This is a genomic window from Streptomyces seoulensis (assembly GCF_004328625.1).
In the GTDB taxonomy this organism is placed as follows: Bacteria; Actinomycetota; Actinomycetes; order Streptomycetales; family Streptomycetaceae; genus Streptomyces; species Streptomyces seoulensis.
Window position 1 is genome coordinate 224,359 of sequence record NZ_CP032229.1, and the last position, 226,161, is coordinate 450,519.

Sequence of the window (226,161 nt, forward strand, 5' to 3'; positions counted from 1 at the left end):
TCGACCAGGTCTACCCGGCCGAACTCTTCCCCACCGACCTCCGCAGCTCCGGCGTCGGCCTCCTGAACGGCATGAGCCGCATCGGCTCCGCGATCGGCACCTTCCTCCTCCCCCTCAGCCTCGACCACATCGGCTTCTCCCCCACCATGCTGGCACTGACCCTGGTCCTGGCGGTCGGCCTGGCAGCCTCGGTGGCCTGGGCCCCGGAAACGAAGAACGCGGCACTCGACTGACGGCCGTCCCGGTCAGGCGGGCTGCCACAGCTCGACGCGGTTGCCCTCCGGGTCCGTGACCCAGCCGAAGCGCCCGACGCCCTCCATGTCCTGGGTCTCGCCGGACACGTCCGCACCCTTGGCACGCAGCTGCGCCAGCATCGCGTCCAGGTCGGCCACGCGGAAGTTGAGCATGGTCTGCTGGGCAGGCGACCCGAAGTACCCGGTGCCGGCCTCGAAGGTCGCGAACACCGTGGGCCCGGTCGCCTGCCGCCACAGCCCGTGCTCATCGGCGTCGAGCCCCAGACAGTCGCGGTACCAAGCACTCAGTGCCTCCGGGTCACCGGCCCGCAGAAAGTAACCACCGATTCCGAGTACGCGTTCCATGCGGTCATCCTGTCAGGACGACCGGGGTTCGGGGTGTTGTCAGTCGCGGGGCAGGCGGGTCGCCGTTTCCAGGTAGAAGGCGTCGATGCTCTGGACGGCCTGTTCGAAGGCGGCGAGGTTGACGGGCTTGGTGACGTAGGCGTTGGCGTGGCCCTGGTAGGCGCTGGCGACGTCGTCGGGGGCGGAGGACGTGGTGAGGACGACGACGGGGATGGTCTGGAGCTCCTCGTCGGCCTTGAGGATCTGCAGCAGCTCGCGGCCGTTCATGCGGGGCATGTTGAGGTCGAGCACGATGAGGTCGGGGCGCACGCTGTCCGGGGAGCGCAGGTGTTCGAGCGCGGCGACCCCGTCGGTGACCTGGACCAGGTTCCGGGCGCCGCGCTCGGAGAGGGCCTCCTCGATGAGGAGCGCGTCGGCGACGTCGTCCTCGACGAGCAGGACGTCGAAGGGGCGGGTGGGGGTGGTCATCATCGGATGCTCCGTGGGTGCTTCGTGGGAGTGGGTGAAGAGTCCCGGCCAGCGGCGGCGCGCGCCCTGGCGCGTCATGTCGCTGGCCTCTCCGAGCTGGGGGTAACCGGCACCCGCGCGTGCGGCGTCCACGGCCGCCGCACGCTGGAGGCGCTCGGCGGCCCGCTGGAGATGCGTCAGTACGTGCAGCCGGGTCAGCGCGTGCGAAGGGTCGTCCGGCGACGGAACACGGGAACTCCCCTCCGCCATCTCGTGGACGATGCGCCGCGCGGCCTCGTCGACCGCCGCGTCCGCGAGCGCGGCCATCTCCTGGGGGGCGGTCGGCACGACGAAGTTCTTGCCAGGCATGACCAGCAGAGTAAGCCCTCGGCATCACCCGCGACAACAACAGTTGTCATCGTCGCTTAAGGTATGCCTGCGCCGCCGCGATCGCGGCCGTCACCGGAGGGGAACAGAGGATGACCGTCGTTGAGAGGCCGCCGCGCACGCGGGAGCTGTCCGCGTGGACGACTCGCCGCTGGCTTCGCTTCGGAGTCACCGTGGCGATGTCCGTCCTGGTGCTCCTGGGCGCGACCGGCGGCTGGGCCCTGGCGCGGACGGCGACCATCAGCGACAACCTCGTGGACGTGAAGTCCCCCGCGCTGACGAACTCGATCCGGCTGGAGTCGGCCCTGCTCAACCAGGAGACGGGCATCCGGGGCTACGGCCTCACCGGCACCGCCGACTTCCTGGACCCTTACCGGGAGGGGCTCGGCCAGCAGAAGACGTACACGAAGACCCTGGCGACCCTGCTCCGGGGCAACCCCGCGCGCCTGCGTGACCTGAAGGACGTCGAGGACCGTATCGAGACGTGGCAGGCGCAGATCGCCCGGCCGGTCGCGAACTCACCGGCCGGCAAGCCCTCTCCGCTCGCCACCGACAGTGCGACCAGGGGCAAGTCGACCTTCGACGCCGTGCGCACGGCGATGGCCACCCAGCAGGACCGGCTGCGCGCCGACCGCGCGGCGGCCAGGGCGGACCTGATCGCCACGATGCGCCTGCGCAACTGGATCTTCATCGCCATCGCGGCCGTCATCGTGGCCCTCGCGGTGATCGTCTCCGAGGCGCTGCGCCGGGGCATCACCGGGCCGCTGGAGCGGATCGGGGCGGACGCCCGGACCATCGCGGACGGCGACTTCGGGCACCCGATCACCCCGACCGGCCCCGCCGACCTCAGGCAGCTGAGCGGCGAGATCGAGTCCATGCGCCGGCGGCTGGTCCGCGCCCTGGACTTCAGCGAGGAGGCCCGGCAGCGCCTGGACGAGCAGTCCGCCGACCTCAAGCGGTCCAACGCGGAGCTGGAGCAGTTCGCGTACGTCGCCTCGCACGACCTCCAGGAACCGCTGCGGAAGGTGTCCAGCTTCACGCAGTTGCTCCAGCGGCGCTACGGCGGTCAGCTCGACGAACGGGCTGACCAATACATCGACTTCGCCGTCGACGGCGCCAACCGCATGCAGACGCTCATCAACGACCTGCTCGACTTCTCCCGCGTGGGCCGGGTCCACAACACCCACCAGAGCGTCGACCTCAATGTCGTGATGAAGCGGACCCTCACCGCGATCAGCGTCAGCATCGAGGAGTCGGGAGCGGTGATCACCCGGGACGAACTGCCCACCGTCATCGCCGACTCCACGCAGATGGGCATGCTCTGGCAGAACCTGATCGGCAACGCCATCAAGTTCCGCCGCCCCGGCGAGACTCCTGCCGTCCACATCTCCGCCGAACAGGACGGTGATCACTGGCGGTTCGCCGTCACCGACAACGGCATCGGCATCGCCTCCGAGTACGCCGAGAAGGTCTTCGTCATCTTCCAGCGCCTCCACACCAAGGACCGCTACCAGGGCAGCGGCATCGGCCTCGCGATGTGCAAGAAGATCGTCGAGTTCCACGGCGGCACCATCGCGGTGGACCTCACCCACACCGAGGGCACCCGCATCGTCTTCACCCTGGCGAGCAGGCCGGTGGAGCCGGGCGAGCAGGGGGACCTGGTCGCGGCGGGCCGTTCGTAGAAGTCCCGTACCCCTCCCGCCCGTTGCCCGTGTCCGTCATGTGCCGTCCGGGGCTCCCGCCGGCCGGTCGCGCGGCGGGGGGCCCGTCAGGAGGCGGTGTTCGGTGGATTCGTAGCGGGCGCGTTCGCGGTCGGCGGTGGACTTGCCGGCCAGGACGGAGGTGAGCCAGCCGGCCAGGAAGCCCGCCGGGATCGAGGCGAGGGCCGGGGTGTTGTAGGGGAACCAGTCGAAGTCGGCCTCGGGGAAGGCGGACACGGGGTTGCCGGAGACGAGGGTGGTGCCCGGGGTGAGGGCCAGCACGGTGAGGGAGCCGACGACGAGGGTGGCGAGCAGGCCGGCCCGGGTGTAGCGGCGCCAGAAGAGGGTGTAGAGCAGCGCGGGCGCGATGGCCGAGGCGCCCAGGGTGAAGGAGAGGGTCGCCAGGGGCTGGAGGCTGCGGTGCTGGGCGAGGGCGGCCACCAGGATGACGGGGATGCCGACCAGCAGGGCGCACGAGCGGGCGAGGGTGAGTTCCCGCGCCGGTGCGAGGGGGCGCGCGGCCGTCAGATCGTGGGCGAGAGCGTTGGCGCAGGCCAGCGTCATGCTCGCCACGGACGCGAGCAGGGTCAGGAACACGGCCGTGGTGACCGTGGCGAAGAGCAGGCTCTCGGAGCGCGAGAGACCGCTGCCGAACGCGGCGCGGGCGCCCAGCAGATAGGCGGTCGTGCCGTGCGGGTCGGCCCCGGTGATGCGGGCGCGCCCGAGGAGCGCGGTGGCCCCGGTGCAGATCAGTACGAGCATCAGGATGAACAGGGTGACCGAGGACACCGCCCAGGACATGGCCCGCCGCACCTGGCGCGGTGTCCCGGCGGTGTACATGCGCATGGTGACGTGTGGCAGGCACCCGGCGCCCAGCACGATCGCGCACTGGGTGCTCGCCAGGTCGAGCGCGGGGTGCGGGCTGCTGGAGTACTGGAGCCCCCAGCGCAGGTAGGCGGGCCCGGCACCGCTCTCGCGCGCGGCGGTGCGGAACAGCGCCTCGGTGCTCCAGCCGAAGGTGTGCAGGATGAGACCGCTGACGACGAGTCCGGAGGCGAGCAGCATCACCGTCTTGAAGATCTGCACGAGCGCCGTACCCCGCATCCCGCCCAGCGCCGCGTAGCTGATCATGAGGATGCCGGCTCCGGCCACGCAGCCGTTCTTGGCGGCGGGGGCGGTGAACCCCATGACGTAGGCGAGGAGTTCACCCACGCCGGCGAGCTGGACGATCATCATCGGGACGAGTGCGAGCAGGGTGACCGCACAGGCCGCGACGCGTACGGAGCGGGCGGGATGGCGGTGGCCGAGCACGTCGCCCATGGTGTAGCGGCCGGTGTTGTGCAGCGGCTCGGCCAGCAGGAACATCAGCAGGAGCAGGGACAGTACGGCGCTGAGCGCGAGGACCACCCCGTCGTAGCCGCACAGCGCGATGATGCCGCCGATGGTGAGGACGGTGGCGGCGGAGATGTAGTCCCCGGCGATGGCGAGCCCGTTGCGCAGGGGCGAGAGGGATTTGTAGCCGGTGTAGAACTCGGCGAGGTCGTCCGCGTCCGGACCGGTGAGGACACAGAGCAGCAGGGTCAGTGCGACGACGGAGCAGAAGGCGGCCAGGGACCAGGACTGTGCGGGACCGCTGAACTCCGTCACCGGCCTCCCTTCCGGTGCACGGGCGCCGGGTAGGACTGGCGGGCGCGGCGGGCCAGCGGGTCGACGAGCCGGTAGGCGGTGGCCTCGTAGAGCAGGACGGCCAGCCAGGTGACGGGGATCTGGACGAGGGCCAGCACGAGTCCGGTGGGCAGGCCGCCCGGTCCCGGACGGGTCATCAGCCAGGGGGCCTTGACGGTCAGCGTGAGGAAGACGGCGAAGTAGCCGAGCGCGGTCAGGGACGCGACGCGGCGCTGCCAGCGGTAGGCGCGGCGCAGCATGCGCAGGGTGCGGTGCGGACCGGAGCGCGGACCCGGCGGCTCCGCCTGGCCGTGTCCCTCGGCCCAACTGGGTTCGCGGCGGTCGGACGGTAACTCGGAGCTGTCGTAGGACACTTGGTGATCTCCTGGCGGGGACCGGGCCCATGAAGAGACGGACCGTGCGGGATGACCATGACGCTATGTCGACATGTTCCCTGCCGGGGACCGTTCTAGGCCAGAGGGCACCACCCGACCAGGCGGTGCCCTCCGCGTCCCGTACTCCCCGCGCCTACCGCACGGCCACGTAGTCCCCGCCCGACGACTTCGCCCCGGCCGTGGAGTTGCCGTAGTACGTCCACCGCCACGTCCCCGGCACGGTCGCCTTCACCGTGGTCCGGAGCCCGCCCGTACCGTTCGACGTCGCCTTCTTGACCGTCTTGTACGAGGAGGCGCCCGCCGCCTTGAACTGGAGGCTCACCGTGCGGTTCGCGTACCCCTGGTACGTGTGGGTGTCCCAGTTCGCCCGCGTGACCCGCCCGGTCACGGTGATCGTCCTCCCGGCCGCGACCGGCTCCGGCGAGGCGTCGACGGTGACCCGGGTGGCCCGCTTGACCTGCAACGGGATGTGCTGGTCGTCGGTGTCCCACGCGTCACCGACGAAGAAGACCTGAGCGGCGGTTCCCCAGGTGCCCGCGTCCTCGTTCCCGAAGTCGAGATGGCGCGGGTCGATGTACAGCCATTCCTTGAAGTCGCAGATGCCCTTCTTCTTGTCCACGACCTTGCAGTCGGTGGTCTCGACGGCGTCGTACAGCATGTCCCCGCCATCGGCCTTTCCCCGGAAGGGATAGATCATCGGCCCGTAGTCGTACTTGAGCCTGGTCGTCATCCGGAACGACACGGGCACCTCGATCTGGTCCTTGACCCCGACCACGATCGGCTTCCCGCCGTTCACCGTGACCCGGCTGAAGGAGGCACCGCCCTCCACCGCTCCGGCCGGCACCGCCGCCACCCCGGTGAGCGCGACCGCCGCCCCGGCGGCCAGCGCCGCCGTCCACACTGCTTTGCCCATTCTCGAGCCTGTCCTCTCCCCTGCCACGGGTGCGTCCTCGCGGCCGACTGGGAGACCCGGGAGGCCGGTGCGGGGTTGCAGGGAGCGCGGCAACGATTCGATCACCGGCCGACGGTCGCGGGGCGCTGCTACGGTCGACCGGGATTCGTGTCTCGGGTGGGTGAGCTGAAGGGGGTGGCCACACGTGGGCGGGGAGTACACCGAGGAGACCTACGGCGGGGTCACGGTGCTGGTCGGCGCACGGCGCGGCGCGTATCCGTACGCCAACTCGCTTCTCGTACGGGGTGCGGACGCCACACTGGTGGTGGACCCCTCGCTGTCGCTCGTGGACGGCGCGCCGCCCGCCGATCTGGTCCTGGTGAGCCACGCGCACGAGGACCACATGGCGGGGCTCACCGCGTACGACGTGCCGGTGCGCATCCACGACGCGGACCTCGGCCCGCTGCGGTCCCGTGAGGTCATGGTGGCCGGGTTCGGCTACCCGCCCGAGGAGGCCGAGGCCGCCGACCGGATGCTGCGCGACGACTTCCATGTGACAGGACGCCCGGACGCGCTCGGCTTCACCGACGGCACCGTCTTCGACCTCGGCGGCCGCACGGTCACCGTGGTGCACCTCCCCGGCCACACACCGGGCCACAGCGGCTTCCTGATCGAGCCGGACGGCTTCCTGTTCGTCGCGGACATCGACCTCACCGCCTTCGGCCCGTTCTACGGCGACTCCCGCAGCGATCTGAGGGACTTCGAGGCGTCGATGCGCCGGTGCGCCGACATCGACGCCCGCTGGTACGGCACCGCCCACCAGAAGGGCGTCATCGAGGGCGCCCGCCGATTCCGCCGTGGCCTCGCCGAGTTCGCGGAGGTGGTCGAGCGAAGGGAGGCGGCCCTGCTGGCCTTCCTCACCGAGCCGAGGACGGTCGCGGAGATCGCCGCGCACCGCCTTGTGTACCGACCACATGTGTCGGGACCACATGTGGACCCGGTGGAACGCCGTACGGCGACACACCACTTGGCCCGTCTGACAGCCGGCGGCCTGGTGACGGAGGCCGAGCCGGGGTTGTTCCGGAGGACGGGGGTAGCGTCCTCGGCATGGATCTGAACACCACCGTTGAACGCGCCCAGCGGCTCAAGAAGCTGCACGCCGAGTACAAGCCGCTCGTGTTGCCGACCGTCTGGGACGTCTGGTCCGCGCGGACGGCGGCCGGAGCAGGCTTTCCCGCGCTGACGATCGGCAGTCATCCGCTCGCCGACTCCCGGGGGGCCGAGGACCACGAGGGGCAGACCTTCGAGGAGGTGCTCGCCGCCGTCGGGCCGATCATCGCGGCGGTCGACGTACCCGTCTCGGTGGACCTGGAGGCCGGGTACGGCCAGGAGCCCGCGGACCTCATCGCCGGGCTCGTCGAGGTGGGCGGCGCCGGTCTCAACCTGGAGGACACCGTTCACTCGGACGGCGGTCGCGTCCGCGACACGGCGGAGCACGCCGACTACATCGCCGGGCTCCGCGCGGCGGCGGACAAGGCGGGGGTCCCGGTCTGGATCAACGGCCGCACCGACCTCTTCCTGCACGCGGACGACCCCGCCGCCGTCCTCGACGAGGCGATCGAGCGCCTGCGGGCCATGGAGCGGGCCGGCGCCGACAGCGTCTACCCGGTCCGCATCCAGGACGACGACGATCTGCTCACGGCGGTGACCGGCGCCGTCTCCATCCCGGTGAACTCCACCGCCCACCCCGTCAAGCACGACCTCGATCGCTTCCGCCGCCTCGGCGTCGGCCGCGTCACCTACGGCCCGCTGCTGCAACTCGCCCTGACGGCCTCGATGAAGGACATGCTGGGGCCCTGGGCGCCGTAGCGGACGCGGCGGACCGGCGCCGGACAAGCCCCGAAGGCCCCGCATCCGAGGTGCTGTGGATGCGGGGCCGGGGGTTCTCAGCGCAGGCCGGTCACTGTCGGCCGGTCCTGCGCCGCTTGGCCCAGAGCAGGCCGAGTCCGGCCGCCAGGAGCGCGGCGGCGAGCCCGGCGACGGTGAGCACCTGGGTTCCGGTGGCGGCGAGGCCACCGGAACCGCTGCCGTCGGAGGGCGGGGTGGCCGGGGGCGTGACACCGGCGGCCGGGGTGGAGGGAACCGGCGACGGGGTGTGCTGCGCCGGAGGCGTGCTGCCGTGGTCCGTCGGAGGTGTGGTGGGCCGGTGGGTCGGCTCGGACGAGTGCGTCGGCGGCGGGGTCGTCCCGCCTCCGTCGCCGGCGGATGCGCCACCGCCGCCGAGGAGGGCCAGCGCCGGGTTGTCGGCGCTCTCCGTCTGGCCCTCGGCGGCGATCTTCGTCGTCTTCTCCAGGTTGGGGTGCTGGGCCTTGAACTCCACGCGGGTGATGTTCTGCTTCGGCGCCTTGCCGAAGTCGACGCCGCCCATGACGCACATCTTCTGCTGGCCGCCCACCTCGCAGGGCAGCGAGTAGTCGCCCTTGGTGAAGGACTTCATGTAGTCGTCCCAGGTCTGCTTGGGCGTCCACGACCGGTTGGGCGACCGTACCGGCCAGCGCGCGATGTCACCGCTGTCGATGACCGCGTGGTAGTCCCCGGCCTGCTCGGCGTCGCTCTGCCGGACGTACTCGGCGGCCACGCGGGCGCTGTAGACGCGGCGCAGGTCGGCGTAGTCGGCGGAGGTGTTCACCTTCTTCTCGACGCCCGGGATGATGTACTGCTTGAGCAGGCCGTTCGCGGTGTCGCGCTGGGCCTCGGTCAGCTTGCAGTCGTTGCCGTTGGGGTCGGGGGTCTCACGGTCGATGTGGTCGACGTTGACCTTCAGCGGGGTGTCGAGGATGTACAGGCCGCCGTCGTCGGCGCGGACCTTGGCCGTCTTCGGGGTGATCCACAGCCGGATGGTGTCGCCGCAGGGGATGTTGGCGGCGCGCATGGCCTCGGCGTACTGCTTGCCGGGGTCCTTGCGGTAGTCGACGTCCTTGGCGTAGTCGTGCTTCATCTGGAGGTCGGCCTGGAGCAGGACCCGCCCGGCGTCGGTCTTGCCGAAGGTCTTGTCCATGATCTTGTCGGGCTGGTCGGGGTTCAGGTTGACCCAGAACTTGTCCGGCGTGAGCGCGAGCCAGGTGAAGAAGGAGTCGGAGATGAGCTGGGCCTTGGCCTTGCCGCCCCAGCCCTTGTCCCCCGTCTCGTCCTGCACCTTGTCCGCGGAGAAGGCGTACGGCAGTCCCTTGCCCTTGACCGGCTTGCCGACGTAGGCGAGGTCGAGGGTGGAGAAGTCCACGCCGCCGGGGCCCCGGACACCGAAGCGCGCCGGGCCGCTGCCGCCGAGGCGGCGGATGCGGTCGGCCATGTCCTTCGGGGTCGCCGGGGACTGGCCGATGGTGCGTGAGGCCGACCCGCCGAGCCGGTTGTCGCCGTTGGCGGCGAAGTTGGGGTCCGGCCTGGTGGCGCCGGTGACGTTCTTGTAGCTGATGGACTTGTACTTCGGGACGTCCGTGGAGAGGTGCTCGTAGGCGCGTACCCGGGGCTGTCCGTCGGTCCCCTTGTACTGCTCGGCCATCCTGCCCAGGTACTTGGTGGTCGCCGAGTCCTTGGACTGGCCGTTGACGTAGGAGATGCGGCCGTTCTTCGCCAACTCGCCGTTCTGGAAGCGCGGGTCCTCCAGGAACCGCCTGTTCGCCAGGTCCTGGCCGGTGTCGCGGCCGGGGCCCGCCTTGAACTCCAGGAACTGGCCGGTCTTGTAGTTCACGGCGTCGAACTTGCGCACCAGCGGCTTCTGGCCGCCCCTGCCATCACTGACCATGATGGGCTTGCCGTTCTTGTCCTTGATGGCGATCTCTTCCTGGCAGAGCCAGTCCTCGCCGACCAGGCCGAGATCGTTGATCACCTTCGTCTCGAAGGCCGCGCCGCGCTTGTTGTTGTTGTGCGGCATGATGTAGCCGCCGTCGAGCCAGTCCGCGAACGTCTTGTACTTCGGGTTCCCGTTGTTCAGGTAGCTCTTGTACCGGGCGAAGACGCGCTCCTCGCTGTTCTCCGGGTAGGAGCTGTAGGGCTTGTCGAACTTCGCGAGGAACTTGGCGCGCTGGGCGGCCTGTTCGTCAGTGGGGTTCTCGGCGTCACCGGGCAGGGTCAGTCCGTCGAAGCTCTGCCGGGGCGCGTCGTAGGTGTAGGAGTCCCGGTCACTCGGGGCGCGGACCTTCAGTCCGCGGTCCCACGGCAGGTTGTTGGTGCCCGGCCGGGTACTGGTGACGCCCGGGAGGCTGTCGCAGCGCTTCCCCTTCGCCGCGTACGCGAGGTCACCGTGCAGACCAGGCAGGCCGGTCAGTGTCAGAACGCCCGCCGCGGTTAACGCGAGCGCGGCACGCGGCCACACTCTGCGGCGCGGCACCGTCATCACTTGAGTCACGAGGGTTCTCCAACGGGAGCCCTGCGAATACGGGTTCACGGTCGGCGCCAGGGCCCCCGTGACTGTGGCGCCGAGTTCCTCACTCTAGCCATCGCCTCGCGTTGCATGTCTGCGTCAAGAGTGACCGGGCACAGGATCGTTACATCCGGTCGTACCGGTCGTACCGGTCGTTCGGGGCCGCCGTAGAGTCATGGTCATGCGCACCATCGACGACCCCGCCTGGCTCCAGAACCCGCGCCTGACCGCGTGGCTGGAAGCAGCACGCACCTCATTCGACTTCCTGGCCGCCGAGACGGGGGGCGACTGGGACCACTCCCCCGCGTCGCTCGACCGCCTCGAACAGGTCCTGCGCTCCCGCTACGGGACCTGGGAGGAGATCTACCAGCACCCGGACGACCCGGTGCTGATGGCGGCCGCCTGGTACCTGGGCGAGATCGCCGTCCGCGATCACGGTGCCGTCTGGGCCTGGTCCCCCGACGGTCCGCAGCCCGGCGAGGACTGGCCCGGCACCCCCCGCCTCACCTACCCCCGCGCCCACCTGACGCACCTGGAGGCCGACGCCCTGGCCGCCGAGGAGGAGGCGGGCGAGGACCCGTTGCCCACGGTCGTCCCCCTCTCCCACGTCGGCTCCCTCTACGCGGAGGGCGAGCACCATCTCGCCACGATGCTGGACCACTTCACGGCGTTCGAGCGGTGGCGGGCGGGAGTGTCGGACTGAACCGGTCAGCGGGCGAGGCGGGGGAAGAGTGACTCGGCGTTGCCGCGGTCGATGGCCTCGGCCCGGCCCGGGGTGAAGTCCGGGTAGGTCTCCAGGAACTGGTTGTAGCAGGTGCCGGCCTCCTGCGGGGCGAAGGGCCAGTCGCCGCCGTGGAGGACGTGGCCGGGCTCGGCGAAGGCGAGCAGGGCCGGCAGGGCGGAGGGGCCCGCGGACAGGGCGGTGTCGAAGACGTAGTCCGCGAGCGGGGCGGGGGTGCCGGGCAGCAGGGGCATCGGCGGCCGGGACGGGTGGACGAAGGCGTTGGCCGCGCGGCGGTCCAGCTCGGCCCAGAGCGGCTCGAAGTCCGGGTCGCCGAGGTACTTGCCGTGGGCGTTGGACATCAGGACCACACCGTCGGCGCCCAGGACGTCGAGCGCGTACACGGCCTCCGCCACGGCGGCGTCCATGTCGGGCAGCGGGATGCTCGCGAAGTGGCCGAAACGGTCCGGGTGGTCCCCGACGACCTCGGCGCCGTACTCGTTGACGGCGCGGGCCAGGTCGCGGGCGTCGTCGCCGGGGTGGATGCCGGGCGAGGTGACGGACATGACGCCGGTGGCGATGCCCTGCTGGTCCATCATCGCGATCGCGCCCTCGGCGCTCCAGGCGGTGACGGCCTAGCCGCCGGAGGTCAGGCCGCGCCGTGGGCCGCTCGGGGGCCGGCCTTTCCATGGCCCAGCTCACCCTGCTGGAGCCTCTCGCCACGTCCGGGGAGGGCCTTGCCGTGGGCAGGCTGGCCGCCACCGCCGAGGTGAGCGTCCCGACCGCCACCCGCATGCTCAAGCAGCTCGAAGCGGCGGGCGCGGTCACCCGGCAGCGCTCCCCGCACGACGAGCGTCAGGTCCTCGTCCGCCTCACCGACGACGGCGCGAACCGGCTCGCCGCGACGCGGACGGAACTGAGGACCCGCCAGACCGAGGCGCTGTCCCACTTCGGCGCGCGGGAACGCCACGAACCGGCGGCGCAGCTCCAGCGCCTGGCCGCCGTCATCGGCGACACCGTCCCCACCCGACCGGGGAGACACCACGCAGCGGTGACCCCTCCCGGAACGCGCCGGATCGCGCCGGAAATTGCCTCTCCGGTCAACCGGGTCTGCCCCGAAGGTCCTTGTACGGGGCGGCCGTGATCGTCTACCAAGGAGACATCACTTCCGGTCAACAGGAGAGTTCATGCACGCGCACGGCAAAAACCGGAAGGACGACCTCCACGACGAGCGGCTCCCGGCACGCAGGCCGACGGCTCCGGGCGCCGGACCGGCGTCGGGCCTCATGGGCCTGCAGGGAAGCATCGGCAACGCGGCGGTGGTCCAGCGGATACGGCGCGCGGGCGTGACCGAGGAGGAGCAGGAGCATCAGCACGAGGCCGGCTGTGGCCACGGCGGGAGCGCGCAGGCGCCGGTGCAGCGGTCCTCGGTGCACGACGTCCTGCGCGGCGCGGGCCGTCCGCTGGACCGTTCCACCCGCGCGGACATGGAGTCCCGGCTGGAGGCCGACTTCTCCGACGTCCGAATCCACGACGACCGTTCGGCCAAGAACTCCGCGTCGGAGATCGGCGCCCGCGCGTACACGTCGGGCAGTCATGTCGTCCTCGGGGAGGGCGGCAGGGACAAGGAGACGCTGGCGCACGAGCTGACCCATGTGATCCAGCAGCGGCAGGGACCGGTCTCCGGTACCGACAACGGCTCGGGGCTGCGGGTGTCCGACCCGTCGGACCGCTTCGAGCGGGAGGCGGAGGCGAACGCGCGGCGCGTCATGAGCGCGCCCCGGCCGTCCGCGCGGGCAGGTGCCGACGGGGCGGTCCAGCGGGCCTCGGCGCGGCAGGCGACGGCCCGTACGACGGCGGTCCAGCGGATGCCGAAGGCGACGAAGGCGAAGACCGGCGCGAAGAAGAAGGCGCCCAACGCGAAGGACGAGCTGATCAAGGAGCTCCGGCTCCTGGGCTGGAAGCCGCACGGCGGCGCGCAGAACCGCACCCTGCACCTCGCGGAGGGTCCGGAGGAGAACCAGACCGCGGACCTGAACGCCACGGAGAAGATCTACAAGGACTCGGGGAACACCCGTCCGCCGAAGGACTTCGCCGCCGCCCGGACCACCCAGAGCATGCGCTGGATCTCGACCCTCGCCAAGGAGTACCTCGGGAGCGTCACCTCCTCGGCCGCCGAGGAGGTGCAGGTCAGCGCGATCGGCACCGACCTGTACATCTCCGCCAACCGCAACACGCACAACGCGAAGCTGCGTGAACTCGCCGGGAAGCACGGCACGGGCAAGGCGTTCGCCAAGGCCCTGGTCGAGCACTTCGGGGAGCCGGACGCCGCGGCCCAGGACCGCTTCGCCCGCCACACCGGCAAGCTGTCGGACCGGGTGGCCGAGGGCGAGACCGAGAGCGGGGACTACGCCGAGATCGCGACCATGGCGGTCAAGGTGCCCGAGGACGTCTCCGCCGACGACGACGGCCTCCACGCCGAACGGCGCCTGCAGAAACTCGAGGGCTTCGACCCGGCGAAGACGGTCGGCGTCAAGCGCCCCTGCGTCGTCTGCTACACCCAGATCTACGCCACCCCCGTGCAGGACGGCGACGTCGAGGTCTACCCGGGCCCGCTCTGGCCGAGCAAGGCGGCCAACAAGGGCATGGAGGACTACGAGGAGGAGAACGTCAAGGACTACGCCAAGTACCTGCACGACCTCGTCGAGGCGGCCGGCGGCACCTACATCACCTTCACCCAGCAGGGCGACCTCACCTGGGACCAGAACAGCGACTCCGACACGGACCGCGAGGGCACGAAGGTGGGCGCGGACGGCGACGCCATGGAGGTCGACTCGGACTCCTGAGGGGCCGGACCGAGAAGGACGTGCAGGCGGGCGGCCCGCAGCGGATCTCCGTCGAGGACGGCGATTCGATGGTCCACCTCTCCCAGGGCAACCGGCAGCCGGCCTCACCGCATCTGCTCTCCGAACCCGCGATCATCGCGGGTCTCGCCCGGGCGGCACTGCCCGGCTCCGGCACCCCGTGGGAGTGGTACGTCGAGGACCACGACCGTATCCGCGACACCATGGCGAAGGTTCTGCTCGGCTTCGAGGACTTCAACCGGCGGGTCCGGCAGCCGATGGGCTTCCGGATCGAACAGCCCGCCCGTGAGCGGGTGTTCCTCACCCCCTCCGGGCGCGCCGAGTTCTCGCACGCTCCGCTGCCGGACGTGGTGCCCCGCGAGGGAAGGCTCGTCCTGGGCACGATGCGCTCCCACGACCAGTGGAACACCACGATCTACACCGACGACGACCGCTACCGGGGCATCCACAACCTGCGCACGCTGGTCTTCATGAACGGCGACGACATGAGCGAGCGGGGGCTCGCGGAGTTCCAGCCGATCGTGATCACGGCACACGCGAAGGACGGCACCGAGCGGACGCTGAAGGGGTTCCTGGCGGTCAGGCACGACCTTCCGCGCGGTGTCGCCGCCGGCTACATGCCGGAGCTGAACCAGCTCATCTCGATCAGCGACTACAGCGAGCAGAGCGACCAGCCGCTGATGAAGCAGCTCGATGTGACGATCGCGCCGGGCACCTGACGACGGGTCATCCGGCCCCGGGAGCGCCGGGGCCTGAGGCGTGCAGGACTTCTCGGGCCTGTTCGGCGGCGCGGGTGATGCTCTCGCTGATGAAGTCCAGGAAGCGGGCGGCGTTCTCCAGCCGGTTCGCGGCCGGGGTGTCGGGACCGAGGACGGCGACACCCCGGCGCGCCGTCTCCACCAGCCGGTCGTTGGCCCGCGCGCTGGCGATGGTCGACTGGTAGAAGAGGTCGTTGTCGACGACGTAGTGGTCGCGGCGGCGTTCGTCGCGTTCCCGGCGGACGAGGCTCTGGCTCTCCAGGAAGGCGATCGCCTTGGAGATCGTCGCCGGACTGACCTCCAGGCGCCGGGCGAGCCGGGCCGCGGTGAGGCTGCCCGCGTCGGTGACGAACAGACAGGTCAGCACCTTCGCCGGCATTCGGGGCAGGCCCGAGGCCATGAGGACGGCGATGAACGTCTCCTCGTACTCGGCCACCGCCCCGCCGTCCCGCCCGTCCGTCCGGGAGGCCGGCTCCGGGTCCCGGGCGGTGGGCGTGCCGCGACGGTGGGCGCGGCGTTCGGTGGCGCGGTGGGCCAGGTCGGCGCGGTAGGCGGTGGGGCCGCCGTTGCGCATCACCTCGCGCGTGACCGTCGAGGTCGGGCGGCCGAGGCCCCGGGCGATCTCGGCGTAGGGGAGGCTTTCGGCCAGCCCCAGCGCGATCCGCCGGCGCTCCTCCTGGGTGAGCCTGCCTCCCGGCATCGCCGCCTCCTTCATGATCCTTCGCGGTGGTCCCGGTCCTCACCGTAGCGTTCACTCCCGGTCCATTGCAATGCGAGCACCATACCCATTGCCTTGCCCCGCAATCCATTGCAACGCTTTTACGTCTACTACCTGCGTAAACAACACGCCCACGCAACAAGGGTGTTGCCGCATCCCGGAACGCAACGTAGCGTTTCCAGTATCGGAAACAACGACTGCTCGGGAGAACACCATGCAGAAGTTCGACACCCCCGCCCCGATCTCCGCCGTCGTGGAGATCCCCGCCGGACGCGTGCAGTTCATCGCGGCGGACCGCACCGACACCACCGTCGAGGTGCTGCCCGCCGACCCCTCCCTCAACCGTGACGTCAAGGCCGCCGAGCAGACCTCGGTCAGCTGCGCCGACGGGGTCCTGCGGATCACGGCTGCGGCCTCCGGCAACCGGCTCCTCGGCCCCTCCGGGTCCCTGGAGGTCACCGTCCGGCTGCCCGCCGGCTCCCGCGTCGAGGGCAAGGGCTCCGGCGTCGAACTCCGTGGAGTGGGGCGCCTGGGCGACATCGACTTCGAGGGCGCGTACCGGCAGGTCAAGATCGACGAGGCCGACGGTGTCCGCATCAGCGCGCTCGACGGCACCGTCGGGATCGGCAGGCTCAACGGCCCGGCGGAGATCAGCACCGCGCGGGGCGACATCAGGATCACCGAGGCGCGGCGCGGCACGGTCGTGCTCAGCACCGGGTCCGGCGACATCACGATCGGCGCCGCCACGGGCGTCTCGGCCGCCCTGGACGCCACCGCCGGCCACGGCCGCGTGAGCCAGGCCCTCAAGAACGACGGCACCACCGGACTCGACATCCGCGCCATCACCACGATGGGCGACATCACCGCCCGCAGCCTCTGAAAGACCGGACCGGAACGCCACGACGACCAGACCCGGGGGAACCCATGACGCACAACGACAATCCGTCCGCCACCACTTCGGCATGGACCGGCATGGTGCCGGTCGACGACACCGCCCTGGCCGTCACCGACACCGGCGGCCCCGGCATCCCGGTGCTCTATCTCAACGGCCAGTTCGCCACGCAGGGTTACTGGCGACGGGTCATCGCCGAACTCGGCCCGCAGTGGCGGCACATCACCTACGACGAGCGGGCCCGCGGCAGATCGAGGCGTTCGGCCGACTACTCCTTCGAGGCGGCCGTCCGGGACGTCGACGCCGTGCTCGCGGCCAGGGGGGTGGACCGGGCGCTGGTGGTGGGCTGGTCCTACGGGGCGGTCGTCGGGGCCCACTGGGCCGGCCGCAACCCGGACCGCGCCCTGGGCGCGGTCCTGGTCGACGGCGCCTTCCCCTACGACTGGCTCGACGAGGCCATGGAGCAGCGCATCCGCAAGCTGTTCCGCCGGCTGGGCTGGTTCCTGCCGCTGCTGCGCCCGACCGGCCTGGCCCCGCGCATGACGGCCGCTCAGCAGGCGGAGAGCAACATCGAGCTGGGCAGACTGTCCCGCGAGCGCGAGCTGGGCCCGGTGCTGGACGGCATCACCGTCCCGGTGCGGTACGTGGTCGCTTCGGGGACCTCGTTCGGCAGCCGCGGTGACGAGCAGGAACGCATCCGCGCCGGTCTCGACGCGGTGACCGCGCGCAACCCGCGCATCCGGATCGGCGCGAAGGTCGACAGCAACCACGGCGCGCTCCTCAAGAAGGACTTCCGGGCCATCGCCGAGGCCGTACGGGAGGTCGCCGCCACCTCGGCCGAAGGGCGCTGACCGCCCGCTCCCCCGCGCCCCTCGCCGGGGCGGCCGGGAACATGCCCGGTCCGGGGCGGTGCCGCTCGGGGGTGGACCCTCCGTGTCAGGGTGGCAGGGGCGCGGTCTTTCGGGGCCGGGCACGCCGGATGGCCCCACGGACCGTAAGGGAGAGACCGTGCACTGGAGTGCGTCGCTGCTGTGGAACCCGGGCACCGGCCAGGGCCTGCGTCAGCTGGCCGAACTCGGCCTGGCCCTGGTGCTGTCGACGGTGATCGGTCTGGAGCGGGCGTTCCAGCAGAAGAGCGCCGGTCTGCGCACCCACGCGCTGGTGGGGCTGGGGGCGGCGCTCTTCATGGAGGTCTCCCAGCACGGCTTCGACAACGTGCTCGGTCTGTCCCACGTCGACCTGGACCCCTCCCGGGTGGCGGCGCAGGTCGTCTCGGGCATCGGCTTCATCGGCGGCGGGCTGATCTTCGTACGGCGGGACATCGTGCGCGGACTGACCACGGCCGCGACGGTCTGGCTGACGGCGGCCGTCGGCATGGCGTGCGGGGGCGGGCTCTGGCTGCTGGCCGCGGCCGTCACCGCGGCCTACCTCCTCATCGTGCGCGGCTACCCCCTGCTCACCCGCGGCATTCCGGCGATCTCCACCGTCGAGGAGACCGATCTGCGCCTGTCCTACCTGCCCCGGCGCGGTGTTCTCCCGCGCGTCCTCGAACGCTGCACCGCCGCGGGCTTCCTCGTGGTGAACGTCCGGATCGACCGCACGGAGCGGGACGCCGGCGGCGAGGCCGGCCCCGCGACCGGCAACACCATGGTGGACCTGTCCATCGAAGGCACCGGCGACGTGTACCGGCTCATGGCGGAGCTGGCCGAACTCGACGGCGTCGTCAGTCTGTCGGGCCCCGAGACCGAGGGCACCGACTGACTGTCACACCGATCAGATTTCATCTCGCGTTTTGCAGAACGTTGACTTCGCCGGCAGCGCATGACGGTTTCCCGCATACGTCCGCACTCTTACGCATGAAGGACGGGAACGAGCCAGGGAGAATAGAAATCGGCCATTCCCCGGAACGGAACACTTCGTTCTTTCGGTGCGGTGAAACCTGGGCTCCGGCGGACCCTTACATCCGGACATACCCGAATTGCCTTCGCCAAATGCACGCGAGATCGGTGTGGTCTCGTGGTTGACACGTGTGGCATCGGGTCGTGAACATGCAGTGCGGATCACGGCGCATGATCCCGACCGGTCCCGACGCAAAGGGCGTAAGGGCGACTGACTTCTTCGCCGGCCCCGTCATCCAGATCTGTCCCGCCGGGAGGGAATTCCAGGCTCGAGGAAGGAATCCGACGCGCCCCGCGTCCAGCTGCGGCTTTCGGGCGACCCGGCTGGAGAATTCATTTCGCCGTCATATCCCTCACCCAATCATGACACCCGCTGTTCCGTGTGCCCGGACGCGGGTGACGAAGGAGTGTGCACATGACGTTCAACGCCCTGATGGGCACGTCCCCGAACGGCGACGAACTGCCACGTGTCGGTGCGACCGCGCGACTTCACACCGTGATCAGCGGCCACTGGTCCTCGGACGTCCTGCTCCGCCTGGGCCTGCGGCGATGGCCGGACCCGGCGGAACCGCGTCCGGAGAACCACGAGGTCGTCGCACTGGACGATGGCGGCTACGCGCACACCGTGGACACCGGCACCGGCTTCGTCACGGTGCAGTTCACGCCCGAGCCCGACTCCGCGCCGCACGCGCTGGAGCACAGCGACCCGCCCACCCCGCGCTGGCGCGCCGCCGTGCTGACGGAAAGCGTCCGGGCGGACGATCCGAGAGCCGCCGCGGTCGCCGGGGCGCTGGCCGACGCCCTGCTCGCCGAAGGCACCGCCTTCAGCGAGACCGAGGTGGCGCGGCTGTGGGGGGCGATGCCACTGCTGAGCCGGTACGCCACCGAGGACGACGCCCTGGCCGACTGGGCGCTGATCTTCCGCGACCACTACGTGGAGAACAGCGTCGGCTTCCTGATGGCCGCCGAACGCTCCGGGTTCGCACCGCAGTGGATCTACGCCCTGGACAAGGGCGACAAGACGCTGCGCCGGGACCGCGTGCACGGGTGGTTCCTCTCCCGGGGCTACCGCAGCGCCACCCTGGACAACTCCGTCGTGAACGGCACCGCCACCGACGAGGAGGTGCGCCGGGCGCGCGAGGTGGGCGCCGACGTGGACGCCTTCATCCGGGCGGCCCACGCCGAAGGCCGGCGCGTGCTCATGATCGACGACGGCGGCATCATCGCCCTCGGCTCCGCACACGACCGCCTGGTCACCGAACAGCCGGACGCGGCACTGGAGTTGACCGTCAGCGGCCTCAAACGCATATCCGCGGCCACCGACATGCGCCTGCCCGTCCTCAACATGGCCCGCTCCGAGGTCAAGACACACCTGGCCTACAACGAGATCGCCGACTCCTGCGTACGGCGGCTGCGCGCCATCGTGCCCGGCGAGAAGTTCGTGGGCCGGCGGGTGCTGTCCCTGGGCTTCGGCACCCTCGGCGCCCGGGTCGCCAGGTCGCTGCGCGCGACCGGATGCCGCGTCACCGTCGTGGACACCGACATGCTCGCCCTGGTCCGCGCCGCCGAGGAGGGCTTCGACACCAGCCGCTCGGCCCACGAGGCCCTGCTGCACATCCGCCCCTTCCTGATCATCGGGACCACCGGCGAGGACGCGCTCACCGAGGCCGACCTGCCGCTGCTGCCCGACGGCGTGCTCCTGGCCGGGTTCGCCACCCGGGACTTCAGCCTGTTCAGCGAGCGCCGGGTCGCCGCGACGGCGTCGGACGTCCCCGGTGTGGGTGTGCGCTACACCCTGCCCGACCGCCGCTCCGCCGTCCTCCTAGGCGACGGCCGGTCCCTGAACCTGTACACCTACGAGGGCATCCCCAACCGGGGCTACGACGCCTACCGCGCCGCGACCCTGGTCACCGCCAAGCACCTGTGCCGGTCCGCCGCCGACCTGGCGCCCGGCATCCACCTCGGGGTGGTGGACCAAGTGGTGCGCGGCGCGGGGCTGTTCGACGCGTACTACGACACGTATCTCGCCGACACGGTCCAGCCGGCCGGGGCGGGCGCCGAGAACGGCGGGGACGCGCATGAGTGACCTGCCCCGCGTCTGCGTCGTCGGCTACGGAGTGGCCGGCAAACTCCACCACCGCCTGCTGGAAGCCGCCGGTCTGCGCGTGTGCGCCGTCGACCCGGCCGTGACCGGCGTACCCGCCGGCGTCCACCGCCACCGGCCCGTCGACCACAGCCCCACCGTCAGGGACATGACGGGCCCGGTGCACCTGTGGTCGCTCTGCACACCCACCCAGGTGCACGTCGATGTCCTGGCGGAGGTCCTGGAGCGCGACCCGCTGGCCCGCGTCATCATGGAGAAGCCGGCCTGCCGGGCACAGGACGTGCCCCGGCTCCTGGAGCTGCTGGAGCGGTACCCCGGAGCGCGTGTGGTGGTCATGAACCAGTACCGGCACGCCCACGCGCTGCGCCTGCTGGACGACCTCCGGCGCCGTCATCTGCCGGACCAGCCGGTGACGGCGGTGCGCGTCGCCTTCAGCAAGGACCGGCGGGCCGACATGGAGGCCGGGCGGTTCGTCGACCGCGACCACGGCGTCTTCGGCTACGAGTGGCCGCACATGCTCGCGGTGGCGAGCCGGCTGCTGCCGTCGGAGGCGTACCGCGCCTATGTCGAGACCCCGGTCGAGGACGTGCGCGGGGTCGTCCACGAGGACTACTTCGTCACGGCCGCCCGGGAGCGCGCCGTGGTGGCGGACGGCGTGGAGCTGGACCTGTACTCGTCGGTCGTCGGCGACCCGCCGGGCGACACCGGCACACCCGACTGGGCCCGTCCCTTCGGCCACTCCGTCGGCGGGCGCCGACGGCTCGCCCAACTCCAGGTCGGGCCGGCGTTGTTCACGGCCGAGATGGACCCCGTGGCCCTTCCGGACGGCAGCCGGCTGCCCGCCAACACCCACCGGCTGACGGCCCAGCTTCCCGGCGGCGTCCAGGAGACGCTGGTGAACGACTCCCCCATGGACAACGCCCTGCGCACCGCGGTCGCCCGGCTGCTCGGCGATCTGCCCCTGCCTCCGGTCGACCTGCGCCCCGTGCACCGCATCAGCGCGCTGGCGGGCCACTTCGGGCACGCCCGCGCGGCCGCCGCCACGGCCGGACAGCTGAGCGGAGGGGCCGTATGAGCAGGCTCCGTTTCGGTGTCGTCGGCTGCGGTGTGATCGGCGGTCTGCACGCCCGGGTGCTCAGTTCCTACGCACCACTCGCCGAACGGGCGCGGCTCGTCGCCGTCGCGTCGCCCTCACCCGGGCGCGCGCACCGGCTGGCCGAGGAGACCGGCTGCGAGGCGACGGATGTCGACGCCCTGATCGCGCACCCTGATATCGATGTCATCAGCGTGTGCACCCCCAGCGGTCTCCATGCCGAGCTGGGGCTGCGGGCACTGGCCGCGGGCAAGCACGTGGTCGTGGAGAAGCCCATCGACGTGAGTGCCCGCGCGGCGGACCAGCTGATCGACGGCGCACGACGGGCCGGGCGCGCCCTGGCCGTCATCAGCCAGCGCCGCTTCGATCCGGCCTCCCGGACCCTGCGATCCACCCTGGACGCCGGGGAGTTCGGGACGCTGACGTCGGGGCTGGTGGAAGTGCCCCTGTGGCGCGGCCAGTCCTACTACGACTCGGGCGGCTGGCGTGGCAGCCGGGCCCTGGACGGGGGCGGCGCGCTCCTCAACCAGGGGGTGCACGCCGTCGACCTCGCCCAGTGGCTGCTGGGCCCGGTCGTCGAGGTCGCCGCGCACACCGCCCTGAAGGGCCACAGCGGCATCGAGGTCGAGGACGTCGTCACCGCGAGCCTCAGGCATGCCAGTGGTGCCCTGACGTCCCTGCTGGCGACGACCGCCGCCTACCCGGGCCGCACCACGCGCCTGACGGTGCACGGCGACCGGGGCAGCGCGGTGATCGACAACGACGAACTCACCTGGTTCCACGCCGCCGGCCCCGGCGACGACACTTCCGCCTACGGCGCCTACGGGGCCGGCAACCAGGCCGCCGAGCGCCGTCCGCCCACTCCCGCCGAGCAGCGGGACGCCAGCGGTCTGCTGCCCTCGCCCCACGGCGACCAGCTCGTCGACTTCTGCGACGCGGTCGCCGAGGGCCGGGCGCCCGCCGTCGACGGCGAGGAGGGCCGCAGTGCCCTGCTGACCGTGCTCGCGGTGTACGAGGCGGCGCGCACCGGCGCCGTCACCCAGGTGCCGCACACCCTCGGTGCGAAACCCGCCCCTTCCGCCCCCATGACCATCCCGGAGCCGGCATGACCAGTGTGAGTTTCGTCGTCGCCGACGACGAGTTCGAGCGTGACTTCCTGCAACTCCCCCTGGACGTGGCCAACGCGGCCGCCCTGCTCGGGCAGGACGGGGTGGACGTCGTCGTCTGGGACCGCCGTCTGACCGACGAGCCGCCCCGCGTCGGCACGGTCGATGTCGCGGTCGTCGTCACGGCAATCGCGGACCGCGCCCAGTGCTACCCCCTTGATCTGGGCCCGGTGCGCACCGCCGTGGAGCAGGTGCGCCGCACCTGGCCGGAGGCCACCGTGCTGGCCGTCGGCCCGCACGCCACCCAACTGCCCACGGCCACGCTGCGCGAGCTGGGCGTGGACCACGTGGCGCGCGGCGAGGCGGACGCGGCGGCGGTGCACGGCGTACGCGACCTGCTGAGCGGCAGGCCGGTGCTGGGCGAGCTGCCGCTGAGCGGGACGTACCCGCCGCTGGACTTCGACGGGGCGCCGCTGCCCGCGTACGACCTGCTGGACCTGAGCGCCTACACGGCCGAGACGTTCACCGGCGGGCGGGTCAAGCGCGGATCGTGCGGCATGGTGCTGGGCGTACGCGGCTGCACCTACGGATGCACCTTCTGCCACCTGCCGTTCGGCACCCGGATGCGCCCGGAGCCAGTCGAGCGCACCCTCGCGGAGATCGCGGCGATGCGCGAGCGCGGCGTGGACTCGCTGTTCTTCCTCGACTACGTCTTCGGTCTGCACCCCACCTTCTACAAGGAGTTGTGCGCCGGGCTCGTCGGAGGCGGTCTGGAGTGGAGCGGGCAGAGCCGGGCGGAGGTGGTCCTGCGCCAGGACGTGGACCTGTGGGCCGCCGCCGGGTGCAACGGCATGTGGCTGGGCGCCGAGTCGCCGGCCGTCGCGGAGACCGGCGTCGGCAAGCGTGTCCCGGCGGAGAAGATCGACGCGGCGATCCGCCGGCTGTCGTCGGCCGGGATCACCCCGTTCGCCTTCATCCTGCTGGGCCTGCCCGGCGACCCGGCCTGCCTGAGCGGCGAAGTGGTCGACTGGGCCGCCTCGCTGCCGGGGTACTTCGGGCTCAACCAGCTCTTCCTGCGCCCCGGCACCCCGCTCTACGACGAGCTGGCGGCCGACTACAACGGCGGTACGAAGCCCGCGACTTGGGCCGAGGTGGAGGCGGTGACACGGCGCTACCGGGAGCGTTACCCGGTCAGCCTCGACGACCTGTGGCAGCGGCTCGTCAAGCTGCCGAACTACATCGGCAACGCGATGGCCGCCGTATGACCACCCGCCGCACCCGGCCCGGGGCCGAACGGCAGGAGTCCGTCGTAACGTGACCGCGAACGCCCCAAGTGCGGCGCGCGAGGCGAGTGCCGCCGGGCCGGTGCTGCCGCGAGCGTTCTGGTGGCTGTGGACCGCCACGCTCGTCAACCGGCTCGGCGGCTTCGTCGTCGTGTTCCTGTCCCTGTACGTGACCCTCGACCGGGGCTACTCGGCCTCCTTCGCGGGACTCGTCACCACCCTGTACGGCGTCGGCGGCGCCGTCGGCTCGGTCGTCGGCGGCCTGCTCGCCGACCGGCTCGGGCGGCGGACGACCCTGCTGGGCGCCCAGTCGCTGAGCGCCGTCGGCACGGGGGCGCTGGCGTTCACCCAGGGGCCGGGCGCGCTCGCGGTCACCGCGTGCCTGGTCGGGCTGGCGGGCAACGCCTCCCGGCCGGTCGTCCAGGCCGTGGTGGCCGACATGGTCACCGCGAAGGCACGTGTCAGAGCCTTCTCCCTGGTCTACTGGGCCGTCAACATCGGGGTGGCGGTGTCCGCCGCGCTCGCGGGCGTGCTCGCGCAGCGCGGGTACACCCCGCTGTTCCTCGGCGAGGCGGCGGTGACCGCGGTGTGCGCTCTGACCGTGTTCCTCGCGGTGCCCGAGACGCGACCGGACCCGGCTCAGCACGCGGACGACGCCGCCCAAGACGCGGAAGCGGCGGCGGTGAAGCTGTCCCGACAGCGGCGCTTCATGGCCTTCGTGGCCGTGACGTTCCTGGTCGGACTGCTGATGCAGGAGGTCAGCACCGCGCTGCCGCTCACCATGACCCGGGAGGGCCTCAGCGCCCGCGACTACGGCCTGGTCATCAGCCTCAACGGCCTTCTCGTGGTGGCGCTGCAACTCCCCGCGAGCCGGGTCCTCGGGCGCTTCGGCCCGGCGGGCCCACTGGCGCTCGGGACGCTGCTGCTGGGCGGGGGGCTGGGGATGACGGCCGTGGCGGGCTCCCTGGGGACGTACGCCCTGACCGTCGTGGTGTGGACGGCCGGCGAGATCCTGCTGGCGCCGACCGCGATGGCCGCCGTGGCCGATCTGGTGCCGGGCCACGCGCACGGCCGCTACCAGGGGATGTACAGCTTCGCCTGGTCGTCCGCTGCCTGCGTCGCGCCGGTGGCCTCGGGATACGCGCTGGACACCGTGGGCCCGGCGAGCCTGTGGGGCGTCAGCGCGGCCCTGGGCGCGCTGGCGGCCGCCGGGTACTTCCTCATCCTGCGCGGACGGCGCGACGACCGGCGGCCGACGGTCGGCACCACCGACGAGCACGACGAGCACGACGAGCACGACGAGCACGACGACAGATGAACAGGACGAGCAGGAGGATGCACAGGGATGGCCGATGAGATCACGTTCTGGGACTACTCCAGGTCGCAGGCGCTCAGCCGCTACAACGGTTCGAGCATCGGCGTGCGGGAGATCCGGGAACTGTGCGCTGTCCGCGCGGAGATCGAAGGCGTCGATCCGCAACTCCCCTCCGCCGACGATATGGTGGGCATCCATCCCCTGGCGCTGAAGCGGCCGCGCCGGTGGGAGGCGGCGATCGCCGCGATGATCTACGCGTCCAGCGGGCAGATCGCCCTGCGGGAGGAGATCATCAAGGGGCGGGAGCTGCTGGACCGGCTCTCCCGGCACGACCGCGGCGCTCTCACGGTGCCGCGCGTGCTGGCACTGGTCCCCGCCGTGATCGCCGGCTTCCGCTTCAGCCGACAGGGCGAGATGTTCAACCCGGAGGCGAACCGGTATCAGGAAGGCGCTCGTTTCCTGTCGGTGCTGCTGGAGGAACGGCCGGCCCTGGACGTGGAGATCGGACTGTGCGCGCACCGGGCCGGTGTCACCGACCCGGTCCTTCCGGAGCACGTCAGCCCGACGGGCGCGCAGCGCATGGTGGCGTTCGTGGCCGCGCTGCTGGACAACTCCCGGGCCGAACGGCGCACGGTCGCCGTCTCCCAGCAGACGGCGACCGACCGGGCTGCCGGCACGGTCAACTCCCTCGTCTTCCTGCACTACGCGCACGCCGGGCGGCTGGAGCGGTTTCTCCGCATCCTGGACCAGCACGCGGACGACCTGCGCGCGGTGCTGGCCCGGCACAACGCCGTCTCGGCGACACGCTTCCGGTTCACCCCGCTCGAACCGTTCAGCGAGGTGGTGGAGCGGGACATGGACGAGGCGTTCGGGCCGGACTGGACCGGTGCGCCCACCGATCCGCGATGGCGGCGCGGGGGCACGCTGGACGCGGCCATCGAGGAGGCGAAGGGGAAGATGGCGCGCTTCATGCGGGACGCGCCCCTCGACGTCGACCTGCTGCTCCGGCTGCACAAGGACTCCGAGACTCCCAGCGAGCGCGGCGTGTCGGCGCTCCGTTGGTTCGACCGGCACCAGCGGCAGCCGCTCGGCGTCCGGGCCCGGTACGACGTCGCCTTCCACCACCGCCTGGCCCTGACCACCCTGGAGAAGGGCGGTGTGGGGATCGGCATGGAGCGGGGCTGGGACGCCTACCAGTGGCTGGCCTGGAGCGCCGCGTACGGCTCCGCCGGAACCGCGATGCCGCTGCTGTACGCGAGGAGTTCGACCGAGCCCCCGCACCACATCTCGCTGCGGAGCTTCAACCTCCGGCAGTTCTGGTGAGGTTGGCGGCCGGGGGGCCATTTCGGCGTCGACTCTTGACGGGCCAGGTCTGGACCTTTAAGTTCCCGTTCGCCACAGCTTCATGAATGCACACGCTGTTCATCTACCTGAACATCGTGCCCCCACCTACGGCCTCCCATGAAAGGCTGTGAACCCCATGTCCAGATCCGCCCTGCGCGGCGTGCTCGCCGCCGCCCTGCTCACGGTGTCGGCCGGAGCGCTGACCGCGACTCCGGCCGCCGCGGCCACCGGCACCATCACCGGACTCGGCGGCAAGTGCCTCGACGTGGCGGGAGCAAGCTCCGCCAACGGCACGGCCGTCCAGCTCTACGACTGCAACGGCACCGCCGCCCAGCAGTGGACGATGGACACCGACGGCACGGTCCGCGCCCTCGGCAAATGCCTTGATGTGACCGGCAGTTCGACCGCGAACGGCGCCAGGCTCCAGCTGTGGGACTGCACCGGCGGCGCCAACCAGAAGTGGACCGTCTCCGCCGCCCGTGACCTCGTCGGCCGGCAGTCCGGCAAGTGCGCCGACGTCACCGGCAACACCTCGGCGAACGGCACGCCCCTCCAGATCTGGAGCTGCACCGGCGCCGCCAACCAGAAGTGGACCGCGCCCACCGACGGCGGCACGCCCCCCGCCACGGCCCCGATGGCCGTCGCCCCGTACCTCTACAACGGCTGGGGCAGCCCGCCCAGTCCGACCACCATCATGAACGCCACCGGCGTCAAGTGGTTCACCCTCGCCTTCGTACTGAGCAACGGCACCTGCAACCCGCAGTGGGACGGCGGCCGTCCGCTGACCGGGGGTGTCGACCAGCAGACCATCAACACCGTGCGGGGCGCGGGCGGCGACGTCATCCCTTCGTTCGGCGGCTACAGCGGCAACAAGCTGGAGAGTTCCTGCACCAGCGCCTCGGCACTGGCCGGCGCGTACCAGAAGGTCATCGACGCCTACCGGCTCAAGGCCATCGACATCGACCTCGAGGCCGACGCGTACAGCAACGCCACCGTGCAGCAGCGCACCGTGGACGCGCTCAGGACGGTCAAGGCCAACAACTCCGGCATCAAGGTGTACGTCACCATCGGTACGGGGCAGTCCGGGCCCGACACGGGCCTGATCAAGCGGGCCGCCGACTCCGGGCTCCAGGTGGACAGCTGGACCATCATGCCGTTCGACTTCGGCGGCGCGGGACAGAACATGGGGACGCTCACCACCAGGGCGGCCGAGGGGCTGAAGAACGCCCTCAAGAGCGCCTACGGCTACAGCGACGACCAGGCGTACCGGGGCATGGGCATCTCGTCCATGAACGGGATCACCGACGACAACGAGACCGTCACCCCGGCCGACTTCCAGACCATCCTCGGCTACGCGCAGCAGCACCACCTCGCGCGCCTCACCTTCTGGTCGGCCAACCGCGACCGGCCCTGCTCCGGTGGTTACCCGAACGACGACACCTGCTCGGGTGTGAGCCAGAGCGCCTGGCAGTTCACCGGCATCTTCGCCAAGTACACCGGCTGACGGCCCGCTCCCCCAGGAGACTTCCGTGTTCAGAGCTCTCAGCGTGGCCGCCCTCGTGGCCACGACCGCGGCCGGACTCCCGTCGGCCACGCCCCCACCGATGCCGACGACGGCGGGCGCGCGGACCGTGGCGGCCGCGGCGATCCCGACCGGTCCCACCACCGTGATCAACAAGGGCAGCGGCAAGTGCGTCGACGCCCGCGCGGCCGCGAGCGGCGACGGCACCGCCGTCCAGCAGTACGCCTGCAACGCCAGCACGGCCCAGACCTGGCAGCTCGTCGCCACCAGCGACGGCTACTACCGCGTCGGCAGCGGCCTCGACGCCACCAAGGTCTGGGACGTCACCGACGTGTCCACCGCCGACTCGGCCCCCGTCCAGCTGTGGACGTACTCCGACGGCGCCAACCAGCAGTGGCGGCCCGTCGCCGAGGCCGACGGCGCGTACCACTTCGTCAACCGCAACAGCGGCAAGTGCCTGGACGTCCCCGGCGCCTCCGCCGCCGACAGCGTGCAGCTCGCCCAGTACACCTGCAACGGCACGGCCGCGCAGTCCTTCACGCTGGGCGGTGGCACGACGAACCCGCCGGGCACCCCGGACTTCGGCCCGAACGTGACGGTGTTCGACCCCTCGATGCCGGCCGCCACCGTCCAGTCCAAGCTGAACTCGGTCTTCGCCCAGCAGCAGACCAACCAGTTCGGCGCGGCCCGCCAGGCCCTGCTGTTCAAGCCCGGCACCTACAGCGCCGACGCCAACGTCGGCTTCTACACCCAGGTCGCCGGGCTCGGCCTCTCCCCCGACGACGTGACCATCAACGGCGCCGTGCACGCGGAGGCCGACTGGTTCCAGGGCAACGCCACGCAGAACTTCTGGCGCTCGGCCGAGAACCTCTCGGTCAACCCGACCGGCGGCACGGACCGCTGGGCCGTCTCGCAGGCCGCCCCGTACCGGCGCATGCACGTACGCGGCAACCTCGCGCTCGACGACGGCGGCTGGTCCAGCGGCGGCTTCATCTCCGACACCAAGGTCGACGGGCAGATCCGTTCCGGCTCCCAGCAGCAGTTCCTCACCCGCAACTCCCAGATGGGCAGCTGGTCGGGGTCCAACTGGAACATGGTCTTCGTCGGCGACCAGGGCGCGCCCGCCCAGTCCTTCCCGACGTACACCAACGTCGCGAACAGCCCCACGATCCGCGAGAAGCCCTTCCTGTACGTCGACGCGGCCGGCGCCTACAAGGTGTTCGTGCCCGCGCTGCGCGCGAACGCGGTCGGCACGACCTGGAGCGGCAGGACGCCCGCGGGCACGTCGCTCCCGCTCGACCAGTTCTTCATCGTCAAGCCCGGCGCCACCGCGGCCGACCTGAACGCGGCCCTCGCGGCCGGCAAGAACCTGCTGGTCACCCCCGGTGTCTACCACCTCGACCAGACGCTGAACATCACGCGTCCCGACACGGTCGTCCTCGGCATGGGTCTGGCCACGTTCGTGCCGGACGGCGGGATCACCGCGATCAGCACCGCCGACGTGGACGGAATCCAGCTGGCCGGCCTGCTGATCGACGCGGGCACCACCACCTCCCGGACGCTCGTGCGGATCGGCCCGGACGGCGCGACCACCCGGCATGCCGCCGACCCCGTCCAGCTGTCCGACTTCTTCGTCCGCATCGGCGGCGCCACCGTCGGGAAGGCGACCACCTCGCTCGTCGTCAACAGCCCGGACACGGTCATCGACCACACCTGGATCTGGCGGGCCGACCACGGCAACGGCGGCACGGTCGGCTGGACCACCAACACCGCCGACACCGGGCTCGTCGTCAACGGCGCCGACGTCACCGCGTACGGCCTGTTCGTCGAGCACTTCCAGAAGACCCAGGTGCTCTGGAACGGCAACGGCGGCAGAACGTACTTCTTCCAGAACGAGATGCCCTACGACCCGCCGAACCAGGCCGCCTGGACGAACGGCTCGGGCAAGGGCTACCCCGCCTACAAGGTCGCCGACTCCGTCACCGCTCATGAGGCGTGGGGGCTGGGCAGCTACTGCTACTTCAGTACCGACCCCGGCGTCGTCGCGGACCGGGCCTTCGAGGTGCCGAACACCTCCGGGGTCAGGTTCCACGACATGGTGACCGTCTCGCTGGGCGGCACCGGGACCATCAGCCACGTCATCAACAACACAGGAGGACCGTCCAATTCCGCCAACAATGTCACCTATTCGACCGCGTACCCGTAGGGACGGTGTTTCCACCTTCCGTACGGGCCTCAAGGGCCCATGTACCCAGCAGCCACTGGGCAGTTGACCTCGGGTTTTCGTGGTAGCGTCCTTGCTTCAAGGGACAGAGGGACCTGAAAGGGAAATCGTGAACACGGAGAAGATCGCAGCTCGCCGCCTCTCGCTGGACGAGGTGACGAAGCTCGGCATGAAGGACAAGCTCTTCGTTTCCGCCGACACGGCAGAACTCAGGCTTCCCGGCTGTTATGTCCCTGCTTTTCTGACCAAGTCCGGTGAGGATTTCGAGGGTGGCTCGATAACGGCGAGGACCGTATTCCAGGAAGAGGTCTCCTGCCTTCCGGACGACGAGAACGAGGCCGGGATCTACGTGGCCGACGAGACCGGCCCGGAGACCATCGAGGTCCTCCAGTCCGCCGGTGTCGTGCTGGACCTGGCACTGTTCGTCCCCAACGGGGACAAGGGCGCCCTCTCGGCCCTCTACGCCGCGGCCCGGCAGGCGTTCGGCGCCGACGTCGTGCAGATCTGGCGCCAGGGCCTCAAGGAGGTCCCCGACGTCAAGGTCGACATCTTCGAGGAGCAGGTCCCCCGGGGACGCAAGGGCGGCGACAGCCCCAAGCGCGACCGCCGCGCGATCGACACCTACCCCACGCGTGCGGACTTCATCGAGTTCACCCCGGGCTGGAAGCCGGTCGTCGAGATCCACAAGCCGGTCGTCGACGACACCCCGACGATCTGAGCCGGACCCCCTCCGGCCAGGGGCACTTGTGAGGGGCGGCACCCGGGACCTCGGTCCCGGGTGCCGCCCCTCACCCGCGCGTGAGCGGGTCGGCTCAGTGCACGTCGACCCCGGTCCAGGCGGCCTCGACCGCCTTGTACTCGGCGCTGTCGGCGCCGTAGAGGTCCGTCGCAGCCGACAGGGTGCCCTTGCGGGCGTCGGCGTAGTCGGTGGTGGAGGTGAAGTAGCTGGTCAGCGCCTTGTACCAGATCTGGAGGGCCTTTGCCCTGCCGATGCCGGTCACCGTGGAGCCGTCCTTGGTCGGCGAGTCGTAGTCGACGCCGCCGATGGTCTTCGCACCGCTGCCCTCGGCGAGGAGGTAGAAGAAGTGGTTGGCGACACCGGACGAGTAGTGCACGTCCTCGCCGCCGACGGACGAGGTCCAGTAGTCGGCGGAACCACCGTCCTTGCTGGGCTTGTCCATGTAGCGCAGCGGCTTGCCGTCGCCGTTGATGTCGATCTTCTCGCCGATGAGGTAGTCGCCGGGGTCCGCGCTGTTGTTCGCGGCGAACTCGACCCCGGTGCCCATGATGTCGCTGGTGGCCTCGTTGAGGCCGCCCGACTCTCCTGAGTACTCCAGCCCGGCGGTGTTGGAGGTGACGCCGTGGCTCATCTCGTGGCCGGCGACGTCGAGCGAGGTCAGCGGGTCGCTGTCGTTGGTGCCGTCGCCGTAGGTCATGCAGAAGCAGCTGTCGTCCCAGAACGCGTTCACATACGCGTTCCCGTAGTGCACGCGGGAGTAGGCGGCCTTGCCGTCGTTCTTGATGCCGCTGCGGCCGAAGGTGTCCTTGTAGAAGTCCCACGTCGCCTGCGCGCCGTAGGCGGCGTCCGCGCCCGCGGTCGCGGCGTTCGTGGTCTTCCCGTCGCCCCAGGTGTCGTTGTCCTGGGAGAACAGGGTGCCGGTGCCGTCCTGCTTGTGGTCGAGGTCGTACGTCTTGTGGCCGCCCCGGGTGTCGTCGGTGAGGGTGTACGACGAGCCCGAGTGCGCCGTGGCCAGGTCGACCTTGCCGCTGTACAGGGTGTTCCCGACGCCGGTCTCGATGCTCTGGTACTGGAAGAGCTTCTTCCCCGTGGCCGCGTCGGTGACGACGTGCAGCCGGCTCGGTGTGCCGTCGTCCTGGAAGCCGCCGATCACGGTCTCGTAGGCGAGGACCGGCTTGCCGCCCGCCGCCCAGACGACCTTGCGCGGGGCGCGGTCGGTGGTGGCCTTCGCCGAGCCCTTGTCCTTCGCGAGGCCCAGCGCCTGCTTCTGCGCCGTGGTCGCGGCGATGCGGGGTGTGAGGGTCGCGAGCTTCAGCGTCGCCTTCGACGCTCTGGTCACGCCCTCGGTCCGGCCGGACTCCGAGGTGTGTACGACCAGGTCGCCACCGAGCACCGGGAGACCTTCGTAGGTGCGCTCGTAGCGGGTGTGGACGGTGCCGTCGGCGTCCTTGACGACGTCCTTGACGACCAGCTTCTCCTTCGCGCCGAGACCTATGTCCTCGGCGGTCCGGGCGAGCCCGGCCCGCGCGGTCCGGAGGAGGCCGGTGCGGGCGGCGGCCGACAGTGCGACGGGCGCCGCGGCCGGCCGTCCGGAGCCGGCGGTGGGCCGGGGGGCGGCCGAGGCCGTGAGCGCGGTGCCCATCAGGGCGGCCGCGGTGGCGGTGGCGATGGCCGCCGCGAGGACGGTGTGGTGACGTGTGTTGCGGGAGGTCATGCGAGCTCCGCTTCCGTGGGGGGATTTGACCGGCCGTACGGAGACGGTCCGGTGCGAGCTACATGGAGGTCACGCCCGTAAGGCAGGGGCATGACAACGCACGGTCGGGGGTCCACGGTTCATCAGTTCTCCTGATCAGCCGTTCAGTTGGTGGCGCTGCCCAGAGACAACCCCAGATGACCTTGCTCGCGCCATACGCCCGGGTAACTAATGACAACAGCCCCACGCGGCCTCCATGCGGGCCTCACGGCTCGTCACATCTGTGGACGTCACGTAAAGTTGTTGAAAAGAGATCGATTACAACGAGGAGGAAGCGGCTCCCGCGCCTCTGGTTTCCGCCCCGTCCGCAGTGCGGTGGGCCCGCCGCGTCCGGTGCGCGCGGCGCAGCGCCACATGCAGGACCAGGACCAGCGCGCACGTGACGGCGGCCGACTGCCACAGCAGCGGGTCGAGCCGGTCCGCCGCCAGATAGGCGCCCGCGGCCACCGCGGCCAGGGCACACACCCCTCGGTCCACGATGCTCTCCACCGACAGCAGGGTGGCGCGCGGCGCGTGTGCGGGGATCGCGTCGTTGATGAGTTTGCGCTGCACCGGGTAGCAGAAGCCGGTGATCCCGGCGAACACGCACAGCAGCCCGGCCACGGCCCACGGACCGCCGACGGTGGTGCCCGCCAGGGTGGCCGCGAGCGCCACGCTCAGCAGCGAGACCCAGGCCGTGGGGGAGAGCCGGGATGTCAGCCACTGGGGACGCGCCGAGGCGATCGCCTCGGCGACCGTCATCGCCGCGAGCACCGTGCCGTGGCCGCTCTCGGCGATGCCGTGGTGCAGCAGCACCGGCTGGAAGAGGTTGACCTGGCAGATGCGCGACAGCGTGAAAACACCGACGCCCTGGACCATGAGCAGGGCCAGCCAGGGCGACGACCTGAGCGTCCGCAGCGCGGCGCCGGTGTCACGCAGCAGCGCCGGGCCGCGCCGCCCGGAACCGTCCGTCGCCTTCCCCGTTTCGCGCCGGGCGGTCCGTGGCAGCGCGAGGGCGCACCCGAGCGAGCCCGCCGCGCTCACGGCGCTCAGCACGTACGGGGACTGAGGCGCCAGCGCCATCAGCGGTCCGACGAACGGCCAGCACACCACCTTGGCGGCCAGCCCCAGAGCGCGCGCGGTGCCCTCCGCGCGGAGGTAGTGGGAGCCCGCCCCTTCGGCTCGCAGCCCGTCGTACAGGCAGGCACTGGCGGCCCCGGACGTCAGGGAGCGGCCGGCGGCGATGGCCAGGAAGTGGAGCAGGAAGCCGGTGTAGGAGGGCGATAACACCGGCATCAGGTTCGCCGCGGTCATGACCGTGGCGCCCGCCCAGAGGCAGTTGCGGGCGCCGATGCGGTCCGCGACGAGCCCGGTGGGGATCTCGAAGAGGCAGAAGGCGATGTAGTAGATGCTCTGGATGCCGAAGATCTGGCCGTCGGAAAGTCCCGCGTCCCGCTGGTACGCGTAGAAGACGGGCATCCACCACAGCAGGTTGAACAGCAGCTGGAACCCGTTGTTGAGGCGGATGATCCGCCGGGCCGCCGGGGTCAGATCCTCCCGGCTCGCGCGGCGCCTCGGGGTGGACGCCCGGCGCCTCATCGGGCGTACGGGCGTACCTGGACCAGCTGGAACGCCCCCTCGTCGGTCATGAGCCATTCGATGTCCAGGGGGTCGTCCGGGGCGCCCTCGCTGAAGTGGGACTGCAACAGCCGCCCCGCCAGGGCCAGTCGGGCCAACTGCGCCCTCGTGTCCGCCGCCAGGTCCGTGCCCGACGATCCGACGGCGACCGTACGGCCGCCGCCTTCGACCGTGTTGTACAGGTACTGGTGCGGCAGCACCGTGCCGTCCACCACCCGCTCGGGGGAACCGGCGGTGCAGTTGAGGTAGACGTTGCGGAAGTCCTCCCGGCGGGTGGGGTTGCAGGTGACCAGGACGCCGCCGAGGCCGGCCGGCGCGTACTCCTGGACGATCACCCCCATGTAGGTGTCGTCGAGCGGAATGCCGACCTGGTGGCGCATCCGCACGCTGCGCGGCGAGAGCAGCGAGGCCCAGACGTGGACGACGGCGGACAGGAGCTGCTGTTCGCCGCGCACGGTCGTCACCGAGTCGTAGATGCCGGCTGCCGAGAACCCCGGAAGATCCTCGGCGTTGGAGGAGGAGCGCACCACGAGACGGCGATCTTCGGCCAGCAGGCCAGGGACCGATCCGGTGATGGCGCGCGCCACCTCGTCGGGTATCGGGGTGCTCCGCATCAGGTGCTGGAGGTCCAGCGCGAGCGGGTCGATCATCTCGTCGGCGTCGAGTTCGAGCGCCAACTTCAGTTTGCCGATGCCCTGTTGGAGAGCGGGCGACGAGGTCAGGTAGAGGTGGTGCAGATGGAACGGCAGCGCGACACCCCGAGGGGCTCGCACCGTCCCGGCCACGCGTTCGAGGGCGGCGGAACGGAGCTGCTCCAGGGGCGCGCCCGGCTCGCCGAGCCGTGCCCCGAGGTGGGCGAGCAGGTCCGGCCGTGGCGGGCGCGGGCGAGCGTAGAAGGCGGTCAGGTCGGCCGACCGGCTGTCCAGGACGTGGTGCAGTTCGCCGAGGTTGGCGGCCTTGGTGCCGTAGCTGTCGCGGTCGTCGGCGCGCAGCCGGTGCAGTTCCATGATGGGCGCGTCCCCGATGAGCGGGGGCTCGATGTGGATGCGCTGGGCGTCCCAGACCGGCCGCTCCAACTCCGGTGCGCGGTCGAGCCGTTCCAGGGTGACGGTGTCATCCCGCACGCGGTAGTCCACCCACGCGCCGTCCAGGCCGTGCCGCTCCACGAGGGCGTCCAGGTCGCGGACGATCGCGTTCGGGATGCCCCAGCCCGAGGCCAGCACATTGGTGTGCGAGAGCGGTGTCGTGGCGGCGGTGTTGATGAAGCCCGCCACCCGGGGCACGTCGTCGGGCAGGCCCGCCATGGCGACGATGTCCGACCAGCCGAGGTCGGCGGCGTCCGCGCGGTACTCCCGCAGGCTGCGGAAGTACCGGAGCCGTCCCCGCGCCGCCCCCGGGTTGAGGCAGGTCCGGGTGCGGTTGCCGAAGAGTTCCTGGCTCAGGATGCGTGGGAGGCGGGCGTCGCTCACACCGGCGAGCTCGTGCTCCTGGCCGTGGTTCGCGGGCTTGAGGAGCAGCGGGAGGCGTCCGTCCACGCGCTGCCGCACGTAGTCGTAGAAGTCCTGGAGCAGGGCCCCGTGCATGGTGTCCGCCTCGGTCGTCTCCAGGACGAGGAAGGGGCGTTCGGGACCGTCGGCGTCCTCGTCGCTGTGCAGGGAGAGAACTCCCAGCAGGAAGCGGCGGTCCGGCGCCATGTACACCGAGGCGTTGAAGGCGTCCAGCTCCGCGTCGAGCTGCCCGGGCGTCATGCCGAGGATGCGCGCGGCGATGTAGTCGACGTGGAAGGGGTGCACCCGGGTGTCCAGCACGTGCCAGGTGTCCTCGGCCCGGTCCACCACGACCTTGAGGTACGGGTGTCCGGCGAGCACGCCGGACAGCGTGCGAAAGAGCGGCAGCGACAGGTTGGCCCCGACGACGGTACCGTCGGCCGCCGCCTCGGGGACGGGCGCCGCGTCCTGTGCGAGCGTCATGCGCGGACCTCCTCGGCCGCTTCCGCCGACAGGATGTCCGGCAGCGCGTCCACCAGGGCGGTGAAGTCTCGTACGACGTCCTGCGGGCGTTCGGCCGACAGCAGACACAGTCCGGCCATGGTGTTGGCGCCGGCCGCCGGATCGTAGACCGGGACCGGTGAGCCGTCCGGCAGGGAACTCTCCCGGACGACGGACAGCGTGCTGCCGGCGGCGAGCGGCGCCTCGCGGACCACCGTCAAGGAGTCCCACAGACCCCGCCGGGCCCACGGGGTGCCGTCACCGTTGACCGCGAGCACCACCAGCGACCCCGCCGCGCGCCCGGCGTCGGCGGGGGTCAGCGCCCGGGTGGGCCAGGCGGCCGGCCGGCCGAGCATCTGGTCGGTGAAGATCCCGACGAGATCGAGGCCGAAGACGTCCTCGATCTGCGGCACGGTCAGCGCGCCACCGAACCGGGCCGCGGTCTCGATGACCCACATCCGGCCGTCCGAGCCGAGTTTGATCTCCGTGTGCGTGCCGCAGTTCTCCAGCCCCAGCGCGTCCACGGCCTGCCGCGCCAACTGCACGATCCTGTCCTGCGCCGCGCCGTCGACGGCGGCCGGCGTGATGCCGGCGCGTTCGGTGAACGGTGGCACCGTCGGCATGCGCCCGGTGAGGCAGACCGGCCTGAACTCCCCGTCGACGACGGCGCCTTCGACGCTCACGTAGTCACCCCAGCCGGGGCCGTCGAACCACTCCTCGGCCCGTCCGGTGACGATCTCCTCGACGATGAAGTCCTCGGAAGCCCCTCGCACATGCAGTTCGGCGAACCCGAGTCGCGCGGACTCCGCCATCACCTGCCCCGAGCGGTTCCACGCCTGCCGTGCCTGCTCGGGCCTGTCGATGATCTGGTGCGCGGTCGACCCGGCGCTCCACGCCGACTTCAGCAGCAAGGGGCATGACAACTCACGAGTCGCGGCCTCCAGCTCGGCTAGGCTCGTGACGGCGCGGAACCTGGGCTGCGGCACGCCGCACCGGTCCCAGGCGGCGCGCATCAGCCGCTTGTCGCGGGCGAGACCGGCGGCGGCCCCGGCGCCCCGCAGACCGAGCCGTCGGCACGCCTCGGCGACCGCGACCACCGCGTACTCGGAGAAGGTGAGGACCGCGTCCGCCCCCACTTCGCGGGCCCTGGCGGTGATCAGCTCGACCAGATCCCGCTGCTCCGCCCCGGACGGCTCGACCACGGAGGCGCACAGCCGCGCCGCCTCCTCCTCCAGCGCCTCGGGCAGCGCGCTCAACAGCAGGAGGTGCACCGTGGACCTCGCGGCCACCCGGTCCAGCGCGTGGCCCACCGGGGGGCCGCCCTTGGCATGCACGTACAGCACCTGGCTCATGCGGTTCCGTCTCCTTCGAATTCGCGGCCCTTGGCACCCACAGCACTCACGCCTGCCGTCCGCCTCCTTTCAAGCGAATCACTCCGAACCCGCCGCGTACCCGGGTCCTCGGGTCGGCCGCTCAGGCAAATGCCCTATTCAGAAGTGAGGTTCGCGTCTCGTGAAGGTTCGGTGATGCGCTAGCGGACAGGCGGTGCGGGCAGTGCGGACGACCGGCGCTCCCCCATCCCCCGGGTGCTACGGCTTACACACGAGGCATCACCGAACGTCATCCAGTTCAGCGTTGAAGGGAGTTGGGCCGTGACCGAGACGGAGTCCAGCACGTGGCCGGTTCACCCAGCGGGCCCGCCCGACCACAACCCGTTCGGCGCCCTCGCCGAACTCGCCCCGGCAGCCGCGTTCATGCGCGACGGCACGGGCCGTTACCTATGGGCCAACCACGCCTACGCCCATCTGTACGGGACGACCCGGGACGCGGTCATAGGCCGCCATCTGTCCGACGTGGACGAACCAGTTGACGTGGACCGCTTCCTCGCCATGGACCAACAGGTGCTGGCCGACGGCAGATCCGTACGGCACACCCTCACCTACCGGCGCCCCGACGGTTCCCTCGCCCATGCGGCGGGCTACCGCTTCCCGGCCACCTGGGACACCGGACGCTGCGTCGCGGGCATCTACGTCGACGTGACCGACTACGTCCGGGCGACGGACCAACGGCACCACACCGAGGCGGACTTACGCGCACTGCGGGACCACAGCGGACTGGCCTGCGTCAGGCTGACACGGGACGGGCGGGTGAGTGAGGCCGGCGTGACGGCGGCGGAGGTCCTCGGCGTCCGGCTCTCCGATCTGGCCGGCATGCGCGCCGACTCGCTCCTCGCCGGCACCTGCGGACACGCCGACCTGTTCCGGGCCTGGAAAGACCTGATCAGCGGACGGCGCAGGAGCGCACACGCCCTGGCGGTACTGGTCGACGGTGAGGGCGCCCAGCGCCGGGCCCGTATCCAGCTGACCGCCGTCGGCACACCGGCCTCGGGCGTGACCGGCGTGTGGGCCGTCGCCACCCGCCTGAGCCGACGCCAGCGGACCCAGCCCACGCTGACGCCCGCCCAGCTCCGCATCATCACCCTGCTCGCCGCCGGCCGCACCAACACCGGCATCGCCGCGGAACTACGCCTCTCACGTCAGACCCTGGACTACCACCTGAGCCGCCTGCGCGAGCTACTCGAAGCACCGACGCGACCGGCGCTTGTCGCCCGTGCCTACGTCTTGGGCCTCCTCTCCCTCTAGAGGCGGCCTCGCCGGGGCGGGGGGGGCGGCCTGGCATGACAGGGAGACCTGGCTGGAGCGGGCCGCCTTGGGCGGTGACCGTGCCGTCACACAGAGCCAGATGTCCTCGACGGGCACGGTCGCCGCCGCCCTGGCCGGGTCGTTCATGCTCGGGGGGTCGGCTCATGCTCGGGGGCGGTCGCGAACTCCCCCGGTTGCGGCACTCCCGCCGCCGCAACCATGCTGGTGGGTGAGGCGCAAGCTCGCCGTCGGACGGCCGGCAAGGACGTGATCACTATGGCGGTCGTATCGCGCGGCTTCCACGGGCGCAGGTCGGGCCGCACTGATCGACTGCCGCCCGGACAGTACGAGACCGTCGACTTTCCCGTGCTGTCGACCGGCCCCACACCGCATGTGCCTCTCGAAAGGTGGGAGCTGGAGGTCGTCACGGAGGACGGCCGCCGGCGGATCTGGGACTGGGCGAGCCTCATGGCCCTGCCGTCCCAGGAATTCACCGTCGACATCCATTGCGTGACCAAGTGGTCCAAGTTCGAACCCGTTGGCGCGGAGTCTCGCTGGACGTGCTGTTGGAGGACGTGGAGACGGCCGCCGGTCATGCCCGCGTGTACTGCTGGGGCGGCTACACCACCAACCTTCCCCTGGCGGACCTGCTGGACGGCCAGGCGTGGATCGCCCACACCTACGACGGCGAACCGCTGGCGGCGGAGCACGGTGGTCCGGCCCGGCTGCTGGTGCCCCACCTCTATCTGTGGAAGTCGGCCAAGTGGATTCGCCGGATCACGCTCACACCGGCTGACGAGCCGGGTTTCTGGGAGAGCGTCGGCTATCACAACTACGGAGACCCATGGAGAGAACAGCGGTACCGCGGAGACTAGGACGCCTGCGCTGGTCCGCCGCGGAGGTGCTCGACCGGCGCGCCGAGTCCGCGACCGCCGTGTCCTTCACTCTGGACGTCTCCGACTGGCCCGGACACGAGGCGGGCAGCCACCTGGACCTCCGGCTCACCGCCGAGGACGGCTACAGCACGCAACGCAGCTACTCCATCGCGTCCGCCCCAAACGGCTCCCTGGTGGACCTGACCGTTCAGCGGGTGGAGGACGGCGAGGTCTCGTCGTACCTGGTCGACGAGGTGAGGCCGGGGGACCTGGTGGAGGTACGGGGGCCGGTGGGCGGATGGTTCGTCTGGCGACCCGAGCAGCGCGAGCCCGTACTCCTCGTAGCCGGGGGCTCCGGACTGGTGCCGCTGATGAGCATGATCCGGGCCCGCTCGGCCGCTGACAGCCGTGCTCCGTTCCGCCTCGTCTACTCGCTGCGCACACCGGCCGACGAACTGTTCGGCACCGAGCTGCGCGGGCCGCCGCCCGGAGTGGACGTCTGGCGCGTCTTCACCCGCTCCGCCCCGACACCGACGCGCCGGCCTGCCGGTCGCCTCACTCCCGAGCATCTCGTCGCGCACGGCTGGCCGGTGGACTTCGAACCGACGGTCTACGTCTGCGGCCCCACCGCTTTCACCGAGACGGCCGGCGCGTACCTGGTCGGACTGGGTCACCCGCCCGAGCGGATACGCACCGAACGCTTCGGCTGACAGGAGGTCGCCATGCTGCCGCGAGAGGAAGAGCCCACGTCGCCGAAACGGCACCGTCTGGACGGCAACGCCCTGGCCGGTCCGCTGTCGGAGCTGTTCGCCGTCGACCTCACCGTCGCTACGCGCCGCTGCGCCCACTGCGGCGCCGAGGGAAGCCCCGCCCGCTCCGCCTGCGGTCCCGCCGGTGCCGAATCCGCCGGCTCCCGGTCATTCCCGCTCCCGCGCCTAGTAGTGCTTCGATAGGTTCTGCTTCTGCGTCTGCGGCTGGGTGTGGGAACGCCGCCTCCAGAGCCTCCTCGACCTCGTCACGATCGGTCGGCAGCCCCACGAAGACGATCTCGACGAACACCCCGGCCCTCCCTCTCAACCCGGTGAACCATAGCGGTCACAGCACTGGCGCCGACTGAGATCGAGCGCCGAGGCCGCCGTCGGCTCAGCTGCCCGTCAGCAGCCGTCGTACGACGTGTCCCGCGGAGTCAACCCCGGAACTGCCGCCCTCGACGAGCGCGGCGACGGCGATGTGGGAGTTGTAGGCGGTCAGCCAGCCGTTGGTGTGGTCGCCCTCCTCCGCGGTGCCCGTCTTGGCGCCGACGCCGGCGAGGCCACTGAGACGCGGGGCGGCCGTGCCACTGGTGGCCGTAGTGCGCATCATCGACTGAAGGTAGCCGGCCGTGCGGGCGGAGATGGGCCGAGGCGCGGCGACCTGGCGCTGGTCAGCCAGGATGACCGGCTGCCGGAAGCCGGCGCCACGGACGGTCGCGGCCACGGACGCCATGAACAGAGGGGTGGCCGTGACCTTGCCTTGGCCGATGAACTGGGCCGCCTGGTCGCCTCCCTGCACGTCTGCCGGGATGCTGGGGTCGGTGGTGGCGACCCCGCCGCCGATCGACCAGTTGCCCATGCCGAAGACGTTCACCGCCTCGTCGTGCAGGGCGGAGGCGTCTCCGTCGTGCACGAGGTAGTTGAAGCCGTCCTTGATGAAAGAGGTGTTGCAGGAGACGGCGAACGCCTGAAGGAGGGAGGCATCGAGATTGGGCCGCACTCCTGGGTCGTTGTGGAACGTCTGGCTGTTGGCCGTCACTGCGTCTGCACAGGGTGCCGAACTGCTCGCGTTGAGTCCCGCCTGGTCGAACAGGGCGGCCGAGGTGACGATCTTCATGGTGGAGCCCGGTGACTTTATGCCGTTGATCGCGATGTTGCCGTCATCACCCGTGTAGGCGATCCCCAGGATGTGCCCGTTGCGCCAGTCGAGCGCCACGGTGCCCGCGGGCTTGCTCTGGAGGCTGGCGTCCTTGACCGCCTTCTCGGCAACGCTCTGAATTCCGGCATCGATGGTCGTCCTCACGACGGCGGAGCGGCCCTTGGAGAACACCTTGACCGTTTCGGAGACCGAGCCGTCGCTGTCGCGCACCGTGATGCCTGTTCCGGCGCTGTCTCCGGTGGGCTTCGCGTTCTTGCTAATTGTCGTGGCTATGTCCCGCAGTGACGGAAAGGTGGACAGGTCCGTCTTTCCGTCGCTCGCGACCACCTTCGCCGGGACGTCGCTCGCGGGTACCGCACCCGCCGACAGGGTCTGGTCCTCGCCGAGACCCGGGTAGAGCACCGACTTGTTCCAGTGGATGGCGAGTGCGCCGTTCGTGTTCTTCAGTACGGCCACCGCGCTCGAGTAATGCCACGTCCATCCCTTGACCTGGGCCGTGACGTCGAAGGTGACCTTGGTGGCACCCGGTGTCACCGCCGAAGGGCCGGCCGGAGCGATGTTCCCGAATGACACCTTCTCCAGGTCCAGACCCTTCGCGTAGTCCCGCAGTGCTCGCGCGGCCGCATCGGGCACGTCGGTGCCCCCCGCCGCGGCGTCGACATGCCGGGCGGACCAGTCGGCGAGGAACGCACGGGTCCTGCTGGCCGCATCAGCGTCTGAAGGCGGAGTGTTCGACACACCGGCAGCAAGGGGTCTCGATCCATCGGAGTCCGAGGAACCGGCCGACAGCCCGTGCACGATGTTGTAGACGCCGATGCCGCCAAATACGAGAAGCGCGGCGCACATGCCGGAAAGGGTGACCTTCATGGGCTTGTTCATGGCTCACATCCTTTGAATCAATGGCTGGTACGCGTTTGTTTTACAAACAGCTGTTATCGAAGAACGAGTGCATGAGGTGTCAGCGGGCTCATCGGAAAAGCGGCCCGTAGACCACGGTCAAGGCGATCAGTTCAGGCAGCGGCAGATAGCAGCCGTCTCCGATGTCGGCCGCCAGGTCTCCGCGGTCGCGCTGGCGGCGTCCTCTGGTGGCGTCGAAGGCAGGCGACGCTGCGGGAAGATTCACGCTCCCAGAATCCTCATGTAGGCGGGTGGGGCGCATGAGTACGCCTACTCATCTGTACGGTGGCAGGGATGCGCCCGTCGACGTCGGCGACGTGATGAGTCATGAGAGCCAGCCCAGGATGCAAACGCCTGCGAAAGAGCACCGGACCGTGCGTGAAGGGCAGGCCGTGACCGTCCGTCTTCCGTAATGCCGACGTCAACCGCACATCGCCTGTGGCTGCTTCGACGGCCCGCACGTCCTGGTTTACGAGCTCCTGACCCGACGCCACTCACACCGGGCGATCGCCCGGCACCGGGGCAGGGGCCTCAACACTGTCCTCCGGTACGCGGAACGCCGCAACACTGGCAGGACACCATCCGCGAGACACCGCCCCCGGCCCAGCAGGCTGGAGTGTGCGTCGCTGAACTGCGGCAGATCGGCCGAGCGGCACACGGACTCGTCCAGACCCAGCAGGCCGTCATCGAAAGCCAGTCCGGCCACCAGGGACAGGACGCTCCTGGTAGCACTGAAGGCTTGTCCATCAGCCCCGCCCTCAACGCCTTTAAGGATCGTCCAAATATTCCTTACCCCATGGGCTCCCCGGCGGTCACCGACGCACTGCCCCGGGGGTCTGTGAAATCGTCCACAACGGTCGCCAGCGAGAGGACCGGCTTGACCCACCGTGGGACGACTTCGATCCGGTCGACTGCCGCGAGCGTCAAGCGGTTGAGTGCGGGATCAGCTGATGCCGCAGGTCGCGAGCATCGGAACGGCACTTTCCCGGGGCGCGCCCGTGTCCGCTACCGCGGTGGCTCGCTCAGCTCGATGGAGCGCAGAGCTGCGGCCAGGGCCGCCTCGTCGCCGGTGTCGATCGCTGTGTCCGTCAGCTTGATGACGTGTTCGTCGCCGTGCGCCAAGGCCAGTTCGAAGACCTCTTCAGGGGTGAAGGTGCCCGATGGGGTGTACGCGACCGGGCCGTCGGGTGCGTACATCGCGGTCACCGCAGCGGAGGCCGTCCAGGCGGCCCCGAGGCTCGGTACCCACAGGCTTCGCGGGAGGGCGGGCAACGTGCGCAGGACGGCGTTGGGGGCTGTGGCCGCGTGGACCAGCATGGTCTCCTCGCCGTGACCATGGGTAGCGTACCGGTGGGTGGCGGCCCGTACGAGTTCGGCGAGGCGACGGTGTGCCTCGTCCGGGTCCGTGACCGTGTCCGCCCAGACGGGCAAGCCCGTGACACGGGCGAGCCGGTCGGGGAATCCGCCGTCGCGTAAGGCGATGGGTGTCACCGCGTCCAGAGCAGAGGCCGCGCTGTCGGCGCCGGGCAGTCCCGCGACGCCGGAGACGGGGCGGTGGCGGGCGGCCCAGTAGCCGAGGCCGTGGGCGAGTTCGGCCAGCCGGGGTTCGGTACTGTCGCCGGCCAGCAGGGTACGTACGGCGTGGCCCACCCGGATCACGGGGTGCGTCGAGCCGCCGTAGAGGCCGGGCAGGAGCCGGGGCCACCACAGGGCGAGCACCTCGCGCCAGGGCCGTTCGGCGAGCGCGTGGTCGAACCAGCCGATCCAGTCGGCGGCGCGGCGAGGGTCCCCGAGCGCGGAGCGCCAGTCGGCTGAGGTGATCGGGGCGACGCCGGGTGGGAACTCCTCGAGCTTGCGTGCGTACCGATCAAGCCAGCGGTGCACGGAGCGGGCCTGCCCGTGCACGACAAGGGCTTCAACGGCCATCGGCGCGTGGTTGGTGAGCCGCCCGAGCCGTTCGGGCCCCGAGGTGTGCAGTCGCTGAAGTGCCTCGTCGAGAATCCCTGTCGTATCCATGGCGGGGACACTAGGCGGGGCGACGTGACGGCGTAACGGGCGGAAGACCTAGGCCGCGACCTAGCCGCGACCTAGGCCGTTCCCTTCGGATCATCGGATCATTGGTTGATATGTGTCGGCGATTGACGCCCAAATGGGCACGGATCGGGCCGTTGCTGCCGGACCGGACTCCGAAGCGGGGTGGGCGGTGGCGTGATCACAGGCGGGTGATCTATGCGATCACGTTCAAGTACCGCGCCGGGACCACGGATGGATCTACCCGAATACTTCGGGTCGTGGACAGGAATCCGAAACCGGCTGCGGAAGTGGGTCGCCGACGGCACCTGCGAAAAGATCCTCACCGCCCTGCTCGCAGGTGGAGTCACGGTCGCCGGTATCGCCGGTATCGGCGTCGTCCCGGACCGCCTGCGGGATCCGGTCTCCGGTGCCGTCCGCTGACCAGTGGCTCATCTCCTTCCCGGGCGGCCAAAGCAACTGTCGTGCGCCACGCCCCGACTGATCCCGGGGCCTGAGTATTCCTACTCAGGCCCCGGGCCATCGATCCGGGAAGGCTGCGGGCATGAACACTTCCCGCACAGAACCACGTTCTGTCTTCACGCGAGTGTCCGGAGCGGCTGTCACCGGTGCGGTTCTGGCCTGCGGTGCCGTGTACTTCTTCTCCTGGGTCAGGCGTGACAGCGACCAGGCATGCGAGAAAACGGACGGCCTCTGCTGGACCTTGTGGGACTGGGCAGTCGTACCGCTCACCATGACGACTGCCCTGACCGTCCTGATCATCGTCTACAAGCAACTGGGTGTCAGGCCGCGGCTCGCAGTCATCCCGCCGACGATCCTGCTGGCGCCGATCCCTCTCGCGGCTGCACACATGACCGTCGGCTGGTGGACTGCCACCATCGCGGGTGGGGCGTGGTCATGCTCTCTCGCACTGACCGCATGGAGTCGCTACCGGATCCTGGGGATCACAGCTTCAGCCACACTCCTGCTCGCCTCCCTAGTCGCTCTCTACCGCTGAAACGGCTCGTGAGGGCATTGAGAGGGATGGCACGCGAAGAGGCTTGCGTCTTGCGTAGGGGGCGACACAAAGGTGGGGGCATAGACGGCGACACGCTCCACTCGATCGGCGAGCTCGCTCGGCAGACCGGTCTCACGGTCAAGACCGTTCGGTTCTAATCCGATCGCGGAATCGTGGTGCGCCGACAGACCGCAGCCCGGCCGGCCACCGCCTGTACAAGATCGACGCCGGCGCACGCCCGGATCTCGTGCGGACCCTGCGCGAGCTGGGCGGAGTCGCCGCAGCACACGCCGAAGCACTGGCAGTGCAGATCCGGGTCCCGCGCCTGCGGCGCTGGTCATTGGTCCCGCCGCCGGTGAACCACAGGGTGCGGACCATGTCCGCCGCCCCCCGACGCCGAGCGGGCTTCTTCCCGTACACCGCGGTGTGACGGTGCGGGGGTTGCGGGAAGCCACGCCACGCCGGATTGCCCGTGCCGAACCGACGTACGGCCGTGACGCTCCGGGCGCCCGCCGGCCCTCATTCGGCGCCCGAAAGCTCGTCTGAGCTGCCGTTTTGCCGCCCGCGTCCAGGGGCACGCGTTCGGCGAGGCGACGGTGTGCCTCGTCCGGGTCCGTGACCGTGTCCGCCCAGACGGGCAAGCCCGTGACACGGGCGAGCCGGTCGGGGAATCCGCCGTCGCGTAAGGCGATGGGTGTCACCGCGTCCAGAGCACAGGCCGCGCTGTCGGCGTCGGGCAGTCCCGCGACGCCGGAGACGGGGCGGTGGCGGGCGGCCCAGTAGCCGAGGCCGTGGTGTCAGGCGGTGACGCCGCCGTCGACGACAAGGTTGTGTCCCACGCAGGCTGCGGCCTCGTCCGAGGCGGGACACAGGACCGCGGCGACGATCTCGCCGGTCGAGGCGACCCGCCCCAGCAGTACGGTCGCCGCGAGACGGGCGGCCCGGTCGGTCTCGCTCTCACACCGTTCGTCGGCCGGTCCGCGACCGACTGCCTGTCATGTCAGCCCCAGAAAAAGGCACTTACACACCAGACAACTCGCGCGGGTGCCTCTGTGACCCCGCACTCACCGACCAAGATCAATCACTGGTCGACCTATTAGAGTCGTGGGCATGACGCCATCCCTTGTCGGCAGTGCCTTCGACTCACTCCGCCTCGACGCCGTGTCCGACCAGGAGGCGCTGCGGCATGCCTACGAACTTCCCGGCGACGCGGCCGTGCGCAAGCAGATGACCGAACTTACCGAAAAAACAAGGCAGTTGATTGAGTGCTCATCGCTGGTGCTGGTCGCCAGCGCGGACGCCGAGGGTAACTGTGACGTTTCCCCGCGCGGCGGTCCCGCCGGATTCGTAGCCGTCCTGGACGCACGGACGGTGGCGATACCTGACGCGACCGGAAACAAGCGGCTGGACACCCTGAAGAACGTCATCGCCACCGGCCGGGCCGGACTGCTGTTCGTCATCCCGGGGCGCACCACGACGCTCCGCGTGAACGGCCGGGCCTGCGTCTCCACACGCCCGGAGCTGCTGTCGCAGCTGACCGCCGTGGGCAAGCCGCCGGCCAGTGCGCTGGTGCTGGGGATCGAGGAGGTCTACCCGCACTGCCCCAAGTCGCTCCTTCGCAGTGGAGCCTGGAAGCCGGAGCAGTGGCTGCCGACGGACGCCCAGCCGAGCTCGGCCGAGGTGACGCTGGCCCAGCTGCGGATGCCGGAGCTGACGATCGCCGACATCGAGCAGGCGGAGGCGGATTCGCTGCGGTATCGGTACGAGTAACGCGCCGACCGGTGATTGCTGAACCACACCAGCCTGCCGACCCCCGCCCAGGACGCCCCCAAGATCAAGCGCAGGGCAGCCCCGACTCTCTGTCGCCTCCTTGTACGCTCCTTCTGCCCAGCAGCGTCCGACGATTCGGGCACTCAGGCAGCTCCTGAAACGCCCTGCTCAGGCATGAGTACCAGGACTCATGGCCGAACGCGCTGTCCTGACGATGATGAAGATCATCGCCAGGGACGGCGTGAAGACCAGCCGATAGCGTGCCGCTACCGCTCGCGTCGTCTGCTGGCTTGCCCGGATGAGGAGCTGGAAAACCCCGCGCGGCATGGCATCGCTCGCCTGCACAACGTCGCCCTCACCGGATAACCCCACAACGCAGGAGGCGCGAGGGGCCGGCTTTCCCCGAATGGCGCCGCACAAAAAATTCCACGACGGGTGCACAACGATCCTGACATCTGCGTAAACATATCCACAAGAAGACCGGGCCCGCGATGACCGTCGCCGAGAACGGGACGGACCGGCGAGGCGCCAAGTGCCATCTGGACTCCGTGCGCCTCGAAAAATCGGATACGCCGGCAGATCAGGAGCCTTCCGCAACCCGGTTGAAGAGGCGGCCGGCGAGGTCGACGCCTGTGATCACGCCGTCTGCGTCACGGGAGAAGTAGCCGCGCTGCCCCTTGAGACCGCCTTCGGTGACGATGTACTCGTCCTGGTCGCCGGGAACGAAGCCGATCTCCGCGGCAGGGTAGTTCGGGGGCATTTCCTCGTCCGATGCCCTGCGGATCTCCGGCTTGATCCCGACCGCCAGGGTAAGCCGGGCGCCGTCGGTGGCGATGTCGAGGTTCATGGCGCCGATCTCGTAGCGGCCGACGACCGGTTCGGCCCGCGCCTCGTCGTACGGGGCTGCCACCGCAGTCTTCTCCACGACGCCGAGGTAGTGCTCCAGCGTCCACCGAACAACTGACTGGTTGAAGGGGTAGCCGCCGGGACCGGCGTTGGCCAGAGAGACCACCGCGAAGTTGCGCTCGGGCACGATGAGCAGCTCGGCGAACTGACCGTTGCTCGAGCCGCCGTGGCCAATCCCGCTCAGGCCGTCCAGGTCGCGCAGGAACCAGCAAATACCGACGCCGTTGCCGAGCGTGCTGGCGCGCAGCTCGACCGTCTGCTCCCGCATGCGGCGCAACTCCGAGCCGGGCAGCACACCTCCGCCGTCGCCGAGTTGGAATCGCGCCCAGCGCAGCAGATCGCTCACCGAGGAGGCGAGGCCGCCGCCGGGATTGTCGCCGCGTGCGCCCTCCCTGAAAGCCGCCCAGGGCCTGGCGGGACGCAGTTCGCCGTCGTCGCCGCGGTTGTAGCCAACAGCGAACTTACGGACCATCACCTCGGACAAGCCGTACACGGTGTCAACGAGGCCCACCGGCTCCAGGACGAGCACGGCCATGGCCTGCTCGAAGGGCAGGCCGGTGACCTTCTCGACGATCCGTCCGGCAAGGTTGTAGCCGGCCTGACTGTAGGAGGCGCGGGCACCGGGCGGTGCGATCAGCGGCAGCCGAGGCAGCTTCGCGACGAGCCCGGCCAGGGAGCGGTCGCCCTCGCCGTCGTCAATCAGGTTCCAGTCCAGACCGGAGGTGTGGTTGAGCAGGTTCAGGACAGTAATACTGGCCGCGGCCCGCTCGTCGGCGAGCTCCAGCTCGGGGACGTAGGTTCGCACGGGGGCGTCCAAACCCACCTTGCCCTCGGCGACCAGGCGCATCAGCGCGGTCGCCGTAAAGGTCTTGGACACCGAAGCCAGATGGAACAGCGTCCTCTCATCGACCGGCAGCGGGTTGCTGAGGCTCGTCACACCGTGCGAGGCATAGGTCTCATGGCCCTCCAGGAGCACTCCGACTGCGGCACCGGGAACGCGAAGCTCCGTGGCTTGCGCCTTGACGAATTCCGACAACTCTTCCTGCGGCATCGCTCCCCCTCCGGCGCTTGCACAAAGTACGAGGCGCAGCGTAGGAGTGGCTTCAAGACCGCGCAAGGCTTCTGGTGAACTAAGTACAAGTACGGTGGGGGTCATGCCGCGAACCACTCTGACCGCAGACCGGATCATCCGTGCGGCCATCGAGCTGCTCGACGACGACGGACTGAACGGCCTCAACATGCGCAGCCTGGCGAATCGCCTCGGCTCGGCCGCCACCGCCGTCTACTGGCACGTCAAAACCAAGGACGACCTGGTCCGACTCGCCAGCGACGCGATCTGGCACGAGGTCGAACCGCCCCACCTCGGCACCACCGACTGGCGCACAGCCGCAACCGCCCACGCCACCAGCATGCACGCCATGCTCACCCGACACCCCTGGCTCGTCCAGGCATTCGGCTGCCACCTCCTGCACGGACCCGCCCAAGCCCGGTACAACGATCTCAGTCTCGCCATCTACGAGAAGGCAGGATTCACCGCCGACGACGCGGACCGGGCGGCTGCTGCCGTGTTCACCTTCGTACTCGGCACCGCGCTCGGAGCCGCCGCACAGGTTTCGGTGAATCGCCGGCTGAGCAAGGGCGGCGCGGACGCCGAGAAGCTGATGGTCGAATCCACGACACGCGCCGCCGAGAGCGCCATGCCGTCCCCGCGTCTGCGTGAACGCCTGGACACCAGGGCAGCCACGGAATACGCCGCGGCACCTGACGGAACCTTCGAGTTCGGCCTCCAGTCCATTCTCAACGGCTTTGAGACCCGCGTTACCATCGGCGACGCCGGTCGGCGAGGGTGAGTAGCGGCCAGCACGAGACAAGGGACTCATCGCGCTTACCTCGCAGCAGCCAGTCCTTCAGAGTCTTCGACAGCCTCCACGACAGATCGGCGGTCCGCCCCGACAACCGGTCGAGGCGCGGCCCCGAGCCCAGCTAGGCGCGGAAAACCAGCCACGGCCAGATGTCCCTTCCATCGAACGGCTGCGTGACCCGCCGTTGCGGGCAGTCCAATCTGCAGGTCGCGGTGGATTCGGTAGCCGACCTGGCCGGCGATGGCGCCGCATTCAGCGACGACGCGGTTGCGGACGGGGGCTGCTGACACACGGTGGGGCCGTTTCCCCCTGCGGGGAGGGGGGAAACCGGTCCGCTCGGTGATCAGGTGGATCTTCGAGCCGTACTTGCCCGGTCGACATAATGACAACCCGGAGATGCTCTCCGGTGCGGTCCTGGTCGACGCCAACCTCCCCCAGTTCTTTATGGGATTCCCCATCTCATAGCCGCGACCAGGCCGCAGGTCGACCCAGCGAGGAAGCATCCCGAGAAACCGGAGAACCGCCAGCTCATCTCCACCGCAGACGGCTTCGCAGCAGCTCACCAGGATTCCACAGGGTGACGTGGATGGATGCGGTACCTGCGACGGTCATGGTTTCGGAGAAACCCCTTACAACGGGTCTCCCAAGGACGTCCAGCGATGGCGTGACGCCGCCGTCGCGTTCGCCCGGGAGGCACCCAACCGAACGCTCGTCACCGTCAAGGGCGCCTCCCCTGAGGTGCCGACAGAATGTCTCAACGCGACAGAAGATATGTGCGACATGCAGCACTAGTAGGAACACGACGTCGAATCGCCTGCACGCCGGCCGACGGCTCCGGGGTCAGCCGCATCAAGGCCCAGTCTCCCGCCATGCGTTGTTCCGCGCGGGACGGCCCCACCACTCCAGTCACCTCAGCAGGGCAGCACGCTCCGCCGCCACGGGCGGCGCCCCCCCCGGTCGCCCGACGCAAAGCCACCCCCTTGCAGATCTGGTGTCAGGCTGTGGCGCCGCCGTCGACGACAAGATCGTGGCCCACGACGAAGCTGGAGTCGTCGGAGGCGAGCCACAGGACGGCGGCGGCGACCTCGGCGGGGTCGCTGACGCGCCCGGCGGGTACGACGGCGGCGACTCGGGTGTCACGGTCGGCCTTGGTCTCGCCGGCTCGATAGGACATGGGGGTGTCGCTGGCGCCGGGGCTGACGGCGTTGATGCGAATGCCGTCAGCGATGTATTCGCGGGCGGCGGTCCGGGTCAGGACACTGACGGCGGCCTTGGACGCGGCGTAGGCGGACAGACCTGGGCGGCGGCCGTGGGCACCGATGTTGGACGCCATGTTGATGATGGTTCCACCGCCGTGCGCCTTCATATGGGCGATCTCCTGCCGCATGGCCAGGAAAACGCCCGTGAGGTTCACGTCCATGACCTCTGACCAGGCGGCCGGACTCAGATCGGCGACGGGCGCGGCCGTCCCGAAGATCCCGGCACAGTTGAAGGCGATGTGCAGGCCACCGTGGCGCGCGACGGTCTCGGTGACCATCCGGGCCGTGTCATCGGGACGAGTCACGTCCGCGGTGATCCAGTCGGCTTTGCCGCCCGCCACGGTGATCTGCCGGCAGGCGTCAGCGAGTTTCGTCCGGTCGCGTCCGGCGAGGACGACGGTGGCATGCCCGTCGGCGAAGGCGTGGGCAGTGGCTCGGGCGATGGCACCGGATCCGCCGGTGATCAGGACGATCTTGTCGTGGAAACGAGCGCTCATGGGAAGTCTCCTTGCGTGCGGGAATTGCCGGGATCCGGGGGTGGACCGCGTCGGGTCGGCGGGGAGGCACTAGGGTGCGGCCACAGCCGCCAGGGGGAGGGTGAGCACGAAGACGACGGCCGCGGCGGCGAATGCCGCGGAGCTGCCGTGAGACAGGGCCACCGAGGTGAGCAGGGGCAGGACGAGCGGGGGGCCGATCTCCATGACGGTGTTGACCAGCGCTCCCGCCAGGCTGGCGTCGTCGTCCGTCCCTGTCATGGCGGACGCGGTCGCTGCGCTGAGGACCAGACCGGCGCCGAGCGGGAACAGCAGCAGTCCGGGTATGAGAAGCCACCGGCAAACGCTCAGACCGCTGATGAGCAGCAGCCCGGTGGCTGCTGTGGCGGATCCGGTGAGCATGCCGGTTCGGGCACTCGATCCGGCGATCAGACGTCCCGCCATGGGGCCTGCGCCCAGAACAGCCAGTGTGGGCAGCAGGAAGGTGGACGAGGTACGCAGCGGGCTGTAGCCGAGCGGCCCGGTGAAGTGCAGCGTCAGAAGGAAGTAGAAGGAGGCCAGTGCCCCCGCCGTGACCGTGATCAGGATCAGGGATGCCAGGCGAGGCGGGGACGACGCGAAGCGCAACGGGAGCAGAGGTTCGCTCGCCCGGTGCTGAAGGAACCCGAACAGGCCCAGCAGCGCCGCGCCGGCCGCGACGGGGAGCGGAGCCCAGTCGCTCAGCCCCCAGGTCAGCGTCACCATCGCGGTGGTGACGAGCAGCCCCGCGAGCAGGCCGCCCCGGGGGCGGGCATGGCGAGGAGGACGGGGCAGGAGCAGCGGAACCAGGGCCAAGGCGATGAGCGAAATCAGCAGAGGCGGCAGGAACAGCCAGCGCCACGACGTCCAGGTGAGCACCACACCGGACAGGACCGTTCCCGAGGCGGCGCCGACAGCGGCCAGGGCACCCCACCGCGCGGTCGCCCGTGCCCTGCGGCTGGTGTCGGAATGCACCGCACCGATCAGTGCCATGGCCGCCGGTGCGGCCAGTGCGGCGCCGGCCCCCTGCGTGAACCGGGCCCCCGTCAGCGTCCAGGGGCCGAAGGCGAGGCTGCCCGCGGCCGAGGCCGCGGCGAACAGGGCCAGCCCTCCGACCAGTACGCACCGCGGTCCCAGCCGGTCCGCGAGCGCCCCGCCCATCAGCAGCAGTCCGCCGAACGACAGGCTGTAGCCGGTGCCGACGAGCACCAGGCCGGACTGCCCCAGGCCCAGATCCGCACGGATGGCCGGCAGCGCGACGGTGAGGATGGTGATGGACCCGATCAGGGTGACCTGAACCGTGGCCAGCAGGGCGAAGGCCCGCTCCGGGCGCGGCACGCCGGACGGCGCGCTCTCGGTAGATCGCTCAGGGGTAAGCCCTGTCATACCCACCCTCCGAATAAGAATGATCGGTCTTGAATGAGGTCGCAAGAACGCGACGTCCGAGGCCGTGCGGTCCGGCGTCGATTCAGCGCAGCAGTGCCAGCACCTGCCGCGCGGCGTCACGGGCGCGGGCCGGGTCCGTGGGGGCCCGCCCCAGCACCCGCAAGCCCTGGAAGAAGACCAGCAGGAACCGGGCCAGCGCCCGCGGATCGGCTTCTTCGCCGAGCTCCTTCTGGGCCTGCGCCCGGACGAGCGCCGAGGTCAGGGCGTCCTCCAGATGGGACCAACTCGCCTCCACGAACCGGGCCGCGGCGGTGTCGTGGGCCGAGAGCTCCACTGCGGCGTTCACCACCATGCAGCCCAGCCGCCGCTCATCGGCAACCGTCTCCTCGGCATACCGCTCCACCAGCGAACGCACCGCCGGCAACACCGGGCCGGCTGAGACAACTCCCGCATGATCTGCGGATCCTTGATCTCCAGATACCGTTCCAACGCTCTCAGGTACAGCGCGTGCTTGCTGCCGAACGTGGCATAGACACCGGCCCGCGCCACACCCAGGTGCGCCACCAGGTCCGCCATGGACGTCGCTTCGTAGCCGCGTTGCCAGAACAGCTCCAGGGCACGTTGCAGAGCCGTGTCCGGGTCGAACTCCTTGGTCCTGGGCATGACTTGAGGCTACCTTTACGAGAACGATCGGTCCAACATGGCTTTCAAGGAGCCGGAGTCGCGCGTGTCGCGGGCGATCCGGGGCTCCGTCCCTTGTGCCGGGACAGCCGACGGGGCCGCATCGAGCAGGGAACGTGTTCGCGCTTCTCCCCAAAAGCCACAGACACACCTGAAGCTCACCGGCGCTCCACCACAAAGGCGCCGGCATCGTGCCGGCTGCCGCCGCGCTCGCAGGAGATCAGGCGCCGGCATCTCCTGGGAGCGCGGTCGGAGGGCCTCACCCGGAGGCGGCGTCGAGGACAGCTCGCGCGACATCCCCCGCGTTGTCCGGGCGGTGGGTCTTCTCCGGCGCCGTGACCGCGAGTGCCAGGTCACCGCGGGAGGCGGTGAACCAACCGACGATGGGCTCCGGGGAGTCCTGGAACTGATCGGCCACGCCACCGAAAGCGGCTCCGTCGGTGTCGGCTTCCTGAGCGTAGCCGCGCATCAGAGCCCGCAGTTCGTCCGCCACGCGGCCGGGGAGCACACGACGTGTGTGGGCGCGGGTCTGTCCACTGGTCTTCGGGTCCACGAACATCGGCTGCCTGAAGGAACCGTTCTGAACGGTCGCCGTGACGGATGCGAGATCGAGGGTGTTGAGGCGCACCTCGCCCCGGCCGATGGCGGCGGCCGCCTTGTCCGCTCCCTTCAGGACGGGGACGGCACCGTCGGCTGTCGTGACGCCGGTATGCCAGTCCAGGCCCAGGCCGAATACGTCGCGCGCTTCGGCGGCGAGCTCGTCACCGGTGAGTGCGTCGGCGAGCTGTACGTACGCGGTGTCGCAGGCGTGGGCGAACACGTCGGTGAACGGGGTGCCCTGAGCATGCCAGCCACCCGGGGTGGTGAAGGTGCGGCCCGTGACAGTGGCGCTGGCGGGGCAGTCGACCCGGCCATGGGAGGTGACCGCTTTGTGTTCCAGGAGGGCTGCGGTGGTGACGAGTTCAAAAGCCTGGCCGGGCGCCTGCACGCCTTCCACCGCCGGACTGAGGTCTGTTCCGGCAGGGGTGGCAGCGGCTAGTACGTCACCGGTGCTGGGCCGGACGACGACAACGGAGGCACCCGGCTGTCCGGCCACCGCGGCATCCACGGCCTTCTGCACAGCGGCGTCCACGCCGGTGCGGATGCCTGCCGCCCTCCCGGACTTCAGGGTGGCGACGATCCGGCCTGCGCCGCTGTCACCGTCGGAGGACAGTCGGATCCCGAGGATCTGGTGTTCCCGGTCGGGGTAGCGGTCCTGGAGCTGGTGGAGAATCTGACGCAGGCCCGGATGATCCGTCGCCTTCAAAGGGGCGCCCTGGTTGTCGGTGACGGTGGGCGCGACCGCCTCGGTGAAGGGTCGCAGGGTGTAGCCGCCCCCGTCCGGCAGGGAGGGATGTATGACGTTGCTGTGCCAGGAGACACGGTCTCGTCCGGTGGGGGAATCTCGGACGACGGCGAGCCGCGAGTGGTAGGTCCAGGTCGCACTGGTTCCGCCGTGGTCGATGTGGGCGACGACCTTGAAGGGCATGGTGGCGCCGACCGTGTGGCCGGGGGACAGAGTCACGGAGGTGACCCCGGTGTGCCGGCGGAACGCCCCCAGCTCGATACGCGCCTGCCGGGGGTTGGTGGTGAGTTGCGCGGCCCTGTAGGTGTCGCTCGCCTGCCACGAGGACAGGAACGCGGTCGCAGTGGAGACGACGTTGTCGTCAGCGGGGGCGCCGTCGGCGACTACGTGCATTCCGTAGGCGGTTCCGCCGAGTATCAGGACGGTGGTGACGGCCAGAGCTGAACGGCGTCGGATACGCATCGCATTCCCATGATCGGTCGGTGAAGTGAGTGGTGGATTCTTCAGACGCGCCAGGGGCGAGCGCCGTGCGCGCGGAACGGCCGCGGTACCGGACTCACGCGCCGGCAGGCGACCGTGCTGCTCACCTCTGCTTCGCCGGATCGATCCCGTAGAGGCCGGCTGCGGCCACGGCCTGCCGAACGCCGCACACGCTCTGGCTGTCGGCAGGAGCGGCCCACAGCGGGATCAGGCGTGACGCCGTGGGCGAGGAGTCCATACGCAGGTAATGGCAAGCGTCGTTGATACTCAGTGCGAGGACGTAGACCCCATCACCGTCAGCCGTGCCGACGACCGAGTTCACCACGTCCCTGGCGGTGACCAGATGCTGCTCCTTCAGGAATTCCACCGCACCCTGCGGAGTGTGCGCGTAACCCTTGGACGCCACCTGCCGGTACGCGAAGATACCCGTGGGCCGCCGCGTGAGCAGGGCACCCATCTGCGCCGTGAGGCTGCCGGGCCTGCCGTCGGTCCGTGAAGACGGGCAGGTGATGCCGGACCGTTTCACGCTGTACATGCCGACGCCGAAGGTGTACCGGTAGCAGTTGACCGGATAAGCATCTGCGACGACCGGCTCGGTCCCCGGGGGTACCAGCCCCAACATCACGTCTGCCGTGTGGACGATGCCCGAAGCCTGATTACGCTTGGTGCTGGCACTCAGCAGAACTCCGCCGTGTGCCTCGACCTGGGCGACAAGGGTGCCCTCGGTGAACTGCCCTCCGTAGGAACTGCCTCCCGAATACAAGCCCGCGTTCAAGTCCCCGCGCAGGTCCCCGGCCAGCTCCGCGGCCTGGGCGTCGACTGAGGACGTGTCCGGGACGGTGCACTTCTGGTACACCAGTGTCCCGGCCACTCCTGCGGCTGCGGCGACCAGTGTGGTCACCGCGAGGAGAGCGGTCCGCGCCACGGCGCCGTTTACCCGGTCCTGCCCGGAGTGCAACCGCCGGTGCAGTCTGGATCCGAGACCTTGCGTCGTCATGTCCTTCCTTCTCCCCGCAGAATGTCGCCGACGGCGTCAGACGGACAGCCGTGGGTTCTCAGGCCTCGTGTGGGTACCAGCGCAGTTCCACGATGTTGCCGTCCGGGTCCTGTACGTAGACGGAGTCGGCGATGCCCCGGGCGCCAAAGCGTTTGCCAGGACCGTCCAGCACCGTGAAAGTGCCTGATTCAATGGACTGCTGCCAATCGAGCGGCTCGACCACGAGACAGATGTGGTCGACGTTGGAGCCCTCCAGCCCTCGCCCGTGGGACACCTCGACCAAGTCGATGAGAGTGGTGGGACTCACCCGTACGGACGGGAACGGTGCTTCACCGGCTCGCCACTCCTCCACACGCACCGGCACCAACCCCAGCGGACCGGTGTAGAAGGACAGGGAGCGCTCGATGTCGGCGACGTTCAGGACGAGATGATCGAAGGCGATCACGCGCATGATTGTCTCCACGGAGTCAGGACGGGGGCGGCAAGCCGCGAGGGCTACGGCCGGTCCACTGACGACCGGCGCGCATGAGTCAGCATCGTGGGCCGATCATCCATGGGTCCAACACATGCTTGTCATCCGATCCATCGCCTTTCACGATGGATCGATGGATCTCCAGCAGATGCGCTACGTCCTCGCGGTGGCGGAGACGGCGAACTTCACCCGCGCCGCCGAGCGATGCCACGTCGTCCAGTCGGCGTTGAGCCACCAAGTGGCCAGGCTGGAAAAGGAGCTGGGCGCCCGGCTGTTCGAACGGACCAGCCGCCGGGTCTGGCTGACTCCTGCCGGAGAGGCGTTCCTGCCTGCGGCTCGCCAGGCGTTGGAAGCCGCCGAGCGCGCCCGGGCAGAGGTGGCGGCGACCACCGGCGCGATACGGGGCAGACTGACCATCGGATCGATCCCGACCGTGGCGGCTGTCGACCTCCCGGCGGTGCTCCAGGACTACCACGTGCGCTACCCCCAGGTGAGGATCAGCCTTCGTACGGGCTCCAGCGAACGATTCATCGACCAGGTGCGCGCCGGCGAACTGGACGCGGCGTTCCTCGGGGTCCCACCCGGATTCCGGTCCCAGGGCGTGCACGACCGGGAATTGGCACAGGGACGGCACGTGGCCGTTGTCGCTCCGAGTCATCGGCTGGCCATGGACCGGGAGGTGGAACTCCGCCTTCTGGCGGACGAGCTGTTCGTCGACTTCGCCGAAGGCAGCGCCGCCCGGGCTCAGTCGGACCAGGCATTCACCGCCGCCGGGCTGCACCGCGACGTGGCCTTCGAGGTCTCCGGCATTGAACTCATGGTCCGGATGGTCCGCAACGGATTGGGGATCGCCCTGCTGCCCGCGGCCTTCGATGCCGAACGGCACGGACTACGAGTGGTACCCATCACTGACGGACCGGTCCGCGTGGAGCGCCTGGTCTGGAGTCGGTCCACCCCGAGCCCCGCCGCTGCCGCCTTCCTCGGCCTGCTGGACAGCGATGCGACCGCCTCGACTGCCTGATGCTCTCCTCGGGCTTGCGCTCAGCCCGTACCTGGTGCTCCCTGCCGTCAAAGACCCAGCAGTTCCGCCAGGGTGCCTCCCAGGACCCGATCTCGCAGCGCACCCGGCTTGGTCACGCGTTCGACAATGGCACGGGCGAGAAGAGGGTCGCCGTAGGGGGCGTCGGAACCGAACAGAGTACGGTCGGGTACCTCCTCGATGGCCAGTCGGACCGCGAAGACGATGTTCGCCGTCGACAGCTCCAAGTACATGTTCGAGGTCTCCCGGGCCAGCTCGACGGCCTTCAGCCAGTTCAGTCCGCCGAGCTGACTGATCACCAGGGGAACGGACGGATAGCGGCGCGCGAGAGCGGACAGGGTCGCGAGGTCACCCACCGTGGTCGGCGCGAACCCGTGGACGACAACGGGCAGACCGCTGTGGTCGGAGGCTGCGCGCAGGACGGGCTCGAGCCGGCCAGCACCGTCAGGGGGCGGGCTCAGCTCGCCGATGCCGCGAAAGCCACGACCGACGACCTCGCGCTCGACGTCTTCCGCGATCCGCCGGGACGGCCGATCCAGCCGGACCTTGCCGAAACCGATGAAACGATCGGGGTGCTCCGCGCATGCAGCCTCAAGTTCCCGCCGCGCGGCCTCAAAGTCGTCCAGGCTGGTGGACCGCCCGCTGATCGTCTCGTCCAGCACACTCATCTCACGCCGGAACGCGGCCAGATTAGTGGCCCGTTCCGGATGCGGACGGGTGCTGAAGAGCACCGCGCGGTCGACTCCCGCCTCGTCCAACAAGGCGATGTGACGATGCACGGGATCGTGGACATGGCTGTGCGCGTCGATGATCAACGAGGTCTCCTGTTCGTGCGCTGGAGCGGTGAGGCGGGGTGCTCACCGGTCCGAGTGTCGGAGGTTGACACCATGTCAAGGTCAAGGCACGTGGCACGGAGTATCACCGGCCGTCGAGGCTGCGAGCATCCAGCCGGCCCCGCGGAGCGAACGTGACACACCGAGGATCCGACTCAAAGGGCGCCGACACCGTAGACACGGCCCTGGACACGGACGAGCTCAGGGCCGACCGGCGCCGCACACGACGGCGGTCGCCCTCCTCGTCCGGGTTTCAGGTGACCCGGCTCAGCCGTCCGCCGCCGGTGGTTCCGACCTCGGTAGTCGGAGAGTCGAGTGTCGGTCGAGTTTTGGGTGATCAGGACGGAACCCGGCATCAGTTGGCTGGGCCACCCGCGTCGGGACCCGGCCCTTGAGGTGATCTCGTCGCAGATGCGGGGTGCATGGCGTTCTCGGTGGCGGCTATGGTCCGGCGCAGAAGATGGCGTGCGGTTTCCAAGTCGGCAGCACGCTGGTCAAGGACGCTCAGCTGATCGCGGAGACTGCTGAGCACGCCAGGGCACGGGCGCAGCGCGGCCTCGTCCGTGGTGCAGGGAAGGATCTGGCGGATGATGCGGGTGGGCAGGCCAGCGGCCAGCAGAACGCGGACGCGCCGTACGGTCTCGACGGTCGGGTCGTCGTACTCGCGGTAGCCGTTGGCGCGGCGTTCGGAGTGAATCAGCTCCACGCGCTCGTAGTGACGCAGCAGGCGTTCGCTGACTCCGGACCGCCTCGCCAGCTCACCGATCAGCACTGTCCGACTCCCTCCGGGTTGATTCGGCAGGCGTGTCAAAGGGCAACGGTGCGCTGGGGCTGCGCTATTCCGGGCCGTTCCGCCACGGCTCGCCCCGCATTCTGCTCGATCTCTCGGCGGCGATGCGGGCCAGAGGCGTCCTTCGCTCTGCGCGGCCGAACGGGCAGGTCGCTGGGATGTCCGTCGCCACCAGCAAGGTCAAGGTGGCACCCGGATCAGCACGGTCCAGCACGGCGCCTGACCGCCCGCTCCAACCCCCGGTGGCGTTCCGTGGCGGGCATACCACGGGACGCCACCCGCGCTTGCGCCGTCGGCAAGCAGGGTCACCGGAGGACAAGACACCCTCTAGAGCAGCTGCTTACGGGTCAGCCAGACGAATGGGGCCCAGCCGGGAAGTATCGGCAGCCAGAAGGTGAGCAGGCGGTGGAGCAGCACCGCGGGGAAAGCGACGTTCTCGGGCAACCCGGCAAGGGTCAGCGCCGTGACGAGCGACGTCTCGATCGCGCCTATCCCGCCCGGCGTGGGAACGGCCGAGCCGGCCGCAGAACCCACAAGGTAGACGAGCGCGATGGTCGAGTAGCTCAGCGAATGGCCGAACGCCCGCACCGAGGCGTCCAGACAGGCGCAGAAGCAGAGATTGAACATCAGGATGCCGCCGACACCGGTCAACAGCTTCCTGGGATGCTGCAGCAGGTCGAGCATGCGCGGCACGACACCCGCGAGCAGGGTCCGCATCCGGGTCATGACGAACCTTCGCAGGTACGGGACCGTGACCATCACCAGAACGAGCACGGCCGCGGTGAGCAACCCGCCGATGACCACCCTGGAGCTGGACGGCGAGAGGATCTCGGTGTGCCGCGTCCCTGCCATGTAGCCGAAAACGAGCACGAGGAGAGCGTGGATGACTCCGGCGGCCAGCTGTGACGCGCCGACACTTGCCACCGCGTGCCCCGACCGCACCCGGTTGCGCTGCAGGAACCGGGTGTTGAGCGCGACGCCGCCGACCGCGGCCGGCATCACGACCAAGGACGCCGCGAACTGTGCCAGGACAGTTTTTCCGAACAAGACCTTCTCGGGCACGAAGCCCAGCAGGCTCATCGCAGCCGCCACGTAGGTCAGGGCGGAGAAGGTGAGCGCCACGACGACCCACGTCCAGTCAGCCTCCTGGAAGACGGCACCGAAGTCGAAGCTGACCAGCTGGGAGAACAGGTAGTGGACGGCGAAGGCGCTGGTGATGAGGGCGATCAAGGTTCGTGGCTTGATCCGCTCCAACCGGACCGGGGCGACCGGCGCCTGCGGGCGGACACGCAGCACCTGCCGGCGGATCTGGGCGAGGATGTCATCCTCCTGGACCCGCGCCAGCGACTCCTCCCTCGCCCGCTCATCGATGTCCCTTCCGGCCCGCGTGGCCTTGAGTCCGTCGGCCCCCTCGGAGAGGGCAAGCCCCACCGGCTCGACGGCTGCCGGCACCGCCTCGCGTTCCCTTTCGGCGCGCTCCTTCGCGTGGCGGCGCAGCGTGTCGCGGGTGGAGCGGCTGAACACCAGCGGCTGGAGCAGCGGAAGGCTGCCCGCGACGGCATCCGGGCCGAGCACCCTCGTGGCGCAGGAGACCGAGCGCTCGGGGCCGACTCGCAGGGCGAATGTGGTGAGCAACTGGGCGACGTCCATGCGCAACAGAAGGTCCCCGGCGGCGACCTCGCCGTCCTGCAGGCCGGTGAGGTGGATCCTGCCCGACTCGTCCACCAGGAGCGCGTCCCCCGTGAGCCGCCGGTGAGCGATGCGCCGCGTGTGCAGGGCCCGCACCTGCTCCCAGGCACTGTCCACCACCTGCTCAGAGACATCGTCGTCGTCAAGCGTGTCCAACGAGCGGCCTCGGACGTGCTCGTGGACCAACATGACCGCGTCCGGGCCAAGCTCGGAGGCTGCGAGCAGCTTCGGTGTGCGTGCCCCTGCAGCTATCGCGGCGTGGGTGAGCAGCGTTTCCCTCTCCAACGCGTGGCGCAGCGATTTCAGGCCCCGCCGCTCGCAGATCGGACGCATCAGCAGGCTGTGGCGAGCGCGGTGGAAGAAGGCGCGCGCCTGCTGCTCGCGGTCAACCAGGGTGACGTCCAGTGATGCACCGTCCTCCAGGATCACCACGTAGCGGCGGCAGCGATCGGAGCCGATACCTAGGGTGGTGTCTCGGCCCGCGGTCCCCCTCCTCTCGGTAGTCTGGTCCAGACGCTGCGCGGTGACCGGTGCGAAGCCGAGCTCACGCAGGGCAGCCAGCAAGTTGCGCAGCGTGGGCCGGAGACCACCGAGCTGGCTGACCACGAGCGGAACGGATGGGTACCGGACCGCGAGCGCCGCCAGGTGCGCATCGATGATCAATGATTCGTTCCCTCCTTGACGATCGGCCCGGAATGCGGCCGACCAGCGCACTGTTGCTCCCTGACACCGTGGGAAGGTCAAACCGGAGGGAGCCGGTCGGTGCTGATCGGGGAGCTGTCACGTCGTACCGGGGCCAGTGAACGCCTGCTGCGCTACTACGAACGGATGGAGCTGATCCACCCGGAGCGCCGCGCCAACGGCTATCGCGACTACGACGACCGGACGGTGCAGACCGTGCGGCGCATACGCGCACTGCTGGCCGTCGGTCTGCCCACTCGCCTAATCCGCCAGATCCTGCCATGCTCCGTCGGCGAGGCGACGCTGAGCGGGAGCCTTCCCAACATGATCGCAGCCAGAGGTAGCGACCCTCCAGCTCGACCGGATCGCTGTCCGGCGACGTCTCGCAACCTTGACGTTGTTCCGTCCGGTGGGGGCGAGTGCGTAGGAGCCTCCGATCGTGAGGCCGCAGTTGACACGGCCGGGACCGGTGCTCATCGGATAGTACCGGTCCTGAGCGAGCCAGATGGCGCCGGTGAGTACGCGACAGCCCCGTTTTGGGTCCGGTCCCGTCCTGGGCACCCGAGAAAACGGCCAGCGGGGCGGCGTAGCGTTTCCGCCGCAGAGCCCAGATACCTCGGCGTTCCTGAAAAGCCTGTCGAGCAAGGCGAGTGCGGCGTTACAGCCACAACCACCTGCGGCTGTGGTTGCGCGGGTTTCCGACCGTTCGCTGTCGGAGGAGTCGGTTCGCAGCTGTCTTCTGCAGCAATCCGTAGGCGATGACAGGCAGCAGGAGTTGGGGCTTGTGGGGCAGGGCCGTTGTGATCAGGACCGCCCCGGCGCTGCTGTTGTTCATGCCACAGGCGAGAGTCAGCGACGCGGCGGAGGAAGGGGGAAGTCGCAGCAGTCGGGCTAGTGCGCGTCCGATAGCGAAGGACAGAAGGCAGACCACCCCCGCCGTCAACACTGCGGCCACAAGTAGCAACGGGCGCGGGTGGGCCAAGAAGGAGCCCAACGCGCCGCTGGCATTGAGATAGGTCAGCACCAGCGAGCCGGTCGCCGCTGTGGGCAGGGCGACGGTCACAACGCGACGAAGCCACGAAGTGGGCAGGACAAGTCGAGACAGGACGCCGGCTGCGCACGGCATGACAACGGTCGCGAGAGTTGAACCGCCGGCATGGATGCTTCCAGCGAGCACGTTCACGTGACCTGTGCCGAGAAGCGGACTGAGGCCGTTGATGACAACAGGCACGGTGAGAGGGCTCAGGAGAGTCGAAACGAGCACCAGGCCCACCATGGTCGGCTGATCTCCCCCGCTCTTCCCGGCCCACACCGTGGCACCCGCGGCGACTGGCATAGCCACGATGACGCCCATCGCGAGGACCAGGCCACCGCCCCCGTCCGTGTCCGGTGTCCGACGCAGCAGGAACGCGATGACGGGGATGGTCAGCGCGGGGACGGCCAGACGCAGGCCGAGCCCGGCGAGCAGCGCGTGCGGGCGCCGCATCAAACCGCCCAGAGCCTCAACGGGTACCTGCAGCCCGGCGGCGAAGAGGACCAGGCCGAGGAGGATCTCGGTGCTGGAGAGAGTGAAAGCAACGGTGAACGGCAACCGGTGGGGGTGACGCAGCCACAACCCAGGGGCGGGCAGCAGCCCGGCCGCCGCGTAGGACACGCAGACCGCCCGGCCCAGACGCTGGTGCAGCCACGTCGTCGCCCGCGAGGGGCTGAGCACGAAGTCGAGCTTCCGTGTATTCAGGGGTTCCTCTTCCGTCTCACGATGCGGAGTTGGGCCGGAGACGAAAGCGTGGCCGCGATGCCGCGCCGAGGCGGGCCGACGCGACGGCGGTGACCCGCGCTGGTCAGGATGCGTTCAGGTGCCCGCTGGCACGGTAGGGCGTCATGACGTACGAGAATCCCCATCCCTCCCTGCCCGATGCCGCTGGAGCCGAGGCCCACCCGTCTGGTTTCCGGCCGCGCTGGAACAAGGTCCCCGAGGTCACGGCATACTTCTGGATCATCAAAGTGCTGTGCACGACAGTCGGCGAGACGGCGGCCGACCTGTTGAACGAAAAGGCGGGACTCGGCCTGACCGGGGTGTCGGTCCTGATGAGTGCTCTACTGGCCGTCGCACTCGTGGTCCAGTTCCGCACCCGGTCGTACCGGGCGGGCGTGTACTGGCTCGCGGTCGCTCTCATCAGCGTGGTGGGCACACTGATCAGCGACAACCTCACGGACAACATGGGCGTGCCGCTGGAGACCAGCACCACGGTGTTCGCCATTGTTCTGGCGATCGTCTTCGCGGTCTGGTACTGGCGTGAGCGGACCTTGTCGATCCACCACATCGACACCGTCGGCCGCGAGTCGTTCTACTGGCTCGCCGTGTTGTTCACCTTCGCGCTCGGTACGGCGGCCGGGGACCTGGTCTCCGAGCGAATGAACCTCGGCTACTGGGTGTCCGCAGTGCTCTTCGCCCTGGCCATCGCAGCGGTCGCTATAGCCCACTTCGCGCTCGGCGCGAACGCGGTGTGGAGCTTCTGGATCGCCTACATCTTGACTCGCCCCCTTGGCGCGTCCATCGGCGACTACCTCTCCCAGCCCACCGGCGACGGCGGTCTGGGGCTTGGCACGGTGGTTACCAGCGTCCTGTTCCTCGCCGTCATCCTCGGGCTCGTGGTTTTCCTGACCGTGACGCAGAGGGACGTCACCGGCAAAGAGCCGGTCCGTTTCCAGTCGGGCTGACCCAACTAAGCCATTCAGGATGATTTCAGGCTTCGTCTGCCATGTTCGTCATTGTGGCCGCTCTTTAGCCAGGCGGCACAGCTCAACAGAGCGCTCGTCCTCTTCGGGACGGGCGCTCCGCCGTTCGTAGGGACTGGAGGGCACAGATGACCGAACCGAGAATCATCACCGATTTCGACGCGCCGCGAGCATCGAGCACCGCCCAGGTCGTGATGAAGAAACTGCCCGAGGTCACACTCGCCTTCTGGATCATGAAGATCGCGGCGACGACACTCGGAGAGACGGCCGGGGACCTGTTCGCACAGACGCTCAAACTGGGCTACTTCCTCACCACGATCGCACTGTTCGGGATCTTCGTGGTGACGCTGGTCGTCCAGCTGCGGTCCAAGCGGTACAACCCGTTCTTCTACTGGACGGTGATCCTTTCGACCAGCATGGCCGGGACCACCATGTCCGACTTCATGAACCGTGACGCCAGCGCCAAGTACCTCTCCGGCGGGGCGACTTCCCTGGGCTGGGGACCGCAGGGGCTGGGCCTTGGCTATCCGGTGGGGGCGGCCATCCTCATCTCGATCCTGTTGGCGATCTTCGTCGCGTGGAAGCTGAGCGGGATGACCTTCCAGATCAGGGACATCGTCACGTTCCGGGGCGAAGCCCTGTTCTGGTCCGCGATCCTGGTGTCCAACACGCTCGGGACCTCGATGGGCGACTTCCTCTCCGACAGCTCCGGGCTCGGCTACGCCGGCGCGGCCCTGCTCGTGGTCGGGCTGCTCATGGTCCTGGTCGCGCTGATGAAGGTGCCCTCGGTGCCGAATGTGGCGCTGTTCTGGATCGCCTTCGTGCTCACGCGTCCGCTCGGTGCGACCGCAGGCGACTTCCTCACCAAGCCCGTCGCCAAGGGCGGTCTCGACCTCGGCACTCTGGGTTCCTCCGCCGTCCTGCTCGTGGTCCTCTTCGGCATGATGGCCTACGCCCACTTCCGAGAGCGCAAGACTGAGGCCACGCAGGCACAGCCCGAGGAAGTCAGCCGACGGGCAGGCTGACCGTGAAGCGGGCTCCGGACCGGTGGCCCCGATCGAAGGACACGTCGCCCCCGACGGAGCGGGCCAAACGCCTGGCGAGCGGCAGCCCCAGGCCCGCTCCGTCGTGCCCGTCGTCGTGATCGGCCCGCCGCCCCGGGACGAAGAGTTCCTCGACGAACGCCGCCGGCACCCCCGGGCCGTCGTCGGTGACATCGAGGCATACGGCGTCGGCCGTGCGCCGCACGACCACTGTCACGGCAGTGTGCGCATAGCGGACGGCATTCGCCAGCAGGGGGCTCACGATCCGTTCGAGCACAGCGGGTGCGGTGGCCGCCTGGACGACCGGGGCGCTCGTCTCCAGGCTCGTCCTGATCCGGTCCGGCGGGCAGGACTGTCGCAGCAGGCGCTGAAGGATCGGCACGACGTCGGTGGTGCCGGGCACGGCCGTGTGGTCCAGTGCTCTGTCGCGGGCGTCGTCGAGGAGTGTGTCGCAGATAGTGCGCATCGACTGGGCCGCTTCGGTCAGCACCCGGTGAGTGGCCCGCGTCTCCTGGGCCGAACGCGGGTGCACCTGCCACCAGTCGAGCTCGACGACCATACGGGTGAGCGGCGTACGGAGCTCGTGGGACAGCTCACCGGTCAGTTGCTGTTCGTGTCTCAGTACGGTCCGTATCCGGTCCAGCAGCACGTCCAGTGAGCCTCCCAGCCTGGCGAGCTCGACCGGCTGGTGCTCGGCTCCGAAGCGGGTCTCGGAGCCGACCGCGCTCCACTGGGCGGCCTTGTCGGTCATGGACTGCATCGGACGCAGCGCACGACCGACCGACAGGCGGGTGAGGACGTACATGCATGCGAGCATCGCCGCGTCCAAGATCAGTGATGCCACGAGCAAGGTGTCGGCAGAGCTGCGGTACGGGCCCAGGCTCATGGCCGTCACGATGGTGGCGGAATGACGACCCGGCAGCGGCAACGCGCACTGCCGTACCTGCGGTTGCCCGGCGTTCGTCGTGCACGCCTGTTCTCTCCGACGGGCCAGGAAGTCAGCGGTGGTGGACAGCGGGCCGTGCAGCGGCGCCGAGCTGGGCCGTTCCAGCAGGCGGCCGTCGGCGTAGATCCACACGTTGGTGTCGAGCAGACGGTCGTTGACGGTCTCGAGCACGCGTGCTTCGGGGCCGCTGGTGTCCACGGTGGTGGCGACCGCCTCGGCCCGGTTGCGCAGCTCCGTATCCACCTGATGCTGCAGGTGACGGGTGATGGCGAGGTTGAAGACGACGGTCAGGAGCGTCATGATCAGCGCTGCCGTGGTCAGCGCCACCAGCGACAGACGGCCTCGCAATGTGCGCGGAACGAGGCACTGGGCAACGCGTCTCATGAGAGGCGATGCCCGACCCCGCGCGCGGTGGTAATCGTCAGGCTGCTGCCCGCGTCCCGCAGCTTGCGCCGCAATCGGGTGAGGTATTGGTCAAGGGTGTTGTCGCTGACCTGTGCGCCCTCGGGCCAGCCGGCCCGGATGAGGTCGAGACGGCGCACGATGCTCCCGCCCGCGGCGACGAGCAACGCCAGCAGCCGGAACTCCGTGGGCGACAGAGCTACGGGAGCCCGGCCCTCGACGGCCATGCTGTGATTGACGGCGTCGAGGGCGAGATCGGCGTGGGAGGCGGCCGGGCGGAACGAGGAGCGTTTGAGCATGGCCTTGAGCCGCGCGGTGAGTTCCATAAGGTGGAATGGTTTGGGCAGGTAGTCGTCCCCGCCGGCCGAGAATCCGGACAGGCGGTCCGTGATGTGGTGCCGGGCGGTCAGGAAGATCACTGGAGCGCGGAACCCGTTGGCTCTCATGGCCTGGCACACATCGCGTCCGTCCGCGTCGGGAAGGCCGATGTCGAGGACAGCGGCCTCGACGCCGTCCAAGGCCAGCCGCAGAGCCGTGGCGCCGTCGGCGGCCAGGACGGGTTCGAAGTCCTCGGACAGTCCACGTCGCAGCGTGTCCCGCAGAGCGTGGTCGTCCTCGACGATCAGGATCTTGGGGCGCATGATCCTTCCTCGGTGTTCGATGAGGTGTCCGGAGCCGTGAAAGAGAGGCTTGGCAGCCATCGGGCAGCAGCCCACAGGCACGCGCTCAGCCATGCTGTCGCGAACAGCCAGCCCCCGGCGACGTCGGTGAACCAGTGCACCCCGAGATAGGCGCGGCTCAACCCCACCATCGCACCCCAGCAGCCGATGAGCAGCCGCAGCGCCGTCGCTCCGCGCGGGGCCCGCAGGGAGACCGCGACGATCAGCAGGCCGGCGGTGAGCGCGCTCGTCGTGCTGTGCCCGGACGGGAAGGCCCAGCCGGATGCGTGGGTCGCCCAGTCGGCGAGCGGAGGACGAGGCCGATGGGCGAGTTCCATCACCGCGTAGCGGACGGCCTGGCCTCCGCCCAGACAGGCCAGCCCGAACGCGGCCGCGGCCAGCCGTTGCTGCGGTGTTCGCCCCGCCACCATGGCTGCCACCGCCGCCAACGCATAGGGAAGCGCACCCGTGCCCGTGGCCGTCACACCACGTGCTAGCGCAAGCGCCGCGGACGGTCGATGGCCGACGGCCCATACGAGAACATCCTGATCCAGCTCCAATGGAGCGCCGCGCCCGCCCACGGCGACGGCGGCCAGCACCGCGAACGCCGCCCAGACGCCGAGGCTGACGCTGCCGGAAAGCTCCGCCACTTCCCGGCGCCTCATGCCGTGACCATCTGGCGCCATGGTGCAAAACAGGCCTCGCATGCGACCGTCACCGTGCCTCACCCTTCGCCCTGGCCTTCCGACGGCCGCGCAGCACCTCTGCCAGCAGGGGGATGAGAGAGACCACCACGATCAGGGCAACGAGTGGCAGCAGGTAGCGGTCGACGTTCGGGATGGAGGAGCCCAGCGCGTACCCCGCGAGGGTCACGCCCACGGACCACACCAGACCGCCGACGACCTGCCAGAGCGTGAAGGTCCGCACGGGCACCTCCAGAACCCCGGCCAGCGGGTTGAGTACCGTCCGCACCACCGGAATGAACCGGGCCAGCACGATCGCCTTCGCGAACCCGTACCGCTCCAGCAGTTCTTCCGCCCGCTTCGCGCCGTCATGCAGCCGATGTGATCGGCTGCGAGCGAGCAAGGATCCGCCCGCTCGGCGGCCGATCAGGTAGCCGCACTGCGCTCCGGCCAGCGCGCCGACCGCGGCGGAGATCAATAGCGGGGCCAGCGAGAGGTGCACCGCCCCCTCTGTCGATCCGGTGGCCAGCAGACCGGCCGTGAAAAGCAGCGAATCGCCTGGAAGGAAGAAGCCGATGAGCAGACCTGTCTCGGCGAACAGGACCACGCCCACACCCACCACTCCGAACGCGGTCAGGAGCGATCTGGCGTCCAGCACGTTCACAGCGAGCTGCGAGGCCAGATGCATCGATGTCGTCATGAATTCGGAGCCTCTTCCCTTGCGGGTATTGGAATGAGTGCGCGCACCGCCGCCGTCGACTACATCAAAGTAGACGGTCTACAACACAGTAGACGATCGTCGGCCTCAAGGCGTTCCCGAGCGTCACGCAGGCCGCACCGGAATCAGCAGGGTGAAAGTGGTGGGGTCACTTGAGGTCAGCGACAGGCGTCCGCCCAGGGAGGCGGCCAGATCGCGGGCGAAGGCCAGGCCGATGCCGGCACCGCCGCTGGAATCACCGGTGTGACCGCGGGCGAACAGCCGGTCCGGCTCAATGCGCAGCACACCCTCGTCACAGACATCGAAGGCGAGGGCTCCCCCGAGATCGCGCACCGCGACGTGGACGCTGCCGCGGCCGTGGACGCGCGCGTTGTCGAGAAGGACGCCGATAATTTCGGTCAATGGCCTCCCGGAGACACGCGTATCGTCAGGTGCGTCGCCGCACTCGCACATCAGTCGTCTGCCCTGCTCGGCGAACAGCCCGCGCCAGAGGGCGTCGGTCTCCGCCAGCAGATCGGCCACCGATCGGTCCGCGGCCGCTTGGTTCCCGACGCGGGGCGAGCCGGCCAGTCGGAGCACTTCCTCCACCGTGTCGTGCACCCTTCGGGTGCCCTCGAGTGCCTCTCGGAGGAACGGGCGCAGCATGCGGTCGTCGGGCTGCGCGAGACCGGCTTCCAGGGTGAGCTGGAGTCCCGTCAGCGGTGTGCGCAGCTGGTGCGAGGCGTTCGAGGTGAAGTCGCGCTCGTGTCGCAGGAGTTCGGTGAGACTGTGGAGCATGTCGTTGTGCGTGCGGGCGACCTGGTCGATCTCGGCGATAGTGCTGGCCTCGGCGCGCACGGACAGGTCACCGCGAGCCACGGCCCGGCAGTGCCGCGACAGCTCCTCCAGAGGCCGGGCGAGGGCTCGCGCCTGCCGTCGGGCGACCAGCACGCCGACGGTGAGCGCCATAGCCGCCAGAGCGGTAAGCGCGGCCCAGGCGAGAAAGACCTCGGACCGGATGGAGGCGGCGGACGAGGAGGCTCTGACCACGCCGATGACGTTCTCGTCGCGGGAGACCGGCACGGCCACGACGAGTTGCCGACCCGTCTCGGCATGCGCGATCACTCCGCGCAACGACCGGCGCACCGCGTCATCGCCGACGGAGGGGCCGTGGCCGACACGCAGGTCGAGGCCGGGGCTGTACAGACCCAGAGATGATCCGGCCGGCGGCGCCGGCAGCTCGGCGGGGTCTCCTGCGGCGTAGTCGGGATTCACCCGTACCGCTGCCGCGAGGGCCGCCCGTTCGAGGCTGTCGCGCCGGTCGGCATACAAGGACGAGCGAACCGCGACGGCCAGAGGAATAGCGAGCAGCACCAGCGCGACCAGCACCGCCGCCACAGCCACCCGCACGACACGCTGTCTCATGCCCTTCATCATGCGGCTCACTGGCTGCACGACCGGGCGCACGCCACCGGCTTTTGCCGTCGTCTAACCGTCGCTGAGCGCGCCACTAACCACGTGGTCCATAACGTCGCAGGCAGGAAGACGTCCACCGGTCCGGTGTCGGCGTGAAGCCTGGCGTGAGAGGCGGTTGCACCATGGCACGCGTTCGGATCTACGGGGTCATCGGCCTCGTGCTCGTCGCCGCGGTGACGAGCGGCTGTTCCGGAACCGCCGGCCCCGGGTCCGGAACGGCGTCCCGGAGCACATCGGGCCAGGCGGCACCGCCCACCGAGTCCAACCCCCCGGGGGACATTCCCGATAACCAGGCGTACGTCGGCTTCCGGCCGGCCGGCCGTGGATTCCTCGTCAAGGTCCCCGAGGGGTGGTCGCGCGCCGTGAAGGGCAACACGACCATCTTCACCGACAAACTCAACCAGGTTCGCGTCGACGAGGTCCGGGCGCCGGCCGCCCCCACCACCGCTTCGGTCACCCGTGACGTCGTTCCCAAGCTGCGCCGCGAGGTTTCCCGCTTCGGCGAGGCGAACGTGACGCAGGTGTCCCGGCACGCGGGGAAGGTCGTCCGGCTCGAGTACCGCGGTGACTCCGCCACCGATCCGGTCACCGGAAAGGTTATCCGCGACGCGTTCGAGCGCTACGCGTTCTACCGGCGGGGGCACGAGGTGGACATCACCCTGTCGGGGCCGGTCAACGCCGACAACATCGACCCATGGCGTGTCATCAGCGACTCCTTCACCTGGCAGTGAGGGTCGAACCCGTGTCCGTACCAGCGCAGGATCGCTCGGCAAGCGCGCAGCCGCGCCTCGTCGCCGACCCGTCCGACAACACTCTGATCGCGCGCGAGCTCTACCGCTTCTTCCGGGCCGGCGACGAGGAGACCCTCGCCCTGCGCGGCGTCTCCCTCGCCGTACGGCGCGGCGAGACCGTGGCCGTCATCGGCCCATCGGGATCGGGCAAGTCCACACTGCTGTCCTGTCTCGCTGGCCTTGACGAGCCGTCCGGTGGCGAGGTGCGCGTCAACGGCGAACGCATCAGCCACCGGCCCGAGACCGAACGGGCCCGGCTCCGTGCTCGGCACATCGGCGTGCTGACGCAGAGCTGGAATCTCGTGCCCCACCTGAGCGTGTACGACAACCTGCGGCTCGCCCGCAGCGCCGGGCCTGGCGGCCGGTCCTCATTGGAGGAAGTGCTCGAACAAGTAGCCCTCGAACGGCGTGCGCACGCGCTCCCCCGACACCTGTCCGGCGGCGAACTGGCGCGGGCCGGGCTGGCCGTCGCCCTGGCCAATGCGCCCGCCGTGCTCCTGGCGGACGAGCCCACCGGCGAACTGGACGCCAGCACCGAGCGACGCGTTCTGGATCTGCTGCGCGCCCAGGCCGGCAGAGGCTGCGCCGTGCTGATCGTCACGCACAGTGCCGAAGCCGTGCGCGTGGCCGACCGGGTGATCACCCTGAACGACGGAAGGGTTCGCGATGACGCCACGTGATCCCAGCTCGCCACCGGCTTCCGCGCAGGAGTCGGGGAATGCCCGGAGCGCACTGGTAGCTTGCCGGGACGCCGCCCTCACCTTCGGGCTGGGAACGCGCGCGGTCGTGGCCGTGCACGGCGCGAGCCTGTCCGTGCAGCCCAGCGACCGCTTGGCAGTCGTCGGCCCCTCTGGGTCGGGCAAGTCCTCCCTGCTTCATCTTCTCGCCGGCCTGGAGCGGCCCACCAGCGGCACGGTGACATGGCCCGCACTCGCGGAGGACGCTCGGAACGAAATCGGCCTCGTCTTCCAGGGCGACAGCCTCATTCCAGCACTGGATGTCGCGGAGAACACCGCGCTGCCTCTCGTGCTGGCCGGCCGGCACCAGCGGCAGGCACGCGAAGCGGCGCTCGACGCTCTGGCGCGGGTCGACGCGGCTGCTCTGGCCGACCGGCTGCCGGAGGAGCTGTCGGGCGGGCAGGCCCAAGGAGTCGCCGTCGCCCGCGTTCTGGCCCAAGCCCCCCGGCTGATCCTCGCCGACGAACCGACCGGCCGCCTGGACCACGCCACCGGCGCCCATGTGCTCACCGCCCTGCTGACCGCGGCCGACACCACCGGTGCTGCTCTGGTCATCACGACTCACGATCCCTCCGTCGCGGCCCGGCTGAGCACCCGGTTCACGATGCGTGACGGACGGGTCCTGACCGTTGGCCATCGCTCACCCGACAGGGAGACGGACTCATGAACTTCGCGTGGGCTCTCGGCCTGGCCCGCCACCGCACCGGCCGTCTGCTCGCAGCAGCGGCGGGAATCGCCATGGCCGTTGCCCTGGTGGCCGCGCTCGGATCCTTCCTCACCGCGTCCAAGTCCACCATGACCGAGCGAGCCGTGCGTTCCGTCGCCGTCGACTGGCAGGTGGAGCTGCAGCCGGGGGCGGATGCCCATCGCATCACCACGGAGATCCGGCGCACCCCAGGAATCCGCACGGCCGTCCCGGTCGGGTTCGCCCACAGCAGCCACTTCACCGCGCGGGCCCAGGGCACCACGCAGACGACCGGCCCCGGCGTGGTGCTCGGTCTCCCCGACCACTACTCCCGTACGTTCCCCGGCGAGATCCGCACCCTGGCCGGTGCAAGCGAGGGAATCCTGCTCGCCCAGCAGACAGCCTCCAACCTGCACGCCGCCCCCGGCGACACCATCGGTGTCGGTCTGCCGGGCTCCCCGACCCGTCAACTGCGCGTCGCGGGCGTCGTCGACCTCCCGCAGGCCGATTCCCTGTTCCAGAAAGTGGGCGCTCCCGCGCAATCACAGCCCAGTGCGCCACCGGACAACATCCTTCTCCTGCCGCCCGCTGTCTTCCGAGACCTGACCGCCCACGCAAGCGGGGCGGCCGAGAGCACCCAGATCCACATCTCCCGCGACGCCCGACTGCCCGCGGACCCGACCTCCGCCTTCGGGACGGTGACCACTGCCGCCCGCAACCTCGAAGCCCGTACCTCCGGCGCGGCGCTGGTCGGCGACAACCTGGGCGCGGCGCTCGACTCGGCTCGGCAGGACGCTCTCTACGCGCAACTCCTCTTCCTGTTCCTTGGCGTACCCGGAGCAGTCCTGGCCGCCGCGCTGACCGCCTGCGTCGCGGCCGCGGGTGGTGAACGGCGCCGTCAGGAGCAGGGCCTGCTGCGACTGCGCGGACTTCCGCCGCGGCGCATCGCGGCCCTCTCCGCGCTGGAAGCCGCCCTGGTCGGCGTGGGGGGCGGCCTCATCGGGCTCGGCGTCGCCGCGCTGACGGGACGCCTGGCCTTCGGCTCGGCCTCGTTCCAGACGCGGGCCGGGGTCTGGGCCCCCTGGTACGCGGCGGCCTTCCTGATGGGCCTCGCAGTCGCCGGGGCGGCGGTGCTCGTGCCCGCGCTTCGCGACCTGCGCACGGTCACCGTCGCCGACACACGCCGAACCCGGCGCCGGACGGGCGCCGGGTGGTGGATGCGCTGCGGCCTCGACATAGTGCTGTTGGTCGGCTCCTGGCTGGTCTTCCGCGCCTCCGCCGGGAACAGGTACGCCCTCGTCCTCGCCCCCGAAGGGGTGCCAAGCATCTCCGTGTCCTACTGGGCGTTCCTGGGACCAGCGCTGCTGTGGCTCGGCTCCTCCCTCTTGCTGTGGCGGCTGTCTCTCCTGGCTCTGACCCATGGCCGCAGTGCACTGACCCGCCTTGCCCGACCCCTTGCCTCGAACCTGGCGGGAACGACCGCGGCCATCCTGTCCAGGCGGCGCCGCGTGCTGGCCCGGTCCGTGGTCCTGCTGGCGCTCGCGGTGTCGTTCGCGGTGTCCGTCGGTACGTTCAACGCCACCTACCGCCAGCAGGCAGAGGTAGACGCACGACTGACGAACGGCGCCGACGTCACCGTCTCCGAACCCCCAGGAGCCCGTACCGCACCCTCCGCGGGAGCCTCCCTCCGGATCGACGGCGTGCGCCACGTGGAACCGCTCCAGCACCGGTTCGCCTACGTCGGCTCCGACCTTCAGGATCTCTACGGCGTGCGTCCCGGCACCATCACGTCGGCGACCTCGCTGCAGGACGCGTATTTCGCCGGCGGCAGCGCCCGCACCCTCATGGACCGCCTCGCCCGGCGGCCGGACGCACTCCTGGTCAGCGAGGAGACGGTGCACGACTTCCAGCTCGCTCCGGGTGACACGCTGAATCTGCGCATCCAGGACGGCCGGACCAAGGCGCTCCGCACGGTGCCCTTCCACTATGCCGGCATCGCCAAGGAGTTCCCGACCGCGCCGAAGGACAGCTTCTTCGTAGCCAACTACTCGTACGTGGCCCGGATGACCGGCAGCGACGCGGTCGGCGCCTTCCTGATCGACACCGGTGGCACACATCAGCGCCAGGTCGCGGCTCAGCTCCGGCAGCGTCTCGGAACCCGCGGCACCGTCACCGACATCACCCAGACCCGCGGAACGGTGGGGACCAGCCTCACCGCCGTGGACCTGTCCGGCCTGACCCGGATCGAACTGGTCTACGCCGTACTGCTCGCGGCCGGCGCGGGCGGCCTCGTCCTCGCACTCGGTCTCGCCGAGCGGCGGCGTACCTTCGCCATCGCGTCCGTACTGGGCGCCCGTCCGCGACAGCTACGTGGCATGGTTCTCACCGAGGCACTCCTGACGGCGGCAGCCGGTCTGTGCGGTGGCTCACTCATCGGATGGGCTCTGTCACACATGCTGGTCACGGTCCTCAACGGGGTCTTCGACCCCCCTCCGGCCTCGCTCGCCGTACCTGGCACGTATCTGGCGCTGACCGGGCTCGCCGCGCTGACCGCCATCCTGGGAGCAGCCCTGAACGGGGCGCGCCGGGCCGCCCGGCCCGCCGTGGAGGAACTTCGCGACCTATGACCCAGCGCCCCCTACCCTGCCGGTATGCGCATGATCCAGGCACCCTCCACCGCCGGAGCCCGCCCGCTGCGAATCCTGATCGTCGAAGACGACGAAACCATCGGCAGGCATCTCGAGACGGGTCTGCGCGGCAGCGGCTACGCGCCCACGTGGAGCCGAACCGGCGCGGGAGCCCTCGCCGAAGCGGACCGCTCCCTCTACGACGTACTGCTTCTGGACCTCGGGCTGCCCGACATGGACGGTGTCGACATCGCCCGTACGCTGCGAGCCCGCTTCACCGGATTGCTGATCGTGATTCTCACCGCCCGGACCGACGACATCGACGTCATCGCGGGACTGGACGCCGGCGCCGACGACCATCTGGTCAAACCGTTCAGCCTGAGTGTGCTGCTGGCCCGGCTGCGGGCTCACCTGCGGCGCCGGCCGGCCACATCGTCGCCACGGAAGCCGACACGACTTGGTGACCTGGTCGTCGACACCGCAGCCCGGCGCTGCACGCTCCACGGGGACGAGGTCGTGCTGCGTCCCAAGGGATTCAAGCTGCTGGCCGTTCTCGCCCGGCACGCAGACGAAGCCGTGTCCCGCGAGACCTTGATGGCCGAGGTGTGGGACGAGAACTGGTTCGGCTCCACCAAGACGCTCGATGTAACGATGGCCGGGCTGCGACGCAGACTCCTCGCCGGCGCGACGTCGGCCGACCGGGTGCCCCGCATCACGACGCTGCGAGGCCATGGCTACCGGCTCGAGACCGGCTGACTGCCCCCACCCCTGCCTGAGCCTCCGGCCAGCGAGTCCGCAAGGCTCAGCAGAGGTGCGGCTCAGGACGCGATCAACGGGCGCAGGCGCCCCCTACCGAGGACCTCGGCCGCAGTCACGGCGTTCCGTGCCAGCAGCGTCGCCAGCGAGGCGGCGACCAGGGCCCCAACGATCAGGCCAGCGATGATGTCGTGCGGATAGTGAGCGCCGACCCACACGCGCGAAGCCGCCATCGCCAGAGCACCGAAGGCGGCGATCACCCCGAGGCGTGCCGAGACGAACCACAGGGCGACCGCCGCCGCTGCGGCCAGCGCGGAGTGGTTGCTGGGGAACGACCAGTCACCGGGCGCCGGACAGGCCTCCAATGTCATCACGTGCAAGGACTGGCACGGCCGGTTCTCGTGCACCACCTGCTTGAGTGCGGTGCTGACCACGAACGCCACCACGGTCAGTACCGGGGCGGCCAAGGCCTTCACCGCCCGGACCGTGTCCTGGTGGCGGGCTTGCCACCAGCCGAGGAGCATCAGGACGGCGAACAAAGCGAGCCCGTACGTGGAGTAGCCGGAGATGAGGCTGTCCACCCAGGACGGTGTGTGGTGCGCGGCGTCGACCACGTCGAGGTAGGCGCCCCCGTCGATGCTCGAGCCGTCAAAAGGCTGCGCGCTGGTCACGGTGTACATCACGCTGCTCCGTTCGCAGCGTACGACCGCCGGGAGCGTACGAGCTCCAGCCCGACCGGAATGAGCGAGACGACAACGATGACAGCAATGATGGGCAGGAAGTAGCGGTCGACGTTGGGCACCGACGCCCCCAGGCCGTATCCGGCCATTACCAGGCCGACAGTCGCCGTAGCGACGAGGACCCACCCGAGCGAAAGGCGTCCTGACGCGCCGGTCGAACCCGAGGCGCGCAGGAGCCCGGCGATGAAGAGCGGCGAATCGCCCGGCAGGAAGAACCCGATCAGCAGGCCGGCCTCGGCGAACATGGCGACAGCGATGCCGAGTGTGCCGAAGGCGGCGAGCAGCGACTGCGCGTCGACGAGGTTCACGGCTAGTTGAAGCGAGGGTACTGCCTGGTGCACGAGCGTCATCGGCGCTGGCCCCTTCGATAATGGCTGTCGGGTATACCGGATACGGACGAAACTGGAGCGCGGCGAGGACGCGGCAACGTTCCACGACTTGCGTCTACAAGGTAGTAGTCGGTCTACTTCACTGTAGACGATCAGTTGGAGGGGACGGTTCCATGACTGACGCAGCGAGCGAGCGCAGGCCCGCCGGCGAGCTCGAGGCAAGCGTGCTGACAGCACTATGCGCCGCGACCGAGCCGCGCACGGCGGCCGAAGTGAGAGCCGCCATACCCCAAGAGCTGGCCCGCACCACGGTGGCGACTCTCCTCGCGCGGCTGCACGACAAGGGAGCGGTGGGGCGCACCCCGGGCCGGCGCGGCTTCCTGTACTTCGCGGTCGAGGACTCTCATAGCCTGACCGCGCAGCGCATGCACCGCGAGTTGAACCAGGATGACGACCGCAGCACGGTGCTCGCGCGATTCGTCAAAGGCCTCAGCCCGAGCGACGAGGCGGAGCTCAAGCGCCTATTGGAGGGAGGCAGCCGGTGATCACGCTGCTGCTGGTTCCCCTTTTTCTCCCCTGGGCACTGCCGCCGCTGGCCCGGCGCACCGTGGAACGGGTCCGGCCGGAGATCGCCCTGTGGACGGTCACCTGCGCCACAGTCACCCTGGCCATCGGCGTGGTGGCGAGCCTCGGCCTCCTGCTGCTGCCACTGAGCCTCAAGCTTCCCCCCGCGGCCGCACTGGCGGAACTGGTCCGACCGCTCGCAGCGGGACCGCGACTACTGGTCCTCGGCGTCTCGGCGCTGGCAGGGGGGAGTCTCGCACTGGCCGGTTACCAGGCGCTGCGGCAAGCCGCACTGGAGATGGCGCATCTGCGTGCCGCACGGAGGCGCGTCGCCGGAGTCCCGGACGCCGGAGGACTGTGCGTCCTGAGTGACCCCCGTCCGGACGCGTTCGCGCTGCCGGGCGGTCTGCGCCGGGCGGACCGAATCGTGGTGACCACCGGCATGCTGCGGGCACTGGATCCGGTGCAGCGTGAGGCACTGCTCGCGCATGAGCGGGCCCACCTCGCCGCGAAGCACCACCTCTTCCTGTCCGCCGCTCAGATCGCCGGCTGGTGCCACCCTGCCCTGGCCGCTGTCACCGCTCACATCTCTTTCGCCGCCGAGCGGGCGGCAGACGAAGCCGCCGCCAGTCGCTGCGGCGATCGCAACGTCACGGCGCACGCCGTGGGGCGCGCCGCCCTGGCCGCGAGTCGTTCCCGCAGCGCCACGGGAGCGCCGGCACTGGCCCCAGGCGCCACCACCGGCCCTGTGCCGGCCCGCGTCAAGGCCCTCCTCGCTCCGGCACCCGTTCGACGCATGGTTCCGGCCCTGCTGGCGATGGCTCTCGTCTGCTCGGCAGCCGGAGCATCGTCGACGGCCGGAGCAGTCTGGCTGCACCACGGCGTCGAGATCGCCCAAGGCGAGCGATCCTCCGACTGACACGCCCTCAGCCCTCCCCTGCCCAAGTAAGGACAGCCTTTCCTCACCGTCTACATTTATGTAGACTCCGCTGCGGCCGGCAACCGTGCCCGTAACGTCGACTTTTGGCGAATTGAGGCACCCATGTCCGCCAGATCCCGTGCGCTTCTCCTCAGCGCCGGCACTGCGGCAACCGTCGTTGTCTCCCAGTCGGGCTGCACGCAGAAGGCAACGAGCGACGACGGCGCGGTCAAGGTGACCGCTTCGGACTCGAAGTGCGGGTCGGTGACGGCGCGTACGGAGGCATTCCGGAGGCGCCGCCCGACGACACCGGCTAGGCACTCGGCCTCCCGCCGTCCCGTCTCACGCTGACCATCGGCTTCGGCCCCTCCCTGTTCGACCACCGGTTGACCGGCCGGCGGCCGGACGCGCCGGCCGAGCTGCCGCGGTTCCCCGGGGACAACCTCGATCCGGCTCGCAGCGGCGGTGATCTGTGCGTACAGGCGTGCGCTGACGACCCGCAGGTGGCCGTGCACGCCATCCGCAACCTGGCCCGGATCGGGTTCGGCACCGTCGCCGTGCGCTGGTCCCAGCTCGGCTTCGGGAAGACCTCCTCCACCACCCCCGACGCGCAGACCCCGCGCAACCTGTTCGGTTTCAAGGACGGCACCCGCAATATCTCTGGCACCGACACCACCGCCCTCGACCAGCACGTCTGGGTCGCGGAGCGAGACGGCACCGCCTGGATGGCGGCAGACTCCTACCTGGTGGCTCGCCGGATCCGGATGAACATCGAGACCTGGGACCGCACTTCGCCCCAGGAGCAGGAGGACGTCTTCGGCCGCGACAAACGCGATGGTGCCCCGGTCGGCAAGGCCAAGGAACATGACGAGCCGTTCCTGAAGGCCATGAAGCCAGACTCACACGTCAAGCTCGCGCATCCCGATTCCAACCGCGGTGCGACCATCCTGCGGCGCGGCTACTCCTTCACCGACGGAACCGACGGCCTCGGCCGCCTGGAAGCCGGCCTCTTCTTCCTCGCCTACCAGCGTGATCCGCGCACCGGCTTCCTTCCCGTCCAGGCCAGCCTGGCTCGCTCCGACGCGCTCAACGAGTACATCCAACACGTGGGTTCGGCCCTGTTCGCCGTCCCGCCGGGCGTCCGGGACACGGACGACTGGTGGGGCCGGGGGCTGTTCACCTGACATTCCACGGCACCCACCGCTTCAACCGGAGAAAGGAACCGGCGTGTTCGGCAATTACCTGATCGGACTGCGCGAGGGCCTGTAGGCGAGCCTCGTCGTCTGCATCCTCATCGCCTACCTCGTCAAGACCGGCAACCGGAGCCGGCTCGCGCCGGTGTGGACCGGCGTGGCCATCGCGGTCACCTGGATGGTGTTCTGGATGCGCCGCACCGCACGCCACCTCAAGAGCGAACTGCAGGACAGGCTCGACGCCGCGCTCGCACTCGGCACCGGCGCCCTGGTCATCACCTCGTTCTTCGCCGTCGGCCGCGAGGGACTCGAAACGTCCCTGTTCATCTGGACCGCCGTGCAGGCCAGCGGCGACGGGGTCCGCCCGCTTGTCGGGGCCCTGCTCGGTCTGGCCACGTCGGTGGTGCTGGGCTGGCTGTTCTACAAGGGCACCCTGCGCATCAACCTGGCCAAGTTCTTCCGCTGGACCGGCGCCATGCTCGTCCTCGTCGCCGCGGGCGTTCTTGCCTACGGCATCCATGACCTGCAGGAAGGAGACCTGCTTCCCGGTCTCCGTAGCCTCGCCTTCGACATCAGCGGCACGATCCCGCCCGAATCCTGGTACGGCACCCTGCTGAAGGGCGTCTTCAACTTCCAGCCCGACCCGACCGTTCTCCAGGTCATCGTGTGGCTGCTGTACCTCGTCCCGGTGATGATCCTCTTCCTCGTCCCCGAGCGCACGCGCACCGCTACCCAACGCCGGCAACCGGTGGGCCGGCCGAGCACGGAGTAGATGGAGCGTCGGCCCGAGAGGGGCATCATGTCCGAGTGCCGAAGGGGTAACGCCGAGTCGGTACAGGGCCGCCGTGGCGGTCAGCCAGTCGGCGGCTTCGGCATCGGTCATCAGCGGCACCTGAGCCGGGTGGGCGGCGCCGTCCTGGACGACATGGACGCAGCCCGGGAGCGGGCTGCTCTTCGGGGCAGGGTCGACTATTGGGGCGAACCGCTGCCACATGCCGGCGCTGACCCGGGCGAGGATGACGGTGGAGAACTGCTCGCGGGCGCCGGAGAACCGCGCGGGCATGCCCGGTGAGCTGCGGGGCGATCTGCCCGTAGTCACGGGGGCGAGGTCCGGGTCCTTCCACGCGAGGACGGCGGTGACGAGTGCCTCGTACGAGGTGCGGTCCGGGAGGAGTTCGACCTCGGCCAGGCCGTCGGGGTCGTGGAGCACGACGTAGGTGTCGCTCATCGGGTGCCTGCCGCGTCGTGGTCCTGGCCGAGTTGAGCGCCCTGCGTGCCCCGGCGGCGAGCCGGGGCACGCAGGGCGCGTGGTGATACGGAGGGCGGCGAGGAACTACGTGTGAGGGTGTGCGGTGGGCACCGAGCTGGGGGAGGTGGTCGGGGCGTTGCGTAGCCGGGCGAGATCCTGGCCGACGTCCGGAGCGGAGGCGTCGCCCGTTCGGGCAGCCTTACGGAAGGCGTCGCTCGTGCCCGTGCCGGGGGCGCCGGTACTGCCGCCCCCGGTGCCCGGCGGCTCCGGCACGAAGACCGTGTCGGAGCGCGGCGATTCCATCTGCCCGTTGACCGCCGTCACCGCGAACTCAAAGTTCCAGTTGCCGGGGAAGAGGAAGGCTATGCCCCGCCCGGGGGTGTCCGAGATGGTCTCGTCGGACAGCCAGGGATTGCTCGTCGTGCGCTTGTGGTACCAGACGCGGTATCCGGCGGCCTGCGGGGAACCGCTCCAGTCGAGCTGGACCGTCGTGGCGTCCACGGACTTGATGCGCAGGTCCGTCGGAACCGGCGGTGTCCGGGCGCCGATGGTGACGGGCCGGGCGATGGCGGGCATGCCACCGCCCACCGTGTTCCAGGTGGCCACCGCGACCACATAGTGGTGCCCCGTGGTCAGCCCGCCGATGTGCGCCGAGGTGCCGCGTACCGCCGTGCTCTGCAGGACGGCGCCCGGCGTGTCCTTGTCCAGGGTGATGATCTCGTAGCGGTCCACGCTGTCGCTGTACGGCCCCGCCGCCGGTTCCCAGGTGACGTCCACACCGTCCATGGTGGGGTGGGTGAGGATCTCCGTGGGTGGCGCCGCGGTGTGCGGGTGGGCGGTGGCCCGGACGAGGGGGGACCACGCCGAGGTGCCGTCGCCCGCGTCGTCGACGCGGACGGAGTACTCCCATTCCCAGCCGTCCTGGGTCCAGGTCGTGTCGTAGCGGTTCGCCTGAACCGGTGTCTCGGTCCACGCGGTGGCGCCCACCAGCCGGGAGCGGACCGTGTAGCCGCGCGCGCCGTACACCCGGTCCCAGGTGACCGTGACACCCAGGTCACTGGAGACGGCCCGGACGTTCGCCGCGATGCCCGACGGGCGATCCGGTACCGAGGGGGGCACGTCGGGGACGATCTGGCCGATGCCGTACCGGTCGTGGAGGGTGGTCTCGAAGGCGTGCGCGATCTGGAACTCGCCGAGCGCGTTGGGGTGCAGCCCGTCGTAGCCGGCGGGGCAGGCGTCACGGGCGCAGGTGTAGTTCCCCGACCAGTCCACGAGCTGGACCGGGGAGACGGGGGTGCTCCACAACGGGATGGCGTCGCGCAGCATCAGGTCGTATTGGGTGGTGCTGAGCGGCAGGTCGTCCCGGCCGCCGATGTACGTGCGCTGGGGGACGTCCGCGACTGCGAACTTCACGTCGGGACGGGCGACCCGGGCCTCGTCCACGAACGTCTTCATGCTGTCGAGCGTGCCCTGCGCACCGCTCACGAACCAGCCCATGTCGTTGAAGCCGAGGCCGACGAGGATCATGTCGGGCTTGTACTGCGCCACGATGCCCCGGATCAGTTTCTTGTCCTGCATCGCCTGACGGCCCCAGACCCCGAAGTGGTCGCTGTCGAAGGCCGGGTCGACGCCCGCCGCGTAGCCGCCGGAGGTGTCCGGGTTGTCCAGGGAGGCGCCGGGGACCTCGTCCTGCAGAGCGGGCCGCGCCGGAGGCTGCGGCTGGGCCTGCGCCTTGGTCCCCTTGTACGGCCCGACGAAGTCGACGTCGATGCGCTGGTCGTGGAACCACTTCCACAGGCGGTAGCGCCAGGTCCAGTCACCCTCGTACCCCTGCGTCATCGAGTCGCCGACGACCATGACCCGCAAGGGCGCGTCGGTTCCTCCGACGCCCCGCTGGAGGTCGTTCAGGCGGCGTAGCAGGGCCGGCACCATGTCGTTCAGGCGGTCACTTATGTACGTCAAGGGGTTGCCGAGGTTGCCGATCTTGGCGGCGAAGCCGCGCAGGCTGAGCTGGAGCCCGGTGACGAAGGTGCCGGCGGCGTCGCTCGCCCACTTGACCAGGTAGCCCGAAGCGGCACCCGACACCGCGCCCCAGAAGGCGGCGCCGAGCAGGGCGCCCCAGGTGTCCGGGTCCCCGAAGGACGCGTGGTCGAAAGCCGCGTTCATCGCTTCGGTGACGAACGCGCCGGTCGCGCCTCCCACGCCCAGGCAGACGGGGGCGGCGAGCGGAGCCCCGGGAGCCGTCAGGGCGAGGCAGATGGCGCTCGCCCCGATACTCACGGCCCAGCCGACCCCGTTCGCGATGAACTTCTGCCACCACGTGGCGCTCGTGCCGACCTCTGCGGTCGGCAGGACGAGAACGATGCTGTCGCCCGTGGCCGTGATCCGGCCGTCGTAGTCACCGGCGTCGGTCGCCGGGTAGAGCCCTACCGCGTTGTCCCGCGCGTGGTCGTAGAGCGCTTGGGCGAGGGTGTGTCCGGAAGTCTGGTCGGTCTGGACGGCTGCGACCGCGTCCTGGGCCAGGGCGCGGGTCTCGTCGCGGCGCTCGGGCACGTTGTAGTCGAAGGCGACGACGAGGTCGCTGTCGCTGTGGGCGAGCGTGCGCAGTGAACCCGCGTCTCCGGCGCAGCCCATGCGGATACTCATGGCCGGGGCGCCGGCCGTGACCTCGAACGAGGTGGCGTGCGCCGCGCACGCCGCGCCAGAGTCCTGTTCCCGCGCGGTGGCCGCCGCCGCAGGACCCGCGCTGAGCGCGGAACCGGTCACCACCATGGCCAGAGTAAGCAGCAGTACCACCAGGCGATCGGCGAGAGCACGGCGCGGGCCGACCCCGCGCCGGGCTCTCGCCACCGATCTGTGTAACGCACGCATCGTGAACCGTGTTTCCTTCCGGATCGTCAAGAGCTGGCGCCGCCGGGGCAAACGCATGGCGGAGGCGCGCAACGGGACACACCTTGCGCGCACCACCGGCCCCTCAGGGGAGAGACTCCGGGCTCCTTCATGGCCACCGGTCTCCGCACGCACCCGCCCTGCGCCGCAGTACAGAGAACGCATCGCCCGGCGTCGTGATCATCATCGCTCCTCGGAGCGCACACCGGAACACTCACGTGAAGAAAACACGAACTCTGTCAGCGGAGCAGGCGCTTGCCGAACGCGTTCTTTCCTGCCGGGGTGACGGCGGTCACGTGGTGTTCGCCCTTGCCGGCGTCCAGGCCGAGGAAGACGTCGATGTCGCCGGTGTCGATCACGTGCAGGCCCCTCCATCACGCTTTCGTTCGGCCTTGCCTCAGCATCGAGCTGACACATCCACGTTACGGAGAGCTCCTTCGGCCTCGGGTGAACCCGGTGCTCAAGCCCTTCATCAGCGGTCCGTCGATGCCTCCGGGTCCGGTGACACCCCCCGGATCATGAATAACAGGAGACGGAAGCCATGCCGGCCCTGGAGGCCGGAGGCCCCATTGCGGAGCCACGAAAGATGTGGCGGGGGGCAGCAGGTGGCTGCCGTTCGGGAGCGGCGGGCGGCGGCCGGGATGCGGGGTCGGCCAGTGACCAGCGGGGGGGTAGAAGCGGTGGCAGGCATGAGGCCGCGCAGCGTGTTCGCTCGCTGATGTCCACCCAGTATGTGGCGAGCACGGTGTCCACGGTCTGCTGATCCAGGACCGGCTCGCGGTGGCGGCCACCTTGCGGTAGACCCACGCGAATCGGCGGCTACGTAAACGCCCCGCCGGCCTTGCTGTAGCAGCCGGTGTGCCGACCGGACACGCCCCGTCCGGCGCCGTGGTCGGGGGTCGCGACCGGCGTGGTCGGCCTCATGGTCGGCCCCGACCACGGTGGTCCGGCCCTGTCTGGAGCGGCACCCGGGCGGGTGATTTTCCTTCGCGTACGCGGGCGCAGTCCTAGCGGTGTGCGTCCAACTTGCCTAGTTCCAGGAAATATTGACAGCTTTTCATGTGTTCTGTCATGTTCTGTCCGCCGCTTCCGGCGAACGAGCGAGAGGTGATCTCATGCGACGAACCGAGTACGACGCGAGCCAGGCCGCCAAGCGCCTGAAGGTGCCCGCAGCGGCCTTACGGTGGGCCCGGCACACCGGCCTCATCCCCGACCCGGACGCGTCGTCCTACCAGTGGTCCCGGGCCGCTGGGGAGGCGCTGGACGCCGACGCCATCCGGGCCGCGATGCCGTCCGCGCCGATCGGCGGCGGCGCAGCGGCGGACCGGATTGCCGACGCGCTCGGCACCCCGAACGTGATCGGCGAGAAGGCGAACGTCACGGCCTTCGTGGTGCGGCGGTTCGTCGACCGCGGCCTGCTGGTCGACCTGAGCGCGAACCCGGACGGGACGCTGCACCACCCCAGCCAGGTCGCGGAGGTCTGCCGCCGCGAGGACCTGGCGGACCTGGTCGCCGCCGACACCCCGCTGGGGCCCGAGCAAGCCGCCGCCCGGCTCCAGGTGCGCCGTGCCGACTTCGACCACATGGTCCGGCTCGGCTGGCTCCAATCCCCGCAGTCGATCGAGGTCCGCTTCGGCACGAGCCGGGCGGGGGCCGTCGACGTCGCGCTCTACACCACGGCGTCCGTCGACGCAGTCATTCCCGCCCACCCCGAGGTCGACTGGGGGCAGCTGCGCGCGGTCGTGAAAGGCCGGCGCTCCCCACTCGCTGCGCTGGCGAAGTAGGCCGCCCCAGCCTGACCGGCGCGGCGTGGTCAACGAGGGCGCTCCCCCCACGGCTGTTGCGTGGGGGAACGTCGTTGTCTCCGGCAGGTCTGCCTCGGTTCGGGACACGCTGGCGGCCGGCCTGGGTCTGCAATCGCCCCGCCCATGGCGTCAGGCAGTGGTGCTCTCCGCTCGCGACACTGCGCCATCAAGGTGAAGGTGGCATCTCCTACGGCTAAGCCTGATGAGCTCCGCTGTCCGTCGGGATAGCGGTATGGGCATGGACCTCAACGACGTCATCGATCGCGCAGAGTTGCATCAGGAAGTGGCTCGCCGGTTCGGCAATCAGCCTGCCCCCAGCCTGCGCCCACAAGTGGATGCCTACCTGGCAGGCGCGTGGTCTCTATTCGAGACCGCGATGAAGACATATGACCCGGCCAACGCCCAAGGCCTGGTCCTGGCGGCGGCAGAAGCCCACCGGCGATACACCGCACCAGGCGCTCTGAGGACCGCCGGCTTCCTGGCGTTCACCTTCCGGGAGCTCGCCACGAACAAGCGGTGGGACGCTGACCTGGACCTCACCCCGCAGGCGGCATGGGCCGCTCGTGTCGTGGAATGCGTAAGGGCGGGACTGGGCGACGAGAGATTCTCCCATCTGATCGAAGGCATCGGCGACATCCTGGCGGAGCTGGCCACCGAGGCCGAACCGGTCAGCGTGAGGTGACTCCGGCGCTCTTCGCTCACGACCCTGCTCCCTGGCAGCCGACAGCAGCCTGATCTTGAGGGCGCGCGTTCGACCGGGCCCGCCCCACGACGACCGGCAACCGGATCCGGTCCCGCGTCATACCGAGCCCCTCGCCGCCCGATCAAAGTTATCCACAGGTGGGAACGTGATCGGCGGTTCCTTCGTACGCTGCTGCCCGAGTCGATCAGACGGGGGTGTGCGGAATGGGGTACGGCGTGGTGGTGGAGGAACTCGCGGTGGAGGTCATGGCACAACTCCCTGACGACCGGGCCCGGCGGGAGGTGATGGCACTCGTGGAGGTCGCACGGATGGATCCGCACGCGTGGCCCGATGTCCGTGACCCGGGCTCGGTGGAGGAGATCCGGGAGACGTTCGGCCGACGGTGCTGAATCCAGTACATGCCGCACGCCGGAGCGATCGAGGTCCGTGACATCGGATGGGCGAGCTGAGCTCAGGGCTGTCGGCGGCGGAGGTTCTCGGACCAGTCCCGGAGTCGGTCCTCGAGGACGAGGTTGTCGCTGCGGCTGACGGCTTGGAACATCTCGGCGCACACAGTTGCTTCAGCAGCGAAGCCGGCCGACCAGTCAGGATGTCTCCTTCGGACGTCCGGACATGAGGCTGATGCGCTTTCATGAACCGTCAGTCCATTGGAGACAGACGTACAGTGCACTCAGTTCCAGCGCGGGTCGACGTATTTCATGGCACCCCGGGCAGTAGTGCAGGGCCAGGTAGCACCCTCGCATCCGATGCACATTGGGTCAGCACGGTCGCTTGGAGCGTGTTCGGCGAGTTGCTTTCCGGCGACAGCTCGGACAGTGCGCTCGTCGGAGCTCATACCCCGGTAGGTCTCGTTGGCCAGCGCCACGGCTCGGTCGTACTCGGCGAATTGGGCTCGGAGATCACCTGTCATGAGACGGGAGCTCATCGCTGGTCATGAGATCTGCTCCCTTGGCCGACGACAACAACGCGGCGGTCATCACGTACCCGCAGGTGCCGAGCCGGGACTTCGTGGCGAGCAGTACGCACACGTCCTACGGGCCCTGAAACTGGGCTGGCGCCGCTACCAGGGCCCTGTTGTCAGTGGTGCCCGGGTCACTTCTTCGGGAAGGACCGCGCCGAAGCCACCGGAACGAATCCGCCCCACCCGTGTGAGAGCACGGGTGGGGCGGCTCAGGAGCGGGTCGTCAAAGGCGGTGAGGCCCGTGTCCTGTTACTGCTGGCCGAAGTTTTCACCAGGCTCGACGTTGCTGAGCAGGTGGGCGGTCGCGCTAGGCGACTGCCGCGGCGAATTTCACCGACGGGACGCCGGAGCCTTCGGGAAGCTCAGCGAGGGGCCGGCGGGGGAGGCCCGCCGTGCCGCAGGCCGAGCGAGTCTTGGCCTGGCTGGCGGCGAGTGAGGACGTCGAACGAACCCTCCGCATCCCAGTGGACGGGCTGCCCAGCGAACGGGACGAACGTGTCGTGCGCATGGCCGAGGTTCTCCAGGCGACCGCGCAAGGGGTGGGGCCGGCGGCAGCAGCCCTGTGGGCAGGTGTACCCGAGCACCTGTTGCGCAGGTGGCTGGAGAGCGACCAGGACTTCGCCAGTGCCGTCCGAGCGGCCTCATCTCTGGCTTTAGCACATGGACTTGGACCAGGAGCGAGAAGTCCCGCGTCGATTCGGGTCGTAGTACTCGCCTTGAAGAACGGCGTGCCCTGGGAACAGGCCGCCGCCATGGCAGGTCTCAGCGCTACAAGCTCCGTCGGATCTGGAGAGCATCTCCCATGCTGGTCGCTCTGGTGAATGTGGCGCGGAGTGCCAGGCCACCGAAGCCAAGATCCTACGTTCCCGTCAACCACCGCCCGCGTACACCGGGTCGGAAACCGTCAGGCAACGGGAACGGGTACCGCCTCGTGCGACGCGACGACGCATGAAAACCGGCCGCTCCTGAAAACTGTGCGATCAGGCCGACTACCTGAATGCAAACTGAATACGTCGATGAAACTCCGCTCACCTCGAGTCGATGCACCGATGAGTGGCGATTCTTGAGGCAACTCCATGCGGCGAGGGATGCGTCTCGCGCCACCAAAGGAAATGCCTCCATGACCGGCACCCTGCTCAAGGCCAGATCGGTGCATCCGGGACCGCACTGGCGCCGGCCGGCGCCGTGTACCGGCTGATGCGCAGTGACGCCTGACTTCCTCGGGATGAGTGGATGACCTTGGTTACGCGTACCGCCCATCCGGTCACCGTCGCCGGCGGAGAGAGCGGCGGTACAGGATCCCTGACTGCCCTGTCCTCCCGGCTGGGTGAACGTCTACGCCGGGCAGATCGGGCACATCCGTGGGTACTGAATGCCGCGGTGGTGGCGCTGGTCGTCTCGGTCTTCTGCGTGCCCGACCTACTGCACGGCATCGACGACGGCGACGAAGCCGGGCGGTTCCGGCTCACCCCCGCACGTCTGCCGGTAATCGAGATACTTGCGCTGCAGGCCGGGCTCGTTCTGCCGCTGCTGTGGCGAAGGCGCCGACCGGCACTCGCCTTCGGCGTGATCGCCGCCGTGTTCTTCCTCCAGTGGTTCCTGGGTACCGCGTTGCGTGCCGACATCGCCCTGTTCGTCGCCCTGTACGGCGTCGCCCTGAGAGCACGGACACCACAACTGCTCTGGAGCTGTGGCATCACGGCGAGTGCGCTGGTGCCGGCCGCAGTGCGGGTGTCGGGCGTCCTGTCGGTCTGGGTCTCGCTGTTCTTCCTGCTGAGCACGGCGACCGCCGCTGTCGCCCTAGGTCTGACGGTGCGTATCCGGCGGGCCCAGCTCGCCGGTCTGCGGGACCGGGCGACCCGTCTGGAGACCGAACGCGATCAGCGCAGCCGGCTCGCGGCCGCGGCGGAACGTGCGCGCGTCGCCCGCGGCATGCACGACGTCGTCGGCCACAACCTGGCTGTCGTCGTCACGCTGGCCGACGCCGGACTCCGGGTGAACGCGTCGGGGCAGCGGCCGGGCCCGGAGGTTCTCCGAAGCATTTCCGACGCCGGGCGCCAGGCTCTGGGTGAACTGAGGCGTGTTCTGGGCGTCCTGGGCGAACATGCCCAGGATGAGGGTCCGGGACTGATGCCCCAGCCACGCCTGGCGGACATCGGTGCGCTGTGTGAGGGGGTGCGCGCCGTCGGCCTGAATGTGGTGCACCGAACGGTGGGCAACGTCGACGACTTGGACGGGAAGGTGCAGCTCACTGCCTACCGGATCGCCCAGGAGGCCCTGATCAACTCCTTGAAGCACGCTGGACCCGGAGCCCGCGTGAAGCTGGTCGTCGTTGTCTCGGGGCCCCGTCTTGTCATCACGGTTCGGGACGGTGGACCGGCCGATGGCGACTCCGAATCACGTGGCCGCGCACGCCAGGAGGGATATGGCCTGGCGGGCATGCGAGAACACGCGGCCCGGTGCGGGGGAAGGTTGCATGCCGGTCCCGCCGGGAGAGGCTGGGCAGTCGAGGCCGTCCTTCAGACCCCGTGACGGGCTCCCTAATACAGAACTGAAGCCTCCTATATCAGCGCTGCCTCCGCGCCGACCAGTACTTCTTTCACATCTTTCAGGTTGTGATCAGGTTGGCGCGAGCGCATGGCAACTCCTGCACCTGAAGCTCCAAAACGATGGCAAAAGAGGCTGTATGAATAGCAGTTGATTATGCGAAAGTGCGGATCATGAGTACAGAGCAAGTTCTCGGTCAGCGGCCTCCTGCCACAGCCCGCGTCCGCATCGCTGAGGGCGCCAACAAGGTGCCCGAAGTGACCGTCTACTTCTGGATCATCAAGGTCCTCACCACCGGTATGGGCGAGACCGCTTCCGATTTCTTGGCCCGCCTCCTGGGCCCGATCCCGGCAGTGGCCCTCGGCGGCATCGCCTTCGTGGCGTCGCTCGTCCTGCAGTTCGCCGTGCGTCGTTACGTGGCCTGGGTCTACTGGACAGCGATCGTCATGGTCAGCGTGTTCGGCACGATGACCGCCGACGTCCTGCACGTCGCCCTCGGTGTCTCCTACACCCTGTCCACGCCTCTCTTCGTGATCGCCCTGGCGGCGGTGTTCGCCATCTGGTACGCCAGCGAGCGAACCCTGTCGATACACAGCATCCGCACCCGACGTCGCGAGGTCTTCTACTGGGCGGCCGTCCTCGCCACCTTCGCCCTCGGCACCGCGGCCGGTGACCTCACCGCATCAACTGGCCTGGCATATCTGGGTTCGATCGCGCTGTTCGCCGTAACCATTGGGATTCCCGCTCTGGCATTTCGAATGGGCGCGCTGGGAGCGGTCGCCGCGTTCTGGACCGCCTATGTGCTGACCCGTCCCCTCGGTGCCTCGCTCGCCGACTGGATGGCCTTGGCTCAGATTCGCGGCGGACTCGGGTGGGGTCTGGGTCCGGTCACGCTGTCCTGGACAGCCGCGATCCTCGGCTTTGTGGCCTTCCTGACCGTGACGCGCAAAGACGTCGCCGAAACGAACCGGCACGCCCGGCACGCGTCCTGAACCTCCGCCCGACGCACAACGACTCGGCCGCCCCCGCTGGGACTACCCGAGCAGCGATCCGGATGCTGGACCGCTGCCGGTGAGGTGCCCCTCGTCCAGGAGGTGGACGGTATCGGCGTAGCGCTCCACCACGTGGGGCTCGTGGGACACTAGAACAAGGGTCATTCCGTGTTCCGCGCGCAGGCGGGTCAGCAGGTCCATGATGCCGGTGGCGGTGTCCGCGTCGAGAGCGGACGTCACCTCGTCGCAGAGCAGGACGTCGGGCCCGGCGGCCAGCGCGCGAGCGATGGAAACGCGCTGGCGCTGTCCACCGGACAGTTCGCCCGGATACCGATCGACGTGGTCGCGGAGAGGTCGACCTGGGCGAGGAGTTCGGCGACACGCCCAGGGTGCGAGCTCCTCGGCAGGCTGGTGTGCAGACGCAGCGGCCGGGTCAGTTGCCGGCCCACGGTGCGTCGGGGGTTGAGCGCCGCGAGCGGGTTCTGCGGGACGAGCTGGATCCGACGCTGCTGCTGACGTGTACGCCGCTGCGTGCGTGCGGCCAACGGCAGCCCGTCCAGGGGGAGAGGAACGCTCACTCATCATGCCTCGGGCTGCCGGAGTAGAGGATGCCAGAGTCGGTTGCGTCACCGAGGGCCTGTTCGACGAACTCGGCGTGTTCGACGCAGCAGTAGCGCAGGGGGCGCCAGCGGGGAAGGTAGTCGGGGTGGCCGGCGTAGCGCTGGGCGGTCTGCACAAGCCGGTCCCAGCCGGTCGCAAGGTTCTGGCGTAGCCGCTGCACGTGACCCGGTCGGTTGATGTCGCCCTCGGTGAGCTCAATTTCCCAGGAGACCAGGGCATCAGCGAGGTCGCGGCAGGCCGCGTCGATGGTCCGGGCGAGGTGCTCGGCCGCCCATCGGGCGTCGGTGCCCTCTTCCTGGTCACGGGCGAGTTCGCTGAGGCGCGCGGCGAGAAAGTTGCGAAGCGGGCGGACATCGGCCACGCGGAGGTCGTCAGAGAACTCCAGGATGGCAGCCGGGGCCAGGAGGTGCTCGTGACTGGGAATGTCGCGGTGCATCATGCTGGCTGCCTCCTGCTCTGGCACCGGGACCAACGTCATGTCCCGTCGCTGGTGTCGGTGGGCCGGACGTGAGAAGGCTATCCGCGCGAGCAGCAGAACCACTTCCCTTCAGCAAGACGACCGGACGGCGGCCCCGCTTGTCCCTCTATGCAGGGCTCGTAGCGGGCTTGGTTGACTTGAATCGCACTTCGCTGCGGTGCTGGTCGCGTGGACGGGGAGCAGGTTCGGTGATGCTCCTTCAGTTTTGTCCCTGCCGGGGCCCCGTGCGCGGGGAGCAGTGGCGGGCCGAGCTCTGGGCGCGAGCCCCGTCGGGAAGAGCTCCCCGCGCGCGGGGAGCAGCGCGAGAGCCAGCACGCCGCGCCAGCTGGTCGGGCGTCCCTGCGTGCGCGGGGAGCAGTACACCCGGCTGCTGGAGGCGTACGGACGGCTGGGACCATCCCCGCGTGCGCGGGGAGCAGACTCCGTGAGCTGCACCTTTACTCGGGATACGGACCTGTTTTTAGGACTTTCACTGAACCCGGCATTTCATAGGAAGGTCGGCCTCACCGGCTATTCTTCGCATAGTGCTCACGCGCCCATTCCTCACCGTCAAGATCACCCCAATGGCCGATACCGAGTTTCCTGGAGCGCAGAGCGATTCTGTCGGATCGAAGCCCTCACGGCACGGCCCGCGCTTCTCGAATTCCCTGCAGGTCGAGCACAGCAGGAGACACCTCGCGACGCTTGAGCTGACCCTGCCCCACGCACGACGGAGACAAGCGGAGCGAGCACAAGCACCTGTCCCCCTCCACGTGACCTTCGCAGCCGCAAGGTCGATACTGCCGACAGTAGTACTGCGATCCCGACGACACAGACCACCCATCGACAGCTGGCGACCCATCACGAGAGTCAGCACGAAGTCAGCATCAGGCCGCCAAGGACCGCCAAGATCAAAAAGTGAGCTCACCCAATCTGACCAGCGAAGAAGCTGCTCAGAGGCCCGTCTGCTAGCCTCACCAGGAGACATCGATGAAGATGCTGATAAACGTCCCCGAGACCGTGGTGGCCGATGCGCTGCGGGGGATGGCGGCCGCGTATCCGGATCTGAACGTGGATGTGGAGAACCGCGTGATCGTCCGGCGGGACGCGCCCGTGGCCGGGCAGGTGGGGCTCGTGTCGGGCGGCGGGTCGGGGCACGAGCCGCTGCACGGGGGGTTCGTCGGGCCCGGGATGCTGGCGGCGGCCTGTCCCGGTGAGGTGTTCACCTCGCCGGTGCCGGACCAGATGGCGCGGGCCGCGGCAGCCGTGGACAGCGGGGCCGGGGTGCTGTTCATCGTGAAGAACTACACCGGCGACGTGCTCAACTTCGACATGGCCGCCGAGCTGGCCGAGGACGAGGGCATCCAGGTCGGCAAGGTCCTGGTCAACGACGACGTGGCCGTGACCGACAGCCTCTTCACGGCCGGCCGGCGCGGCACCGGGGCGACCCTGTTCGTGGAGAAGATCGCGGGCGCGGCGGCCGCCGAGGGGCAGCCGCTGGAGCGGGTGGAGGCCATCGGCCGCCAGGTCAACGACAGCTCGCGCAGCTTCGGTGTGGCCCTGAGCGCCGTCACCACCCCGGCCAAGGGCTCCCCCACCTTCGATCTGCCGCCCGGCGAGCTGGAGTTGGGCATCGGCATCCACGGTGAGCCGGGCCGCGAGCGGCGCCCGATGATGACCTCCGGGGAGATCGCCGACTTCGCGGTGAACGCCATCCTGGACGACATGACCCCGCGCGGCCCGGTGCTGGTCCTGGTCAACGGCATGGGCGCCACCCCGCTGCTGGAGCTGTTCGGCTTCAACGCCGAGGTGCAGCGGGTGCTGGCGGAGCGGGGCGTGGCCGTCGCCCGCACGCTCGTCGGCAACTACGTCACCTCGCTCGACATGGCGGGCGCCTCCGTCACCCTGTGCCAGGTCGACGAGGAACTGCTGCGGCTGTGGGACGCGCCGGTGCGGACCCCGGCACTGCGCTGGGGTATGTGATACGGCGGAGTCAGTGGCCAACATCCCTACCAGCCAAGGAGATCCAGTGCTCGACGCCGACTTCTTCCGCCGTTGGATAACGGCGACCGCCGCGTCCGTCGACCGGGAGGCGCAGCGCCTCACCGCGCTCGACTCGGCCATCGGCGACGCGGACCACGGCAGCAATCTCCAGCGTGGTTTCGCGGCCGTGCTGGCCACCCTGGAGAAGGAGGCGCCGCAGTCGCCGGGTGCCGTGCTCTCCCTCGCCGGGCGCCAGCTCATCTCCACGGTCGGCGGCGCCTCCGGCCCGCTGTACGGCACGCTGCTGCGCCGGGCCGGGAAGGTGCTCGGGGACGCGCCCGAGGTCAGCGAGGCTCAGCTGGCGGAGGCGCTGCGGGCCGGGGTGGACGGGGTCATGGCGCTCGGCGGGGCGGCGCCGGGTGACAAGACGATGCTGGACGCGCTGATCCCGGCCGTGGACGCGCTCGGCGAGGGGTTCGACGCGGCGCGCCGGGCCGCCGAGTCCGGTGCGGTGGAGACGACCCCGATGCAGGCCCGCAAGGGCCGGGCGAGCTATCTCGGGGAGCGCAGCATCGGCCATCAGGACCCCGGCGCCACCTCCTCGTCCCTGCTGATCGCCGCGCTCGTGACCGCGGCGGAAGGAGGCTCCGATGAGTGACGAGCGGTATGTCGGGATCGTGCTGGTGTCGCACAGCGCCGAGGTCGCCGAGTCGGTGGCCGGGCTGGCGAAGGCCCTCGCGGGCGGTGCCACGACAGTGCCGGTCGCGGCGGCGGGCGGTACGGAGGGCGGCGACTTCGGCACCAGCGCGGAGCTGATATCCGCGGCGGCCGCCGCCGTGGACCAGGGGGCGGGGGTCGCGGTCCTCACCGACCTGGGGAGCGCGGTGCTCACGGTGAAGGCGCTGCTCGCCGAGGGCGACGAACTCCCGGCGGACACCCGCCTGGTGGACGCCCCCTTCGTGGAGGGCGCGGTGGCCGCCGTGGTGACGGCCGCGACGGGCGCCGACCTCGACGCGGTGGTGGCCGCCGCGGGCGAGGCGTACGCCTACCGCAAGGCGTGAGCACCGGGCCGGTCCCCGCCGCCGGGGGCCGGCCCGCCCTCCGTCAGCCGGTGCGTCCGACGAACTGCCGTGCCAGTTGCTCCCCTTGGGCCACCGTCTCGTCGTGGTCCTCGATCGGCCGGGTCCGCGTGTCACGGAAGACGATGTACGTGACCCCGGACGGGACTCCCCCGGCGCGCGGGTCGGGGTCGATGCCCAGGGCGCGGGCGGTGGCGTAGGACGCCTCGCCGATGATGTCACGGGGGCCGGTGTCGCCGACGACGGCGTACCGTACCCGGTCGCGGTAGAGCACGGCGGCCACGGAGCCGCCCCGGACGCCGTGGGCGCGGTGGTCCCAGAGCGCGCTCGCGGGCGGGATCACGATGTACGGCAGCCGTTCGGCGTCGAGGGGGCGGCCGTCCGACTGGGGGAAGGCGGTGGCCGGGGAGAAGTACGGGTCGGTGCGGCGGTTGCAGCGGGTGCCGGGCCGGCCGTCGCAGTCGATGTCCAGGTCCGCCTTCCAGAACACCGCGTCCCGGGTGCCGCACACCCGGACCTTGGCCGGGCCGTTCGCGTCCTCGCGGTAGCGGCCGTGCGAGACCTGTGCGCAGTCCCGTGTCCTGGCCCGGAGTTCGGCGGCGGCCACCGGCGCCCCGGGTGGGACGCCGTGCGTCGTGGCAGCGGCGGGTGGCGACGTCGGGGCGAGCAGGGCGGCACCGGCCAGGACCGGCACCAACGACGGAAAACGCACGCTGAGGAACCTCCCGTAGGGGACATTCCGGACACCATCACGCATCCGGGCGCCGGGAGACGCGTACGGCTGGCATCGTGCGGCCGGATAGGGCCATTTCTGCGGCCGGATGGAGCAGCTCACGGGGGTCCGGAGGGCCGGACCGGTGAGGGTCCGGCCCTCCGGCCGCCCGCGTCGGCGCGGTTCCGGCGACGACAGCGTGTCCGCGCCGCGGGCATGAACTGCACATCACGTAGGGGCAGTTCACGCCTCGGAGAGACCACAGCATACGTAATGCCCGGACGCCCCCACCCGCGCGGCCCCCTTGCCGGGACGGCCCCGCAGGCGCCATATTGGTCCGGACCTTTGCCGTGACGCGGGTCCCCGGGAGGCAGCGCCGTGCGACGAGTTCCCCTCCGCCCCGGCCACTGGATGCCCCTCTGCGCGGCTCTCCTGCTGGCCTCCTGCGGTACGGCCGGCGGCGCGTCCGACGAGGGTCCGGCCCCCGGCGCCCCGGCCCGCGTCACCGCCGAGGCGGGGAGCGCAACCAGCGTCCATGTGATGTGGAACGCGGCCGGTTCCGGCGTCCATGCCTACGAGGTATATCGCGGCCCCACAAAAGTCACCGAAGTACCGGCCGCGCAGCACATGGTGGATGTCCCCAGGCTCAGGCCGTCCACCATGTACGCCTTCACCGTGCGGGCCCGGAGTGCGGGCGGCCGCCTCGGGCCGCCGAGCCGGGAGGTACGGGCCCGGACGCCCGCCTATGTGGCCGCGGACCATGTGGCGCCGAGCCGTCCCGGGCGCGTCACCGGCAAGGTGGTCGACGGGCGCGCGGTCCAGCTGTCCTGGGCGGCCGCGCACGACGACCGGGGCGTGCGGTCGTACGCGATCCAGCAGGGCGGGGTGGGAATCCACGTCGTGGGCGGGGCCCAGACCGCGACCGTGGTCACCGGACTGCGCCCCGGCACCCGCTACGCCTTCACCGTCCGGGCCCAGGACGCGGCGGGCAACCTCTCCCCCGCGAGCACCCCGGTCCGGCTGACCACACCGGGCGCCGGCGACCACCGGGGCACCATGCCGACCGGGTTCGATGTGGTCTCGCGCCGCACAGCGGGGTCGTACTACCTGGATCTGTCCTGGGACCCGCCGGACGTGGACGGGGTGATCACCGAGTACCAGATCCGGCTGGACGGGGACACGGACAGTTCCCTGGTGTGGGGCGGCACCCCGCCGACCGGACGGGCACGCCACAGCCTCTATGCCGGGCAGAAGGCCGGCGAGACGCACCGGGTGCGGCTGCGGGCCCGGCTGCCGGACGGCACCTGGGGCGGCTTCTCGGCGGAACGGACCGTCACCACGGGCCGCTGACCGCCCGGACGGCGGAGCGCGTCACCTGGGCGGCCGCCCTGCGCATGCGACCTCCCGCCGGGCCGCGTTGGCTGCTTCTGGGGTGGCACGGAAGTTCCCGACCCCGGCGGCGCACGGGACGTACCGCCACCGTGCCGCCGGAGGCACATCCATGCGCCGCATACGAATTCTCCCCCGTTACGCCGCTCCCCTGGCCGCCGTCCTGCTGCCGCCGGCGCTCGCCGGGCCGTCCGCCGCGGTGTCCGGGATCTCGGTCAGCACGTCGGGCACCGATGTGTCGGTGGTGACCAGTGCCTGCGCCCTGAACAGCGGCAGTTGGGGCACGGCCTCGCTGCTGGGCGCCCAGCAGACGAGTTTCGCCCAGGGGCGCCAGGTGGCGCTCTCCGGTACGACGGTCAGTCAGTCGGCCGCCTGGTCGGGGGTGACACCGGGGACGTACACGGTCACGGTCCGGTGCTCGAACGGCGTCTCGGCGGGCAGCCAGGTCGTCATCGTGCCGGCGGCCGCCACGCCGACACCGGCGCCGACCCGCGCGGCCACGGCCACGGCCGCCCCGACACGGGGTGTGGCCGGGGGCCTCGGCGGCGCCACCCGGGACTACGGCACGCTCACCCTCGGGGTGGGCGCGGCGCTGGTGGGGTCGGCGGTCATCGCGGGCGCCTGGTTCCTGCGCCGCCGGCCCAGGTCGTACCGCCGCTACTGACGCCTCACCCCTCGGGGCCGTCCGGCTCGAAGTCCGGGAGTTCCTTCAGCGCCTCGGCGAGCCACTGGGCCCAGAAGGTCTCCAGGTCGATCCCGGCCCGCAGGACCAGATGCCGGAGCCGGTCCTGCGGGGTGTCACGGCCGGGCGGGAAGTCGCGCTTCTCGATCTCCCGGTAGACGGCCAACTGGTTTTCATGCAGCTCCAGATGGCGTCGCATGTCGGCCGCCAGGCCCGCCGTGCCGACCACCGCCGCCGCCCGCATCCGGAGCAGCATCGCGTCCCGCAGCGGCTTGGGGTCCTGGGACGCGGCGGTCCAGCGGGCCAGCTCCGCGCGGCCCGCGGGCAGCACCTCGTAACTCTTCTTCTGCCCACGGGCCGGCTGCGCGGACGGCAGCGCGCGGATGAACCCCTCCGCCTCCAGTTTCCCCAGCTCGCGGTAGATCTGCTGGTGGGTCGACGGCCAGAAGTAGGCGATCGACTTGTCGAACCGCCGGGTCAGCTCCAGACCCGAGGACGGCTTCTCCAGCAGGGCGGTGAGGATGGCGTGCGGGAGTGACATGGGCTCATCCTAGGGACGCGGTCCACATGTGGTGTCCCCCTACAGCGCCGCCGCCAGTTCGGTGCCCTGCTTGATGGCCCGCTTGGCGTCGAGTTCGGCCGCCACGTCGGCGCCGCCGATCAGATGGGCGCTGACTCCGGCCGCGATCAGCTGCTCGTACAGGTCGCGGCGCGGCTCCTGGCCGGTGCACAGGACGACGGTGTCGACCTCCAGGACGTGGCTCTCCTCGCCGACCGTGATGTGCAGTCCGGCGTCGTCGATGCGGTCGTAGCGGACGCCGGGGACCATGGTGACGCCCCGGTGCTTCAGCTCGGTGCGGTGGATCCAGCCCGTGGTCTTGCCGAGTCCGGCGCCCACCTTGGTGGCCTTGCGCTGGAGGAGGTGGACGGTGCGCGGGGACGCGGGGCGGCTCGGCGCGGTGAGGCCGCCGGGGGCCGCGTAGTCCATGTCGACGCCCCAGGCGCGGAAGTACGTCTCGGGGTCCTCGTGCGCCTTGTCGCCGGCGTCGGTGAGGAACTCGGCCACGTCGAAGCCGATGCCGCCCGCGCCGAGCACCGCGACCCGGTCGCCGACGGGGGCGTTGTCGCGCAGCACGTCGAGGTAGCCGACGACGCGCGGGTGGTCGATGCCCGGGATGTCGGGGGTGCGCGGGGTGACCCCGGTGGCGACCACGACCTCGTCGTACGCGTCGAGGTCGCCGGGGGTGATCCAGGTGCCGAGGCGTACGTCGACGCCGTGGGTGTCGAGCTGGTGGCGGAAGTAGCGCAGGGTCTCGTCGAACTCCTGCTTGCCGGGGACCTTGCGGGCCACGTTGAGCTGGCCGCCGATCTCGCTCGCGGCGTCGAACAGGGTGACGTGGTGGCCGCGTTCGGCGGCGGAGACCGCGCAGGCGAGGCCCGCGGGTCCGGCGCCGACGACGGCGACGCGCTTCTTCAGCCGGGTCGGGGTGAGCACCAGCTCGGTCTCGTGGCAGGCGCGGGGGTTGACCAGGCAGGAGGTGATCTTGCCGCTGAACGTGTGGTCCAGGCACGCCTGGTTGCAGCCGATGCAGGTGTTGATGGCCTCGGGACGGCCCTCGGCGGCCTTGGCGACGAAGTCCGGGTCGGCGAGCATCGGCCGGGCCACGGACACCATGTCGGCGCGGCCGTCCGCGAGCAACTCCTCGGCGATTTCCGGGGTGTTGATGCGGTTGGTGGTGACCAGGGGTACGGACACCTCGCCCATGAGCTTCTTGGTGACCCAGGTGTAGGCGCCGCGCGGCACGGAGGTGGCGATGGTGGGGATGCGCGCCTCGTGCCAGCCGATACCGGTGTTGATGAGGGTGGCGCCGGCTGCCTCGACCGCCTTGGCGAGGGTGACGACCTCGGGCAGGGTGGAGCCGCCGGGGACGAGGTCCAGCATCGACAGGCGGTAGATGATGATGAAGTCCTCGCCGACGGCCTCGCGGACCCGGCGCACGATCTCGACCGGGAACCGCATCCGGTTCTCGTACGAGCCGCCCCAGCGGTCGGTGCGGTGGTTGGTGCCCGCGGCGATGAACTCGTTGACGAGGTAGCCCTCGGAGCCCATGATCTCCACGCCGTCGTACCCGGCCTGCTGCGCCAGGCGGGCGGTACGGGCGTAGTCCTCGATGGTCCGCTCGACGTCGGCGTCGGTCAGCTCACGGGGGACGTGGGGGCTGATCGGGGCCTGGAGCGGGCTCGGGGCGACGAGGTCGGCGTGGTAGGCGTAGCGGCCGAAGTGCAGGATCTGCAGGGCGATGCGACCGCCCTCCTGGTGGACGGCGTCGGTGACGACGCGGTGCTCCTCCGCCTCCGCCTCGGTCGTGAGCTTGGCGCCGCCCGACCAGGGGCGCCCCTCCTCGTTGGGGGCTATGCCGCCGGTGACGATGAGGCCGACTCCGCCGCGTGCGCGGGCCGCGTAGAAGGCCGCCATCCGCTCGAAGCCGTGCTCGGCCTCCTCCAGGCCCACGTGCATGGAGCCCATGAGGACGCGGTTGGGCAGGGTGGTGAATCCCAGGTCGAGCGGGGACAACAGGTGCGGGTATCGGCTCATCGGGCCCTCCGTGGGGATGCGGTCGCTTCTTGTTGTAGAGCAACCGCTCACCCTTTTGCAACTAGTTGCATAAGGGTGCGACGGAGGGCACATGGGCGTGGGGCACACATGGGGAGGCCACATGGGTGCGGCCCACATGGGTGCGACCCACACAGGGGCAGGCCACACAGCGAGGTGCCCCGGCCGACGGGGGTCGGCCGGGGCACCTCGCACGAGGGGATCGGTCAGCGGCTGCCCAGCAGCAGGTGGAGTTCCCGCTCCTGGTCGCCGGAGGCCGTGGCGGTCTCCTCGACCGTGAACATCTCGTCCAGCGCCTCCCGGAACCGGTTCACCGCCCAGTACCCGCCCTGCACATCCGCCTGGACGGACGCGCTGAGCTTGGCCGGCGGGCAGTTCCCGGTGCGGGAGTCCGCGATGTCGTACGTGCTGAGCCACACCATGGGGCGTGCCTCGTCCTGCTGCTGCGGGGTCTCGCCCGCGTCACGGTCCGACGCGAAGCAGGCGCTCAGCACATCGAAGACCACGCGCGCGTCGTCCGGCGAACACCCGCTGATCTCCACCGAGACGGTTTCCTGGTGCGATGCCTCCGTGTTCGTCATGTCCGCTCCTTTCCTGGCCGTGCGCACGGCTCGGGTACCCCGGCCGACGCGGGTCATCCCCCGGAAAGGGGCGGTTCGCCCGGATCAGCCCCGGGTGAACTTGTAGGTCTTGCTGTCCGTGATCACGCAGAACCCCGGCGAGACCACGATCACGCGCAGGATGCCGGTGCGCCGGTCGTAGTCGATGCCCTCGGCCTCGAAGCTGCCCGAGCACGAGCTGCGCAGCGGCAGCTGGCGCAGGGCGGTGACATGGCCGGACACGTCGGAGGTGCCGTTGGGCGCCGCCGAGAGGTCGATCTGGAGGAGCGGCTTGGTCATGCCGAACAGCGTGCCCTCCGGGTCGTCGGAGGAGCAGAGCAGCGTGGTGGGCCCGGAGAAGTCGCAGCCCTGCACGTCGCGCACCGGGTGGTCCAGGGTGACGTTGGAGGCCAGCTTCAGGTCGGCCGAGGGCGAGGTGGCCGGATTGATGCCGGGGGTGGGGAAGACCAGCAGGCGGTTCATGGTGCCCCACTCGCCGGAGAGCATCCACTGCCCGTCGGGCGAGATGGCGGACCAGGAGTTGTTCATCGCCTCGCCGGGGGCGAGCGTGTGCGTGTACTCCGACCAGGCACCGCCGGGCGCCTGCACCCGGTACATCTTGGAGTTGCCCGAGTCCCGCTGGTAGGGCTCGATGTAGTAGCCGTTGTACGGGGCGTCGGGGTCGCCGACGTGGTTCCAGCCCCGGCTGGAGACGCCGACCGGGATGGTGCCGATACCGGTGTAGCGGTTGGGGCTGTTCGCCGGGACCTCCACGGAGGTCAGCCCCTGGCTCTCGGTCAGCGGGTCGGCGCGGTCGGAGCCGGTCTCGGTCCAGGTGTCCGCCGCCGAGGCGGGGGCGGCGGCGCCCAGGGAGACGGCGGCGGCTGTGGCCAGGGTGACGAGTCCGGCGGATAAGGCGTGACGGCGCTTTCGGGCGGGCGCGGGCATGGGCCGACTCCTCGGTGAGGGGGGTGGGGACACTCGGTCGGCGGACAGTCTGGCCCGGCCGCGTAGGCATGTACAGACCAACAAAGGAAGAGGACGGTGAACTCTGCCGCCTCAGCGGGTGACGGCAGCCGCACGCGTCACGGGGCCGCCGGGGCCCGGAAGTACGCACGGGGCGGAAGTGAGGGATGGTGGATGCGGGGGTGTGCGGGGCCCCAGCCCTCGGCACGCCGGGTGCGGGCGCGGTACAACAAGGGGAGTCGGCACGGGGGAACGGCGTGCCGTGCGGACGGGCGAAGGCGGTGCGTGGCATGAGTGCAGCCGAGACTCAGGCGGCCGGGAACGGCGAGCCCGAGCGCGGCCCGGTGCGGCCCGGCGGCCTGCTCGACATGCTGAACGTGGCCTCCGTGGTGCTGGACGGCCGGGGCCGCATCGTGCTGTGGAGCCCGCAGGCCGAGGAACTGTTCGGCTACACCGCCGACGAGGCGCTCGGCCGGTACGCGGCCCGGCTGATGGTGCACGAACGGCACATCGGGCTGGTCGGTGAGCTGTTCGAGGACGTGATGCGCACCGGGCAGAGCTGGGCGGGCGGCTTCCCCATCCGCCGCAAGGACGGCACCACCCGGCTGGTGGAGTTCCGCAACATGCGTCTGCTCGACGAGCGGGGCGACGTCTACGCGCTGGGCCTGGCCGCCGACCAGTCGACGGTACGGCGGCTGGAGCACGACGTGGCGCTGTCCGAGCGGATGGTGCACCAGTCCCCCATGGGGCTCGCGGTCCTGGACACCGGGCTGCGGTTCGTCTCGGTGAACCCCTCGATGGAGCGGCTCAGCGGGGTCCCGGCCGAGCGGCACGAGGGGCGTACGCCGCGTGAGGTGCTGCCGCTGCTGGACGCCGACGTGGTGGAGGCGGCGCTGCGGGACGTGCTGACCACCGGGGACCCGGTGATCGACCGGACCGTGGTGGGCCGTACCCCGGCCGACCCGGACACCGAGCACACGTGGTCGCTGTCGCTGTACCGCCTGGACGACTCGCTGGGCAATGTGCTCGGCGTCGCGCTGGCACTGACCGACATCACCGAGCAGCACCGGGCGGCGGTGGAGGCGGAGAACGCGCGGCGCCGGCTCGCCCTGATCGCCGACGCCTCCGCCCGGATCGGTACGACGCTGGAGCTGGAGCGCACCGCGTGCGAGCTGGCCGAGGTCGCCGTACCGGCGCTGGCCGACGTGGCCGCCGTCGACCTGCTGGACGCGGTGGTCGAGGGCAGGCGCAGCACGCTGGGGCCGGCCGAGCCCGCCGTGATCCGCGCGCTGGCGGTCCGCCCGGACGACGGCGGCGACGCCACCCGGGCGGCCGACCGGCCCGGCGGGATCGCCTGGTACGGCCCGGACCGGCTGGTCACCGAGTGCGTGCGCACCGGCGAGGCGGTGCTGGTGCCGCGGGTGAAGGACGACGACCTGCCGCGCATCGCCCGCTCCCCCGAGGCCGCCGTCATGCTGAGCAGGGCGGGGCTGCACTCCTACCTGGCGGTGCCGCTGATCGCGCGCGGCGAGGTGCTGGGCGCGCTGGACCTGAAGCGGACCCGCAACCCGGAGCCGTTCGACGAGGACGACGTGCTGCTGGCGCGGGAGCTGGCGGCGCGGGCGGCGGTGCAGATCGACAACGCCCGCTGGTACCAGAACGCCCGCAGCACCGCGCTGACCCTCCAGCGCAGCCTTCTGCCGAGTCATCCGCCGGTGACGGCGGGCCTGGAGGTGGCGTCCCACTACCAGCCGGCCGGCTCCACCAGCGAGGTCGGCGGCGACTGGTTCGACGTCATACCGCTGGACGGCGACAAGACGGCGCTGGTGGTCGGCGATGTGATGGGCAGCGGCATCAGCGCGGCCGCCACCATGGGGCTGCTGCGCACCGCCACCACCACGCTCGCCTCCCTCGACCTCGATCCGTCACGGCTGCTGGAGCAGCTCGACAAGGCCACGGCGGCCACCGAGCACTCCATCGCCACCTGTGTGTACGCCGTGCACGACCCCCGGCAGCGGCGGTGCCTGATCGCCAACGCCGGGCATCTGCCGCCGGTGCGGATACGGCCGGGCCGGGCGCCGGAGCTGCTCGACCTGCCCACGGGGGTGCCGCTGGGGGTGGGCGGGGTGGGGTTCGCCACCGTGACCGTCGACTTCGAGCCCGGTGACGAGCTGGTGCTGTACACCGACGGTCTGGTGGAGACCCGCAGTCACTCACTGGACGAACGGTTGGAGCGGCTGCTGTCCCTGCTGGACGGCGCCCCGGAACGCCCGCTGGAGGAGGTCTGCGAGGAGCTCCTGGAGACCCTGTACGAGCCCGACAACCACGACGACGTCGCGGTGCTCATCGCGCGGGCCCGCGACCTGGCGTAGGCGCACATGGGCGCGGACACATAGGCCGTGGGCCTATATGGCGTGGACACATATGGCGTGGACACATAGGCGCGTGTCACCGCACGCCGATGACCACATGTGCCTCCCACTCATGTGAGACCGCCCTATGTGCGGTCAGTCCGGCCGCGGTGAAGGCCGCCAGTGCGGCGTCCGCCTGGCGGGCGCTGGTCTCGGACAGCAGGCACCCGCCCGGGGCCAGCCACTCGGCCGCTCCGGCGGCGACCCGGCGCAGGACGTCGAGTCCGTCGGGGCCGCCGTCGAGCGCGACCGCGGGTTCGTGGTCGCGGGCCTCGGCGGGGAGCAGGGGGACCTCGGCGGTGGGCACATAGGGCACGTTGGCGGTCAGGATGCCGATCCGGCCGCGCAGACCGGCGGGGAGCGCCGCGTAGAGGTCGCCGGTGTGTGCGCGGCCCCCATGGGGGGCGAGGTTGCGGCGGGCGCAGCGTACGGCGGCCGGGTCGATGTCGGCGGCGTGCACCTCGGCGCCGTCCAGCGCGACCGCGAGGGCCGTGCCGAGCGCGCCGGAGCCGCAGCACAGGTCCACGACCACGCGGGCGTCGGGCGCCTGGGCGAGGGCCTGGTCGACGAGGAACTCGGTGCGGCGGCGGGGTACGAAGACGCCGGGCGCGACGGTGATGCGCAGGCCGTGGAACTCGGCCCAGCCGAGGACGTGTTCGAGCGGGAGCCCGGAGGCGCGGGCCTCGGTCATCGCGGCGGCCTGGCCGGCGGTGCGGGCGGTGGCGAGGATCAGCCGGGCCTCGTCCTCGGCGAAGACACAGCCGGCGGCGCGCAGCGCGGCGACGAGGGAGGAGGGGTCGGTGAGTGGAGCGGGCGATGCGGGCACGGCGGCCATAAGAGCCTGGAGCCTTTCGGGACCTGGGGCCTCAGGGCGCTCCCGCGGTCACCGTCGCATGGTTCCGTGCCGTCACACGGCACGGGAGCGAGGGGAGAGCGCCCCGGCTGACACAGCGTTGATGGGTCTCACCTCCTCGGTCGCACCGGCCGCGCACTCCGCGCGACCGGACGGCCACCATACCGTGCCGGGGTGTCCGGGCGGGGCCGGGTCCCTGGCGCGGCCGGTGGCCGTACCTGTTGTCGTGGCTCAGACTGCCACGCTCTCCTCGGTCTCCTCCTCGGCCTCGCGCTCGACCTCCCGTTCGGCCTCGGCGGCGGGGGTTTCCCGAGCGGCCGGTGCCTCTTCGACGGCGCGGCGGCCGGGGCGCTCCCAGAGGGCGGCGATCCCGGTGACGGCGATGCCGACGACCAGCCAGACGGCCAGCGTCCAGACGTTGCGGGCGATGCCGTCGTCGCCGAAGTAGAGCAGCGAGCGGATGCCCTCGACGAACCCGGCGCCGTTCCAGAAGGCGTGCAGGGTGCCGAAGAAGCCGTTCTGCAGCTCGGGCCGGAACAACCCGCCGGAGCTGGTGAAGTTCAGCATCACGAACAGCACCATCATGGCCAGCGTGGTCCAGCGCTTGAGGAAGGTGTGCAGGCCGACGCCGATGAGCAGGATGCCCGCCGAGTAGAGCCACGCCATCGCCCACAGGGTGCCCAGGTCGTGGTGGGCGAGGTGGAACACCGGCCCGGCGAGGAGGGCGCCGATGCCGCCGACCACGGCGGCCGTGCCGACCGCGATCAGTGCCCGTACCCGCACGGCGAGCGCGGCACCGGCCGCGCCGATGGCGGCGACGGATGCGTAGGAGCCGATGCTGACGGCGATCAGCAGGAAGAACAGTCCCTGTCCGGTGGGGTCGTCGGACACCGGCTCGGCGATGTCGGTGACCTTCAGCGGGGTGCCCTGCTGGGCGGCGACCGGCGTGAAGACCTTCTCCACGGCGGTGGCACCCATGTCGGACGCGGCGCTCGCCACGATCAACTCGGGCTTATGTGCGCTGGGCACATAGGCGCCGGTGACATCCCGGTGCTCGACCAGCGCGACAGCGTCGGCCCGGGTGGAGACGGTACGGACGTCGAGCTTGTCCCCCGCGGTGTCCTTCACCGTCTGCGCGAAGACCTTGGCCTCGGGTCCGGCGCCGACCACGGCCACCGGCATGTGGTGGGGCTCCGGGGTGACGAAGGCACCCATATAGGCGAGCCCCATACCTATGCACATCAGCAGGGGGGTGATCAGGTGCGTGAGCACATGACGCAGTGCCGGTGACTTCATCGACCGGAACCTCCAATGGTTGTCTTATACAACTCACGTTCAAGTTGTACTATACAACCAGAATCGTTCGAACGGGTCGGGGAACGGACCGGAGAACAGGACGGCGGAGTTCCGTGAAGGGGTTCTCATGGCGAAGGTGATCTCATGACGGCGGCGGAGACGGCCGTCGAGACGATCCAGCGGGAGATGACGTCGTTCGCGCGCCGGGCCCGCGCCTCGGCGGGGCGCATGCATCCCGAGCTGTCGCTGGTGTCGTACACGCTGCTGGGGCATCTGGAGGAGCGCGGCGGCTGCCGGGCGACCGACCTGGCCTCGCACTACGCGCTGGACAAGTCGACGGTGAGCCGCCAGGTCGGCGCGCTGGAGCGGGCCGGGCTGATCGAGCGGCGGCTCGACCCGGAGGACGCCCGCGTGCAGGTGCTCCATCTCACCGGGGCGGGCGAGGAGATCCTGGCCCAGGTCACCCGGAGCCGCCGGGCCGCCTTCCGGGAACGGCTCGCCGACTGGCCGGAGGACGACCTGGTCCGCTTCGCGGCCTACCTGGAGCGGTACAACGCGGGGTCAGCCGAACAAGCCGGATAAGCCGGGTAAGCGGCCGGGCTACGCCCCGGAGGGTACGCGTACCCCGAAGAACCGGGTGTCCAGCCGGTGCCGGAAGCCGAGGGACTCGTAGAGGCGGATGGCGCCGGTGTTGCCCGCGCCGGTGTGCAGGAACGGGCGTTCACCGCGCTCGCGGACGCCGTGCGCCACGGCGAGGATCAGCCGGGTGGCCAGGCCCTCACCCCGGAAGGCGGGGTCGGTGCAGACCGCGCTGATCTCGGTCCAGCCCGGCGGGTGCAGCCGCTCCCCCGCCATGGCGATCAGCGCGCCGTCGCGCCGGATGCCGAGGTAGGTGCCCATCTCGACGGTGCGTTGCATGAACGGGCCCGGCTGGGTGCGCGCGACGAGGTCCAGCATCTCGGGCACGTCGGCCGGGCCGAGCGGCACCGCCTCCGGGTCCGGGGCGCCGGCCACGCCGTCGTCCGCCATCTGCACCCCGGCCACGTCGAAGGTGATCTCCCAGCCCTCGGGGGCCGCGCCCCGGTGGCCGAGCAGCGGCACCTCGCCGCCGGGTCCCGCGAGCGCGGCGATCTCGGCCCAGTCGGCCGCTCCGGGTTCCTCGGGCAGCGCCAGCCAGGGCGAGACCTCGACCGGGTACCGGAGCACCCGCCCGTACCGCTCGGCGAAGTGGGCGTGCGGGCCGGTGAGGGAGGCGCGGGCGGCGTGGTCGAGCGGGTGCGGGGCCGTCGTACCGGCGGGGCCGGGGTCCGCGCCGGCCGGGGTGCCGGCCTCCCGGCCGTCGTACCGCGTGGAGACGTACGCCTCGGGCATCCTCAGGTCCTCGCTTCGCTCGTGCTTCGCCGGGCGCGGCGGCGCGTCGGCACTTGTCCCCAAGTTCGGCGGCAAGGCGGCTATTCCCGGCGGTGTCCGTAGTGTGGCCGAGGTCGCGCGCGGAGGCACTGACCAGGGGCGGGGCACCCGTGGCGGGAGCGTACGGTTGAGCCATGAACGTCACCCGAGGCTTCACGGGCCGTCGCCGCGTCTCCCGTCCCGGACTGCCTCCCGGGCAGTACGACGCGGGGGACGACTGGCCCGTCCTGTCCGCCGAGGTCACCCCCGACCTGGCACCCGCCGACTGGTCCTTCCGTGTCGACGGCCTGGTGGAGCGGCCGCACACCTGGAGCTGGGACGAGGCACACGCCCTGCCCGGCTCGGCGTACGAGGGTGACATCCACTGTGTGACCGGGTGGTCCAAGTTCGGTGTGCGGTTCGGCGGCGTCTCGCTGGACGCGTTCCTGTCCGTGGTGGGACCACATGTGTCCGCCACACATGTGCTGGCCCGCTCGCACACCGGGTACACCGCGAACCTGCCGCTGGCCGACCTCACCGGGGGCCGGGCCTGGATCGCCTGGAGCTACGACGGCGGGCCGCTGGCCCAGGAGCACGGCGGCCCGGCCCGGCTGATCGTGCCGCATCTGTACTTCTGGAAGAGCGTGAAGTGGGTCGCCGGCCTCACCCTGCTCGACCACGACGAGCCGGGCTTCTGGGAGGGCAACGGCTACCACGAGCGGGGCAACCCCTGGCAGGAACAGCGGTACCGAGGTGACTGAGCAGCTGTACGGGACTCCTGGGACGGCCGGCGCTCCCCCGGCCCGCTTCGCGGTGCCCGGCCGTATCGCGGTCAGCGAGCAGGTGGCGGCCACATGGCAGACGGCCACACTGACCGAGGTCCGGCGGGAGACGCCGTACGCGTCGACGTTCCGGCTCGCGGTGCCCCGGTGGGCGGGTCATCTGCCGGGCCAGCACCTGATGCTGCGGCTGACGGCCGAGGACGGTTACGTGGCGCAGCGCCACTACTCCATCGCCTCCGCTCCGGACGACTCCGGGCACATCGAGCTGACCCTGGACCGGGTGCCGGACGGCGAGGTCTCGGGCTGGTTCCACACGGTGGCGCGGCCCGGCGACACGATCGACGTACGCGGCCCGCTGAGCGGCTTCTTCGCCTGGCCGGGCGACCGTCCGGCGCTGCTGCTGGGGGCCGGTTCCGGGATCGTCCCGCTGATGTCGATGGTCCGGCACCATCGCGCCCGGGGCCTGTCGGTGCCGCTGCGGATGCTGGTGTCGGCGCGTAGTCCCGAGGAGCTGATCTACTCCGGGGAACTGGGCGCGGAGACGACGGCCGTGTTCACCCGCAGCGCGCCGGCGGGTGTGCCGGTGGGACGTATGTCGGCCACACATGTGGCGCCACTCCTGGCCGAGCGGCCGCCGGGTGGGTGGGAAGCCTATGTGTGCGGCTCCAACGGCTTCGCCGAGCACGCGTCCCGCCTGCTCGTCGCGGCCGGTCAGCCGGTGGACCGCATCCGCATCGAGCGCTTCGGCTGAGCCACCGGGAGCTTCTGGCACGTGGAATGCGCGAGCGGGTGCCGGGCTGGGTACCTGACGGGTGTGGACATGCGTACTCGGTCGCACCGCCCGCGCCGGCGAGGGAATGCGCTGCGGCGGCGGTCGGACGTGGTGGAGGCGTGGGTGGTGGCCGTCGTCGCCGTCCTGCTCTGCGTGGCCGCTCCGCTGGCGGGGACGGCGGCCGGGCTGTTCACCTACGACCGGGCGCGGACGCACGCCGAGGAGCAGCGGGCCGAGCGGCAGTCGGTACGGGCCGTGGTGGCCGGCCGTCCCGCGTCGCGGCCCACGGTGCACGGCGACCGGGGGCACGGCTACCGGGCCGAGGTCCGCTGGACGGAGCCGGGCCGGCAGACGCGTACCGCCGTCGCCGACGTACCGGCCGGGACGCGGGCCGGGGACACGGTCACCGTGTGGTTCGACAGCCGGGGGCGGACGGTGGCGCCGCCGCCGAACGATGTCGCGGTCTGGCAGCACACGGTCGCGGTGGGCCTGGGCGCGGCGGGCGGCACGGCCGCGATCGTGCTCCTGGGCCGGGCGGTGGAGCGGCGGGTCGCGCTGCGGCACCTACTGGCCGAGTGGGAACGGGACTGGGCGCGCACCGGCCCGGCGTGGACGCGACGGCGCGCCTGATCAGCGCCGTACCGGCTGTCCGCGTCGTGCCGTCACCAGCCGGGCGCGGGGGCTGCCGTCGGCGCGCGGGCCGAACTCGGGGAGCGGCCGCAGCTCCACGGTGAACCCGGCCCGCTCCAGTGCCCGGCGCACGTCGCCGAGGCGGAACGCGCGGTAGTACATGACGAACGGCGGCCGCCACACGGCGTTGCGCACCCGCATCACGGCGTCGAAGCCGAGCAGCATCCAGTACGCGGGGCTGGACGGCCGGGGCGGCGCCAGCACCGGGAACGCGAACCGGCCGCCGGGCCGCAGCGCCGAGTGGACCTGGGTGAAGAGGCCGGGCAGTTCGCGGGGCAGGAAGTGCCCGAACGCGCCGAAGCTGACGACGAGGTCGAAGGCGGCCGTGAAGGGCAGCGCGCGGGCGTCGGCGCGTACGAGGGCGACGCCGGGGCCCTGTCCGCGCCGGGCCACGTCGAGCATGCCCGCGCTGAAGTCGACCCCGGTGACACTCCGCCGGCACAGCCCGCCCAGCACGGCGAGACCGGCGCCGGTGCCGCAGCACAGGTCGAGCCCGTCCTCGAAGGGGCCCAGCGGTCCGAGCGCCTTCGCCACCGCGTCCAGCACCGGCGCGGGCGTCCGGAACGGCGTGTCGTCGAACTTGGGCGCCAGCAGGTCGTAGCCCCGCTCGACGGACGACAGCGCCTGCACGGCCAGTTCACGCACGGTGGGACCCTCGGGGCTGAACATGGCCCCAGCGTAGGGCGTACGAGCCCTGGGTCAGGGCCGGGCGAGGAAGTCGGCGGCGACCGCCGTGAACCGCTCCGGGTCGTCGAGCCAGGGGTAGTGCCCGGCTGCGGGCTGAACGGTGAGCTGTGCGTCGGGGAAGAGGCCCGCGAAGGCGGCGACGGTCTCGGGCGGGCTGTTCAGGTCGAACTCGCCGGTGAGCAGCAGCACGGGCACGGTCAGTCCGGCGAGCGCCGCGCGCGTGGCGGGCGGGTCGAAGGCGCCTTCCTCGCCGAAGCGGGAGACGGCCTCCAGGTTGGCGGGCCGGCTGTCCGCGTGGTGTTGCCGGGCCGTGGCGTCCCAACGGCCGTAGAAAAAGGGGCTGATGGCGTCCCATTCCGTGCCGGTGCCCTCGGTGACGGCCTCCAGCGCGGCGAAGGCGGTGGGGAACCAGGGTTCGTCCTTGCGGAGCCGGGCGACCTGGCGCCGGGTCTCGCCCGTGATGTCCAGGCCGACCGCGCGGGTGCCCGGCCCGATCAGGGCGAGGCGGCGCAGCCGGTGCGGGTGGCGGGCCGCGTACTGGGTGGCGATATTGGCGCCCGCCGAGTGGCCGAGCAGGTCGATCCGGTCCAGGCCGAGGTGGACGCGGAGGGCCTCGATGTCGTCGACGAGCCGGTCGCAGCGGTAGGAGGCGGGGTCGTCGGGGGTGGCGGACCGGCCGGTGCCGCGCAGGTCGGGGACGGCCAGCCGCCGGTGCCCGGACAGGCCGCCGAGGTCGCCCAGGTAGCGGGAGTCGGCGGGGCCGCCGGGCACGCAGACCACCGGGTCGCCGTCCCCCTCGCCGAGGTCGCGGTAGGCCAGCCGGGTGCCGTCGGGCGCGGAGCAGATGGGCATGACGGGAAGTCTGCCCCGGCGCCCGGTAGCGCGCACGCCCTTTCAGTCCTTGAGGCGGTCCAGGGTGTTGCGGGTGTCCGTCTTCAGCCAGTCGGAGATCTCGTCGATCTTCGGGGGGTCCTTGTCGGAGTCGTACGAGGAGAGGTAGGCGCTGTAGCTCATGGTGTAGGTGACCCAGCCTTCGCGGACGGCGAGGGTGGCGTAGCGGGAGCCGGAGGAGGTGCCGCTGGTGGTGTCCTGGGTGACGAGGTACGCCTCGTCGCCGATGTCCTCGACGGCGCCGACGTCGTAACCGGTGTGGGTGCGCTCGTAGTTCTTCCAGGTGGCGGTGAACTCGGTTGCCGGGTCGGTCTTCTTGTGGAGGTCGATCTGGAGGGAGAGGTAGGCGCCGGCGTAGGAGGAGCCGGACTTCTTCAGGCTCGCGCTGCAGTAACTCTCGTCCAGCGCCGAGTCCTTGAGGGAGCTGTGGGTCGGGGTGGTGTCGCTCGCGGTGTACTCGTCCTTGAAGGACCCGTAGTCCGCGCGGGAGCAGAGGTCGGCGGGGGCCGCGTAGCCGCGCAGGTCGGCGGCGGTCGCCGTGGCGCCGATCAGGAAGATCCCGGCGGCCCAGGCGGCGGAGGCCACGACCGCTCCGACCACGGCCCAGAGCACCGCCCGGCCGGCGGCCCCGCCTCCGCCGGCCGGGGGCGGGAACGGCGGGGGTCCGTACTGCGGGGGCTGGGCGTAGGGGTTCCCCGGCTGGGGTCCGGCGGGCATGGCCGGCTGCTGGAAGGGGCCCGGCGGCGACGCCTGCGGGACCGGCGGCGCGGACTGCGGGCTCGAGTTGGGGTACGCGGTCGGCTGGGGCGGGACCGAGGGCGGCTGCGCGGGCGGTCCGGGCTGCGGCGGCCGGTCGGCCGGCTGCGCGGGCTGCTGCGGTGGCGTGGACATGTCGTGACGATAGGGCACAGTTGGCGCGCAGGTACCCCGCTCGACCGGGATCGTTACGGCATCCGGACACGGGTCATAGAGGCGGGACACATGTGGCGCCACGCCATGTGCCGCCAGACCACGTGGCACCGCACCATGTGCCGCCACACCATGTGGCACCGCACCACGGATGCCCGCCGGGCGCCAGGGCCGCCGGGATGTGCTCACAGCACACTCACAGCGGCCACCCGGAGAGCACCGCCACATGGCCCCCGAGTGTGGCATCCGGGTTGCTCGGGTCAGCCGTCCGGCGCGGGCAGCTCGCCGCACCTCGCCCACCTTCCTACGTTGATCATATGAGCACCGGAATCTCACGTCGGGCGACCGTTTCCGTCTGTTCCCTGTGCATGGTGGGAGCGTTGGCCTTCGCGCCCTCGGCCGCCGCCACCGGCAGCGGCGGGGAACCCGCGCCGCCCGCCCCACGCGCGGCCGTCCCGCAACCGTCCCTGCTCTACGGCTCCGGCGTCCAGGTGCGCCCGCGCGCCGGTGCCCCCGAGACCCCGCAGGTCTCGGCGCTCTCCTGGCTGGTGGCCGACGCCGACAGCGGGGACGTGCTCGCCGCCGAGGGGGCGCACCGCAAGCTGCCGCCCGCGAGCACCCTGAAGACCCTGTTCGCCCTGACCGTCATGCCGACGCTGCCCGCGACCCAGCAGCACAAGGTGAGTTACCAGGAGCTCGCGGACGTCGGCGAGGGCAGCAGCCTGGTCGGTGTGGAGGAGGGCCACACCTATCAGGTGGCGGACCTGTGGCGCGGGGTGTTCCTCAGCTCCGGCAACGACGCCGTACACGTACTGGCGGCCCTGGACGGCGGTGTGGACACCACCGTCGTCAAGATGCAGAACAAGGCCCGCACACTGGGCGCGATGGACACCCATGTGATCTCCCCGGACGGCTACGACTCCCCCGGCCAGGTGTCCTCGGCGTTCGACCTGGCGGTGTTCGGCCGGGCCGGGCTGCGCAACCCCGACTTCGCCCGGTACTGCTCCACCGCGCACGCCGAGTTCCCCGGTGACGGCTGGCCGTTCGCCATCGAGAACACCAACCGGCTGCTGAGCGGCGAGGACGGCGTCGCCCCGTATCCCGGCATCATCGGGATCAAGAACGGCTACACCAGCAACGCGGGCAACACCCTGGTCGCCGCCGCCCGCCGGGGCGGCCGCACCCTGGTCGTCACGGTGATGAACCCTCAGGAGGGCGGCGGGCTCGCGGTGTACGAGGAGGCGCGCCAGCTGCTGGACTGGGGCTTCGCCGCCGCCGGACGGGTGGACCCGGTGGGCTCGCTGGACGGCCTGCGCGCCACCCCGGAACCCAAGCAGTCCGCGATCCCGGTCGCGGCCGCCACCTCCCCCGGCCCGGACGACGACACCGACTGGACGCGCACCGCGACCATCGCCGGCATCGTCGTCCTCGGCGCGGCCGGCGTCACCCTGGCCCTGCGCGGCAAGGGCGGCAAGGGCGGCAAGGACGGCGGGACCGGCACGAAAGCCTGACCGGCGCCGACCGGCAGGTCAGGAAGCCTGGTCAAGCGCCGGAACCGTACGCACCGCTCCCACCGGCCGGCCGCCGCCCAGCAGGGGCGCGCCCGCGAAGTCGGCGAGGAGGGCGGGGTCGATCCCGGCGTGGACGAGGGCGGCCGCGGCGACGGGGACGCGGGCCCGGTCGGCGCCGTCCGCGATCTTCACGGCGACGGCGCGGCCGTCGGGCAGCGCGGCGACCTGGACGCCCTCGAAGCCGTCCTTGGTGAGCAGGCCGGGCACGGCCCGCATCAGCGCGGCCACGTCGCGGCGGACCCCGGAGGCCATCTCGGCGTGCTCGCGCATCGCGTCCGCGACGCGGGCCTCCGGCGTGCCGGGGGCGGCGGTGGTGATGCGGGCGAGGGCGCGGGCGAGTCCGTGCAGGGAGACGGCGAACAGGGGCGCGCCGCAGCCGTCGACGGTGACGTGCGCGATCCGCTGGCCGGTGAGGTCCTCGACGGTGTCGGCGACGGCCCGCTGGAGGGGGTGGGCCGGGTCGAGGTAGTCCTCAAGGGACCAGCCGTTGAGCTTCGCGGTCCACAGCATGGCGGCGTGCTTGCCAGAGCAGTTCTGCGCGAGCCGGGACGGACCCCGGCCCTCGCGGACCCAGAGGTCGCGGACGACGGGGTCGAACGGCATGTCGGGGGTGTTGCGCAGCTCGGCCTCGGTCAGTCCGGCGAGGTCCAGGATGCGCCGGGTGCCGTCGAGGTGGCGTTCCTCGCCGGAGTGGCTGGCGGCGGCCAGGGAGAGCAGGTCGCCGTCGAGCGGCAGCCCGGCGCGCAGCATGGCGACGGCCTGGAGGGGCTTGAGGGCGGAGCGCGGGTAGAAGGCGGCCTCGGTGTCGCCGAGCCGGAACCGCACCTCGCCGTCGGCGTCTAGGACGACGACCGAGCCGTGGTGGACGCCCTCGATCACGCCGCCGCGCACCAGGTGGACGACCGGGGTGTGGCCGGGTTCGCGCAGCTCGGGGGCGTCGAGAAGCGGGCGGGCCGGCGTCACTGCCTGCGTCGCGGGGTCGGAAATGGCACGGGTCACGCGTCGGCTCCTGTGGTCTCGGGACCGCCCGGGACGGGCTGCGCCGGGGGTGTGGCGGTGCCCTGGGGGCGGACGATTCGGGTGAGGGTCGTGGCGACCCGGTCGAGATGGTGGGTCATCGCGGCGGTGGCGTCGTCCTCGGAGCCCGCGGCGAGCGCGTCGAGGAGGGCGCGGTGCTCGCGGTCGGACTGCTCGCGGCGGCCGCCCAGTTCGGTGAGGAAGGCCGACTGGCGGGCGAGGGCGTCGCGGATCTCCTCGATCACCTTGCGGAAGACCGGGTTGCGGGCGGCCTCCGCGACGGCGAGGTGGAAGAGGGTGTCCATGGCGACCCAGGCGGCGGTGTCCGTCTCCCGCTCCATGCGGTCCAGGAGCCGGGTCAGCCGGTCCAGGTCCTCCGGGGTGCGGCGCCGGGCGGCGTACCCGGCGACCGGGACCTCGACGTGCCGGCGTACCTCCAGGAGGTCGCTCGCCGCGTAGTCGCCGAAGGTCGGGTCCTGCACGGCGTCGGCGACGACGAACGTGCCCTTGCCGGTACGGGAGACCGTGAGCCCCATCGTGTGCAGGGCGCGCAGGGCCTCGCGGACGACGGGCCGGGACACCTCCAGGGTGCGGCACAGCTCGGCCTCGGAGGGCAGCTTGTCGCCGATCGCGTACTCGCCGCGTTCGATGGTGTCGCGGAGGTGGCCCAGGACCGCCTCCAGCGCGCTGACGCGTCGGGGGACGGGACCACCTGTCCGGCTGTCTGACAGGTTCACCGGCCGATCGTGCGGTCTGAGGGCAGAACCTGTCAAGGCGTGACGATCCGGCACACGAAAGGGGGTGCGGACGCCCGGCGTGTCCGGACATCCGCACCCCCTTCGGCGCGCGCTCGTCTCAGGTGCTGAGCGTGCCGGTGGCCAGCAGGCCGATCAGCGCCACGCCGACGACGATCCGGTAGATCACGAAGGCGTTGAACGAGTGCTTGGCGACGAACTTCAGCAGCCAGGCGATGGAGGCGTAGGCGACGACGAAGGAGACGATGGTGCCGACCGCCAGCGGGGCGGCGCTCACACCGGCGCCGAGGGCGTCCTTCAGCTCGTAGACACCGGCGCCGGTGAGGGCCGGGATGCCGAGGAAGAAGGAGAGGCGGGTGGCGGCGACCCGGTCGAGGTCGAGGATGAGCGCCGTGGACATGGTGGCGCCGGAGCGGGAGAAGCCGGGGAAGAGCAGCGCGAGGATCTGCGAGGAGCCGACCAGCATGGCGTCCTTGAACGAGGTGTCGTCCTCGCCGCGCTTGTGCCGGCCCATCTGGTCGGCGGCCCACATGACGCCGGAGCCCACGATCAGCGAGCCGGCCACCACCCAGAGGGAGGCGAGCGGGCCGTCGATCAGCGGCTTGGCGGCAAGTCCGACGACGACGATCGGGACCGTGGCCGCGATCACCCACCAGGCGAACTTGTAGTCGTGGCGGTAGCGCTCCTCGGGGTGGAACAGACCACGGAACCAGGCGCTGACGATCCGCTTGATGTCCTTGAAGAAGTACACGAGCACGGCCGCGATGGCGCCGACCTGGATCACCGCGGAGAACCCGACCACGGACTTGTCGTCCACCGGGATGTTCATGAGCCCCTCGGCGATCTTCAGGTGGCCGGTGGAGGACACCGGGAGGAACTCGGTCACCCCCTCCACTACTCCGAGGACGACGGCCTGACCGACAGAGATGGCACTCATGGATTCCAGTTCTGGGGAGAGGGGGGTCGACGGCGGTGCGGGCACGTCCGAGCGCGCCCGTACGGCACCGGCGCGGACCGCTCCGGAGCGGTGCACGCGCGTACGGCAGCGTAGAGGCACCGGGGGTGTGGGACGGAACGCGGCCACGCGCGCTCCGGGCGGAACCCGGCTCCCTCACAACGACTTCTTACCGTCGGCGCCCGTATTGTCCCGGGAAGTGAGGGTCACCAGTTCTTCTCGAACAGCTGGGCCACCTCGGCGATACGGGCCTCGTCCCGGCGGTAGTAGGTACGCAGCAGCCGGCGCCGGGTGCGCAGCAGGCCGAGACGGGTGAGGAAGTCGAGGTGGGCGACGGCCGTACGGCGGGGCACCCCGAGCTTGGCGGCGACGGCGCGCGGGGTGACGCCGGTGCCGAGGGGGTCGAGGCTCCCCGGGGGGAAATGGGCGGGTGGGTCCTTCAGCCAGTCCAGCAGGGTCTGCCGTATGCGGCCCGAGGGAGTGTTCCGCATCGTCGTGCCCCCTCCCCCGCCCTGGGCTGTCCGTGTCCCGTGGTCCCACTGTGACTCAGGCGGCGAGGGCGCGTCCGGCTCTCGGGGCGGGTTGTCCGGTACCGGGCGGCGGGCCCGGCGGGGTCACGGGCGGGCGGGGTGAGGCAGCGGGGCCGGGGTCGCCCGTACGGCGGCTTGCGTCCGCACTAGTTGCACAGTCAACGATTGGCTGGAACGGTGCTACCGTGCGGGTATGGCAGTGAAGACGGGCGAGGGTGCCCGGCTCGAAGAACGTTGGCGGGACATCCTCGCGGTGCACGCGCGCACCATGTGCGAGATAGACCGTGCCCTGCACCCGCACGGGCTGGGCGCCAGCGACTTCGAGGTGCTGGACATCCTGTCCGCGGAGACGCCCGCCGAGGGCGACCACTGCCGGGTGCAGAACCTGGTCGGCCGGGTCCACCTCAGCCAGTCCGCGCTCTCGCGGCTGATCGGACGGCTGGAGAAGGAGGGGCTGGTCGAGCGCACGGTGTGCGCGGAGGACCGGCGCGGGGTGTGGGTCGGCCTCACCCGCCGGGGCCGCGAGCTGCACGCGGAGGTGCTGCCGCTGCAGCGCGGGGTGCTGGAGCGGATGCTGACGGAGTCCTCGGACTGACGTCCGGCTCACATATGGGCGCTGAGCACACATGCGCGGCCCACATGTGCGCTGCCCACCTGTACGCGGCCCATATGTGCGTCGCCCACATTGGTGCACCACACACAGCCTCGCGACACACACCCGGACACACCCGTATGGCGAAGCCGCACACGTGCGACTCCGCCATACGTCAGCCGGTTCAGCGCGCCAGCAGTGAGCGCACGCCCTGCGAGGTCAGTGTCAGTCCGTGCTCGGAGCTGCCGTCGATGGTGAGCGACAGTTCCTCCTCGGGCCACTGGGAGGCGAGGGCGCCGAGCTGGATGAGGCGGTAGCGGGAGACGGAGGGCAGCAGCCCGGCCATCTCCAGTTCCGAGGTGAAGACGGGTACCACCTGTTCACCGCCGGGCTGCTCGAGCACCGGCAGGGCGACCATGGTGGAGTCGGCGCCCTCCGCGTCCACGGCCTCGTCGGGCATCGGGACGAGCACATCACTGTGCGCGAGGGTTTCGAGGGCGGCCTGGTCGTCGGTGTTGACGGCCAGCACGTCCAGCGCCTGCTGGGCGGGCGTCGGCGTCGGAAGGTCGTCGTGTGCGGGTGTCTCCATGGCACATCCCCAGGTAGTGCGGTCGTACGGGCTCACGCTGGGCCGGGGCCCGAGCGCGCTCCCGGCCGCGTACCCATCCGGACCCGGACCATGCGCACGGGTTCCGGCAGGCCGGAGCCCTTCACCGGCGCTTCACCCGATCGGGCGACGGACGGTCGCGCCCCCTCAAGGACCGGTCCCCTCAAGGCGCCGCCCCCTCAAGGACCGGCCCCCTCAGCACCCGCTCCCTCAGGCGCCGCCCTCGCCCAGCAGCTCGCCCACCGTGGTGACACGGACCAGGGGCCGGTACAGGTCCAGCACATGCAGCGCCTCGGCCTGCGCCTCGTCGTCCACGCCCGCGCACGCGTCCGCGACGACCACCACCTCGGTGCCCGCGTCGGCGGCGGCCAGCGCGGTGGCGAGGACGCAGCACTCGGTGCTGACCCCGGCGAGGACCAGCCGCGAACCGGGAGCGAGCCGGGCGGCCAGCTCCGGGCTCCACTTGCCGAAGGTCTCCGCGTCCAAGACCGGAGCGCCGAGGCCGGCGAACTCCGGCGTCAGCCGCCACAGTTCCGCGTCCGGCGGCTGAAGGGCGAACGGCCACCGCGCGTAGTAGGCGCGCCAAACCCCGGCGGGCCGGGCGGGGGCGACGAACCGGGTGAACACCACCCGCCCCCCGAACGCGGGCAGCAGCCGCGCGACCCCAGCAGCGGCCTCGGCGTAGCGCGGGGTGGCCCATGGACTGCCCGGGTCGGCGAAGACGCGCTGCATGTCGATGACGGCGAGCAGTCCCGGCACCGGCCTCACGCCCCGTACATCCCCGGAGCCGGGGCCGGGCTCGGCGGGAGTGCCTCCTGCTGCCGGACCCGGTTCCGGCCCAGCGGCAGGGTGCCGAGGAAGGCGAGGGCGAGGGCCACGAGGACACCGAGGTTGGCGGAGGCCCACTGGCCGGACCGGCCGCCGAGGCCGAGCGGGCCGAGGAGGTAGCCCTGCCAGTCCAGCCAGCCCGCTGCGGTGTTGGTGACCAGCCCCCAGCCGATCAGGGTGGCGCCGACGGTGAGGACGATCGGCAGGACGCGGGCGTCGCCGTAGCGGCCGTCCGGGCGGAACAGGTCGCCCTCGTCGTAGTCGCGGCGGCGCAGGGCGAGGTCGGCGAGCATCACCCCGCACCAGGCGGCGATGGGGACGCCGAGGGTGGTGAGGAAGCCCATGAACTCACCCAGGAAGGCCCCGCCGAAGAACACGATGTACAGGGAGCCGGCGATCATCAGGACGCCGTCGACGAGGGCGGCCAGATAGCGGGGCACGTGCAGTCCGGCGGAGAGCAGGGCGAGGCCGGAGGAGTAGATGTCCAGCACCGCGCCGCCGACCAGCCCGAGCACCGCGACCAGGGCGAAGGGGACGAGGAACCACGTCGGCAGGATGATGGTCAGCGCGCCGATGGGGTCGGCGGCGATGGCGTGGCTCAGCTCGTCGGAGGACCCGGCGAGCAGCAGCCCGAAGACCAGCAGGAGCAGCGGGGCGGCGGAGGCGCCGAGGGTGGTCCAGCCGATGACGCCCCGGCTGGAGGAGGAGTGCGGGAGGTAGCGGGAGTAGTCGGCGGCGGCGTTGACCCAGCCGAGCCCGAAGCCGGTCATCATGAACACCAGCGCGCCGATGAACTGCTGGGGCGAGCCGGCCGGGATGGCGCTGACGGTCGGCCAGTGGACGTGGTCGGCGACGAGGCCGACGTAGACCAGGGTGAGCACGCCGGTGATGACGGTGATCACGGTCTGGAGGCGCATGATCAGGTCGAAGCCCATGACGCCGCCGACCACGGTGAGCGCGGCGACGACGAGGAGGGCGACGGCCTTGGTCTCGGTGCCGCCGCCCCAGCCGAGGCGGCTGAAGACGGTGGCGGTGGCGAGGGTGGCGAGCGAGGCGAGTACGGTTTCCCAGCCGACCGTGAGTATCCAGGAGACGACGGACGGCAGGCGGTTGCCGCGTACTCCGTAGGCGGCGCGGCTGAGCACCATGGTGGGGGCGGAGCCGCGCTTGCCGGCGACGGCGATGAGGCCGCACAGCAGGAACGAGGCGACGATGCCGAGGACTCCGGCTGCGAGGGCCTGCCAGAAGGAGATGCCGAAGCCGAGGGCGAAGGCGCCGTAGCTGAGGCCGAGGACGCTGACGTTGGCGCCGAACCAGGGCCAGAAGAGGGTGCGCGGGGTGCCCTTGCGGTCCGCGTCCCCGATGACGTCGAGGCCGTGGGTCTCCAGTTGGATCTGGCGGCCGTCGGCTCCGCTGTCGTGGGGGTGCTGCGGCTGCGTCATCGGCGACCTACCTGTCCTGACGTGTCGCGTCCAAGCTAGGCGGGCAGGTGGAGGGGCGCAAGGAACGACCCGGCGTCAGCCGGTGGGCCCGGCCGGGACGTTCGGACGGGACGTTCGGACGGGAGGGCCTTGGCACCCTCCCGAATGACATCAGGTTAGGCTACCCTAAACATGTTGCCGACACCCCGTCGGCAACGCGGCGGCCGCCGGTCGTACCCGTGACCGCGGACCCCGCCAGGGAGGCAGCGTTGTCGACACCCCTCTTCTCCTCGGTCATCCGCACCGCCAGCCAGGACCGGCACACCGAGGCCGAGCAGGCGCCGTTCATGAACGATCTGCTGGGCGGCCGGTTCGGCGTGGAGGCGTTCGCCAGGTACACCGAGCAACTCCTCTTCGTCTACCGGGCGTTGGAGGACTCCGACGCCCTGCTGGCGGGCGACCCGGTCGCGGCCCCCTTCCTGAGCCCGGAACTGCGGCGGGCGGCCGAGCTGGAGCGCGACCTGCGGCACCTCCTGGGCGAGGACTGGCGCGACCGGGTGGCCCCGCTGCCCGCGACGGAGCGGTACGCGGCCCGCATACGGGAGGTCGCCGCGAGCTGGCCGGCCGGTTATGTGGCCCACCACTACACCCGCTACCTCGGCGATCTGTCGGGCGGTCAGGTGATCCGGCGAATCGCGGAGCGGACCTGGGGGCTGGAGAGCAAGGGCGACGGCGTCCGCTTCTATGTCTTCGAGGCCATCGGCAACCCGGCCGCCTTCAAGCGCGCGTACCGCGAACGGCTCGACGCGCTGCCGGTGGACGAGCTGGAGAAGCGGCGCGTGGTGGAGGAGTGCCGGTCGGCGTTCGCGCTGAACAACGCCGTCTTCGCCGACCTCGGCACCCTCTTCCCGGCCAGCGCCTGATCGCCCCCGGCCCGGTGCGGTCCCGTTCGACGGGCTCGCACCGGGCTTCTTCGTCGCCGAAAACTTGATTCACCGTACACGCATCTGCATAATGGGCTTATGCATAAGCGGGTTATGGACGGTGGTCCCGCCGACGACACGCACGCGACCTCGACCGAGGACCTGATGATCGCCGTGGAGGAGCTCGTGCGTCATGTGCGGCGCAGCGCCACGGCCGGCGGGCTCAGCACCGCCGCGTCGTCCGCGCTCGGCCGGCTGGGCCGCGAGGGGCCGCAGCGGCTGACCGAGCTGGCGCGGGCGGAGAACGCCACCCAGCCGAACATGACCCAGCTCGTCACCCGCATGGAGCGTGCGGGGCTGGTGCGGCGCGTCGCCGACCGCACCGACGGGCGGGGCAGGCTGGTGGAGGTCACCGAGCTGGGCGAGGAGGTGTTCCGGGAGCGCCGTGCCGAGCGAGCCGAGGCGCTGGGACAGCTCGTCGGTGAACTGTCCGAGCCGGAGCGGCAGGCCGTACGGGTCGCGCTGCCGGCCCTGGCCCGCGCGATACAGGAGCGTTCCTGAGCCATCCGTCGGATCTTCCCCGGCGCCGCCACGGCCGGGCCGGGGAGAGCGACTCGAGTGGGAGAGAAGCGGTCATGAGTACACCGCGTGGAAGGGCCGCGAGCCCGTTCCGGCAGCCGAAGGCGGTCTGGGCCGTGGCGTTCGCCTGCGTGATCTCGTTCATGGGCATCGGGCTCGTCGACCCGATCCTGCCCGCCCTGGCCGACAGTCTGCACGCCACCCCGAGCCAGGTGTCCCTGCTGTTCAGCAGCTATCTGATCGTGACGGCCGTCGCCATGCTGTTCGTCGGCTGGTTCTCCAGCCGGTTCGGCGCCAAGCGCACCCTGATCGTCGGCCTGGCGGTGATCGTGGTCTTCGCGGCACTGGCCGGGACCACCGGCTCGATCAACGGCATCGTCGGCTTCCGGGCCGGCTGGGGTCTGGGCAACGCCCTGTTCATCGCCACCTCGCTCGCCGTGATCGTCGCCTCGGCCAGCGGCGGCTTCGGCGGCGCGATCATCCTGTACGAGACCGCGCTCGGCCTCGGCATCGCCGTCGGGCCGCTGCTGGGCGGGGAGTTGGGGGCGATCAGCTGGCGCGGGCCGTTCTTCGGGGTGGCCGTGCTGATGGCCGTGGCGCTGCTCGCCACGCTCGCCTTCGTCCCCTCGATGCCGAAACCCGCCCGGCCCACGTCACCCATCGCCCCGCTGAAGGCGCTGCGGCACCGGGGTCTGCTCACCATGGGCGTCATGGCGCTGCTCTACAACTGGGGCTTCTTCACCATGCTGGGCTACGCGCCCTACCCGATGAAGCTGAGCGCCCATGAGCTGGGCCTGGTCTTCACCGGCTGGGGTCTGCTGGTGGCCGCGTTCAGCGTCTTCTTCGCCCCGCGCCTCCAGGCCCGCTTCGGCACGGCGCCGGTGCTGTACGCCAATCTTCTGGGCCTCGGCGTCGTGATGGCGGTGATCGCGGCCGGGGTGGACAGTCCGACCGTAGTCATTGTGGCTGTGGTTACTTCAGGTTGCTTTATCGGCATTAACAACACTTTGACCACGCAGGCCGTCATGCTCATCTCCCCCGTCGAGCGTCCGGTGGCGTCCTCCGCGTACGGCTTCCTGCGGTTCATCGGCGGTGGGCTCGCGCCGTTCGTCGCGGGCAAGCTGGCCGACGCCACGGATCTGAGTGTGCCGTTCTATCTGGGCGCGGCGACCTTCGTGCTGGCCGTCCCGGTGCTGGCCAGCGGGCACGGGCTGCTGCGGAAGGCGGAGGAGCGGCCGGAGGAGGAGCCGGTCGTGACGACCTCGCTCACCGCGGTCGGGGACCCCGTGGAGGCGGGCGTGCCGCGGGTCATCGTGGCGGTCGGCGCGCACGGCGGGGCGCCGGCCATCGTGGACGCGGCGGCTCGGCTGGCGCGGGGGACCGGCAGCCCGCTGGAGGTCGTGCACGTCCGGGAGACGGTCGTGGTGGAGGAGCAGGCCGTGGAGCCGGAGGGTGCCGAGGAGGCGCGGGCGGCCGTCTCGGCGCATCTCGCCCGGCTGGCCGCGCACGGGGTGACCGCGTCGGGGCAGGTGCTCACCAGCGTCGGCGACCATGCCGCCGCCGGGCGGGCGCTGGCCGAGCACGCGGCCCGGGTGGGTGCGCGGGCGGTCGCGGTGGGCCGTTCGCCGCGCGGGCCGCTGGCCCAGTTCGCGGACGGCAGCATCACCTCCGCCCTCACGCACGGCGCGGCCTGTGACGTGCTGTTGGTGGACGCGGAGTCGGCACCCCGGCGGTTGACCCGGGGTTCGCTGGCGGAGCTGCGCGACAGCTCGGTCTGAGCGGCGTACGAAGAAGGGGGGCCACGGCGTGCAGCCGTGGCCCCCCTTCTCTTGTAGAACCTCAGCGGGGCAGCAGCCCGTTGATCTGGTCGTGGACCGCCGTGCGCGCGGCCGGGATGTCGCTGAGGAGGGTCGGTCCGAGTGCCGCCAGCGGTTCCTCGGGGTCGGTGCCGCACTCGGTGCTCTCGCTGACGACCTCGTAGCCGTCCCGTACCGCGATGTTGAGCCGATACCGGCCCTCGCCCAGGGCGTGCAGGGCGGAGGCGACGACCAGGGGCGGGGGTCCGCCCGGGTCGCCCTCGTGCTTGCGGTAGGCGCTGGCCACGGGGGTGCGCCAGCGCAGGCTGAGCAGGACGGGGCTCTTGGCGACGACTTCGGCGAGGTCGGTGTCGTACACCCCGGTGGAGGTCAGGACCGTGGCGCGGGTGTCCAGGACGAGGGCCGCCGGGAGGAGGCAGCGCAGGGTGCTGCCCGCTATGTTGCCGCCGACGGTGGCCGCGCGGCGTACGGCGCCGGTGCCGACCGAGCCCGCCGCGCGGCGCAGCACCTCGGGGACGCGATCGTCGACGCGGTGGAGGACGACGGCGCCGCCCAGTTCCTCGGGGCCGAGGACGTTGGCCTCGGGCAGTTCGCGCAACGACACGGCCTGGGCCGGGAATCCGTCGCGCTGCCAGGTGGCCCAGACCAGGGTGGCTCCCCCGACGGGCACGGCTCCCTCGGCCAGGTATGCGCGCGCTTCGGACACGGACGTGGGCAGACGCAGCAGCACTGTGGCCAACCTGCCTTTCCTCGGGGGTCCGGCGAACGGCCGCCTCCGCCGCCTGAGTTATTCTCGCTGCCTCATAAGGGGCGCGTCCAGGGCTCATGGGCGCGCGCCCCGTGCGCCCCTTGGCGCCCCTCGACAACCCCGCCGCAAACGGGCTTCGGGCCGTCACATCGGGAGGTGACGGCTCGAAGGTTCGAGGAGGCGCTGTCGGTTCAGCGCCGGGTGCGGACCAGCAGGTACAGGAAGTACGGCGTGCCGATGACGGCGGTCATCAGACCGGCGCCGAGCTGCGCGGGGGCGATCACCGTGCGGCCGATCAGGTCGGCGACGCAGACCAGGACGGCGCCCAGCGGCACGGCCACCGGGATCACCCGGGTGTGGCGGCGGCCGACCAGGGCACGGGCCGCGTGCGGGGCGACCAGGCCGACGAAGCCGATCGTGCCCGCGGCGGCAACGGCGGTGGCGCTCAGTACGACACTGACCGCCAGCAGCCCGAAGCGGGCCGGTGCCGTGCGCAGTCCGAGCAGCCTCGGCGTGTCCTCGTCCAGCGAGACGAGGTCGAGTTCGGTGCGCCGGAGGACGGCGATCACCAGCCCCACGGCGAGCGCGCCCGCGACCGGCAGGGTGTCCGTCAGGGTGCGCCCGTAGGTGGAACCCGACAGCCAGGTCAGGCCCTTGGTCGCGTTGAACGGGTCGGTGATCACGATGAGCAGCCCGATCAGCGCCGTGGTCGCGGCCTGGACGCCGATGCCCACCAGGACCAGCCGGTTCTGCCCGAACCCGCCCCGCGCGGCGAGCCCGAAGACGACCACGGCGGCCACCCCGGCCCCCGCGAAGGCGGCCCCGGCGATGCCCCAGGACCCGGCCATCGGCGCCGTCGTCACGAGCAGGACCGCGCCGAGCGCACCGCCGCCGGAGACGCCGAGGATGCCGGGTTCGGCGAGCGGGTTGCGGGTGACGGCCTGCACGAGGGTGCCGGAGAGCGCGAGCGCTCCGCGCTCCTGGGAGGTCAGCTCTCGGGCCGACTGGACGGCGGATCAGACAGAGCACTCCGGCGTGCGGGCTGTCCAGGATGTCGTGGAAGCTGTCGGCCCGCCGGTTGCCGGGGCGGTCCGGGACGGCCGGCATGGACGAGCCCAGGGCATGGGTGAATCCGGGGCCGTCGCCGCGCGGCGAGACGTCACAGCTGCCCCGGCGGTCGGAGCCCGCGAGCCCAGTTCCACGAAGCCGGCGGTGTCGACGCCGTGCGGTCGGCGCGTCGCCGCGTCGATGATCTGGGACCAGCCGACCCCCGTGGTAATCGCGCACCGGAGAGCCGGGCCCGCGGCCGTGTCACACGGACCCGTACTGCGGGCCCGGCCGATTGCCCGGCACACGTTATCGGAAGTTAGGTTTGGCTTATCTAGGTGGAGTTGTTACGGAAGGCGCGCCACCCCGGCGTAGATACCGCTCTCCTCGGGCGCCGGTGCCTCGCCGTCCTTGAACCACTCGGTGGCCGTGACGAGGCCGGGCTCGACCAGTTCCAGCCCCTCGAAGAAGCGCTCCACACCCGCGCGGTCGCGGAAGCCTAGCCGGATGCCGCCCTTGGCGTACTCGGCCGTGACCTGCGCCGACAGCTCCGGGAAGATGTCGGAGGAGGCGTGCGAGAGGACGAGGTAGCTACCGGAGGGGAGGGTGGCGAGGAGGTTGGAGACGAGGCCGTACGGGTCCTGGTCGTCGTTGATGAAGTGCATCAGGGCGATCAGGGACAGGGCGATGGGCCGGTCGAAGTCGAGCGTCTGGCGGGCGTTCTTGATGATGGCGGCCGGGTCGCGGACGTCGGCCTCCACGTACTGGGTGGCGCCCTCGGGACGGCCGACGAGCAGCGCCTCCGCGTGCCGCAGCACGATCGGGTCGTTGTCGGTGTAGACGATCCGGGCGGTCGGCACGATCCGCTGGACGATCTGGTGCAGGTTCGGCTCGGTGGGGATGCCGGTGCCGATGTCGAGGAACTGGTCGACGCCCTGCGCGGCGAGCCAGGCGACCGCGCGGTTCATGAAGGCGCGGTTCTGCCGGGCGCCGGCGGCCGCCTCGGCGGGCAGCCGCTGCCCCACCGCCTCGTCCACGGGGTAGTTGTCCTTGCCGCCGAGCAGCCAGTCGTATACCCGCGCGGGGTGAGCCGTGCTGGTGTCGATCTGCCGGGGGCCGGGGGTGCCGGTGGTCATGGGCGGGCTCCGTCATGATTCTGGCCGGTGCGAACACAGACGATCATCGAGTGATGCTCGTCATTCTGCATGCGGGGCACGGGAGTTGACCAGGAGGGTGACCGGCGGCGACCACCTGCCCGGCCGGGTGTGACCCATGACCGACCCTGGTCTCCAGGTTTCGAAAGTATTAGCTGATAATTTGTGAAGCTCGCGCGCAGACACGGGGCCAGGGGGTAACGAATTGGCCATCGGTGCCACCGTGATGGCCACCGATTCCGGCCGGCCCGTCTGCCCGCGCGAGCAAGGCCGAGTGGGGAGGGAGACCTGTCGTGACCGAGGCAGGGCGGGGGACGGACGGCAACGACGGCACCGGTGCCGATGACGGCGCCCGGCGTGGGCGCGGCCGGCGCGCGGCACCGAAGCGGGCGTGGGGACGCCGGCCCCAGGAGACGGACCGGCAGGAGCCCGGAAGCACCCCGGACCCGGCCCCGTTCGAGCCCGAGGCCACCATGCAGCTCCGGGTCGGCACCATCCGCCCCGACGAGACGATGCAGCTCAAGATCGTCGCCCTGGACGGCACCCGCCCCGCGCCGAAGCCCGAACCGGAGGCTCCCGAGGAGCCTGACGCCCCCTCCCGCGTCCTGGCCCCGCTGCTGACCGTCCTCGCCGTACTGCGCCGCATCCTCGCCCCGGTCACCGCCAGGCTCGCCCCCTGCATGGCGCTCGCCGCGCCCCACGTCCGCAAGCTGCGCCCGGAGTACCCGCGTCCGGGCCGGGAGGACTGGCGGCGCTGGATACCGTCCTGGCGGCAGTGGCTCGCGGGCTGGCTCGCCCTGATGGGCCTGAGCGGCCTGTGCCTGACCGTGGCCTACGCGGCGACCGATGTCCCCACCAACCTCAACTCCTACGCCACCCAGCAGGACAACGTCTACTTCTGGTCCGACGGCACCCCGATGGCCCGGACCGGCTGGGTGCGCCGGCAGGCGATGCCGCTCAAGGACATCCCGGAGGGCGTGCGCTGGGCGGTGCTCGCGGCGGAGAACGAGAGCTTCTACTCCGACCCCGGCATCTCCGCCAAGGGCATCACCCGCGCCCTGTGGCGCACGGTCGGCCAGGGTGACACCGAGGGCGGCTCCACCATCACCCAGCAGTACGTCAAGAACGTCTACCTGAACCAGGACCAGAACCTCGGCCGCAAGCTCACCGAGGCGATGATCTCCCTCAAGCTCGACAACCGGATGAGCAAGGACAAGATCCTCGAGGGCTACCTCAACACCAGCTGGTTCGGGCGCGGCACCTACGGCATCCAGCGCGCCTCCCAGGCGTACTACGGCAAGGACGTCAGCAAGCTGAACCCCAGCGAGGCCGCCATGCTCGCCTCGCTGCTCAAGGGCGCCGGCCTGTACGACCCCACGCTCAGCGCGGCCAACCACCGCCGGGCGGTGGAGCGGTGGTCGTGGATCCTCGACCGCATGGTCAAGATCGGCAAGCTCTCCCCGGCCGAGCGCGCCAAGTACACCAAGTTCCCGGAGCCGACCAAGTCGCTCCAGATCTACGACACCGGCAAGCAGAGCGACTATCTGGTGGAGCTGGCGTCGAGTTACGCCAAGAAGAGCGCCCATCTGTCGGACAAGGAGTTCGACCTCGGCGGCTACCAGATCTACACCACCTTCGACCGCAAGCGGGAGAGCGAGCTGACCGACGCGGTCACCAAGGCGCGCCAGGCCGCGATGAAGAAGGACCCCAAGGCAGCGCGAACCGCCCACTACGGTGCCGCCTCGGTCGCCACGGACGGCCGGATCGTCGCCGTCTACGGCGGCCCCGACCACCGCAAGCAGGGCTACAACGAGTCCAACGCCACTACCGTGCCCGCCGGTTCGGCCTTCACACCCTTCGTCTACGCGGCGGGTCTGGAGAACGGGGTGCACAAGACCCGTGAGGGCCCGGCCACCCCCGTCACCCCGGAGTCGGTCTACAACGGCGACGACGCGGTGCCCGTCACCACCCCCGAGGGCCCCTACTGGGACCGCAGCGGCAAGAAGGTCGCCGCGCACAACGACGGCAAGCGCTCCTACGGGCCGATCTCCCTGCGCCAGGCGCTCGCCCGCTCGGTGAACACGCCCTTCATGCAGCTCGGCATGGACACCGGCCTGGAGAAGGTGAAGGCCACCGCGCAGGCGGCCGGACTCCTGCCGTCCAGCTTCGGCCCGGCGACGCCCGACCTGTCGCTCGGCACCTCCACGCCCAGCACGATCCGCATGGCCAGCGGTTACGCCACCTTCGCGGCGGACGGCCGGCACACCGAGCCGTACTCGGTGCGCCGGGTCACCCGCAACGGCGCCGGTGTCCGCCTGGACGCGCCCGACCGGCGCCGGGCGGTACGCCCCGAGGTCGCCCAGCAGGTGGGCGAGGCCCTCGCGGACAACTTCCGTGCCTTCCACCCCACCCCCGCGGCGACCACCCCGGCCGCCGGCAAGGACGGGACCACCGACAAGGACACCGCGCTCTGGTACACGGGCACCCTCAAGTCGGTGTCGACCGCGATCGTCGTCTACCGCATCGACCTGGGCAAGAGCCTGGAGCCGCTGCCGCTGGACGGTCTGGCCGGCACCCGTGAGAACAGCGTGCCGTTCGGAATCTGGTCGCAGGCCGTGGGCATCGGCTGACCCCGCCGCCGCCCCGGCGCACCCCTTCCCGGCTCCTCAACCCGCAACCCGCCCCGGAGATCGATCCGTATGAAGTCGTCGAGCACAGGCCGCCGTCGCAAGGCACGCCCCACCGAGGGCGGCCGCGTCACGCGCCCCGTCGTCCTCGCGCTGGCCGTGCTGCTCGTGGTCGTCTCCACGGTCACCGGGTATCTGCTGCTCAGCCACGAGAACGACCTGGCGGCCGCGGTCTCCCCCGCCAAGGACCCCGGCCCGTCCGCGGAGCCCGAGTGGGACGGGAGGACCAAGGTGCTCGGGGACGGCTCGACGTCCTACACCGGGCCGCAGGAAGGCACGTTGAAGCCCGTACGGCTCAAGCCCGGTGAGAAACCGCCCCAGTTCGTCGTCTTCTCCTGGGACGGCGGCCTGGAGGGCAGCGACCATCTCTTCTCGCACTACCGCGAACTGGCCAAGCAGTACGACGCCCACATGACGTTCTTCCTCACCGGCATCTACCTGCTGCCGAAGGCCAAGAAGGACCTCTACCACCCGCCGCAGCACTCCCCCGGCGCCGCCGCCATCGACTACGCCACCGACGAGCACATCCGCGAGACGCTGGAGCAGCTGCGCGCCGCGTACGAGGACGGCAACGAGATCGGCACCCACTTCAACGGCCACTTCTGCGGCGCCAAGGGCGGCGGCGACTGGAGCGTGCAGGAGTGGAAGAGCGAGATCGACCAGTTCTACTCGTTCGTGGAGCACTGGAAGACCAACACCGGCTACAAGGACATCGATCCGCTGCCCTTCGACTTCAAGAAGGAGGTCACCGGCGGCCGGGCGCCCTGTCTGGAGGGCCAGAAGAACCTGCTGAAGGCCATCAAGGGCTACGGCTGGCGCTACGACGCGTCCTCCGCGGGCGACTTCCAGATCTGGCCGGCCAAGAAGGACGGTGTCTGGGACTTCCCGCTCCAGATGCTGCCCTACGAGTCCGGCAAGTACCAGGGCCTGTCCATGGACTTCAACTTCCTGTACAACCAGTCGGACGGCGAGACGCAGGGCAACCCGGCCGAGTTCCCCAAGTGGGAGCAGCAGACGGTCGATTCGTACATGGCCGGTTTCAACCGGGTGTACTACGGGAGCCGGGCGCCGCTGTTCATCGGCAACCACTTCGAGGACTGGAACGGCGGCATCTACATGCGGTCCATCGATCAGGTGGTCAAGAACGTGTGCACCAAGAAGGGCGTGAAGTGCGTGTCCTTCAAGGAGCTGGCCGACTGGATGGACGTCCAGACACCGCAGACGCTGGCCCGGCTGCGCACCCTGGACCCGGCTCAGTCGCCCGACTGGTCATCGGTCGTCAAGTGACGTGTGAAACAGTCTGGTTCCACTTGTGCATCCCGTCTTCACACCTGCCGCACACGGCATGCGAAGATGCGTTCGCCCGGTCTCTGTCACCGGAGTCCCGGTCTCTGTACCGGCGTAGAGGGGAACATCATTGAAGTCAAGAAAATTGAGCCGTAAGCGGAGCCGCGCCACCATAATCTCGGCGGCGGCCGCCTCCGTGGTGGCGGGCGTCGCCCTGCTGCCCAACTGGAGCGCGGGCGCGGCGGTCACCGACGACCCCACCGTCGACACGGCGACCAAGGCGACCTTCCAGAAGCTCGCGGACGCGGTCTTCACCGACCGTACGCAGGCCCTGGTGGCCGGTGCCACTGAGGGCCGCAAGCAGCGGACCTCCGGTTTCTCCGGCGATGTGCGCCTGTCCGGCACGCAGTCGCGCCAGGAGGACTCGGCGCTCAGCCAGCTGCGCGGCCGCAAGAGCCGTCTGGCCGCGCTGGGTGAGCAGTACAGCGCGGGCAGCACCAGCGTGAAGCTGGACGCCACGCAGGTCAAGGGACGGCGGGCCACGGTGGCCGTCACCGAGACCACGTCGCTGACGTACAAGAAGGTCACGGGCAACGAGCCTCCCACCACGGGGTTCCAGGCGCACCACGAGCTGACCTTCCAGGCGGACCGCGGTGGCAACTGGCAGCTCACGCGCATCAAGGACACCGACGAGGGCTACCTCGCGGTGAACCAGGTGGCGAAGCCCGAGGTCGCCAAGGTCCAGGTGAAGGCGGACGACAGCCCGCCGGACGCGCCCCGCGCGGCCACCACCCGGCCGGCCCCGGCGAAGCCGAAGACCCTCACGGGCACCGGCTACGACTACAAGGCCATGGTCGCGTACGCGACGAAGTACTGGAGCAAGTACAACACCGAGTACCCGGACTTCAACGGGGCCGGCGCGGGTGGTGACTGCACCAACTTCGTCAGCCAGTCGCTGAAGGCGGGTGGCTGGAAGCACGTTCCCGGTTACACGAACGACTTCCACAAGTGGTTCGGTACCGCCGACATCCAGTCGGACTCCTTCGTGGGTGTGAACGAGTTCTCCTGGTTCGCGCTGTCCTCGAAGCGGGTCACGAGCCTTGCGAACGTCTATCAGGCCGACATCGGCGATGTCATCCAGATGGACTTCAACAAGGACGGGTCCAAGGACCACACGATGATCGTCACCAAGCGCGACGCCCAGGGCGTGCCCTACGTGACGTACCACTCCACCAACACCTACAACCGGTCGGTGGCGAGCCTCGTCGCGTCCTACCCGACGGCGGCGTTCTACGCCTACCGCACCTGATCAGGTGACCGAGGACCCCCGCCCGGCAGCCCGCCGGCCGGGGGTCCTCGCGCGTTGGGGGTGCGGTCGCGCCGCTTCCGCGATGGAATCGACCGACGCCTCACCCCCGGAGCCCGTATGCCCGCCCGACCGCCCCTGCCCCCGTTCACCCGCGACAGTGCCACCGAGAAGGTCCGGCTGGCGGAGGACGGCTGGAACTCCCGCGACCCGCACAAGGTGTCCCTCGCCTACTCGCCCGACAGCCGCTGGCGCAATCGCGCCGAATTCCTCTCCGGCCGCGAGGCGATCGTCGCCTTCCTCACCCGCAAGTGGGACCGGGAACTCGACTACCGGCTGGTCAAGGAGCTGTGGGCCTTCGGTGACGACCGGATCGCGGTCCGCTTCGCCTACGAGTGGCACGACGACTCGGGCAACTGGTTCCGGTCCTACGGCAACGAGAACTGGGAGTTCGACGGCGAGGGGCTGATGCGGGTGCGGATCGCCTCCATCAACGATCTGCCCATCGAGGAGTCGGAGCGGAAGTACCGCTGGCCGCTCGGGCCTCGGCCGGACGGGCATCCGAGGCTGTCGGAGCTGGGGCTCTGAGTGGTGGTCCTTTGCCGGGTGGCGGGGCGTGGATAAAGTCGGCCGTCGACCGGGTTTCTGTTGGTGTGGGCTTCAGGGGGCGTGGATGAGCCGGTACGCGCGGTTGGCGTTCACCAAGAATGTGCGGGGCGTCCAGGAGGAGCGGGGCAGTGCGCAGGCGATGGCGCGGCTGCTGGCGCGGGACACCGAGGAGCCGGACCGGATGGGGCCGGACGAGGCGGACTTCATCCAGGCCCGCGACGGGTTCTACCTGGCCAGCACCGGTGAGGACGGCTGGCCGTACGTGCAGTTCCGGGGCGGTCCGCCGGGGTTCGTGCATGTGCTGGACAGCGGCACGCTGGCCTGGGTGGAGGTGCGCGGCAACCGGCAGTACATCACCGCGGGCAACCTCCGCTCCGACGACCGGGTCTCGCTGTTCTTCATGGACTACGCCAACCCCACCCGGCTGAAGATCTTCGGCCGCGCGGAGACCCGCGATCCGGCCGAATTCCCCGAGCTGCACGAGCGGTTGTCCGACCTGCGCACCGACGGCCCGCTGGAGCTGCTGATGCTGATCCGGGTCGAGGGGCTGTTCTGGAACTGCCCCAAGCACATCACCCCGCGCTACTCGGAGCCGGAGCTGGCCGAGGCGCTGGAGCCGGTGCGGGAACGGATGCGGATGCTGGCCGAGGAGAACCTGGAGCTGCGGGAGCGGCTCCAGGCGCGGGACTGAGCGGCGCCGGAACCCCTCTGCGGGGTTCCGGCCGCCGCGCGCTCAGCTACCCGGCGTCACTGTGCGGCGAGCCGGGCTCGGATCAGCCACAGCCGGTTGGCGAACCGGCGTCCGCGCGGCTGGACGTCGTAGGGCCAGCGTCCCTCCCCCGCGCCGGGCTGGCCCGGCTCCTTCAGCGACTCGACCTCCCAGCCGTTGGCCTGAAGGAACGGCTCCGGCTCGTCGGTGCCGAAGATCCACGGTGTGCCGTCCTCGGCGAGCCGGTCGAGGAACGGCTTGGAGAACGGGCTGCGCAGCAGGGTCCGGCCGAGGATGTCGAAGGCGAGGTGGCTGCCGGGCGCGGAGGCGGAGGCCAGCAGGCGCAGCAGCCCGGCGGCCTGCTCCTCGGTGAGGAAGAAGGTCAGCGCCTCGGCGACCCAGAGCGTGGGCCGCGTCCGGTCGAAGCCGGCCGCCTCCAGGTCGGGCAGCCACTCCTTGGTCAGGTCGGCGGACACCTCGTGGCGCTTGACGGAGGGCTTGGCGCCCAGCGCGTCGAGGCGGCGCCGCTTCTCGGTGATGAGCGGGCCGTGGTCGACCTCGTAGACGTCGACGTCGTCGGGCCAGTCGAGGCGGAAGGCGCGGGTGTCCATGCCGGCCGCGATCAGCACGACCTGGCCGATGGAACCGTCCGCGAGCAGGTCGCGGATGGCGTCGTCCAGGAAGCGGGTGCGGATGGAGATGAACGGCAGCAGACCGCCGCCGGTGTAGCGGTCGATCAGCTCGAACCCCTTGGGCTCGGCGAGGTCGCGGGCCAGCGGGTCGACGTAGAGGGCGTCCTCGCGCTCGGACTCCAGGGCGCGGGCGGCGGCCATCCACTGTGCGGTGTACGAAACGGCGTGCATGGAGGTGGTGGTCCTTTCGGCAAGTTCTCTTGTCCAGCAGGGAAGTAGCGAGGCGGGGCTCAGGTGCGGATGACCGCCTTGGTGCGCATCAGGAAGTCGCCGAGGAAGCCGTCGTGCGGCAGTCCGGGCGCGATGCGGTAGGTGGGGGTGTCGCCGACGTAGACGTTGCCGATGGTGGGCTCATCCAGCAGCCGGTCGATCAGTTCCTCCCGCCGGGTCAGCGCGGTGACGACGAGGCTGTCCCGCAGGACGGCCGTGCCGGCCTCGGGGGTCCAGGGCGCCACCCAGACGCAGGGGAAGGGCAGTTCGACGCCGAGCTGGGCCGCGTCGGGCCGGTCGGCCTGGTGCACGGCGGGCCGCAACGCGGCACTGCCGTCACCGAGTTCGGCCACCACCCCCTCCGCGCCCAGCCAGGCCCGGGTGCCCGCCGCCCGGTTGGCCAGATGGGTGCCGAACGCCCGTGCCGTGGCGACGGGTTGGACGGGCAGGACGGCCTTGTCGTCCTCCGGCGCGAGCGCGGGCAGCGCGCCGAGCCGTTCGGCGAGGGCCGCGCACAGCGGGGCCGGGTCGCCCTCCACGAGGACGGCGGTGGCGTTGACGCAGCCGGTGCCGCCGTGGTGGCTGACCGAGTCGACGATGGTGTCCAGGTGCTCGCGCCAGTCCACGTCGGCGGTGACGAGGATCTTGGACCGGCCGGGCCCCTGGGTGAGCACCGCCGGGTCGCTCCGGTGGCGCCGGACCGCGTCGTCGCCGCCGTACACCATGCCGAGGTCGGCGCCGCGCAGCAGCTCGTCGGCCAGTTCGTGCCCGGTGGGCAGGAACGCCACCTGGTCCGGCCCGAGTCCGGCCTCGCGCAGCGCGGTGATCAGACGGTACGGGGTGAACGGCTCCCGGCGCGAGGGGCGGACGGCGACCCGGAAGCCGAGCGCCAGCGCCTCGGGCCAGAGGCTGTGGGTGCCGGGGTGGTTGCCGGCCGCGTTCACCGCGAACACCTCGCCGCGCCGGGTCCACACCGCGCGCCCGGCGCGGGTGAGCGGGTCGCGCCAGTCGTCGCGGGCGTCCACGGGCCTCGCCCGCCGGGCGCTGTCGTACGCGGCGGCCAGGCGCTCCCCGATGGCGCGGGTCGCGGTGCGGACGACCGCCAGGGGCACACCGCCGACCCGGCTGACGAGGTGCTCGTGCTCGGCGACGGTGAGTCCGCCCAGCCGGCCGGTGGTGAACAGCTCGGCGGCGCGGGCCAGTACGGCGGCCCGGTGATCGGGGGCCGGCGGCTCGGCCCGGCGCAGCGCGGTCAGCGCGCGGTGCAGGAACACGCCAGGCACCAGGCTGAGCTGGGCGACCGGCGCCCCGGAGACATCGGTGACCGTGAGCCGGTTGCGGGCCCGGTACGGGCCCCTCGGCCCGAGCGCGTCGAGCTGGGGCAACGCCTCCTCTTCCGGCGTGGGCGGCATCAGTAGACCCCCTCGATGACCGTCTCGTTCTCGAAGACGCCGACCGGCGCGATGTCGGCGACGGAGTCCCCGATGCCGCCCTCGGGCGGGGAGACGCGGGTGGCGAGGTCGCGTTCGAGGTTGTTGGGCAGCAGGAAGGACTTGCTGACGTGGTGGGCGACCACCCGCCCCCGCTCCCCGTAGGGGACGGGCAGGCCGGTGTCGGGGTCGACCACGCCGAAGGTGACCCAGGGGTCGAGGGTGTCGAAGACGCAGGGTTCGTCGTCCGGGAGGCCCGGCCGCTCCCCCGCGAAGCCGAGGATCATCGTGCTGCCGTAGTTGCCGCTGAGGACGGTGTCGGGGAAGACCTCGGTGCGGTACAGGTGGCGGGAGTCGGCGTCCATCTGGGTGCCGCCCCAGCGGATCGCGCGGACCTTGTCGTTGACGAGGTCGACCAGCTCGTCCCGGCGGGCCAGCCGCTCCAGCAGGGGCGGGGTGATGGTCATGACCCCGATGTCCTGGGTGCGCAGCACCTCGGCGGCCTGGTCGATGACGTGCTCGGCATAGGCGCCCGCCTCGGGTCCCCGTCCCTGGGCGATGGCCCGCTTGACCCAGCGGGGGTCGAGGTCGACGCGGAACCCGTACCGGCCGTGGGTGGCGACGGAGCGCTGGAAGTACTCGCCGACGATGTGCGGGCCGCCGGGCACCAGGCCGAGCCAGTCGGCGCCGCGCGGGAAGCCGTACGCGTCGAGCGCCTCGTTGCTCCAGTGCAGGGTGCGCTCAAGCCAGTCCCGCAGCAGCACCACGCGCTTGGGGGCGCCGGTGGTGCCCCCGCTCTCGTAGACCCCGATCACGTCGGGGCGGTCGCCGTAGCCGCGCGGGACGAGGTCGGCGGCGGGCACGTGCCGCAGTTCGGCGGCGACGTTGGGGAAGCGGGCGAGGTCGGCGTGGGTGCGGATGTCACGGCGGGGGTCGAAGTCGAAGGCGGTGGCCCGCTTGAGCCAGAACGGCGACCCGGTGTCCGGGTCGAAGTGCCAGGCCATGGCGGCCTGTACGAAGGCGTCCGGGTCGGGGCGGGTGCCGTGCGGCGGTTCGAGGATGCGGTCGGTCTCGGCGATGTCCAGCGTCATGGCGCGTCCCAGGTGAGGTGGTCAGGAGTGGGGTCCGGCGGCCAGGGCCACGGGGTTGCCGTCGGGGTCGGTGAGGTAGGCGATCCGCTCGCCCCACGGCATCTCCACGGGGTCGCGCAGCAACGGGACGCCGGCTCCGGCGAGTTCCTTCAGCAGGGTGTCCAGGTCGTCGACGAGGACGAACATCTCGAACCTGACCCCGGTGCCCAGCGGCCGGCCGTACCGGGTGGCCGGCCAGTCGGCGGAGACCACGGCCAGCTCCGCCGTGCCGCGGGCGAGGGCGATGTACGTGGGCTCGCCCTCGGGCGGGTTCTGCCGCAGCCGGGTGAAGCCGAGCCGTTCGTAGAAGGCGGCGGTCGCCGGGACGTGCTCGGCGAAGACCAGGGGGAAGGCGCGTTCCTGCATGGCGGGGCGGCTCCTGTCGTCGGGGGCGGTCATGGCTGGAGCCGGGTGACGTGCCAGTCGGCGCCGTCGCGTTCGTAGCGCAGCCGGTGGTGCATCCGGTCGGAGCGGGCGGACCAGAACTCCACCTCGTGCGGAACCAGCCGGTAGCCGGTGAACCGGGCGGGGCGGTCCAGGGCGGCGCCGGTGGCGGCGAGGGACTCGGCGGCGGCGCGCAGCGCGTCGGGGTCGGTGAGGGGTTCGCTCTGCTGGGACGCGGCGGACATGGCGTGCAGGGGTACGGGCCGTGCGTGCCAGAGGGCGTCGGCCTCGGCCTCACCGATGGGGACGGCCGGGCCGCCGATGCTGATCTGCTGGGAGGTCTCCCGCCAGTACAGCAGCCCGGACGCCCAGCCGGTCTCCTCGATGTCCCGGCTCTTGCGGCTGGTGCTGTGCGTGGTGAACAGCAGCCCCTGGTCGTCGATGCCGCCGAAGACCACGACCCGGGTGGAGGCGCGGCCGCGCTTGTCGGCGGTGGCCAGGGCGAGCGCCCGGGGCTCGCGCACCCCCTGTTCGACGGCCTCGGCGAGCCAGTCCCGGACCAGGCCCAGGGGCTCGGCCGGCGGGTCGTCGTACTCCGGGAAGCGGCGGTCGGTGCGGCCGGTGAGGCTTTCGAACTTGCTGCTGTTCATGCCGTGCCTTCCTTGAGTCGGTCCGGCCTAGACGTAGAGGGTTCCGCGCCCCACCGGGACGCCGTGGCCGCCGACCTGGACGGAGGTGATGTGCTCCCCGGTGCCCTCGGCGGTGGCGAGCATCAGCGAGGGGCGGCCCATCTCCACACCCTGGAGGATCTCCAGCGGCTGTCCGTAGCGGGCGAGGCCGTGCCGGGCGAGGTGGATGGCGAGGGGGCCCGCCGCCGATCCGGTCGCCGCGTCCTCGACGACGCCGTAGGCCGGGGAGAACATCCGGGTCCGCCAGTGCGAGCCCTCCCCGGCGAAGCAGTTGGCCGCCATGTCGGGGAAGCGGGTGAGGGCGCGGTGGTCCGGGGTGAGCGCGGAGAGCGCGGCGACGCTCTCCAGGCCGACGAAGACGTGCCGGGGGCCGTTGCGGTAGATCTCCACCGGGGCGACGGTCCTGGTGACGCCGAGTGCCTCCAGCAACTCCCCCGCGTGCTCGTACGGTTCCCAGACGGGGTGCGGCTGCCGCATGCGGACGGTCACCGCGCCGTCGTCGTCGGCGAGTTCGACGGGGATGGTGCCCATGGCGGTCTCCAGCCTCAGCCGGTCCCGCTTGAGCACTTCGCCGAGCGCGACCGCGGTGCCGAGCAACGGGTGCCCGGCGAAAGGCAGTTCGTTGACCGGGGTGAAGATGCGGATGCGCGCGTCGCCGCCGTCGCGGGCGGGGTGGACGAAGGTGGTCTCGGAGAGGTTCATCTCCCGCGCGATCCGCTGCATCGTCTCGGCCGAGAGGTCGCCGGCGTCCAGGAAGACGGCGACCGGGTTGCCGTACAGCGGTTTGCGGGAGAAGGCGTCCACGAGCAGGTACTCGTGCATCAGCGGGTCTCCTTGGTGACCTGGGGAACCGGGAGGGCGGCGGGGTCGGCGAGGGCCTCGACGGCGAAGCCCATGCGGTGGTCCGGGGGGCGGCCGATCAGGTCGGCGGCGCGGTTGGGCGGCAACGGGTGGCCGGCGGGCCGGTCGGTCTCCCACACCATGACCGCGCCCCAGCGGTTGTGCGCCGGGTCCGCGACCCAGTACTTCACCTTCAGGCCGGGCACCTCGGCCCAGTCGCCGGTCACCCCCTCCGACAGATGCGCGTTGAGGGTGCGGATGCTCTGCGGCGAGTCGTCCAGGTCCCACCAGGCGATCTCCAGCCTCATCGGGCGAGCACCCCCCGCAGCGCGTCCCCGAGCAGCCGGGGTCCGTCGACGGTGAGCACGGACTCGGCGTGGAACTGGAAGGAGGCGAAGTGCGGCCCGCGCAGCGCGTCGACCTCGCCGGTCTCCGGGTCCCGGCTGACCGCGACCTCTCCGGTGCCGGGCACATGGTGGTGGTCGGCGGGGCTGACGGCGGCGAACGTGTTGTAGTAGCCGACGCGTTCCCGCTGCCCGAACAGGTCGATGGCCCGTTGCAGCCCCTGGTTGGGTTCCGCGCGCCGGATCAGCGGGAGGCCGAGGCGCCGGCTGAGCACCTGGTGGCTGAGGCAGACCGCGAGGAACGGCAGGCGGTCGCGCAGGAGTTGGGCCACGGCCGCGTCCAGCGCGGCGATCTTCGGGTCGGCGGTGTCCTGCGGGTCGCCGGGGCCGGGGCCCATCACGACCGCGTCGAACCCGTCGAGGCGGCCCTGGAGCCGGTCGTAGCGCAGCACCTCGGCGGTGGGCCCGAGTGCTTCGAGCTGCTGGACGATCATCGCGGTGAACGCGTCCTCGGCGTCCACCACCAGGATCTTCTGCCCCTTCAGCTCGGGCACCCGGAGGGCGCCGGGGGGCGTGGCAGCGAGCCAGAAGTCGGCGATGTCGGCGTTCCGGCCGCGCAGCGCCTCCTGCACCTCGGGCCGGTCCCCGAAGCGCGCCGCCGACACCGGGGGCACGTCCGGGCCGGCCGCGCCGCCCAGGGCGTGCAGCAGCCCGGCCGCCTTGGCCCGGGTCTCGGCGGCCTCCGCGCGCGGCGAGGAGTGGCGTACGAGGGTGGCGCCGACGGCCAGCCGCAGCTTGCCGTCGGCGGCGATGTCGGCGGTGCGGATCAGGATGGCGGAGTCCAGCGAGCGCCCGCCGCCGGGTTCGCGGCTGATCAGCGCGGCGACCCCGCTGTAGTAGCCGCGCCCCTGGGGTTCGTGGCGCTGGATGACACGGGCCGCGCTCTCCACCGGGCTGCCGGTGACGGTGGGCGCGAACAGCGTCTCGCGGAGGATGTCGCGCAGGTCGCGGCGGGTGCGGCCCTCGATGAAGTACTCGGTGTGGGCGAGCCGGGCCATCTCCTTCAGCCGGGGTCCGGTGACCCGGACGCCGGGGTCGCAGACTCGGGACATCATCTTCAGTTCCTCGTCCAGCACCATGTACAGCTCGTCGGTCTCCTTGCGGTCCTGAAGGAACGCGGTGAGTCCGGCCAGGTCGGCGCCGCCGGGCGGGTAGCGGTAGGTGCCGCTGATGGGGTTCATCACGGCGTGGCCGTCCCGTACCGAGATGTGCCGTTCCGGGGTGGCGCCGACGAAGGCCCGCCCGCCGACGTGGATGACGAAGGTCCAGTAGGCGCTGTGCTCGACCGCGGTCAGCCGGCGGAAGACGGCCAGCGCGGTGTGCGGGGTGTAGCCGTCGAGGTCGGCGAGGAGGGTGCGGCGCAGCACGAAGTTGGCGCCCTCGCCGGTGCCGATCTCGTCGGCGACGACCTGCCGGACCTTCTCGGCGTACTCGTCGTCGGAGAGGTCGAAGCGGTGGCCGCTCATGCCGACCGGGGTGTCGGGCAGCCGCTCCAGCACCCTGCCGAGGGGCAGTTGGGCCTGCTCGGTGACGGTGAGCGCGATCAGAGGCGAGCCGTCGTCGGGGGCGGCGAAGTCCCGTTCGGCGAGCTGGCGGTAGGGCACCAGGACGAGGACCTCGTGGCCGGAGCCCGGGGTGCTCTCCGGCAGCGGCAGTCCGGCGAGCGTGGCGGGGTGGGTGACGTCGCCCAGCAGGACGTCGACGGTGCCCGGGGTACCGCTCTCGGGCCGGTGCAGCAGGGCGAAGTCGTGGTCGCCGGGTGCGGCGAGCAGGCGGTCCAGGAGGTCGCTGGGCGGGCTCACCGGAACACCTCCGCGCTGGGCAGGACCACCCCGCAGTGCTCGGCCACGTAGTCCAGGGTGAGGCGGTGCCGCTCGGCGGTGAAGTCGGCGACGGCGTCGGCGGCGAGGAAGACCTGGATGTCGTTGGTGTACGCCTCGATGGCCGTGGCCAGCACGCCGATCTGGGCGTAGACCCCGCAGATCACGAGCTGGTCGCGGCCGGCGGCGCGCAGCCGGCGCAGCAGGCCGGAGCGGTGGAAGGCGCTGTAGCGGTACTTGGTGAGCAGCCAGTCGCCGGGGTCGGGGGCGAGTTCGGGGACGACCTCGCGGTCCTCGGGGGTGGTGCGCATGCCCGGTCCCCAGAAGTCCTTGAGCAGTCCCCGGTCCTCGTCGGTCATGCGGCCCGGCTGCGCGGTGTAGGCGACCGGAACCGCGAGGCTCGCGGCGCGTTTGCGCAACTGGGCCGCGTTGTCGATGAGTTCGGAGCGCAGCGGGTCGGGGACGGAACGCAGGAAGAAGTGCTGCATGTCGTGGATCAGCAGCGTGGCCCGCTGCGGGTCCGGCGTCCAGTGGACCGTGTTCGCCGGGAGGCTGTCCGCCGCCGGCAGGGCGTAGGGCGCGATACGGGGTATGCCGACCACCAGTCGGCTCCTTTCGGGGCGGGAGGGATACGGGCCTGCCGGGGCACGGCAAAGGCTCAGCGCAGGGTGTGCGCCCAGCCGGTGACCATGCGCAGCGCCTGGTCGGGGTTGAGCCGGGGGTCGCAGAACGTGGTGTGCCGGTCTCCCACGCTGCCGAGCTGGGAGACGTCGGCGGCGCACTCGGTGACGTCGTCCGGGGTGGTCTCCAGGTGGAGGCCGCCGTTGACGCCGCCGCTCTCGGCCAGGGCGGTGCCGAAGCCCCCGACCTCGGCGAGCATCGCGTCCACCAGGCGGGTCTTGTGCCCGGCGGGGCTGGTGATGGTGTTGCCGTGCATGGGGTCGCACAGCCAGATCGCCGGGTGCCCGGCGGCCCGTACGGCCTCCACCAGCGGGGGGAGCCTGCTGGCCACGAAGTCGGTGCCCATGCGGGCGACCAGCACGAGCCGGCCGGGTTCGCGGTGCGGGTCGAGCCGGGCGGCCAGGGCGGTGACGTCGTCGGTGGTGGTGCCGGAGCCGATCTTGCAGGCGACCGGGTTCAGCACCTCGGCGAGCAGCCGCACATGGGCGCCGTCGGGCTGGCGGGTGCGTTCCCCGATCCACGGCAGATGCGTGGAGCCGAGGTAGGGGCGGGTCCCGTCCTGGCGCAGCATGGGCAGTTCGTAGTCGAGCAGCAGGGCCTCGTGGCTGGTCCACACCTGTTCGGCGGGCGGCCGGCCGGCGTTGATGTCGGCCAGTTCGCGGACGATCTCCTGGGCGGCCCGGTGGCAGGTGAGGATGCGCTCGGGGTCGGCGCGGCGGCTGACCGGGTCGGCCTCGGGCGCGTTGACCATGTGGCCGCGGAAGACGGGCAGGGTGGTGCCGCCGACCTGCTCCACGGGCTTGGAGCGGGGCTTGGCGAACTGTCCGGCGATCCGGCCGACGCGCAGCACGGGCTTGCCGGTGACCGCGCCGGCCGTCTCCGCGAGGTGGTCGAGCAGGTCGGTCTTGCGGCGTACGTGCCGGGGGGTGGACTCGGCCGGGTCCTCGGCGCAGTCCCCCGCCTGGAGCAGCAGGGCCCGTCCGGCGGCGACGTCGGCGAGCAGCCGGCGCAGCCCTTCGGCGGCGTCGGCGGTGACCAGGGGTGGACAGGTGCGGAGGGTGGCGCGCACCCGCTCGACCGGGCGGGCGTCGTCCCACTGGGGCTGCTGCAGGGCGAGTGACGCGTGGAGGTCCTGGAGGGACTGGAGGGAGGGGCGCACGGCTTCCTCTTGCGGGGTCGGGGCGGGGACCGGGAGCCGGCCGGCCGGCGTCAGGTGGGGATTCCGTCGCGGCGGACCGCGGGGACGTCGATACCGAGGGCCCGGAACTGCTGGCAGGGGTTCATGAACTCGCGCTGCTGCTTGATCTTCCCGTTCTCGAAGGTGAAGGAGTGCAGGAAGTGGTTGCGGTAGAGGCCGGGCTCGTAGCCGGGGAAGAGGATCTGGCCCTCGCCGTCGCACTCCACCCAGAACCGGTCGGGGTCCTGGGTGTCAAAGATCTCGACGTTGATCCAGGCCCAGTCGGGGAAGCACTTGAGCGACCAGACGGCGTGCTCGCCGAGCCGGTCGCGGCCGTTGATGACGATGGGCTCGCCGGTCTCGGTGGTCCACAGGCCGCCGGTGCCGTCCTCGGTGAACAGCAGGTGCCGTTCCAGCCGGTCCTGGCCTCGGGTGTTCATGTACCGCTCGACGATGGCGCGGTTCTGTTCGCGGATCTCGTGCTCGTCGGACATGTCTGGTCTCGCTTTCCGTCACTGGGAGGCGAAGGGCCGCTGCCGCGCCGGAGGGGGCGGCGGGCCTGGAGCACATCGGAACGAAGGGGAGTTCGCGGGGCCGTACGGGCCGTCAGACCAGCATGCTGACCGTGCGCGGGTCCTGGCCGACGAGGGCGCTGCCGTAGACCTGCTCGGGCACGCCCATGCCGAAGCCGGCGTGCCGGCTGCCGGTGTGGACGTCGCGCCACAGCCGCTGGAGGGGGTTGGACTCGTCCAGGGCGGAGGAGCCGTAGAGGGTGACGATGTCGTCGACGGCCTGACGGCACTGCTGGACGACATGGGTGGCGTCCATGCGGGCGCGGGCCCGGGTGAGCAGGTCGGGGTTCTCGCCCGCCCGTGCGTGTTCGTCCACGCTGTCGGCGAGGCGGCGGGCGTGCAGCCGGGCGGTGTCCAGCCGGGTGGCGGCGGCCGCCAGGGCGAGCCGGGCGGTGGGCGACTCGGCCTGGCTGGCGAAGGTGGTCCCGGCGACGCGCCGGGTCCCGGCGTGTTCCAGGGCGTGGCGCAGGGCGGTGTCGGCGCCGCCGAGCAGCGAGCCGATCAGGCCGACCATGAAGACGCCGGTGAGGCTGTTCCGGTAGCGGCGGCCGTCCGGCACCAGGCCGTCGGTCTCGCCGTCGATCAGGGGCTTGTAGGGCAGCAGCCGGTGCGCGGGCACGAACACCTTCTCGGCGACGACCGTGTTGCTGCCGGTGCCGCGCATCCCGACGAAGTGCCAGGTGTCGCGGACGGTGATGTCGGCGGCCGGCATCAGCGCGAAGTGCGGCTGGAGTCCGGTGCCGGTGTCGGCGAGGAGCAGTCCGCCGATCCACTCCGCGTGCAACGAGCCGGAGGCGTAGGGCCATTCACCGCTGACCCGGACCCCGCCGTCCGCCGGTTCCACGGTGCGCACGGGGGCGCCGAGGATGAGGGCGGTACGGGCGTCGGGGTCGTCGTCCCAGACCTCGGCGCGGGTGCGCTCGGGGAAGAGGGAGACGACGAAGTTGCCGACGTTGAGGACACCGGTGACCCAGGCCGTCGAGACGCAGCCGCGGCCCAGCTCGGTACAGACCTCCAGCAGGGTGCGTACCGAGGTCTCGTGGCCGCCGTTGCTCTCCGGGACGAGCAGCCGGGTCAGTCCGGCGCCGGTGACGCGGGCCATGACCTCGTCGGGCAGCCGCCGGTCGCGGTCGCTGTCGGCGGCGCGTTTCCAGAGTTCCTCACGGAGGCCGGCGGCCTGGTTCATCAGCTCCGCGGCGCCCGCGTCGAGGTCATTTCCTGAACCGCGCAATTTCTTTTCCTTCCGGATTTTCGGGACGCAGAGAGCCCCGGTGCGGATGGCGCTCCGGACGATTGGCGGTCCGATTCCTCCGGCCGCCACGGCATCGTACGTGGGCCCGTTCGGCACAGCCACCCCCGTTGAATTCGCCGCGCCGGATACGAAACTTTCCCTTCCGCTTGACGGTCGCTCCCGGGCACCCGCCGGCGGGAAAAGCGGAATACGCTCTTTCCATCCACCCGGCCACCAGGGAGCGGGCGTTCAACCGTGGAATCTCCTCGGTTGAACGGGCGCCGGAGCGTGTCGGCGCGCCTTACGCGGGCGTCTCCTGCTGTGGTAATCCCTTTGGTTCGACAGGGCCGGACGCCGGATCTATTCCTCAGGAGACTGGCATGAGCAATAGCGCCCAGAAGTCCTACGATTACGGGACCGCGGACTTCAACGCCGTATATCGCGGAGGTGAACTGCTGGGTGACGCCGGGATCACCCGGGTCCCCTGGGACATCGGTGAACCGCAGCCCGGTGTGCTTGAATTCGAGCGCCGCGGACGAATTCGCGGCGAGGTGCTGGACGCGGGCTGTGGTCTGGGTGACAACGCGGTGTTCCTGGCCGCGCGCGGCTACCGGGTCACCGCCGTCGACGCGGCCTCCACGGCGATCGAGCGGGCCAGGGAGCGGGCGGCGAAGCAGGAGGGCGGCGCGGACATCGAGTTCGCGGTCGCCGACGCCACCAGCCTGGCCGGCTACGAGGGCCGCTTCGACACCGTCCTGGACAGCGCGCTGTTCCACACGCTCGACGCGGACGGGCGCCGCCGGTACGCCGCCGCGCTCGGCCGGGCCGCCCGGCCCGGTGCCTGGCTGGACATGCTGTGCTTCGCGGCGGTCCCCGGCGGGATGCCCGAGCCGCTGTCCGTCTCCGAGGAGACGGTGCGCGAGGTGCTGACCGGGGCCGGCTGGACGGTGACCGAGCTGACCCGGTCCGTCTACTGGGGCGTGGCCGAGGCCACCCGCACCTTCCTGGAGAAGACCGGCGTCCAGGTGGAGATCGACGAGGCGGGGCGCACCCAGCTCCCGGTCTGGTCCGTCCTGGCCGAGCGCGCCTGACCCGCGCGCGTCGCCGCAGAGCAACGTTCCCCGAAAGAAGGTCTGCCGATGCCGACGACCGTCAAACCCGTGAAGCTGGACCTGGCCCGGCTGGAAGCGATGGCGGAGTCCGACTACTACAACCCGTACACGATCTTCGACTGGCCCGAGTCCCTCGGCACCGACCGGCCGTGGATGAGCGAGGACCTGGTCACGCTCGCCGGCACCGAGGAGTGGGGGAAGCTGACGCGGGAGCAGCAGCTCGCCCTGACCCGGTTCGAGGCGGTGAACTTCTTCAGCCTCAACGTGCACGGCATCCGCGAGCTGCTCAGCGAGGTCGTGCTCCGCATCCACACCAAGACCTACGCCGACGCCTCGGAGTTCCTCCACCACTTCATCGGTGAGGAGAACGAGCACATGTGGTTCTTCGGGACCTTCTGCCTGAAGTACGGCGGGAAGGTGTACCCGGCGGTGCCGCAGGTCGGTCCGGGCCGGATCGAGGGGGTGGGCGACGCGGCGACCGAACTGGTCATCTTCGCCCGCATCCTGATCTTCGAGGAGCTGGTCGACTACTTCAACGCGCGGATGGCGACGGACGATTCGCTGCCGCCCATCGCGCAGGAGATCAACCGGGTCCATCACCAGGACGAGAGCCGCCATGTCGCCTTCGGGCGGCACCTGTTCACCCAGCTGCTGGACCAGGTCAAGGAGACCCGCCCGGAGGACATCCCGGTGCTGGCCAACTACCTGGAGACGTACCTCGAGTACAGCGTCCGCAGCCTGTACAACCCCGCCGTGTACCGCGACGCCGGGCTCGACCAGCCCCTCGAACTGCGCCGCCGACTGCTGGAGCACCCGGCCCGGCACGCCGCGCACACCGCGATCCTCAACCGTACCCGCAAGTTCCTCGCCCGCAACGGCCTTCAGGTCCAGGGAGCATCGGCATGAGCGACGACAAGCTGACCAAGATCCTCACCTTCATCCACCAGCGCAACCCCGAGGTGGGCGAGCTGAACCTGGACGACGACCTGATCGACCGCCGCGCGGTGGACTCGCTGGCCTTCGTCGAGTTCCTCTACCTGCTGGAGGAGCTGAGCGGGGAGACCATCGACCCCGAGGAGATCGACGTCGAGGACTTCCGCACCCTGCGCGCCATCGACAAGCGCTTCCTGCACGGCGCGGCGGCCCACTGATGGGCACCGCCACGGGGACGACGGACAACGGCCTCGGCGTCCTCGGCCCGGACGAGCTGCGGCTGCTGCGGGCCTTCGACTCCCTGGTGCTGTCCTGGGCGCACGAGTGGGAGGCCCAGGAACGGCGCTACCCGTTCCTGCTGCGGCCGGCGGACCTGGAGTCCATCGACTACTACGAGAACTTCCCGCACCTGGGTCTGGCCGCCGTCGCGGCCGACCCGGCCCGGCTCGGGGAGCTGCGCGCCGGTGCCGCGAGCCCGCTGGCGGAGCTGCCGGCGTCCGTCCTCAACGACGCGGCCCTGGCCCTGCCCTCGGCCGCGTGTTACTCGGTCTACTTCGACCTGAAGGACCGGGCGCTTCCGGCGACGGAGAACCGGTTCACCACGGTCGCCACCTGTTTCCGCAACGAGACGCACTACGAGGGCCTGCGCCGGCTGCTCGGCTTCAGCATGCGCGAGATCGTGTTCGTCGGCTCGCCCGAGGGCGCCACCGAGCACCTGAAGCGCGCCAAGGAGCAGGTGCTGGGCCTGGCCGGCCGGCTGGGCCTGAAGATGACCACCGAGGTCGCCACCGACCCGTTCTTCGACCGCACCGGCTCCCGGGCGACGATGCAGCGCCTCTTCCCGGTGAAGGAGGAGTTCGTGGTGGACGGCCTGGCCATCGGGTCGGTCAACTACCACCGCAACTTCTTCGGGGAGCGCTGCGCGATCTCCCTGCCCGACGGCGCGCCCGCCTCCACCAGTTGCCTGGCCTTCGGCCTGGAGCGGTGGGTGCACGCGCTGACCACCAGGTTCGGTGACGCCCGGTCCGCCGCCGAGGCGGTCCTCGAAGCCGTCTGAGCCCCGCCCGCCCTCCTGTGCCGAAAGTGAGCCGATGACCGACACGACCGTCGACGACGCCCTGGAGACCGGCGAGATCCAGGTGAGCGACGACATCCGGATAGCGTACGAGCGACGCGGGTCCGGTCCCGACATCGTCCTCGTCAACAACTTCTTCATGGACCGCAAGTCCTGGCGGTCCTACACCGCGAAGCTGGCCACCAGGGCCCGGATCACCTCCTACGACCTGCGCGGCCAGGGCGACTCCAGCCCGCACCCCGGGGAGCCGGTGTGGGAGGACCACATCAGCGACCTGAAGGCCCTGTTCGACGGGCTGGGTCTGGAGAAGGCCATCGTGGTGGGCACGTCGTTCTCGACGCTGATCTGCCGGGACTTCGCGGTGGCCCACCCGGACCGGGTGCAGGGGCTGATCCTGGCGGGCCCGGCGATGAGCCCGCACGGCCCGCAGCGGCTGCGCCGGATCACCAAGTCCTGGCTGAAGACGCTGGAGACCTCCGGACTCGGCGTGCTGTACGAGCAGTTGTACCCGCTCGTCTCCGGCGACCGGGCGGTGGAGGAGGCGGGGCCCATCGGTTTCATGGGCCGCAAGCAGAACTTCCTCGGCATCCACACCGTGGACTCGCTGCGCGCCGGGCTCGCGGTGTCGGTGAAGGCACCGCTGGACCCGCAGATCATGACCAAGGTGGCCGCTCCGACCCTGCTGTTCGTCGGCGGGGACGACTTCTCGCTGTCCACGGACGCGGTACGGGAGATGGTGGGGCTGTTCCCGGACGCCGTCACCGTCACCGTGCCGGACGGCGGGCATCTGGCCTTCCTGGAGGAGCCCGAGTGGTTCCAGCGGGAGGTGGAGTCGTTCATCGAGCGGGTCGCCGGGACGGGTGACTGAGACACCGCTTCCGGGGCTCCCGAGCGCATGGCTGCTCGGGGGCCCCGGCCGTGTCCGGCGGGTGGTGCTGGCGAGCGTCCCGGTCGCCCCGCCGGGCACCGGCGCGGCGCAGCACCGGGCCGGCCGGGACGCGGTGGGCGCGGCGCTGCGGCGGGCGGGCAGCCCGATGACGACGGTGGGCCGCGCGTACAGCGGGGCGCCGGTGTGTCCGGCGGGGTTCCCGGCCTCGGTGACCCACAGCACCGCGCTGGCGGTGGCCGCGGTCGCGCCCGGCGCCCGTGGCGTGGGCGTGGACCTGGAGCCGCGCTGCCCGGACCTGAGGCTGCACCGGTTCCTGCTGGACGAGCGGGAGCGGGCCGAACTGTGGCCTGACGGCGACCCGCCGGGCCTGCGGCGGCTGTTCGCCGCGAAGGAGGCCGCCTTCAAGGCGCTCTCGGAGTGCGTGGACGCCCATGGCGGACTCTTCTGGCGGGTGCGGCTCGGCCTGCGCGAGGGGCGGCTGTGGGCGCGGGCCGGCGACCGGTACGCACTGGTCGGGGAGCTGACGGCACCGGCGTTCGCGCTGGCCGTGGCCGTCACCGCTGATCCATAACCAAAAGTTCGGTATCCCAGAAAAACTAGGTCTTGGACTTCTGATCGCATCGTCGGGACCATGACTGGGACGGCAGTGCCGCAGCGACCCCCGTCAGCGGCACTGTCGTCCCTCGACGAAAGGAACGGCCCGTGCCCACTCGCCCCGAACCGTCCACCGCGCGCGAGGACCTGGGCGCGGCCGCCCGGCAACTGGCCGGGCGCGTCGGCGGCCCGCTGTTCACCGAGGGCCAGGACGGCTACGACGAGGAACGCGCCCGCTACCAGACCCACCGTCCGCACCGCCCGGCGCTCGTCGTCGGCGCCACCGAGCCCAAGGACGTCCAGCTCGCGGTGGAGTTCGCCGCCGCGCGCGACCTCCCGGTGGGCGTGCAGGCCACCGGGCACGCCCCCGCGCTGCCCGCCGGCACGGGCGTCCTCGTCAGCACCCGGCGGATGACCGAGGTGCGCGTCGACCCGGCCGCCCGTACCGCCTTCGTGGGCGCGGGCGTGCGGTGGAAGCAGGTCGTCGAGGCGGCCGCGCCGCACGGGCTGGCCCCGCTCAGCGGCAGCGCCCCGGACGTGGGCGCGGTCGGCTACACCCTGGGCGGCGGAATCGGCCTGCTGGCACGGAAGTTCGGCTACGCGGCGGACCACGTCCGGCGCGTGGAGTGCGTCACCGCCGACGGCCGGCCCCGCGCGGTCACCGCCGACAGCGACCCCGACCTGTTCTGGGCGCTGCGCGGCGGCCGCGACAACTTCGGCCTGGTCACCGGCCTCGAAGTGGACCTGGTCCCGGTGAACCGGCTCTACGGCGGCGGCCTTTTCTTCGACGGCGCCTCGGCCGAGGACGTCCTCGACGCCTACCTGCGCTGGACGGAGACGGTTCCCGAGGAGATGACCTCCTCCCTCGCCCTGGTCCCGCTCCCCGACGCCCCGACCCTGCCCCCGCCGCTGCGCGGGCGGTACGTGGTGCATGTCCGGATCTCCTACCTCGGTGACCCGGCGTACGGGGAGCGGCTGGTCGCCCCGCTGCGGGCGCTCGGGCCGCGGCTGGCGGACTCGGTGCGCGAGCTGCCGTACACCGAGTCCGGGTCGATCCACAACGACCCGGTGGCTCCGGCCGCGTACGTCGGGACCAACGCGATGCTCAGCGGGCTGGACGCGGGCGCGGTGCGTACCGTGCTGGAGCTGTCCGGGCCCGACGCGCCGATCACCAGCATCGTCGAGGTGCGCCACCTGGGCGGGGCCCTGGCCCGCGCGCCGCGCGTGCCGAACTCGGTCGGCCACCGCTCGGCCCGCTATCTGCTCGCGGTGCTCGACCGGGTCACCGACGACACCGCCGACGCCGTCCGCGCCGCGCACACCCGGCTCACCGACGCCCTGTCCCCGCTGACCACGGGCCGCAACCTGAACTTCCTCTACGGCGCCGCCGCCAGCCCGGACCAGGTGCGCCGGGCGTACGAACCCGGCGACTACGCGCGCCTCGGCCGGATCAAGGCCGCCCACGACCCCGGAAACCTCTTCCGGCTGAACCACAACATCCCGCCGAACCCCTCCCCCGGCCCCCGCCGACGGGCCGCGGCCGACCGCTCAGGACAGCAGAAGGAACGATGATGGAAAAGAAATGGTGGACCCTGTTGGGGGTGTGCGGCGGGACGTTCATGCTCCTGCTGGACACCACCATCGTGTACGTCGTCATGCCCGATGTGCAGCGCGATCTGAACGCCAGCTTCGCCGACCTCCAGTGGGTGATCGACGGCTACGCGCTGGCGCTGGCCTCCTTCCTGCTGACGAGCGGCACGCTGGCCGACCGGTTCGGCCGCAAGCGCCTCTACGCGATCGGCGTGGCCCTGTTCACGGTCGCCTCGCTGCTGTGCGGTGTGGCCCAGTCGCCGCTGATGCTGATCATGTCCCGGGTGCTCCAGGGCGTGGGCGGCTCGGTCATGTTCGCCACCGGTCTGGCCCTGCTCGCGGGCAGCTTCCAGGGCAAGGAACGCGGAATGGCGTTCGGTGTGTGGGGCATGGTCACCGGCCTCGCCTCCGCCATCGGCCCGGTGGCCGGCGGCCTGATCTCCAGCGGCATCAGCTGGCGGGGCATCTTCCTGGTCAACGTGCCGATCGGGGTCATCGTGGCCCTGATCATCGCGCTGCGCGTGGACGAGTCGAAGTCGCCCTTCGCCCGCAAGCTGGACTACCCCGGTTTCGTCCTGCTCACCGGCGGTCTCGCCACCCTGGTCTACGGTCTGATCCGCGCCGGTGAGACCGAGTGGAGCGACGGCCGCGCGGTGACCGGTCTCGTGGTGGGCGCGGCGCTGCTGCTCGCGTTCCTGCTGGTGGAGGCGAAGTCCGAGCAGCCGATGTTCGATCTGCGGCTGTTCCGCATCCCCACCTTCGTCGGCGGTTCCATCGCCGCGTTCGCCATGAACGGCTCGCTGTTCGCGATGTTCCTGTTCCTGGCGATCTACTTCCAGGAGGCGCTGAACTACTCCTCGCTGGAGACCGGTCTGCGCCTGCTCACCGCCTCGCTGTCGATGCTGGTCGCCTCCCTGATCGCCGGGCGGCTCAGCGCCAAGGTGCAGCCCCGCTACATGATCGGCGTCGGGCTGCTGCTGGTCGGTGCCGCGCTGCTGCTGATGAGCGGAATCACCGAGTCCAGCGGCTGGGAGCACTTCATCCCCGGTCTGGTGCTGGGCGGTGTCGGCGCCGGTCTGGTGAACCCGCCGCTGGCCTCCACCGCCGTGGGCGTCGTCGACTTCTCCCGCTCCGGGATGGCGTCGGGCGTGAACGGCACCTTCCGGCAGCTCGGTGTGAGCGCGGGTGTCGCGGTGCTCGGCTCGACCTTCGCCGGGGTCATCAGCGACCGGTTCCGCGACGGACTGCGCGGGGTGCCGGAACTGGCGGGCCGCAGCGACCAGTTGGCCGCGCTGACCCGGGGCGGCGAGACCGGCGAGGCGGTGCGGCTGGTGCCCGAGCAGTACGGGGAGAAGGTGCAGCACATCGCCACGACCGGCTTCGTGGACGGCCTCAACACCCTGCTCGCCGTGTCGGCCGGCCTGGCCCTGCTCGGCGGTGTGCTGGCGCTGGTGCTGATCCGGCCCGCCGACTTCCAGGCGGCCCAGGCGCCGAAGCCCGAGGCGAAGGACGCTCCCGGTCAGTCGCCGGTGGCGGCGGAGAGCTGAGCCCTCTTCTCTCCCTCGCGTTCTCCGACTCGCGAACACGAAAGCGGGCCCGTCGGATCGCCGACGGGCCCGCTTTCGTGTGGTCGGGTCAGGCGCCGCTCATCGAGGCGACCTGCGTGGTGGCCGGCTCCCCGAAGGACTGCCGGCAGTGCAGCAGCAGCTCGCGCAGGGCGGGGCTCTTGGTGGGCGCGGAGATCAGGGCCAGCACCGCGGGGACGTCGACGTCGGTGATGGCGACGGTCTTGAGCCCCTTCTGATGGGCGGTCATCGACTCGGAGAGCACCGCGACCCCGAGGCCCCGTTCGGCCAGGTGCATCACCGCGCCGGGCGCGCTCGCCTGGAGGGCGATGGTGGGCGTGAGACCGAGCGCGGCGGACGCCTCGTCCAGCGTGGCCCGGATACCGGTGCCCTCGGGGAGGCAGACGAGTGGGAAGGCGCTCAGTTCGGCGAGGGTGACCCCGTCCTTCTCGGCCAGCGGATGCTCGTGCGGCACGGCGGCGACGATCGGCTCGCTGATCACCTGCCAGCCGTCCAGGTCCTCCGGCGCGCGATGGGCGGCGCCGATCAGCGCCAGGTCGACAGTGCCCTCGCGGACGTACTCGACCAGCTTGGCGGAATCGTCCTCGAGCAGGCTGATCTCGACGCCGGGGTGGGCGAGATGGAAGCCGGACAGCGCGTCGAAGAGGGGCTGGACGGTGCAGGCGGTGACCATGCCGACGACCAGCTTGCCCCGGACCAGGCCGTTCATCTCGTCCACGGCCTGCCGCAGCGAGTCCATGGAGGACAGCACGGACTTGGCGTGCGCGAGCACCACCTCGCCGACGGCCGTGAGCTGCACACTGCGGCCGGAGCGGTCGATCAGGGTGGCCCCGAGGTCGTTCTCCAGCTGGCGGATCTGGGCACTGATCCCAGGCTGGCTGATATGCACCAGCTCCGCGGCCCTGGTGAAATTGGCTTCCTGGGCCACGGCGATGAAGTACCTGAGCTGCCTGATCTCCATAACTCCAAATTATAACGCCGATCCGGATGATTGATTGGACTTGTTCTCGGCCAATGACGGAAAATTGCCACCGTTGGTACCCGGACCGCAGGAAAGGATGATTGTGTCCGAGAACGAGAAGGCCCTGAAGCCGGAAGACCTCACCCGTCTCTTCGTGGAGCGCGCCAACGCCGGTGACGCCGCCGGCCTCGCCGCGCTGTACGACGAGGAGGCCGTGATGGCCTACCCGCCCGGCAGCACCACGGTGGGCCGGGAGGCGATCCGCCAGCTCTGGGAGAAGGTGCTGTCCAACGGGCCGCACTTCGAGCCCGAGGAGCCCCTGCCCACGCTGGTGTTCGGTGACATCGCGCTCACCTCCACGCCGCCCAAGGACGGTTCGGGTGCCCGCGCGCAGGTGGTCAAGCGCCAGGCGGACGGCAGCTGGCTGCGCATCATCGACCAGCCGGAGTTCCGCCCGCCGACGAGCTGACGGCCTGTCGTTTTCTGGCCATCCTCGCCTGGGCGCCACCGGCCACCACACGGCTGGCGCCCGGTGCGCGACACGGAACGCCCGGCCGAAAAACCTGTTGTCTCCCACGAGGCACCGGTTCCCGTCCAGGTGATTTTCCTGATCGCGCGTTGACGATTCACCGGCACCGGATATGGTGCACGGCAGCAGGTCCAGAGCCAAACGGGGGAGGCTCTTCACAGTGATACGCGATACTCGGCGCCGTTTTCCGGCGCGGCGGGTCCTTTTCCGGAGCCGCCCCTTCCAGCCCGGCCCACTCGGTCCACGCCGCCCCCTGAGCGCGGCGCATCACCGGCGGCCGGGCTCTCGTGTATCCCCGGTCTGTTGTTACGGCCGGGTATTCGCGCACGGCAGCTGACCGCCCTGTAACACCGTCACCGGTTTCTCCAGGCACCTTCCCGGGCGCCCCGAACCGGTCGACCGGTCTGTGGCCACGCGCGTCAATCTCACATCTTCATGCCCCCGTACGGACATATGAACAGGAGATTGAGAATGGCTGTGACGGAAACCAGAGGTATTCACCTCGCCGCCCCGGTGATCTGTGAGTCGGCGGAAATGTGGAACGCGCAGGCGGACAGCCTGCCGGTGACACGTGCGCCCATCGAGTCGCTCTCGACCGAAGACTCCCCCCGTATATCCGGGGAGAACGAGGAACACGTCCGGCACCTCGCGCAGTGCGTCTCGCCGCTGCCACCGATCATCGTGCACCGCGCCACGCGCCGCGTCATCGACGGCGTCCATCGACTGCGGGCCGCCCGGCTCAACGGGCAGACCCATATCGACGTGCAGTACTTCGACGGCACCGCCAAGGACGCGTTCCTGCTGGCGGTGGAGCGCAACGCCCACCACGGGCTGCCGCTGACCCGCGCCGACCGCAACGCGGCCGCGCTGCGCATCATCCGCTCGCACCCGGACTGGTCGGACCGGATGATCGCGTCCGCCACCGGTCTCTCGCCGAAGACGGTGGGCTCGATCCGGCGTCGTTCGGGTGACGCGATTCCTCAGTTGAACGCCCGGATCGGCCGGGACGGCCGGTCGCGCCCGGTGGACAACTCCGAGCGGCGCCGGCTGGCGGGTGAATACGCCCGGACCCATCCGCAGGCCACCCTGCGGGAGATCGCCCGGGAGAGCGGACTGTCCCTGGCGACCGCCCGTGACGTGCGCGAACGCGTCCAGAAGGGCGCGAGTCCGACCCTCGGCGCGCGCCCGTCCGGCGGCCCGGTGCACCGGCCGGCCGCCCCGGCGCCCGCGGCCCGGAATCCCGACCAGGGCGGTGTGACCGCGTTCGCGCTGGCGGAGACGTTGCTGCTGCTCAAGCGGGACCCGTCGATACGGCTCACCGAGCACGGCCGGTTCCTGCTGCGACTGCTGGACACCCACGCACTGGCGAACCGGCGCTGGGAGGAACTGGTGGACCGGATTCCGCCGCACTGCGCGGCCAAGGTCGCGGCCGCGGCCCGGGAATGCGCGGCCTCCTGGCGGGACGCGGCCCAGCAGCTGGAGGAGCGGGCCAGAGCGGTCGACGGGAGGGGGGCGGTGAACACCATCGCCTGAATCCAGCGCTTCTCCCTATGCTCTCCGCATGACAATTCTGGTGACCGGGGCCACCGGCAAGACGGGCCGCCATGTATTACGGGAACTGCTGGCAGAGGGCGAAGAGGTACGTGTACTGACCCGCAGTCCACAAAAGGCGGACGTCCCTTCCGGGGTGAGTGTCGTACAGGGTGACCTGAGTGAACCGGAAAGCCTTTTTCCGGCGCTCGACGGGGTGAATTCCGTATTCCTCTTCCCGGTTCTCGACGCCATTCCGGCATTCGCGGCGACGGCGAAACGCGCGGGCGTGGCGAAGGTGGTGCTGTTCACCGGGGCCTGGGCCGCGGGGCACACCGGGCGGGACCGGGCCTCCTGGGTCTATCCGAGGTACCGGGCGGCCGAGGCGGCGCTCGCGGAGAACGGCCCCGAGCGGTGGACGGTGCTCCGGCCGGCGCCCTTCGCCACCAACGCGCTGTGGTGGGCGCCGGGCGCGCGGGCGGACGGGGTGGTACGGCTGCCCCATCCGGACGCCGTCTGCCCGGTGGTCCACGAGGCCGACCTCGCCGCGGCCGCCGCGGCCGCGCTGCGCACGGACGGCCACCACGGGCGGTGGTACACGGTCACCGGGCCCGCGCCCGTCTCGCAGGCGGAGCAGGTCGCCGCGATCGCGGAGGCGAGCGGACGGCCGCTGCGGGTGGAGCGGACGGACCCGGAGGCGTGGCGGTCCCAGGCGGAGCGCTTCCTGCGGCCGGGAATCGTCGCGGACCTGCTGAACGAGTGGTCCCAGACCGAGGCCGACCCGGCCACCGCCCTGCCGGTCACCTCGGCGGTGGAGGACCTCACCGGCCGGCCCGCGCGCACCTTCGCCCGCTGGGCCGCCGATCACGCGGACGACTTCCGCTGACCCCGCCGTTTCCCCGATCCGGCCCCGAAAGGACGTCATGGAGTACACCCAGCTCGGCCGCAGCGGTCTGCGCGTGTCCCGGCTCTGTCTCGGCACCATGAACTTCGGGGTGCACACCGAGGAGGCCGAGGCCCACCGCATCCTGGACGCCGCCCTGGACGCGGGCGTCAACTTCGTGGACACCGCCGACCTGTACGGCTGGCCCGAGCACCCCGGCCTGACCGAGACGGTGATCGGCAGCTGGCTCGCGCGGGGCGGGGGCCGCCGGGAGCGGACGGTGCTGGCCACCAAGGTGTACTCGGACATGGGCGACTGGCCCAACGAGGGCGGGCTGTCCGCGCTGCACATCCGCCGGGCGGTCGAGGCCAGCCTGCGGCGGCTGCGCACCGACCACATCGACCTGTACCAGATGCACCACGTCGACCGGTCGACCCCGTGGGACGAGATCTGGCAGGCCATGGACGTCCTGGTCACCCAGGGCAAGATCGTCTACGTCGGCTCCAGCAACTTCGCCGGCTGGCACCTGGCCGAGGCCCAGGAGAGCGCGCGCGCCCGGCACCTGCCCGGACTGGTGAGCGAGCAGTCCCACTACAACCTCCTGGAGCGCACCGTCGAGCTGGAGGTGATCCCGGCCGCCCGGCGCTACGGCATCGGCCTGCTCCCCTGGTCCCCGCTGCACAGCGGGCTGCTCGCCGGGGTGCTGCGGGACGAACGCCGGGGCGTGCGGCGCACGGTCGCGCGGGCCGCCGCCGCGCTGGCGACCCGCCGCCCGCAGATCCAGGAGTACGAGGACCTCGCCGCCGAGCTGGGCCAGGAGCCGGGGCATGTCGCGCTGGCCTGGCTGCTCGCCAACCCGGCCGTCACCGCGCCCGTCGTCGGCCCGCGCACCCTGGCCCAGTTGCACAGCGCGCTCGCCGCGCTCGACGTCGAGCTGGAGCCGAAGGCGCTGGCCCGGCTCGACGAGATCTTCCCCGGTCACCGGCCCGCGCCCGAGGCGTACGCCTGGTGACACCCGGCCGGGGCCCACGCGCCCCGGCCACCCCGCACCGTCAGCAGCCGCTGCAACCCGAGGAGTGTCATGCCCCGCCGTCTGTTCACTTCGGAGTCCGTCACCGAGGGCCATCCCGACAAGATGGCCGACCGGATCAGCGACACGGTCCTCGACGCGCTGCTGGCGCGTGACCCGCGCTCGCGCGTCGCCGTGGAGACCCTGATCACCACCGGCCAGGTGCATGTGGCCGGCGAGGTCACCACCCGGGCCTGGGCCGACGTGCCCGCCCTGGTCCGCGAGGCCGTGCTCGACATCGGCTACGACGCCTCCGCGAAGGGCTTCGACGGTGCCTCCTGCGGAGTGTCCGTCTCCATCGGCGCCCAATCCCCCGACATCGCGCGCGGTGTCGACGCGGACAGCGAGGATCTGCTGGCCGCCCAGGGCGCCGGTGACCAGGGCCTGATGTTCGGGTACGCGACCGACGAGACCCCGGAGCTGTTGCCGCTCCCGATCCGGCTCGCGCACCGGCTGGCCCAGCGGCTCACCGAGGTGCGCCGCTCCGGGAACATGCCGTACCTCAGGCCCGACGGGAAGACCCAGGTCACCGTGGAGTACGACGGGGACCGGGCGGTCCGGCTGGACACGGTGGTCGTGTCCGCGCAGCACGCGGCGGACGTCTCGCTGGAGGACCTGCTGGTGCCCGAGGTGCGCCGCAACGTGGTCGACGTGGAGCTGGGGCGACTGGCGGAGGAGGGGATCGAACTCGACACCGACGGCTGCCGGTTGCTGGTGAATCCCACCGGGCGCTTCCACATCGGCGGCCCGATGGGCGACGCCGGGCTGACCGGCCGGAAGATCATCATCGACACCTACGGCGGCATGGCCCGCCACGGGGGCGGCGCCTTCTCGGGCAAGGACCCGTCCAAGGTGGACCGCAGCGCCGCGTACGCGATGCGCTGGGTGGCCAAGAACGTCGTGGCCGCCGGTCTCGCCGGGCGCTGCGAGGTGCAGGTCGCGTACGCCATCGGGCGGGCCGAGCCGGTGGGCCTGTTCATCGAGACGTTCGGCACCCACCGGGTCGGCGTCGACGTGATCGGCAAGGCCATCGACGAGGTCTTCGACCTGCGCCCGGCGGCCATCATCCGCGACCTCGACCTGCTGCGGCCCATCTACGCCCGGACGGCGGCGTACGGGCATTTCGGCCGCGAGCTGCCGGACTTCACCTGGGAGCGCACGGACCGCGCGGAGGCACTGCGAGCGGTGGCGGGACTTTAGAGCTCCAACAGCTGCGCCCCGCCCAGGACTTGGGCGGGGCGCACTGCTGTGCCGGGATTCAGGCGGGCAGGGTGCGGGCGATCTCCGTGAGGGCGGCCTCGGCACGCTGGTGCAGGCCGCCGCCGAAGGTGACGCGGGCGGCGCCCAGCCGGCCCAGCTCCGCCGGGGCCGGCCCGTTCGGCAGGTACAGGGCGTTCAGCGGGGCCGGGACGGCCCCGGACAGCTCGGGCAGCAGCTCGGCCGGGGCCAGGATCGGATAGATCACGTCCGCCCCCGCCTCGGCGTACAGGCGGCCCCGGCCGATCGCCTCCTCCGCGTCGCTCGCGCCGTGCAGGAACGTGTCCACGCGGGCGTTGAGCACCACCCGGCCCTCGGCGGCCGCCACGAACTTCCCCAGCCAGTCGGCGTGTTCGTGGGCGTCCTTGAGCTTGCCGGAGCCGTGGTCGGTGTCCTCCAGATTGCAGCCGACCGCGCCCACGGCGAGCAGCCGCTCCACGATCCGGGCCGGGGCGAGCCCGTAGCCGTCCTCGATGTCGACGGTCACCGGGACGTCGACGGCGCGGATGATCCGGGCCAGCGCCTCGAACACCTCGTCCGCCGGGGCGGCTCCCCCGTCGTCGTACCCGAGCACGGCGGCGACAGCGGCGCTGGAGGTGGCCAGCACCGGGTGCCCGGCGTCCGCGAACACCCGGGCGCTGACCGCGTCCCACACATTGGGGATCACCAGCGGATCACCGGGTCCGGGCCGCCGATGCAGCGCACGGAACTCCTCGGTCCGGGTACGACTGGACACAGGTCGCCTCCTGAAGACGGTCACCACGAACGGGCAGCCGCCAGCGTAGGCAACCGAGGGTGCGTACGTCCCGTGGTGCCCTCAGCGTTTCAGCGCCCGGTCCACCAACGCCCCCGCCGCGCCCGTGTAATGGGCCGGGTCCAGCAGCTCGGCGAGCTCCGGGCCGTCCAGCACGTCCGCCAGTTCCGGCAGCGCCGCCAGCACTTCACCCAGCCGCACCCCCTCCCCCGCGGCCCGCCCCGACGCCTCGCTCAGCAGGCGCCGCGCCTCCGCCTTGCCCAGCCGGGGGGCCAGGACCGCGGCCACGCGCTCGGAGACGATCCGGCCGCCCGTCAGGGCGAGGTTGGCACGCATACGGCCGGGGTCGACCGTGAGGCCCCGCGCGAGGTCGAGCGCGGTGTGGGCGGCGCCGCCGGTCAGGCGGAGGGACTCGCGGAGCAGGGTCCATTCGGCGTGCCAGGCCCCGGCGGACCGTTCGTCCTCGGCGGTGAGGCACTGGGTCAACCCGGCGGACAGCACCGGCACTTGGAGGGCCGCCGAGCGGATCAGCGTGGCGAGGACCGGGTTGCGCTTGTGGGGCATGGCGGAGGAGGCGCCCCGGCCGGCCGGGGCGGGCTCGGCCACCTCGCCGACCTCGGTGCGGGCCAGTACCTGTACGTCCGCCGCGATCTTGCCGAGCGCGGCCGCCGTGTGGGCGAGCGCGGCGCCGAGGTCGGCCACCGGGGTGCGCAGCGCGTGCCAGGGCAGCACGGGCCGGGCGAGGCCGGTCTCGTCGGCGTAGGCGGCGGTGAGGGCGTCCAGGTAACCGCCGGTCTCGTCGGCGCCGGTGGCTCCGTCGAGGCGGGCGTACTCCAGGTAGCCGGCGAGGGTGCCCGCCGCGCCGCCGAGCGCGACCGGCAGGCCGTGGTCCAGGACGCGGCCGAGCCGGTCGGCGGAGTCGAGTACGAGCGAGCGCCAGCCCGCGGCCTTGAGCCCGAAGGTGGTGGGCACGGCGTGCAGGGCGAGCGTGCGCCCGGCCATGACGGTGTCCCGGTGCTCCCCGGCGAGACGGCCCAGTTCATCGGCGGTGGCGCGCAGGTCGGCGACGGTGAGGCGCAGCGCGCGGGCGGCCACCAGCATGGTGCCGGTGTCCAGGATGTCCTGGCTGGTGGAGCCCCGGTGGACGTACTCGGCGGCGGCCGGGTCGGCGGCCGCGACCACGGCGGTGAAGGCGCGGACCAGACCGACCACCGGGTTGGCGGTCTCGCGGGCCGCGAGGGCGAGCGCGCGGGCGTCCAGCCGCCGTGCGTCGGCGGCCTCGGTGATGACGGCGGCGGCCGACGCGGGTACGGCACCGAGCCGGGCCTGGGCCCGCGCCAGCGCGGCCTCGGCGTCCAGCATGGCCTGGAGCCACGCCGGGTCCCCGGTCGCCTCCTCCACGGGCACCCCGGCGCGCACCGGGGACAGCAGTCCGACGTCGGTGTTCACGCCGTCACCTCCGCCGGTCCGGCGGGCACCGGGGCGGGCAGGGACAGTACGGCGTGCGCGATGGCGTCGGAGTCCTCCAGCGTCACGGAGCCCACGCCGGGCCGGATGCCCGCCGCGGTGACCCAGTGCACGGCCTCGGTGGGGACGCCGTAGGCGAAGCGCCGGGGGTGGGCGCGGCCGGCGGCGTCGACGAGCCGGTAGGGGCGTGTCGACACGTCGAGGCCGCCGGTCTCGTACACCCCGCCGTGCGCGGTGGGTATCCGGTGCGGGCGGCACTGGCCGGTGCTCAGCAGGTGACGCAGCAGCGGGTCGGCGGTGCGCTGGAGGTCGGGTTCGGGGAGCCGGGCCTCGATGAGCGCGGCGAAGGGCGGGCCGACGGCCGCTCCGCCGAGGGCGCGGGCCACGAAGGCGGGGCCGTCGTCGGCGGTGTCCACCAGCAGGCCGGGCGGCAGGATCTCCACGATCCCGGCCTCGATGAGCGCGGTGAGTTCCTCGATGCGGGAGGCGGGCGGGCCGATGGAGAGGAAGGCGTTGAGCGGGGTGTACCAGGCGTGCAGCTGGTCGCGGTAGGAGGCGCCGTCGATGCCGTCGTGGTCGACGACGAGGCGGATCTCGTTGCGCAGGTCGCGCAGCACGTCCAGGGCGGCCTTCAGCGGGCCGGTGACGTTCCCCGCGCGGGCGTCGGCCACGTCCTGGCGCAGATGCCCGAGCAGCCAGGCGCGGTAGTCGTCCACGGAGCCGAACTCCCGCTCCCCGTACGGCCGGGCGATGCGCGCCCAGTCCCAGCGGTCGGCGGCGCCGATGCCGGCCTCGTCGAGGAAGGCGTCCTCCTCGCTCTCCGGGACGTGCGGGTAGGCGTCCGCGAAGGCGGTGGCGTCCTCACCGCGCGCGGTGAGCAGGGCCGCGTAGTAGACGCCCTGGACCTCGCGGGCGATCAGCGGCCACAGGTCGGCCCGGAAGCTCAACCGCTCGCCCCGCCGGGCGCGTTCGCGCAGGGCGGCGACCCTGTGCTGGTCCAGCAGCCGTGGCTCGTGGCGGCCGTGGGCGCCCTTCTGGTTCTCGCCGCGCGCGTGGTACGGCACTCCGCGCCGGGAGCCCGCGAACATGCGGGGTTCCTCGCCGGAGGGCCGGTAGACGAGCCGGCCGTCGGCCCGGGTGAAGGAGCCGCCCCGGCCGAGCGTGAAGAGGGCGAGGTAGTCGAAGAAGTTGAGGCCGAGCCCGCGCAGCAGCACCGGCTGCCCGGCGCCGATGCCCGAGAGGTCGTGGTCGGCGGGGTTGGCGGGCGGCAGATAGGTCAGCCCGCGCGTGGCGGCGAAGTCCGCGAACCGGCGTATCTCGTCGGTGGGCCGGTTCGGCAGGTGGCCGAGGGCGAGGACGACGGCGTCGAGCCCGGTCAGCCTGGTCCCGTCGGCCAGGAGCACGCTCTGCGGGCCGCCCGGCACGGGCCCGGTGTCGTCCAGGGCGACGGCGCGCGAGGCGTGCACCCGGACGGTGATGTGGGCCGGGGCGGTGGCGATCAGGAGGCGGAAGACCCAGCGCAGGTAGTGGCCGTAGAAGGCGCGGGTCGGGTAGGAGTCGGGGCCGAGGGCGCGGGCCTCGGCGGCGATCGCCTCGTCGGCGGTACCGGTGTGGGCGAGACGGCGTGCCCACTCGTACAGGCTGGGGCCGTCCTCCACCGGGCCGACGATGTCGACGCTGTGGTCGGTGAACACGGTGACCTGGGAGGCCACCGTGTTCATCAGCAGGTGCGGGGACTGCGCGGTGCGCCAGACCCGGCCCGGCCCCGGGGGCGAGGGGTCGACGAGGTGGACGGTGAGCCGTTCGCGCGAGGGCGACTTGCGTTCCTGGGCGAGCAGCCGCTCCAGGACGGACACGCCGCGGGGTCCCGCCCCGACGACGCAGATCTCCGAGGGTGTGCTGATCAAGGGGTCACTCTCCGCTGGACTGTGGAGTGGGCGTGTCCGGTCCGGGGACCGGACGGGGAGCGGGGCGGTGGGCGGCGGCCGGGGTGAGCCGGATGGAGACCTCCACCCCGGCGGCGACCGGCAGGGGCATGGAGAGGTAGTCCGCGCCGTCGCGCACCCGGTCGAGGTAGGGGCCGGTGGGGGCGGAGCCCAGCGCGAGCACGATGGTGCCGGGGCGCATCCGTCCCTCCAGCGCGGTGAGCGCGGGCAGGGTGAGGTCGGGTCGGCAGTCGAGCAGGGCGAGGTCGACCGGGGCGGGGGCGCGGCCGAGGTCGTGCAGGCCCGCGTGGCGGACCTCGGCCCAGGGGGCGAGGCCGGCGGCGGTGAGCCGGGCGCGGGTGTCGGCGGCGCGGTGGGCGTCGGGCACATGGCCGACGATGTGCCCGGTGCCGTTCGCCCTTGCTCCGGCGGCGAGTTGGTCGAGGGAGCCGTCGGCGGTGCCGTCGAAGGCGACCACGCAGTCCGCGCGCAGCGAGCGGACCAGGGAGTACAGCAGGCGGCCGATCTCCGGGGTCAGCGGTTCCCCGGCGCGGCGGGCGGGGTCCGGGCGGACGAGGTGCACGAACCCGTCGGCGTCGATGGCGGCCCGTACCCCGGTGTGCAGCCAGCCGTCGGCGGGATCGTCCGAGCCCAGGGAGACGGCCAACCCCTTGCCGCTGACCAGGAGTTCGCCGTCGGGGCCGATCTCGGCGCGGACGTGGGACAGGAGCCGGCCGGCCGTGCCGGACCTGCGGGCGGCCGGGGTGTTCCAGCTCACCGCGCCGGTGTTCCCGGCCAGCCCGTACCCGGCGTACACCGGCAGCCCGAGGCCCTCGCACTCGCGGAGCAGCGGGTGGGGCACCTCGGTGCCGCACCACAGCAGCGGTACGCCGGGGGTGCCGAAAAGGGCGGCCGGTACGGGCCTGCCCTCGCGGCGCGCGGTGCGGGCGGCGCCGATCAGCGCGGTCGCGGCGGGCGGGGTGACGGCGAGCGCGGTGGGCCGGACGGTGGCCGTCCAGTCCGGCAGGGCGGTGGCCGGTATGCCGCGCGGGGGCAGCAGCAGGCAGCCCCCGTCGGCGAGGGCCATCGGGGTGGCGGCCACCTGGTGGGCGAGGGCGCCCAGCGGGACGGTGACCGCGCAGCGGGCGAAGGCTCCGGCGGGCAACTCGGCGCGCAGCGCGTCGAGATGGGCGCCGACGGCGTGGGCGCGGATGCCGACCCGGCCGGCCCGGCCCGCCGAGGCGGGGAGGATCTTGCAGATCCAGTCCCGGTCGTCGTCGGGGACGCGGTAGGCGCCGGGCGCGGCGTCGGTGAGCGAGGCGAGGTCGACCGGGACGACCGGGCAGCCCTCGGGCAGGACGCGCCGGTCCGCCCAGGCGGCCAGCAGGGCCAGGCCGCGGGCGTCGGCGAGGACCGCGGAGGCGTCCGCGAGCAGGGCGGCCGCGGTGCGCGCGGAGGCGCCGGGCGGCACCGGGCAACCGGTCACCCGCAGGGCCAGCAGGGCGAGTTCGGCGACGACGGCCTCGGCGGTGTCGCCGCACAGGATGCCCACCCGGTGCCGGCGGCCGGGGTCCAGACGGTCCCCCAGGGCGCGGGCGGCGCGGGTGATCTCGCGGTAGGAGTGCACGACGGCGGTGCCGTCCTCGGCCGTCACCTCCACCAGCGGCCGGTCGCCGTCCTCGGCGTGTCTGCGCAGGACGGTCTCAACGGCCCTCACGCTCGGTTTCCTCCCGTCGGGCGCGCCGCCGGGCGCGGTGGTGACGTCCGCCGGTCAGGCGGCGGTGGGCTCCGGGCCGAACCGGTTCCAGCCGACGTCGTCGGACCCGAGCGGCGAAAAGCCGGTGCTGAAGCTGTTCATGTCTCCCCCTCTTCGGTAAAGGCATCGAAAATCAGGGTTCGGGGAATACGCGAGCACCTGAGGGGTTCGCGGAACGATCCTCCGACGGAACAACCGTCGCCCGTCGGCGAACGAACACAAAAGACCTAACATGCTTCGGGTCGGCGCAGTGCCGTGAAACGAAGGATTGAAATGGAAACAGCTCAGCGTAAATCGGGCACGGAAATGACCGGGACGCCTGACGAGGAGCACGGGCCCGGACCGCTCCAGGAGGCGATAGCCGCCTGCTCGGCCGGCCTCGCCGAGGACGTCCCGGACTACCGCACCACCATGCGCAACGTCGCCGAGGCCCTGAGCGGGCTCTCCCGCGCCGTCGCCGAGCAGGCCGACTGGGCGCCCCCGAAGCGGCCGGGCGCGTCCGGGGCCCGGCCGGACACCGGGGAAACCGGCGGTGCGAACTCCGCTTTCCGGTACCTGAACGGCCTTCCGGACATCAACCGGGCCATTCAGAATGAGTTGACGGGGGCCCGCGAGGAGATCCTCACCGCCCAGCCGGACGGCTCGCGCCCGCCCTCGGTGCTGCGCGACGCGCTCGCCTCGGTGCGCCGGCAGCTCGCCGCCGGGGTGGCCATGCGGACGCTCTACCAGCACAGCACGCGGTTCGACGAGCCGACCAAGCAATACGTCAAGGTGGTGACCGAGTTCGGTGTCCAGGTGCGCACACTGCCGGAGTTCTTCGAGCGGCTCATCATCATCGACCGGTCGGCGGCGTTCCTCCCGGGCAGCCGGGACCGGCAGACCGCGGTGCTGGTCCGGGAGCCGGCCGTGGTCGGTTTCCTCACGGACGTGTTCACCCGGCAGTGGGACCGCGCCGAACCCTTTCCCTTCGTCCCGGTGCGCGCCGCGGAGGCCGCCGGAGAAGTGATCCCGGACATGCGGGAATCGATCCGGAAACTCCTGATCGAGGGCCGCTCGGACAAAGAGATCGCCCGGCGTCTGGGATTGAGCCTGCGTTCGCTGCAAAGCCATGTGGCGCGTCTGAAAGAGGATTACGGCGCGCAGCACCGGCTTCAGCTCGGATATCTCATGGCATTGAGCGATCATTCCCCGGCCGGCCCGGATTCCGGTAATCCCCCGCGCCTTCGAGCGACCCCAGGAGAAACGCGTCCATGACCCGTCACGCGCTGGCCGCGAACGAGAACCCCTACCCGCCGCTGCCCTCGGTGCGGACCGTGATCGCGGAGGCGGCCGGCGGCCTCAACCGCTACCCCGACCGCACGGTGACCGGTCTGGTCGACGCCCTCGCCGCCCGTCACGGGGTGCCGCGCTCGCACATCGTGACCGGCGCCGGCTCGGTGGGCGTCACCCATCACCTGCTGCACGCGGTGGTCCGTGACGGCGACGAAGTGCTGTACGCCTGGCCCTCGTTCGAGGCGTACCCGCACCTCACCGGGATCTGCCGGGGCACCTCGGTCCGGGTGCCGCTGCGCGCGGAGCGGCACGACCTGGCGGCGATGGCCGACGCGGTCACCCCGCGCACCGCCCTGGCCGTCGTCTGCAACCCCAACAACCCCACCGGCACCGCCGTCACCCGCGCCGAGCTGGAAGCCTTCCTGGACCGGGTCCCGGAGCACGTCCCCGTGCTGCTGGACGAGGCGTACCGGGAGTTCGTGCGCGACCCGGAGGTCCCGGACGGCATCGAGCTGTACCGGACCCGGCCGAACCTGATCGTGCTGCGGACCTTCTCCAAGGCGTACGGCCTGGCCGCGCTGCGGGTCGGTTACGCGGTGGCGCACGAGGAGGTGGCCGCCAGGATCAGGCACACCGTGGTGCCGTTCGGGGTGAACGCGCTCGCCCAGTCCGCCGCCCTGGCCTCGCTGGCGGCGGAGGACGAGCTGCTGGAGCGGGTGGAAGCCGTGGTCAAGGAGCGCGACCGGCTGACCAGCGCGCTGCGGCCGGTCCTGCCGGTGACCGCGTCGGAGGCCAACTTCCTCTGGCTGCCGCTCGGCGAGCGCACGACGGCGTTCGCCGAGGCGTGCGCACGGGCCGGGGTCGCCGTACGCGCCTTCTCCGGCGAGGGCGTGCGCGTCACGGTCGGCACCCCGGAGGCGAACGACGCCGTGCTGCTGGTGGCCGCGGCGCTCGCCTGAGGCTCAGTCCCGTACCGGCGCCGACTCCCGCATCTCCGACGGGCGTTGTGCCTCCGCCCACCGTACGGCGGGTTCCATGGCGAGGCCCGCCGCCAGGAACAGCGCGCCCACGACCAGCCAGCCGCCGGTGCCCCAGGACAGGATGAGCGTGGTCAGCAGCAGCGGGCCGATGAGCCGCGCGACGGCCGTCCCGGCGCCGTAGAAGCCCTGGTACTGGCCCTGCTTGTCGGCCGGGGCGAGGGCGAAGCCGATCTCCCAGGAGCCGGAGCCGAGCAGCATCTCGCCGAAGACCTGCACACAGGCGGCGAGCAGCAGCACCAGGACCGGCAGCCACGCCGAGGTGCCGGCCGCCGACACCGCGAAGCAGCCGCAGGCCAGCAGCAGCACGATCCCCGCCTGCCGTACGGCGCGCGCGGCCGACCGCAGTCCAGTGACCCGCGCGGCCATCCGGACCTGGAACAGCACCACGCTGAGCGTGTTGAGCACCAGCAGCGCCGACACCGTCCAGCCGGGCGCCCCGGTGCGCTGCACGATCCACAGCGGCAGCACCACGCTGAGCAGCGGCATGTACAGCAGCATGACCATGTTCAGCAGCGAGACCAGCGCGTACGGCCGGTCCCGGAGCACGGTGAGGGCGCGCCCGGCGGGCCGGTCGGCCGAGGGGAGCTGTTTCGCGGGCGCGGGCAGCCGGCCCAGGACCCAGGCGGCCAGGACGAAGGTGACCGCGTCCATCACCAGCGCCGTGAGGTAGGCCGCCTCGTTGTCGAGCTGGAGGGCGATGCCGCCGAGCGCCGCGCCGAGGGCCAGCCCGGCGTTGACGGTGGACTGGAGGTAGGCCCGCGTCTCGGTGCGCCGGGCGGGCTCGACCAGACCGGCCAGCAGGGCCTGCCGGGCGGCGGCCAGACCGCACTGGCAGCAGGTGTAGAGGCACACGGCGGCGAGGAACGCCGGGTAGGTCCGTACGAAGAGCAGCGAGGCGATGGCGGCGCCGGTGGCCAGCGACATCAGGATGGCGATCCCGCGCGGTCCGCGCCGGTCGGCGAGATGACCGAGCGGCACGCCGACGACGGCGCCGAGTGCCCAGCCGATGGTGAGCGCGGCGCCGATCTGGGTCGGGGACAGCCCGATGACCCGGCTGAAGTACAGCACCGAACACACGTAATAGGCGCCGTCGCCCACGGAGTTGGTGAGCTGTGCCAGGGCCAGGGTCCTGGGCGGCCCCGGTGGGGGGACGATCCGGCTGACGCGCATTCAGTTCCTTCCGTACGAGCCCGTGCTGGGAGGAGTCTTTCCGGCTCACGGTGGGGCGCGCCACCGGAAAGGACCGTTCCGGTCAGGGCACTTGAGGGGTCACGGAGAAGCGCAGCGTCTCGCGGACGAACTTGACGGCGTCCTCCCGCTCGGTGGGCGACCCGGCGTCGACGAGCACGTGTCCGAGCCGCCGGCCGGACGAGGTGAGGGGGCCCACCGTGTCCCCCACTCCCTTGCGGGGCCGTACCCGGACGACGGCCGGGTGGGCCCGCACCTCGTCCAGTCCCTCGATCCCGGTGATGGTGCCGGGGGCGGCGGTGAGGAAGACGGTGGCCGCGTGGGACACCGGGCGCTCGGGCAGGGCGGGCAGGGGCAGGCCGACCGCCAGCAGCACCATGGCCTCGTACAGGTCGAAGCCGAAGGTCAGGCCGATCGCGTCGGGCAGGTAGTCGCCGGGGGTGCGGACCGCGACCTCCATCAGCACCGGGCCCGTGGCGCTCAGCCGGAACTCCAGGTGCACCAGTCCGGTGTCCATGCCGAGGGCGCGGAGCACACCGGAGGTCAGTTCCCGTACCTGAGAAGCCGGTTCGGGGCCGAGGTCGTGGCCGCAGCGGTGGACCAGTTCCACGAAGTACGGCGGCGGGGTGGTCTCCTTGGCGGTGACGTTCTCGAAGAGCACCTCGCCCTCGCGGACCAGGGCCTCCCAGCTGAACTCGGGTCCCTCCACAGCCGTTTCGACGAGCAGCTGTCCCTCCCCGTCACGACGGGCGACGACCTCCCCGACCTCCTCCGGGGTGCGGATCAGCTCGACACCCTGACTGCCGGACAGGCTCAGGGGTTTGACCACCACGGGGAGGTGCTGGAGCATCCAGTCACGGGCCTCGCCGAGCCGGGCCACGTGCAGATGTTCCGGCTGGGCGACACCGTGCGCGCCGAACAGGGCCCGTTGGAGGGCCTTGTTGCGGGAGACGACCGCCGCGTGCAGCGAGGGTCCGCGCAGTCCGTGCCGCTGCTGGGCGAGGGCGGCCGCGACGACCTGGGGCTCGGCGAAGCCGATCAGACCGTCCGGCACCCGCTCGGCCACGGCGGCCGCGACCGCGCCGGCCCAGGTCTCCTCGTGGCCGCCGGGCACCCGGTAGAAGCGTTCCGCCAGGTCGGTGGGGCGGTTGTCCCAGGTCGCAGCGGACTCCAGCGCGCGGGCCCGTACGCCGAGCCGGGCGGCGGCCTCCAGGTAGGGGCGGCCCATGGTGCCGACGCCGGCCAGCAGCAGTTCCCTCGGCGCGGTCATGACGCGGTCCTCTCCACGGGGGCCGCCACGTCGGCGGGCGGCGGGGTGCTCAGCAGACGGGTGACGGGGGTGACGAGCAGCGCGGCCAGGGCGAACGCCGCCGCGAGGCCGACCCAGCCGAGCGGGCCCCCGGCGATCACGACGGAGGTGATCAGCGCGGGGCCCACGATGCGCTGGCCGGTGCCGCCGAGGCTGAACACCGAGAGATAGACGCCCTTCTGGTCCTCGGGGGCGCACTCGTAGCTCAGTTCCCAGCCGCCGGTGGCCTGCCACATCTCCCCGAAGGTCAGCAGCACACAGGCCACCCCGAGCACGGCGGCCGCCGCCCAGGCGGAGCCGGGGGCGCCGGACACCGCCAGGGCGGCACAGCACAGGGTCATCGCCAGCCCGCCGAGCCGCAGCGAGCGGGCCGCGCCCTGCGGGCGTTCCGCGATCCGGGCGACGGGGACCTGGAGCACGATCGACAGCAGGGTGTTGACCAGCACCAGGAAGGGCAGCGCCCCGGCGGGCATCTCGGTGGCCTGGAGCGCCCACAGCGGCAGGCCCACCGAAAGGATCGTGACGTGCAGGTTGAGGAAGCCGTTGAGGACGGTCAGCAGCCCGTACCGCCAGTCCCGGAAGCGCCGGACCGCGTCCAGCGGGCCCACCTTGCGCTGGACGGTGTCGGCGCCGTCCAGCCGGAGCCGGGTCAGCATGAGCGCCGAGAGGACGAAGGCGGCGGCGGTGCCCAGCACGATCGCCCGGTACGGCCAGACGCTGTCGGCGGTGAGCAGGGGCGCGGCGAGCAGCGCGCCGACGGAGAAGCCGGCGTTGCGCACGGTGCGGATGATGGCCATGGTGCGGGTGCGGTCGGTGCCCGCGACCGTCGCGGACGCCACCGCCTGGGTCATGGGCTGGGTGGCCGCCTCGGCGGCGGCCAGCGCGCAGGAGACGAGGGTGAAGCCGAGCAGCCCGTGCACCAGGCACAGCAGCGCGAACCCGCTCGCGCGCCACACCTGGAGGGCGATCAGGGTGCGCCGGGCGCCGAACCGGTCCCCCGCCGCGCCGATCGGCACTGTGGTCAGGAAGCCGACGACGCCGGAGACGGCGAGCCCGGTTCCGACCTCGGCCGGAGTCAGTCCCACCGAACGGACGAAGAACACCGCCGACGCGGCCAGATAGAGCCCGGTACCGATCGCGTTGACCAGCGAAATGACCGCGAAGGCACGCCCGTTGGGGGTGGCGGGGACGTAGGCGCGCCAGAAGGAGCGGCTCATCCCGCCTCCCCCGGTGCGGCCTCGGTGGCGATGTCGATCAGCGCGGCCGCCCGCTCGGCGAGCCGGCCCGCGGCCTCCGGTCCCTCCTCGGCGGTGGCGATGACGAACCCGGCACGCTCCCACGAGCTGGTGACGGGCCGCACCACGGCTCCCGGCTCGACGGCGAGGTGCACCGCGTGCACCCCCTCCGCCTCCCGCGCCCGGTCGGCGCCGGAGACCCGCGCGACCCGGCCGGGCGGCGGGGTGAGGAAGCGTACGGCGGCGCCCTTGAGGGCGGGCCGGGGCTCCACGGGCCCGCGCCCCTCCAGCACCCGCAGCAGGCAGCTGAGGATGTCGGTGCCGTACGCCTCGTCGATGAGGACGGTGATCCCGCCGCCCGGCATCCGCCCGGCGCACTCGATCAGGTGCGGGCGTCCGTCCGGTCCGGCGAGCAGCCACTCGGAGTGCAGGATGCCGGAGCGGAAGCCGGTGCTCTGGGCGAGCCGCACCAGGGACCGGCGCAGTTCGGCCTCGGTGTCCCCGGGCAGCGGGGCGGGCACGGTGTGGCCGGTCTCCACCGGGTGCCGGGAGTCCCGGACGGTCTTGGCGGTGACGTTGAGGAAGCCGACGACGCCTTCGTGGACGACGGCCTCCACGCTCACCTCCGGCCCGTGCAGGCGCTGTTCGACCAGATAGCGGGCGGGTTCCCGGCGGCGGGCGCGCAGGGTCGGCTCGTCGGCGCCGGTGGTGTGGGCCCAGGCGGCGGCCACGTCGTCGTCGGGGCCGAGGAGCTGGACGCCGAGGCTGGCCTGGCGGCCGGCGGGCTTGAGGACGGCTTCTCCGCCGTGGGCGGCGCGGAAGGCGGCGACCGTCTCGGGGCCGGTGGCCGGCGCCCAGTCGGGCTGCGGGGTGTCCGTGCTGGTCAGCGCGGCCCGCAGCAGGCCCTTGTCGCGCAGCAGCTGGGCGGCCTTGACGCCCGCGCCGGGCAGCCCCCACTCCTCGGCGAGCGCGGCGGCGGTCACCACCGCGTACTCGACCACGGGCACGACCGCGCGGACCTGCGGGGGGCGGGGTACGGCCCGCACGAGGCGCTCGGGGTGTGCCTCGTCCTGGGTGGGCGCGGGCAGCAGCGCGGCGACACAGGCGTGGCGGTCGGAGAGCCCGGCGAGCCCGCGTGCCTCGATGACGTCGGGCTCCTCCAGCACCAGCACCGAGCCGACCGGGAGGAGACCGTCGAGCTTGCCGAGCATGACGGGGCTGTAGCCGACGAGCACATGGGTGACGGACGCCTCCGGGAGCGCCTCGGGGCCGGTGTCGACGGTGATCGCCGCGCGCACCTCGGCCTCCAGCGCGTCGAGTCCGGCGACGGTCGGGGCGTCGATGAGGAAGGACACCGCGCGGTCCTCGGAGCTGTGCAGCTCGCCCAGGCGGGCGCCCCGGTCCTGGTGGACGAGTACCGCGCGCAGGGCCGGCGGGGCGTCCGGCGGGCCGGGCTCCAGGTGCGGCCAGAGTCCGCGTTCGCCGACCCAGGCGGGCGCGACCCCGAAGCCGTCCACGGCCACGTCCCGCAGGATGCCCGGGGTGTGCTCCAGGTAGACCTGGCGGGCGAAGCGGGTGGGCGCCGGGTAGGTGACGGGTTCGCCGAGCGCGATCCGGATGATCTGCCGCTCCAGCGAGGCGCCGGTGGCCAGTTCGTAGAGCACGCACAGCCCGTCGCCGGGCGGCCGCGCGGCGACCTCCATCAGGACGGGCCGTCCCTCGGCGTCGATCCGCCACTCGGCGTGGGCGACGCCGTCGCGGAAGCCGAGGGTGTCCAGGACGCTCGCGTTGGCGCTGAGCAGCGTCCCGGCGTCGTCGGGGCGGTCGCCGGGCACGGTGTGGGACAGCTCGACGAAGGTGGGGGCGTGGCTGTCGGTGGTGTCCTTGCGGGTGACGGAGGCGAACACGATCCGGCCGCCCTGGACGAGGGACTCGACGGAGAACTCCTGCCCGGCGACCTTCTCCTCGACGAGCACCGTCTCGTGCGCCGGGTGCCCGGCGAGCAGCTCACGCAGCCGGGCGGGCCCGTCGACGCTCTCCACCCCGGAACTGGAGTGCCGCCCGGCCGGCTTGAACACCACCGGGTAGGCCAGCGAGGCCACGTCGACCCGGTCGCGCTCGCCGGGCGGTACGACGACGACGGCCGGGCTGTACTCGGGCAGGTACCAGCGCTGGAGGTACTTGCTGCGGCAGGCGCGGCTCGCGCGCAGGCCGGGGCCCGGCACCCCGAGGGCGTCGGCGAGCAGCCCGACCGGTTCGACCTGGGTCTCGCCCACGGCGCAGGCGCCGACGATGTCGTACTCCTCGCGCCAGCGCAGGGCGGCGGCCACCGCGCCGGGGAGGAAGGAGTTGTCGCGGCCGGGGTCGCCGTCGACGAACGCGAAGTCGTGGATGCCGGCGGCCGGATGGGCCGGGTCGGCCGCGCTCGCCAGTGCCTCGTCGCGGGCGCCTGCGGGGGTGATGAGGAGGATCTTCAGGCCGCGCCGGGCGAGTTCGTCCAGGTACGCCGGTGACCGGCACACCACCAGGAACGATCCCGCCAGTACGAAGGCGGGCGGGCGCTGTTCTCTTCTCTGCGGCTCGTCCATCTCCCGTTCCCCCCGAGTGTCGTTGCCGATGTCGATGGTGCGCGGCGGCCGGGCCGCTCCCCTGTCGGCGGGAGGCGGCCCGGTCGCCGGTGGGGCGTGTCTCAGTCGAAGCGGAGACTGCCCGTCCGGGTCCTCTTCAGCTCGAAGAAGTCCGGGTAGTTGGCCAGTGCGCGGGCTCCGTCGAAGATCCGGGCGGCTTCCTCGCCGCGCGGGACGGAGTTGAGCACCGGGCCGAAGAAGGCGACGCCGTCGATGTGGATGGTGGGGGTGCCCACGTCCTCGCCGACCGGGTCCATGCCTTCGTGGTGGCTCTTGCGCAGTTCCTCGTCGTAGGTGTCGGTGTCGGCGGCGGCCAGCAGCGAGTCGGGCAGGCCGCGGGCGGCGAGGGCCTCGGCGGCGGCGGCGAGGTAGTCCTTGTTCCCGCCGTTGTGGATGCGGGTGCCCAACTCCTCGTACAGGCCGGGCAGTACCTCGTCGCCGTGGTGGTGCGCGGCGGCGGTGACGACCCGGATCAGGGCGAGGGAGTTGTCGACCAGTTCGCGGTACCAGTCGGGCAGTTCACGGCCCTCGTTGAGGACGTACAGGCTCATCAGCTTGAAGTCGAGGTCCAGTTGACGGTGCTGCTGGACCTCGAGAATCCAGCGGGAGGTGATCCAGGCGAAGGGGCACGCCGGGTCGAAGTAGAAGTCGACCTTGGCGGTGTCCGTACCGGCGCCGGAGGCCGGCGCGGTGGCGGGCGTGTCTGCGGTCATGCGGTGGGCTCCTCGTGGACTGCGACGAGCACGCCGTCGCGGTCACGGACGTAGGCGGTCAGCTCGGCGTACTGCTCGCGCAGTTGCCGCTTGAGGACCTTACCGGTGACACCCACGGGCAGACCGGTCTCTTCCGGGACGATCTCCAGCAGGCCGAGCACCGGGTGACCGGCGGCCCGCAGCGCCTCGTTGGCCTGGCTGAGCAGCTTCTCCGGGTCGGGGTCGGCGACCGACGGGCCGACGGTGACGACGGCGACCGGCACCGTCCGCCCGTCGCGGCGCCCGGCGACCACGGCGACGTCGCCGGTGTCGGGGACGTCGTTGAGGATGACCTCCTCCATGAACACCGAGTAGCCGGTGCCCTGTTCGGTCTCGATGGCGTCGGCGGCGCGGTCGACGAGGAAGAAGTCGCCGTTGCCGTCGCGGTAGGCCATGTCGCCGGGCAGCCAGTAGCCGGACAGCTTGAAGCGGTAGGTGAGGTCGGAGTCACCCCAGTAACCGGGCGTGATGGCAGGGCCCTTGGCGCCGAGGAAGCCGACCTCGCCGTCGTCGGCGTGGCTGCCGTCCTTGCGCAGGATGGCGACCTCGGCGACACCGACCGGCTTGCCCGCGCAGCGGTCGTGGCGCTCACTGTCCAGGGTGCGGGCCTTGAGCAGCACGCCCCAGCCCAGTTCGGTGGTGCCGAGCCGGTCCAGGAAGGCGGCGGGCTCCAGGCCGGGGCTGCGCATGGAGAGCACCTTGGTGATGTGGGCCTGGTGCACGGCGTCCCCGATGGACACCCACGCCTGCACGGAGTCCAGCGCGCCCGCCTCCGGCTCGGTGTTGGCCAGTTCGGCGTAGGCGTGCGCGAACGACATCACGGAGGTGGGCCGGTACTTGCCGACGGCGGCGGCGAGTCCGGGGCCGCTGCGGTCGCTGAGCGCGACGATCGGGGTGCCGCCGAGGACCGCGTAGACGGTGTACGCGATGCAGCCCAGGTGGGACTGGGGCAGCGCGGTCATCATCAGGGCGCCGGGGTGTTCGGTGTGGTCGACCAGGCGGAACTTGGGCCCCGAGACGATGGACTTGTGGGTGTGGATGGTGGGCTTGGGGCGGCCGGTGGTGCCGGAGGAGTGCAGGATCGTCACCGGGTCGTCGTCGTGGTGGTGCCAGTAGGCGGAGTCCGGGAGCGGCGCGGCCGGCGGGGCGGGGAGTTCCTCGACGGACACGGCGAAGCGCAGTCCGAGGCCGTCCACGGCGGAGCCGAGCCGGTCCAGGCGCTCCTGGTCGGCGTAGAGGCCGACGGGCGCGGTCTGCTCGATGAGCGAGGTGGCGATGGCCTGCGGGGCGTTGGAGTTGATCAGCAGGGCGACCGCGCCGATCTGGGCGAGGGCGTAGAAGTGCAGCGAGTAGGCGAGGGAGTCCTCGAACCAGACGGCGACCCGGTCGCGGAGGCCCACGCCCTGCGCGAGGTACCAGGCGGACCAGCTCTGGGCCAGCGCGTCGAACTCGATGAGGCTGAACTCCTCGCGCTCCTCCCCCGACGGCAGGGGTATCGGCCGGCTGGAGCGCAGGAACGGCAGGTCGGGGTGGGGGCTGGCGGCCAGCGCCGCCCGCAGCAGGTTGCCGCCGCCGATGGCGGGGTCGGCGGCGAGCGCGGTCCGCTGCTCGGGGGTCAGGACGGTCGGGGCGAACGTGGTCATGGACAACCTCTCGGACAGGGTTCGGGCAGGGTGCGGCGAGGTCTTCGCCGCCGGTGCCGTGCGGCCGCGTACTTCTCAGGGCTGTGCTCAGGGCTGTGCGAAGAGCCGGGCGCAGGTGTCGCGGTGGTGGGCGAGGTCGTCGCCCAGGTAGGCGCGGACTTCGCCGAGCAGGGCGGCGAAGTCGGCCTCGGTGCCGTGCTCCACGGTGTCCGCGACCCGGTGCACCGCCTCGGCCAGCGCCTTGCGGGCCGCCCCCGCCTCGGCGTTGGCGTGCTGGACGTCCCAGTACACCTCCGGGGTGCCGGAGGCGATACGGGCCAGCAGGGCGAGCAGCGTGGTCGCGGGCGGCGGTGCGACCGGCCGCAGGTCGGCGGCGGACACGCCCGTACCGGCCAGGGCCAGCCCGAAGCCGAGGACGGCGGCGTGGGTGAGCGCCTGGGAGGCGGCGGCGAGCCGGTCGTGCTCGGCGGCGTCGACGCGTACGACGGTGGCGCCCCACTGCCCGATCAGCTCCAGCAGCGCGGTGACGCCGGGACCATGGTGGACGACCACGGCGGCGACCGGCCGCCCGGCGAAGCCGAGCGCGGGCGCGAACATCGGGTTGAGGCCCACCGCCTGGACGCCGGGGGCGTGTTCGCGTACGGCGCGGGTGACGGCCTGCTTCACGGACAGCGTGTCGGCGAGCACCGCGCCCGGTGCCAGCGCCCCGGCGAGGCCCGGCAGCGCGGCGAGCGCCACCGGCTCGGGCACGGCGAGGACGACGAGGTCGGCCCGGCCGAGCGCGGCGGTGAACTCCGCGCCGGGGTCGGTGATGTCGCCGCGCAGCCGCCGTGCCGTGCCGGACACCGGGGTTTCGGCGGGGTCGACCACGGTCACCTCGGTGCCCGCTTCGAGCAGCCGCTCGGTGAACAGCCGCCCCACGGCCCCGGCCCCGCCGACGACGACGGCCCGCCGGGTCACGACCGGCCCCCCGCGGAGGACGCGGCCGGGCCAACCTCAAGGGCGGTCTCCAGCACGGCCGTCACCATCGCCCGCGACTTCACGACCGTCTCCTCGAACTCCTCCTCGGGGTCCGACAGCGCCACGATCGCCCCGCCCACCCCGAACGCGACCCGGTCAGGCGTGGCGACGAGGGTGCGGATCACGATGTTGAGATCGGCGGCCCCGCTCAGCGAGAACCAGCCCAGCGACCCGGAGTAGACCCCGCGCGGCCCCTCCTCCAGCCGGTCGATGATCTCCATGGTGCGCAGCTTCGGCGCCCCCGTCATCGACCCGCCGGGGAAGGCGGCCCGCACACAGGAGACGGCCGTCTCCTCGGGCCGCAGCGTGCCACGGATGGTGGAGACGAGCTGGTGCACGGGCGCGTAGGTCTCCACGTGGAACAGGCGCGGTACGTGCACGGACCCGACCTCGGAGACCGAGTTGAGGTCGTTGCGGATCAGGTCGACGATCATCAGGTTCTCGGCGCGGTCCTTCTCCTGGCTGAGCAGGTCCTGCCGCAGTTCCTCGTCCTCGGCCGGGGTGGCGCCGCGCGGCCGGGTGCCCTTGATGGGCTTGGACTCGGTGACCCGGTCCGTGCCGACCGTGACGAACCGCTCGGGCGAGGCGCTGAGCACGGCGACGCCCTGGAAGTCGAGCAGCGCCCCGTACGGCACCGGGCTCAGCCGGCGCAGCCGCGCGTAGGTGGTGAGCGGGTCGATGCGGACGTCCATGACGGCGGAGTTGGTCAGGCAGACCTCGTACGTCTCGCCCTGCCGGATCTCCTCCAGGCTCTGCCGGACCCGGTCGAGGTAGGCGTCCTTGCCGTGCCGGAGCCGCAGGAGGTCACGGGCGTCCGGGTCGGTCATGCCGGTGTAGCGGGCCGGGGGCTCTGGTGCGGTGCCGGGGGCGGGCAGGGCGCGCAGACTCGCCTCGGTGTCGTCCAGCCAGCGCAGGGCGTCGCGGTCGTCGCCGTCGGCGGAGAGGGCGAGGAGGTAGGTGACGCCCTCGGTGTGGTCGACGGCGAGCATGCGGTCGGTGAACAGCATGGCCGCGTCCGGGGTGGCGGACTTGTGCACGGCCTGGCCGCCGGTCTCGGCCTTGAGCTCGTAGCCGAGGTAGCCGACGTAGCCGAGGTTGAACTCGAAGGGCAGCCCGGCCGGTACGGGCACGGCGCGGGCGCGGATCTGTTCGTCGAGGTACTCGAAGAAGCCCTGCTCGACGATCTCGCCCTCGTCGTCGGCGCGGCCGGGGCTGCGGACGGTGACACCGCCGTCGGAGACCCGGTAGCTGACGTACTCGGCGAGCGGGCCGCGGCCGTCGCCGAGGAAGGAGAAGCGGGACAGGCCGTCGATGACGGCGCCGCTGTCCAGCCAGAAGCTGTGGGCGTCCCCGGCGAAGAGGGACCGGTAGGCGGCCTCGGTGTCGGGCTGGAGGCCGATCCGCCGGGTGTGCACGGTGTACCGGGAGCCGCCGGCGCCGGTGGCCCGGTGGGCGAGGGCGAGGCGGCGGAAGTTGCGCAGCAGGTCGCGGCCGTACTCGCTGCTGATGGACTCGGGGTGGAACTGCACGCCCCACACCGGCCGGGACACATGCCGGACGCCCATGATCACGCCGTCCCCGGTCCAGGCGACGGCCTCGAGTTCGTCGGGCAGGTCGGTGGCGGCGAGCGAGTGGTAGCGCACCACGTCGAAGGGGCTGGGGAGTCCGGCGAAGAGGTCGGTGCCGTTGTGGTGGACGGCGGAGATCCGGCCGTGCATCGGCTCGGGCGCGAGGGCGACCGTGCCGCCGAACAGATGGGTGATGCCCTGGTGGCCCAGGCAGACGCCGAGCACGGGCAGTCCGCTGTCGAGGATGGCGCGGGCGCTGATGCCGAAGTCCCGCTCGCGGTCCGGGCGTCCGGGTCCGGGCGAGATGACGACGGCGTCGAACTCCTCCAGCCGCAGCGCGGACCAGTCGGCGCCGTTGCGGACGACGACCGGCGGCCGTCCGTTCACCTCGCCGAGCAGCTGGTAGAGGTTGTAGGTGAAGGAGTCGTAGTTGTCGATGAGCAAGGTCCTCACGAGGAACCTCCGATCACCCGGTCCTCGACGCGGCAGGTCTCCTCGATCACGAGGTCGTACAGCCTGCGCAGGAACTCCCGGTCGATGCCGTGCCGTTCGCCGTAGCGGGCGGCGCGTTCCTGGACGATGCCGATCCGGTGCGGCTGCATCATCGGCACGTCGTGCTCCCGCTTGAAGTGGCCGATCTCCACGCACTTCTCGATCCGGGCCCGCAGTTCGTCAAGGAAACGTCCGTCGATCGCGTCGAGCTCCGCCCGAAGGTCCTCGATGGTGACGCCGGCTGTCGGCCTCTCCCCCATGGCTGCCCCTCCCGCCTGTCCACGGTCCGAATGTGCCCGCCACCGGGGCCGGCCCGCCACCGCCCCGATAGCTCGGATCACCGCAGTGCACACAGTGCGGGGATCGATACGGGGACAAGCGGGACAAGTCGGCGGGCCCCGGAGGCGGCCCGGCAGCGGACCGGCAGGAGGCCGGAGGGGTCAGATCCGCAGGAACGCCGGTGCGCCGGGCGCGGTGGCCTCGGCGACCGTGCCGTCCTTCGCGGGGTGGTCGCGCAGCAGGTCGGCGACGATCTCGGTGGCGAGCCGGTGCCAGGTGGTCAGGCGGCGCAGCATGGCGTGTTCCGCCCCGGTGATCATGACCATTCCGGCGTGCGCGCCGGCCGTACGGGCCCGCAGCACGAAGTCCACCGAGTCGTCCGCGCCGGTGATCCGGTCGGCGTCGCCGTGCAGCACCACGAGCCGCTGTCCGTGCAGGTGGACGGCGGGTTCGGCGGCGGGCAGCCAGGGCGCGAGCGCCAGCACCCCGCGCACGGCCGGGTGGGCGGCGGCGTGCAGGGCGGCGCGGCCGCCCATGGAGTGGCCGACCAGCACGACCGGCAGCGGGCCGAACCTCTCCTGGAGTTCGCCCAGCGCGCGCAGCACGTCGTCGGCGGCGGCTCCGCCGTTCCAGCCCCGGTGCCGGTAGCGCACCTCGCCGAGCAGGATGCCGTCCGACGGCAGCCCGGTGGCGACCGCCCGCAGCACGGGGCGCATGCGCAGCGCGGCGAGGTGCCAGGGCCTGCTGGCGGAGACGTCGTCGGCCCGGCCGCCGTGCAGGGTGAGCACGGCGGCCTTCGGCGACTTCGGGGCGTACCGGACGACCAGCGCGCTCTCGGGGTCCTCCGCGCCCTCGCCGCCCTGCTGGTGCGTCGTCTCGTCCGGGCCGTCGCTGTGGACTCTCAACGGGGTCGCCTTCCCTTCGGGCGGTCGTACGGGATCGTCACGGGGAATCCGTAGCCGCTCGGCGCGCGGTTTGGTCACAGGGTCCCGTTCCGCCCAGTGCGACGGGCGGGACGAAAGTACGTCTGAGAGGGTCGGACCGGGGCACATGTGCTCAGGCAAGGACTTCTCACCGTGACGACCGAGGTGAATCATGACCAGCCAGACCAAGGATCTGACCCCGAAGTACACTGTTCCCGGCCTCGAACGTGAGGCGGCCGGCAAGCTCATCGGTCTGCTCCGCCTCCGTCTGCACGCGCTCAACGACCTCCACCTCACGCTGAAGCACGTGCACTGGAACGTGGTCGGACCGCACTTCATCGCCGTGCACGAGATGATCGACCCGCAGGTCGACCGGGTCCGGGACATGGCCGACGACGTCGCCGAGCGAACCGCCGCCCTCGGCGGTGTCGCCCAGGGCACGCCGGGCGCGCTGGTGTCCGAGCGCACCTGGGACGACTACTCGATCGGCCGGGGCGACGCCATCGCGCACCTCGCCGCGCTCGACGTGGTCTACACCGGTGTGATCGAGGGCGTACGCGCCGCGGTCAAGGAGGCGGGCGAGATCGACCCCGCCACCGAGGACCTGCTGATCGAGCAGCTGCGCGACCTGGAGCAGTTCCAGTGGTTCGTGCGGGCGCACCTGGAGAGCGCGCGGGGCACGCTCGCCACCGACGACGTGCACTCCGAGAAGGAGGCGGCCGCCAAGGGCGCCGAGATGAGCTGAGCCACCGGTACGGAATGCGCCGCGCGCCGCCGCCCCTCGTGGGCGGCGGCGCGCGGAGTTTCCCACGTCCGGTCAGGGCGGGAAGTCGCCCCGTTCGCGCGCGGTGCGCAGCACCTCCTCCACGTCACCGAGCCGGTCCAGGCCCTGGACGGCCCGCGAGGTGCGGTTGTTGGCGGCGAGCAGGTCGCGGTGGCGGTGCACGAAGGCCCAGTAGCCGGTGGTGTACGGGCAGGCCCGTTCCCCGGTGCGGTCCCCCGGCTTGTAGGCGCAGCCACCACAGAAGTCACTCATCCGGTGGATGTAGGCCCCACCCGAGGTGTACGGCTTGGTGGTCATCCGGCCGCCGTCGGCGTACTGGGACATGCCGACGACGTTGGGCAGCATCACCCAGTCGTAGCCGTCGACGAAGCAGCGGTGGAACCAGTCGGTGACCGCGCGCGGCTCCCAGCCCTGCTGGAGCGCGTGGCTGCCGAGCAGCATCAGGCGCGGGATGTGGTGGGTCCAGCCGGTGTCGCGTACCTGGGCGAGCGCGGTGGACAGACAGCGCGCGGTGACGGCGTCGGCGTCGAGTTCGAGGAACCAGTCGGGCAGCGGGGTGCGGGCGCGGAGGGCGTTGCGGTCCCGGTAGTCCTCACCGAAGTACCAGTAGAGCTGCCACACGTACTCCCGCCAGCCCGCGACCTGCCGGACGAACCCCTCCGCGCTGGAGATGGGCGCCTCGCCGGAGCGCCAGGCGTGCTCGGCGGCGTGGACGACCTCGGCCGGGTCGAGCAGGCCGAGGTTGAGGGAGGAGGAGAGGAGGCTGTGGCTCATCACCGGGTCGGCGGCGAGCATGGCGTCCTCGTGCGGGCCGAAGCCGGCGAGCCGGTGGCCGGTGAATCGGCGCAGCGCGGCCAGTGCCTCCCGGCGGGTGGCGGGGAAGCGGCGCGGGCCGTCCCGGCCGACGAAGGTGATGCCCTCCTCGCGCTCCCAGCGGTCGAGGTCGGCGCGGACCTCGTCGTCGATCTCGTCCTCGCGGGGCCGGTAGGGCTTCGGCGCGTCGAGGGTGCGGGCGCCCTTCGGCGGGGGTTCGCGGTTGTCGTGGTCGTGATTCCAGCGGCCGCCGGCGGGTTCGCCGCCGTCCATGAGGAGGTCCAGCTCCCGGCGTACCCAGTGGTAGAAGTCCTCCTGGCGCAGCCGGTGGCCGCCGCGTCCGTCGGCCCAGGCGCGGAAGGCGTCCTGCGGGAAGAGGAAGCCCCGGGCGGGCAGCACGCGCACCTTCTCCAGCGAGCGGACCAGGCCGAGCGCGGCGCGCGAGGTGGGGTGGTGGACGGTGACGCGGCCGCCGCCCGCCGCCTCGCGGAGTCCCTCGCGGTAGGTCTCGGCGCGGACGTACCGGACGCGGTCGCCCAGTTCGGCGGCCCGGTGGCGCATCGCGGAGAGGATCAGATGGGCCTTGGCCCGGTGGAAGCGGCGGCGGCGGAAGACCGAGCGCGCCTCGATCAGCACCACGGGGGCGTCGTGAGCGGGTCCGTCGGGGCCGGGGGTGAGGAAATGGGGGCCGAGCTGGTCTCCGAACAGCCAGTGCCGGTCGGTCATCGCTGCCACTCCTCGATCGGGCGGGTGCGGTGGACCGCGCAGGTGGGGAGGTATCCATGTGGCGTGGATCTCATGGCGGTCGGGTGAAACACTTGCCGTTTGACAACTATGACCAAGAGGCAAGAAAGTATCCGGTGTCACAGCAGGAGGGGAAGGATCAGGGATGTTCCGGTCGGCGGAGGCCGCTCCGTTCGCCGGTCACCGGGCACGATCCACGGCAGCCCGGTCGGCTGCGGCCCGGTTCGCTCAGGCGGTGCGGGACCCGGAGGACTCGTCGTACCCGTGTATCTGCTCCGACGCGACCGCGCAGAACGCCTCCAGGCCGGTGAGCAGGGCACTGCGGTCCCCGGCCGACATCCGCTCCAGCACCGAGCGCAGCGTCTCCTCGCGCCGGGCGCGCAGGTCCGTCAGGAAGGCCCGGCCCCGGCTGCTCAGGTGCAGCCGCACCTCGCGCCGGTCGGTACGGCTCAGCTCGCGCTCGACGAACCCCGCCGCCTGCAGCCGGTCGCACAGCCGGCTGGTCGAGGGCGGGGTGGAGGCCAGATGGTCCGCGAGCGTCCGCAGGTTGATGCCCTCCTGGTGTTCCAGAATGAGCAGTACGCGCAACTGGGACGCCGAGGCGGGAGCGGTGGAAGCCCGGCCCCACAGCACTTCCAGCAGTTCCGCGGCCGTGGAGGTCACACGCGCGACTTCGACGGGTTCTGGGCGGGGGTGGAAGTTCGTCACGGTCACACTCTCGCAGGTACGGGGACGACCCACAGCCTACTAGCAGGCAAGACGGTCCGGAATATCCAAGAAGACGGCACGATACGTCCACCACTCGGCCCATCGCGGGGCGGGCGTAGCGTTCATACGGGTGAGAGATTGGCATACCTACGATCGTGAACAGATTCATGGCTGTCGAGCGGGCGCTGCGCACGGCACCTCCCTACGCCCTGGCCGACACCGTCCGCCGGGAGCTGGCCGGGCTCTACGCGGCCGAGGCAGTGGAGTTCCTCGTGGCCGATTACGGCCTCACCATGCTTCAGCCGGTGACCACGCCTCCGCACGCGCTGCCCCCGGTCTCCCTGCGCAACGGCCCCGCAGGCCGCGCCTTCGGCGCGCAGGAGCCCTTTCTGGAGAGCCTGGTCGACCAGCGGCTGCGGGTGCAGTTGCCGGTCACCGTGCACGGGGACCGGGTGGGTGTGCTCACCGTGACCCTGCCCGACACCGAGGACAGCCGCGCGGCCCTGCCGGAGCTGGCCGACATCGCCCAGGTGCTGGGGCACGAGGTGCTGGTCGCCGACCGCGAGACCGATCTGTATCTCCAGGCCCGGCGGCAGGACCGGCTCACCCTGGCCGCCGAGATGCAGTGGCAGCTGCTGCCCGGCCACTCCTGCTCCCTGCCCGAGTTCGACCTCGGGGCCCAGCTGGAACCGGCGTACGCCATGCACGGCGACAACTACGACTGGTCCTCCACCGCCGACCGGCTCACCCTGTACGTCTCCAACGGCATGGGCGAGGGCATAGAGGCCGCGCTGCTCACCAACCTCGCGGTCAACGCGCTGCGCAACGCCCGCCGGGCCGGCATCCCGCTCGCCGACCAGGCGGCCCTGGCCGACCAGGCGGTGTACGCCCAGTACCGGGGACACCGCTATCTGTCGGTGCTGATGCTGGACATCGACCTCGCCACCGGGCGGGCCCGGGTGGTGGACGCCGGCTGTCCGCAGCTGCTCCGGATGCGCGACGGCGCCGTGGAGCACATCGGCTTCGAGGCGCAGTTGCCGCTCGGCATGTTCGAGGAGACCGACTACGTGCCGCAGGAGCTCCAGGTGGAGCCCGGCGACCGGCTGATCTTCGTCAGCGACGGCGTGTACGCGGTCGCGTCACCCAGGGGCGAGTCCTACGGGGACGCGGCGCTGACCCGAGCCATCCAGGCCACCCGGCTGCTCCCGGCCTCGGAGGTGCCCGGCGCGGTCCTGCGTGAGCTGGCCGAGCACCGGGGCACCCCGGCGCCGGACGACGACGCGCTGGTCGTGTGCCTGGACTGGCACGGCCGCTGAGCGCACCGCGCTCCGCGAGACCGGCCCGGTGCGGCCGCCGTACGGGTACGGCGGCCGCACCGGGCCGGTTCCTGTTCGCCTACCTATTCGACGAGGCGCAGCGAGCGGCGGGCCGGGGCCGCGCGCAGTTCCTCGGCGGCCACCGGGGCCCCGGTGTCGGCGTCCACGTAACTGACGCGGATCACCGGGTCGCCGGGCGTGTCGCGGCCGGCCGTGGCGTCCAGGGCGAACAGCACCGCCACCGGCCGGGCCGTGTCGCCCTCGCCGTGGACGCCGGAGTAGTGCAGGATGCGCCAGCCGTCGCTCTCCCAGTGGTCCAGCAGCGCGGAGCGCACCACGGGTGACGTGGTGTGCCAGGCCAGGGAGTGCTCCAGCAGTTCGACGCTGGCGGCCACCGGCACCCGTGGCGCCCCGCCCCGGCCGGTGAGCGGGTGGCCGAACACGCGCAGCAGGAGGCGGCGCAGCGGCAGCAGCAGCCGGCGGTCCAGGTCCGCCGAGAGTGCGGCCAGGACCAGCGCGCCCACGGCCAGCAGTGCGGCCGAGGCCGCCGGCCGGTCCCCGAGCGCGCCCCACCAGGTGCGGCGGGCCACCGCCGCCGTGAGCCCGCCCGCGAGGACGAGCGCGGCGCGGGCGAAGGCGCGCCAGGTGACCGGTGTGTCCTCGCTCGCGGAGCAACCGCAGGTCGCCTGAGGGGCCCGTGCCCGGCCGTAGCCGAGGTAGCCGAGGAATCCGGCCCCGAGGAGCGCGGTGGCCGCTCCTGGCAGCGCGCTGCCGGGTGCCGCCAGCAGGGCCCCGGCCAGGAGCAGTTCGGCCCACCCGGTGGCCCGCAGCACCCGGGCGGCCCGCTCGCTGCTGCTCAGCAGGCGGGCCAGCGCGGTCTTCGGCGCCGTGACGACGACGTCCGGGCCGAGGGCCTTGGCCGCGCCGGTCCAGCCCAGCAGACCGGCGAGCAGCAGCGGGAGGAGTCCCGTGGTCAGTGACAGCATCAGCGTCTCCCCATGTCCCGTTCAGTGCCCGACGGAGATGCGGACGACGTCCACCGAGTCGTCGGACGGCCTCCAGGCGCCCAGCACTTGGGCGCTCTGTCCGATGCGCAGCCGGGACAGGTCGGAGGTCAGTCCGCGCCCGGCGTAGGAGGCGCCGGTGTCGGTGAGGATGTTGCCGACGACCTCGTGCTGCCCGTGGGCGAGGTGGACCCGGTTCCTGGCGATGCCCCGGATCGTGGTGTCGAGGTTGACGATGTTCACCCAGACCGCGTCGGCGGCCACCGTGCCGTCCGGCATGGGGACTCCGCGCGCGTAGAGTCCGTCGCCGACCTCGATGACCTCGGCGGTGGCCGGCCGCACCTTCCACACGCTGGTGACGTGGGTCATCTGCACGCGCGCGTGCCCGCCGCCGGAACCGGCCACCTCCAGCACGCTGCCGGTGATGCCGGTGATCCTCCCCTCCACGAAGGAGGACTTGGCGATGGCCGGGTCCAGGGAGGGCTCGGCGGCGAAGGCCGCGTCGGCGTCCAGTCCGCCGAGCGCGCTCGCCCCGACGATGGTCGCGCCGCCGAGGGCCGCGGTGGTGAGGAAGCGGCGCCGGCGCATCCCCTCGGCCGGTACTCCCGTGGTGTTCCGTGCGTTCATGCCGGGCCTCCTCACTCGTAGATGTAGACGGGGAGCTTGCCGGAGCTGAGGTTGCCGATCGCCGAGAAGGCGGCCGGGGTCAGGTCGAGCACGCGGTTGGTACGGCAGGCGCCGTTGCAGCAGGTCGCCTCGCCGCACCAGTCCTTGGTGCGGGGTCCGCAGTCGGTGATGGTGATGCACACCGTGGCGCCGGAGCACTGGTGGCGGACGTTCATCACCGAACCGCAGCCGCGCCGGGGGATGTTCTCGCCGCAGAGGTCGGGGCGGGTGATGCTGAAGCAGTTCGCCGAGGCGTTGGGCCAGGCGCCGTGATGGGCGCTGGACTGGCAGTTGCCGCAGGCGCCGCCACCGGCGCTGCCGCAGGGCCCCCACGAGTTGCCGCAGCAGAACCAACTGGTCTCACCGGCCCAGAGGCTGGTCGATCCGCAAGCCATCGTGCATTCCTCCCTTATTGCAGGTACATGACAAACCTGGGGTGGGGTGGAGCGATGGAGCGATGGAGCGATGGAGCGCTCCCATGATGCGCGCGTCTACGCGGGTTGCATAGAGCACGTGCGCGACCTCCGAGCGTGAGGGGAGCGGGCCGAAAACCCCCTGGACTGTGACGCGGTGGACCCCGTACGGCACCATGGCCTCATGGTGAACCGCAGTCAGACGTTTGAGGAAGCGATCCCGCCGGCGGTGGCGTACTCGAGGGCCGACGGAGAGCTCTGGGTGATCGGACTACGGGGCCACCTCGATCCCGAAGAACTCGACTCGGTGGAGGACGCCACCGAGGACGCCCTGGTCCGCTGGACCGGGCCGCTCGCGTTCGACCTGCGGCAGGTCGGCTTCTGCGACTCGTCGCTGCTCAACCATCTGCTGCGTACGGCGCGGCGCCGGAGAGTCGGCGTCTTCGGCGGTGACGGGACCGTGCGGCGCCTGTTCGAACTCACGGGAGCGGACAGCCTGCTGCCCTCACGACCCGACCTGGAGTCGCTCCGTCCCGCCCTGTCCACGCTGCCGCGTCAGGCGCGCCCGTGAGCGGCTCCCTCCCTCTCACCGGCGTGTACCGACCGGGCGGGGGCACGCGGAGGGAAAGCACGCCCGCGCGAAAGGGGCTCATGTTCACCGCACACTCCCAGGCATCGTCACCGGCCGACGCACGTCGGCTCGCGGCGGCGTACCTGGATGCGCACTGTCCCGGCGCGGACGCGGAGGCGGTGCAGATCGTCGTGAGCGAGCTGGTCACCAACGCCGTCCGGCACACTCCCGACGGCACCTGGTCGCTCGTCCTCAGACGGGAGGAGGGACAGCTAATCCTGGAGATCACCGACGACAGCCCGGAGCTGCCGTCCCCGCGCGTCGACCCGCCCCTGGACGGCCGAGGGGGTCTGGGACTGGGTCTGGTGGAGAAGCTCAGCGACCACACCGCCGTCGAGCCCACCGCGCGGGGCAAGACGATCACCGCCTGGTGGAAGCTGCCCACCGGCCATCCGTCGGAGCGTCCGGCCTCGGAGGGCTGAGGCTCAGGACGACGTGGAGCCGGCCTCGTCGGCGAGTTCCCCGCCCGGCCCGACCGCCTCGGCGGTGCCGTCCGCGCGGGCGGTGAGGTACTCGGTGGTGCCGGTGAGCGCCAGCATCCGGATCAGCTGCACCGGCCGGTGCCGCAGATGCAGGGTGACGCCCGCCGGATGGGTCCGCCTGCGCAGCGTGAGCAGGGCGGCCAGCCCGCTGGAGTCGAGCAGGCGCAGGCCCGCGCAGTTGATGTGCAGCTCGCGCAGGGCCGGGCCGTGCTCCACGGCGTGCGCGTCCAGTGCGTTGCCGACCACGTCGAGGAACTCGTCCCCGGACTCGAAGTCGAGGACGCCCTGGAGCGTCAGCCGTATCGTGCGCGGGTCGACGGCTTCGACGGTGACGGAGAAGCCGACGGGCTGGTGGAGGGTCATGCGGTCTTTCCTGGGCCGGGACGGGGTCGAGTGGCGGACGACGCGGGGAGGGCCTCGGCGGCCTCCTTCAGGAAGGCGAGGGCACGGGGGAAGTCGCGCAGCTCCCCCGCCAGGATGTCCAGTCCGGTCCGCAGGCTGTGCGGGGGCACACGGCGGGCCTTCAGGATCTCCGCGGTCCACGTGACGAAGCCGGTGAACAGCTCCGCGTCGTCCACGTAGAGGGCGGTGGCCAGGAAGTCGACGATGTGCGCGAGGTCCTCGGCGGTGCGCTCGCGCTGCGCCTCGGTGTACGCGCGCATGCCGGGCCAGCGCGCCTCCAGCTCCGCGAGGGACTGCCGGACGAGGGCGGACCGGTTGCCCTTGATCAGGGTGTACTCCTGGTCCGCCAGGTGGGGCAGGTCGTCGACCTGCTGCCGTGGCGTCGACTCGGGGCGTACCAGGCCGTCGGCCAGCAGCCCGGCGGCGGCGCGGGCGTCCGGGGCCCAGGCGTCGGCGCCGATGAGACGCGCGTAGCGGCCGTCCGCGCCGAAGGCCGCGCCGCCGACCATGACGGGGATGCCGACGGACTGCACGGCCGTCACCGCGGTGTGCGCGCTCGGCAGGTGCAGGGGCAGCGAGGCGGAGAGCAGCGTGGCCGCCGGGTTGGTGGCGTGCAGGTGCGCGATCAGATGCGGGGTGGTGGTGTGGGCGCCGAGGAAGTCCACCTGCCAGCCGCGCCCGGTGAGCACCTCGGCGAGCAGCCGGGCGGGCAGCACATGCCATTCGCCGTCCACGCAGGCGACCGTGATCCGGGGCCGCGCCGGGTCGCCGGCCGGGGCCGGTACCCGGTGGGCGAGGGCGGCGATGACCCGGTCGATGATCGCGGTGGCCGCGTGCTCCTCGGCGACGCTGATGCGGTCGGCGGCCCATTCCACGCCGACCCGGCGCTGGACCCCGCCGAGCACCTCCAGCAGGAGGCTCTCCCGGCCCGCTCCCGCGTCGGCAGCGGCGAAGACCTCGCGTACGGCGGCCGCCTCGTCCTTGGCGATGACGGCCGTCCACAGCCGCTCGGACAGCTCCTCGCGCTCGTCCACCGCCGCGCCGGTGCCGACGGTCATCGGCGGACCGCCTTGGGCCGGGCGGTGCCGGCGTGGTGGCCGTCGACGGAGTGCAGGGCACCGTGGCCGCCGGCCGGGTTGGTGATGGCGAGGCTGGCCATGTCGTCGTGCCGGCCGCCGCCGAGCCACTGCGCCGCGAGCATCTGCACCCGCTCCACGACCGCTTCCGCGGGCATCCGGGCACACGGGCCGAGGGCCGCCCGCAGGCGCTCCTCGCCGAAGAACTGGTCGCCCAGCGGGCCGCCGGAGGCTTCCGTGATGCCGTCCGTGTAGAGCAGGCAGGTCTCCCCCGGCGCCAGCGACACATCGGCGCTGTGCGAGGTGATGTCGGGCATGGCGCCGACGAGCTGCCCCTGTGTGGGAGCCTCCTCCACCCGGCCGTCGCTTCTGATGATCAGCGGCGGCAGATGACCGGCGCTGGTCAGCCGGAGCCGGACATGGCCCGAGCGGCGGGTGACGGAGGCCAGCACCAGGGTGGCGAACCGGGTGTGGTGCGAGTTGAGCAGCGCGCCGTTGAGCAGGGAGAGCACCTGCTGGTGGTCGGCGGACAGCGGCAGCAGCGCGTGCAGGACGCTGCGGATCTTGCCGGTCAGCACGGCGGCCTCCAGCCCCTTGCCGGCCACGTCGCCGAGGACGACGAAGGTCTCCTTGTCCGCGTCCGTGCCGGGATGGACGTCGTAGAAGTCGCCGCCCACCCGCTCGTGGTCCCGGGCCGCCCGGTAGGCGCCCGCGTACTCGACGCCATGCACGCGCTCCAGGCGCGGCGGCAGGAGTTCCCGCATGAGGGTGGAGGTGATCGAACGCTGTTCGGCGTACAGGCGTGCGGCCGACAGCGCCACACCGGCCCGTGCCGCGAACAGACGGGCGAAGACCTCCTCGCCCTCGGAGAACGCCTGGTGCGTGCTGGAGCGCAGCAGGATCAGTACGCCGGCGGGCACGCCGTGGCCCGGCAGCGGGGTGACTATGACGGAGCCGATCGGGCCGTCGAAGCCCTCGGGCACGGCCCAGCCGGGCAGCTCGGCCGGGTCGATCCAGCGCGCGGGGACCGGCGGGAAGCCCTGGAGGGCCTCCGCGAGTCCGGCGACCGAGCGCGGGTCGATCGGCAGCTGCGTCTGGGTGACCTCGCCGTCCGCCCGCGCGTAGGTCAGCGGGTGGCGGCGGCCCTGGGCGGGGGCGACGATGATCGCCGCGTCCGCGAGGTGGCCCGCGGCCATCCGGGCGGTGACCGTCATGCACCGCTCGACGTTCAGCGAGGACAGCAGGGCGCTGGAGACCTCGGCGAGCAGGGCGGCACGCTCCCGTTCGCCGCGCAGCGCCTGCTCGGCGAGACGGCGGTCGGTGTCCTCCAGCAGCCACCACACCACGATGCCGTCGTCGCAGGCGGAGGGGTGCGCCTCGAAGCTCCGGCCGGCCACCTCGCCCGAGACGGCCTGCACCGGCGTACCCGCCAGACGCAGCGTGCGGTCGGCGGCGGCCAGCCACGCGGGCATCGCCGTCGCCGTGATGGAGTCCCCCGGCACAAGCGGTATCAGGCGGCGTGCCGCCTCATTCGTCTCGATCAGGGTCCCGTCGGCGTCGACCACCAGCACGGGGCAGGGGGCGTTGTTCCACGCCGTGTCGACGTCGACACCACCGGCCTGCGGACTATCGGGTGTACCCGGAGAAGAAGTCACAGTCGGGGAGCGCGAGCGTGCGCTCCACCACCTCTCTGTCGATCGAGAACGTTTACCGACGACAACGGTCTCGCATCCACCGGCTGCATGCAACGCCCGACAGATTTCCGCACATATTCACCACACGCAGGTGAAATCGCCCTCTTGACGGGCCGACCGCGCTGGGTGCGGAGAAGGGGTCAGGCGGGCAGCAGGGACTCGTCCTGGGACTGCTCGCCGGACAGCAGGGAGTCGTCCTCGGGCTGTGCGCCCGGCAGCCGGTGACGGGCGGCGATCAGGGCCGCGTCGATGTCGCGGGTGCCGGTGACGACACAGAGGGTGTAGGCGATGTCGTCCATCCGCCGCTGCACTTCGGCGCTGCCCTCCTGGGCCCGCAGGACGCACAGCGCGTCATACTGCTCGATCAGGTTCTGCAGCACGGCGGGGTGGGCCATCAGCATCTCGGGTTCTCCCTCTGACCAGCTATCACATGGGTCCTACACGAACCCGGTTACCCTGAGCGCCCTCGGACACACCTGTGTTTCTTCACCCGATCGCCCCCCGACCTACCGGAGATCTCCCCGTGCCCGCACCCCTCGGCGACGATCTGCTCGCGCTGCTGCGCCGCGCCGCCACCTGCTACATCGCCACGACGATGCCCGACGGCTCCCCTCAGCTCACCCAGACCTGGGTGGACACCGACGGCGAGCACGTCCTGATCAACAGCGTGGAGTCCCATCAGAAGACCCGGAACATCGCGCGTGACCCCCGGGTGGCCGTCGCGGTCGCCGACCCCGCCGACCCGTCGTCGTACACGCAGATCCGCGGCCGGGTGGTGAAGGTGACCACCGAGGGTGCGGTCGATCACATCGAGGCGCTCGCGCAGCGGTACCTCGGCGGTCCCTACCCGTGGTTCGGCGGGCGGGACCAGGTGCGCGTGATCTATGTCATCGAGCCGGAGCGGATCAGCGCCCCTCGCGGCTGAGGAGCTACGCGGCCTCGGTCCCGGCCTCGCCCTGGCCGGCCGGGGCCGCCGTCCGCTGCCGGCCGCCCGGGATCAGGCGCAGATGGCGGCCCCTGGCGTGGCGTGGCGGTTTGGGTCCGCGTGCCAGCCAGTCCTCGGTGCGGTCCATGCCGTACAGCAGCATGGTCACGACCGGCAGCAGCAGAATTGCGACGATGGCCACGGTGGGGGCTCCTCCCCGGCAGACAGCCCTGTACGGGTGCCCGCCGCGCCTTCGCCCAGCGGGCGGCCCCTGTGAAGGTGCGGTGCCTTTCCGGTGCCCCCGCCGGGCGAGCGCACGCCCGCCGATCTCGCCGCCGGGTCAGGCCCCCGTCGTGGACGGCGGCACCGACGGGCCGCGCCGTGTAACGGGCCGTTCACCTCGGGCGGGACCCGGGGGAAACACACGCTTCGTAGCCTGGCGCGCCGGCCTCCGTCCGGCAGTGCTGCCGGACGGGGCTCCCCCGGCACCCGTACGGAGAGAGGCGTGGCATGAGCGCGACAGAGTCACGACCGACCACAGAGACGGCTGAGGGCCCGGCGACACCGGCCACCAGCCAGGCGACCAAGGAGACGCTGGAGGACTACACCCTCCGCTACGCGCCCCGGAGTTACCGCCGCTGGACCCCGATGGTCGTGGCCACCACGGCGCTCGGCGGCATCGCGTACATGGCGGACTTCTCGATCGGCGCCGGCATCGGACTGGCCCACGGCACCGGCAACGCGCTGGTGGCGATCGCGGTGGCCGCCGTGGTCATCTTCGTCACCGGCTTCCCGCTCGCCTACTACGGCGCCCGCTACAACATCGACCTGGACCTGATCACGCGCGGCTCCGGCTTCGGCTACTACGGCTCGGTGCTGACCAGCGTCATCTTCGCCAGCTTCACCTTCATCTTCTTCGCCCTCGAAGGCTCGATCATGGCCCAAGGCCTCCGGCTCGGGCTCGGACTCCCCTTGTGGATCGGCTACTTGGTCTCCACGCTGATGGTGATCCCGCTGGTGATCTACGGCATGAAGGCGCTGAGCAAGCTCCAGGTGTGGACGACACCGGTGTGGCTGGTGCTGATGGTGGGGCCGCTGGTGTATCTGATCGCCACCGACCCGGGCACGGTCGACCGCTTCCTCTCCTACGCGGGCACCGACGGCGACGGCGGCGTGAACACCGCCTCCGTGCTCCTCGGCGCGGGCGTCTGCCTCTCCCTCATCGCGCAGATCGGCGAGCAGATCGACTACTTGCGCTTCATGCCGCCCAAGACCGAGGCGAACAAGGGCCGTTGGTGGACGGCCGTGGTGATGGCCGGGCCGGGCTGGGTGGTGCTCGGCGCGCTGAAGCAGGCGATCGGTGTCTTCCTCGCCGTCTACATCCTGGCCTCGGTCGGTCCCTCGGTCGCGCCCGAGCCCATCCAGCAGTTCAAGGGCGCCTTCGACGCGATGCTGCCGTCCTGGCTGGTGGTGCCGCTGGCGGTGGTGCTGGTGGTGATCAGCCAGATCAAGATCAATGTGACCAACGCCTACTCCGGCTCGCTCGCCTGGACCAACTCCTTCACCCGGCTCACCGGGCGCTATCCCGGCCGCATGGTGTTCGTGCTGGTCAACCTGGGCTTCGCGCTCGCCCTGATGGAGGCCGACATGTTCAGCTTCCTCAACGGCATCCTGGGCTTCTACTCCAACTGCGCCATCGCGTGGGTCGTCACCGTGGCCACCGACATCGGCGTCAACAAGTACCTGTTGAAACTCTCCCCGCTCGCACCGGAGTTCCGCCGGGGCATGCTGTACGCGGTCAACCCGGTGGGCGTGGTGTCCTTCGTCGCCGCGTCCGGGCTGTCCATCGCGATGTACTTCCACGCCTTCGGCGACACCCTCCAGCCGTACTCCCCCGTCGCCGCCGCCGTCATCGCCTTCGCCCTCACCCCGCTGACGGCCGTGGCGACCCGGGGCCGGTACTACCTGCGGCGCACGGACGACGGCATCCCGGAGCCCCTGCTGGACGCGGACGGCAACCCGAGCGGCACGGTGTACGACTGCCATGTCTGCCACCAGGCGTACGAGCGGCCCGACGTGACGGCGTGCGCCACCCATGACGCCGTGGTCTGCTCGCTGTGCCTGAGTACGGACCGGGTCGGCGACCATGTGCTGCCCGTATCAGGCGAGTTGCTCGCGTAGCACCTCCTCCATGCCGACGGGGGCGCGGCCGATCAGGGTGGCGAGGGCCGGGTCCTGGGCGGCGAACTCGCCGGCGCGGGCGGCGGTGAAGACGCCCAGCAGACCGTCCACCCGGTCGGCGGGGAGCCCGGCCTCCGCCAGGTGCCGCCGGAACGCGTCGTCCGGCACGGTGGTGCGGGTGAACGGGCGGCCGGTGATGCCGGTGGCGAGGGCGGCGAGGTCCGCGAAGGTGAGGGACCGGGTGGCGGTGAGGGGCGGGGTGGGGCCGTCGTAACGCCCCTCGTCGGCCAGGATCGCGGCGGCGCCCTCGGCGAGGTCGGCGTGGGCGGTCCAGCTCACCGGGCCGTCCTCGGGGAGCGCGACCTGTCCCGAGCCGACGGCGGGGCCGAGGAACTGGAGGGCGCTCGCGGCGTAGAAGCCGTTGCGCAGCGCGGTGTACGGGACTCCGCAGGTCCGCAGGATCTCCTCGGTGGCGGCGTGGTCGCGGCACGCCTGGAAGTGCGAGTCGGGGCTCGCGCCCATGTGGCTGGTGTACAGCACGCGCCGGGCGCCCGCCTTCACGGCCACCTCGATCGCGGTCCGGTGCCGCTGGACGGCTTCCTCGCCGAACTGGTCGACGGAGACGATCAGCACCTGGGCGGCGCCCTCGAAGGCGTGGGCGAGGCCGGCGGGGTCGGTGAAGCCGCCCTCGCGCACCCGGACGCCCCGCGCGGCGAGGTCCTCGGCCTTCTCCGGGTCGCGGACGCTGACGCCGACGCGGTCGGCGGGGACGCGGCGCAGGAGGTGCTCGACGATCTGGCGGCCCAGTTGGCCGGTGGCGCCGGTAACGATGATCACGGGTTCTCCTTCTCGTGTTTCCGATTCACTGTTTCCGCTGGAATCATCTATACGGTAACACTGATATTTTCGGGGTTACCGCTCGGCGGGTATCGTTGGAACATGCAGAGTGGAGCCCCTGAGGAGACGGCGACCGGTGAGGCCGCGGGTCGGGAGGTGACGCGGCAGCGGGTCGTCGAGGCGGCGATCGGGCTGCTGGAGCGGGAGGGCCGGGAGGCGGTGACGACGCGTGCCGTCGCGGCCGCGGCCGGGCTGCAACCCCCGGCGATCTACCGCCTCTTCGGTGACAAGGAGGGCCTGCTGGACGCGGTGGCCGAGCACGGTTTCCACGCGTTCCTCGCCACCAAGCACGGGGCCCCGGAGCCGGAGGACCCGGTCGAGGGGCTGCGCGCGGGGTGGGACCTGGCGGTGGAGTTCGCCGTGGACAACCCCGCGCTGTACGCCCTGATGTACGGCGAGCCCAGCCGGGCCGCGTCGGCGGCCTTCCGGACCGGGATGCGGATGCTGAAGGAGCGGGTGCACCGGCTCGCCCTCGGCGGCTGGCTCCGGGTGGACGAGGACCTCGCGGTGCAGATCATCCACGCCACGGCGCGGGGTGCGGCCCTGACCTGGCTGTCCCTGCCCGAGGAGGCCCGGAACCCCGCCCTGCTGAGCATCCTCCGGGACGCCATGACCAACGCCGTGACCGACCCGGAGCCGGCGGTACGGGACACCGGTCCGGCGGGGGCGGCCCGCGCCCTGCGCGCCGCCCTGCCCGAGCAGACCGTCCTCAGCGGGGCGGAGCGGCGACTCCTGCGGGAGTGGCTGGACCGTCTGTCGTAAGGCTCAGAACGCCCACCGGGTGTGGGTGAAGAGACCGCCCTCCCGCCCGAACCCGTACGCCGTACCGGGCTCCACCGCGAACACCACGGCCCGCCCGGTGCGGAACGCGTCCGAGATCCCGTGGAAGGTGCCCTCGGGCGACGTGATGTGCGCCCCGTACTTCGCCTCGTAGGCCGCGATCACCTCCTCCACCTTGGCCGGGTCGGAGACCTGCTCCGCCCTCCCCTCGACGATGAGATCGAGCCCCTCGGTGAGGGAGTTCCGCCCGGTGGTCAGCGCGCAGTGCGCGTTGTGCGCGAGGTTCTTCGCCTTCTGCTCCTCCGGCCCGGTGGAGAAATACAGCACCCCCTCGTGCCAGGCGGCGATGACCGGGGTGACGTGCAGCCTGCCGTCGGGCCGCACGGTGGACACCCAGAAGATCTCCGCCTCCTCCAGGCGGCGCTGGGCCTCCGGCCAGGGGGTGGGGGTGACGTTCTCGGCACCGGGACGGGGGTGGATGGCGGAGCTGTAGCGGGGGTCCAGATCGGTGGTGGGCATGGCGGACTCCTCTCGTCTGCCTGACCAACGAGGACCGACCGGTATTGGTCGCCACCTCACCCACCCGGAGGCTTCCGACGAGGGTCTGGTACGTCTCCTCGGTGCTGCGGGAGGCCCTGCTGGACTGGTGGGCCGGATCGGCGCGTCAACTACTGGACGCGCTGCGGGACTCCGGCCCGGATCGCATGCTGGACCTGGTGGGAGACCTCGCAGTCACCGCAGACAGTGGGCGCCGCCGCCCGCCACCAGCTCCAGGAGATCGCGGTACACACCTACGACGCCCAGCTCACGGCGGGCGCCCCGCAGCCCCTGCCCACGGAGGTGGCCCTCGACGGCGTCGACGAGTTCCTGTCCACCTGCTGCGCGACGACAAGCCCGTGGCCCCACCAGCCGGCCACGGTCGACTACCAAGCCGTGGAGGGCAGTTCCTGGCGCCTCACCCTCTCCCCCGGCGGAGCACGGGCGGCCCCGCCTCCCCGACACCGCCGCTTCGGCCGACGCCTCCCTCCTGGGCACCGCCGCCGAGCTGGTCCTGGCCCTGCACGGCCGCATCCCGGTGGACTCCCTCAAGAGCGACGGCGACCGCCGCCTCTTCGACCAGCTCCTGGACTGGGACCCGGATGCACCGTCCAGTTGATCCACGCCGAGGCTCGCGGACGGGATCGTCGACCCGCTTCAGCCGACCAGGCGACGGCGCCAGTCCAGTGGGGTGACGGTGATCGCCCGGCCGGGATCACGGTCCCACTCGGCGTGGAGGCCGACGGCTTCCAGGGCGGCCACGACCTCCTCGCCGACGGCCGCGGTGGTCTCGGACGAGTTGTCGAAGCCGCCGTAGAGGAGCGTCAGCCCGTGGCCGGCCGCGGCGGAATCCGTGCACTGGTCGTGGAAGTAGACGTAGCCGCGCGCATCGGGCTCGCCCTCACCGCCGATCTCGGCCTGGCCACAGCCGCGGCAGCAGGTGAAGTTCTCACGGGCCGTGATACCGGCCTCCCGCAGGGCGGTGAACGCACGGGTGAGCCGTTCGGGATCGGTCTCGCCCCGCCACCCGGCCTGCTCCGCGACCCGCTCCAGCCACAACCGGTCGGCCAGCACCTCCGCCTGCCCCCGCGAAACGGGTCGGCGGTCACCGGCGACCAGGTACTCCTCCGCGAGTTCGGCAAGTTCGGCGCGGGAGACGTAGCCGGCGACCAGCACCTCACGGACGCGCCCCTCCAGCTCCCCGCGCTCGTCCTCATCGAGGTCGAGCGGAGGCACTTCCCGGGCGGGGCCCATGTCCAGCGGCGACCAGGCCAGAGCACCGCCCCAGCCGGCCTCCTGGCGCACCCAGCCGGTCATCGCCGCGATCACGGCTTCGGGCCCGTCGGCCATCGCCTGGAAGTGCCGGTCGGCGGACCCGTCGCGGTACTCCACCGTGTAGTCACCGCCGGCCTGGTGCCAGACCTGGGCGAAGACGTCGGGCAGGTCGGGTATCCGCTGCACCACCAGGAACCGGTCACCGTCACCACCGATACGCCGAACCAGCACGGCCAACTCCTCGGCGGACACGCGGACGAGCCGCTCCCGGTTCTCCGCCTTCACCACGATCTCGAGCATGCCCGCACTCTGACACACCCCACTGACAACGGACCTACTCATCCCCAGCTGCACGAACCAGCGCCCGGCACGCGCGCGCGGAGGCGCTGCGCCGCCGCCGGACGCGCACCCTCACCCCTCCTCCAACCGCCCCAGATGCGCCGTGACATCGTCCACCAGCCGCCCCAACAGCCGCCCCAGATCGGCCCGCTCCTCGTCCGTCCAGCCCGCGATCGCCTCGGCGAACCACCCGACCAGTGAGCCGGCGTAGCGGTTCGCCGCCTGGGCCCCCTGCTGGGTGGGCTCGATGAGGCTGGCGCGGCGGTCGTGGGGGTCGGCGACGCGGTGGACGAGGCCGCGCCGTTCGAGGGCCTGGACCTGGCGGGTGACGTGCGGGCCCACGACCTGCATCCGCTCCGCGATCTCACCGATCCGCAGCGGGCGGTCCGCCACATGGAGGGTCACCAGGACCCCGACCGCGGGCCGGTCCAGCGCGAGCCCGGCCGCCTCGGCAGCGCGCTCGGCGAGCCGGCCCCGGTTGACGGCGTTGCTCAGCTGGGCCAGACGGGGCACCACCGCGAGCACGTCGGCCGACGGGGCGTCGGGGGTCTCTGGGTTCACATCGCACTCCATTTGCATACCTTAGTTAGGTATCTATATCCTCCAGACAGGAAGGACCCCGGGAGTCTCCCATGCCTTCCAAAAGGATACCTAAGGTACGCATCTTCGCCCACCTGTCCGGAAGGACCCCGCCGTGACCCGATCCACCCCCCGCACCGTCCTCATCTCCGGCGCCAGCATCGCCGGCCCCGCCCTCGCCTACTGGGTCGGCGCCTACGTCCTCGCCGGTGAGCTGGCCACGCGGGCCGACCACACCGAGGCGTTCACCGCGTACGAGCGGATCACCCGGGACTTCGTGGAGGCCAACCAGGCCCTCGCCACCGCCGGGGGCACCTTCATCACCCCCACCACGCGGGAGATGCTGGACGCCCGCAACGCGGCTCTCCAGGACGCCGCCGCCCTCAACGGCGAGGAGGGCCGCGCCGCCCACGCCGGCCTGGTGCTGCCGGACTACGCGGGCTGACCCTTCAGCGCGCCACCAGGCTCGATCCCCGGACCACCAGCTCCGGTCGGAGCACGACCCGGCGGTGTACGTGTCCTCCGGTGTTCTCCGACTCCGTCTCCTCCAGCAGGAGTTCGGTCGCCAGCGCGCCCATCGTGACTGCGGGCTGGCGTACCGAGGTGAGCGGGACCGCCGAGGCGGCGGCGAACTCGATGTCGTCGTAGCCGACGATCGCCATGTCCTGGGGGACCTTGACGCCCGCCGCGTAGAGGGCCTGGAGGACGCCGAGGGCGAGCAGGTCGTTGGCGCAGAACACCGCCGTGGGGCGCTCGGCGAGGCCCAGAAGGCGGGCGCCCGCGTCGCGGCCGGCGGCCACGTCCAGGCGTTCGGTGGGCAGTTCGCGCAGCACCTCAGGGCCCAACCCGGCCTGGACGAGCGCGAGATGGGCGCCCTCGCGGCGGTCCCTGACCTGTTTGAGCTGGGTCGGCCCGCTGACGTAGGCGATCGAGCGGTGCCCGGTGTCCACGAGGTGGCGCACGGCGAGGGCGCCGCCCGCCACGTCGTCCACGGAGACCGAGCACTCGGTGGTGCCCTCGGCCACCCGGTCGACCAGGACGAACGGGATGCGGTGGCGCCGGAAGGCGTCGATGTTGCGGCCCGTGGCGTCGGTCGGGGTCAACAGCACGCCGCGCACCCGGTGTTCGGCGAAGAGGGAGAGGTACTCGGCCTCCTCGGCGGGGCTCTGGCCGCTGTTGCAGACCATGACGCCGATCCCCGCCTCCCGCGCGGCCCGTTCGGCGCCCCGGGCCACGTCCACGAAGAAGGGGTTGCCCATGTCGAGGACGAGCAGCGAGATGATCCGGCTGCGTCCGGCCCGCAGTTGGCGTGCGCTCTCGCTGCGTACATAGCCCAGCCGGTCGATGACGGCCTGGACGCGCAGCCGGGTCTCCTCGGTGACCGAGTCGGGGCGGTTGATGACGTTGGAGACGGTGCCCACCGAGACCCCCGCGTGCCGGGCCACGTCCTTGATGCCGACTCTGCCTGCCATGCGCGCCCTGCTCCGTTCCGCCGTCCCCACCCCGCACCCAGCCTATGCCGGGTCAGAACCTGTACCGGTCGATGTTGTCCCGGTCGAAGACGGTGGGTGCGCCGAGGTCGATGACGCCCTTGTCCCCGAGGGTGAAGGTGCCCAGGCTCCCCGCCTCGAATGTCTCGCCGCGCCGCCCGGTGATCTGCCCGGAGGAGAGGGCTACGGAGGCGTGCGCGGCCAGGGCGCCGAGCTTGGCGGGGTCCCAGAGTTCGAAGGCGTCGACGGTGCCGTTCTTGACGTAGCGGCGCATGTCGTCCGGGGTACCGAGGCCGGTCAGGCGGACCTTCCCCTTGTACTTGGAGCCGGAGAGGTACTGGGCGGCGGCCTTGATGCCGACGGTGGTCGGGGAGATGATCCCGGCCAGCCTCGGGTGTTCCTGGAGAAGGCCCTGGGTCTGCTGGAAGGACTGCTGGGCGTCGTCGTTGCCGTAGGCGGTGGTGACCAGCTTCATGTCCTTGTACCGGGGCTTCTTCAGCTCGTCCTTCATGAAGCCGATCCAGGTGTTCTGGTTGGTGGCGGTCTGCGCGGCGGAGAGGATCGCGATCTCCCCCTTGTAGCCGAGCTGTCTGCCGAGGAGCTGGACCTGGGAGCGGCCGAGGGCCTCGGCGCCGGCCTGGGACACGAACACGTCGCGGCACCCGGTGTTGGTGTCGGAGTCGTAGGTGACGACCTTGATGCCGTTCTTCATGGCCTGCTTGAGCGCCGTGCACAGGGCGCCGGGGTCCTGCGCGGACACCGCGATGCCGTCGACCTGCTGCTGGGTGAGGGTGTTGACGTAGGAGACCTGGCCGGAGGTGTCGGTGGCGCTGTTCGGGCCGACCTCCTTGTAGGAGGAGCCGAGTTGCTTCAGGGCCTGCTCGCCGCCCTTGTCGGCGACCGTGAAGTACGGGTTGTTGACCTGCTTGGGCAGGAAGGCGACGGTGAGGCCCTTCTTGGTGGGGGCGTGCGGGTCGGCCTTGGCGTGGGAGGCGTGGGCGCCGGCGTCGTCGTCCGCCACGGACTTCTTGGTGGTGCCGCCGCAGGCGGTCAGGGCGAGGGCGAGCGAGACGGCGGCGGCGAGCGCGGCGCACGCCGGGCGGAGGGCTGGGGTGGGCATCGCGGGTGGGTCCCTTCAGGAGGCGTGCGGCAGGGCGGTGGCGGCGCGCACAGCCCGTGCGGTGCGGGCGGCGGCGATCCGGCGGGCGAGGCGCGGGCCGAGTACCGAGGCGACGAGCAGGATGCCGGTGACGACGATCTGCGACTGCGCGGAGACGTTGAGCAGGCTCATCACGTTCTGCAGGGCGCCGAGCAGGAAGACCCCGGCGACGGCGCCGCCGAGGGTGCCCCGGCCGCCGTCGAAGCTGATGCCGCCGAGCAGCACGGCGGCGACGACGGAGAGTTCGAGCCCGGTGGCGTTGTCGTAGCGGGCGCTGGCGTAGTGCAGGGCCCAGAAGATGCCGGTGGCGGACGCCAGCAGCCCGGTGGCGGTGAACAGCCACAGCTTGTGCCGCTTGACCCTGATGCCGGCGAACCGGGCCGCCTCCTCGTTGGCCCCAATGGCGAACAGGGACCGCCCGAAGGGGGTGGCGTGCAGGACGAGGACGGCGACGGCGAGCAGCACCAGGAAGGGCGGCAGGGCGTACGGGACGAAGCTGCCGCCGATGCGGCCCGCCGCGAAGTCGAGGTACCGGCCGGGGAAGTCGGTGACCGCGTCGGAGCCGAGGACGATCTGCGCGATGCCCCGGTAGGCGGCCATGGTGCCGATGGTGACGGCCAGGGACGGCAGCCCGAGCCGGGTCACCAGCAGCCCGTTGACCAGCCCGCAGACCACCCCGAGCAGCAGGCACAGCGGGATGATCGTCTCGATCGCCATTCCCGCGTTCCACAGCGCGCCCATCACCGCCCCGGACAGCCCGGCGGTGGAGGCCACCGAGAGGTCGATCTCCCCGGAGACCACGAGCAGCGTCATCGGCAGCGCGATCAGCGCGACCGGCAGGGTGCTGCCGATCAGGAACGACAGGTTGAGGGCGTTGCCGAAGCCGTCCACGAAGGCGAAGGACAGCAGGAGCAGGACGAGCAGCAGGGCGCCGACGACCGTGTCCCAGCGGACGGCGCGTACGAGGGCCGAGTCAGTCATGGCGGAGGTCCCTCCGGTGCGGCGCGGACCGTTTCTTCAGGGCGCGGGCGACGCGCAGCGCCACGATCCGGTCGACGGCGATGGCGAGCACGAGCAGGACCCCGTTGATGGCGAGCACCCATACGGAGCTGGCGCCGAGCGCGGGGAGCACGCTGCCCACGGTGGTGAGCAGCAGCGCGCCGAGCGCCGCGCCGTACACGCTCCCCGAGCCGCCGGTGAAGGCGACTCCCCCGACCACCACGGCGCTGACGACGGTGAGTTCGTAGCCGCTGCCGGTGGAGCTGTCGACGTTGCCGAAGCGCGCCAGGTAGAGCGCCCCGGCGAGTCCGGTGAGGGCCCCGCAGGCGACGTAGGCGGCCAGGACGCGGCGGCGTACGGGGATGCCGGCGAGCCGTGCCGCCTCCGGGTGGGAGCCGAGCGCGTACAGTTCGCGGCCGCCGCCGAAGTTGCGCAGGTAGTAGGCGGTGGCGACGAGCACGGCGAGGGCGATCAGGGCGAGGTAGGGAACGGCGGACAGGCCCCCGGAGCCGAAGTCGGTGAAGGCGTCGGGCAGGTCGGAGGCGGTGATCTGGCGGGAGCCGACCCAGATGGAGTCGGCGCCCCGGACGATGTACAGCGTGCCCAGGGTGACGACGAGGGCCGGGACCCGGCCGAGACTGACGAGAGCGCCGTTCAGCAGCCCGCACCCGATGCCGAGGGCGACGGCCAGCAGGACCGCGACCAGTGCGTTGCCGCCGCCCTGGAGGAAGTCCCCGGCGGCGAAGGCGGTCAGGCCCAGCACGGAGCCGACGGACAGGTCGACGTTGCGGGTGATGACCACCAGCGCCTGACCGGAGGCGACCAGCACCAGGATCGTCGCGTTGAGCAGCAGGTCCTTGACGCCCTGCGCGGAGAGGAACTCCGGGTTGTCCGCCTGGGTGACGGCGACCATCACCAGCAGGACGGCCAGGATGGCGAGTTCGCGGAGCCTGAACACCCGGTCCAGCAGCCGGGTCTCCGCCGCCGTGCCCGGCTCGACGGTGGGCGCGGGGGTGCGGCCGGTGACGGTCATCGCGCCCTCCCCGTGGCCGCCGCCAGGACGGATTCCTCGGTGGCGTCGGCGCGGGGCAGCTCGGCGGTGAGCCGGCCCTCGTGCATGACGAGGACCCGGTCGGCCATGCCGAGGATCTCCGGCAGGTCGGAGGAGATCATCAGCACCGCGACCCCGTCCGCGGCGAGCCCGGACAGCAGCCGGTGCACCTCGGCCTTGGTACCGATGTCGATGCCCCGGGTCGGCTCGTCCACGATCAGCACCCGGGGCCCGGTGGCGAGCCACTTGGCGAGGACCACCTTCTGCTGGTTGCCGCCGGACAGGGTGCCCACGGCGTCCGCGATCCGCGCGTACTTGACCTTCAGCCGGACCGCCCAGTCCAGCGCCCGGCCGCGCTCCGCACCCCGGTCCACCAGACCGGCCCGTACGGTCGAACGCAGGCCGGTCAGGCCGATGTTGCGCTCGATGGACATGTCCATCACCAGCCCTTGGGCGCGCCGGTCCTCCGGCACCAGGACCAGCCCGGCGGCCATGGCGGCGCTCGGGGAGCCGTTGGTGAGCGGCCGGCCGCAGACCTCGGCGGTCCCGGCGTCCCACTTGTCGACGCCGAAGACGGCCCGCGCGACCTCGCTGCGCCCGGCGCCGACCAGTCCGGCGAGGCCGACGATCTCTCCGCCGCGCACATCGAAGGACACATCGGTGAAGACGCCCTCGCGAGTCAACCTCCGCACGCTGAGCGCCACTTCACCGGGCTCGGCCGGTTGCCTCGGGTACAGCTCGCCGAGGTCCCGGCCGACCATGCGGCGGACCAGGGTGTCCTCGGTGAGGTCGGCGACCGGCTCGGAGGCGACCACCTCGCCGTCCCGCAGCGTGGTGACGTGCCCGCAGAGACCGAAGATCTCCTCCAGCCGGTGCGAGACGAACAGGATCGCGCAGCCCTGGTCGCGCAGGGCGCGGACGACACCGAAGAGGCGGGCCACCTCGCTGCCGGTGAGGGCGGCGGTCGGCTCGTCCATGATGAGCACGCGGGCGTCGAAGGAGAGCGCCTTGGCCGTCTCCACGAGCTGCTGGTCCGCGATGGAGAGGCCGCGCGCGGGCCGCTCGGGGTCGAGTCCGACGGCGAGACGGGCGAAGAGCGCCCCGGCGGCCGCGTTCATGGCCCGGTGGTCCACGCGCCGCAGGGAGCGGCGGGGCTGGCGGCCCATGAAGATGTTCTCGGCCACGGACAGGTCGGGAAAGAGCGTCGGCTCCTGGTGGATGACGGCCACCCCGGCGTCGCGGGCGTCGGCCGGGCCGTGCAGGACGACCGGCTCGCCGCGCAGCGACAGTGATCCGGCGTCGGGCCGGTGCACCCCGGCGAGGGTCTTGATCAGGGTCGACTTCCCGGCGCCGTTCTCGCCCGCGAGGGCGTGGGCCTGGCCGGCGTACAGCTCCAGGGAGACGTTCCGCAGGGCGCGCACGGCACCGAAGGACTTGCTCAGGCCCTGCGCGGCCAGGACGGGGGGCTCCGGCATGGGGGGCTCCGGCATGGGTCACACCGATCGGTCGGTCGTGAAAGGTTTCAGGGAATTGCAGGGAAGCTAAACCCGGCCCAACTACCGAGTCAATGGGCGGGACTTGAAAAGGACGGAGGGCAGCAGGTGCCCTTGACGGGACTCGCGAGCACCCCTAGCTTCGCCTTCTGTGAAACGATTCATCGCCGAGTCGTTACGGAGCCGACCGTGATCAGCAGAAGACGACTGTTGGGCACCACCGCCGGGACCGCCCTCGCCGCCACCCTGGCCCCGGGCGCCCCCGGGGCCCTGGCCGCCGCACCGCGCGCCGGGCACCCCACCCTCCGGGTCTCCCGGCCGACCGTGGAATACGTGCGCAACCCCCTGGGCATCGACACGCCCCGGCCAAGGCTCAGTTGGCCGATGACCGCCGAGGGGCACGACCGGACGCAGACCGCCTATCAGGTCCGGGTCGCCACCCGTCCGGACCGCCTGACCGCGCCGGACGTGTGGGACAGCGGCCGGGTGAAGTCCGCCGACTCGGTCCTGGTCCCTTACGCGGGGCCGGAGTTGAAGGCGCGCACGCGCTATCACTGGCAGGTGCGCGTCTGGGACGGTGCCGGTCAGGTGGGCGCGTGGAGCGAGCCGGCCTGGTGGGAGACGGGCCTCACGGCAGCCTCCGACTGGACGGCCCGCTGGATAGCCGCTCCGGGCAGTGTTGTCGGGGCACCTTCCCTGGAGGGCGCCTCCTGGATCTGGTTCCCCGAGGGCGATCCCGCGAGCAGCGCCCCGGCCGCGACCCGCTGGTTCCGGGGCCGGGTCGAGGTCCCGGCCGGGGTGACACGGGCCCGCCTGGTCATGACGGCCGACGACGGCTTCACCGCCCATGTGAACGGCGTACCCCTGGCGCACACCGAGCCGGACGGCCCGGCGGAGAACTGGAAGCGTCCGGTCGTGGTGGAGGCTCAACTGGATGCGGGTACGGCCGTGTTCGCGGTGGCCGCGACCAACGCCAGTGAAGGACCGGCGGGTCTGCTCGGTCTGGTCGAGCTGACCACCGCGTCCGGTGTGCACACCGTCGTGACCGACGCGTCCTGGAGGACGGTGGCCAAGGAGCCCACGGGTGACTGGCGTTCGGCCGGCTACGACGACAGCACGTGGTCGGCCGCCAAGGTCGTCGCCCCCTGGGGGCAGGGCCCTTGGGGCAAGGTGACCCCGGCCTGGTCCCCCGCCGCGCAGTTGCGCCACGAGTTCCGCGTCCCCGCCGGGAAGACCGTCGCACGGGCGCGCCTGTACTCCTCCGCGCTCGGCCTCTACGACGCCCACCTCAACGGCGCCCGCGTGGGCGAGGACCGCCTCGCGCCCGGCTGGACCGACTACCGCGAGCGTGTCCAGTACCAGACCCACGACGTCACCGCGCAGCTCACCTCCGGCGTCAACGCCCTCGCCGTGACCCTCGCGGCGGGCTGGTACGCGGGCAACATCGCCTGGTTCGGACCGCACCAGTACGGCGAACGCCCGGCCTTTATCGGCCAGTTGGAGATCACCTACACCGACGGCTCGACGGACCTGGTGCTCTCGGACTCCCGCTGGCGCGCGGCCACCGGGCCGGTCACGAGCGCGGACCTGATCTCCGGCGAGGAGTACGACGCCCGCCGGGAGACACCGGGCTGGACACGGGCCGGCTTCGACGACACCGGCTGGACGCCCGTGGACGAGGCCGACAAGGTGGCGGCGAGGCTGGTCGCCCAGGTCGACGGCCCCGTCCGGGTCGAGCGCGAGGTCGCCGCGAAGAAGGTCACCGAGCCGAAACCCGGCGTCTTCGTCTTCGACCTGGGCCAGAACATGGTGGGCGCGGTCCGCCTGCGCGTCCGGGGCGAGCCGGGCACCTCGGTACGGCTGCGCCACGCCGAGGTACTGAACCCCGACGGCACGCTGTACACGGCGAACCTGCGCACGGCTCGGGCCACGGACCGCTACGTCCTCAAGGGCGGCGGCACCGAGACCTTCGAGCCGCGCTTCACCTTCCACGGCTTCCGGTACGTCGAGGTGACCGGCTTCCCTGGCAGGCCCCCGCTCGACGCGGTCACCGGCCGGGTGCTGCACACCTCGGCCCCCTTCACCCTGTCCTTCAAGACCAACGTGCCCATGCTCAACCAGTTGCACAGCAACATCACTTGGGGCCAGCGCGGCAACTTCCTCTCGGTCCCCACGGACACCCCGGCCCGCGACGAGCGGCTCGGCTGGACCGGTGACATCAACGTCTTCGCGCCGACGGCCGCCTACACCATGGAGTCGGCGCGCTTCCTCACCAAGTGGCTGGACGACCTGCGCGACGGCCAGTCGGCGGACGGCGCCTTCCCGAACGTGGCCCCCGTGATGGACGTCGGCGCCGGCGCGGCGGGCTGGGGCGACGCCGGGGTGACCGTGCCGTGGGCGCTGTACCGGATGTACGGGGACCTGCGGGTGCTGGAGCACGCCTGGGCGTCGATGGTGAGGTGGCTGGACCATCTGAAGGCGCACAGCACCGGCTACCTACGGCCCGACGAGGGCTACGGGGACTGGCTGAACCTCCAGGACGAGACCCCGAAGGACGTCATCGGCACCGCGTACTTCGCGCACAGCGCCGATCTGGTGGCGCGGGCGGCCGAGGCGCTGGACCGGGACCCGGAGCCGTACCGGACGCTGTTCGGCCGGGTGCGGGACGCCTTCCGGGCCGCGTACGTCACCGGGGGCGGGCGGGTGAAGGGGGACACGCAGACCGCGTACGTCCTGGCGCTCTCCATGGACCTCCTCGCCGACGCCGACCGCGCGCCCGCCGCCGCCCGGCTGGTCGAGCTGATCGAGGCGCGGGACGGGCATCTGTCCACCGGCTTCCTCGGCACCCCGAGGCTCCTGCCCCTGCTCACCGACACCGGTCACACCGAGGTCGCCCACCGGCTGCTGGCCCAGCGCTCGTACCCCGGCTGGGGCTATCAGATCGACCGGGGCGCCACCACGATGTGGGAGCGCTGGGACTCCATCGAGCCCGACGGCACCTTCCAGGACGCCGGGATGAACTCCTTCAACCACTACGCGTACGGCTCGGTCGGCGAGTGGATGTACGCCCACCTCGCCGGGATCGCGCCGGCCGCGCCCGGCTTCCGGAAGATCCTGGTGCGGCCCCGGCCGGGCGGGGAGGTGACCGAGGCGCACGCCCGCTTCGACTCGGGGTACGGACCCGTCTCCACCGACTGGACGACGGGCGCGGAGGGGTTCCGCCTCACCGTGTCCGTACCGCCCAACACCACCGCCGAGGTGTGGATACCCGAGGGCCGCCAGAAGGCCCAAGTCGTCGGCGGCACGGCCAGGCTGCTGCGCCGGGAGGACGGCTGCGCCGTCTTCGCCACGGGCTCGGGCACCCACCGGTTCACCGGCTGACCACCCATCCTCCAGAAGGGCTGCGCGATGACCAGTAAGGACGAGCCCCGCTCGCGGGAGGCCGTGAAGGCGGCGCTGGGCGCCCAGACGGTCGAGACCCCGTCCTGGGCGTACGCGAACTCCGGCACGCGCTTCAAGGTCTTCGCGCAGCCCGGCGTACCCCGCACCCCCTTCGAGAAGCTGGACGACGCGGCCCGCGTGCACGCGCACACCGGCGTGGCGCCGGCCGTCGCCCTGCACATCCCGTGGGACCGCGTGGACGACTACGGCGAACTGGCCGCCCATGCCGCGAAGTTGGGGCTGCGGATCGGCACCGTCAACGCCAACGTCTTCCAGGACGACGACTACCGGCTGGGCTCGGTCACCAACCCGGACCCGGCGGTGCGCCGCAAGGCGGTCCGGCATCTGCTGGACTGCGTGGAGATCATGGAGGCGACCGGGTCGCGGGACCTGAAGCTCTGGTTCTCCGACGGCACCAACTACCCCGGCCAGGACGATCTGCGGACCCGCCAGGACCGGCTCGCCGAGGCCCTGCGCACGGTGTACGACCGGCTGGGCGACGGCCACCGGATGCTGCTGGAGTACAAGCTGTTCGAGCCCGCCTTCTACGCCACCGACGTGCCGGACTGGGGCACCGCCTACGCGCACTGTCTCCAACTCGGCCCGAAGGCACGGGTGGTGGTCGACACCGGGCACCACGCGCCGGGCACCAACATCGAGTTCATCGTGGCCAGCCTGCTCCGCGCGGAACGGCTCGGCGGGTTCGACCTCAACTCCCGGTTCTACGCGGACGACGATTTGATGGCAGGCGCCGCCGACCCCTTCCAGCTCTTCCGCATCATGTACGAGGTGGTGCGCGGGGGCGGGCTCACCCCGGACGTGGCCTTCATGCTCGACCAGTGCCACAACATCGAGCCGAAGATCCCGGCGATCATCCGTTCGGTGATGAACGTCCAAGAGGCCACCGCGAAAGCACTGTTGGTCGATCCCGAGGCCCTGGCCCACGCCCAGCGCACCGGTGACGTGCTCGCGGCCAACGGGGTCCTGATGGACGCGTTCAACACGGACGTACGGCCGCTGCTCGCCGAGGTGCGCGAGGAGGCGGGACTCGACCCCGATCCGATGGCCGCCTACCGGCGTTCGGGCTGGGCGGAACGGATCGTGTCGGAACGGATCGGCGGCGAGCAGGCGGGGTGGGGCGCGTGACACGGCAGGCCGACGCGGTGGACGAACTCCTGGCACGGGCGCACCGGTTGGGCGCCGACCCACGCAACACCAACTACGCGGGCGGCAACGCCTCCGCGAAGGGCACGGCCGTCGATCCGGTGACCGGTGACGACGTCGGGCTGCTGTGGGTCAAGGGCTCGGGCGGCGATCTCGGCACCCTCACGACCGAGGGGCTGGCCGTGCTGCGCCTGGACCGGCTGCGCGCGCTGACCGGTGTCTACGCGGGAGTCGAGGCCGAGGACGACATGGTCGCGGCCTTCGACTACTGCCTGCACGGCAAGGGCGGTGCCGCGCCGTCCATCGACACCGCCATGCACGCCCTGGTGGACGCGGCCCATGTGGACCATCTGCACCCGGACTCCGGTATCGCGCTCGCCTGCGCGGCGGACGGTGAGAAGCTGACCGCCGAGTGCTTCGGCGAGCAGGTGGTGTGGGTGCCGTGGCGGCGGCCCGGTTTTCAGCTCGGGCTCGACATCGCCCGCGTCAAGGAGGCCAACCCGCGCGCGATCGGGGTGATCCTGGGCGGGCACGGCATCACCGCCTGGGGTGACACCTCCGCCGAGTGCGAGCGCAACAGCCTGCACATCATCCGCACCGCCGAAGCCTTCCTGGCCGCGCGCGGGAAGGCGGAGCCCTTCGGCCATCTCGTCTCCGAGTACACACCGTTGGCACCGGAAACACGTCGGGAGCGGGCGGCCGCCCTGGCCCCCACGATCCGCGCGCTCGCCTCCCAGGACCGGCCGCAGGTCGGCCACTTCGACGACTCCGCCGAGATCCTGGAGTTCCTGTCGCGCGCCGAGCACCCGAGGCTGGCCGCGCTCGGCACCTCCTGCCCGGACCACTTCCTGCGCACGAAGATCCGCCCCCTCGTCCTGGATCTGCCTCCGACCGCCCCGCTGGACGAAGTGCGCTCGCGGCTGCGGGAGTTGCACACCGCTTACCGCGAGGAGTACGCGGCCTACTACGCCCGGCACGCGGGTCCCGGCTCCCCCGCGATGCGCGGCGCGGACCCCGCGATCGTGCTGATTCCGGGCGTCGGCATGTTCTCCTTCGGCCGGGACAAGCAGACGGCGCGGGTCGCCGGCGCGTTCTACCGCAACGCCGTCAACGTGATGCGCGCGGCCGAGGCGGTGTCGTCGTACGCGCCCATCGAGGAGCGGGAGAAGTTCGGGATCGAGTACTGGGATCTGGAGGAGGCCAAGCTGCGCCGGATACCAGGACCGCGCCCGCTGGCTACCCGGATCGCGCTGGTGACGGGTGCCGGTTCCGGTATCGGCCGGGCGATCGCGCACCGGCTGGCCGCCGAGGGTGCCTGTGTGGTGGTGGCCGACGTCAAGGGCGCGGAGGCGGTGGCCGAGGAGCTGGGCGGGGCCGACCGGGCCGTCGCGGTCACCGTGGACGTGACGAGCGAGGAGCAGATCGCCGCCGCGTTCCGCCGGGCGGTGCTGGCCTTCGGCGGGGTGGACCTGGTCGTCAACTGCGCCGGGCTCTCCGTGTCCAGGCCGCTGCTGGAGACGACGGCACGGGACTGGGACCTCCAGCACGCCGTCATGGCCCGCGGCTCCTTCCTGGTGTCCCGCGAGGCGGCACGGGTGATGACGGAGCAGGGGCTCGGCGGCGACATCGTCTACATCGCGTCCAAGAACGCGGTGTTCGCGGGTCCGGACAACATCGCCTACTCGGCGGCCAAGGCCGACCAGGCCCATCAGGTGCGCCTCCTGGCGGCGGAGCTGGGCAAACACGGCATCCGGGTGAACGGCGTCAACCCGGACGGTGTGGTGCGCGGCTCCGGCATCTTCGCGGGCGGCTGGGGTGCCCGGCGCGCGGCGACGTACGGCATCCCGGAGGACGAGCTGGGCGCCTTCTACGCCCGCCGCACCCTGCTGGGCCGCGAGGTCCTGCCCGAGCACGTGGCCGCCGCGGTGTTCGCGCTGACCGGCGGGGACCTGACCCGCACGACGGGTACCCACATCCCGGTGGACGCGGGTGTGGCGGCCGCGTTCCTGCGGTGACCGCCGCACACGCGTACGCGGCGGTCGACCTCGGTGCCTCCAGCGGCCGGGTCATGGTCGGCCGGGTCGGCCCGGACACCCTCCGCCTCACGGAGGCCCACCGCTTCCCGAACCGCCCGGTGCGCCTGCCGTCCGGGCTGCACTGGGACGTGCTCGGGCTGTACGCCGGTGTCCTCGACGGCCTGCGCGCGGCGGGACGTCTGGCCCGGCTCGACTCGGTCGGCATCGACTCCTGGGCCGTGGACCACGGCCTGCTGGACGCCGACGGCGCCCTCCTCGCCAACCCCGTGCACTATCGGGACACCCGCACCGAGGGCGTCCCCGAGCGGGTGTGGGAGAGGCTCCCGCCGCCGGAGCTGTACGCCCGCACGGGGCTCCAGCACGCCCCGTTCAACACGCTCTACCAGCTCGTCGCGGCCCGGCACAGCGCACAACTCCGTGCCGCGAAGCAGGTGTTGCTGATCCCGGACCTGTTCACGTACTGGCTGACCGGGACACGCGGCACCGAGCTGACCAACGCCTCCACGACCCAGTTGATCGACCCCCGTACCCGGAGCTGGTCGCGGGAGGTGGCGGACCGGACCGGTGTCGACCTCGGTCTCTTCGCGCCGCTGCGGCTGCCGGGCACCCCGGCCGGGTCGCTGCTGCCCGCCGTGCTGGAGGAGACGGCGCTGACCGGTCCGGTGCCCGTGACCACGGTCGCCTCGCACGACACGGCGTCCGCCGTCGTCGCGGTCCCGGCCGCCGCCGGGGAACGCTTCGCGTACATCTGCACCGGCACCTGGTCGCTGGCGGGGCTGGAACTCGACTCCCCCGTGCTGACCGAGGCGAGCAGGCGGGCCAACTTCACCAATGAACTCGGCCTCGACTCCACGGTCCGCTATCTGCGCAACATCATGGGCCTGTGGCTCCTCCAGGAGTGCCTGCGCGCCTGGGGTGAGCCGGACGCGGGTCCGCTCCTGGGCGCGGCGGCGGCAGCGGAGCCGCTCCGGTCGGTCGTGGACGCGGGCGACCCGGCGTTCCTGGCCCCCGGCCGGATGCCGGACCGTATCGCCGCCGCCTGCCGGGCCACCGGACAGCCGGTGCCCGAGGGCCGGGCGGCGATTGTCCGCTGCGTCCTGGACTCCCTCGCCCTGGCCCACCACCGGGCCGTCGAGGACGCCCAGCGGCTGTCCGGACGTTCGGTGGACGTCGTACGGATCGTCGGCGGGGGCGCGCGCAACGCGCTGCTCTGCCGGCTCACCGCCGACGCCTGCGGGCTCCCCGTCGTCGCGGGCCCGGCCGAGGCGTCGGCCCTGGGCAACGTGCTCGTCCAGGCCCGCGCGCACGGCGGCACCGGGGAGTCTCTGGCCGGGCTGCGCGCCCGGGTGGCCCGCACCCAGCCGCTGAGCCGGTACGAGCCCGGGGGCACCACGCGTGCCTGGCGGGCGGCCGGTCAGCGGCTGGGCCTCGGTCAGACTCCGGTGGCGGTCACGGCCGAGGAGTAGACCAGCACGACCCGGTGGTTGTACTGGATCGTGTACATCTTCTTGGCGCCGGTGACGACCTTCCCGGAGGAGAAGTAGTCGTCGGTGTTGACCGGCGGCCGGGTGGCGACGTACGCCTGGCCGGGGGGGACGGTGTAGTAGCTGAGCGCCGCCTGGGTGGAGGGGGACAGCCCGGCCGGATACTCGGACGGGTCCGGGTAGCTGGAGCCGTAGACCGCGACCGGGGTGGTGCCGGCGGCGGATACCAGGATGACGTCGTGGGCGGGCGTGGTGTTGGCGCCGGCCGGGTTGTAGAACCAGACCTTGGTGCCGCTGTACCAGATCGCCGTCCAGTCGCCGTCGGTGCCGGCCACCACGAACTGCTGGCCCGCCTGCGCGGTGGAGCCCCAGTCGCTGATCCGGTCGGTGCCCGCGGCGCCCTTGTGGATGGCCTGGTCACCGAAGAGCGGGGCGGTGGCGTCGGGCGCGGTGCGCAGGTAGACGAAGTTCGCGGCCTGCTGCTCACGGACGCAGGAGGGGGTGGCGCCGGTGGGGTCGTCGCCGGGGCAGATCTGCACGGTCTGCTGGTTGCCGGCGAAGCCGGGGGCGATCGTCACGGCCGAGCCGACCGGGCCGACGCCGTGCTCCCCGGTCACCGGGGCGCCGAGCAGGCTCATGAAGTGCTCCCAGTCCCAGGCGGTCCCCGGGTCCCAGTGCATGCCGGAGATCAGGCTGGAGCTGGGGCCCGCCACATCGTCGTGGCCGATGACGTGCTGACGGTCCAGGGGTATGCCGAAGCGGTCGGCGAGGTAGCGCACCAGGGACGCCGTGTCCTGGTACTGCGCCTCGGTGTACCAGGTTGCGCCGTGCGCGGCGTAGCCCTCGTGCTCGATGCCGATGGAGTGCAGGTTCGTCGAGTAGTTGCCCGCGTGGTAGGCGACGTCCTTGGTCGGCACCATCTGGGTCACCGCGCCGTCCGAGGACCGCATCACATAGTGCGCGGAGCTGCCGCCCGGGTTCTGGAACGTCGAGATGGCGGACTGGTACGACGACTCGGTGTCGTGGATGACGATCGTGTCGATCCGGATGCCGTTGGCGGGCCGGTTGGAGACCTGGCCGTTGGACGCGGCCGCCGGGACGAACGTGCAGCTGACGTCGGACGGGCACTCGGTGGCGGCCGTGGCGTTACCGGCCGACTGCCCCTTGACCGGGCGGACGTCGCTGTCGGCGGCCACCGACACGCGCTGCCCGTCGGAGGTGGTGCGGGCGGCGCCGGTGCGGAGCGTGGTGAAGACGCGGTCGGCGAAGGAGGCGGCGGTCCGCTTCTGCGGGGAGCCGCTGTAGCGGGCGACCGCGCCGTACCACCGGCCGGGGTCCGCCGACAGGCCGCCTCGCACCGACTTCTGGTAGGAGGCGAGCAGCGCCGCGCCGCCCGCGATGTTGGCGGCGGGGTCCGTACGCAGCTCGGCCGGGGTGAGCCCGGTGAGCTTCGCGGCGGCGCGCAGGGTGTGCAGCGCGGGGTCCTTCGCCAGGTCGGCGAGGTCGGACCGGCCGACGGCTCCGGCCGGGCCGGAGGCCAGCATCGCGGGGGTGACGTCGGTGAGGTGCATCGGGCCGTAGCCGCCGCTGGTGCTCACCCGGCCGCCGTGCGCGTCCCACGCCGACTCCTGGTACGAGACGGCGAGCAACACCTGTGCGGGGACGTGGTACTTGGCGGCCGCCACCGCGAAGGCGTGCTGGCGCGCGCCGGGCCCGGACGGCGCGGGCGCGGCGGCCTGCGCGGTGGCGGGCACCAGCCCGGTCAGGGCTCCCGCCGTGAGCGCGCCCGCGGCGGCCAGACCGAGCAGCCGATGCCGTACGGCCGGCTTGTGGGCCGCGTTCTCCGTGGTTCTTCCACTCTTCATTTGTTTCCGCACTCCATGGCTACCAGGAAAGGATAAAAAGGCATTCGTCATCGCATTGCCGCCCTTCATTCCGAGCGTCAATTCCCTTGCACATCAGTGGCGTTCGAACCGTATGGCCGTTGCACTCAGTTGCGCAACCAACCCCCGGAGGGCATACCTGCCTCACCCGATCACCAGGCGCTCGCGGCACGGACCGGCCGGTCGGGCTAGGTTTTTCCCATGGCTCCACCCCCACCACAGACGCCCGCGTCCTCGCCCGCCGCCCCGCCGGACACCGGCCAGGACGGGCTGATCAGGGTGCGTGGTGCCGACGAACACAATCTGCGGCATGTCGATGTGGACGTACCCCGTGACCAGGTCGTGGCGTTCACCGGAGTGTCGGGGTCCGGCAAATCGTCGCTCGCGTTCGCCACCATCTACGCCGAGGCCCAGCAGCGGTACCTGGAATCCGTCGCGCCGTACGCCAGGCGGCTGATCGACCAGGGCGCGGCCCCCCGGGTCGGCTCGATCACCGGTCTGCCGCCGGCCGTGGCGCTGCGCCAGCAGCACAGCGGGGGCAGCACCCGCTCGACGGTGGGCACCGTCAGCCGGGTCTCCAACGTGCTGCGCATGCTGTACTCGCGCGCCGGCACCTACCCGGCGGGGCGGACCCCGGAGGACCTCGCCGGAACGTTCCCGCGCGACGCCGCGCCGCTGGACTCGGACAGCTTCTCGCCGAACACCGCGGTGGGCGCCTGCCCGACCTGCTCCGGTCTGGGGCGGCTGCACAGCGTCGACGAGAGCAAGCTCGTGGGCGACGACTCCCTGAGCATCCGCGAGGGCGCCATCGCGGCCTGGCCGGGGGCCTGGCAGGGCAAGAACTACCGGGACATCCTCGCCGAGCTGGGCATCGACATCGACGTCCCCTTCCGCGAACTGCCCGCCGCCCGGCGCGAGTGGCTGCTGACCACCGACGAGCAGCCGACGGTCACCGTGCACCCGGTCCGGGACGCGCACCGGGTGCAGCGCTCGTACCAGGGCACATACATGAGCCCCCGCAGGTGGGTGATGCACACATTCGCCACCTCCAAGGCGGCGCATCTGCGGGCCAAGGCCGCCTCGTTCATGGCCGAGGAGATCTGTCCGACCTGCCACGGCAAGCGGCTGAACCCGGAGGCGCTGGCGGTGACCATCGCCGGGCAGGACATCTCGGTCGCCACCTCGATGCCGCTGAGCCAGCTGGCGGCCTTCCTGGAGTCGGCCCGCGACCACCCCGACACCCTGGCCCTGCCGGCCGAGCGCAGGCAGGCGGCGCACGCCCTGATCGGCGGCCTGCGGGACCAGCTCCGTACGCTGACCGACCTGGGCCTCGGCTACCTCGCCACCGGGCGCGCGACCTCCACCCTGTCCAGCGGCGAGCTGCAACGGCTGCACATGGCCACCCAGCTCCGCAGCGGCCTGTTCGGCGTCCTGTACGTGCTGGACGAGCCCTCGGCCGGGCTGCACGCGGCCGACACGGAACTGCTGCTCACCGCGCTGCGCAGGCTCCGGGGCGCCGGGAACAGCGTCTTCGTGGTGGAGCACAACGCGCAGGTGCTCGCCTCGGCCGACTGGATCGTGGACATGGGTCCGGGCGCCGGGCGGCACGGCGGCGAGGTCCTCTACAACGGGCCCACCGAGGGGCTGGGCGGGGCACCGGAGTCGGTGACCGCCCGGTACCTCCCGCTGGACGCGCCCACCGTGCCGGGCCCCGAGGAGCCGCGCCGGCCGGAGGGATGGCTGCGCCTGGAGGGGGTCACCGGCCACAATCTCCGTGACCTGGACGCGAGTTTCCCGCTCGGCACGCTCACCGCGGTCACCGGCGTCTCCGGGTCGGGCAAGTCGACCCTGGTCCGGCGCGCCCTCGCGGAGACGGTCCGCGACCATCTGCACGCCGACGAGACCGCCGAGGACATCGCCCGCAACCCCGTCCCGGTGGAGACCGCCGACGAGGAGGAGGCCGGGGTGCCGGCGTGGGACCTGGCGGAGGACCGGGTAACAGTAGCTTCCAGTACGGGACTTGAGCACATCAACCGTCTGGTGGTGGTGGACCAGAAGCCCATCGGACGCACCCCGCGCTCGAACCTCGCCACCTACACCGGCCTCTTCGACAGCGTCCGCAAACTGTTCGCCGCCCAGCCGACCGCGCGCGAACTCGGGTACACGGCAAGCCGGTTCTCGTTCAACGTGACCCAGGGCCGCTGCCCGCACTGCCTGGGCGACGGAGTCGTCAGCATCGAACTCCTCTTCCTGCCCACGGAGACCTCCCCCTGCCCGGTCTGCGAGGGCGCCCGCTACAACCCCGGCACGCTGATGGTGCGTTACCGCGACAGCACCATCGCCGACGTGCTGGCGATGAGCGTGGAGGAGGCGCACGAGTTCCTCGCCGACGTACAGCCCGCCGCCCGTATCCTCAAGCTGCTCTCCGACATCGGGCTCGGTTATCTGACGCTGGGTCAGAGTGCCACCACCCTGTCCGGCGGCGAGGCCCAGCGCATCAAGCTGGTGAGCGAGTTGCACCGGGCACCGCGCGGCCACAGCCTCTACCTGCTGGACGAGCCGACCACCGGACTGCACCCGGCCGACGTGGACCTGCTGATCGGGCAGTTGCAGCGCCTGGTGGACGCCGGGAACACGGTCGTCGTGGTGGAGCACGACCTGCGCACGGTCGCCGCCGCCGACTGGGTCATGGACCTCGGTCCGGGTGCCGGGGACGACGGGGGCCGCATCGTCGCCGAGGGTCGCCCGGAGGACGTGGCCCGAGCCGGCGGCACCCCGACGGCCGACCATCTGGCGCGCCGCCTGTCAGCCCGCTGACCTGCGAGGCTGCCATCTGTCCATATTTGTCGGCATATTCGATGATTGTCGGTAGCATGGATACGGTCGTAGTCGCGCGAGTGCCACAGCGTGCCCGTGGGGCTGCCAGCCGAGGGGTGCGGGCAGGACGCTCCCCGACACGGAAGGTGAGCGATCATGACGGGCAAGATGGACGCATCAGAGGCCGCGCGCATCATGGCGGACCCGAATGCCACGCCGGAAGAGCGCTCGGTAGCAGCCAGCGCCCTGTCGGACACCGAACGCGGCCACCACACGAGCAAGCGCGTCGGCTCCGAAGCGGGCCAGCTCCTGGACGACAAGAACATCTCCGAGGACGACCGGTCCGTGGCCGGCAGCGACCTCGAGCAGGACCGCAGGCGCAAGGGCCACTGAGCCCCTCCGGCCGGAACGCGCGCCAGAACGCGTGAGATGGACGCCGCCCGTCACGCGGCGTCCATCTCGTCGTGCGGACCGGGGAGTTGCGCGCCACCCCCACCGGCCGCCGCCTCCGCGGTGACCGCGAGGCCGGCGAACCAGGTCGCACCAAGATCATAAACGGACCCGGAGTCGGGCGGGAAACCGGCAACTACGCTCCTCCGCAGCCCTGTTCAGGCCGAGAGCTCCCAGGCGTACGGCGGTTCGGCGCCGCAGCGGGAGCAGGTCAGGGCCGCCGCACGGGCGGCGAAACCGAGCACGTCGCGCCAGATCTCCGCGTCCAGCCCCGCGACCGCCGCGTGGCTCAGCGCGCCGACCTCGCGCAGCCGGTGCAGCAGCGCCGCGTTCACCGTGTCGCCCGCCCCGATGGTGTCGGCCACCGTGACCGGCGTACCCGGCACGCTCACCCGGCCCGCGCCCCGGCTCCACACGCTCAGTCCGTCACCGCCCCGGGTCAGGACGATCGCCGCGGGGCCGCGCTCCAGCCACGCCGACAGGTGAACGTCGAGATCCTCACCGGACCCGGTGCCCGCCAGCCATGCCGCGTCCTCCACCGACAGCTTCAGCAGGGCCACGTGCGGCAGCCAGGACAGGAACCGCTCCCGGTAGGCGCCGGCGTCCGCGATCAGCCCGGCCCGGATGTTGGGGTCGAGCGCGGTGAACACCCCGCGCGCCGACTCCCGCTTCAGCAGCGCCTCGTACGCGCTCGCGCCGGGCTCCAGCACCAGCGAGCAGGTGCCGACGGAGAGGGCGGTGACCCCGTCCGGCAGCGCGGGCGGGAGGGCGAACAGCCGGTCGGCGGTGCCCTCGGTGTAGAAGCCGTAGCCCGCCGAACCGTCGCTGCCCACGTCGGCGACGGCCAGCGTGGTGGGCTCGGGGCCCCGCTGGACCAGCGCCGTGTCGACACCGGCGTCCGCCAGCCCCGACAGCAGGGCGGCGCCGAAGGCGTCGGTGGACACGCGCGAGCAGAACGCCGTCGGGGAGCCGAGGCGGCCCAGCGCGACGGCCGCGTTGTACGGCCCGCCGCCGCGCTGCGGGAGGAGCGGCGGCAGGGCGGGCGCCGGGTCGGAGCTGACGGGGGCGGGCACGAGGTCGATGAGTGCCTCGCCGGCGACGACGATCACAGGGCTGTTCCTTTCGGTGCGCCGTGGTGCGGCGGGGCGAAGTGGACGGGGTGAACGGGTGGGCGGGGTCGGCGGGATGGCCGTCAGCCGGGGAGGCCGGCGGCGCCCGGCGGGCAGCCGCAGGAGGTGCGGTGGACGAGGGTGCAGGGCAGCCGGACGGTCCGCGTGGGGCGGCCGGGCGTGTCCAGGCGCTCCAGGAGCAGGCGCAGCGCCAGTCCGCCGAGGTCACGGCTGGGCTGGCGTACGGCCGTGAGGCTGGGCGAGAAGAGGTCGGCCCACTCGAAGTCGTCGAAGCTGACGAGCGCGACGTCCTCCGGGATGCGCAGTTCCGCGTCGCGGAGGGCCTGGAGCGCGCCGATGGTCATCGCGTTGTTCGCCGCGATCACGGCGGTGGGGCGGCCGGGCGAGGCCAGCAGGCGCTCGGTGGCGTGGCGGGCGCCCTCGGAGGCGGAGTGGCCGTGGGCGAGCAGGGCGGGGTCGAAGGGCAGACCGGCCGCGTCGAGTCCCTGCCGGTACCCGTCGACGCGTTCGGTGGTGGTGCTCAGTCCGGCGAGTCCGGCCACCAGGGCGATCCGGCGGTGCCCGAGCGCGGCGAGGTGTCCGACCAGCTCGCGTACGGGGGCGACGCCGTCGGCGCAGACCTGGTCGTACGCGGGTTCCTCGGCCTCGTCGACGAGGCGGTCCAGGAAGACCGCGGGGATGTCGGCGCGGTCCAGGTAGGCGAGGAGTGCGGAGGGTTCGGCGGAGGGGGCGATGATCACGCCGTCCACCCGGCGCTCGTGGAGCATGCGGACGACGCTCAGCTCGTGCCCGGGGTCGTCGTGCGGGTCGGCGATGAGGAGGCCGTAGCCGGTGGCGAGGGCCTCGGCCTCGACTCCCTGGAGGATCTCGGTGAAGTACGGGTTGCTGATCGCCGAGACGGCGAGGCCCACCGAGTGGGTGCGGGAGGTCACCAGGGACCGGGCCAGGGTGTTGTGGATGTAGCCCAGCTCGTCGATGGCGCGCAGCACCGCGTCCCGGGTCGCGGGGCGGACCGGGCGTGTGGCGTTGAGCACGTGGGAGACCGTGGCCACCGAGACACCCGCGTGCCGTGCCACGTCCGCCATCGTCCGCATCGGTTCTCCTTCGTGTGCCCCGTGCCGCGTGTCCGCCCGCCCGCGCCGGAGCCGGCCGGGGCCGAGCGGACCGGGGTGGGTCGGCTCGTCCGTCCATGAGATGCCAATGACCTATCAAAAGTCACACGTAAGCGTTTGCGCAAACGCTTACGCGCGGATTAGGTTTCCCGGCGTCTTCGGACTTCCGTCCGCACACTGTCGTGAGGAGGCGCCATGCGCGCTGTCGTGGTCACCCAGCCGGGAAGCGCCGAGCTGGCCGTCATACCCGATCCGAGTCCCGGTCCCTCGGAGGTGGTCGTCCAGGTCAGCTCGTGCGGCCTGTGCGGGACGGACATGCACATCCTGGGCGGCGAGCTGCCGTCCGTGCCCTACCCGCTGATCCCCGGCCACGAGCTGACGGGTGTCGTGGTGGAGGCCGGCAAGGACGTGCTGTTCCCGGCCGTCGGCCAGCGCGTCGCCGTCGACCCCAACACCCCGTGCGGCGCCTGCCACTACTGCCGGATCGGGCGCGGCAACCTCTGCGAGCACTACACGGCGGTCGGCGTGACCCGCAACGGTGGTTTCGCAGAGTACGTGGCCGTCCCCGCCGCCCGCTGCCACGTCCTGCCCGAGGGCCTGTCCGAGGCGGCGGCCGGACTGGTCGAGCCGCTCTCCTGCGCCGTGCACGGCCTGAGCCGGCTGCCCCGCCGCCCCGGTGAGCACTACCTCGTCTACGGCGCCGGGACCATGGGCCTGATGATGGCGGCCCTGGTCGGCAACGCGGGCGCCGCCTCCGTCTCCGTCGTCGACCCCAACGTCCGCCGCCTGGAGCTGGCCCGGCGCATGGGCGCCGACGCCACGGCCGCGAACGCCGACGAGCTGGGCCGGGAGCACGGCTTCGAGGTCGTCATCGACGCCACCGGTGTGATCGCGGCCATCGAGGACGGTCTCGGCCGGGTCCGCAAGGGCGGCACCTTCCTCCAGTTCGGCGTCGCCGACCCCTCCCGGCGGGCCACCTTCTCGCCGTACATGGTCTACAACCGCGAGATCGACATCATCGGCTCCATGGCGGTGCACAACGGGTTCCAGCCCGCCGTCGAGATCCTCGCCGGCGGTCTGGACCTCGACCCGCTGGTCAGCGACGTGCTGCCGCTGGAGAACTTCGACGACGCCGTCACCCTCTTCCGCGCGGGCGCCGGACAGAAGATCCACCTGGCCCCGCAGGCGGACGACCCGCGCACGACGGCGGTCCGGTCGGCGGCGGCCACGGTCGCGGACGCGGCGTCTTGAGCGGCCCGCCCAAGGCGGCGCCGCAGCGGCGCCCACGGCTGCGCAACGCCCTGATCTGGGTGTTCGGCGCCCTCGGCGGCATCCTGTGGGGGTACGACACGGGGGTGATCTCCGGTGCGATGCTGTTCATCCGCCGGGACATCGCGCTGTCGCCTCTGCTGGAGGGCCTGGTCGTCTCGGGCCTGCTGGTGGGCGCGATGGCGGGCGCCGGGCTGGCCGGAAAGCTCTCCGACGCCTGGGGCAGGCGCCGCCTGATCCTGGGCGCCGCGCTCGTCTTCATCGTCGGCACGGTCGGCGCGGCCCTCTCCTCCGAGGCGTCGCTGCTCATCGGGGCGCGGGTGCTGATCGGCGTGGGCGTCGGCATCGCCTCGGTCGTGGTGCCGCTCTACCTGACCGAGCTGGCGCCGGTGGAGGTGCGCGGCGGACTCGCGTCCCTGATGCAGCTCCTGGTGACCGTGGGCATCTTCCTGGCCTACCTCACCGACTACGCCCTGGCCCCGGCGCACGCCTGGCGCTGGATGATCGGGCTCGGTGTGCTTCCGGCGGCGGTCCTCGCCCTCGGCATCCTCACCCAGCCGGAGAGCCCGCGCTGGCTGGTCGGACGGGGCCGCCGGGACGACGCACGCGCGGTGCTGACGCGGCTGCGCGGGGACGGCGAGGCGGCGCGCACCGAGCTGCTGGACATCGAGCGGACGCTGGAGGAGGAGCGGGCGGAGACGCGGCGGCTGACGCTGCGCGACCTGCTCTCCCCCAGGCTGCGGCCGATGCTGGTCGTCGGTCTGCTGCTGGTGTTCTTCCAGAACTTCGGCGGCATCAACACGATCATCTACTACGCCCCGACGCTGCTGACCAGCATCGGCTTCGGCGACAACGGCGCGATCCTCGCCAACGTCGGCATCGGCGTCGTCAACATGCTGATGACCCTCCCGGCGATGCGCCTGATCGACCGCCGGGGCCGCCGGCCGCTGCTGCTGTGGGGCTCGGCCGGGATGTGCGCCGGCATGGTCGTCCTGGCCGCCGTGAACCTCACCCCGCTCGGCCACGGCTCGCTGCTCGCCCCGCTGACGCTCTTCGGTGTCGCGCTGTATGTGGCCGCGTTCGCCATGTCGTGGGGGCCGGTGCAGTGGGTGATGCTGCCGGAGCTGTTCCCGACCCGCATCCGCGCGGGCGCGGTGGGCGTGTGCGTGGTGTTCAACTGGCTGTTCAACATGGCCGTGGCGCTGGTCTTCCCGTCCCTCCTGCACGCGTGGGGCGCGGGCGCCAACTTCGTGATCTTCGCCGTGACCACCCTGGCCTCCGGCGTCTTCGTCAAGAAGCTGCTGCCGGAGACGCGGGGGCGGACGCTGGAGCAGATCGAACGGGACCTGCTGCGTCGCGGCGACGAGGCCCCGGAGCCGGCCCCCTCGACGGTGTCGGTCGGCTGAACGGGTCCGGGGCCCCGGCATCGCGCCAGGGCCCCCGGAATCCGGCTACTCGAAGAACTTCAGCCCCCACCCGGTGTCCGAGGTGGGTCCGGGCACATTGGCGCGCCGGTATGTGGTGTCGCCCCACCACGCGAACGACCCGGTGTACCAGTACCGGTTGTCCCAGGAGTACGGCGTGCCCTTGGCCACCGCGTGGAACATCAGCGGGAAGCGCGGCCCGGCCGGCGGGCTGGTGGCGATGTCCCCATTGAGCAGGACGAAGGTGTGGTGCCCGGGGCCATTGACGTACAGCGTGGGGTCCCAGCCGGCCATCATGGTCGAGCGGTTGGAGCCGAAGAGGCAGCCGTTGGACTTGTACCAGTCCCACACGTACGTCGGATCGCCGCCGGCTCGCAGCCGCAGGTCCGCCAGGCAGTACTGGTCGCTCCAGCTGCCGTTCGCCGAGTAGACGATGTGGAGCTGGCCACCCGGGTCCCGGATCGCCTCGGGTGCCTCGTTGATGTACGGGTTGCCGACCACCCGCTCCCAGCTCTCCCGTGGCTGGGAGATGACGTTTCGCGCTCCGGTCGGCGTGGTGGGGCTGCTCATCCGGGCGATGTAGAGGTTCTGCTCGACGTTGGTGTCCCCCGCCCAGCCCGACCAGACGAACCAGCGCTGCCCGCTGAACGTGAACATGGTGCCGTCGATGGCCCACTTGTCGTCCGGGAGCGCGAGCCGGGTCTCGCCGCCGTAGCCGCTGTCGGGGCTGGCGGAGCTGATGACGAACATCCGGTGTGCGGAGCCCCGTCCTGCGGTGAAGTAGATGTAGTAGCGCCCGCCGTCCGTGGTCAGTTCCGGCGCCCACACCTCCCCGCGCCCCTGGGTGTCCGACCACACCTGCCGGGCGGACGCGGAGGCGAGTCCGGCGGTCGAGGACGCCTGCCGTACGGCGATCCCGCCGCCGGTGGACTGCGCCGAGATGTAGGTGGAGCCGACCCGGATGACGCTCGGGTCGGCCGCCCGCAGCGATGTCTGCTCGGCCATGGCCGGCCCGGCGGAGGCGAACGACAGCAGCGCGGCGAAGAGGCCCGACACCGTGAGCACAAGGACAGCTCGGAAGCTGCGAAATGATGTCATGCGGGTCTTTTACATCGATGCAAGGACACTGCCCAGCCCTCTTGCGGACCCAAGTCCTCCGCCGTTCCCCCGGAATACGAAATCCGGGAGGCGCCGTGTGGGCGCCTCCCGGATGACCAAGTCGGCGGCGAGGAAAGCGAAGGAACTCGTTTCAGGAAAGGAAGTTGAGAAGGAAGCCCCTTCATGGCCTCGCCGCGGGCAACGCTAGCACTCAGGCCGGGATCAGGTCGCGCAGATTTTCGGGGGTGATGACACGCGAGTCCGGGTGCAGCCCCTCGGGCCGCACCAGGCCGATGTACGTCACCGGCTCGTCCGGCACCGTCTCGCCGTCCCACTGCTCCACGGGCGCGGTGCCGTCGGCCATCAGGCCGGTCAGGTACCGCACCGTCAGCTGCTCCCGCTCCACGAGCGCGCGCACCACCATGGACACGGACGCCTGGTTCTCCTCGACCCGGTTGGCATCCGTGATGCCCGTCAGGTAGAGGTGCAGCCACTTCGCCTGCCACCGGCCGTGATCCCCGCGCCGGAACACCAGCGGCAGCGCCACCCGGCCCGCCCCGCGCAGCTCCGACTTCATCCGCACGCTGCGCGGCTCGAACGGCCGGCCCTTCTGCTCACCGTCGCGCAGCATGAACCCGAAGAACGACTCCTCGGTCTCCTCGAAGCCCTCGCCCGCATAGATGTTGACCTGCGGGACGATGAACGAGCCGCGCACCCGGCCCAGGGTCAGCTCGATGAACTCCGAGGCGCCGTCGGGGGCTTCGGTGATGTCGCCGGAGTGCCGGCCGCCGACGCCCCTGAGAGCCGTGTAGGAGAGCCAGGAGTCGGTGCTGTAGTCGGCGCGCAGCAGCAGCGCCGACAGGTCGTAGTCGGTCCGGCGCTCCGTCTCCTTCCAGTACACGAAGAAACGGAGCCGCTCGCCGTCGACCTCCGAGACCGACCCGCGCGGCAGCACGCCCAGCCCGGCCGCGGTGGCCCGGCCACTGAGCGGGAGCGCCACGTCGAGGACGGCGGGGTCGAGCAGCAGCCGGCCCGGCGCCGGGAGCCGGCGGCGTATCTCGGCGTCCAGGGCGGCGATCAGCCGGTCGCGGTCGCCCGCCGGTACGGGCGGGCGGGCGTCGGGGGTCACCCAGGCGCGGCCCCGGCGGTTGACGAAGATCCGCGAACGGCCGCTCTCCCGCGCCCTGTTGTGCAGGTGCTCGCGCACCGAGAGCACGACCCGGCCGGAGACGTCGGGAGCCACCCGAACCGCGGCGGCGATCACCGCGTCCCGCTCCTCCTGGCCGGCGGCGCCGCGCAGCAGGAGGTCCAGGGCGCGGAACAGCCTGCCGGGCGCGGACTC

General features: G+C 71.5%; 198 protein-coding genes and 12 pseudogenes (2 of these 210 cut by a window edge). 99 read left to right on the forward strand and 111 right to left on the reverse strand.

Annotated features, from left to right (window positions below):
* Window positions 1-233 carry the final stretch of an MFS transporter gene (locus tag D0Z67_RS01005; RefSeq protein ID WP_051887567.1) on the forward strand. 1,138 nt of this gene lie to the left of the window's left edge, so the window shows 233 of its 1,371 coding nt (coding positions 1,139-1,371); its start codon lies off the left edge, out of view; it ends in the stop codon at window positions 231-233.
* A 12-nt stretch (window positions 234-245) separates the two neighbouring features.
* On the opposite strand, the gene D0Z67_RS01010 is transcribed toward D0Z67_RS01005, so the two are convergent.
* Entirely contained in the window at window positions 246-599 is a 354-nt protein-coding gene (locus tag D0Z67_RS01010) for a VOC family protein (RefSeq protein WP_031180582.1), read from the reverse strand.
* Window positions 600-638: 39 nt separating this feature from the next.
* Window positions 639-1,415 carry a response regulator gene (locus D0Z67_RS01015; protein WP_031180581.1) on the reverse strand — a complete coding sequence of 259 codons (777 nt, stop codon included), beginning with the start codon at window positions 1,413-1,415 and terminating at the stop codon, window positions 639-641.
* Window positions 1,416-1,525: 110 nt separating this feature from the next.
* On the opposite strand from D0Z67_RS01015, the gene D0Z67_RS01020 reads away from it, so the two are divergent.
* Window positions 1,526-3,115, forward strand: a complete 1,590-nt coding sequence (locus D0Z67_RS01020) for a sensor histidine kinase (RefSeq protein WP_031180580.1) — start codon at window positions 1,526-1,528, stop codon at window positions 3,113-3,115.
* A gap of 36 nt (window positions 3,116-3,151) precedes the next feature.
* On the opposite strand, the gene D0Z67_RS01025 is transcribed toward D0Z67_RS01020, so the two are convergent.
* The 3 genes from D0Z67_RS01025 to D0Z67_RS01035 all read right to left on the reverse strand — a co-directional run bounded on the left by D0Z67_RS01025 (window position 3,152) and on the right by D0Z67_RS01035 (window position 6,106).
* Entirely contained in the window at window positions 3,152-4,780 is a 1,629-nt protein-coding gene (locus D0Z67_RS01025; protein WP_031180579.1) for a sodium/solute symporter, read from the reverse strand.
* Entirely contained in the window at window positions 4,777-5,172 is a 396-nt protein-coding gene (locus tag D0Z67_RS01030) for a DUF485 domain-containing protein (RefSeq protein WP_051887564.1), read from the reverse strand. The genes D0Z67_RS01025 and D0Z67_RS01030 overlap by 4 nt, the downstream gene beginning before the upstream one ends.
* 154 nt (window positions 5,173-5,326) lie before the next feature.
* The gene (locus D0Z67_RS01035; RefSeq protein WP_031180577.1) at window positions 5,327-6,106 is read right to left on the reverse strand and encodes a hypothetical protein; all 780 of its coding nucleotides are present in this window, start codon (window positions 6,104-6,106) and stop codon (window positions 5,327-5,329) included.
* A gap of 184 nt (window positions 6,107-6,290) precedes the next feature.
* On the opposite strand from D0Z67_RS01035, the gene D0Z67_RS01040 reads away from it, so the two are divergent.
* Together D0Z67_RS01040 and D0Z67_RS01045 are read left to right on the forward strand one after the other, a co-directional pair.
* Complete coding sequence (locus D0Z67_RS01040; protein WP_031180576.1) at window positions 6,291-7,202, forward strand: MBL fold metallo-hydrolase; 912 nt, start codon at window positions 6,291-6,293, stop codon at window positions 7,200-7,202.
* Entirely contained in the window at window positions 7,193-7,954 is a 762-nt protein-coding gene (locus tag D0Z67_RS01045; protein ID WP_031180575.1) for an isocitrate lyase/PEP mutase family protein, read from the forward strand. The genes D0Z67_RS01040 and D0Z67_RS01045 overlap by 10 nt, the downstream gene beginning before the upstream one ends.
* A gap of 91 nt (window positions 7,955-8,045) precedes the next feature.
* Here D0Z67_RS01045 and D0Z67_RS01050 read toward each other — a convergent pair whose 3' ends face one another.
* Window positions 8,046-10,490, reverse strand: coding sequence for a hypothetical protein (locus D0Z67_RS01050; RefSeq protein WP_131589601.1), 2,445 nt, complete (start codon window positions 10,488-10,490; stop codon window positions 8,046-8,048).
* Window positions 10,491-10,686: 196 nt separating this feature from the next.
* Here D0Z67_RS01050 and D0Z67_RS01055 point away from each other — a divergent pair, with 196 nt between their 5' ends.
* A complete protein-coding gene (locus D0Z67_RS01055) occupies window positions 10,687-11,208 on the forward strand; it encodes a hypothetical protein (protein WP_131589602.1) in 522 nt (173 codons plus the stop codon).
* A 5-nt stretch (window positions 11,209-11,213) separates the two neighbouring features.
* Here D0Z67_RS01055 and D0Z67_RS01060 read toward each other — a convergent pair.
* A pseudogene (locus D0Z67_RS01060) lies at window positions 11,214-11,879 on the reverse strand (amidohydrolase family protein).
* A gap of 35 nt (window positions 11,880-11,914) precedes the next feature.
* Here D0Z67_RS01060 and D0Z67_RS01065 point away from each other — a divergent pair.
* The 3 genes and pseudogenes from D0Z67_RS01065 to D0Z67_RS01075 form a co-directional block, all read left to right on the forward strand.
* Window positions 11,915-12,370, forward strand: coding sequence for a MarR family winged helix-turn-helix transcriptional regulator (locus D0Z67_RS01065; RefSeq protein ID WP_078873216.1), 456 nt, complete (start codon window positions 11,915-11,917; stop codon window positions 12,368-12,370).
* A 43-nt stretch (window positions 12,371-12,413) separates the two neighbouring features.
* Window positions 12,414-14,072, forward strand: a complete 1,659-nt coding sequence (locus tag D0Z67_RS01070; RefSeq protein ID WP_031180570.1) for an eCIS core domain-containing protein — start codon at window positions 12,414-12,416, stop codon at window positions 14,070-14,072.
* A gap of 2 nt (window positions 14,073-14,074) precedes the next feature.
* Window positions 14,075-14,809, forward strand: a pseudogene (locus D0Z67_RS01075) (molybdopterin dinucleotide binding domain-containing protein); the annotation flags it as partial.
* Window positions 14,810-14,816: 7 nt separating this feature from the next.
* On the opposite strand, the gene D0Z67_RS30520 reads toward D0Z67_RS01075, so the two are convergent.
* Window positions 14,817-15,548 (reverse strand): MarR family transcriptional regulator, encoded by a 732-nt coding sequence (locus tag D0Z67_RS30520; protein WP_031180568.1) that lies wholly within the window; start codon window positions 15,546-15,548, stop codon window positions 14,817-14,819.
* A gap of 232 nt (window positions 15,549-15,780) precedes the next feature.
* On the opposite strand from D0Z67_RS30520, the gene D0Z67_RS01085 reads away from it, so the two are divergent.
* The 12 genes from D0Z67_RS01085 to D0Z67_RS01140 all read left to right on the forward strand — a co-directional run bounded on the left by D0Z67_RS01085 (window position 15,781) and on the right by D0Z67_RS01140 (window position 31,065).
* A complete protein-coding gene (locus tag D0Z67_RS01085) occupies window positions 15,781-16,446 on the forward strand; it encodes a DUF4097 family beta strand repeat-containing protein (RefSeq protein ID WP_031180567.1) in 666 nt (221 codons plus the stop codon).
* 44 nt (window positions 16,447-16,490) lie between these two features.
* Complete coding sequence (locus D0Z67_RS01090; RefSeq protein ID WP_031180566.1) at window positions 16,491-17,309, forward strand: alpha/beta fold hydrolase; 819 nt, start codon at window positions 16,491-16,493, stop codon at window positions 17,307-17,309.
* A gap of 157 nt (window positions 17,310-17,466) precedes the next feature.
* The gene (locus D0Z67_RS01095) at window positions 17,467-18,219 is read left to right on the forward strand and encodes an MgtC/SapB family protein (protein ID WP_031180565.1); all 753 of its coding nucleotides are present in this window, start codon (window positions 17,467-17,469) and stop codon (window positions 18,217-18,219) included.
* Between the two features lie 552 nt (window positions 18,220-18,771).
* Window positions 18,772-20,442: a Rossmann-fold NAD(P)-binding domain-containing protein gene (locus tag D0Z67_RS01100; protein WP_031180564.1), complete on the forward strand. Its 1,671-nt coding sequence runs from the start codon at window positions 18,772-18,774 to the stop codon at window positions 20,440-20,442.
* A complete protein-coding gene (locus D0Z67_RS01105; protein WP_031180563.1) occupies window positions 20,435-21,535 on the forward strand; it encodes a Gfo/Idh/MocA family oxidoreductase in 1,101 nt (366 codons plus the stop codon). The genes D0Z67_RS01100 and D0Z67_RS01105 overlap by 8 nt, the downstream gene beginning before the upstream one ends.
* Complete coding sequence (locus D0Z67_RS01110) at window positions 21,532-22,662, forward strand: Gfo/Idh/MocA family protein (RefSeq protein ID WP_031180562.1); 1,131 nt, start codon at window positions 21,532-21,534, stop codon at window positions 22,660-22,662. Before D0Z67_RS01105 ends, D0Z67_RS01110 begins: the two co-directional genes overlap by 4 nt.
* Window positions 22,659-23,924 carry a B12-binding domain-containing radical SAM protein gene (locus D0Z67_RS01115; RefSeq protein WP_031180561.1) on the forward strand — a complete coding sequence of 422 codons (1,266 nt, stop codon included), beginning with the start codon at window positions 22,659-22,661 and terminating at the stop codon, window positions 23,922-23,924. Before D0Z67_RS01110 ends, D0Z67_RS01115 begins: the two co-directional genes overlap by 4 nt.
* A 49-nt stretch (window positions 23,925-23,973) precedes the next feature.
* On the forward strand, window positions 23,974-25,260 hold the full coding sequence (locus tag D0Z67_RS01120) for an MDR family MFS transporter (RefSeq protein ID WP_078873193.1): 1,287 nt from the start codon (window positions 23,974-23,976) through the stop codon (window positions 25,258-25,260).
* Window positions 25,261-25,287: 27 nt separating this feature from the next.
* Entirely contained in the window at window positions 25,288-26,580 is a 1,293-nt protein-coding gene (locus D0Z67_RS01125; RefSeq protein ID WP_031180560.1) for a hypothetical protein, read from the forward strand.
* 157 nt (window positions 26,581-26,737) lie between these two features.
* Window positions 26,738-28,105, forward strand: coding sequence for a ricin-type beta-trefoil lectin domain protein (locus D0Z67_RS01130; RefSeq protein ID WP_031180559.1), 1,368 nt, complete (start codon window positions 26,738-26,740; stop codon window positions 28,103-28,105).
* Window positions 28,106-28,205: 100 nt separating this feature from the next.
* On the forward strand, window positions 28,206-30,329 hold the full coding sequence (locus tag D0Z67_RS01135; protein WP_234312698.1) for an RICIN domain-containing protein: 2,124 nt from the start codon (window positions 28,206-28,208) through the stop codon (window positions 30,327-30,329).
* 127 nt (window positions 30,330-30,456) lie between these two features.
* Window positions 30,457-31,065, forward strand: a complete 609-nt coding sequence (locus tag D0Z67_RS01140) for a hypothetical protein (RefSeq protein WP_031180557.1) — start codon at window positions 30,457-30,459, stop codon at window positions 31,063-31,065.
* 94 nt (window positions 31,066-31,159) lie between these two features.
* On the opposite strand, the gene D0Z67_RS01145 is transcribed toward D0Z67_RS01140, so the two are convergent.
* The 4 genes from D0Z67_RS01145 to D0Z67_RS01160 all read right to left on the reverse strand — a co-directional run bounded on the left by D0Z67_RS01145 (window position 31,160) and on the right by D0Z67_RS01160 (window position 37,796).
* Entirely contained in the window at window positions 31,160-32,800 is a 1,641-nt protein-coding gene (locus D0Z67_RS01145) for a M4 family metallopeptidase (protein ID WP_031180556.1), read from the reverse strand.
* Between the two features lie 297 nt (window positions 32,801-33,097).
* Window positions 33,098-34,417 (reverse strand): MFS transporter, encoded by a 1,320-nt coding sequence (locus D0Z67_RS01150; RefSeq protein ID WP_051887562.1) that lies wholly within the window; start codon window positions 34,415-34,417, stop codon window positions 33,098-33,100.
* The gene (locus tag D0Z67_RS01155; protein WP_031180554.1) at window positions 34,414-36,426 is read right to left on the reverse strand and encodes a PEP/pyruvate-binding domain-containing protein; all 2,013 of its coding nucleotides are present in this window, start codon (window positions 36,424-36,426) and stop codon (window positions 34,414-34,416) included. Before D0Z67_RS01155 ends, D0Z67_RS01150 begins: the two co-directional genes overlap by 4 nt.
* Window positions 36,423-37,796, reverse strand: a complete 1,374-nt coding sequence (locus D0Z67_RS01160) for an ATP-grasp domain-containing protein (RefSeq protein ID WP_031180553.1) — start codon at window positions 37,794-37,796, stop codon at window positions 36,423-36,425. The genes D0Z67_RS01155 and D0Z67_RS01160 overlap by 4 nt, the downstream gene beginning before the upstream one ends.
* 300 nt (window positions 37,797-38,096) lie before the next feature.
* Between D0Z67_RS01160 and D0Z67_RS01165 the strand changes: the two genes are divergently transcribed.
* The 4 genes and pseudogenes from D0Z67_RS01165 (at window position 38,097) to D0Z67_RS29995 (ending at window position 40,914) form a co-directional block, all read left to right on the forward strand.
* Window positions 38,097-39,086, forward strand: coding sequence for a helix-turn-helix transcriptional regulator (locus tag D0Z67_RS01165; RefSeq protein ID WP_051887561.1), 990 nt, complete (start codon window positions 38,097-38,099; stop codon window positions 39,084-39,086).
* Between the two features lie 276 nt (window positions 39,087-39,362).
* Window positions 39,363-39,961, forward strand: a pseudogene (locus D0Z67_RS01170) (sulfite oxidase-like oxidoreductase).
* Window positions 39,931-40,671: a ferredoxin reductase gene (locus tag D0Z67_RS01175; RefSeq protein WP_031180551.1), complete on the forward strand. Its 741-nt coding sequence runs from the start codon at window positions 39,931-39,933 to the stop codon at window positions 40,669-40,671. Before D0Z67_RS01170 ends, D0Z67_RS01175 begins: the two are co-directional and overlap by 31 nt.
* Before the next feature lie 12 nt (window positions 40,672-40,683).
* Window positions 40,684-40,914 carry a DUF6510 family protein gene (locus tag D0Z67_RS29995; protein WP_078873191.1) on the forward strand — a complete coding sequence of 77 codons (231 nt, stop codon included), beginning with the start codon at window positions 40,684-40,686 and terminating at the stop codon, window positions 40,912-40,914.
* A gap of 190 nt (window positions 40,915-41,104) precedes the next feature.
* On the opposite strand, the gene D0Z67_RS01185 is transcribed toward D0Z67_RS29995, so the two are convergent.
* From D0Z67_RS01185 to D0Z67_RS01195, 3 genes are all read right to left on the reverse strand, one after another.
* Window positions 41,105-42,751, reverse strand: a complete 1,647-nt coding sequence (locus D0Z67_RS01185) for a penicillin-binding transpeptidase domain-containing protein (RefSeq protein WP_031180550.1) — start codon at window positions 42,749-42,751, stop codon at window positions 41,105-41,107.
* 88 nt (window positions 42,752-42,839) lie between these two features.
* Window positions 42,840-42,995, reverse strand: a complete 156-nt coding sequence (locus D0Z67_RS29590; protein ID WP_158713888.1) for a hypothetical protein — start codon at window positions 42,993-42,995, stop codon at window positions 42,840-42,842.
* A 779-nt stretch (window positions 42,996-43,774) separates the two neighbouring features.
* Window positions 43,775-44,785, reverse strand: coding sequence for a questin oxidase family protein (locus tag D0Z67_RS01195; RefSeq protein ID WP_131589603.1), 1,011 nt, complete (start codon window positions 44,783-44,785; stop codon window positions 43,775-43,777).
* 249 nt (window positions 44,786-45,034) lie between these two features.
* Between D0Z67_RS01195 and D0Z67_RS01205 the strand changes: the two genes are divergently transcribed.
* The 3 genes and pseudogenes from D0Z67_RS01205 to D0Z67_RS30040 form a co-directional block, all read left to right on the forward strand.
* The gene (locus tag D0Z67_RS01205; protein ID WP_078873189.1) at window positions 45,035-45,223 is read left to right on the forward strand and encodes a transposase; all 189 of its coding nucleotides are present in this window, start codon (window positions 45,035-45,037) and stop codon (window positions 45,221-45,223) included.
* A 121-nt stretch (window positions 45,224-45,344) separates the two neighbouring features.
* Window positions 45,345-45,797 carry a hypothetical protein gene (locus tag D0Z67_RS01210; RefSeq protein ID WP_131589604.1) on the forward strand — a complete coding sequence of 151 codons (453 nt, stop codon included), beginning with the start codon at window positions 45,345-45,347 and terminating at the stop codon, window positions 45,795-45,797.
* Between the two features lie 80 nt (window positions 45,798-45,877).
* Window positions 45,878-46,197, forward strand: a pseudogene (locus tag D0Z67_RS30040) (MerR family transcriptional regulator); the annotation flags it as partial.
* Between the two features lie 397 nt (window positions 46,198-46,594).
* Here the strand turns inward: D0Z67_RS30040 and D0Z67_RS01225 are convergent.
* Window positions 46,595-46,756, reverse strand: a pseudogene (locus D0Z67_RS01225) (SDR family oxidoreductase); the annotation flags it as partial.
* A gap of 151 nt (window positions 46,757-46,907) precedes the next feature.
* On the opposite strand from D0Z67_RS01225, the gene D0Z67_RS01230 reads away from it, so the two are divergent.
* Entirely contained in the window at window positions 46,908-47,567 is a 660-nt protein-coding gene (locus tag D0Z67_RS01230) for an MSMEG_1061 family FMN-dependent PPOX-type flavoprotein (protein ID WP_031180547.1), read from the forward strand.
* Window positions 47,568-48,147: 580 nt separating this feature from the next.
* On the opposite strand, the gene D0Z67_RS01235 is transcribed toward D0Z67_RS01230, so the two are convergent.
* The gene (locus tag D0Z67_RS01235; RefSeq protein ID WP_031180545.1) at window positions 48,148-49,524 is read right to left on the reverse strand and encodes a serine hydrolase domain-containing protein; all 1,377 of its coding nucleotides are present in this window, start codon (window positions 49,522-49,524) and stop codon (window positions 48,148-48,150) included.
* A gap of 103 nt (window positions 49,525-49,627) precedes the next feature.
* Here D0Z67_RS01235 and D0Z67_RS01240 point away from each other — a divergent pair, with 103 nt between their 5' ends.
* Window positions 49,628-50,323 carry a TetR/AcrR family transcriptional regulator C-terminal domain-containing protein gene (locus tag D0Z67_RS01240; protein WP_031180544.1) on the forward strand — a complete coding sequence of 232 codons (696 nt, stop codon included), beginning with the start codon at window positions 49,628-49,630 and terminating at the stop codon, window positions 50,321-50,323.
* Window positions 50,324-51,329: 1,006 nt separating this feature from the next.
* Here D0Z67_RS01240 and D0Z67_RS01245 read toward each other — a convergent pair.
* The 6 genes and pseudogenes from D0Z67_RS01245 to D0Z67_RS01270 form a co-directional block, all read right to left on the reverse strand.
* Entirely contained in the window at window positions 51,330-52,091 is a 762-nt protein-coding gene (locus tag D0Z67_RS01245) for an SDR family NAD(P)-dependent oxidoreductase (RefSeq protein ID WP_031180543.1), read from the reverse strand.
* A 69-nt stretch (window positions 52,092-52,160) separates the two neighbouring features.
* A complete protein-coding gene (locus D0Z67_RS01250) occupies window positions 52,161-53,492 on the reverse strand; it encodes an MFS transporter (protein ID WP_078873187.1) in 1,332 nt (443 codons plus the stop codon).
* Between the two features lie 82 nt (window positions 53,493-53,574).
* Window positions 53,575-54,155 (reverse strand): annotated as a pseudogene (locus D0Z67_RS01255) (TetR/AcrR family transcriptional regulator).
* Window positions 54,156-54,432: 277 nt separating this feature from the next.
* Window positions 54,433-55,911 carry a penicillin-binding transpeptidase domain-containing protein gene (locus D0Z67_RS01260; protein ID WP_051887559.1) on the reverse strand — a complete coding sequence of 493 codons (1,479 nt, stop codon included), beginning with the start codon at window positions 55,909-55,911 and terminating at the stop codon, window positions 54,433-54,435.
* Between the two features lie 190 nt (window positions 55,912-56,101).
* Window positions 56,102-56,995, reverse strand: a complete 894-nt coding sequence (locus D0Z67_RS01265; RefSeq protein WP_031180540.1) for a hypothetical protein — start codon at window positions 56,993-56,995, stop codon at window positions 56,102-56,104.
* Window positions 56,996-57,053: 58 nt separating this feature from the next.
* A complete protein-coding gene (locus D0Z67_RS01270; RefSeq protein WP_031180539.1) occupies window positions 57,054-57,446 on the reverse strand; it encodes a VOC family protein in 393 nt (130 codons plus the stop codon).
* 154 nt (window positions 57,447-57,600) lie between these two features.
* Here D0Z67_RS01270 and D0Z67_RS01275 point away from each other — a divergent pair, with 154 nt between their 5' ends.
* Complete coding sequence (locus D0Z67_RS01275; RefSeq protein ID WP_031180538.1) at window positions 57,601-58,488, forward strand: LysR family transcriptional regulator; 888 nt, start codon at window positions 57,601-57,603, stop codon at window positions 58,486-58,488.
* A 47-nt stretch (window positions 58,489-58,535) separates the two neighbouring features.
* Here D0Z67_RS01275 and D0Z67_RS01280 read toward each other — a convergent pair whose 3' ends face one another.
* The 3 genes from D0Z67_RS01280 to D0Z67_RS01290 form a co-directional block, all read right to left on the reverse strand.
* Complete coding sequence (locus D0Z67_RS01280) at window positions 58,536-59,321, reverse strand: amidohydrolase family protein (protein ID WP_031180537.1); 786 nt, start codon at window positions 59,319-59,321, stop codon at window positions 58,536-58,538.
* A 373-nt stretch (window positions 59,322-59,694) separates the two neighbouring features.
* Window positions 59,695-60,111: a MerR family transcriptional regulator gene (locus tag D0Z67_RS01285; protein WP_051887558.1), complete on the reverse strand. Its 417-nt coding sequence runs from the start codon at window positions 60,109-60,111 to the stop codon at window positions 59,695-59,697.
* A 345-nt stretch (window positions 60,112-60,456) separates the two neighbouring features.
* The gene (locus tag D0Z67_RS01290; protein ID WP_051887557.1) at window positions 60,457-62,481 is read right to left on the reverse strand and encodes a flippase-like domain-containing protein; all 2,025 of its coding nucleotides are present in this window, start codon (window positions 62,479-62,481) and stop codon (window positions 60,457-60,459) included.
* Window positions 62,482-62,580: 99 nt separating this feature from the next.
* On the opposite strand from D0Z67_RS01290, the gene D0Z67_RS30525 reads away from it, so the two are divergent.
* The gene (locus tag D0Z67_RS30525) at window positions 62,581-63,261 is read left to right on the forward strand and encodes a MerR family transcriptional regulator (RefSeq protein WP_078873181.1); all 681 of its coding nucleotides are present in this window, start codon (window positions 62,581-62,583) and stop codon (window positions 63,259-63,261) included.
* Here the strand turns inward: D0Z67_RS30525 and D0Z67_RS01300 are convergent.
* Window positions 63,158-64,213: a bile acid:sodium symporter family protein gene (locus tag D0Z67_RS01300; RefSeq protein ID WP_031180534.1), complete on the reverse strand. Its 1,056-nt coding sequence runs from the start codon at window positions 64,211-64,213 to the stop codon at window positions 63,158-63,160. The two genes, D0Z67_RS30525 and D0Z67_RS01300, sit on opposite strands and share 104 nt — an antisense overlap.
* Window positions 64,214-64,380: 167 nt before the next feature.
* On the opposite strand from D0Z67_RS01300, the gene D0Z67_RS01305 reads away from it, so the two are divergent.
* Complete coding sequence (locus D0Z67_RS01305; protein ID WP_031180533.1) at window positions 64,381-65,220, forward strand: COG4705 family protein; 840 nt, start codon at window positions 64,381-64,383, stop codon at window positions 65,218-65,220.
* Between the two features lie 146 nt (window positions 65,221-65,366).
* Window positions 65,367-66,263: a COG4705 family protein gene (locus tag D0Z67_RS01310; RefSeq protein ID WP_031180532.1), complete on the forward strand. Its 897-nt coding sequence runs from the start codon at window positions 65,367-65,369 to the stop codon at window positions 66,261-66,263.
* On the opposite strand, the gene D0Z67_RS01315 is transcribed toward D0Z67_RS01310, so the two are convergent.
* The 5 genes from D0Z67_RS01315 to D0Z67_RS01335 all read right to left on the reverse strand — a co-directional run bounded on the left by D0Z67_RS01315 (window position 66,244) and on the right by D0Z67_RS01335 (window position 71,093).
* Complete coding sequence (locus D0Z67_RS01315) at window positions 66,244-67,611, reverse strand: sensor histidine kinase (protein ID WP_031180531.1); 1,368 nt, start codon at window positions 67,609-67,611, stop codon at window positions 66,244-66,246. The two genes, D0Z67_RS01310 and D0Z67_RS01315, sit on opposite strands and share 20 nt — an antisense overlap.
* Window positions 67,608-68,270 carry a response regulator transcription factor gene (locus D0Z67_RS01320; protein ID WP_031180530.1) on the reverse strand — a complete coding sequence of 221 codons (663 nt, stop codon included), beginning with the start codon at window positions 68,268-68,270 and terminating at the stop codon, window positions 67,608-67,610. The genes D0Z67_RS01315 and D0Z67_RS01320 overlap by 4 nt, the downstream gene beginning before the upstream one ends.
* On the reverse strand, window positions 68,252-68,953 hold the full coding sequence (locus D0Z67_RS01325) for a phosphatase PAP2 family protein (protein ID WP_051887603.1): 702 nt from the start codon (window positions 68,951-68,953) through the stop codon (window positions 68,252-68,254). Before D0Z67_RS01325 ends, D0Z67_RS01320 begins: the two co-directional genes overlap by 19 nt.
* A 49-nt stretch (window positions 68,954-69,002) precedes the next feature.
* The gene (locus D0Z67_RS01330; protein ID WP_031180528.1) at window positions 69,003-69,671 is read right to left on the reverse strand and encodes a DedA family protein; all 669 of its coding nucleotides are present in this window, start codon (window positions 69,669-69,671) and stop codon (window positions 69,003-69,005) included.
* Between the two features lie 123 nt (window positions 69,672-69,794).
* Window positions 69,795-71,093, reverse strand: coding sequence for a sensor histidine kinase (locus D0Z67_RS01335; RefSeq protein WP_031180527.1), 1,299 nt, complete (start codon window positions 71,091-71,093; stop codon window positions 69,795-69,797).
* A gap of 209 nt (window positions 71,094-71,302) precedes the next feature.
* On the opposite strand from D0Z67_RS01335, the gene D0Z67_RS01340 reads away from it, so the two are divergent.
* The 5 genes from D0Z67_RS01340 to D0Z67_RS01360 are packed head-to-tail and all read left to right on the forward strand — an operon-like array spanning window position 71,303 to window position 76,740.
* Entirely contained in the window at window positions 71,303-71,875 is a 573-nt protein-coding gene (locus tag D0Z67_RS01340; RefSeq protein WP_338058791.1) for a hypothetical protein, read from the forward strand.
* Between the two features lie 11 nt (window positions 71,876-71,886).
* Window positions 71,887-72,615, forward strand: a complete 729-nt coding sequence (locus D0Z67_RS01345) for an ABC transporter ATP-binding protein (protein WP_382851159.1) — start codon at window positions 71,887-71,889, stop codon at window positions 72,613-72,615.
* Entirely contained in the window at window positions 72,602-73,339 is a 738-nt protein-coding gene (locus D0Z67_RS01350) for an ABC transporter ATP-binding protein (protein ID WP_078873177.1), read from the forward strand. The genes D0Z67_RS01345 and D0Z67_RS01350 overlap by 14 nt, the downstream gene beginning before the upstream one ends.
* Window positions 73,336-75,984 carry an ABC transporter permease gene (locus tag D0Z67_RS01355; RefSeq protein ID WP_031180523.1) on the forward strand — a complete coding sequence of 883 codons (2,649 nt, stop codon included), beginning with the start codon at window positions 73,336-73,338 and terminating at the stop codon, window positions 75,982-75,984. The genes D0Z67_RS01350 and D0Z67_RS01355 overlap by 4 nt, the downstream gene beginning before the upstream one ends.
* 24 nt (window positions 75,985-76,008) lie before the next feature.
* The gene (locus D0Z67_RS01360; RefSeq protein WP_031180522.1) at window positions 76,009-76,740 is read left to right on the forward strand and encodes a response regulator transcription factor; all 732 of its coding nucleotides are present in this window, start codon (window positions 76,009-76,011) and stop codon (window positions 76,738-76,740) included.
* Window positions 76,741-76,802: 62 nt separating this feature from the next.
* On the opposite strand, the gene D0Z67_RS01365 is transcribed toward D0Z67_RS01360, so the two are convergent.
* Together D0Z67_RS01365 and D0Z67_RS01370 are read right to left on the reverse strand one after the other, a co-directional pair.
* Window positions 76,803-77,420, reverse strand: a complete 618-nt coding sequence (locus D0Z67_RS01365) for a phosphatase PAP2 family protein (RefSeq protein ID WP_031180521.1) — start codon at window positions 77,418-77,420, stop codon at window positions 76,803-76,805.
* Window positions 77,420-77,830 carry an SNARE-associated domain-containing protein gene (locus D0Z67_RS01370; protein ID WP_031180520.1) on the reverse strand — a complete coding sequence of 137 codons (411 nt, stop codon included), beginning with the start codon at window positions 77,828-77,830 and terminating at the stop codon, window positions 77,420-77,422. The genes D0Z67_RS01365 and D0Z67_RS01370 overlap by 1 nt, the downstream gene beginning before the upstream one ends.
* Window positions 77,831-77,982: 152 nt before the next feature.
* On the opposite strand from D0Z67_RS01370, the gene D0Z67_RS01375 reads away from it, so the two are divergent.
* The 4 genes and pseudogenes from D0Z67_RS01375 to efeU all read left to right on the forward strand — a co-directional run bounded on the left by D0Z67_RS01375 (window position 77,983) and on the right by efeU (window position 81,257).
* Window positions 77,983-78,354, forward strand: a complete 372-nt coding sequence (locus D0Z67_RS01375; RefSeq protein WP_031180519.1) for a BlaI/MecI/CopY family transcriptional regulator — start codon at window positions 77,983-77,985, stop codon at window positions 78,352-78,354.
* A complete protein-coding gene (locus tag D0Z67_RS01380) occupies window positions 78,351-79,292 on the forward strand; it encodes a M48 family metalloprotease (RefSeq protein ID WP_031180518.1) in 942 nt (313 codons plus the stop codon). Before D0Z67_RS01375 ends, D0Z67_RS01380 begins: the two co-directional genes overlap by 4 nt.
* A 260-nt stretch (window positions 79,293-79,552) precedes the next feature.
* Window positions 79,553-80,476: pseudogene (locus D0Z67_RS01385) on the forward strand (Dyp-type peroxidase); the annotation flags it as partial.
* A 103-nt stretch (window positions 80,477-80,579) separates the two neighbouring features.
* Window positions 80,580-81,257, forward strand: coding sequence for an iron uptake transporter permease EfeU (gene efeU, locus D0Z67_RS01390; RefSeq protein ID WP_234312693.1), 678 nt, complete (start codon window positions 80,580-80,582; stop codon window positions 81,255-81,257).
* Window positions 81,258-81,818: 561 nt separating this feature from the next.
* Here efeU and D0Z67_RS01400 read toward each other — a convergent pair.
* Window positions 81,819-84,506, reverse strand: a complete 2,688-nt coding sequence (locus D0Z67_RS01400) for a fibronectin type III domain-containing protein (RefSeq protein ID WP_031180516.1) — start codon at window positions 84,504-84,506, stop codon at window positions 81,819-81,821.
* Window positions 84,507-85,738: 1,232 nt separating this feature from the next.
* Here D0Z67_RS01400 and D0Z67_RS01405 point away from each other — a divergent pair.
* From D0Z67_RS01405 to D0Z67_RS01430, 5 genes are all read left to right on the forward strand, one after another.
* Window positions 85,739-86,407 carry a hypothetical protein gene (locus D0Z67_RS01405; RefSeq protein WP_031180515.1) on the forward strand — a complete coding sequence of 223 codons (669 nt, stop codon included), beginning with the start codon at window positions 85,739-85,741 and terminating at the stop codon, window positions 86,405-86,407.
* Window positions 86,408-86,666: 259 nt separating this feature from the next.
* Window positions 86,667-87,110, forward strand: a complete 444-nt coding sequence (locus tag D0Z67_RS01410) for a hypothetical protein (RefSeq protein WP_131589605.1) — start codon at window positions 86,667-86,669, stop codon at window positions 87,108-87,110.
* 224 nt (window positions 87,111-87,334) lie between these two features.
* Window positions 87,335-87,520, forward strand: a complete 186-nt coding sequence (locus D0Z67_RS01415; protein WP_051887555.1) for a hypothetical protein — start codon at window positions 87,335-87,337, stop codon at window positions 87,518-87,520.
* A 1,805-nt stretch (window positions 87,521-89,325) separates the two neighbouring features.
* Window positions 89,326-90,624 carry a sensor histidine kinase gene (locus tag D0Z67_RS01425; RefSeq protein ID WP_031180513.1) on the forward strand — a complete coding sequence of 433 codons (1,299 nt, stop codon included), beginning with the start codon at window positions 89,326-89,328 and terminating at the stop codon, window positions 90,622-90,624.
* A 188-nt stretch (window positions 90,625-90,812) separates the two neighbouring features.
* Window positions 90,813-91,631, forward strand: coding sequence for a COG4705 family protein (locus tag D0Z67_RS01430; RefSeq protein ID WP_051887599.1), 819 nt, complete (start codon window positions 90,813-90,815; stop codon window positions 91,629-91,631).
* Window positions 91,632-91,673: 42 nt separating this feature from the next.
* Here D0Z67_RS01430 and D0Z67_RS30475 read toward each other — a convergent pair whose 3' ends face one another.
* The 3 genes and pseudogenes from D0Z67_RS30475 to D0Z67_RS01440 form a co-directional block, all read right to left on the reverse strand.
* On the reverse strand, window positions 91,674-91,871 hold the full coding sequence (locus D0Z67_RS30475; protein WP_051887554.1) for a P-loop NTPase family protein: 198 nt from the start codon (window positions 91,869-91,871) through the stop codon (window positions 91,674-91,676).
* Between the two features lie 45 nt (window positions 91,872-91,916).
* Window positions 91,917-92,216: pseudogene (locus tag D0Z67_RS30530) on the reverse strand (hypothetical protein); the annotation flags it as partial.
* Window positions 92,206-92,691 carry a hypothetical protein gene (locus D0Z67_RS01440; protein ID WP_131589607.1) on the reverse strand — a complete coding sequence of 162 codons (486 nt, stop codon included), beginning with the start codon at window positions 92,689-92,691 and terminating at the stop codon, window positions 92,206-92,208. The pseudogene D0Z67_RS30530 and the gene D0Z67_RS01440, both read right to left, overlap by 11 nt.
* Window positions 92,692-93,699: 1,008 nt before the next feature.
* On the opposite strand from D0Z67_RS01440, the gene dhaK reads away from it, so the two are divergent.
* From dhaK to D0Z67_RS01455, 3 genes are read left to right on the forward strand one after another with little or no spacing between them, the layout of a single operon-like run.
* A complete protein-coding gene (dhaK, locus tag D0Z67_RS01445) occupies window positions 93,700-94,692 on the forward strand; it encodes a dihydroxyacetone kinase subunit DhaK (protein WP_031180510.1) in 993 nt (330 codons plus the stop codon).
* A gap of 46 nt (window positions 94,693-94,738) precedes the next feature.
* Window positions 94,739-95,350, forward strand: coding sequence for a dihydroxyacetone kinase subunit DhaL (gene dhaL / locus D0Z67_RS01450; RefSeq protein WP_031180509.1), 612 nt, complete (start codon window positions 94,739-94,741; stop codon window positions 95,348-95,350).
* Entirely contained in the window at window positions 95,343-95,753 is a 411-nt protein-coding gene (locus D0Z67_RS01455; RefSeq protein WP_031180508.1) for a PTS-dependent dihydroxyacetone kinase phosphotransferase subunit DhaM, read from the forward strand. Before dhaL ends, D0Z67_RS01455 begins: the two co-directional genes overlap by 8 nt.
* A gap of 43 nt (window positions 95,754-95,796) precedes the next feature.
* Here D0Z67_RS01455 and D0Z67_RS01460 read toward each other — a convergent pair whose 3' ends face one another.
* Window positions 95,797-96,483 (reverse strand): glycoside hydrolase family 75 protein, encoded by a 687-nt coding sequence (locus D0Z67_RS01460; RefSeq protein ID WP_031180507.1) that lies wholly within the window; start codon window positions 96,481-96,483, stop codon window positions 95,797-95,799.
* A 378-nt stretch (window positions 96,484-96,861) separates the two neighbouring features.
* Between D0Z67_RS01460 and D0Z67_RS01465 the strand changes: the two genes are divergently transcribed.
* Together D0Z67_RS01465 and D0Z67_RS01470 are read left to right on the forward strand one after the other, a co-directional pair.
* On the forward strand, window positions 96,862-97,833 hold the full coding sequence (locus D0Z67_RS01465; RefSeq protein WP_031180506.1) for a fibronectin type III domain-containing protein: 972 nt from the start codon (window positions 96,862-96,864) through the stop codon (window positions 97,831-97,833).
* 151 nt (window positions 97,834-97,984) lie between these two features.
* The gene (locus D0Z67_RS01470; RefSeq protein WP_031180505.1) at window positions 97,985-98,536 is read left to right on the forward strand and encodes a hypothetical protein; all 552 of its coding nucleotides are present in this window, start codon (window positions 97,985-97,987) and stop codon (window positions 98,534-98,536) included.
* 4 nt (window positions 98,537-98,540) lie between these two features.
* Here D0Z67_RS01470 and D0Z67_RS01475 read toward each other — a convergent pair whose 3' ends face one another.
* From D0Z67_RS01475 to D0Z67_RS01490, 4 genes are all read right to left on the reverse strand, one after another.
* The gene (locus D0Z67_RS01475; RefSeq protein ID WP_031180504.1) at window positions 98,541-99,095 is read right to left on the reverse strand and encodes a PadR family transcriptional regulator; all 555 of its coding nucleotides are present in this window, start codon (window positions 99,093-99,095) and stop codon (window positions 98,541-98,543) included.
* A gap of 39 nt (window positions 99,096-99,134) precedes the next feature.
* Window positions 99,135-101,150, reverse strand: a complete 2,016-nt coding sequence (locus tag D0Z67_RS01480; protein ID WP_031180503.1) for an NADPH-dependent 2,4-dienoyl-CoA reductase — start codon at window positions 101,148-101,150, stop codon at window positions 99,135-99,137.
* 224 nt (window positions 101,151-101,374) lie between these two features.
* The gene (locus tag D0Z67_RS01485; protein WP_031180502.1) at window positions 101,375-101,749 is read right to left on the reverse strand and encodes a hypothetical protein; all 375 of its coding nucleotides are present in this window, start codon (window positions 101,747-101,749) and stop codon (window positions 101,375-101,377) included.
* An 84-nt stretch (window positions 101,750-101,833) separates the two neighbouring features.
* The gene (locus D0Z67_RS01490) at window positions 101,834-102,715 is read right to left on the reverse strand and encodes a hypothetical protein (protein WP_031180501.1); all 882 of its coding nucleotides are present in this window, start codon (window positions 102,713-102,715) and stop codon (window positions 101,834-101,836) included.
* Between the two features lie 308 nt (window positions 102,716-103,023).
* Here D0Z67_RS01490 and D0Z67_RS01495 point away from each other — a divergent pair, with 308 nt between their 5' ends.
* Window positions 103,024-105,105: a SpoIIE family protein phosphatase gene (locus D0Z67_RS01495; protein ID WP_031180500.1), complete on the forward strand. Its 2,082-nt coding sequence runs from the start codon at window positions 103,024-103,026 to the stop codon at window positions 105,103-105,105.
* A 76-nt stretch (window positions 105,106-105,181) separates the two neighbouring features.
* Here the strand turns inward: D0Z67_RS01495 and D0Z67_RS01500 are convergent, their stop codons facing one another.
* Both D0Z67_RS01500 and D0Z67_RS01505 read right to left on the reverse strand, forming a co-directional pair.
* Complete coding sequence (locus D0Z67_RS01500; RefSeq protein ID WP_031180499.1) at window positions 105,182-105,979, reverse strand: putative protein N(5)-glutamine methyltransferase; 798 nt, start codon at window positions 105,977-105,979, stop codon at window positions 105,182-105,184.
* A gap of 249 nt (window positions 105,980-106,228) precedes the next feature.
* A complete protein-coding gene (locus tag D0Z67_RS01505; RefSeq protein ID WP_031180498.1) occupies window positions 106,229-107,293 on the reverse strand; it encodes an ABC-2 transporter permease in 1,065 nt (354 codons plus the stop codon).
* 144 nt (window positions 107,294-107,437) lie between these two features.
* Here D0Z67_RS01505 and D0Z67_RS01510 point away from each other — a divergent pair, with 144 nt between their 5' ends.
* The gene (locus D0Z67_RS01510; RefSeq protein WP_031180497.1) at window positions 107,438-107,875 is read left to right on the forward strand and encodes a MarR family winged helix-turn-helix transcriptional regulator; all 438 of its coding nucleotides are present in this window, start codon (window positions 107,438-107,440) and stop codon (window positions 107,873-107,875) included.
* Between the two features lie 18 nt (window positions 107,876-107,893).
* Here the strand turns inward: D0Z67_RS01510 and D0Z67_RS01515 are convergent, their stop codons facing one another.
* Complete coding sequence (locus tag D0Z67_RS01515) at window positions 107,894-108,664, reverse strand: GNAT family N-acetyltransferase (protein ID WP_031180496.1); 771 nt, start codon at window positions 108,662-108,664, stop codon at window positions 107,894-107,896.
* Between the two features lie 173 nt (window positions 108,665-108,837).
* Between D0Z67_RS01515 and D0Z67_RS01520 the strand changes: the two genes are divergently transcribed.
* The 3 genes from D0Z67_RS01520 to D0Z67_RS01530 all read left to right on the forward strand — a co-directional run bounded on the left by D0Z67_RS01520 (window position 108,838) and on the right by D0Z67_RS01530 (window position 110,866).
* Window positions 108,838-109,443 carry a sulfite oxidase-like oxidoreductase gene (locus tag D0Z67_RS01520; protein ID WP_031180495.1) on the forward strand — a complete coding sequence of 202 codons (606 nt, stop codon included), beginning with the start codon at window positions 108,838-108,840 and terminating at the stop codon, window positions 109,441-109,443.
* A gap of 52 nt (window positions 109,444-109,495) precedes the next feature.
* The gene (locus D0Z67_RS01525; RefSeq protein ID WP_051887597.1) at window positions 109,496-110,215 is read left to right on the forward strand and encodes a ferredoxin reductase; all 720 of its coding nucleotides are present in this window, start codon (window positions 109,496-109,498) and stop codon (window positions 110,213-110,215) included.
* Between the two features lie 69 nt (window positions 110,216-110,284).
* On the forward strand, window positions 110,285-110,866 hold the full coding sequence (locus D0Z67_RS01530; protein ID WP_031180493.1) for an Rv1733c family protein: 582 nt from the start codon (window positions 110,285-110,287) through the stop codon (window positions 110,864-110,866).
* Here D0Z67_RS01530 and D0Z67_RS01535 read toward each other — a convergent pair whose 3' ends face one another.
* Genes D0Z67_RS01535 through D0Z67_RS01545 form a run of 3 tightly spaced genes read right to left on the reverse strand, consistent with a single transcriptional unit; the run spans window position 110,867 to window position 113,395 of the window.
* Window positions 110,867-111,595, reverse strand: a complete 729-nt coding sequence (locus D0Z67_RS01535) for a class I SAM-dependent DNA methyltransferase (protein WP_031180492.1) — start codon at window positions 111,593-111,595, stop codon at window positions 110,867-110,869.
* A gap of 30 nt (window positions 111,596-111,625) precedes the next feature.
* A complete protein-coding gene (locus tag D0Z67_RS01540) occupies window positions 111,626-112,465 on the reverse strand; it encodes an alpha/beta fold hydrolase (protein WP_031180491.1) in 840 nt (279 codons plus the stop codon).
* Window positions 112,466-112,507: 42 nt separating this feature from the next.
* Window positions 112,508-113,395 (reverse strand): hypothetical protein, encoded by an 888-nt coding sequence (locus D0Z67_RS01545; protein WP_234312681.1) that lies wholly within the window; start codon window positions 113,393-113,395, stop codon window positions 112,508-112,510.
* 335 nt (window positions 113,396-113,730) lie between these two features.
* Here D0Z67_RS01545 and D0Z67_RS01550 point away from each other — a divergent pair, with 335 nt between their 5' ends.
* On the forward strand, window positions 113,731-114,924 hold the full coding sequence (locus D0Z67_RS01550) for a D-alanyl-D-alanine carboxypeptidase family protein (RefSeq protein WP_051887553.1): 1,194 nt from the start codon (window positions 113,731-113,733) through the stop codon (window positions 114,922-114,924).
* 18 nt (window positions 114,925-114,942) lie between these two features.
* On the opposite strand, the gene D0Z67_RS01555 is transcribed toward D0Z67_RS01550, so the two are convergent.
* The 4 genes from D0Z67_RS01555 to D0Z67_RS01570 all read right to left on the reverse strand — a co-directional run bounded on the left by D0Z67_RS01555 (window position 114,943) and on the right by D0Z67_RS01570 (window position 118,202).
* Complete coding sequence (locus D0Z67_RS01555) at window positions 114,943-115,947, reverse strand: asparaginase (protein WP_031180488.1); 1,005 nt, start codon at window positions 115,945-115,947, stop codon at window positions 114,943-114,945.
* Between the two features lie 32 nt (window positions 115,948-115,979).
* Window positions 115,980-116,738, reverse strand: coding sequence for a FadR/GntR family transcriptional regulator (locus tag D0Z67_RS01560; RefSeq protein ID WP_031180487.1), 759 nt, complete (start codon window positions 116,736-116,738; stop codon window positions 115,980-115,982).
* A gap of 118 nt (window positions 116,739-116,856) precedes the next feature.
* A complete protein-coding gene (locus D0Z67_RS01565) occupies window positions 116,857-117,693 on the reverse strand; it encodes an undecaprenyl-diphosphate phosphatase (RefSeq protein WP_031180486.1) in 837 nt (278 codons plus the stop codon).
* Window positions 117,694-117,917: 224 nt separating this feature from the next.
* Window positions 117,918-118,202, reverse strand: a complete 285-nt coding sequence (locus D0Z67_RS01570; RefSeq protein ID WP_031180485.1) for a hypothetical protein — start codon at window positions 118,200-118,202, stop codon at window positions 117,918-117,920.
* Between the two features lie 232 nt (window positions 118,203-118,434).
* Here D0Z67_RS01570 and D0Z67_RS01575 point away from each other — a divergent pair, with 232 nt between their 5' ends.
* Window positions 118,435-118,836, forward strand: coding sequence for a MarR family winged helix-turn-helix transcriptional regulator (locus D0Z67_RS01575; RefSeq protein WP_031180484.1), 402 nt, complete (start codon window positions 118,435-118,437; stop codon window positions 118,834-118,836).
* Window positions 118,837-119,017: 181 nt separating this feature from the next.
* Here the strand turns inward: D0Z67_RS01575 and D0Z67_RS01580 are convergent, their stop codons facing one another.
* The 3 genes from D0Z67_RS01580 to D0Z67_RS01590 form a co-directional block, all read right to left on the reverse strand.
* Window positions 119,018-119,422: an SseB family protein gene (locus D0Z67_RS01580; RefSeq protein ID WP_030804053.1), complete on the reverse strand. Its 405-nt coding sequence runs from the start codon at window positions 119,420-119,422 to the stop codon at window positions 119,018-119,020.
* Between the two features lie 228 nt (window positions 119,423-119,650).
* Window positions 119,651-120,208 (reverse strand): cysteine hydrolase family protein, encoded by a 558-nt coding sequence (locus tag D0Z67_RS01585; RefSeq protein WP_031180483.1) that lies wholly within the window; start codon window positions 120,206-120,208, stop codon window positions 119,651-119,653.
* Window positions 120,205-121,710 (reverse strand): purine-cytosine permease family protein, encoded by a 1,506-nt coding sequence (locus D0Z67_RS01590; protein ID WP_031180482.1) that lies wholly within the window; start codon window positions 121,708-121,710, stop codon window positions 120,205-120,207. The genes D0Z67_RS01585 and D0Z67_RS01590 overlap by 4 nt, the downstream gene beginning before the upstream one ends.
* Before the next feature lie 248 nt (window positions 121,711-121,958).
* On the opposite strand from D0Z67_RS01590, the gene D0Z67_RS01595 reads away from it, so the two are divergent.
* From D0Z67_RS01595 to D0Z67_RS01605, 3 genes are all read left to right on the forward strand, one after another.
* Entirely contained in the window at window positions 121,959-122,612 is a 654-nt protein-coding gene (locus tag D0Z67_RS01595) for a biliverdin-producing heme oxygenase (RefSeq protein ID WP_031180481.1), read from the forward strand.
* 99 nt (window positions 122,613-122,711) lie between these two features.
* Entirely contained in the window at window positions 122,712-123,173 is a 462-nt protein-coding gene (locus D0Z67_RS01600; protein WP_031180480.1) for a MarR family winged helix-turn-helix transcriptional regulator, read from the forward strand.
* Between the two features lie 74 nt (window positions 123,174-123,247).
* On the forward strand, window positions 123,248-124,969 hold the full coding sequence (locus D0Z67_RS01605) for an MFS transporter (RefSeq protein WP_031180479.1): 1,722 nt from the start codon (window positions 123,248-123,250) through the stop codon (window positions 124,967-124,969).
* 61 nt (window positions 124,970-125,030) lie between these two features.
* Here the strand turns inward: D0Z67_RS01605 and D0Z67_RS01610 are convergent, their stop codons facing one another.
* The 4 genes and pseudogenes from D0Z67_RS01610 to D0Z67_RS01625 all read right to left on the reverse strand — a co-directional run bounded on the left by D0Z67_RS01610 (window position 125,031) and on the right by D0Z67_RS01625 (window position 127,939).
* Window positions 125,031-125,738 (reverse strand): FAD binding domain-containing protein, encoded by a 708-nt coding sequence (locus D0Z67_RS01610; protein WP_031180478.1) that lies wholly within the window; start codon window positions 125,736-125,738, stop codon window positions 125,031-125,033.
* 209 nt (window positions 125,739-125,947) lie between these two features.
* A pseudogene (locus D0Z67_RS01615) lies at window positions 125,948-126,727 on the reverse strand (iron chelate uptake ABC transporter family permease subunit); the annotation flags it as partial.
* A 43-nt stretch (window positions 126,728-126,770) separates the two neighbouring features.
* Window positions 126,771-126,947: pseudogene (locus D0Z67_RS30055) on the reverse strand (pyridoxamine 5'-phosphate oxidase family protein); the annotation flags it as partial.
* A gap of 203 nt (window positions 126,948-127,150) precedes the next feature.
* Window positions 127,151-127,939: an SAM-dependent methyltransferase gene (locus tag D0Z67_RS01625; RefSeq protein ID WP_031180476.1), complete on the reverse strand. Its 789-nt coding sequence runs from the start codon at window positions 127,937-127,939 to the stop codon at window positions 127,151-127,153.
* A gap of 491 nt (window positions 127,940-128,430) precedes the next feature.
* Here D0Z67_RS01625 and D0Z67_RS01630 point away from each other — a divergent pair, with 491 nt between their 5' ends.
* The 5 genes from D0Z67_RS01630 to D0Z67_RS01650 all read left to right on the forward strand — a co-directional run bounded on the left by D0Z67_RS01630 (window position 128,431) and on the right by D0Z67_RS01650 (window position 134,537).
* Window positions 128,431-130,587 (forward strand): transglycosylase domain-containing protein, encoded by a 2,157-nt coding sequence (locus D0Z67_RS01630; protein ID WP_031180475.1) that lies wholly within the window; start codon window positions 128,431-128,433, stop codon window positions 130,585-130,587.
* Window positions 130,588-130,656: 69 nt separating this feature from the next.
* Window positions 130,657-131,931 carry a polysaccharide deacetylase family protein gene (locus D0Z67_RS01635; protein ID WP_031180474.1) on the forward strand — a complete coding sequence of 425 codons (1,275 nt, stop codon included), beginning with the start codon at window positions 130,657-130,659 and terminating at the stop codon, window positions 131,929-131,931.
* Window positions 131,932-132,127: 196 nt separating this feature from the next.
* Complete coding sequence (locus D0Z67_RS01640; protein WP_031180473.1) at window positions 132,128-133,240, forward strand: amidase domain-containing protein; 1,113 nt, start codon at window positions 132,128-132,130, stop codon at window positions 133,238-133,240.
* A gap of 117 nt (window positions 133,241-133,357) precedes the next feature.
* Window positions 133,358-133,825 carry a nuclear transport factor 2 family protein gene (locus D0Z67_RS01645; RefSeq protein WP_031180472.1) on the forward strand — a complete coding sequence of 156 codons (468 nt, stop codon included), beginning with the start codon at window positions 133,358-133,360 and terminating at the stop codon, window positions 133,823-133,825.
* 85 nt (window positions 133,826-133,910) lie between these two features.
* Window positions 133,911-134,537: a pyridoxamine 5'-phosphate oxidase family protein gene (locus D0Z67_RS01650; protein ID WP_031180471.1), complete on the forward strand. Its 627-nt coding sequence runs from the start codon at window positions 133,911-133,913 to the stop codon at window positions 134,535-134,537.
* A gap of 56 nt (window positions 134,538-134,593) precedes the next feature.
* On the opposite strand, the gene D0Z67_RS01655 is transcribed toward D0Z67_RS01650, so the two are convergent.
* The 12 genes from D0Z67_RS01655 to D0Z67_RS01710 form a co-directional block, all read right to left on the reverse strand.
* Window positions 134,594-135,418, reverse strand: coding sequence for a class I SAM-dependent methyltransferase (locus tag D0Z67_RS01655; protein WP_031180470.1), 825 nt, complete (start codon window positions 135,416-135,418; stop codon window positions 134,594-134,596).
* Window positions 135,419-135,477: 59 nt separating this feature from the next.
* The gene (locus tag D0Z67_RS01660; RefSeq protein WP_031180469.1) at window positions 135,478-136,869 is read right to left on the reverse strand and encodes an aldehyde dehydrogenase family protein; all 1,392 of its coding nucleotides are present in this window, start codon (window positions 136,867-136,869) and stop codon (window positions 135,478-135,480) included.
* Entirely contained in the window at window positions 136,869-137,978 is a 1,110-nt protein-coding gene (locus tag D0Z67_RS01665; RefSeq protein WP_031180468.1) for a phenylacetate--CoA ligase family protein, read from the reverse strand. Before D0Z67_RS01665 ends, D0Z67_RS01660 begins: the two co-directional genes overlap by 1 nt.
* Window positions 137,979-137,999: 21 nt before the next feature.
* A complete protein-coding gene (locus D0Z67_RS01670) occupies window positions 138,000-138,416 on the reverse strand; it encodes a VOC family protein (protein ID WP_078873171.1) in 417 nt (138 codons plus the stop codon).
* On the reverse strand, window positions 138,413-139,051 hold the full coding sequence (gene phzG, locus D0Z67_RS01675; RefSeq protein ID WP_031180466.1) for a phenazine biosynthesis FMN-dependent oxidase PhzG: 639 nt from the start codon (window positions 139,049-139,051) through the stop codon (window positions 138,413-138,415). Before phzG ends, D0Z67_RS01670 begins: the two co-directional genes overlap by 4 nt.
* A 27-nt stretch (window positions 139,052-139,078) precedes the next feature.
* Window positions 139,079-139,912, reverse strand: a complete 834-nt coding sequence (locus D0Z67_RS01680) for a PhzF family phenazine biosynthesis protein (RefSeq protein WP_031180465.1) — start codon at window positions 139,910-139,912, stop codon at window positions 139,079-139,081.
* Window positions 139,912-140,238, reverse strand: a complete 327-nt coding sequence (locus D0Z67_RS01685; protein ID WP_051887552.1) for a hypothetical protein — start codon at window positions 140,236-140,238, stop codon at window positions 139,912-139,914. The genes D0Z67_RS01680 and D0Z67_RS01685 overlap by 1 nt, the downstream gene beginning before the upstream one ends.
* Window positions 140,235-142,136 carry an anthranilate synthase family protein gene (locus D0Z67_RS01690; RefSeq protein ID WP_031180463.1) on the reverse strand — a complete coding sequence of 634 codons (1,902 nt, stop codon included), beginning with the start codon at window positions 142,134-142,136 and terminating at the stop codon, window positions 140,235-140,237. The genes D0Z67_RS01685 and D0Z67_RS01690 overlap by 4 nt, the downstream gene beginning before the upstream one ends.
* Window positions 142,133-142,756: an isochorismatase family protein gene (locus D0Z67_RS01695; protein WP_031180462.1), complete on the reverse strand. Its 624-nt coding sequence runs from the start codon at window positions 142,754-142,756 to the stop codon at window positions 142,133-142,135. The genes D0Z67_RS01690 and D0Z67_RS01695 overlap by 4 nt, the downstream gene beginning before the upstream one ends.
* 56 nt (window positions 142,757-142,812) lie before the next feature.
* Window positions 142,813-143,994, reverse strand: a complete 1,182-nt coding sequence (locus D0Z67_RS01700; protein WP_031180461.1) for a 3-deoxy-7-phosphoheptulonate synthase — start codon at window positions 143,992-143,994, stop codon at window positions 142,813-142,815.
* A 50-nt stretch (window positions 143,995-144,044) separates the two neighbouring features.
* Entirely contained in the window at window positions 144,045-144,506 is a 462-nt protein-coding gene (locus D0Z67_RS01705) for a PhzA/PhzB family protein (RefSeq protein WP_031180460.1), read from the reverse strand.
* 112 nt (window positions 144,507-144,618) lie between these two features.
* Window positions 144,619-145,815, reverse strand: a complete 1,197-nt coding sequence (locus D0Z67_RS01710; protein WP_199812156.1) for an acyl-CoA dehydrogenase family protein — start codon at window positions 145,813-145,815, stop codon at window positions 144,619-144,621.
* Window positions 145,816-146,195: 380 nt separating this feature from the next.
* Between D0Z67_RS01710 and D0Z67_RS01715 the strand changes: the two genes are divergently transcribed.
* From D0Z67_RS01715 to D0Z67_RS01750, 8 genes are all read left to right on the forward strand, one after another.
* Window positions 146,196-146,906 carry a class I SAM-dependent methyltransferase gene (locus tag D0Z67_RS01715; protein WP_031180458.1) on the forward strand — a complete coding sequence of 237 codons (711 nt, stop codon included), beginning with the start codon at window positions 146,196-146,198 and terminating at the stop codon, window positions 146,904-146,906.
* A 48-nt stretch (window positions 146,907-146,954) separates the two neighbouring features.
* Window positions 146,955-147,833, forward strand: coding sequence for a diiron oxygenase (locus D0Z67_RS01720; protein ID WP_031180457.1), 879 nt, complete (start codon window positions 146,955-146,957; stop codon window positions 147,831-147,833).
* The gene (locus D0Z67_RS01725) at window positions 147,830-148,078 is read left to right on the forward strand and encodes a hypothetical protein (RefSeq protein ID WP_051887550.1); all 249 of its coding nucleotides are present in this window, start codon (window positions 147,830-147,832) and stop codon (window positions 148,076-148,078) included. The genes D0Z67_RS01720 and D0Z67_RS01725 overlap by 4 nt, the downstream gene beginning before the upstream one ends.
* Complete coding sequence (locus D0Z67_RS01730; RefSeq protein WP_031180455.1) at window positions 148,078-148,917, forward strand: class-II aminoacyl-tRNA synthetase family protein; 840 nt, start codon at window positions 148,078-148,080, stop codon at window positions 148,915-148,917. The genes D0Z67_RS01725 and D0Z67_RS01730 overlap by 1 nt, the downstream gene beginning before the upstream one ends.
* A gap of 34 nt (window positions 148,918-148,951) precedes the next feature.
* Entirely contained in the window at window positions 148,952-149,803 is an 852-nt protein-coding gene (locus tag D0Z67_RS01735) for an alpha/beta fold hydrolase (protein WP_051887549.1), read from the forward strand.
* Window positions 149,796-150,395 carry a 4'-phosphopantetheinyl transferase superfamily protein gene (locus D0Z67_RS01740; RefSeq protein WP_131589608.1) on the forward strand — a complete coding sequence of 200 codons (600 nt, stop codon included), beginning with the start codon at window positions 149,796-149,798 and terminating at the stop codon, window positions 150,393-150,395. The genes D0Z67_RS01735 and D0Z67_RS01740 overlap by 8 nt, the downstream gene beginning before the upstream one ends.
* Window positions 150,396-150,526: 131 nt before the next feature.
* Window positions 150,527-151,990, forward strand: coding sequence for an FAD-binding oxidoreductase (locus tag D0Z67_RS01745; RefSeq protein ID WP_234312676.1), 1,464 nt, complete (start codon window positions 150,527-150,529; stop codon window positions 151,988-151,990).
* Window positions 151,987-153,555, forward strand: a complete 1,569-nt coding sequence (locus tag D0Z67_RS01750) for an MFS transporter (RefSeq protein WP_107059538.1) — start codon at window positions 151,987-151,989, stop codon at window positions 153,553-153,555. The genes D0Z67_RS01745 and D0Z67_RS01750 overlap by 4 nt, the downstream gene beginning before the upstream one ends.
* An 88-nt stretch (window positions 153,556-153,643) precedes the next feature.
* Here the strand turns inward: D0Z67_RS01750 and D0Z67_RS01755 are convergent, their stop codons facing one another.
* A complete protein-coding gene (locus D0Z67_RS01755; RefSeq protein ID WP_031180450.1) occupies window positions 153,644-154,555 on the reverse strand; it encodes a LysR family transcriptional regulator in 912 nt (303 codons plus the stop codon).
* 103 nt (window positions 154,556-154,658) lie between these two features.
* Between D0Z67_RS01755 and D0Z67_RS01760 the strand changes: the two genes are divergently transcribed.
* The 5 genes from D0Z67_RS01760 to metK all read left to right on the forward strand — a co-directional run bounded on the left by D0Z67_RS01760 (window position 154,659) and on the right by metK (window position 159,766).
* Entirely contained in the window at window positions 154,659-155,024 is a 366-nt protein-coding gene (locus D0Z67_RS01760; RefSeq protein ID WP_031180449.1) for a YybH family protein, read from the forward strand.
* A 531-nt stretch (window positions 155,025-155,555) separates the two neighbouring features.
* Window positions 155,556-156,617 carry a ParB/RepB/Spo0J family partition protein gene (locus D0Z67_RS01765; protein ID WP_223179108.1) on the forward strand — a complete coding sequence of 354 codons (1,062 nt, stop codon included), beginning with the start codon at window positions 155,556-155,558 and terminating at the stop codon, window positions 156,615-156,617.
* A 28-nt stretch (window positions 156,618-156,645) separates the two neighbouring features.
* Complete coding sequence (locus D0Z67_RS01770) at window positions 156,646-157,500, forward strand: SDR family oxidoreductase (protein ID WP_031180447.1); 855 nt, start codon at window positions 156,646-156,648, stop codon at window positions 157,498-157,500.
* 37 nt (window positions 157,501-157,537) lie between these two features.
* Window positions 157,538-158,509 (forward strand): aldo/keto reductase, encoded by a 972-nt coding sequence (locus D0Z67_RS01775; protein WP_031180446.1) that lies wholly within the window; start codon window positions 157,538-157,540, stop codon window positions 158,507-158,509.
* A 69-nt stretch (window positions 158,510-158,578) separates the two neighbouring features.
* Window positions 158,579-159,766, forward strand: a complete 1,188-nt coding sequence (metK, locus tag D0Z67_RS01780; protein ID WP_031180445.1) for a methionine adenosyltransferase — start codon at window positions 158,579-158,581, stop codon at window positions 159,764-159,766.
* Between the two features lie 58 nt (window positions 159,767-159,824).
* Here the strand turns inward: metK and D0Z67_RS01785 are convergent, their stop codons facing one another.
* The 4 genes from D0Z67_RS01785 to D0Z67_RS01800 form a co-directional block, all read right to left on the reverse strand.
* Complete coding sequence (locus D0Z67_RS01785) at window positions 159,825-160,559, reverse strand: isocitrate lyase/PEP mutase family protein (protein ID WP_031180444.1); 735 nt, start codon at window positions 160,557-160,559, stop codon at window positions 159,825-159,827.
* An 81-nt stretch (window positions 160,560-160,640) separates the two neighbouring features.
* Window positions 160,641-162,026 (reverse strand): nitrosuccinate lyase, encoded by a 1,386-nt coding sequence (locus D0Z67_RS01790; protein ID WP_031180443.1) that lies wholly within the window; start codon window positions 162,024-162,026, stop codon window positions 160,641-160,643.
* On the reverse strand, window positions 162,023-163,948 hold the full coding sequence (locus D0Z67_RS01795) for an FAD/NAD(P)-binding protein (protein WP_031180442.1): 1,926 nt from the start codon (window positions 163,946-163,948) through the stop codon (window positions 162,023-162,025). Before D0Z67_RS01795 ends, D0Z67_RS01790 begins: the two co-directional genes overlap by 4 nt.
* Window positions 163,949-163,955: 7 nt before the next feature.
* Window positions 163,956-165,686: an AMP-binding protein gene (locus tag D0Z67_RS01800; protein ID WP_051887548.1), complete on the reverse strand. Its 1,731-nt coding sequence runs from the start codon at window positions 165,684-165,686 to the stop codon at window positions 163,956-163,958.
* Between the two features lie 312 nt (window positions 165,687-165,998).
* Here D0Z67_RS01800 and D0Z67_RS01805 point away from each other — a divergent pair, with 312 nt between their 5' ends.
* The gene (locus tag D0Z67_RS01805; protein WP_131589609.1) at window positions 165,999-166,979 is read left to right on the forward strand and encodes a hypothetical protein; all 981 of its coding nucleotides are present in this window, start codon (window positions 165,999-166,001) and stop codon (window positions 166,977-166,979) included.
* Window positions 166,958-167,956: pseudogene (locus D0Z67_RS01810) on the forward strand (histidinol-phosphate transaminase); the annotation flags it as partial. The gene D0Z67_RS01805 and the pseudogene D0Z67_RS01810, both read left to right, overlap by 22 nt.
* Window positions 167,957-167,959: 3 nt before the next feature.
* On the opposite strand, the gene D0Z67_RS01815 reads toward D0Z67_RS01810, so the two are convergent.
* The 10 genes from D0Z67_RS01815 to D0Z67_RS01865 form a co-directional block, all read right to left on the reverse strand.
* Complete coding sequence (locus D0Z67_RS01815) at window positions 167,960-169,207, reverse strand: MFS transporter (RefSeq protein ID WP_031180438.1); 1,248 nt, start codon at window positions 169,205-169,207, stop codon at window positions 167,960-167,962.
* An 82-nt stretch (window positions 169,208-169,289) separates the two neighbouring features.
* Entirely contained in the window at window positions 169,290-170,495 is a 1,206-nt protein-coding gene (locus D0Z67_RS01820) for an ATP-grasp domain-containing protein (protein ID WP_031180437.1), read from the reverse strand.
* Entirely contained in the window at window positions 170,492-171,751 is a 1,260-nt protein-coding gene (locus D0Z67_RS01825) for an MFS transporter (protein ID WP_031180436.1), read from the reverse strand. Before D0Z67_RS01825 ends, D0Z67_RS01820 begins: the two co-directional genes overlap by 4 nt.
* Entirely contained in the window at window positions 171,748-174,357 is a 2,610-nt protein-coding gene (locus D0Z67_RS30060; RefSeq protein WP_078873169.1) for an ATP-grasp domain-containing protein, read from the reverse strand. Before D0Z67_RS30060 ends, D0Z67_RS01825 begins: the two co-directional genes overlap by 4 nt.
* A gap of 101 nt (window positions 174,358-174,458) precedes the next feature.
* Complete coding sequence (locus D0Z67_RS01840) at window positions 174,459-175,109, reverse strand: mycothiol-dependent nitroreductase Rv2466c family protein (protein ID WP_031180434.1); 651 nt, start codon at window positions 175,107-175,109, stop codon at window positions 174,459-174,461.
* Window positions 175,106-176,791, reverse strand: a complete 1,686-nt coding sequence (locus D0Z67_RS01845) for a class I adenylate-forming enzyme family protein (RefSeq protein ID WP_031180433.1) — start codon at window positions 176,789-176,791, stop codon at window positions 175,106-175,108. Before D0Z67_RS01845 ends, D0Z67_RS01840 begins: the two co-directional genes overlap by 4 nt.
* Window positions 176,792-176,878: 87 nt before the next feature.
* The gene (locus D0Z67_RS01850) at window positions 176,879-177,751 is read right to left on the reverse strand and encodes a prephenate dehydrogenase/arogenate dehydrogenase family protein (RefSeq protein WP_037774646.1); all 873 of its coding nucleotides are present in this window, start codon (window positions 177,749-177,751) and stop codon (window positions 176,879-176,881) included.
* A complete protein-coding gene (gene pabB, locus D0Z67_RS01855) occupies window positions 177,748-179,832 on the reverse strand; it encodes an aminodeoxychorismate synthase component I (RefSeq protein WP_031180431.1) in 2,085 nt (694 codons plus the stop codon). The genes D0Z67_RS01850 and pabB overlap by 4 nt, the downstream gene beginning before the upstream one ends.
* Complete coding sequence (locus D0Z67_RS01860; RefSeq protein WP_031180430.1) at window positions 179,829-180,131, reverse strand: chorismate mutase family protein; 303 nt, start codon at window positions 180,129-180,131, stop codon at window positions 179,829-179,831. The genes pabB and D0Z67_RS01860 overlap by 4 nt, the downstream gene beginning before the upstream one ends.
* 180 nt (window positions 180,132-180,311) lie before the next feature.
* The gene (locus D0Z67_RS01865; RefSeq protein WP_234312675.1) at window positions 180,312-181,055 is read right to left on the reverse strand and encodes an alpha/beta fold hydrolase; all 744 of its coding nucleotides are present in this window, start codon (window positions 181,053-181,055) and stop codon (window positions 180,312-180,314) included.
* A 190-nt stretch (window positions 181,056-181,245) separates the two neighbouring features.
* On the opposite strand from D0Z67_RS01865, the gene D0Z67_RS01870 reads away from it, so the two are divergent.
* Window positions 181,246-181,818 carry a Dps family protein gene (locus D0Z67_RS01870; protein WP_031180428.1) on the forward strand — a complete coding sequence of 191 codons (573 nt, stop codon included), beginning with the start codon at window positions 181,246-181,248 and terminating at the stop codon, window positions 181,816-181,818.
* A 72-nt stretch (window positions 181,819-181,890) separates the two neighbouring features.
* On the opposite strand, the gene D0Z67_RS01875 is transcribed toward D0Z67_RS01870, so the two are convergent.
* The gene (locus D0Z67_RS01875) at window positions 181,891-183,396 is read right to left on the reverse strand and encodes a cryptochrome/photolyase family protein (RefSeq protein ID WP_031180427.1); all 1,506 of its coding nucleotides are present in this window, start codon (window positions 183,394-183,396) and stop codon (window positions 181,891-181,893) included.
* A gap of 246 nt (window positions 183,397-183,642) precedes the next feature.
* Window positions 183,643-184,128 carry a MarR family transcriptional regulator gene (locus D0Z67_RS01880; protein WP_078873165.1) on the reverse strand — a complete coding sequence of 162 codons (486 nt, stop codon included), beginning with the start codon at window positions 184,126-184,128 and terminating at the stop codon, window positions 183,643-183,645.
* Between the two features lie 161 nt (window positions 184,129-184,289).
* On the opposite strand from D0Z67_RS01880, the gene D0Z67_RS01885 reads away from it, so the two are divergent.
* On the forward strand, window positions 184,290-185,438 hold the full coding sequence (locus tag D0Z67_RS01885; protein WP_031180425.1) for a PP2C family protein-serine/threonine phosphatase: 1,149 nt from the start codon (window positions 184,290-184,292) through the stop codon (window positions 185,436-185,438).
* 83 nt (window positions 185,439-185,521) lie between these two features.
* Here the strand turns inward: D0Z67_RS01885 and D0Z67_RS01890 are convergent, their stop codons facing one another.
* The 3 genes from D0Z67_RS01890 to D0Z67_RS01900 are packed head-to-tail and all read right to left on the reverse strand — an operon-like array spanning window position 185,522 to window position 187,503.
* Window positions 185,522-186,424, reverse strand: coding sequence for a MauE/DoxX family redox-associated membrane protein (locus D0Z67_RS01890; protein WP_051887545.1), 903 nt, complete (start codon window positions 186,422-186,424; stop codon window positions 185,522-185,524).
* A gap of 21 nt (window positions 186,425-186,445) precedes the next feature.
* On the reverse strand, window positions 186,446-187,069 hold the full coding sequence (locus D0Z67_RS01895; RefSeq protein ID WP_031180423.1) for a hypothetical protein: 624 nt from the start codon (window positions 187,067-187,069) through the stop codon (window positions 186,446-186,448).
* An 11-nt stretch (window positions 187,070-187,080) separates the two neighbouring features.
* Window positions 187,081-187,503 carry an RlpA-like double-psi beta-barrel domain-containing protein gene (locus D0Z67_RS01900; protein ID WP_031180422.1) on the reverse strand — a complete coding sequence of 141 codons (423 nt, stop codon included), beginning with the start codon at window positions 187,501-187,503 and terminating at the stop codon, window positions 187,081-187,083.
* Window positions 187,504-187,783: 280 nt separating this feature from the next.
* Here D0Z67_RS01900 and D0Z67_RS01905 point away from each other — a divergent pair, with 280 nt between their 5' ends.
* Window positions 187,784-188,092, forward strand: a complete 309-nt coding sequence (locus D0Z67_RS01905; protein ID WP_158713886.1) for an STAS domain-containing protein — start codon at window positions 187,784-187,786, stop codon at window positions 188,090-188,092.
* 80 nt (window positions 188,093-188,172) lie between these two features.
* Window positions 188,173-188,574: an ATP-binding protein gene (locus D0Z67_RS01910; protein ID WP_051887543.1), complete on the forward strand. Its 402-nt coding sequence runs from the start codon at window positions 188,173-188,175 to the stop codon at window positions 188,572-188,574.
* Between the two features lie 3 nt (window positions 188,575-188,577).
* Here the strand turns inward: D0Z67_RS01910 and D0Z67_RS01915 are convergent, their stop codons facing one another.
* The 4 genes from D0Z67_RS01915 to D0Z67_RS01930 all read right to left on the reverse strand — a co-directional run bounded on the left by D0Z67_RS01915 (window position 188,578) and on the right by D0Z67_RS01930 (window position 192,207).
* Complete coding sequence (locus D0Z67_RS01915; protein ID WP_051887542.1) at window positions 188,578-188,997, reverse strand: STAS domain-containing protein; 420 nt, start codon at window positions 188,995-188,997, stop codon at window positions 188,578-188,580.
* Window positions 188,994-190,094 carry a cobalamin B12-binding domain-containing protein gene (locus tag D0Z67_RS01920; protein ID WP_031180418.1) on the reverse strand — a complete coding sequence of 367 codons (1,101 nt, stop codon included), beginning with the start codon at window positions 190,092-190,094 and terminating at the stop codon, window positions 188,994-188,996. The genes D0Z67_RS01915 and D0Z67_RS01920 overlap by 4 nt, the downstream gene beginning before the upstream one ends.
* Entirely contained in the window at window positions 190,091-191,767 is a 1,677-nt protein-coding gene (locus tag D0Z67_RS01925) for a GAF domain-containing SpoIIE family protein phosphatase (RefSeq protein ID WP_051887541.1), read from the reverse strand. Before D0Z67_RS01925 ends, D0Z67_RS01920 begins: the two co-directional genes overlap by 4 nt.
* 179 nt (window positions 191,768-191,946) lie before the next feature.
* Window positions 191,947-192,207 (reverse strand): DUF5133 domain-containing protein, encoded by a 261-nt coding sequence (locus D0Z67_RS01930; protein ID WP_051887540.1) that lies wholly within the window; start codon window positions 192,205-192,207, stop codon window positions 191,947-191,949.
* A gap of 122 nt (window positions 192,208-192,329) precedes the next feature.
* Between D0Z67_RS01930 and D0Z67_RS01935 the strand changes: the two genes are divergently transcribed.
* Complete coding sequence (locus D0Z67_RS01935; protein WP_031180415.1) at window positions 192,330-192,731, forward strand: PPOX class F420-dependent oxidoreductase; 402 nt, start codon at window positions 192,330-192,332, stop codon at window positions 192,729-192,731.
* Window positions 192,732-192,735: 4 nt separating this feature from the next.
* Here D0Z67_RS01935 and D0Z67_RS01940 read toward each other — a convergent pair whose 3' ends face one another.
* The gene (locus D0Z67_RS01940; RefSeq protein ID WP_031180414.1) at window positions 192,736-192,933 is read right to left on the reverse strand and encodes a hypothetical protein; all 198 of its coding nucleotides are present in this window, start codon (window positions 192,931-192,933) and stop codon (window positions 192,736-192,738) included.
* A gap of 308 nt (window positions 192,934-193,241) precedes the next feature.
* Between D0Z67_RS01940 and D0Z67_RS01945 the strand changes: the two genes are divergently transcribed.
* Window positions 193,242-194,912, forward strand: a complete 1,671-nt coding sequence (locus tag D0Z67_RS01945) for a purine-cytosine permease family protein (protein WP_031180413.1) — start codon at window positions 193,242-193,244, stop codon at window positions 194,910-194,912.
* On the opposite strand, the gene D0Z67_RS01950 is transcribed toward D0Z67_RS01945, so the two are convergent.
* Window positions 194,892-195,749: an SDR family oxidoreductase gene (locus tag D0Z67_RS01950; protein ID WP_031180412.1), complete on the reverse strand. Its 858-nt coding sequence runs from the start codon at window positions 195,747-195,749 to the stop codon at window positions 194,892-194,894. The two genes, D0Z67_RS01945 and D0Z67_RS01950, sit on opposite strands and share 21 nt — an antisense overlap.
* Before the next feature lie 102 nt (window positions 195,750-195,851).
* Between D0Z67_RS01950 and D0Z67_RS01955 the strand changes: the two genes are divergently transcribed.
* Window positions 195,852-196,571: a TetR/AcrR family transcriptional regulator gene (locus D0Z67_RS01955; RefSeq protein WP_031180411.1), complete on the forward strand. Its 720-nt coding sequence runs from the start codon at window positions 195,852-195,854 to the stop codon at window positions 196,569-196,571.
* A gap of 3 nt (window positions 196,572-196,574) precedes the next feature.
* Here D0Z67_RS01955 and D0Z67_RS01960 read toward each other — a convergent pair whose 3' ends face one another.
* Window positions 196,575-197,108 carry a pyridoxamine 5'-phosphate oxidase family protein gene (locus D0Z67_RS01960; RefSeq protein WP_031180410.1) on the reverse strand — a complete coding sequence of 178 codons (534 nt, stop codon included), beginning with the start codon at window positions 197,106-197,108 and terminating at the stop codon, window positions 196,575-196,577.
* Between the two features lie 107 nt (window positions 197,109-197,215).
* Here D0Z67_RS01960 and D0Z67_RS30065 point away from each other — a divergent pair.
* Window positions 197,216-197,745: pseudogene (locus D0Z67_RS30065) on the forward strand (maleylpyruvate isomerase family mycothiol-dependent enzyme); the annotation flags it as partial.
* A gap of 38 nt (window positions 197,746-197,783) precedes the next feature.
* On the opposite strand, the gene D0Z67_RS01970 reads toward D0Z67_RS30065, so the two are convergent.
* Window positions 197,784-198,701, reverse strand: a complete 918-nt coding sequence (locus D0Z67_RS01970) for a DUF6891 domain-containing protein (protein ID WP_031180409.1) — start codon at window positions 198,699-198,701, stop codon at window positions 197,784-197,786.
* A gap of 111 nt (window positions 198,702-198,812) precedes the next feature.
* Window positions 198,813-199,313 (reverse strand): MarR family winged helix-turn-helix transcriptional regulator, encoded by a 501-nt coding sequence (locus tag D0Z67_RS01975; protein ID WP_107059537.1) that lies wholly within the window; start codon window positions 199,311-199,313, stop codon window positions 198,813-198,815.
* 121 nt (window positions 199,314-199,434) lie between these two features.
* Here D0Z67_RS01975 and D0Z67_RS01980 point away from each other — a divergent pair, with 121 nt between their 5' ends.
* The gene (locus tag D0Z67_RS01980; protein ID WP_037774637.1) at window positions 199,435-199,764 is read left to right on the forward strand and encodes a Rossmann-fold NAD(P)-binding domain-containing protein; all 330 of its coding nucleotides are present in this window, start codon (window positions 199,435-199,437) and stop codon (window positions 199,762-199,764) included.
* Between the two features lie 4 nt (window positions 199,765-199,768).
* On the opposite strand, the gene D0Z67_RS01985 is transcribed toward D0Z67_RS01980, so the two are convergent.
* The 5 genes from D0Z67_RS01985 to D0Z67_RS02005 are packed head-to-tail and all read right to left on the reverse strand — an operon-like array spanning window position 199,769 to window position 205,493.
* Window positions 199,769-200,791 (reverse strand): LacI family DNA-binding transcriptional regulator, encoded by a 1,023-nt coding sequence (locus D0Z67_RS01985; protein ID WP_031180407.1) that lies wholly within the window; start codon window positions 200,789-200,791, stop codon window positions 199,769-199,771.
* A gap of 52 nt (window positions 200,792-200,843) precedes the next feature.
* On the reverse strand, window positions 200,844-201,929 hold the full coding sequence (gene rhaS, locus D0Z67_RS01990) for a rhamnose ABC transporter substrate-binding protein (RefSeq protein WP_031180406.1): 1,086 nt from the start codon (window positions 201,927-201,929) through the stop codon (window positions 200,844-200,846).
* Between the two features lie 15 nt (window positions 201,930-201,944).
* The gene (locus D0Z67_RS01995; protein WP_031180405.1) at window positions 201,945-202,949 is read right to left on the reverse strand and encodes an ABC transporter permease; all 1,005 of its coding nucleotides are present in this window, start codon (window positions 202,947-202,949) and stop codon (window positions 201,945-201,947) included.
* On the reverse strand, window positions 202,942-204,000 hold the full coding sequence (locus D0Z67_RS02000) for an ABC transporter permease (protein WP_031180404.1): 1,059 nt from the start codon (window positions 203,998-204,000) through the stop codon (window positions 202,942-202,944). Before D0Z67_RS02000 ends, D0Z67_RS01995 begins: the two co-directional genes overlap by 8 nt.
* Window positions 203,997-205,493, reverse strand: coding sequence for a sugar ABC transporter ATP-binding protein (locus D0Z67_RS02005; protein ID WP_199812155.1), 1,497 nt, complete (start codon window positions 205,491-205,493; stop codon window positions 203,997-203,999). The genes D0Z67_RS02000 and D0Z67_RS02005 overlap by 4 nt, the downstream gene beginning before the upstream one ends.
* A gap of 207 nt (window positions 205,494-205,700) precedes the next feature.
* Here D0Z67_RS02005 and D0Z67_RS02010 point away from each other — a divergent pair, with 207 nt between their 5' ends.
* Genes D0Z67_RS02010 through D0Z67_RS02025 form a run of 4 tightly spaced genes read left to right on the forward strand, consistent with a single transcriptional unit; the run spans window position 205,701 to window position 213,618 of the window.
* The gene (locus tag D0Z67_RS02010) at window positions 205,701-208,892 is read left to right on the forward strand and encodes an alpha-L-rhamnosidase (RefSeq protein ID WP_031180402.1); all 3,192 of its coding nucleotides are present in this window, start codon (window positions 205,701-205,703) and stop codon (window positions 208,890-208,892) included.
* A 27-nt stretch (window positions 208,893-208,919) separates the two neighbouring features.
* Window positions 208,920-210,098, forward strand: a complete 1,179-nt coding sequence (rhaI, locus tag D0Z67_RS02015) for an L-rhamnose isomerase (protein ID WP_031180401.1) — start codon at window positions 208,920-208,922, stop codon at window positions 210,096-210,098.
* Complete coding sequence (locus D0Z67_RS02020) at window positions 210,095-212,131, forward strand: bifunctional rhamnulose-1-phosphate aldolase/short-chain dehydrogenase (protein ID WP_031180400.1); 2,037 nt, start codon at window positions 210,095-210,097, stop codon at window positions 212,129-212,131. The genes rhaI and D0Z67_RS02020 overlap by 4 nt, the downstream gene beginning before the upstream one ends.
* Window positions 212,132-212,184: 53 nt before the next feature.
* Entirely contained in the window at window positions 212,185-213,618 is a 1,434-nt protein-coding gene (locus D0Z67_RS02025; RefSeq protein WP_051887588.1) for a rhamnulokinase, read from the forward strand.
* Here D0Z67_RS02025 and D0Z67_RS02030 read toward each other — a convergent pair.
* Entirely contained in the window at window positions 213,585-215,501 is a 1,917-nt protein-coding gene (locus tag D0Z67_RS02030) for an N-acetylmuramoyl-L-alanine amidase (protein ID WP_078873160.1), read from the reverse strand. The two genes, D0Z67_RS02025 and D0Z67_RS02030, sit on opposite strands and share 34 nt — an antisense overlap.
* 219 nt (window positions 215,502-215,720) lie before the next feature.
* Here D0Z67_RS02030 and D0Z67_RS02035 point away from each other — a divergent pair, with 219 nt between their 5' ends.
* Window positions 215,721-218,336 carry an excinuclease ABC subunit UvrA gene (locus D0Z67_RS02035; protein WP_031180397.1) on the forward strand — a complete coding sequence of 872 codons (2,616 nt, stop codon included), beginning with the start codon at window positions 215,721-215,723 and terminating at the stop codon, window positions 218,334-218,336.
* Window positions 218,337-218,492: 156 nt separating this feature from the next.
* On the forward strand, window positions 218,493-218,729 hold the full coding sequence (locus D0Z67_RS02040) for a hypothetical protein (RefSeq protein ID WP_031180396.1): 237 nt from the start codon (window positions 218,493-218,495) through the stop codon (window positions 218,727-218,729).
* 215 nt (window positions 218,730-218,944) lie between these two features.
* Here D0Z67_RS02040 and D0Z67_RS02045 read toward each other — a convergent pair whose 3' ends face one another.
* Complete coding sequence (locus tag D0Z67_RS02045) at window positions 218,945-219,895, reverse strand: carbohydrate kinase family protein (RefSeq protein ID WP_031180395.1); 951 nt, start codon at window positions 219,893-219,895, stop codon at window positions 218,945-218,947.
* Between the two features lie 83 nt (window positions 219,896-219,978).
* Window positions 219,979-221,010, reverse strand: a complete 1,032-nt coding sequence (locus D0Z67_RS02050; RefSeq protein ID WP_031180394.1) for a LacI family DNA-binding transcriptional regulator — start codon at window positions 221,008-221,010, stop codon at window positions 219,979-219,981.
* A gap of 213 nt (window positions 221,011-221,223) precedes the next feature.
* Here D0Z67_RS02050 and D0Z67_RS02055 point away from each other — a divergent pair, with 213 nt between their 5' ends.
* Together D0Z67_RS02055 and D0Z67_RS02060 are read left to right on the forward strand one after the other, a co-directional pair.
* Window positions 221,224-222,279, forward strand: a complete 1,056-nt coding sequence (locus D0Z67_RS02055; protein WP_031180393.1) for a zinc-dependent alcohol dehydrogenase family protein — start codon at window positions 221,224-221,226, stop codon at window positions 222,277-222,279.
* The gene (locus tag D0Z67_RS02060) at window positions 222,276-223,703 is read left to right on the forward strand and encodes a sugar porter family MFS transporter (protein WP_051887539.1); all 1,428 of its coding nucleotides are present in this window, start codon (window positions 222,276-222,278) and stop codon (window positions 223,701-223,703) included. The genes D0Z67_RS02055 and D0Z67_RS02060 overlap by 4 nt, the downstream gene beginning before the upstream one ends.
* A gap of 45 nt (window positions 223,704-223,748) precedes the next feature.
* On the opposite strand, the gene D0Z67_RS02065 is transcribed toward D0Z67_RS02060, so the two are convergent.
* Entirely contained in the window at window positions 223,749-224,819 is a 1,071-nt protein-coding gene (locus D0Z67_RS02065) for a glycoside hydrolase family 43 protein (RefSeq protein WP_051887538.1), read from the reverse strand.
* 211 nt (window positions 224,820-225,030) lie between these two features.
* Window positions 225,031-226,161 carry the 3' portion of a TerD family protein gene (locus D0Z67_RS02070; protein WP_031180390.1) on the reverse strand. 1,041 nt of this gene lie beyond the right edge of the window, so 1,131 of the gene's 2,172 nt are visible here — the last part of the coding sequence; its start codon lies off the right edge, out of view; the stop codon is at window positions 225,031-225,033.

Excerpts from the sequence above, each read along its gene's own strand:
- D0Z67_RS01010 (WP_031180582.1), bottom strand. The coding sequence starts at position 599 with ATGGAACGCGTACTCGGAATCGGTGGTTACTTTCTGCGGGCCGGTGAC.
- D0Z67_RS01015 (WP_031180581.1), bottom strand. The coding sequence starts at position 1,415 with ATGCCTGGCAAGAACTTCGTCGTGCCGACCGCCCCCCAGGAGATGGCC.
- D0Z67_RS01020 (WP_031180580.1), top strand. The coding sequence starts at position 1,526 with ATGACCGTCGTTGAGAGGCCGCCGCGCACGCGGGAGCTGTCCGCGTGG.
- D0Z67_RS01035 (WP_031180577.1), bottom strand. The coding sequence starts at position 6,106 with ATGGGCAAAGCAGTGTGGACGGCGGCGCTGGCCGCCGGGGCGGCGGTC.
- D0Z67_RS01045 (WP_031180575.1), top strand. The coding sequence starts at position 7,193 with ATGGATCTGAACACCACCGTTGAACGCGCCCAGCGGCTCAAGAAGCTG.
- D0Z67_RS01055 (WP_131589602.1), top strand. The coding sequence starts at position 10,687 with ATGCGCACCATCGACGACCCCGCCTGGCTCCAGAACCCGCGCCTGACC.
- D0Z67_RS01065 (WP_078873216.1), top strand. The coding sequence starts at position 11,915 with ATGGCCCAGCTCACCCTGCTGGAGCCTCTCGCCACGTCCGGGGAGGGC.
- D0Z67_RS01070 (WP_031180570.1), top strand. The coding sequence starts at position 12,414 with ATGCACGCGCACGGCAAAAACCGGAAGGACGACCTCCACGACGAGCGG.
- D0Z67_RS30520 (WP_031180568.1), bottom strand. The coding sequence starts at position 15,548 with ATGCCGGGAGGCAGGCTCACCCAGGAGGAGCGCCGGCGGATCGCGCTG.
- D0Z67_RS01085 (WP_031180567.1), top strand. The coding sequence starts at position 15,781 with ATGCAGAAGTTCGACACCCCCGCCCCGATCTCCGCCGTCGTGGAGATC.
- D0Z67_RS01090 (WP_031180566.1), top strand. The coding sequence starts at position 16,491 with ATGACGCACAACGACAATCCGTCCGCCACCACTTCGGCATGGACCGGC.
- D0Z67_RS01100 (WP_031180564.1), top strand. The coding sequence starts at position 18,772 with ATGACGTTCAACGCCCTGATGGGCACGTCCCCGAACGGCGACGAACTG.
- D0Z67_RS01105 (WP_031180563.1), top strand. The coding sequence starts at position 20,435 with ATGAGTGACCTGCCCCGCGTCTGCGTCGTCGGCTACGGAGTGGCCGGC.
- D0Z67_RS01110 (WP_031180562.1), top strand. The coding sequence starts at position 21,532 with ATGAGCAGGCTCCGTTTCGGTGTCGTCGGCTGCGGTGTGATCGGCGGT.
- D0Z67_RS01115 (WP_031180561.1), top strand. The coding sequence starts at position 22,659 with ATGACCAGTGTGAGTTTCGTCGTCGCCGACGACGAGTTCGAGCGTGAC.
- D0Z67_RS01125 (WP_031180560.1), top strand. The coding sequence starts at position 25,288 with ATGGCCGATGAGATCACGTTCTGGGACTACTCCAGGTCGCAGGCGCTC.
- D0Z67_RS01130 (WP_031180559.1), top strand. The coding sequence starts at position 26,738 with ATGTCCAGATCCGCCCTGCGCGGCGTGCTCGCCGCCGCCCTGCTCACG.
- D0Z67_RS01135 (WP_234312698.1), top strand. The coding sequence starts at position 28,206 with ATGCCGACGACGGCGGGCGCGCGGACCGTGGCGGCCGCGGCGATCCCG.
- D0Z67_RS01145 (WP_031180556.1), bottom strand. The coding sequence starts at position 32,800 with ATGACCTCCCGCAACACACGTCACCACACCGTCCTCGCGGCGGCCATC.
- D0Z67_RS01150 (WP_051887562.1), bottom strand. The coding sequence starts at position 34,417 with ATGAGGCGCCGGGCGTCCACCCCGAGGCGCCGCGCGAGCCGGGAGGAT.
- D0Z67_RS01155 (WP_031180554.1), bottom strand. The coding sequence starts at position 36,426 with ATGACGCTCGCACAGGACGCGGCGCCCGTCCCCGAGGCGGCGGCCGAC.
- D0Z67_RS01160 (WP_031180553.1), bottom strand. The coding sequence starts at position 37,796 with ATGAGCCAGGTGCTGTACGTGCATGCCAAGGGCGGCCCCCCGGTGGGC.
- D0Z67_RS01175 (WP_031180551.1), top strand. The coding sequence starts at position 39,931 with ATGGAGAGAACAGCGGTACCGCGGAGACTAGGACGCCTGCGCTGGTCC.
- D0Z67_RS29995 (WP_078873191.1), top strand. The coding sequence starts at position 40,684 with ATGCTGCCGCGAGAGGAAGAGCCCACGTCGCCGAAACGGCACCGTCTG.
- D0Z67_RS01185 (WP_031180550.1), bottom strand. The coding sequence starts at position 42,751 with ATGAACAAGCCCATGAAGGTCACCCTTTCCGGCATGTGCGCCGCGCTT.
- D0Z67_RS01195 (WP_131589603.1), bottom strand. The coding sequence starts at position 44,785 with ATGGATACGACAGGGATTCTCGACGAGGCACTTCAGCGACTGCACACC.
- D0Z67_RS01205 (WP_078873189.1), top strand. The coding sequence starts at position 45,035 with ATGGATCTACCCGAATACTTCGGGTCGTGGACAGGAATCCGAAACCGG.
- D0Z67_RS01210 (WP_131589604.1), top strand. The coding sequence starts at position 45,345 with ATGAACACTTCCCGCACAGAACCACGTTCTGTCTTCACGCGAGTGTCC.
- D0Z67_RS01230 (WP_031180547.1), top strand. The coding sequence starts at position 46,908 with ATGACGCCATCCCTTGTCGGCAGTGCCTTCGACTCACTCCGCCTCGAC.
- D0Z67_RS01235 (WP_031180545.1), bottom strand. The coding sequence starts at position 49,524 with ATGCCGCAGGAAGAGTTGTCGGAATTCGTCAAGGCGCAAGCCACGGAG.
- D0Z67_RS01240 (WP_031180544.1), top strand. The coding sequence starts at position 49,628 with ATGCCGCGAACCACTCTGACCGCAGACCGGATCATCCGTGCGGCCATC.
- D0Z67_RS01245 (WP_031180543.1), bottom strand. The coding sequence starts at position 52,091 with ATGAGCGCTCGTTTCCACGACAAGATCGTCCTGATCACCGGCGGATCC.
- D0Z67_RS01250 (WP_078873187.1), bottom strand. The coding sequence starts at position 53,492 with ATGACAGGGCTTACCCCTGAGCGATCTACCGAGAGCGCGCCGTCCGGC.
- D0Z67_RS01260 (WP_051887559.1), bottom strand. The coding sequence starts at position 55,911 with ATGCACGTAGTCGCCGACGGCGCCCCCGCTGACGACAACGTCGTCTCC.
- D0Z67_RS01265 (WP_031180540.1), bottom strand. The coding sequence starts at position 56,995 with ATGACGACGCAAGGTCTCGGATCCAGACTGCACCGGCGGTTGCACTCC.
- D0Z67_RS01270 (WP_031180539.1), bottom strand. The coding sequence starts at position 57,446 with ATGCGCGTGATCGCCTTCGATCATCTCGTCCTGAACGTCGCCGACATC.
- D0Z67_RS01275 (WP_031180538.1), top strand. The coding sequence starts at position 57,601 with ATGGATCTCCAGCAGATGCGCTACGTCCTCGCGGTGGCGGAGACGGCG.
- D0Z67_RS01305 (WP_031180533.1), top strand. The coding sequence starts at position 64,381 with ATGACGTACGAGAATCCCCATCCCTCCCTGCCCGATGCCGCTGGAGCC.
- D0Z67_RS01310 (WP_031180532.1), top strand. The coding sequence starts at position 65,367 with ATGACCGAACCGAGAATCATCACCGATTTCGACGCGCCGCGAGCATCG.
- D0Z67_RS01315 (WP_031180531.1), bottom strand. The coding sequence starts at position 67,611 with ATGAGACGCGTTGCCCAGTGCCTCGTTCCGCGCACATTGCGAGGCCGT.
- D0Z67_RS01320 (WP_031180530.1), bottom strand. The coding sequence starts at position 68,270 with ATGCGCCCCAAGATCCTGATCGTCGAGGACGACCACGCTCTGCGGGAC.
- D0Z67_RS01325 (WP_051887603.1), bottom strand. The coding sequence starts at position 68,953 with ATGAGGCGCCGGGAAGTGGCGGAGCTTTCCGGCAGCGTCAGCCTCGGC.
- D0Z67_RS01330 (WP_031180528.1), bottom strand. The coding sequence starts at position 69,671 with ATGACGACATCGATGCATCTGGCCTCGCAGCTCGCTGTGAACGTGCTG.
- D0Z67_RS01335 (WP_031180527.1), bottom strand. The coding sequence starts at position 71,093 with ATGAGACAGCGTGTCGTGCGGGTGGCTGTGGCGGCGGTGCTGGTCGCG.
- D0Z67_RS01350 (WP_078873177.1), top strand. The coding sequence starts at position 72,602 with ATGACGCCACGTGATCCCAGCTCGCCACCGGCTTCCGCGCAGGAGTCG.
- D0Z67_RS01355 (WP_031180523.1), top strand. The coding sequence starts at position 73,336 with ATGAACTTCGCGTGGGCTCTCGGCCTGGCCCGCCACCGCACCGGCCGT.
- D0Z67_RS01360 (WP_031180522.1), top strand. The coding sequence starts at position 76,009 with ATGCGCATGATCCAGGCACCCTCCACCGCCGGAGCCCGCCCGCTGCGA.
- D0Z67_RS01365 (WP_031180521.1), bottom strand. The coding sequence starts at position 77,420 with ATGTACACCGTGACCAGCGCGCAGCCTTTTGACGGCTCGAGCATCGAC.
- D0Z67_RS01370 (WP_031180520.1), bottom strand. The coding sequence starts at position 77,830 with ATGACGCTCGTGCACCAGGCAGTACCCTCGCTTCAACTAGCCGTGAAC.
- D0Z67_RS01375 (WP_031180519.1), top strand. The coding sequence starts at position 77,983 with ATGACTGACGCAGCGAGCGAGCGCAGGCCCGCCGGCGAGCTCGAGGCA.
- D0Z67_RS01400 (WP_031180516.1), bottom strand. The coding sequence starts at position 84,506 with ATGGTGGTGACCGGTTCCGCGCTCAGCGCGGGTCCTGCGGCGGCGGCC.
- D0Z67_RS01405 (WP_031180515.1), top strand. The coding sequence starts at position 85,739 with ATGCGACGAACCGAGTACGACGCGAGCCAGGCCGCCAAGCGCCTGAAG.
- D0Z67_RS01410 (WP_131589605.1), top strand. The coding sequence starts at position 86,667 with ATGGACCTCAACGACGTCATCGATCGCGCAGAGTTGCATCAGGAAGTG.
- D0Z67_RS01415 (WP_051887555.1), top strand. The coding sequence starts at position 87,335 with ATGGGGTACGGCGTGGTGGTGGAGGAACTCGCGGTGGAGGTCATGGCA.
- D0Z67_RS01425 (WP_031180513.1), top strand. The coding sequence starts at position 89,326 with ATGACCTTGGTTACGCGTACCGCCCATCCGGTCACCGTCGCCGGCGGA.
- D0Z67_RS01430 (WP_051887599.1), top strand. The coding sequence starts at position 90,813 with ATGAGTACAGAGCAAGTTCTCGGTCAGCGGCCTCCTGCCACAGCCCGC.
- D0Z67_RS01440 (WP_131589607.1), bottom strand. The coding sequence starts at position 92,691 with ATGATGCACCGCGACATTCCCAGTCACGAGCACCTCCTGGCCCCGGCT.
- dhaK (WP_031180510.1), top strand. The coding sequence starts at position 93,700 with ATGAAGATGCTGATAAACGTCCCCGAGACCGTGGTGGCCGATGCGCTG.
- D0Z67_RS01455 (WP_031180508.1), top strand. The coding sequence starts at position 95,343 with ATGAGTGACGAGCGGTATGTCGGGATCGTGCTGGTGTCGCACAGCGCC.
- D0Z67_RS01470 (WP_031180505.1), top strand. The coding sequence starts at position 97,985 with ATGCGCCGCATACGAATTCTCCCCCGTTACGCCGCTCCCCTGGCCGCC.
- D0Z67_RS01475 (WP_031180504.1), bottom strand. The coding sequence starts at position 99,095 with ATGTCACTCCCGCACGCCATCCTCACCGCCCTGCTGGAGAAGCCGTCC.
- D0Z67_RS01480 (WP_031180503.1), bottom strand. The coding sequence starts at position 101,150 with ATGAGCCGATACCCGCACCTGTTGTCCCCGCTCGACCTGGGATTCACC.
- D0Z67_RS01485 (WP_031180502.1), bottom strand. The coding sequence starts at position 101,749 with ATGACGAACACGGAGGCATCGCACCAGGAAACCGTCTCGGTGGAGATC.
- D0Z67_RS01490 (WP_031180501.1), bottom strand. The coding sequence starts at position 102,715 with ATGCCCGCGCCCGCCCGAAAGCGCCGTCACGCCTTATCCGCCGGACTC.
- D0Z67_RS01495 (WP_031180500.1), top strand. The coding sequence starts at position 103,024 with ATGAGTGCAGCCGAGACTCAGGCGGCCGGGAACGGCGAGCCCGAGCGC.
- D0Z67_RS01500 (WP_031180499.1), bottom strand. The coding sequence starts at position 105,979 with ATGGCCGCCGTGCCCGCATCGCCCGCTCCACTCACCGACCCCTCCTCC.
- D0Z67_RS01505 (WP_031180498.1), bottom strand. The coding sequence starts at position 107,293 with ATGAAGTCACCGGCACTGCGTCATGTGCTCACGCACCTGATCACCCCC.
- D0Z67_RS01510 (WP_031180497.1), top strand. The coding sequence starts at position 107,438 with ATGACGGCGGCGGAGACGGCCGTCGAGACGATCCAGCGGGAGATGACG.
- D0Z67_RS01515 (WP_031180496.1), bottom strand. The coding sequence starts at position 108,664 with ATGCCCGAGGCGTACGTCTCCACGCGGTACGACGGCCGGGAGGCCGGC.
- D0Z67_RS01520 (WP_031180495.1), top strand. The coding sequence starts at position 108,838 with ATGAACGTCACCCGAGGCTTCACGGGCCGTCGCCGCGTCTCCCGTCCC.
- D0Z67_RS01530 (WP_031180493.1), top strand. The coding sequence starts at position 110,285 with ATGCGTACTCGGTCGCACCGCCCGCGCCGGCGAGGGAATGCGCTGCGG.
- D0Z67_RS01535 (WP_031180492.1), bottom strand. The coding sequence starts at position 111,595 with ATGTTCAGCCCCGAGGGTCCCACCGTGCGTGAACTGGCCGTGCAGGCG.
- D0Z67_RS01540 (WP_031180491.1), bottom strand. The coding sequence starts at position 112,465 with ATGCCCATCTGCTCCGCGCCCGACGGCACCCGGCTGGCCTACCGCGAC.
- D0Z67_RS01545 (WP_234312681.1), bottom strand. The coding sequence starts at position 113,395 with ATGTCCACGCCACCGCAGCAGCCCGCGCAGCCGGCCGACCGGCCGCCG.
- D0Z67_RS01550 (WP_051887553.1), top strand. The coding sequence starts at position 113,731 with ATGAGCACCGGAATCTCACGTCGGGCGACCGTTTCCGTCTGTTCCCTG.
- D0Z67_RS01565 (WP_031180486.1), bottom strand. The coding sequence starts at position 117,693 with ATGAGTGCCATCTCTGTCGGTCAGGCCGTCGTCCTCGGAGTAGTGGAG.
- D0Z67_RS01570 (WP_031180485.1), bottom strand. The coding sequence starts at position 118,202 with ATGCGGAACACTCCCTCGGGCCGCATACGGCAGACCCTGCTGGACTGG.
- D0Z67_RS01575 (WP_031180484.1), top strand. The coding sequence starts at position 118,435 with ATGGCAGTGAAGACGGGCGAGGGTGCCCGGCTCGAAGAACGTTGGCGG.
- D0Z67_RS01580 (WP_030804053.1), bottom strand. The coding sequence starts at position 119,422 with ATGGAGACACCCGCACACGACGACCTTCCGACGCCGACGCCCGCCCAG.
- D0Z67_RS01590 (WP_031180482.1), bottom strand. The coding sequence starts at position 121,710 with ATGACGCAGCCGCAGCACCCCCACGACAGCGGAGCCGACGGCCGCCAG.
- D0Z67_RS01600 (WP_031180480.1), top strand. The coding sequence starts at position 122,712 with ATGCATAAGCGGGTTATGGACGGTGGTCCCGCCGACGACACGCACGCG.
- D0Z67_RS01605 (WP_031180479.1), top strand. The coding sequence starts at position 123,248 with ATGAGTACACCGCGTGGAAGGGCCGCGAGCCCGTTCCGGCAGCCGAAG.
- D0Z67_RS01625 (WP_031180476.1), bottom strand. The coding sequence starts at position 127,939 with ATGACCACCGGCACCCCCGGCCCCCGGCAGATCGACACCAGCACGGCT.
- D0Z67_RS01630 (WP_031180475.1), top strand. The coding sequence starts at position 128,431 with ATGCAGCTCCGGGTCGGCACCATCCGCCCCGACGAGACGATGCAGCTC.
- D0Z67_RS01635 (WP_031180474.1), top strand. The coding sequence starts at position 130,657 with ATGAAGTCGTCGAGCACAGGCCGCCGTCGCAAGGCACGCCCCACCGAG.
- D0Z67_RS01645 (WP_031180472.1), top strand. The coding sequence starts at position 133,358 with ATGCCCGCCCGACCGCCCCTGCCCCCGTTCACCCGCGACAGTGCCACC.
- D0Z67_RS01650 (WP_031180471.1), top strand. The coding sequence starts at position 133,911 with ATGAGCCGGTACGCGCGGTTGGCGTTCACCAAGAATGTGCGGGGCGTC.
- D0Z67_RS01655 (WP_031180470.1), bottom strand. The coding sequence starts at position 135,418 with ATGCACGCCGTTTCGTACACCGCACAGTGGATGGCCGCCGCCCGCGCC.
- D0Z67_RS01660 (WP_031180469.1), bottom strand. The coding sequence starts at position 136,869 with ATGCCGCCCACGCCGGAAGAGGAGGCGTTGCCCCAGCTCGACGCGCTC.
- D0Z67_RS01665 (WP_031180468.1), bottom strand. The coding sequence starts at position 137,978 with ATGACGCTGGACATCGCCGAGACCGACCGCATCCTCGAACCGCCGCAC.
- D0Z67_RS01670 (WP_078873171.1), bottom strand. The coding sequence starts at position 138,416 with ATGACCGCCCCCGACGACAGGAGCCGCCCCGCCATGCAGGAACGCGCC.
- phzG (WP_031180466.1), bottom strand. The coding sequence starts at position 139,051 with ATGAACAGCAGCAAGTTCGAAAGCCTCACCGGCCGCACCGACCGCCGC.
- D0Z67_RS01680 (WP_031180465.1), bottom strand. The coding sequence starts at position 139,912 with ATGCACGAGTACCTGCTCGTGGACGCCTTCTCCCGCAAACCGCTGTAC.
- D0Z67_RS01685 (WP_051887552.1), bottom strand. The coding sequence starts at position 140,238 with ATGAGGCTGGAGATCGCCTGGTGGGACCTGGACGACTCGCCGCAGAGC.
- D0Z67_RS01705 (WP_031180460.1), bottom strand. The coding sequence starts at position 144,506 with ATGTCCGACGAGCACGAGATCCGCGAACAGAACCGCGCCATCGTCGAG.
- D0Z67_RS01715 (WP_031180458.1), top strand. The coding sequence starts at position 146,196 with ATGAGCAATAGCGCCCAGAAGTCCTACGATTACGGGACCGCGGACTTC.
- D0Z67_RS01720 (WP_031180457.1), top strand. The coding sequence starts at position 146,955 with ATGCCGACGACCGTCAAACCCGTGAAGCTGGACCTGGCCCGGCTGGAA.
- D0Z67_RS01725 (WP_051887550.1), top strand. The coding sequence starts at position 147,830 with ATGAGCGACGACAAGCTGACCAAGATCCTCACCTTCATCCACCAGCGC.
- D0Z67_RS01730 (WP_031180455.1), top strand. The coding sequence starts at position 148,078 with ATGGGCACCGCCACGGGGACGACGGACAACGGCCTCGGCGTCCTCGGC.
- D0Z67_RS01735 (WP_051887549.1), top strand. The coding sequence starts at position 148,952 with ATGACCGACACGACCGTCGACGACGCCCTGGAGACCGGCGAGATCCAG.
- D0Z67_RS01750 (WP_107059538.1), top strand. The coding sequence starts at position 151,987 with ATGATGGAAAAGAAATGGTGGACCCTGTTGGGGGTGTGCGGCGGGACG.
- D0Z67_RS01755 (WP_031180450.1), bottom strand. The coding sequence starts at position 154,555 with ATGGAGATCAGGCAGCTCAGGTACTTCATCGCCGTGGCCCAGGAAGCC.
- D0Z67_RS01765 (WP_223179108.1), top strand. The coding sequence starts at position 155,556 with ATGGCTGTGACGGAAACCAGAGGTATTCACCTCGCCGCCCCGGTGATC.
- D0Z67_RS01770 (WP_031180447.1), top strand. The coding sequence starts at position 156,646 with ATGACAATTCTGGTGACCGGGGCCACCGGCAAGACGGGCCGCCATGTA.
- D0Z67_RS01775 (WP_031180446.1), top strand. The coding sequence starts at position 157,538 with ATGGAGTACACCCAGCTCGGCCGCAGCGGTCTGCGCGTGTCCCGGCTC.
- metK (WP_031180445.1), top strand. The coding sequence starts at position 158,579 with ATGCCCCGCCGTCTGTTCACTTCGGAGTCCGTCACCGAGGGCCATCCC.
- D0Z67_RS01805 (WP_131589609.1), top strand. The coding sequence starts at position 165,999 with ATGGAAACAGCTCAGCGTAAATCGGGCACGGAAATGACCGGGACGCCT.
- D0Z67_RS01815 (WP_031180438.1), bottom strand. The coding sequence starts at position 169,207 with ATGCGCGTCAGCCGGATCGTCCCCCCACCGGGGCCGCCCAGGACCCTG.
- D0Z67_RS01820 (WP_031180437.1), bottom strand. The coding sequence starts at position 170,495 with ATGACCGCGCCGAGGGAACTGCTGCTGGCCGGCGTCGGCACCATGGGC.
- D0Z67_RS01825 (WP_031180436.1), bottom strand. The coding sequence starts at position 171,751 with ATGAGCCGCTCCTTCTGGCGCGCCTACGTCCCCGCCACCCCCAACGGG.
- D0Z67_RS30060 (WP_078873169.1), bottom strand. The coding sequence starts at position 174,357 with ATGGACGAGCCGCAGAGAAGAGAACAGCGCCCGCCCGCCTTCGTACTG.
- D0Z67_RS01840 (WP_031180434.1), bottom strand. The coding sequence starts at position 175,109 with ATGACCGCAGACACGCCCGCCACCGCGCCGGCCTCCGGCGCCGGTACG.
- D0Z67_RS01845 (WP_031180433.1), bottom strand. The coding sequence starts at position 176,791 with ATGACCACGTTCGCCCCGACCGTCCTGACCCCCGAGCAGCGGACCGCG.
- D0Z67_RS01860 (WP_031180430.1), bottom strand. The coding sequence starts at position 180,131 with ATGGGGGAGAGGCCGACAGCCGGCGTCACCATCGAGGACCTTCGGGCG.
- D0Z67_RS01870 (WP_031180428.1), top strand. The coding sequence starts at position 181,246 with ATGACCAGCCAGACCAAGGATCTGACCCCGAAGTACACTGTTCCCGGC.
- D0Z67_RS01875 (WP_031180427.1), bottom strand. The coding sequence starts at position 183,396 with ATGACCGACCGGCACTGGCTGTTCGGAGACCAGCTCGGCCCCCATTTC.
- D0Z67_RS01885 (WP_031180425.1), top strand. The coding sequence starts at position 184,290 with ATGGCTGTCGAGCGGGCGCTGCGCACGGCACCTCCCTACGCCCTGGCC.
- D0Z67_RS01890 (WP_051887545.1), bottom strand. The coding sequence starts at position 186,424 with ATGCTGTCACTGACCACGGGACTCCTCCCGCTGCTGCTCGCCGGTCTG.
- D0Z67_RS01895 (WP_031180423.1), bottom strand. The coding sequence starts at position 187,069 with ATGAACGCACGGAACACCACGGGAGTACCGGCCGAGGGGATGCGCCGG.
- D0Z67_RS01900 (WP_031180422.1), bottom strand. The coding sequence starts at position 187,503 with ATGGCTTGCGGATCGACCAGCCTCTGGGCCGGTGAGACCAGTTGGTTC.
- D0Z67_RS01910 (WP_051887543.1), top strand. The coding sequence starts at position 188,173 with ATGTTCACCGCACACTCCCAGGCATCGTCACCGGCCGACGCACGTCGG.
- D0Z67_RS01915 (WP_051887542.1), bottom strand. The coding sequence starts at position 188,997 with ATGACCCTCCACCAGCCCGTCGGCTTCTCCGTCACCGTCGAAGCCGTC.
- D0Z67_RS01920 (WP_031180418.1), bottom strand. The coding sequence starts at position 190,094 with ATGACCGTCGGCACCGGCGCGGCGGTGGACGAGCGCGAGGAGCTGTCC.
- D0Z67_RS01930 (WP_051887540.1), bottom strand. The coding sequence starts at position 192,207 with ATGCTGATGGCCCACCCCGCCGTGCTGCAGAACCTGATCGAGCAGTAT.
- D0Z67_RS01945 (WP_031180413.1), top strand. The coding sequence starts at position 193,242 with ATGAGCGCGACAGAGTCACGACCGACCACAGAGACGGCTGAGGGCCCG.
- D0Z67_RS01955 (WP_031180411.1), top strand. The coding sequence starts at position 195,852 with ATGCAGAGTGGAGCCCCTGAGGAGACGGCGACCGGTGAGGCCGCGGGT.
- D0Z67_RS01960 (WP_031180410.1), bottom strand. The coding sequence starts at position 197,108 with ATGCCCACCACCGATCTGGACCCCCGCTACAGCTCCGCCATCCACCCC.
- D0Z67_RS01970 (WP_031180409.1), bottom strand. The coding sequence starts at position 198,701 with ATGCTCGAGATCGTGGTGAAGGCGGAGAACCGGGAGCGGCTCGTCCGC.
- D0Z67_RS01975 (WP_107059537.1), bottom strand. The coding sequence starts at position 199,313 with ATGGAGTGCGATGTGAACCCAGAGACCCCCGACGCCCCGTCGGCCGAC.
- D0Z67_RS01985 (WP_031180407.1), bottom strand. The coding sequence starts at position 200,791 with ATGGCAGGCAGAGTCGGCATCAAGGACGTGGCCCGGCACGCGGGGGTC.
- rhaS (WP_031180406.1), bottom strand. The coding sequence starts at position 201,929 with ATGCCCACCCCAGCCCTCCGCCCGGCGTGCGCCGCGCTCGCCGCCGCC.
- D0Z67_RS01995 (WP_031180405.1), bottom strand. The coding sequence starts at position 202,949 with ATGACTGACTCGGCCCTCGTACGCGCCGTCCGCTGGGACACGGTCGTC.
- D0Z67_RS02000 (WP_031180404.1), bottom strand. The coding sequence starts at position 204,000 with ATGACCGTCACCGGCCGCACCCCCGCGCCCACCGTCGAGCCGGGCACG.
- D0Z67_RS02005 (WP_199812155.1), bottom strand. The coding sequence starts at position 205,493 with ATGCCGGAGCCCCCCGTCCTGGCCGCGCAGGGCCTGAGCAAGTCCTTC.
- rhaI (WP_031180401.1), top strand. The coding sequence starts at position 208,920 with ATGACCAGTAAGGACGAGCCCCGCTCGCGGGAGGCCGTGAAGGCGGCG.
- D0Z67_RS02025 (WP_051887588.1), top strand. The coding sequence starts at position 212,185 with ATGGTCGGCCGGGTCGGCCCGGACACCCTCCGCCTCACGGAGGCCCAC.
- D0Z67_RS02030 (WP_078873160.1), bottom strand. The coding sequence starts at position 215,501 with ATGAAGAGTGGAAGAACCACGGAGAACGCGGCCCACAAGCCGGCCGTA.
- D0Z67_RS02035 (WP_031180397.1), top strand. The coding sequence starts at position 215,721 with ATGGCTCCACCCCCACCACAGACGCCCGCGTCCTCGCCCGCCGCCCCG.
- D0Z67_RS02040 (WP_031180396.1), top strand. The coding sequence starts at position 218,493 with ATGACGGGCAAGATGGACGCATCAGAGGCCGCGCGCATCATGGCGGAC.
- D0Z67_RS02050 (WP_031180394.1), bottom strand. The coding sequence starts at position 221,010 with ATGCGGACGATGGCGGACGTGGCACGGCACGCGGGTGTCTCGGTGGCC.
- D0Z67_RS02055 (WP_031180393.1), top strand. The coding sequence starts at position 221,224 with ATGCGCGCTGTCGTGGTCACCCAGCCGGGAAGCGCCGAGCTGGCCGTC.
- D0Z67_RS02065 (WP_051887538.1), bottom strand. The coding sequence starts at position 224,819 with ATGACATCATTTCGCAGCTTCCGAGCTGTCCTTGTGCTCACGGTGTCG.